We start from the raw sequence: 230686 nt of genomic DNA, 5'->3' as shown, positions 1-230686 counted from the left end.
GGTGTCACCGCCGGGCTCTGTCGTTGATCGGTGACAGAATGACCCGGTGAGGTTCTACCGTGATGAGGCTGTCGTGCTGCGCCAGCACAAGCTCGGCGAGGCCGATCGGATCATCACGTTGCTGACCGCCGACCACGGGCTCGTGCGCGCGGTGGCCAAGGGGGTGCGCCGCACCCGGTCCAAGTTCGGTGGACGCCTCGAACCGTTCGCCCACGTCGACATCCATCTCTATCCGGGCCGCAACCTCGATGTCGTCACGCAGGTGCACAGTCTGCACGCCTTCTCCGACGCCATCGTCGCCGACTACGGGCGCTACACCACCGCGTGCGCGGTGCTCGAGACCGCCGAACGACTCGCCGGCGAGGAGCGTGCACCGGCCACCCAGTTGCAGCGACTGACCGTCGGGGCGCTCGAGGCGCTCGCCGAGGATCGTCGCCCACGTCAGCTCATCCTCGATGCATTCCTGTTGCGGGCCATGCATTGTGCGGGCTGGATGCCTGCGCTGGAGTTGTGCGCACGATGCGCCACCCCCGGCCCGCACCGTGCGTTTCACGTCGCCGCCGGGGGAGCGGTGTGTCTGCACTGCCGGCCGCCGGGCGCGGCGACCCCCTCCCCGGGAGTGCTCGACCTGATGGATGCGCTGTTCCGCGGCCAGTGGGAGCACACCACCGACGCCTCCGATTCGCTGCGTCGCCAGGCCAGCGGACTGACCGCCGCGCACCTGCAATGGCACCTGGAACGGCAGCTGCGCACCCTGCCGCTGATCGAGCGTGCCGCTCCTCATAGGGTGATCGAGTCAGGCGTGAGAGGAGTCGAAGATGGCGTTGCGGCCGGGTAGCTCCGCCAAGAAGCAGACCGCGCACCGGGCACGTACGCTCATCCGCCCGCCCGATCCCCATCCCAGCGGTGCCACCCCACCGAATCTGCCTCCGGAGTTCGTCCCCAATCACGTCGCCCTGGTGATGGACGGCAACGGACGGTGGGCCACCGACCGCGGCCTACCCCGCACGGAGGGGCACAAGCGCGGCGAGGCCGTGCTGATGGACACCGTGTGCGGATGTATCGAGATCGGCGTGAAGTGGTTGTCGGCGTACGCGTTCTCGACCGAGAACTGGTCGCGTAGTCCCGACGAGGTCCGGTTCCTGATGGGGTTCAACCGTGACGTGATCCGACGTCGGCGTGACGAGATGCACGAGATGGGGGTGCGCGTGCGCTGGGCGGGACGGCGGCCGCGGTTGTGGCGCAGCGTCATCAAGGAACTCGAGGTCGCCGAGGAACTGACCAAGGACAACGACGTGATGACGCTGACCATGTGCGTCAACTACGGTGGACGTGCCGAGATCGCGGATGCCGCAAGGGAAATCGCGCGGCGAGCGGCGGCCGGCGAGATCGACCCGGAACGGATCACCGAGTCGTCCTTCGCGCGATACCTCGATGAGCCGGACATGCCTGACGTCGACCTGTTCTTGCGTCCCTCCGGCGAGCAGCGCATCTCCAACTTCTTGCTCTGGCAGTCGGCCTACGCCGAAATGGTGTACCAGGAGAAGCTCTTTCCCGATTTCGATCGCCGCGACCTGTGGGCGGCGTGTCTCGAATACGCCTCACGCGACCGGCGCTTCGGCGGGGTCAGACCCACATGACCGACGACGACGCGACATCGGTTGCGCGCGTGCGCGAGTTACTCACCGAGGTCGGTGACGTGGTGGGCGGTGACGCCGACTCGGTGGTCGTCCGGGTGGGACGCACCCGCGCCTCGATCCGCGCGGTCGACATCGCCGAGAACCTCGAGGTCCTCAGTGTCACGCAACTGATCGCGGTGAATCTGCCCAACACCCCGGAACTACGCGACGACGTCGAAACCCACGACGCGAAGCTCAGTTTCGGCAGTCTACGACGCAGCGACCCGGAGGGCGTGACCACCGACGTGTTGCTCTACTACACGTTTCCGATCGGTGGCCTCGCTGACATGGCGCTGCTGACCATGCTGCATCTGGTGCTGGTGACCGGCGCCGACGTCGCCGGTCATCTGGTCGGCGACGCCATTTCCTGACGACGGGCCTGGCACTGCGCGCACCGCCCGAAGACCTCGACGGTGTGGTGGATGTCGGTGAATCCGTGTTCCTCGGCGACCGTCGCGGCCCAGCGTTCGACGGGGTCGGCCTGGACCTCCACGGTGGTGCCGCACTCCCGGCAGACCAGATGGTGGTGGTGACCGGACGAGCAGTTACGATAGCGGGTCTCACCCGTCCCGTCCCACAGCGCGTCGATCTGTCCGGACTGCGACAAGGCCTGCAGGTTGCGGTAGACCGTGGTCAGTCCGATCGACTCGCCACGGGCCTTGAGTTGTTCGTGGAGTTCCTGCGCGGACCGGAAGTCCTCGCTGTCGGCCAGGGCGTCGGCGATGGCCGCACGCTGCCGGGTGGAGCGGATGCCGGTGACGGGTCCCGCGGCCGATCGGCTGCTCACGAGGCGGCTCCGGTTCGGTCCTGCGCCACCGGATCAGCCGGGTCGCCGGTGGCGCCAACCGATTCGGGGTCGCCGGCCGACTCGGTCTCGACCGACGATTCGGTGGCGTGGACCAGGGCGTCGGTCACGATGTGCGCGAGGTGATCGTCGATGAGTTCATACATGATCTCGCGCCCGTTGCGGTGCCCGCGCACCACGCCGGCGTCCTTGAGCACCCGGAGGTGCTGACTGACGAGAGGTTGGCTCAGCCCGAGTCCGCCGACGAGCTCGTGGACGCATTTGGCGCTCTCCTGCAGGGACAACACGATGGCGATCCGGGTCGGCGCGGCCAGCGCACGGAGGAGGTCACTGGCGGCCTCACGGGCCTGCGCGTCGGTGCGCTCGGTGAGGGCGTCGCAGGGTCGGTGGGTGTCCATGTCGACCATCTTATGGGAAGTCGTTGTCATTTGGGATGAGCGTTGCCGACGACCACCACATACCGAGAGGCATACCCGCTAGTCTGGAAACGTATGTTGCCAGAATGTGGCGGTTCAGAGTGGGAGGGCTTCGAGATGACCGATGAGGATGAGCCGCATCGTACGAGGGTGTCCCGTGCGCAACTCGACGCACTCGACGCGAGTTTGTTCGCCCGCTCGTTGATGGCGATGGGCAACACCATGAGCACTGCGAACGTGATCATGCAGCTCGCCGATCCCGCGGTCGGTTACGGCGTCGCGCACAGCACCGTCGACAATGGGCGGCTCGATCGGCATCCGGTCAAGCGGGCGCGCACGACCGCGTCATATCTGGCCGTCGCCATCCTCGGCGACGCTGACGACCGGCGCCGATTTCGGCGTGCGGTCAATGGCCAGCACGCGCAGGTCCGGTCCGCGCCGGACAGTCCGGTCGAGTACGACGCCATGAATCCGCACCTGCAGCTCTGGGTGGCGGCGTGTCTCTACGTCGGTCTCGAGGACATCTACGAGCGGGTGTACGGGCCGCTGTCCGGTGACCTCCGCGACGAGTTCTACCGCCAGGGAATGGTGTGCGGCACCACCTTGCAGATGCCTGCCGAGAGCTGGCCCGCCGACCGCGACGCCTTCGACGAGTACTGGGATCGGCGGGTGGCCGAGATCTCGATCAGCGACGAGGTGCGCGAGTTCCTCCTGTCGATCGCCCGCTTCGGGTACGCACCGCAGTGGGTGCAACGCCGGTACGGCCCGGTCAAATACCGGCGCACGATCGGCTATCTGCCGCCGGCGTTCCGGACCGCGCTGCGCGTGGAATGGACCGCCGACGACCAGCGCTGGTTCGACGACTACATCGCGCGCTGCGTCGCCGCGGAACGTCGACGGCCCCGCTGGCGCTCCCAGTTGGGATTTCGGCTCTTGCTCTGGGACACGCGGATACGGCATCGACTGGGTCGGCCGCTGGTGTGAGCCGGCGCGCGGCGGCATGGTCCTCGGGTCGGGACCGCCGGGCGGATCCGCGATTGTTCTCCGCTTGTGATCGACGGCTACCCTGTAGGGGTTGCCGTCATCGAAGGTGCCGGTGGCGTGACCCTGTCCCAACGTCTGTGGAGTGCGATTCATCGTGGCCGCCGCCCCGTCCAAAGTCGAAGCCGTCGTCAACCTCGCCAAGCGGCGCGGTCTGGTCTACCCGAGTGGTGAGATCTACGGTGGAACGCGCTCGGCGTGGGACTACGGGCCGCTCGGTGTGGAGCTCAAGGAGAACATCAAGCGGCAGTGGTGGCGCACCATGGTCACCTCCCGAGACGACGTGGTGGGCCTCGACTCGTCGGTGATCCTGCCGCGGCAGGTGTGGGAGGCCTCCGGTCACGTCGAGGTGTTCACCGACCCACTGGTCGAGTCGCTCTACACCCACAAGCGGTATCGGGCCGATCACCTCATCGAGGCCTACGAGATCAAACACGGCCACCAGCCGGAGAACGGCCTCGCCGACATCAACGACCCCGAGACCGGCCAGCCCGGAAAGTGGACCGAGCCCAAGGCATTCAGCGGTCTGATGAAGACCTACCTCGGCCCGGTCGACGACGAGGAGGGGCTGCACTATCTGCGGCCGGAGACCGCGCAGGGCATCTTCGTCAACTTCAAGAACGTCATGACGACGTCGCGGAAGAAGCCGCCGTTCGGCATTGCCCAGATCGGCAAGAGCTTCCGCAATGAGATCACCCCCGGCAACTTCATCTTCCGCACCCGTGAGTTCGAGCAGATGGAGATGGAGTTCTTCGTCAAGCCCGGCGAGGACGAGCAGTGGCATCAGTACTGGATCGATCAGCGATTCAACTGGTACGTCGACCTCGGGATCGACCCGGAGAACCTGCGGCTCTATGAGCACGCGCAGGAGAAGCTCTCGCACTACTCCAAGCGCACCGTCGACGTCGAGTACAAGTTCGGTTTCTCCGGTAACCCGTGGGGTGAACTCGAAGGCGTCGCCAACCGCACCGACTTCGACCTCTCCACGCATTCGAAGGCCTCCGGTGAGGACCTGTCGTTCTTCGACCAGGCCTCCGGCGAGCGCTACACGCCCTACGTCATCGAGCCGGCAGCCGGACTGACCCGGTCGGTGATGGCGTTTCTGTGCGACGCCCTCACCGAGGAGGAGGTGCCGAATGCCAAGGGCGGCACCGACACCCGCACGGTGCTGCGTCTCGACCGCCGTTTGGCCCCGGTCAAGGTGGCCGTGCTGCCGCTGTCGCGCAACGAGAAACTCTCGCCGAAGGCCAAGGATCTCGCCACCGAGCTGCGCAAGAACTGGAACGTCGAATTCGACGATGCGCAGGGCATCGGCAAGCGTTACCGGCGCCAGGACGAGATCGGCACGCCGTTCTGTGTGACCGTGGACTTCGACACCCTCGACGATCACGCGGTCACCATCCGCGAGCGCGACACCATGAGCCAGGAGCGGGTCGCCCTGGACAAGGTGGCCGAGTATCTGGGTGGCAAACTCCTCGGCTCCTGATCGGCGAACCGCTTTCGATTGGGCCTGACCTGCGGCTGTCTGTCACAATTGGGGACGGAGTCGCGAGGTTCGGGCATGGGGTCCGCCGCAGCGATCAGTAGAGAGTGAGTGCAATCGTGGCAGTCAGTGGCAAGGTCGTCCATTACGACACCAACCGTGGATTCGGGTTCTTGGCCCCGGAATCCGGTGGGGCAGATGTGTTCTTGCACATCAATGACATCGACATCGACGAGAACGACCTGAAGCCGGGCGCCAAGGTCTCCTTCGATGTCGAAGAGACCGACCGTGGTTCCAAGGCGATCAACGTCGCGGTCACCGAGGCCGCTCCGGCCGAGGAGTCCGGCGGTGGACGGCCGCCGCGCCGTGACGATCACCGACGCGATGATCACCGACGTGACGACCATCGCCGCGATGACCACGGTCGTTCGCACGGCGGCGATCGGGACCGTCCGCGCCGTCCGCGCGCCGGTGGGGGCGGATCGTTGGATGCGGCCGCATTCACCGAAGAGGTGACCGAACTGCTGCTCGATTCCTCCGACGACCTCACGGCCGCGCAGATCGTCGCGATCCGCAGCCGGATCACCGACTTCGCCGTCGCCCGGGGTTGGGTGCTTGACTGACCGCCCTCCGACGGGACGGTCCGGGGGGTCCCAATCCGGGATTCCCCCGACGGCGTTCTACGGCGACGAGGCCACCGAGCGGATGGTGCCCGAGGGCGCCAAGGTCGCGAGCCTGCCCGGAACCCGGACCGACCACCGCAGTGAGTACGCGCGCGACCGTGCGCGCGTACTGCATTCGGCTGCCTTGCGTCGCCTCGCCGACAAGACCCAGGTCGTCGGCCCGCGCGAGGGCGACACGCCGCGTACCCGTCTGACCCATTCGCTCGAGGTCGGGCAGATCGGCCGCGGGATCGCGATCGGCCTCGGCTGCGAACCCGATCTGGTGGAATTGGCCGGCCTCGCCCACGACATCGGCCATCCCCCCTACGGGCACAACGGTGAGCGTGCGCTCAACGAATTCGCTTCCGACATCGGCGGATTCGAGGGCAACGCGCAGAATCTGCGAATCCTCACCCGGCTTGAGCCCAAGTTGCTCGACGATCAGGGCCGCAGTGCCGGGCTCAACCTGACGCGCGCCTCTCTCGATGCGACGCTGAAGTATCCGTGGACCCGCCGGCCGCCGAATGTGAAGTTCGGCGCCTACGCCGACGACGCCGCGGCCCTGGATTGGGTCCGACGCGAGGCGCCGGGCGATCGGCAGTGCATCGAGGCGCAGGTGATGGACTGGTCCGACGACGTCGCCTACTCGGTCCACGACCTCGAGGACGGTGTCATCGCCAACCGCATCGATCTGCGCACGCTCGCCGATCCCGACGACCAGCGCACGCTCGCCGACATCGGGATCAAGGAGTTCCCGGGTCTCGAGCCCGAACCGTTGATCGATGCCGCACAACGACTCTCGCGCATGGAGATCGTGCGTGCGGTCGGGGTGTTCGACGGCAGTCTGGACGCGTCGGTCCGGCTCAAGCGGCTCACCAGCGAACTCATCGGCCGGTTCGCCTCGGCCGCGATCACCGGCACCCGCGAGGTCGTGGGCGGGCGGTCGCTGTCCCGGTACGACGCCGACCTGTCCGTGCCGCCGCTCATCGCCGCCGAGGTGGCGATCCTGAAAACCCTTGCGCTGCGGTTCATCTTCTCCAACGTGCGGCACAAGACCCATCAGGCCCGGCAGCGCGAACGCATCCACCGCGTCGGCGAGTGGCTCAGCGCCGCGGCTCCCGGGGGGCTCGACCCGGTCTTCGTTCCCAGCTGGGAACACGCCGCCGACGACACTGCCCGCAAACGGGTCATCGTCGACCAGATCGCGTCGATGACCGAGGGCAGGCTCGAACGGATGGACAAGCAGAACTCGGGCGCGCAGGCACATCTGGGCTGAGTGGTCGGGCGCGGCGCCGCAGATCACTCGGGCCGGGCGCCGGGTTCATCGCGCGGCGTTGGCCCGATCCAGGATGTCCTGCAGCACCTCTCGGGGTAGCGCCCCGGCGGAGAAGTCGACGATCCGGCCCACCGGGACCGAGCCCATGATGGTCACCAGGTCCATGCCCTCGCCGGTGTCGGCGCCATCGGTCAGGGCGTCGGTGATCTTCGTCATCGCCTCGGCCGCAACCGGATCGGCCAACACCTCGGCGATGCTCGATTCCAACGTGAGGTCACCGGTGGTGTCGTCACCGACGACGTCGACCTCGGCGGTCAGCCGGATGTCGCGGCTGGAGGCCCCCACCGACACCGCGTACCGCCCGGACCGGACCACGAACGAGTGTGTCCGGAGATCCCATCGGGACAGGTCGTCGGCCGTCACCGTCATCTCGACCCGCGCGCTGCAGCCCGGATCGAGGTCGATGTCGGTGAACGCCTTGAGTTCACGCGGCGCGGTCACCGGGGTCGGCATGGTGACGGGGGTCGGCCCGGTCGCCGGCGCGGAGGTGGCAGCGCCGAAGTAGACCTGTACCACCTCACGTCCGGTCCGTGCGCCGGCGTTGGTGATCGTCGCCGCCACCCGCAGGCCGCCGTCGTCGGTGGTGTGCACCTCGAGGTCCCGGTACTCGAAGGTGGTGTAGGACAAGCCGTGTCCGAAGGGAAACGTCACCGGCAACTCACGTGCGTCGTACCAGCGGTAGCCGATGAACAGGCCCTCGCCGTAGATCACGTGCCCGAATTCGCCGGGAAACGACAGATGATCAGGGGTATCGGACAGACGCTCGGGAACCGTCTCGGCCAGTCGGCCCGAGGGATTGACGTCACCGAACAGCACGTCGGCGATCGCGGCGCCCCCCGCCTGGCCCAGTAGTGCACCGTCGAGGAGCGCCGGAGCCGTCAACGGCGACAGCCGCAGCACCCCGCCGTGCGCCAGGACGATCACGGTGCGCCGATTGGCGGCGACGATCGCCTCGGCCAGGGCGAGTTGGGCAGGCGGTAACTCGATGTCGGCCCGATCGAACCCCTCGGATTCCTGCTCGTCGGCGAGTCCGAGAAACAGCACCACCGTCGACGCGGCTCGAACCACCGAGACCGCCTCCTCGAGCAATGTGGCGTCGGTGTCGGTTTCGGCACCGATGCGGTATCCGGCAGCGAATCCGACGCCGGCCCCGGCGCGGGCGCGGATCTCCTCGAGAGGGACGTCGACGCGGGTGGCGTGCACATGCGATGATCCGCCACCCTGATATCGCGGGTGCGCTGCGAGTTCGCCGATGACGGCCAGATCCGCGGTCGGGGTGAGGGGCAAGAGGTCGTCGTCGTTGCGTAACAACACGATTGCGCGACCGGCGACCTCACGTGCCAAAGCGTGATGCGCGTCGAGATCGGGGGTTTCGGGCGCTCTCGGGGCGCGCGCGGCAGCGGTGCGCGCGAGCGCGGCGACACGGACGGCCGCCGACCTCAACGCCTCGGGAGCGAGGCGGCCGTTCGCGACGGCCTCGGCCACCGCCGCATCGGCTGCGGGCCCGGGGGAGGGCATGGTCAGATCCACACCCGCGGCCAGCGCAGCCACCCGATCGGCGACCGCGCCCCAGTCACTGATCACCGCACCGCCGAAACCCCATTGTTCGCGCAGGATCTCGGTGAGCAACTCCCGATGCTGGGAGGCGTGGACGCCGTTGATCCGGTTGTAGGAGCACATCACCGTCCACGGCTGCTGTCGGGTGACGATCGTCCGGAACGCACGCAGATACAGCTCGTGGAGCGTGCGCTCGTCGACGTCGGCGCTGATGCGCATCCGGTCGGTCTCCTGGTTGTTCACCGCGAAATGCTTCAGGGACGCGCCCACGCCACGGGCCTGCAGACCGTGAACCCACGCACCGCCGAGCTCAGCGGTGAGGTGAGGATCCTCGGAGAAGTACTCGAAGTTGCGACCGCCGCGCACCGACCGCTTCAGATTGACGCCCGGCCCGAGCACCACACCGACAGACTGTGCGCGTGCCTCGTCGGCGATGGCCGCGCCGACGCGTCGCGCCAAGGCGGGACTCCACGTCTGGGCCAGTCCGACAGCCGGCGGAAAACACGTTGCGGGCACACTGCCGGAGATTCCCAGATGGTCGGTCGGGCCGTCCTGTTTGCGCAGCCCATGGGGTCCGTCGGTCATCAGGATCGAGGGAACGTCGCCGACGGACTCGGTGGTCCAGAAATCGTGGCCGCTGGTCAGGCGAGCCTGCTCCGCGATGCTCGAAGGGGCTCCGTCCGGCTGCTGTGTCACGGGAGAACTCCTCTGTGGGCTCTGGGGGGTCGTGGCGGGCGCGGGAGGCGACCGTTCACCCCCGACCGTAGCCGTGGACGCCGAGCATGGTGGGTCGTTCGGCGGTCGGTCCGGCGCCGGAAATGCGTGATGGTGTGACGCATTGTGGTGCATTGACAACGCGGCGCCGTGCAACCTCGCCGTTTTCACAACAATATTGTTGGTGCCTTTTCCCGAAAACCATCTGTACGTGGAACCGAGCATTTTCTATGCTCAGAGCGTCACTATGAGGGCGTCCTTGAAATAGATGAGAGTCCACTCATCTCGACGGGGGCCATGAAAGGACACCCGTGATGGTGCATGTTCGGCGCAGCCTGCTCGGAATGATCATCGCCTGCGCCATGCTCGTTGTTCCCGCGGTGTTCGTCCCGGCGTTTCCGAATGCCATGGCGCGCGCATCGGTATTCCCGTCGTCGGGATCCGGCACGGAGATCTACACCATCGAGCCATTGGATTTCAATCTGATCGATGCGATGGCGATGCTCTTTCAGGGACGGTGCAGCGCGGCCGGTGCCGAGTGCCGGCAGGTGCCGACCTCGGCGTCGCCGGACCCTTCGCATTTGTTCGGTGTTCCAGGCGAATTCGGTCCCATCTCGCTGGGTGCGGACTCCCTGGATGCGACTCTGCGGGCCAACGGCGCCGACATCGCCGACGCACACCACCCGATTCTGGTTTTCGCATATTCGCAAGGTGCGCAGGTCGCAGGATTCTGGTTGCGCGACCTGAGTGCCGATGCCGATTCCTACGCCCCGCCGGCGACCACGTCGTTCCTTCTCGTGGGCGATCCCGAGAATACGTACGGCCCCTGGTGGTTGCCGAACGTACCGACCACCACGCCCTATCACGTCACGGAATTCTGGAAAGAATACGACGGCTGGGCCGATTGGCCCTCCGACCCGAATCCCCTCGCCGTCGCGAATGCCATCGCCGGGATGATGTTCATTCACCCCACCGCGTATTTCTCGATGAATCCCGATGACCCGAACGACATCACCTGGACCGACGGGAATACGACGTATGTCATGGCGCCGACCGCAGATCTGCCGCTGCTCGATCCGCTGCGCTGGCTCGGGCTGACCTCGGTCGCCGATGAACTCAACGCACAATGGAAGCCGATCGTCGACAGCGCCTACACGCGACCGTCGACCCAGGCGGCAGCGAACGCCTACACCGCGGCTGCGTCTACGACGCAGAGTCAGACGACGTCTACGACGCAGAGTCAGTCGGCTTCGACGGGTTCGACGGGGCTCGTGACCCCCGCACCGGAGTCCCGGCTCGCGGCCGCGGTCGCCCCCAGGACCACTTCCACGACCGCACCGGTCCCGGAGGTGGCCCCGTCGAGCAGCACACCTGCCTCGACGCCGTCGGCGCCCGTCACAACGACAACGACCGGCCCGACGTCCACCAGTCCGACAACCACCAGCCCGGCAACCACCAGCCCGACCTCCGCAGCAACCGCACCCACCACGGCCGCGCCGTCGTCCGTGGCCGCCGTGCCACCTGCGATCTCGCCGTCGGCGACCACATCATCAACGGCATCCCCGACAGCAGCGACGAGCGATCGCGCGCAGGCCGACTCGGCCGGATCGCGCGCGTCGACCACGGCGGCTTCGGCGAAGGCCGATTCGGGGAATTGAGGGCGGTTCCTCCTCGCCGGTCACGTCGGTCGCGATCACCCCGGTCACGGTCACTACACTGGTCGAAGTGGCAGGCCGAATCCCCGATCGCGACATCACGGCAATCCGTGAGCAGACCCGCATCGAGGACATCATCGGCGAGTACGTGGCATTGCGCCAGGCCGGTCCCGATCGGCTCAAGGGACTGTGTCCCTTTCACGACGAGAAGACCCCGTCGTTCCACGTCCGCCCGGTGCACGGCCATTTCCACTGTTTCGGGTGCGGCGAGGGCGGCGATGTCTACAGCTTCCTGCAGAAGCAAGAACACATCGGCTTCGTCGAAGCCGTCGAGCAGCTCGCCGACCGGATCGGCTATCAAATCCACTACGAGGGCGGCGGACCGAGTGTCCAGCGGGATCGCGGCACCCGGGCCCGCCTGGCCGCCGCGAATGCCGCGGCACACAAGTTCTACGTCGAACAACTGCGCTCACCCGAAGCGCAGATCGCGCGCGACTATCTGACCGAACGCAACTTCGACGCGGCCGCGGCGGCCCAGTTCGGCTGTGGGTATGCCCCGGCCGGCTGGGACACGATGACCAAACACCTGCTCGGTCAGGGCTTCGAGTTCGACGAGCTTCGCGAGGCGGGACTGTCGAAGGAGGGCCGCAAGGGACCGATCGACCGTTTCCATCGTCGGCTGCTCTGGCCGATCCGCAATCTCGGCGGCGACATCATCGGCTTCGGAGCGCGAAAACTCTTCGACGACGACAACCTCGGCAAGTACATGAACACCCCGGAGACCATGCTGTACAAGAAGTCTCAGGTGCTGTTCGGTCTGGATCTGGCGAAGAAGAACATCGCCAAAGGCCATCAGGTGGTCATCGTCGAGGGGTACACCGACGTGATGGCGATGCATCTGTCCGGGGTGACCACAGCGGTCGCCTCGTGTGGGACGGCGTTCGGTGAGGATCATCTGGCGCTGGTGCGAAGGTTGATGATGGACGACTCGTACTTCCGTGGCGAGGTGATCTACACCTTCGACGGCGATGACGCGGGAAAAGCGGCTGCGCTCAAGGCTTTCGAAGGAGAACAGTCGATCGCCGGGCAGACCTTCGTGGCGATCGCCCCCGACGGCATGGATCCGTGCGAACTTCGGCAGGAGCGGGGCGAGGCCGCAGTACGCGACCTGATCGCCCGCCGAATCCCGATGTTCCAGTTCGCGATCAAGACACTGATCGCCGCGCACGATCTCGACACCGCCGAGGGCAGGGTGCATGCGTTGCGTGAAGCGGTGCCGGTGGTGGCCCGCATCAAAGATGTTGCGCTGCGCGACGAGTACGCACGCCAACTCGCCGGCTGGGTGGGTTGGGAAGAGGTGCCGCAGGTGCTCGCCCGGGTCCGCGAGGAAGCCGCCCGGCACAACCGCGCCACCGGCCGCGCACAGACATCCGGGGCGTCGGGGACGCGACGCGACCGACCCGAGGCGGCGAAAGACCCGGGGTCGGCGCGTCCCCGCCCCGACGACCCGCGGCTCTGGCCGCAACGCGAGGCGTTGAAGGCGGCGCTGCAGTACCCGGCGATCGCCGGGACGGTGTTCGACTCGCTTCCATCCGAGTGCTTCACCGAGCCGATCTACATGCGGTTGCGCCAGGCGATGGCCGACCTCGGCGGCACGTCGTCGGGCATGGGTGGCGCGCAATGGGTGGACGCGGTGAACCACGAGGTCGACGACCCGGTGCTCTCACCGATGGTCACCGAACTCGCCGTGGAGCCGATGAGCGTGACCGAGGACAACATCCCGCGCTACGTCAACAGCGTGCTCGCCCGCTTGCAGGAGGTGTGGGTCGGTGCGCAGATCGCCGACATCAAGTCACGCCTGCGGCGGATGGCGCCCAGCGAGGACCCCGACGCGTACAACGCCGTCTTCGGTGATCTCGTCGCACTCGAGGCCTATCGCCGCAGTCTGCTCGAGCAGGCCGTCGACCCCACCCAGGGCGTCGGCTGACCGAGGCCTGTGCCGTGCAGTGCGCTCAGAGGCCTGTGCCGAGCAGTGCGCTCAGGCCGCTTCGGAACGGATACCCGGACGCAATTCGGCCGGATACATCGGTCGGTGCGGGTCGTCGGCGTTGTAGACGCAGCCACCCGCGTAGGTGTGGATGCCCGAGCAGCGGTCGGGGATCGGGCGCGGACGCCCCCAGATGTGATCGGCGGTCGCAGTCATGGTCGCCTCCCTCGGTACTTCGTGGACGATGCACAGAAGTATGGGGGCATACCTGTCCGAATGGGCAGTGAGCGCGGTGTTTCACTCGCAATGAGCGCAGGTGAGGTGTCTCACACTCCGGTGGCGGGTTCATGCATCGATGGGCCCAAGGAGGCGTGCAGGGGCAGCGGCCGTACGCAAACACGTTGAGCCCGAACCGATGTCATCACCGGTCCGGGCTCAACGTCAATTGGTTCTGGTCTGGTCAGTCTTTTCTGCCGGGAATCCCGATCGCGAATCCGATGCCGATGATCACGCAGGAAACCAGTGCGACGGCCGGCATCACCCACATTGCGTTCATGTCGGGAACGCTACGCTTTGGCGCCCGCGGTGACGGGGTGTTTGCGTGAGATCGGGACCTTGGCCCGCCAAGTCGGGTCTTTGGGCCCGGCAAGCCTGCCCGGGCCGAGTCGGACGGCGACACGAGGCGATTCCCGGCGTTCAGCTGAGCGTGCGGTGTGTTGTGGGCCACAATGGCCGTTGCCCGGAGTCGCCGGGATGAGGAGAGGTGGCGGTCGTTGACAGACATCGTGCTCGCGGAGGTCGGGACGCCGTGCGAGCGGCAGGTGGTGGCGGAGTGGGCGCAGACCGCACATCCCGATGCATTGTTGCGGACCCTCGACGAGATCGATGCCGAGAACCTCGAACCCGAGACCACGCTCATCCCCGCGCGCGTCGTGTGGCTCCCCCCGGTCCGCAAGGGCGAGCGGCGGGTGTCGGTGGCCGACGTTCTCGTGCTGTCGAATCCGCGGCGACCGCCGGCGTTCCGGCAGAACGCGATCAAGAAACGCCGACCCGATCGGGTGCGGGTGGCCGTCGGGGAGGCGGCCACGGTCGCCGATCTGCGTGCCAGGCACGAGCAGTCGTCGGCGGAGGGGGAGGCCTTCACCGCATTCGTGGGGGTACAGGCGGCGTTGTCGGCCGAACGGGCCGAACGCCAGATCGTCGGTGACCGATACAAGGTGCCGCGGCTGGTGGCCGAACAGATCGGTTCCTCGGCACGCTTCCGTGACAATGCGGCCAAACTCGCCGCCGACCTCGGCCGGCCGGTGGCCGCGGTGATGGCCGAGGCCACCGACAAGATGTCGGCCTTCGTGGCCACCCAGAGCCGACTCATGGACGACGTGTTCTCCTCCACATTCCGCGCGCTCTACGAGCGCGCGTGGACGGTATCGGTCGATCTGGACACCCTCGGCCGGCTGCGCACGCTGAACAAGAGCCACGGTCTGATCTTCCTGCCCTCGCACCGCTCCTACGTCGACACCCTGGTGCTCTCGGAAGTCCTTCGTAGCCATGACTTCCCGCCGAATCTGGTCCTCGGTGGCAACAATCTCGCGATCTGGCCGATCGCGCCGGTGGCACGCCGTGCGGGGGTGATCTTCATCCGGCGCAAGTTCGGCGGCGACCCGGTCTACAAGTTCGCGATGCGCTCGTATCTGTCGTTCATCGTCGAGAAGCGCTTCAACCTCGAGTGGTACATCGAGGGCGGCCGCAGCCGAACCGGCAAACTCCGCCCACCGAAACTCGGCCTGCTGTCGTATGTGGTCGATGCGATCGAACAGCTCGACGACGCCGACATGATGGTGGTGCCGACCTCGATCGTCTACGACCAACTCCACGAGATCGCGGCGATGGCACGGGAATCGGCCGGTGGTGCGAAGAAGCCCGAGGACGTCACCTGGCTGCTGAAGTACGCCAAGGCTCAACGCACCCACCTCGGTGAGGCGCGGGTACGCTTCGGGACGCCCTTCTCGCTGCGGGAGGCCATCGTCGAGGGTGGGGACGATCCGGCGGCACTGGACAAGATCGCGTTCCGGGTGATGGACGAGATCAATGCCGCCACACCGATTTCGGCAACGTCCTTGGCGGGTTTCGCACTGCTGGGCGCGGGCGAGCGCGCCTACACCGCCGGCGAGATCGAGGAGATCCTCGAGCCGCTGCTGGACTACATCGACCGCCGGGGGCTGCCCGGTCCGGACGCACAATTGTGCCGCGGCCTCGGTTTGCTCTCGACCCTGCGCGAGCTCACCACCGCGGGTGTGCTCACCCGCTTCGACGGCGGCACCGACACCGTCTGGTCGATCGCACCCGGCAATCATGCCGTCGCCGCGTACTACCGCAACGGCGCCCTGCACCACTTCGTCGACCGGGCGATCGTCGAGATGGCCTTGGTGGCTGCCGATCGCGGTGATCTCGAGGCCGATGTGGATGCGATGCTCTCCGCCTCCCAGCAGGAGGCATTGCGCATCCGCGATCTGCTGAAGTTCGAGTTCTTCTTTCCCACCAAAGAGGTGTTCTTGCACCGACTCGGCGCAGAATTGGATCTCATCGCACCCGAGTGGCGCGAGACCCCACCGACCCCGGAATGGATCCACCAGACCCTGCTCGCCACGTCCGGTGCGCTGTTCGCCCGGCGCACACTGCAGACGTTCTTCGACGCGCAACTCGTTGTCGCGCAACGACTCGTCGCCCTCGACGACGCGCCCATCGACAAGGAGCAGGTGCTCGCCGACTGTCTCGGACTCGGCCGCCAGCTGGAATTGCAGGCGGTGATCCGCAGCAAGGACTCGGTGTCGACCGAGCTGTACGACGCTGCATTCCGTCTTGCCGAGAACCGTCATCTGATCAGCCCGGCGGAGGGCTCCGAGCGGGGTGTCGATCTCGCCGTGGCGCGGCGGGCGTGGCTCGACGAGGTCGAGGAGATGCGCGAAAGGCTGGCCAAGATCGCGGCGATCGAGGGCGAGCAGGCCGGGGGCATCCGGTGAGCGCGCTCGCCGCGCGACTCGCCGAGATCCGATCGGCCAAGCGCGGCAAACAGATCGGGGCGTTCTTCGACTACGACGGCACGTTGATCGAGGGATTCTCGGCGACCGCGATCATCGGGGCGCGGGTGCGCAGCATGGAATTCGGACTCGGTGAACTCGCCGACTTCCTGCTCATCGGACTGCGCGGCGTCGAGTCCGAGCAGGATTACGCCGAGGTGCTCGACGCGACCCGACCGACGTTCGCCGGTAAGACCTATGAGGACCTACTCGCGTTGGGCGAGAGCCTGTTCAAGCACGAGACGGCCGCGCAGCTGCGACCGCAGATGTGGCAGATCCTGCGTGCCCATCGGGCGATGGGCCACCGCATCGTCATCGCGTCGTCGGCGACGCGGTTCCAGATAGCCCCGATCGCCCGTGAGATCGACGCCGATCACGCCCTGGCCACCGACGTGGAGGTGATCGACGGCGTGGTGACCGGTCGGGTGGTGGGCCGGCCATTGTGGGGGCCGGGTAAGGCGGCGGCGGTGCGTGCGCTGGCGCGAGAACACGATATGGATCTCGACGCGTCGTTCGCCTACAGCGACGGCAACGAGGACATTCCGTACCTGGAGTCGGTGGGGCATCCGGCGGCGGTGTCGCCCAAACATGTCCTGCGCGCCGAGGCGCAAGCCCGGGGATGGCCGATCCTGGATCTGCGCAACCCGACCCACAATCGACTCGAGATGGCGGTGCGCACCGGCGCGTTCTACGGCACCTTTCTCACCTCGGCGGCGGTCGGGGTGCTCGGTGGGCTGGTGCGGCGGGACCGGTCGGCGGAGATGATGCAGTCCGCGGTGTCCGGAGGTATGGACGTCGGGCTCGCGCTGGCCGGGGTGCGTGTCAAGGTCACCAGTGGCGCAGAGTATCTGACGTCGGCCCGCCCGTGCGTCTTCGTCTTCAACCATCAGTCGAAACTCGATCTGCCGGTGATGATTCATCTGGTTCGCTCCGATGCCACGGGCGTCGCGAAGAAGGAGATCGGCCGGCTGCCGGTCTTCGGGCAGGTCCTCGACGCCGCCGGGGTGGTGTTCATCGATCGTGCCGACGCCGGGAAGGCCATCGAGCAACTCGCGCCCGCGGTGGCGAAACTCCGCGACGAGGGCGCCTCGTTGGTCGTCGCACCCGAGGGAACCCGTTCGGCGACACCACGAATCGGCCCGTTCAAGAAGGGGCCCTTTCACATCGCGATGCAGGCCGGGGTACCGGTGGTCCCGGTGGTGTTGCGCAATACGGGGGAGCTGATGTGGCGTGGGGCGCAGCTGATCAAGCCGGGGGTGGTGGAGGTCAAGGTGCTCGAGCCGGTGGATACCTCGTCGTGGAGCGCCGACGACATCGGGCGCCACGCCGAAGAGGTTCGGCAGCAATTCATCTCGACACTGGCCGATTGGCCGGTCGACCATGGCGAGGACGGCGGGGCAGCGCCGGACCAGGAAGTGATCGGATGAGCGAGGACCGTCCACTCGACTGGGGCACCGAACCGCATATGAGCCCGGTCGACACCGTGATGTGGCGCGGTGACAGTGATCGCCGGCTACGCGGAACGATCTGCATGCTGGAGATCTATGACCGTGTGCCGGACTGGGATCGGCTGATCGCCGCCCACGAGTGGGGGAGCCGTATGGCGCCGCGCTTTCGGCAGCGGGTGATCGACTCGCCGTTCGGTACCGGCACACCGAGCTGGGCGATCGACCCCGAGTTCGACCTGCATTATCACGTTCGCCGGCTACGGTTGGCCGGGGACGGCTCGATGCGCGAATTGCTGTCCACCTGTGAACAATTGGCGATGACCGCGCTCGACCCGGCGCGGCCACCGTGGGAGGGCTATCTCATCGAGGGGCTGCCCGACGGCAAGGCGGCGTACTTCCTCAAGGGCCACCACGCGCTGACCGACGGTCTCGGCGCGATCATCGCACTGGCGCAACTGCATTCGACCACCCGCGAGCCGAAACCCGACAAGCCGCAGCCGCCCGAGCCCGTCCCGGTCGACGTCTCGGCGCTGGAGGTGCTGCGTCGGCAGATCGGCGACGAGGTGGCGCGGGTACCGCATCGCGTCGACGTCGTGGTGAGCGGTGCCCGTGCACTTGTCGACCCGAAACGAGCGTTGAGCAAGGTACTGCGCTATGGGCGTTCGGTGCCACGGGTGGCAGGTCTGGTGAGCCCACCCGGGTCACCGCTGCTGGCCCACCGCAGTCTGTCGTGGCGGTTCGCGGCGTTCGAGGTGCCCTTCGCCGATCTGCGAGCCGCCGGTTCTGCCGTACGAGCCTCGGTCAACGACGTGTACCTCGGCGGGCTGATCGGCGGATTCCGCATCTATCACGAACGCCTCGGCCGGCCGGTCGAGGCGATCCCGGTGGCGATTCCGATCTCGGTGCGCCGACCCGAGGACCCCGAGGGAGGCAATCGGATTGCGGTGGGCCGCATGGCCGGTCCCGTCGGCATCGCCGACCCCTTCGAGCGGGTGCTGACGATCCGCGAGCAGGTGCGGGCGGCACGCACCGAACCCGCCGTCGACGTGTTCAACACCATGGGATCGGTACTGGCCTGGATACCGGGACGACTGCTGGGACAGTTCAGCGGAGCCACGAGCGGTAACGACCTGCAGGCCAGCAACGTACCGGGAATCCCATGGGAGACCTACGTCGCCGGCGCCAAGGTGGAACGGATGTATCCCTTCGGCCCGCTGCCCGGCTGCGCGGTCATGGCGACGATGATCACCCACAACGGTATTGCCTGTCTGGGAATCAATTTCGATGCGGCGTCGATCACCGAACCGGAGATCTTCGCCGAGAGCGTCGTCGCCGGATTCGATGAGGTGCTTGCCCTGTCCCCGGCCGACTCGCCGGCATCGATGACCCACGTGGTGTGAGGCGAAACGCAAAAAACCGCCTGTGACCAGGCGGTTTTCTTGCTCCCCCAACTGGACTCGAACCAGTAACCGTTCGATTAACAGTCGAATGCTCTGCCAATTGAGCTATGGGGGACTGCTCGGGTGGTGCCGGTGTCACCCCGTCGGGGCGGCATCAGAACCGAACGCTGACTCTAGCGCATGGATCGGGCAAAGAACAAAACGCCAGTTCGCGCCGCCCGAGCAGTCCCTCGGGCGCTCAGTGACCGGCGACGACGTCGGCCTCGTCGACGACCACCGGTGTCCGGGCTCCCGGGAGGAACCAGTAGGCCAGACAGACAAGGCCGAAGAAGAGGTAACCCAGGGCCACAGCCGGATTGGCCGCCCACGCCACCTCCGGTGCGTGGATGAGCCCGATGAACGACAGCACGGCACCGACGCCGCACGCGATCGCCGCGTAGTGGAACTTCTTGTCGAGGATGAAGGTCACGATGGTGCCCAGGATCAGTCCGACCAGTACCGCACCCTGGCCGAGCGTGGTCAGGCCGCTGTAGACCAGGCCGGCATTGCCGAGAGCGGCGTCGCCGACCTTGTCGGCAGTCGTCCCCGCGGCGGACAGGGCATTGTCGATCAGCCCGCTGCCCCACTGGGCGAGGTTGGGCAGGATCGCGGCGACCACCGCGACTGCATGTAGACGTGGCACCGCCTGGAACGCCTGGGCGCCGATGAGCAGGCCGATGTAGAGCAGAATCGGGACGATCGCCGGAACCGGCAGCAACGCCTCGAGCACACCGAAGAGCCCGGCGAAACACAGCACACCGATCGCGAGCCCACTGGCCAGGGAGTACCCGGCCCGACCGCCGGCATCCTTCCAGCCGGGGTGACCGATGTAGACCGCGGGCGGGAACGGTGACCCGAACGCCGCACCGATGCACGCACCGGCGCCGTCGGCGAGCAGCACGCTGCGCAGGTTGTAGCTGTCGCCGGCCGCCGCGGCGCTCTCCACATTGCTCATCGCCTCGGTGAAGTTGTAGACGCCCAACGGGATCGCCGTCCCGAGCAGTGGGGCGAGATGTCCCAGTCCGGAGAACAGCATGTCGAAGCGTTGGTCGGGGATGCCCACCGCGATGTCGGAGACCGCTGCGGTGAGGTCGGGTACCGACATGAAGCCACCGATCCAGCCGATCGCCGTACCGACCAACAGTGCGGCCAGGCCGACGGGGATGTTGCCGGGTAGCCGCACATCGGTGAAGAAACCGATCAGGATGATGCCCAGCACCGGCAGCCCGATCCAGGCGGCGTCCCACATCTGGCCGGCCGGGCGCATCGCGATGAAGGTGAGCGAAATGCCGGCCAGGGTGCCGAGCATCGCGGCGCGCGGGGTCAGTTTTCGGACGTAGGGCCCGACGAACGCCCCGATCATGACGATGACGCCGATCATGAACGCCCACGCGACACCGGCCTCCCAGGCCTGCATCGCGTCCTTGGTCTTGAGGTAGACGGGCAGCATCACGACGAAGACGACGATGAACATGTGGGGCACGCTCGGGCCGTACGGCAGCGCGGTCACGTCGGTGCGGCCTTCACGACCGGCCAGGCGGCGGGCCAGGAACGTGTAGTAGACGTTGCCGAGGATCAACGCGACGCCGAGGGCTGGAAGCACTGTCCCCAAGACATCGTCGGCAGGGATCTTGACCACACCGATCATGAGGCCGGTCAGGGTCAACACGTTGACCAGGATGTTGAAACCCAGGCCGAAGAACGCGTTGGTGTCACCGCGAGTCCACCAGGGGATCCGTGGGTTCGGTGTCGGGGACGGATTTGCTGCGGGAGAGGTGGTTTCGGCGGTGGCGCTCATCGCGATTCCTTCAGATGCTCGGGCGGATGTTGTGTCGGGGGGGGGGGGCGGGGGACAGGGGTGTTGGGGCCAGGGGTGTTGGGGACTGGGGGACGACGCTGTCCGGCAGGGTGGATCAGGAAGCGGCGTTGTCGGTGTCGGGATCGCCCATGACGGCGATGACGTCGGCGCTGCGGGCGGTCCACCCGAAGATGCCGCCCTGGGCGGCGACCATCTCCAGGCCGACACGCTGGAATTCGGGGAAATACGAACCGACACAGTCGGACACGACGACGCACTCGTAGCCGCGGTCGTTGGCCTCGCGTGTGGTGGTGTGGACGCAGACCTCGGTGGTGACCCCGGTGACGAGCAGTGAGGTGATGCCGCGATCCTGCAGGGTCTCTGCGAGGCCGGTGGCGTAGAAGGCGCCCTTACCCGGTTTGTCGATCACCACTTCGCCCGCGGCGGGCGCGAGTTCGTCGATGATGTCGTGTCCGTACTCGCCCCTGATCAGAATCCGGCCGAACACCCCGGTGTCACCGATGCGTTTGCTCGGCGCGCCACGTCGGAGCTTGGCCGGCGGGCAATCGGAGAGATCGGGTTCGTGTCCTTCTCGGGTGTGGATGACGGGCATGCCCACTCGACGTGCAGCGGCGAGAAGGTCGACGAGCGGCGGGATCACCTTCTGCAGCAAGGTGACGTCGTTGCCGAGGGACTCGCCGAAACCGCCGGGAAGCAGGAAGTCGCGTTGCATGTCGATGATCAGCAGTGCGGTGTGGTCCAGATCGAGGTCGATCGGGGCGGGTGTGGCAGGGATGGTCACGGCCATGGGGTCTCCGGGGGGTGTGAGCGACGGGGTGGCGGTTGGTTACGGCCTGGGAGTGATTGCGTCCGAGTCGGATTCGGCCGGGTGCCGATGCTCGGGGTGCCGATGCCTGGGTTGATGGAGCTCGGGGTGCTGTTGCTCAGGGTGATGACGCGGCTCGTCGAGGAGATTCGCCGCCATCTGCAACACCGCGTCGTCGTGCAGGGCGTTGCCGAGCACCATGGCGCTGTGCGGTCGGCCGTCGGCGGTGAGTCCTTGTGGGACAGCAACTCCGGTGAGGTCGAGGAGGTTGCCGAAGTGGGTGTAGTGGCCGAGCATGGTGTTGGTCGCCAGGGGTTGGGCAAGCACCTCCTCGACGGTGAAGGTGCGGCCGATCGTGGGTACGATGACGACGTCGATGCCGTCCCAGATCCGGCTGACCTCGGCGCGCAATTCGGCGAGTCGCTGCATCGCGGCGAAGGCATCGACCGCGGTGTACTCGGTTGCGCCCTCGAGGATCTCGCGGACGACCGGATGGATCGAGTCGGGATGGTCGGCGAGGAACTCGCCGAAGACGACGAGTCGTTCGGCGACCCATGGACCCGCGTAGAGCAATTCGCCCGCGGCCAGGAACGGTTCGAGAGAGATCTCCTCGATGGTGACGGGAACCGGGAAGTGCATGTGCGCGAGTCGTTCCCGGAACGCCTGGTGAGCCTCGCGCAGGGCGTCGTCGCCGAAGAACTCCAGCTGCGTCATCGGCGGCAGTCCGACGGTGAGGCCACCGCGGTGGTCCGCTCCAGGCGAGCGGGACCACGGGTCGGCGTCGTCGCGGGCTGTCATCACCGCCATCACGCGGTCGACGTCGTCGATGCCTCCGGCCATCACGGTGATGCAGTCCAACGACTTACACGCCGGGACGAGTCCGACCGTGCTGATCAATCCCCGCGAGGGCTTGTAGCCGACGATCCCGTTGAGGGCCGCCGGCACCCGACCGCTGCCCGCTGTGTCCGTCGCCACAGCGAACGGAACCTCACCGAGCGCCACCGCGAGGGCGGAACCGGAACTCGAACCGCCCGAGATCATCTCGTTGCCGTATACGCTGCGCGGCACCGTATACGGGGTACGCGTGCCGTTGAGTCCGGTCGCGAACTGATCGAGGTTGGTCTTGCCGACGTAGAGGGCGCCGGCATCGAGCAGGCGTTGCACCGCAGGCGCGGTCGTGTCGGGTGTGTAGGCGTAGTCGGGGCACGACAGTGTCGTCGGCACGCCGGCGACGTCGAGGCTGTCCTTGACCCCGAACGGGACCCCGTAGAGGGGCAGCGCGCGGGCACCGGGGCGTGCCTCGAGGTCGGCGGCGGCGCGCACGAGGTCATCGCCGGCAACCGTCGAGATCCAGGTTCCGTCGTCTCCGCGGGCGGCGATGGAGTCGGCCACGCGCCGGGCGGTCCGTGTCGGCGATCCGCCGCCGCTGATGTGGCTGTCGAGAATTTCTGCGATGGTCGGACCTCCGAGGGGCCCACGGGAGTCGCTGCGAATGTTCATATCGTCGATTGTCGACAGAATCATGGCGACCGTAGAACAACTGTGTGTCGTTCGTGTTAGGCGGCGTCACACGCGGCATGCCCGCAGGAGTGTCGGAGCGCGTGCGAGTTGGTTGTCAGGCGGATGCCGCGTCGTCGTCGAGCGCGGCGACCAGGTCGAGGTATCGAAGGTGGCCGTGATCGCGCAGCGCCGCCACGGTGGCCTCGACGTCGTTGGCCTCGAGTGCGGCGAGGATGTCGTGGTGGCGACGCAACCCGTCGTGCGAACCGTGATCGGCGGTCTCCGCGCGCAGATTGACCGCCATCGGCAGCTGGAGCTTCAGCAGGATCGGCGCCAGGGCGATGTCGAGCTGCCGATTGCCGGCGAGTCCCACGACGGCGGCGTGAAAACGCCGGTGGGCGTCGTCCTTCTCCAACTCGTCGGAGGCGTTCTCGAGTTGCTCGATCGCGGCGCGAACCGGCGCCAACTGGGTCTCCGGATCGGCCAGCGGCAATGCCGATTCGACGGCGAAGCGCTCGAGCAACTGACGTAGTTCGAACAGCTGCAGGATGTCTCGCGGCGACCACTCGGCCACCCGCGCGCCACGGCGGGGCAGATGCTCGACGAGGCCTTGTTGTGCGAGTAGACGGAGCGCCTCCCGAATCGGCGCCCTGCTGAAACCTAAACTCGCGCAGAGATTCTCCTCGACGATCTTCTCGCCCGGCGCCAACGCCCCGGATAAGATGGCGTCGCGGATGCGTCGGGCGGCCACGTCGACGAGGCTTTCGGGGAGCCCTCGCCCCGGTCCTGCGTCATCGACCCCGGCCATGCGCCGTCACTCCTGTTCTGCTGGTTCTCGTTCGCTCGCCGGACGCGTCGTCGGTGCTACCGCGTCAGGCACGCCGTCGAGTCTAGTGCCCGGGCGCACCGCGGTCGGTTGTGCCCGAGGCGCCAGGTCGACGCGTGATCGGGGCTGCCACACCGTGCGGTATTGTCGCTGCTCGGGCACGACGTGCCCGCTGGGGCGGTAGCTCAGTCGGTTAGAGCCGCGGACTCATAATCCGTAGGTCGCGGGTTCGAGCCCCGCCCGCCCCACCGAGATCGAGCTCCGGCGACGCTGGCGGCGCCTGCGACTACCCTGGTGGCATGGCTCTGAGTATCGAAGAACGACAAGCTTTTCTGGCCGAGCCCCACATTGGTGCGCTCTCGATCGAGGCGGGTGCCGACCGCGCTCCGCTCGTGGTGCCGATCTGGTATCAGTACACCCCAGGCGGCGACCTGTGGTTTCTGACCGGAGCCGATTCACGCAAGATGCGCCTGCTCGACACTGCCGGACGCTGTTCGCTGATGGTCGAGCGTCTCGACCCGTCGATCCGGTACGTCGCGGTGTCCGGGCCGGTGATCGATACCGCGCCGGGTACGCGTGCCGATCTCGTGGAGATGGCCGCGCGGTATCTGCCGGCCGAGAAGGTGGACCGCTATGTCGAGTTCGCCGCCGCCGAGCACGGTACCCAGACCCGCGTGACCGTCCGGACAGATCAGTGGGTCTCGGCGGACCTGGGGAACGTCTGACCCTACGTCCAACGCGATTTCAGCTGTCGACGTCGTTCCAGATGCCGGTCTGCTCAAGGTGTTTCACCAGTCGCTCGGCGCCGTCGTCGAATTGGCGGCGGGTCTGAGCGATCACCTCGTCGCGATCGCCGGCGCGGTAGGCCGCGATCAGTCGGTCGTGACTGTCCACGGCGACCTCGCCCCATTCCGGGTCGGAGGCGTAGAGCTGGGTGGGGGTGTAGCGCGCCGCCGAGAGCAGGAACCAGGCGAGTTTCTTCCCGGCCGCGATCACGTTGTGGCGCCGGTGGAACTCGAATTCCGCGTCGATGATGGCCGCCGTGTCGCCGGAGGCCACGGTCGAGCGCAACTTCTGGTTACACCACTCGAGGTCGGCGATTTCCTCGGAGGTGATCACCTCGGCGGTGCGCAGAGCGAGCTTCACCGCGATCTCACCTTGCAGCCAGAAGAGGTCGTCGACGTCGATGCGGTCGAGATCGGAGACCCGGTAACCGCGATGAGGCTCGAGGCTGACCATTCCCTCACCGCGCAGCGTGAGCAGGGCCTCGCGGACCGGTGTCACGCTCACCCCGAGCCGCTCGGCGGTCTCGTCGAGGCGGATGTACTCGCCGGGCCGGAAGTCCGCGGTCATGATCAGGTGCCTCAGGTGCGCGGCGACCTCCTCGGACAGCTGCGGGCGGCGGCGCAGGCGCGCACGGTCGTCGGCGCCGCCCGCGCGACCTTCCGGACGCTCGGACGCCGAGGGTCGTGCCGATGATGTCGCGCTGGATTTCATTGGTGCCACCGTAGACCGTCGAGGTGAGTGCGCCACGCATCCGGCGTCGGGTCGAATCCGGGTGCGTGCGTCGCCCGTGGATCGCCACGGCCGCCTCCGAATCATATGTTTGATATGTCTACCCGTGACCGGCGCCACAGATACTGCCGCTACATTGGTGGCCATGCCCAAGTCAGCACGCCGATCAACGCAGAGTTCTCCAGTGGACGAGAGCTCGCTTGCCGGCGATGGCGATGAGAGTGAGACCAGGGCAGACGTCGACACCGTAACAGCGGGCGAGGACTCGGTCGGTGCAGGTGAGCGTGCCGGATCGGGGATCTCGGAACCCACGCCGCTCGACGGCGAGGGCTTCCTCGAGGCCAATCGCCGCGAGCGCGAGCGGTTGCGCGCCGACGCCGAACGCAAGGCGGCCCGCTCGTCGGACCCGGATCGGGTGCCGCGCAAACTCGGTGACGACGAGTCGGCTGCGACGTCGGGACCCGCACGGCGCCGGCGCCTGACGGTGGGCGGGAGCCGTGCCCTGTTCGCGGTGGTTGCGGTGCTCGTCGTGCTCGTGGTCGGACTCGGGGTCTCCACCGGTGTGCTGGCCTATCGCCTGCACAGCGCCGACAGTGCGGCGGCCGCCGGGCCGTCCGATGCCGACCGGAAGACCGTGATCGACACCGCCAAGAACTACGCCGCGACGCTGACCACCTACGACTCGTCGAACTACGGCGATCTCGACGCGCGTATCCGCCAGATCTCCACCCCCGACTTCGCCAAGACGTTCATCGCGTCCTCGCAGGACGCCCGAGCAGGTAACGCCAACGCCAAGGGCGTCTCCAAGGCCACCGCCGCACACGGGGGTATCGAGTCGATGAGCGCCGACAACGCCGTCGTGCTCGTCAGCCTGGATCAGACCATCACCTCACCGGAGCTGACGAGCGAGGTGCCCCAGGGCATCCCGTATCAGTCCAGGGTGTTGGTGACGCTCACCAAGCAGGACGGACGCTGGATGCTGGCGGGGTTCACGGTCGTCGAATAACTCACCGGGTCAAGAGAATTCGTCGACCGATCGCGTCGATGCGAGCCGGCGCGGGCGGCTGGGAGCCGCGAACCAGATCGGCGACGACCGCCAGTTCGGCATGGACCAGGAAGCGCGCTCGGCTCGCGTCGACGTCGGGGTGCGCCCGACATACCCAGGCTGCCCACTCCTCGACGTTGCGGCGTTGCTGGGTGCGCAGCGCGGTCCGGGTACGGGCCTCGAGATGGCCCGCTTCGGACAGGTAGACGGTCATCAGTTCCGGTGCAGCACAACATAGGTCGATGTAGCGCCGCACCATGTGCGCCACTGCGTCGGCCGGCGTCCGCGACGCGGCGAGGGCGTCGGCGATACTGGCGGTGGTACGGTCGGAGGCTCGCCAGAACGCTGCCTCGAGAATCGCCACCTTGCTGGTGAAATGCCGGTAGACCCCGGAGGCCGGGATGCCCGCGGCCTGCCCGATTTCCTCGATCGTCACGTCGTGGAAACCTCGGACGGCGAACAGGGCGATCGATTCGGACAGGATGATCTCGCGTCTGCCCGTCGGGGAGAGTCCGGGTCCGGTCACGGGATCCGACGCGGCGGATTCGAGGAGATCGAGGTCGAGCAGGCTCATCGCCGCGTCGCAGAGCAGTTGTTGCACCTCTGGTGCCGGCAGAGTGGCCCGATGGGTGGCGGGGCTGGCCACGACACTGGTCATCGCGGCGGCGAGGGTGTCGGCGTCGTCGCGGTCGAGATCGGTGCGCGCGCGCAGAATCGCCGACCGGATACGACGATGCTGTGCGATCACCACCGCACGCACGTGTGCGGCGTCGGCCCCGCTCAGATACCGCGATTCCCAGCGATAGAGACCGCCGGTGCGCCGGTTCTCGATCGAGGTCGCCGCGATGGCTGCCAACAGTGCATGCAACTCCCGGCGTGGATCGGTCTCGGCCGGGACGTCCGAGGTGGCTGCGGCGAGACGGTCCGCCAAAACCGTGGTGGCCTCGGCGAACAGGGCATATTTGTTGGGGAAGTGGCGATACAGCGCCGGTGCCGACACGTCCGCGGCCTCGGCGATGTCGTCGAGGCGGACCGCGTGAAAGCCGCCATCGCTGAACGCACGCGTCGCCACCTCGATGAGGTGCTTGCGGCGATCGACCGGCCGCCGCCGGGGCGTACTCCGGATGGTCACGTCGACAGCGTAGTCGGATGGTCCATTCGCAGAGACGATCCAGGAAAATTTCACGAAAAGTGCTGCTGAAGCGCTTGTTGATAAAATATATGTTAATCGATATTCTCGTGATTCAGATCTCATGGTGGTGTACCGTGAGGCCTGCGCCCGCAGATGCGGACAGCGGCGAGAGTCAGGAGAGCGGTGAGCGAGAACACGACGATCGACGACGTGGCCGGCGGGGCGCAGGAGGCTCCCGGCGTGATCGAGTCACTCGACGACAGGGGCGTGGCGCGGCTGACGATCTCGCGGCCCGAGCGGATGAACGCCCTCGACACCGACGCCAATCGACGCATCGTCGAGGCATTGACGAAGTGGACGGCCGACGACTCCGTTCGCGTGGTCGTCATCGATGGTGCGGGAGGCAGTTTCAGCACCGGCGCCGACGTCACCTCCATCGCTCACGGCGGTGGCCTCGACGGACTGGGTCGCGAGCAGGCGCACGGGATCATCGCCTCCGGCTCGGATCTGGCCCGCGCATTGCGTGCGGTGCCCGTGCCGGTCATTGCTTCGGTCGACGGGGCCGCGGCGGGAATCGGTGCCTCGCTGGCACTGGGCGCCGACCTGATCTATGCCACCGCCCGGTCGTACTTCCTACTCGCCTTCATCAACATCGGTCTGATGCCCGACGGCGGGGCCTCGATGCTGGTGGCCGCCGCAGTCGGTCGGGCGCGCGCCAATGCGATGGCACTCCTTGGCGAAAAGCTCCGGGCGCCTGCGGCATACGACGCCGGACTGGTCACCGAGGTCCTCGAGGACCGCGCAGCACTCGACGCGAGGGTCGCCGCAGCGGTCGACAAACTCGCGGGTCTGTCGCCCTCGGCGGTGCGTCGAACAAAGGCGGCCCTCGACGCGCACACGATGTCGGGATTCGAGCCCGCGATCGAGCGGGAACTCGACGGGCAGACCGAGTTGCTCCAGTCGCCGGAATTCCGCGCGGCGCTCGCCGCCTTCACCGGGCGACGAGGCTGATCCCGAACCTGCCGCCGAACCCTGGCCCCGCACATACACATTGCCGCACAAGCGTATTCGCGAAGCACACCAAGGAGAAAACGCCACGATGACCGCCACGATCGACAACACCGCCGACCTCACCACCGAACCACTCCGGTCCCGTCGTAACCATTGGAACAACCAGGTCCGTCGGCATGCGTTCATGAATCCCGACGGACCGGCACTGAAGTTCCTGGGCAACGTCACCACGTGGAAGCAACTCGACGAACGCACGCGCGGGTTCGCCGCCGCACTGAGCCGACGCGGCGTGGGCTTCGGCGACCGCATCCTGCTGGTGCTGCTGAACCGCTCCGAGTACGTCGAGGCCGTGATGGGCGCCAACCTGATCGGTGCCATCCCGGTACCGGTCAACGTCCGGATGAGCCCGGCGGAGATCGCGTTCCTGGTCCGCGATTCCGGTGCCAAGATCATCGTCACCGAGTCCCTTCTCGCGCCGCTGGCCGACGCGGTGAGTGCCTCGACCGGGGCGATCGACGCGACGATCGTCGTCGGTGACACCGACAACCCCGCGCACCTGAAGTTCGAGGACCTCGTCGCCGAGGATTCGTCGGATCTCCCCGAGATCGACGTGCCGGAGGAGTCGGTCGCACTGATCATGTACACCTCGGGTACCACCGGAAAGCCCAAGGGCGCCATGCTCACCCACCAGAACCTGCAGGCCCAGGCCGTCACCTGTCTGCAGGCGCTGAGTACCCGACCCGACGACGTGGGCTCGTGTGTGGCGCCGATGTTCCACATCGCCGGACTCGGCGCTATGGCGCCGCTGATCTACATGGGTGCGCTGTCGGTGATCCACCCGCTCGGGGCCTTCGACCCCGATGACATGCTCGACACCCTTGAACGGGAGGGCACCACCTCGATCTTCCTGGTTCCCGCGCAATGGCAGGCGGTGTGCGCCGCGCAGCAGGCCCGGCCCCGCGATCTCAAGCTGCGGGTCATCAGCTGGGGTGCGGCCCCGGCGTCGGACACGGTGCTGCGCGCGATGAACGAGACCTTCCCGGATGCGCTGAACGTCGCGGTGTTCGGCCAGACCGAGATGTCGCCGATCACCTGTGTCCTCGAGGGCAAGGATGCCCTGCGCAAGATCGGTTCGATCGGCAAGGTGGTGCCGGCCGTCACCGCCCGCGTCGTCGACCCGGAGATGAACGACGTCGCCCCCGGCGAGGTCGGTGAGATCGTCTATCGCGGTCCCAACATGATGATCGGCTACTGGCAGAACCCGCAGGGCACCGCAGATGCCTTCCACGGTGGCTGGTTCCATTCCGGAGACCTCGTCCGCCAGGACGACGAGGGCTTCCTCTACGTCGTGGACCGCGCCAAGGACATGATCATCTCCGGCGGAGAGAACATCTACTGCGCCGAGGTCGAGAACGTGCTGTTCGGCCACGAGAAGATCGCCGAGGCGGCGATCATCGGTCGCGCACACGAGAAGTGGGGCGAGGTGCCGGTGGCCGTCGTCGTGCTCGCCGAGGGCGTCGACGATCTGACCCTCGACGACCTCGAGCCTTACCTCAACGAGAACCTGGCCCGCTTCAAGCACCCCAAGGATCTCGTGATCGTCGACGAATTGCCGCGCAACGCCGGTGGCAAGGTCGTCAAGCCGTCGCTGCGATCGACCTACGGCAGCAAGGACGCCGGTCTGGCGAACTGACCGACCCTTTCATGAACGCGGGGTGGACCCCGGTCGTGAGGTGGTTGCCACGCGCACCACGTCGTCGGCCGGGGTCTTCTTCGTGGTCGTCGACCGGTCGGTGGTCCACGGCCAGGTCAAGATTCACAGATTCGAAAACTGGAACACGTTACAATCCAAAACTGGAACACGTTACAATTCTGCCTAAGGAGTGGCATGCGCCACGCTGTGCCGGCACGAGTGGAGGTTCGAGGGTGAAGACCAAAGGTGCACTGCTGCGGGAACTGAACAAGCCGTGGCAGATCGAGGAGATCGAGATCGGGGATCCCAAGGCGCACGAGATCAAGATCCGGATGGAAGCGGCCGGGATGTGCCACTCCGATCATCATCTGATGACCGGTGGCATCCCGATGGCCGGATTCCCGATTCTCGGCGGTCATGAGGGGTCCGGCGTGGTCGAGGAGATCGGCGAGGGGGTCACCGATTTCGAGGTCGGCGATCACGTGGTGCTCTCCTTCATCCCGTCGTGCGGAAAGTGTCCGTCGTGCAAGTCGGGCATGGCCAACCTGTGCGACATGGGTGCCATGCTGCTGCAGGGAGAAGCGGTGTCGGACAACACGTTCCGTATCCATACCGCCGAAGGTGAGAATGTCTACCCGATGACGCTGCTCGGTACGTTCGCGCCGTACATGGTGGTGCACGAGGCGTCGGCGGTGAAGATCGACAAGTCGATTCCGTTCGAGGTGGCGGCGCTCGTCGGCTGCGGGATTCCCACCGGCTACGGCTCCTCGACCCGCAGTGGCGACGTCCGCCCGGGTGAGGACGTCGCGATCGTCGGCGTCGGCGGCGTGGGCACCGCGGCCCTGCAGGGTGCGGTGATCTCCGGTGCGCGCAACGTCTTCGCGATCGACCCGGTCGAGTGGAAGCGCGAACAGGCCATGAAGTTCGGGGCCACCAAGACCTTCGCCTCGATCGAGGAGGCGGCACCGGCCATCGCGGAGATCACCTACGGGCACATGTGCCACAAGGTGATCGTCACCGTCGGTGAGGTCCACGGCAAGGACGTCGACAGCTGGATGGGGATCACTGCCAAGGGCGGTACGTGCGTGTTGACGGGCATGGGCAACATGCTCGAATCCGACGTGACGCTGAACCTGGCGATGCTCACCCTGCTACAGAAGAACCTGCAGGGCACCATCTTCGGCGGTGCCAATCCCAAACTCGACATCCCGCAACTGCTGTCGATGTATCGGATGGGCAAACTGAACATCGAGGACATGATCACCCGGCAGTACCGTCTCGACCAGATCAACCAGGGCTACCAGGACATGCTGGACGGCAAGAACATCCGCGGCGTCATCCGCTACACCGACGAGGACCACTGACCCGGCGATCTCGCGTGGGGGAGGAGGCCGGATCGGTGTCCGCGTAGTCTGCGAGGCGTGTCCGTACTCGATGCACTCGCCGACTGGCCCGTCGACAACGTCTCGGCCGCGCTGCTGACCACCGACGGGCTGGTCGCCGGTTTCGGTGACAGCTCCCGTGTCTATGAACTCGCCTCGGTGACCAAACTCCTGGTCGCCGAGGCGGTTCTGGTTGCGGTGGAGGAGGAGGCGATCGGCCTCGACGACGCGGCCGGGCCGCCGGGAGCGACCGTCGCGCATCTGCTTTCGCACGCGTCGGGCCTAGCCTTCGGCACCCGAGATGTCGAAGCCGCCCCGGGCACCCGACGGATTTACTCCAGTGCTGGTTTCGAGGTGCTCGCCGAGGTCGTCGAGCAGGCCACCGGCATCGAGTTCGCCGACTATCTGCACGAGGCGCTGTGTGTGCCACTGGAGTTGGGCTCGACGATGCTCGCCGGACCGGCCGGGCACGGCGCCCGTTCAAGCGTCGACGACCTCGTGAGATTCGCCCAAGACCTGATGTCGCCGACGCTGATCTCGTCGTCCACCTCGACACGCGCCCGAACCGTGTGCTTTCCGGGTCTCGACGGATTCGTGCCCGGTTACGGCAAACACCGGCCCAACGACTGGGGTCTCGGATTCGAGATCCGCGCACACAAGTCCCCGCACTGGACGGGTACCCAGAACTCGCCGGAGACTTTCGGGCACTTCGGCCAGTCGGGGACTTTTCTCTGGGTGGATCCGGTGCTGGGGGCGGCCTGCGTGGTCCTCACCGATCGCGACTTCGGGCCGTGGGCGAAGCCGCTGTGGAGCGAGTTCAACGACGCGGTGGTCGCCGATCTCCGCAACGGCTGAACAACCTCCGTCACATCCGATTCAATAGAGCGCATCAGAAACTGGCGCAACACGTACCTCATAGGGCACAATCAAGGTCACGAGTGTGCTATCCGGTGTTGCGAGGTGTGTTGGGGAAGACGTTCCTCGTCGACAACCGGAGGTGACCAAGGTGCGCAACCTGAATCAGTTTGCGGACGTGACAACAGGAGTGGTGTACATCCACTCGGCGCCGGTGGCGCTGTGCCCGCATGTGGAGTGGGCTCTGTCGTCGACCCTGAATGCGCGCGCGAACCTGAAATGGTCGGCACAGGATGCCGAGCCGGGAATGCAGCGTGCGACGGTCGATTGGGCAGGGCCGGTGGGCACAGGCGCCCGTTTGGTGACCGCGCTGCGCGAGTGGTCGGCGTTGCGCTTCGAGGTGACCGAGAACGCCAGTGAGGGCGTCGACGGCGAACGTTTCTGCTACGTCCCGGGATTGGGTCTGTGGCGCGGTTCGATGAGTGCCAACGGCGACGTGATCGTCGGGGAGACCCAGCTGCGCGCGATGATCGAGTCGCAGCCCGACAGTGCGGGTTTGGCCGGCGAGATCGAATCGGTGCTCGGCACGGCGTGGGACCACGCACTCGAGGCTTATCGCATGGGCGGTTACGGCGCCGAGGTCACCTGGCTGCAGCAGCGCGTCGGATAGCTCACGAGAGTGTCACCATCAAGAGCGAAAGCGCCGTCGTCGTCCCCAAGGGCGCTGTCGGCGTAGGGGAGAGCGCTGTCGTCGCGAACCCGCTCACCACGCCGCCGCGCGCCCGCGTCTGGACTGACGAGGAGCGAGGAGCGCAGTGGCAATGCGATTACGTCGCGAACCGGCTCACCACGCCGCCGCGCGCCCGCGTCTGGACTGACGAGGAGCGAGGAGCGCCCTGACAATGCGATTACGGCGTGGGCCCGCTCACCATGCCGCCGCGCGCCCGCGTCTGGACTGACGAAGCGCGAGGAGCGCAGCGACAATGCGGTGAGGAGGGAAGACGCGGGTTATAGCGCGGACGGCACGCGACGGCGGAGCCGGCGCCAATCACAAAGGTATGTTCTTGTGCCGCCCGCGTCGTGACGGTGCTGCGGCGAGTGCGGCGGTGATGATGCTGCGGGTTTTGGCCGGGTCGATGACTTCGTCGACGACGCCGATGGATTGGGCGCGTCCGACGCCGCCGGCGATGGCTTCGTGTTCGGCGGCCAGGCGGTCGTGGAGGGCTTCGCGTTCGTCGTCGGGGGCGGCGGCGAGGGCTTTCTTGTGCAGGATTCCCACGGCGGCTTTGGCTCCCATGACGGCGACCTCGGAGCCGGGCCAGGCGTAGACGGCGGTGGCGCCCAGGGCGCGGGAGTTCATGGCGATGTAGGCCCCGCCGTAGATCTTGCGGGTGACCAGGGTGACTCGGGGTACGGTGCATTCGGCGAAGGCGTGCAACAGTTTTGCGCCGCGTCGTACGACGCCGTTCCATTCTTGGCCGACGCCGGGGAGGTAGCCGGGGACGTCGGTGATGACGACGAGCGGGATGCCGAAGGCGTCGCAGAGTCGGACGAAGCGGGAGGCTTTTTCGGCGCTCTCGGAGTTGAGGCAACCGCCCATGCGTAGTGGGTTGTTGGCGATGACGCCGACGCTGTGTCCGGCGAGGCGGCCGAACCCGGTGACGATGTTCGGAGCCCATTTCGCTTGCAGCTCTTCGAAACTCGAGATCTCGGTGTCGCCGTCGGCGGCGTGCTGGGTGTCGAGGAGGGCGGTGACGACGGGGTGCACGTCGTAGGCCCGGCGGTTGGATTCGGGCAGCAGGGCCTTGAGGTCGGTGTCGCCGGCTTCGGCGTGCTCGGTGTCGAACCGGCCGGGGCGGGCGAAGGTGGAGACGAGTCGACGGGCGCGCCAATAGGCGTCGGCCTCGGAGTCTGCGGTGATGTGGCTGACCCCGGATTTCTTTCCGTGGGTGAGCGGGCCGCCGAGCGATTCCATGTCGACTTCTTCGCCGGTGACGCTCTTGACGACGTCGGGTCCGGTGACGAAGACGCGACCGGCGGGGGCCATGATCACCACGTCGGTGAGTGCGGGTCCGTAGGCGGCGCCGCCGGCGGCGAATCCGACGACCACCGAGATCTGCGGGATGTAGCCGGAGGCCCGCACCATCGCCTCGAAGACTCCGCCGACGGCGTGCAGGGCTTCGACGCCTTCGGCCAGACGGGCACCACCGGAGTGCCAGATGCCCACGACCGGGGCCTGTTCGGTGATCGCGGTGTCGATGGCGTTGACGATGTGGGCGCACCCCACGACACCCATGGCACCGCCCATCACGGTGCCATCGGTGCAGTAGGAGACGGTGCGAACGCCGTTGACCTCTCCGATCGCTGCCTGCACTCCCGATTTGTCCCGGGGGTGCAGCAGCGACAGGGAGCCTTCGTCGAAGAAGTTGGTCAACCGCAGCAGTGGATCTCGCGGATCGACTGAGTCCTCATGGCCGGTGATGGGGGCCAATGTGGTCATCGCTGTCTCCTCGGGGGTGTCGCGAATGGTCAGTAGCGACCGAAGGCGAGCGCCACGTTGTGCCCACCGAAGCCGAACGAGTTGTTCAGCGCGTAATCAATCTGACCATGACGGGCCTGCCCGTGCACCACTTCGATGTCGCACTCGGGGTCCTGGTTCTCCAGGTTCAGCGTCGGCGGGATGACGCTTTCCTCGACACTCTTGATCGTGAGCACCGATTCGAGGGCTCCGACCGCGCCGATGGAGTGACCCAGGGCCGACTTGGGGGCATACACCGCGGCGTGGTCGCCGATGGCTGCCTTGATCCCGACCGCTTCGGCGGTGTCGCCGATGGGGGTCGAGGTGGCGTGCGCATTGACGTGGGTGATGTCCTTCTTGGTCAGCCCGGCCGTCTGGAGGGCCCGTGTCATCGCTCGTGCGTTGCCCTGACCGCTGGGGTCCGGGGCGACGAGGTGGAAACCATCGGAGGTGATACCGGCACCGAGCACGCGCGCGTGGATATGTGCCCCACGGGCTTTGGCGTGTTCCTCACGTTCGAGGATCAGCATCGCGGCGGCCTCGCCGAAGACGAATCCGTCGCGATCCTTGTCGAACGGTCGTGACGCCGCGGCCGGATCGTCGTTACGGGTGCTCATCGCGCGCATCATCGAGAACGCGGCGATCGGGATCGCATCGATGTGTCCTTCGACGCCGCCGGTGACGACCATGTCGGCGTCGCCCATGACGATGTGCCGCCAGGCGTGCGCGATCGCCTCGGCACCCGACGAGCACGCCGAGACCGGGGTGATCACACCGGCGCGTGCGCCGATGTTGAGGCCGACGACGGCGGCCGGGCCGTTGGGCATGGCCATCGACACCGCGAGCGGGGAGACCTTGCGGTAGTTGCCGGAACTCTCGATCGCCTTGACGGCGTCGACCATGGCGTCGCCGCCGCCTTGGCCGGTGCCGAGCACCACGGCGAGGCGTTCGGGATCGACTTCGGGTTCGCCGGCCTGCGCCCACAGGCGCTTGCTCATGACGTGGGCGATCCGCTCGACGTAGGCCATGCGGCGAGCCTCGACGCGGGTGACCTCGTCGGCCGGATCGGAGAGCAGTCGCCCGCCGACGCGGCAGGGCAGTTCGCCGAATTTGGTGACGAAGTCGTCGGTCAGCTCACGGATGCCGGTCTTGCCGTCGAGCAGCCCCTGCCAGGTCGATTCGAGGTCGACACCGAGGGAGGTGGTGGCCACCATCGAGGTGACCACCACACTCGGGAAGTTCCCGCCCAGCGTTGAGTATTCGCGGAGGGACGGCGAGCTCACGAGTTCTGTTCTGCCTCGATCTGGGCCTGGATGGCGGCAGCGGCTTCGGGGTTCTCGGCCTCGAGCTTCTGGATGTAGTTGACGGCGTCACCGACGGTGCGCAGGCCGGCGAGGTCCTCGTCGGGGATCTTCACGCCGTACTTGTCCTCGGTCTGCACCGCGATCTCGACCATCGACAGCGAGTCGATGTCGAGGTCATCGACGAACGACTTCTCCATCGTCACCTCGGACGGCTCGATGCCGGTGACTTCCTCGATGATCTCGGCGATGCCGGCAATGAGTTGTTCCTGGGTGGCAGCCACGTGGGTGGTTCCCTTCTCGTGATTTAGCTGTGGGTGGTGATTGTCCGGAGCTACCCGAGGCACGAAAGCACCTCGGGTGCTTGGATATCCGGTGACAACCGGATTTCCGGTGGGGTCGCGTGGGACGCGACCTCTATCCAAGTTCGATGACCTTCTCGATGTCGTCGGGGGTCTTCCACGCCACGGTGGGGGTCCCCTTCATCTCGCGCTTGGCGATGCCGGCGAGAGCGCCGGCGGGCGGGAGTTCGACCAGAGAGGTGACGCCGACCTCGCGCATGTAGGCCGAGCACAGGTCCCAGCGGACCGGGCTGGTGACCTGCGTGACAAGCTTGCTCAGCGCCTCGGCGCCGTCGGCGACCGGCCGGCCGTCGGAGTTCGACAGCAGGACCCGGGCCGGGTCGGCGGGGGTGATCTTCGACGCGGCAGCGGCGACGGCGTCGCGTGCCGGGGCCATGTAGTCGGTGTGGAAGGCGCCGGCGACGGCGAGTTTACGGATGCGGGCCTTCTCCGGCGGACTCGCGATCAGCTCGTCGATGGCCTCCACCGGACCGGCAGCGACGATCTGGCCTGCTGCGTTGCGATTGGCGGGCACGAGCGCGAGCTCGTCGAGACGGGCGAGCACCTGGCCCTCGTCGCCGCCGAGCACCGCGGCCATGGTGGTGGCCTGGCGGGCGCATGCCTTGGCCATCTCGGATCCGCGGATCGCGGCCAGTTTGACGGCTTCGTCGGAGCTGATGACGCCGGTGATGGCCGCGGCGGCGAGTTCGCCGACCGAGTGGCCGGCGATCACGGCGTCGTCGGGCAGCTCACCGCGCTTGAGGTACTCATCGAAGGCCAGCAGGGCCGCGGCGACGACGAGCGGCTGGGTGACCGCCGTGTCGGTGATCTCCTCGGCGGTGGCGGTGGTGCCGAGCCGTTCGAGATCGAGTTGGATCAGCTTCGACCACGTCGCCAGCTGATCGCGGACGCCGGGGAGTTCCAGCCACGGAATCAACATGCCGGGTGTCTGAGAGCCCTGACCGGGCGCAAGCATCGAAAGCACGTGACCAGAGAACACCGTTTCGGCGTCCTATGTGGGTGTGGAGGTCGCTAGACCTCATCGGAAGGATTTGTGGGGTTCCCACAAAGGTGTCTCTGGCTGGTTCCGCATCGTCATCACTTCGAGATTCGTTACAGAAATGTGTCCGAAAGGCATCTGCCAGCGGAAATGTGGAAACAGCGGTGTTACTGATGTTCCTCATGTGGCTGAGTGTGGCGATTCGTTCCTCAGATGTGTCAATCGTCCGACGGTTGCCGCGATACGTAAGACGTAGCCGTCGCGAGGGTTAGTTGGATCACGTCCTGTCACTTCTGCAATTTTCTTCAGTCTGTACCGGACAGTATTTGGATGGATATACAGTTCGCGGGCACATGCCTCCACAGAGCCGCCACAGTCCAGATAGGACTCGAGGGTGCTGTTGAGGGTCGAACCGCCGGTCGACAGCGGACGCACCAGCGTCTCGATGAGTGTCGCCGTCGCCGATGCGTCACCGTTGAGTGCCCGCTCGGGCAACAGTTCGAGGCTGTGCACCGGCCGCGGTGCGCCGGGCCAGCCGACGACTGCGGAGATCCCGGCCATCGCCTCGGTGGCGCTGGTGTGCGCTGCGCCCAGATTGGGCATGGTCGGCCCGATGACCACCGGCCCGTCGGCGAAGTGGTCGAGCAACGCATTGCTGAACGGATCGGTCATCTTGATCGGCCCGCTGACGATGGTCACCAGCAACGTGCCCTGCACCACCGAAAGTGCGGCCCGGTCATAGCGTTTCGCGGTGTTGTGGATCGCCAGCGGGACCGAGACGTTCTGTTCGGGAGGTGGCGCGCCGACGATGACGGTGGCCGGGGCGTCGGAATCCCAGTTCAGCGCGGCCGCCCGCGACAACAACTGTGGGCCGGTGTCGCCGCGGACGACGGCGTCGACCACCAGGGCCTCCAGACGCGAGTCCCACGCGCCGCGCGATTCGGCCGCCGACGCGTAGATGGCCGCGGCGGCGAACCCGATCTCGCGACCGTAACGCAGCACCGACTCGGTCAACGCGCGGAGTTGGGCGTCGTTGCGGGCGAGCAGCGGCAACCACTTCTCGAAGAACTCCATCGCCACGCGCACCATCTCCACGGTCTGCAGCAGCGTGATGCGGCGCGCGAGATCCTGCGGGACGACCTGAAAGGCCTGAACGGTGAACTTGACGTTGCCCTCGGGGTCCTGAATCCATTCGACGAAGTTCACTACCGCGGTCTGCACGACCAGCTGCACGCTGGCACGCTGCGCGGCGTCGAGATCGGCGAAGTAGGGGAGCTGGTCCTGCATCGAGTGGACGGCCTCGGTGGCCAGTCGACCGCTGTACTGCTTGACGCGACGCAGCAGCGTGTCGGGCAGTGCGTCGTGCACGGTGGCCGGGGCGGGCACGTGCGCACCACGTTCCCCGAAGACGTCGCTGGGCGGCGGCGTCTGATTCACCCGATGCTCCGACATGTGTTCACAGTAGGCGTCCGCGGCCGCCGGGCCGACGAATGCGCCGTCAACGACTGCGGCGGTCGCCCGCGAAGGGGCGACCGCCGCAGTCGACGGACCGGTCGAACTCTAGGCGCTGCCGGTGTCGGCGTAGGACACCTCGGCGGCGTTGACGTCGGTGATCTGGTACTTGTCGGCGGCTTGCGCCGCGACGCCGGCATCGATGTGCCCGTCGCGGGCCAGGGCCACCAGCACCCCGACGACGATGGACTCGGCGTCGACGTTGAAGACCCTACGAGCGGCCGGACGGGTGTCGGAGAACCCGAAGCCGTCGGCACCGAGTGTCAGATACGTGCCCGGCACGTAGGCGCGGATCTGCTCCTGGACACCACGCATGTAGTCGCTGACCGCCACGAACGGCCCGGCGGCGTCCGAGAGGACCTTGGTGACGTAGGGCTGACCCGCATCCTGCGACGGGGTCCGCACCGCGGCACGGTCGATCGCGATGCCGTCGCGGGCGAGTTCACTCCACGACGTCACCGAGTACACCGCGGCGCCGACGTTCCAGTCCGCGGCCAGGAGCTCCTGGGCGCGCAGCGCGTCGGGCATGGTCACCCCCGAGACGAGGATGTTGGCCGGGTACTGCTTGTCCTGCGGGGCCGGGCTGAACCGGTAGATGCCCTTGAGCACACCTTCGATGTCGAGGTCGTCGGGCTTGGCCGGCTGACTGATCGGCTCGTTGTAGACGGTGAGGTAGTAGAAGATGTTCTCCGGATTCTCGCCGTACATCCGACGCAGACCGTCGGCGACGATGTGTCCGAGTTCGTAGGCGAAGGCCGGGTCGTAGGCCACCACCGCCGGGTTGGTCGCCGCGAGCAGCGGTGACTGGCCGTCGGCGTGTTGCAGGCCCTCGCCGGTCAGCGTGGTGCGTCCCGCGGTGGCGCCGATGACGAAGCCGCGCGCCATCTGGTCGGCGGCCGCCCAGAAGCTGTCGCCGGTGCGTTGGAAGCCGAACATCGAATAGAAGATGTAGAGCGGGATCATCGGCTCGTCGTGCGTCGCATACGAGGTGCCGACGGCGGTGAACGAGGCGGCCGAGCCGGCCTCGTTGATGCCCTCGTGCAGGATCTGGCCCTCGCTGCTCTCCTTGTAGGCGAGCATCAACTCGGCGTCGACCGAGGTGTAGAGCTGTCCGTTGCGGTTGTAGATCTTGAGCGTCGGGAACCACGAGTCCATCCCGAAGGTCCGCGCCTCGTCCGGGATGATCGGCACGATCCGATGGCCGATCTCCTTGTCGCGCAACAGATCCTTGAACACGCGCACCAGTGCCATGGTGGTTGCCACCTGCTGTTTGCCCGAGCCCTTTGCGGTGGTCGCGAGCGCCTTGCTCACATCGGGGGACAACGCCTTGGCCTTGGTACGGCGCGCGGGCAGGAAGCCGCCGAGGTTCTTGCGGCGGTCGAGCATGTACTGGATCTCCGGGGCGTCCATCCCGGGGTGGTAGTACGGCGGCAGGTACGGATTCTCCTCGAGTTGGGAGTCGCTGATCGGGATTCGCGTCTCGTCGCGGAAGTCCTTGAGATCGTCGAGGGTCAGCTTCTTCATCTGGTGGGTCGCGTTGCGGCCCTCGAAGTGCTTGCCCAGGGTGTAACCCTTGATCGTGTGCGCCAGGATGACCGTCGGCTGACCCTTGTGCGCCATCGCCGACGCGTAGGCGGCATAGATCTTGCGGTAGTCGTGGCCGCCGCGCTTGAGATTCCAGATCTCGGCGTCGGACATGTTCTTGACGAGTTCCTTGGTGCGCGGATCGCGGTTGAAGAAGTGTTCCCGCACGAAGGCGCCGTCGTTGGCCTTGTAGGTCTGGAAGTCGCCGTCGGGCGTGGTGTTCATCAGATTCACCAGGGCACCGTCGCGGTCGGCGTGCAGCAGTGCATCCCACTCACGGCCCCACACCACCTTGATGACGTTCCAGCCCGCGCCGCGGAAGAACGACTCGAGTTCCTGGATGATCTTGCCGTTACCGCGGACCGGTCCGTCGAGCCGCTGCAGATTGCAGTTGATGACGAAGGTGAGGTTGTCCAGGCCCTCGGTCGCGGCGAAACTGGCGAACCCGCGTGACTCCGTCTCGTCCATCTCGCCGTCGCCGAGGAAGGCCCACACGTGCTGGTCGGAGGTGTCCTTGATACCGCGATCGTGCAGATAGTGGTTGAAGCGCGCCTGATAGATCGCGTTCATGGGACCGAGACCCATCGACACCGTCGGGAACTGCCAGAACTCGGGCATGAGTCGCGGGTGCGGGTAGGAGGGCAGACCGCCGCCCTCACCGGCGTGACTGTGCTCCTGCCGGAACCCGTCCATCCGCTCGGCGGTGATCCGGCCCTCGAGGAAGGCACGGGCGTAGATACCCGGCGACGCGTGACCCTGGATGAAGATCTGGTCGCCGCCGCCTGGGTGTTCGTGCCCGCGGAAGAAGTGGTTGAAGCCGACCTCGTACAGCGACGCCGACGACGCGTAGGTCGAGATGTGACCGCCGACCCCGACCCCGGGACGCTGAGCGCGGTGCACCATGATGGCGGCGTTCCAGCGGATGAACTGACGGAAGGTGCGCTCGACGCCCTCGTCGCCGGGGAACCAGGGTTCGAGTTCGGTGGGAATGGTGTTGACGTAATCGGTGGACGTCAGCGAGGGGATGGCGACGTGCTTCTCGCCTGCGCGCTCGAGCAGCCGGAGCATCAGATAGCGGGCTCGGGCCGGTCCGGCATGTGCGACGAGGTTGTCGAAGCTCTCCAGCCACTCGCCGGTCTCGTCGGGGTCGATGTCGGGCAGGTAGGACGCGACACCCTCACGGATGACGCGCACGCGCGGACCCGACCTGTCGGGGGTGCCGCCGGAGGTCGCGCTGACGTCCTTCTCTGCCTGTTCGGTCACGGTGATGCCTACTCCTCGATCGGGCCGGGCGGGGGTGCTGCCCGGCATGCGATGACACGAGAGTCCGTCGACGACGATGGTGTGCTCGCTCACGGACCCACCCCACATCGTGCCCCATGTCGCCTCGCTTGGCATCGGGGGTGTTCGGATTGGGCGCGTAGTACCTGACCTGCGGTAGCGTTCGGTTTGTGATTACCACGGAGTAAGGAGCGTGCAGTGAGGCGTGCATCGGCCCGCCGGGCATACCGGGCGGAGCTGCGCAACGTCGGGGGGTGCCACAGCGGGACAGAAGAATGCCATCAGACGGACGCCGACCAGGGGCGCTCCGGGGTGTTGCGCGGCCGGAGAACCGCCGGGGGTGCGACACGGGTGGGTGTGACCGTGGTCCTGACGGCCGCGGTGCTGATCGTCGCCGGATGTGCGACGTCGGTGCCCGGCGCGCCGACCGTCGACTCCGCACAGGTGTCGATGTACCGGTCCGAACAGTCGGCCTCGACCTCGGCGGCGCGCCGGGAGCTCGCGGTGACGCTGTGTCGGCAGGCCATGTCGTCGATGGTCGTGATGGTCCGCGGGTACAACACCTTCGTCGATCGTCTGAACGCGGTCCAGTCCTACGACCGTGTCGGTGACCTCGACGACCGCGCCCGGGCGAGCCTGATCGCCGGTGTGGACCAGATCCGGGCGAAGGTCACCGATGCGGTCACCGCCGACGTGACCGGCCCGGTGAACGCCTTTCTCACCAGCTCGGGGCGGCTCGGTGACGCCATCGGACGACGTGAGCTCGTCGGCCTGAATCCGATCGCCGACACCTGGACCCGCGACAAGCAGTCCGTGCTGGCCGCCTGCGCGACCTACCTGCCGACCCCGCCCGGACTGGCCCCGACCACGACCGGTGCACGCCCACCCGGATAGCCCCGCGGCGCGCGAGTTCATGAATTCGTGTCGGTGCACGATCGTCGAGTGCATTACGCTGTCCCAATAGTCGGCTGATCGGGTCGGCTGCGATCGAATTGCCGACACGGCGAAACATGTTGACTTGGGAGGTCTCGCGCGGTGGTAGCCGCCTCAGGGAGCAATGGCTCCGACGGCAGCAGTGCACAGAAACTGGGGTTCGCCCCCGGCATGGTGGTCCAGGAACTCGGCTGGGACGAGGACACCGACGACGACCTGCGTGCCGACATCGAGGACACGATCGACGCGGAGATGCTCGACGAGGACGCCGACGACGTCATCGACGCGGTGGTGCTCTGGTGGCGCGACGACGACGGTGACCTCGTCGACCGTCTGATGGACGCGATCGGCCCGCTCGCCGACGACGGATACGTCTGGGTCTTCTCGCCGAAGACGGGCAATCCCGGTTACGTCGACCCGAGTGAGATCGCCGAGGCGGCGCCCACTGCCGGGTTGACCCAGACCTCGGTGGTCAGTCTCGGCGACTGGTCGGGTTCGCGTCTGGTGCAACCGAAGTCGCGTTCCGGCAAACGCCCATGAGCGCTCCGGAGATGTCGGTCCCGCTGGGGATCGGCGCCACCGCACCGGACTTCGAGCTACGCGACCAGAACAACCAGCGGGTCTCGTTGTCGCGGTTGCGTTCCGAGGGTCGCAAGGTCCTCATCGTGTTCTTCCCGCTCGCTTTCACCGGCACCTGCCAGGGCGAACTCGGGTACATCCGTGACAATCTGCCGCGCTTCGCCAACGACGAGGTGACCACGGTCGCGGTGTCGGTCGGGCCGCCGCCGACGCACAAGGTGTGGTCGGCGGCGCAGGGGTTCCTGTTCCCGATCCTGTCGGATTTCTGGCCGCACGGCGACGTCGCCCGCTCCTATGGCGTGTTCAGCGAGGGCCGCGGATACGCCGATCGCGGAACCTTCCTGGTCGACACCGACGGCAGCATCGCCTTCGCCGACGTCGTCGGCCCGGGTGAGGCGCGCTCGGAGGCCCTCTGGGACAAGGCGCTCGCCGCCGTCTGACTCCACTGTCACCGCACCGCTCGCCACGAGCGGGGCGCCAAGTCTTGACCAAGTCGTTGCACGCCTCGGGTTGCGACAGAAGTGACTGGTGTAGTTCAGTGTGACTATTGTGAACAAACTGTCGCTGTCTCAGCTCACCAGGATCTGCACCCGTGGCCGCTTGCGCCGCGTCGGCGTCGGCATGCTCGCCGGGGGTGCGCTGGCCTTCGCGGGAGCCGGACACTGCGCCGCCGCGCCGTCGGACGCACTGCCGGACCTCAACGACCTGCCGGGCATCGTCGCCGGCATCCCGAACTCGTCGTCGGACATGGGGTTGGGCGATCTGCTGCCCAGCCTGCAGAGCCTGATCCCCGGGACGGGTGACCAGACCGGTATGTCACGATGCACCTCGGTGATCCAGGTCGGGGATTCGACGTCGGTGCGCGCCGACGATCCGGCGTACGTTCCGGCGGCCGGAGACACCGCCAGTGCCCAATACCGCCGCGTCGGGGTCAACAGCTTCACCCTCGATGCGGTCAGCGGCCGGGCGATCGTCGGCGGACCCTCACCGGATGCCGAACACGCCGTCGCGTCCCGGCTCGCGTCCGGCGCACGCGGCTGCTGGGTGATCGCCATGGGTGTCAACGACGTCGGGGACATCTCGACGGGAAGTTCGATCAACGCCGACGCCCGCATCGATCGGATCATGCGCCAGCTGTCCGGGCAGCCGGTCCTTTGGCCGACGGTCACCTCGTCGAACCCGAGTAACAAGGCGTTCGATTCGGCCGCCATGGCCACGTTCAACACCGCACTGCGCAACGCGACCGCTCGCTATGCCAATCTGGCCGTGGTGGACTGGGCCGGCGCCGCTGCGCCGGCCGAGTTCACCGACGGCATCCACTACACCGCCGCGGGCACCGCCGATCGCAACAAGCGATTCGCCGATGCGCTGGCCGCGGCGTATCCGTCGGGCAGCGTCGGCGCCGCGCCCTCGACGCGATGGGTTGCCGGCTGACGGTCCTCAGATCGGGCAGGTGATGTTGGGATCACGCTTACCGGTGACGGCTTGCTGCAGGCCCACGGTCACCGCATCGGCATACATCCAGGTGCCTGGTCCCATCGGGTGGACGTCGTCGGGACCGAGGTTCTCCGGATGGGCGGCCGCGGCCTGACACCACGGCGCCAAGAAGACGTTGCGGTGTCGCGGCGCGTACTGCAGAACCTGTTGTGCTGCCTGCGGGATGCCGTCGACCGGACCAAACGGGACCAGCAAGACGATCAGGTGACCCGGGCCGATCTCGGAGAGGATGCGATCGAGCTGTCCGGGGAACGCCTGCCCGTTGGTGCCGAATCCCAGCACCACGAACTTGCGGAGCGCGCCGGACGCGCGGAGATCCTCGATGACGCCTTCGCCGCCGCTGTAGTGACGCGAGACCTGCGCATCGATGTAGATGCCGGGGAACCGCGCACGCAACGCCTGCGACGAGGCGAGCATGACCGAGTCGCCGATGCCGGTGATCTCCTGGCCGGTCGGTAGCCGTGGTGCACTCGGCGCGGCCGGACGTGGGGGAGCCGGAGGCGGGCTCGCATTGGCCTGGCGCTGCAGCTCGGCGAGGTGGTCGAGCTGCAGTTCCAACTGCGACTTCGACGGGCTGGTACCCAGCGCGGAACCGGCGAACAGGATCACGACCAGGCCGGCGGCGAACACCGCGGCCGGGATCGGTAGACGTGCCGAATTCCCGAGGTCGCGCAGCACGCCGCGGAAACCCTTACGGCGGAACGGTGTCTCGATGTAGCGGTAGGACAGTTCGGACAGGCCGAGGGTGATCACCGCGGCGAGAATGCCGATCAGCCAGCCGGGAAGGGTGAATGACGCCGTGCCCTTGCCCTCCTGGAACCAGGCGCGCAGGAAGACCACCACAGGCCAATGCCACAGGTACAGGCTGAACGATCGCTCGCCGAGGTATCGCAGGGCCTTCACGCGCAGGATCACCGGGACCGGCCCGGTCTCGCCGACCGCGGTGTGGATCACGCCCGCGGTCAGTACCGAAGCCAGCAGGAGCCCGCCCTGGTAGGTGAGTGGTGAGGTATCGGGCAAGGTGAACATGAGGACCAGAAGCCCGACGAAGACGACCGGTGCGACGGTCTTGCCCAGGATCTCGGCGGTGCGCGGCGAGACCCGACGTGGCCACGAATCGGCGGCATCGGCGGCCGGGGCGGTGCACAGCAGTGCCAGTGCGGCGCCGATCAGCAGGCCGAAGGAATGGGTGTCGCTGCCGAAGTAGACCCGGCTCGGGTCGGTGTCCGGGTTGTAGATCGCGATCATCGCGGCCACCGACGCCGCGCCGAGTGCGATCGTCACCGCGGCAGTGATCCGCAGTTGCGTACGCGTCGAGGTTCGGCGTGCCAACCACAGCACACCGAGGAACAGCAGTGGCCACACCACATAGAACTGTTCCTCGATCGCCAACGACCAGTAGTGCATGAAGATCTGGGGTGTCGTCTCGGCGAAGTAACTGTGCGACTGCGCGATCTGCACCCAGTTGTTGACGAAGAACGCTGACCCGAGGAATTGGCTCTTGAGCTGCACTCCGACGTCGCCGCCGATGAGTCCGGCGACGGCGGTGGCCACGACCAGGACCGTCAGCGCGGCCGGAAGAATGCGACGGGCGCGTCGGGTCCAGAACTGCGACAACGAAATTCGCTTGCTGGCTCCGTATTCGCGAACGAGTAGCGAGGTGATCAGGAAGCCCGACAGGACGAAGAAGACGTCGACGCCGAGGTAGCCGCCGCGAACCGCGTCGCCGAAGAAGTGATAGAGCACGACGGCGAGCACTGCGATACCGCGAACGCCGTCGAGCGCACGGCTGCGCCGGATGCGACCCGGCGCCAGAGTGGCTGCGCCGGCCGGTGAGACAGCCGATTCCGGATCAGCTGCCGGCTCCGAGGTCGTGGGAGTGGTCGGTGAGAGGAGCTTCGTGGACAGCGTCCAGACCGGTTTGGGGATACGGACGGTGGGCGCCGACGACTTCTCGTCTGTGTCGGTGTCTGTTTCTGTGTCTGTGTCTGTGCCGGCGTCTGGCTCGGCGCTCTTCTGGGCGGTGCGCCGGTCCCGCATGTTCGGGATCGCCGTGACCGTCGCGGCCTGGGCCGCATCGACCGGTATCTCGACCGTGTCGTCGGACGGGGTCTCGGCGCTTTCCTGCGCGGAAGTGTCGTCGTCGGCGGGCTCGTCAGCGTCGTCGGCGTGGTCGGAGTCCTCCGCCGCGTCGGCGGTGGCCTCCGCGTCCTCGTCCTCGTGTGACGCTTCGGCGTCGGGAGCATCCTCGACCACCGATGTCTCGCCGGCCTCGACGTCGGCGTCGGTCTCGGTCTTCTCGCCGACCTCATCGGTGTCGGGGTTATCGGTGTCGGCGCGTTTTCCGTCGACGAGTTCTTCTTCCTCGACACCGACCGAGTCGGTGGCGGCCGAGTCGGTGCTGTCAGAGTCGGTGCGGTCAGAGTCGGTGTCGTCCGCCTCGGGACCGTCGGTCTCGGCCGCTTCCTCGTCATCCGACGGGGTGTTGGCCGCCTCCTCCTCGGCTGTGTCTGTGTCGGTGTCGTCCGACGTCGTCTCGGTGCCGAGGGCGATCGGGAGTTCGGCGGTGACCTCGTCGGACAGGCGTCGGAGCTCGACGGTGTCGGCGTCGCTGATCGCCCTGAGTTCCACGGTCTCCGCATCGGAGCCTTCGATGTACGGCTCGGGTCCTCGTGGTGGCGCCGGAAGCGCGTACACCGGCTCCGTTCCGGGCTCGTGGAGGACTCCGATCGGGCTCAGGCTCGCCATCGGGCCGGTGATCGCCAGGCTCGTGGGGGGCGGCGCACCGAGCAGGGTCGACGTCGTGTGCCCCGAGCCGTGGTGATGGGTCATCGATGGGATGTGCCGACGCGCGCGCCATGTGCGCAGACGTGCCTTCATGCGTTCGCCCTCCCTTCTCTCGATGCTGTCGTCGGTGTCGTGTCTACCTCCGTGACGATCGATATCACCCTCGTCGTGGCTCGGTCGATGTGGCTACGAGACCAGGGATCGGTGACGACAAGACCGACGGCATGCGCGCGCACGTCGTCGAGGGCGGGCAGGTGGGCTGACCCTATGTGGATGGGGCGTGGCATACAGGCAGGTGAGCGTTTCGTTCGGGTGCGGTGGTGACATGACAGCGATGTCGAGGTGCTCGCAGGGGAGCATCAGCCGCTCAGTGTAGCGGTGTGGCGAGACGTTTCTGCGCACGACCGACCGCAGTGTCCTCCGGTTGGGGGAACGATGACCGATTCGCGAATATGGATTGTGGCCCAAAAGAATTCGTTGCGATTGCAACTACTTCCAGGTCAGTTCGACACCCACTTCGTTGCCGGTGTGACACCGGTGCCGGGAGGAAAGGCCGTGGCCAGTGCGTCGGCGAAACGCGTGTTGCGTGCCGCGGTTCCGGCGGCGGTGTAGTGGATTCCATCGACGAACCAGTCGGGTTGCCCGGCGGCCACCGCGGCCCAGTCGTAGACGGCGAGATTCGGGTAGCGCACCACGGCGCGTCGCAGCGCGTTGTTGAATCCGGCCATCTCCGCGGCGGTGTATCCGCGCACTGTCGCATCCGAGGTGGTGACCGTCGGCCACAGCACCGGCTGGCCCCGCAACTGGTTCATGATCCGATCGATGCGCTCGTCGGCGGCCACTGTCGAGCCCTTGGCGATGTCGGCTGCGTCCTCGAGGCCCACCGCGATCACCCAGCAGCCCTTCTCGCCCTTGGCCAGGTGAGCCGCGACGGCCTCGGCCGCATTCGGCCGGCCGTCGACCGCGCCGACGATGGATCGGCCACCATCGGCGTCGAGATCGACGGTGCCGACGCCGACCCGCTTGTACTGCGCGGACAGGGTGTCTGCCGGGCTGGGAACCTTGGTCGGGGAGTCCACACCGACCGAGGTCGAATCACCGATCTGGACGACCGAAGCGCAGCGTGTGGTGCCCGGTGCGCCGCCCGAGCGCAGCAGATCGCCGAGTCCGGGGATCATCGGCAGTAGCTGTGGCAGTCCGAGCTCTGCGGAGCCGGTCGCCATTTGCTGACTCAGTGCGCCGGCGACGTCGTCGAGGGGATCGGCCGCGGCGGTGCCCGCCGCGGCACCGATCAGTGTGAGTGCAGCCGTCGCACCCAGGACGGCGTTGGCGGTGCGGCGGAAGGCGGTGCGGCGGGTCCGAGTACCACGAGAAAGTCGAATCACAATAGTCACACTGAACTACATCAGCCACTTCTGTAGCAATTCGAGTTGTGGCACAATTCGATCACGGCCGGGCAACGCCGGCGACCGGTCAGGTGGGGAACTTCACCAAAGTCGGTGTCGGTCGAGACTGGGTGGTGCCGTCACCGAGTTGTCCCTCACTGTTGAGTCCCCAACAAAACAGCTGGTCATCGGAGATCGCGCACGTGTTGTTGTCCCACACGGCCACCGAGGTCACACCGGCGATCCCGTGAACGAGCGCCGGTGTCAGCTGATTGGAGTAATTGTTGCGTTGATCCCCCCAGCACATGAGCGTGCGCGAGCTGGTGACCGCGCACGTGGCGCCCCCGTTGGAGGTGATCGAGTCGACGTCGGAGAGCACCTTCGTCGGCAGAGGGCGATTCGCCGTGGTGCCGTCACCGATCTGGCCGGAGCTGTTGTTGCCCCAGCAGTACCCGACCTTGTCGGCCCGGCGCGCGCAGGTGGTGCCGTCGTCCCAGTTGTCGCCGACGGTCAGCGTGGAGGCGAAGCGGAAATTCTTGATCTGGGTCGGGGTCAATCGGTCCTGGGTGGTCCCGTCGCCGAGTTCTCCACTGGCGTTGTGGCCCCAGCAGTAGCCGACGGAGTCGGCAATGGCGCACGTGGAGCCCGCCGAAACCGACACCGATGTGACCGAGGACAACGATTCCACCTTGGTCGGCGCGGTGCGCGTGGTCGTCGTACCGTCCCCGACCTGCCCTTTGTCGTTGAGACCCCAGCAGTACAAGAAGCTGTCGGCGATGGCGCAGGTGGTGAATGCGCTGCTGACGATGTCGGTGACATTGGTCAGCCCCGGGACCTCCTTGGGCAGGAGAACCTTGCTGATCGAGCCCCAGCAGTAGGCCTTACCCGAGGCCACCGCGCAGGTGGCGGCGCCGCCGACCGTAATGGCCGAGACATCGGTCAGACCGCTGACCCTCGTCGGTGAACTGCGGTCGGTGGTGGTGCCGTCGCCGATCTGACCGTTGTCGTTCTCGCCCCAGCAATAGGCCAGCCTGTTGTGGACGGCGCAGGTGTCCGACGAGTTCATGCTCACCTCGCGCAAGGCGAGTGGCGCGGCGGCCGGCGGTACCGGGTCGGAGCGTCCGACCGCCCATGCGGTGCTCGCCACCGCGATCACCGCGACGGCGAACGCCGCTGCGAGGGCCAGCAGCAGGTTGCGACGACGGCGGGTGGTGCGTTGACGCGATTCGACGGTCGGTGCATCGGCGTCGGGCGGCAGGTGGCCCCCGCCGCGGGGGTCCGTCGTCGCCAAAGGACTGATCGCCGATGCCGGGCCGCCCGTAGAGGTCATCAGCACCGCAGCCAGGTCGCGTGCGAACGACTGGCAGTCGGGGTAGCGCTGCGCGGGGTCCTTGGCGAGCGCACGGGCGAACACCGGATCCAGCGCCGCCAGGTCGGGTCGGCGTGCACTCAGTGGCGGTGCTGGTTTGGACAACAGTGCGGCCATCATCGCCGAGGGCGTCGGGGCCTCGAAAGGTGCAGCGCCGCTGAGTAGTTCGTACATGCTGCACGCCAGCGCGTACTGGTCACTGAACGGGCCCGCGGGGACACCGTCGATGACTTCTGGTGCGGCGTAGGCCAGCGTCCCGATGAATGCGTGGGTGGCGGTCATCGACGTCGAATCCGCGAGTTTGGCGATACCGAAGTCCAGCAAGACGACCTGCTCGATCGATCCGTCCGGCTCGCGCGTGACGATGATGTTGGCCGGTTTGATGTCGCGGTGGATCACCTGATGGCGATGCGCGTAGTCCAGCGCCTCACCTGCACGGAGGGCGACGAGGCCGATCTCAGCATCCGAGAGTCCACCCGCGGTCAGGTCCCTGCCGTCGAGGTAGGTCATGGTGAACCACGGCGAATCACCCTCGACGCCGTAGTGGTGGATCGCAACGATCCCCGGGTGATTCAGTGACGCGACGGTCCGAGCCTCGTTGGTGAAGCGTTGCTGGAACTCGGCGTTGTCGGCGGCGTTGACCGAGATCACCTTGAGCGCCTCGCGACGCAACAGGTGGGGATGCTCGACCAGATAGACCTGGCCCATCCCGCCGGCGCCCAACTTGGCGAGAACCTGATAGCCGGCGAAACTGCTGCCTTCTTCGAGCTGTGCCACTACTGGGTGCTCCTCTCTGTGCGACCGGTCTGTGTGAGCAGAACCCGACGCGCGCTCAAAACGCGACCTCGACGGGCGCACTGACCGGATCGGTGGAGCCGATTCCCAGATCGCCGCGACTGTTGTCGCCCCAGCAATAGACCTTGTCGCTCACCTGGGCGCACGACGCGACGGAGTCGGTGGTGACGGCGGTGACCGTGCCGTTCAGTCCGGAGATCTTCATCGGGGTGCTGAAGTACCCGCGGGGATCGTATCCGGCCCCGTTCGAGCTGTTGTTTCCCCAGCAATAGGCGGCCCCGCCGGCGACCGCACACGTCGTCTGGGTTCCCAGCGAGACGGACGTGACGTCGGTGAGGCCCGGGACCTGTGTCGGGGTCCGCGACGTCAGGCGGTCGCCACCGCCGGTCTGGCCGAAGGTGTCGTTACCCCAGCAGTACAGGTTTCCGTCGCCGACGGCGCAGGTCGTCCCGACCGACGTCGCGACGTCGGTGATGTCGGACAGTCCGCCTATCCGGGTCGGGGTGTGGCGATCATTGGTGGTGCCATCGCCGAGTTGGCCACGACTGTTCGATCCCCAGCAGTACACGGCCCCGCCGTCGGTCAGTGCACACGTCTGGCCGGAGTCCGTGGTCAGCGAAACGGCCCCGTCGACACCCTGGACCCGGGTCGGGGTGGTGCGGTTGTCGGTGGTGCCGTCGCCGAGCTGGCCGTAGGTGTTGGCGCCCCAGCAGTACGCACCGCCGTCGGCGACCGCGCAGGTGGTGGAGTCCGAGGAGACGTTGTCGCCCGACAGTGTCACGTCCGACCCGACCGAGACCGACGTCACGTGATGTAGTGCGGCCACCTTGGTGGGGGTCAGGCGATTGTCGGTGGTGCCGTCGCCGAGTTGACCGGCGGCATTGTTCCCCCAGCAATACAGGGTTCCGTCGGCGATCGCGCACGCCGAGGTCCACCCGACCGAGATGCTCGTCACCTTGGACAAGGTGCCGACCTGTACCGGAGTGGTGGAGTCGACCGTGGTGCCATTGCCGAGAGCGCCGTCGGAGTTGGAGCCCCAACAGTAGGCCTGGCCGTTGCGGATGGCGCACGAGGTGTTGTGGGCGTTGGACAGAGGCGTGGCAGTGACCTGGGTTAGCGTCGGTCCACGGCCGACGACGAACCACGTGGCCGCCACGGCGACGACCGCGATCACGGCTGCGGCGGCGAGCGCCAGCGCGGAGGCGAGCACGCGGCGACGGACGCGCGTGCCGCGACCCGAAGCAGACGGGTCCGCCGGAAGCTCCATCGGTGGCAGCGTGTCCGGCGAACCGGGAGTCGCCGATCCGGTCGGCGGCGGTGCGAGCCGGTCGTCGGGGGAATGCGGTGGCGGTGGGTCTGCTGCCACTCCCATGCCGGATGGAATGGTTTGGCCGACAGAGGGATTCGGCATGGGAATGCTCGGGGAGAGGTCGCCCTGGGATGGCCCGGTGGCGGGTGATGCCGGCGGCGTCGATGCGCCGCCGGGCGTAGAACCGGTATCGAGGGGCACGACCGTCGGCGGTGCAGGCGCCGGGGTCACCGGGCCGGAGGTGGGGTCGACGTCAGCCGCAGCGACGTCGGGCGCAGCGACGTCGGGCGCAGCGACGTCGGGTGTGGGCGGAACGGACAGGGGGTGAACGGTTGCGTGGCGTGCAGCACGTTCGGGGACGGGGAGTTGTTGGACGGGCGCTTGTGTCGGCTGCTCCGGCACGGACACGGGGGGTGCAGCCGGTGCCGCTGTGACCACCGGTGCAGAGGGTCCCGGTGCAGGGGAGTGGGCGCGCTCGCGCAACGACGTCGGCGGTGTTTCGGGTGCGGAGGGCTGGTGCTGCGCGGCGGCCCGCGACGCGAGGGTGGCGACCGTTCCGACGAAGGCCCGGCAGTCCGGGTAGCGCCGGGCGGGGTCCTTGTCGAGCGCGTGGCCGAACGCCACGTCGAGTGCGGTGAGATCGGGACGCGTCGCGCTGATCGGCGGTGCTTGGCGGTGCAGGTGGCCGCTCACGACCTCGGTTGGCGACGAAGCGGCGAAAGGTGTTGTGCCGGTGAGTATCTGGTACAGCAGGCAGGCCAGCGAGTATTGGTCTGACGCGGGACCGACGGGCTGACCCGCGATGACCTCGGGCGCGGTGTACTCCGGTGACCCCGACAGGGGGTTCAGGATCGGGCGGCCGGCAAGTGCCAGCGTGCCGACGTCGAGGACGACGACCGATCCACCTGTCGTACCCGGCCCGGCGGCACCGGGGAGCAGGATCTCGCCCGGCCCGAGGTCGCCGTGCACGATCCCGCGGCGATGGGCGTGATCGAGGACATCGGCGACCTGCCCGGCGATACCCAGGGCCTCGGCGTCGGCGCGCCGGTCGGTGGTCAGCAGGTGGCCGTCGACGAAGCGGCTGGTGAACCAGGTGCGGCCGGACTCCTCGCCGTACTGCAGGAGTCCACCGAGGCCGGGATGGACCAGTCCCTGCACCGCATGCGCCTGCGCGGCGAAGCGGGACCGGAAGCCGGGCGCATTCGGGTCGACGGCCAACAGCCGCATCAACACGCGTCCGGTGGGGCCGGGACGGTCTGCGATGAAGACCTGCCCGAGTGCATCGGTACGGATGGGACCGATCAGGTGATACCCGGCGACCATCCCCGAATTGCCCGCGTTCACACACTTCCCCCTCGGCCAGCCACTGATACGCCACCAGCGATTCCGGGATGACGATACCCAACACCTCGTCGCGACCGGTGCCGTAGTCGTTCAGGCGGGAGAGGAACGGCGTCGACGATTGTCGATGACGGGCGGCCGACGGCCCATCTCAGCGGACGGTTTGGTGATCTCGGGCAGGTGGTCCCGCGTGAACTTCAGCCCACCTGGAAGGTGGTCACCTCACGGATCTCGGAGGTGTCGGCGGTACGCAACCCGGGACCGGTGAAAGTCCCGGTGAAGGTGCGTGGTTGTTGACCGCCCACACTCACCGTCACGACGTAATCGGTTGCCGGCGTTCCACACGACGAATACAGATTCACGTACACGGTGTAGGTGCCGGAGGGTGCCTGCGGGTAGGTGATGTTCTCGTTGTTTTTGCCGTCGATGTCGCAGTCGGCGTTGGAGTCGAGATCCAGCGTGCCGCCCGACGAGGACGTCTTGTTGTTGAAATAGATCTTGTCGCCCGACGGCTCGACCAGGATCAGATCGAGGTCGCTGTCGACGGTCCACGACGTACTGACCTGTACCGCGCCGGTTCCGACCTTGAGCGCCTTGACCTCCTGACGCACCATCGGACCCTGCACGCCCGATGCGTCGACACCTGCGAAGTAGAAGGCGAAATCCTCCGACGGAAGTTGTTGCGCCAACGTCATCACCACCGAGGCGGTTGCCGTCGCCGATCCCAGCTTCAGTTCGGTGTATCCGGGCGCGGGTTTGCCGGTTGCCTTGCCATTGTGCTTGGCCTCCAACGCTATTCGCATGGAGGTGATGGGCGTCGACGAGGTGGTGTTCTGGAGGACGCTACCGCCGTTGATCGCTGTGACGTTGTCGGGCAACCGCAGCGTCGGTCCTGCCGACTGTCCTGCGCCGAGCGTCCCCGACACCGTCGACGACGACCCGCCCGAGTCGTTGATCGCGGTCACGCCGGTGACGAAGCCGTCGATCGCGGGGCCTGCCGCGACGGGTGTGCCGCTGACCGAACAGGCGGTCGTGAGGCCGATGATGACGGTCAGGACGGCGATCGCGACCCGGCCGGCGCGTGACCGACGGGTACGAACATGTACAGAAGGCATGAAAACGATTAAAGCGACCTGAGAGACGATCCGCGCGACAACGGTCGAACCGGGGTGTTGGGGCGGGTAATCTTGTTCACCGTGCTGTGTGCTGACGATCGGCTACCGGTTGATCCGCGGAGGGTGGCAGTTGCAGGGGTGTCAGGGTCCGGGAAAACCACACTAGCCCAACAGATTGCGCATCTCATCGGCGCGGAACACATCGAGATCGACGCTTTGTATCACGGGCCGGAATGGGAGCCGAGGCCGTCATTCATCGAAGATGTCAGAGCACTTGTCGCAACGGACACCTGGACCATCGAGTGGCAGTACAACGACGCCCGAGCGCTGATTGCCGAGCGCGCTGACCTGCTGGTATGGCTGGACCTGCCATTCTGGTGCACCACGTTCCCGCGTGTGGTCCGCAGGACTTTGTGTCGACGTCTACGGCGTGAGGTTCTGTGGAACGGAAACGTTGAGCCACCATTGCGCACTCTGTTCACTCACCGCGAGAACGTCATTCGTTGGTCGGTATCGACGAGACATAAGTACCGGGCACCCCTGCTCTCGCCAGGAGCTTTCGACACCGGCACCACACCTATCGTCCGACTGCGATCCCAATCCGAGGTCGACCGCTGGCTGGCGGGTCCGCTGACCTCGGCCGCGCGTGGTCGAGCCGGATTCTGAAGGTGGTGGACTAGCCTGTCGCAGGGCCGGCCTGCTGCACCCTGGTTTCGGCGGCGTCAACAGTCTGTGAGAGCAGCATCGCGATGGTCATCGGGCCGACCCCACCGGGGACCGGAGTGATCGCTGCCGCTACCCGCGCGGCGGACGCGAAGTCGACATCACCAACCCCGCCGGGGTGATAGCCCGCGTCGACCACGACCGCTCCGTCCTTGAGATGTGTGCCGTTGATGAACCGGGGCCGGCCCACAGCAGCGATCACGATGTCGGCCCGGGACAGGTGAGCGGCCAGGTTGCGGGTGCGGGAGTGACACAACGTCACCGTGGCATCGCGCGCGGACAACAACGCAGCCAACGGTTTTCCGAGGATGGCGCTGCGCCCGACGACGACCACGTCGGCACCGGCGACCACCACCCCGTGATGCTCGAGCAGGCGCACCACCCCACCTGGAGTGCACGACTGAAAACCAGGTTGGCCCAACGCCATCGCCGCAAACGATGTCGAGCTCACCCCGTCGACGTCCTTGGTCGCGGTAATCGCATCGAACACCGCGCGCTCATCGACATACTCGCCCATGGGATGCTGCACCAGGATGCCGTCGACACCAGTGTTGTTCGACAGTTCCTCGACGCGCTCGACGATTTCTGCGGTGCCAATCGAGGCCGGCAATCCCACGTGCACTGCGCCCAGCCCGAATTGCTGACATCGTCGCTGCTTCATCGACACATACGTCACTGACGCGGGATCGTCGCCGACCAGCACAGTAGCCAGCGTGGGCGGCAGTCCGGACACGTCCGTCACGCGAGCCGCCCGTGACGCGGTATCGGCATTGATGGTTACTGCCAGATCGACACCTGACAACAGCTGTGCCTTCGACATGAACACTCCTGAGCCTCGTCAATGCCCAGGCGCACGACACACACTCCGGAGGCCGCTCCCCGGTGGTACTCCACCCCAGCGCCAGTCACGACCTGCCCTGATCCTACGGTGCGCGCAAAGGGATTCGAACCCCTGACCGCTGGTGTGTAAGACCAGAGCTCTACCGCTGAGCTATACGCGCGTGGCCACGGCCGAGGTGCCGTACCAACTCACGAATGTAGCGGCTGAGGTGGCCTTCGCCCAAACCGGTTCGGGTTCGCCGAAACCTGGCTCACACCCCGACGATGGGCGGCAGTGCGAACAGCACGATCACCGACCACACCACATGGGTGCACAGCGGTGCGAGCACGCCACCGGTCGCGCGTCGCAGCACCGCGCACACCGCGCCGAGGATCACCCCGGCGAAGCCGAGCATCACATTGCCGCTGGCCATCGTGACGACGACGTAGATGGCCGTCGACACCACCAGTGGGTGCCACGGGCGGGCGGCGGTGTACACCGCCCCGCGGAAGAACAGTTCTTCGGCGACGCCGTTGCCGAGGGTGATCGCCGCGATCGCGACGAGGCTGCCGGAATCGGCGTAGGCCAGCACACGACCGATCAGATCGTTGAGCGGGGGGATCAGGCGGGTGCCGAAAGCGCCGACGACAAAGCAGGCGCCGACCAATAGGCCGACCGACACGCCGAGCAGCACCGCGTTGCGCCGCGGGTGGGTGGGTGCGCCCTCCGGCGAGTGTCGACCGATCGCGGGGAACGCCCCGGCCGGGATCGGGCCGGCGAGGAAACCACCGACGACCCAGACGACGCCGAGCGCGACGGTCAGCGGATAGAACCTGCTGTCACCCGGGGTCGCCGACAACGAGAAGCCGAGAAGGACCGCGCCGACCACCAGCGTCACGCCGACGATCCATCGCCGGCGCGCCTGCCGCGTGGGCAGGTTCCCGTTGCGGTCGGTGCGCAGTTCGTCGATCAGCTCGGCGATCGCGCCGCGGTGTCGGACAGGGCTCTGGGTTGGTGAGTCCACGTCGTCAGACTGGCAGCAATGCCCGGCCGAGTCGACCCGCCGTCCCGAACGCACCGCGGACGGTGCCGCTGATCCGGCGTCGTACGCGAGGCCAATCGCCTCCGGCCCAGGCCGGATCGGTAGAGGCCAGATGGTGCGGGTCGTCGAGCGCACAGACCGACCGGGGCGCCGGTGAGGCCACTGCTGCGGCGACCGCGTCGCGCATCGGCGTCAACCCGCCGGCAGGTGGCGGTACCAGCTCCCGGATGCGGTGTTCGTCGGCGCGCATCGGATGATCGAGGGAGGTGATGAGCTCTTCGGTGAGCGCAGACGGGATGGGGACGAGGAGCCCGGCGACCTTGCCGGCAAGACGCGTCCCGACGAATGGCACCCACACCCGCACCTTCGGCATGCGGATCGCGTCGAGATAGGCCTCGAGGACCGAGCGGTACCGACAGACGTCGGGTCCGGCGATGTCGTAGTCGCCGGCGGGTAGCTCGGGCTCGCAGGCGGCGGTGAGGTAGTGCAATACGTCGCGAATCGAGATGGGGTCCATGGGGTTTCGCGTCCACGACGGCTCCGGGATGACCGCGAGGCGGTCGCCGACGTAGCGGATGATCTCGAACGACGTCGACCCGGCGCCGAGGATCACCGCTGCGCGCAGCCACACCAGCTCCGGCCCGTCGGGCAGTCGTAGGGCCTCGCCGGCGTCGGCTCGGCTGCGCAGATGATCCGACAGGTCCTCGTCATCGGGGACGAAGCCACCCAGATAGATGATGCGTGTGACATCGGCGTCACGCGCGCCCGACGCGAGGTTCGCGGCAGCGTTGCGGTCGGCGTCGGCGAACCCCGACTGACCGATCCCGTGAACCAGGTAGTAGAGCGCATCCAGTGGCCCGGCGGCGGCAAGGGCCTGCTTGACCGATTCGGGGTCGTCGACATCCATCGACACCGCGGTCACCGCGTCGAACCAGCTGAAGTCGGTCAAGCGGTCCACATTCCGGGAGGACACAACCACCTCATGTCCGGCGGCGAGCAGCGAGCACACCAACCGCGAGCCGACATATCCGCTGGCACCAGTCACGAAAAGCCTCATGAGCACCACGGTAGGTACCGGATCCGCTGCCGCCCAGGGACGCGGCGGGGTCGTGGCGGAGTCGAGACAGCCCTCGCCCGCACGGTCACGAAAAGATCACGGCGCTGCGTCGCACGCTCGCCGATAGCGGGCGGCCACCCGTTCGTGGTGCTCGGCGACGCCGGCCAGTTCGTCTCGCAATGCGTCCGGGGAGAGCACCGTGAAGTCGGCGTCGAAGGCGTGCAGCCACCGGGCAATAGAGGTGAGCGACGTGGAGTACAGGGTCAGTTCACAGGTCTGCTCATCGCCGGACTCCAGGGTGCCCCACGCATCGGAGACCATCGGACCGATCGTCTCCACCGGGGCGTGGATACGCACGCGCGCCGAGGATTTGCGATACACCGCGCCCAGGCTGCGTTCGAGGAACCTCGACGCCGCTCCTTCGGGGAGCTCACGCGGGGTGAACCGGGGGCCGGTCGGGATCTTGGGTACCATCCGGTCCACCCGGAACGAGCGCCAATCGTCGCGGCCGAGGTCGAAAGCGATGAGATACCAACGCATTCCGTTGCGCACCAACCGGTAGGGTTCGACCTCGCGCCGCGACTCGGTGCCGTCACCACGCCGGTAGTCGAAGCGGAGCCGTTCGTGGCGATGGCAGGTCGCGGCGATGTCGGTGAGAACATCGGCCGACACCGTCACCTGGCCTCGCGTGCGGGGCACGGCTTCCAGTGACAACGAATCCAGCCGGTGGCGCAGACGCGAGGGCATGACCTGGCGCAACTTGGTCAGCGCACCGGCCGAGGCCTCGGCCATGTCGGCCACCGGCCCGGTCGTGACCGCGTCGAGCCCGAGGGCCACGGCCAGCACCTCCTGGTCGTCGAGGAGCAGCGGCGGCATCTCCGCACCCGCGCCGAGCCGATACCCCCCGCCGACGCCGACGGTCGCGTCGACCGGATAGCCGAGCTCACGCAGCTTGTCGACGTCGCGTCGCACGGTGCGCGTGGTGATCTCGAGCCGGTCGGCGAGCTCCTGGCCGGACCACTCACGTCTCGTCTGGAGCAGCGAGAGCAGGTGCAGGAGTCGAGCCGATGTTTCCAGCATGCGCTCATCTTGCCGGACATTGCGGACCGATGGTGTCCTCGATAGGCGAGGGGCGGCTTTCTCACGCCCCGCATTCGCTCGGCGTGATGAACGTCGTCGGATCGGTGGTGTTGTCGAGCCACTTGCCGTAGGCGGTGCCGCCGATCTGGTTGCGGAGGCGGCAGATGTCGGCGGTGGTCCGTCCGGCCACCTGGTACACCGCGTAGATCGGATTGCCGTTGTCGTCGCGTGCCCGCAACGACGAGCAGGACTGGTCGGTGCGCAGATAACTCGACCCGGGGAAGGCGGTGAGATAGCCCTGCACCTCGCCCGCGTAGTTCGACGGATCGACGGCATTGCCGACCACGACGATCCCGGTGCCGTCACATGCCGGCGTGCTGATGGGTGTGGCCAGGCCGAGATCGAAGGCGGCCCTGGCCGAACCGGCGGGGGATGGCGTGGTGACCGATGGCGTGGTCGGGGTCGGGGTGGCCTGGCTCGCGGTGTTGGGATGCGCCGCGGTGGTCGGTGTGGTGGTCAGGCTGGCGTCGGCGACGGTGCGGGCCCCGTCGTCGGAGTCGCGCAGCAGCACCCATGCGCCGACTCCGATGCCGCCCGCGAGCAGCACCGCGATGGCGACGAGGATCGCTAGTATGGGTGACCGGCGTGTCGGTGTCTGCGGATGGTGCTGCGGTGCATACGGATACGGCTCGAAGTGGCGGGCGCCGGAGCCTGCAGCGATCTCTGTCGGAGAGTACGACGCCGGATTCACGACAGCCGGGTTCATCGCAGCCGGCCGCTCGGTGGTGTGACCGGTGGGCGGTGCGGTGTGCGGTGCAAGCGTCGCGGGCGCCGCCGACGTGCCAGGGAATGGCGCACCGGGGGACGCTTCGCCGGGGGAGGCGAGGGCGGTGCGGGCAGCGTCGATCAGTGCACCGGCACTCGGGTACCGGTCGCGTGGGTTCTTGGCCATCCCGCGGGCGATGACCGGATCGAGCGCCGTACCGGTCCGTGGTGGTTCGGCGTTGAGGTGAGCGGCGATGAGTCGCTCGAGGTTGGTGGCGGATGCGAAAGGTTGTGTCCCGGCGATGCATTCGTAGAGCACGCAGGCCAGGGCGTAGATGTCGCCGGCCGCGCCGACCTCGTCGGCGCCGAATCGTTCAGGTGCCATGTAGCCGAACGACCCGATGGCGGTGCCCGCGGTGGTCAGGCGTGTGTCGGCGGTGCCCTGGGCCAGCCCGAAATCGGCCAGATAGGTGAAGTCGCGGGCGTCGACGAGAACGTTGTCGGGTTTGACGTCGCGGTGCACCAAACCGTCGAGGTGGGCTGCGTCGAGGGCGTCGGCGACCTGCCCGAGGATGGCCACCGCCCTCTCGGGCGCCAGGCTTCCCTGCTCGACCAGGATCGCGCGCAGATCGCGTCCGGTCACCAGCCGCATGTCGATGAACAACAGCCCGTCGATCTCGCCCCAGTCATGGATCGGGACGACGTGTGGGTCGTTGATCCGCGCCGCGACCCGTGACTCCCGTAGGAATCGGTCACGGAACACCTGATCGTCGGCGAACTCGGGATTGAGTAACTTGAGCGCGACCGTTCGTCCCTTGCGGGTGTCGGTGGCGCGATAGACCTGACCCATCCCGCCCCGGCCCAGCAGCTCGGCGATGGCATAGGGTCCGAGCGTGGTCCCGGTCCGGTCGTCGACGGCGCTCATCTCGATCGTCCGCCCACCGTGAGTGGGTGCCGGTTGAAGAACTGCCAGATCAGGGTCGTGGCCGAGATGCTGTCGCTGACGCCGGTCCGACCCCGGTGTACTGACGATCCGGGCCACACGTGGGCGCCCCCGGCGATGCGATAGTGCGAGATCTCGCTGCCGACCGACCGACACAGCGGCCAGAGGAACTGTGTGACAGCAGAATTGACGGGGACCTCCAGGGGTGTCGGTATACACCCGTTGCGCGCGGCCCACGACCGTACGACGTCGAAGATCGGTGCGTAGTGACCGCCGAGCCGGGTGCCGCCACCGTAGTGGATCGTGGCGTCGGCGGTGCCATGGAAGTCGATGATCGACGCGGGCGCCTTGGACGCCGAGCAGCCGCGCAGGCTCTGGTCGTAGAAGGCTCCGTTGACGATGGCGTACGCGGCGAACTGACCCGGCATCCGGCACGCAAGCATCGACACCAACCCACCGCCGTTGGATCGGCCGACCGCATAGGTGCGGGTGCGGTCGACGCAGCTCGTCGCCCGCACCTCCCGCAGGATTGCCGCGGTGAACGCGATGTCGTCGGCTTGCGGCGAGGAGTACGGCGCGCCCTGCCAGGACAATGTGCCGTCGGTGCCGCGCAAGCCGTCGGGGTAGACCACAACGGCCGGTAGGGCGGACAGACCGGTGTAGCGCTCGAACGTCGTCGGCGATTCGGTGTGACCGGGGAACGCGAGGATCAGTGGCATCGGGGTGCGCGCCCGGTGTATCCCGCGGGCAGATGCACCCGGTACGTTCGTGTCACACCTTCGACAGTGGTCGTGTGGACGGTGTTCGCCGGGGCGGCAGCCCGTGGTGCGCACGCCGCGACCGGGGAGGGGGCGGCATGTGCGGGCGCTCCGGCCCCGGTGAGCAGAGCGGCGGTGGCGGCGAAAACGCTCACCATCAGCATCGTGACGATCGGCCCTGACCACCTGCTCGCTACCCGCACCCGTGCAAGGATAGGACATCTCCGGCACGCTTCCCGCCCGGATGCCGGTGTCCGAGAAGCACTCGCGACATTTTGTCGCCGTGTGTGAACCCGGCGGTCGCGGCAGCGCCACCGGGGTAGCGTCGAAGCCGCCCGTGATGGTCAGGCTCGTTGGACGCCCCTGTCCCCTCCTCGGGCGCAGTCGACCAGCCCGCGAATCGGAGACCTTCATGCCCACGACGTCCATCGACCACACCACGTTGACCCCGGACCTGATCGGTGAGTGGGCCGCCTTGCGGGCGTTGGCCGACGACATCGGTGAGCAGTGGACGCAGCCGTCGATCCTCCCAGGCTGGACCAACGCCGACATCATCGCGCACATCATCGGGACCGAGAGCATGCTCGATGGACGTGACGTCGAGGCACCCGCAGGTCTCACCGATCTCGACCACGTGCGCAATCCGATCGGCGAATTCAACGAGAAATGGGTCGAACACTTCCGGGGGCGACCCGCCGACGAGGTACTCGCTGCCTACGACGAGATCATCGCGGTCCGCAGCGCGGCCCTGTCGGCGATGTCGCAGTCGGATTTCGACGCCGCGGCGGCCACTCCGGCGGGCCCGGACACCTACGGTCGGTTCATGCGAATCCGGTTGTTCGACTGCTGGATTCACGAGGTCGACCTCCGCGACGGCACGATCGGTGGGACTCCGTCTGCGGCACCGGTCGGTTGGGTGCTCGATGAGATCGCGGCGTCGTTGCCGTTCGTGGTCGGTAAGCGCGCCAAGGCGCCCGCCGGAAGCGCCGTCGCGTTCGAGATCACCGGTGCGGCACCGCGTACCGTGCGCATCGCCGTCGCCGACCGGGCAGGCCTCGTCGAGGCCTTCGACGGTGGCGACGAGGCCGCCGACGTGGTGCTCGAACTCGATGCCGTCGATCTGGTCCGGCTCGCCGGTGGCCGGCGCAGCGCCGATCCGTCGGCGGTGAAGGTTCGCGGCGATCAGGAGCTGGGCCAAGCGATCCTGGGCTCCCTCAACTACATGATCTGATCGTCGGCGGTCTCGTCGGAGACGCTCGGTGGATCGTGGCGTGCCTGCCCGGACCCGAATGCCCTGGCCTCGTCGCCGGCGATCACCCGCGCCGGAAGCGGATCGCTGAGCAGTCGCCGGACGAGTGTCGGCGAGGGATCGAGGGGGCCGTCGCTGCCCGCGATGACCACGTTGCCGGTGCGCCGTCCCTTGAACATCGCCGGGTCGGCGATCAGCGCGATGTGGTCGAAGACCTCGGCCAGCGCGGCGGCGTCGGCGCGCACGCGACCGAGATCGCGGGTGTCGCCGCAGTTGGCCAGATACAGGCCATTCGGGGTGAGGACCCGCTTGACGGCATGCGTGAACTCCACCGTCGTCAGATGTGTTGGCGTGCGGTCGGATTCGAATGCGTCCCGGATGATCACTTCTCGAGTGTCGGGCTGGAGTGACTCCAGCACGGCGCGTGCGTCACCGACGCGGATACGTAGACGCGGTGCGCGCGGCAGGTCGAACCACTCGCGGACGAGACGCGCCAGCTCGGCGTCGATCTCGACCGCGACGTGTCGCGACTGCGGAAAGGTCGACGCGAGATAGCGGGGGAGCGCGCACGCGGCGCCGCCGAGATGCAGGACGGAGAGCTTCGCCTGCGCGGAATGGCGGTCCTCGATGACGGCCGCCATCTGTCGCAGGTATTCGAAGTCCAGAACATGCGGATCGTCGTCGATGTGGGAGCTGTGTGTGCCGTTGATCTGCAGGAGCCATCCGCCCGAGATGGGGTCCGGGGCCAGCTCGGCCACGCCGGTGTCGATCGGATAGGTGCCCGCGACGGGAACGGGGCGGGGGCGTGCCATCACCGCGTGAGTGTATTCAGCAACGCCGAGAAGTACCGGCGTGGGTCGAATCCGATGGTGGACTCCGGCATCGCGAGTTGGCGAAAGATGATCGCGTCGGTGGCGTCGAGCAGGATGGCCACCTGGGTGCGGTCGAGTCCGAGTGGGGAACACAACTGGTTCGCGCGGTGCTCGATGACTTTCCGTGCGCGGGTGAGTACTTCAGACACCTCGGGATTGGTGATCGCCGCTTCCAACAGCGCGATCTGAGCCGACGACCGGGGTCGTCCGTCGCCCACGGCCCACGCGACGAACGCGGCGGCGATGTCGACGAGATCGTCTGTGGTGGTGATCTCGTCAGCACCCATCGTCTGCCATACCTGCAGATCTCCCGCCACGAGGTGCTCGACCGCGCCCGAGAGCAGTTGGGCCCGGGTTCGGAAGTAGTTCGAGGTCGTGCCCTCGGGTAGTGCGCCCGCCCGATCGACCTTCCGATGGGTCAATCCATAGAGTCCGTGCTCTCCCAGTGCGCTCACCACGGCGGTGAGAACGTCGTCGCGCCTGGCCATGGGGTCACGGTAACTCATCTCGACAGGTTACTACGATCGTAGTAGCCTGCTGGCATGAGATCGGTTGCCGTCGTTGGCGGAGGTATCGGAGGCTTGGTTCTGGCGAACCTGCTGACCTCGACCGGCTGGCCGGTCGAGGTCTACGAGGGTGCACGAGCTTTGCCCGAGAAGGGGAGCGCGCTCGGGATGTGGCCGGATGCCATGCGTGTATTCGACTCCCTCGGTCTCGCCGACGACATTCGACGCGGAGGTCATCCGCAGCAGTCGGCGGAGGTGCGTGATCCGGGAGGTGCGCTGCTGTCGCGAATCGCGGCTCGCGGAGAAACCGTGATGATCTCTCGGGTGGCTTTGCTGAATGCTCTGCTGACCGATCGCGTCCGCATTCATTTCGGGACGCGGGTGACCGATGTCGGCGCGCTCGATCATGACGTCATTGTGGGCGCAGACGGTATCAACAGTGTTGTCCGCGAGGCCGTTACAGGGGAGCATATCGAATCGCGGGATCTCGACGTGTCGGTGATCCTGGGAGAGTTCGCGGGCGCGACCGACATGTTCACCGAATACTGGGGTCCCGGTCGGTCCTTCGGGATCACGCCGTTGAGCCGCGATCGGCGAGACTGGCATGCCGCCTATCGGTCACCGCGGCCCGGGGCGGCTCAGGCCAAGCAAGAGGTCGCCGATCCGCTGGGATTCGTTGCAGCCCTGTATGAATCGTGGTGCGGCGAGGTGACCGACGCCATCGCGTCGACGATTCCGGAGACGGTGACCCGGTATCACGTGCGCACGATGCCGAGGATCGGACGATGGTACCGCGGCAACGTTGTGCTTCTCGGGGATGCCGTTCATGCGATGGCTCCCAATCTCGGGCGAGGGGCCTGTGAGACGATCCTCGACGCCGAGGCGTTGGCTCGCGCACTGACCGCTGTCGGTCCGGACGAACTGTCGGACATGGAGAAAGGCTTCCGGCGATACCAACGTGACCGCAGAGGCTCGGCCTACCGAATCGCCCTGGCATCACGCATGATGTGTCGTGCCGGAATGCTCGATCGTGGGGCGGGCGTTCGTGATCTTGCCATGCGGTTGAGTCCCTGACCGACACCACGCGGACGGTGGGCTTCGGCGGGCCGATCAGCTGCGGGTAGCGTGACCACCGTGAATCTGTTGCTCCTGTCGCTGGGTTTCGGGGCGGTGCCCGGTTTCCTGTCGGAGGCCACGGGAAAAGCGCTGTCGGAGTTGCAGATCGGGTATCTCGACGACGCGCGGATCCCCTATGCCGGCCAGCCGGGTGTGCGCGCCGAACGTGACCGCCTGACGGCCGCAGGGTATGCGGTCGTGGACCTCTCGGCAGTGCGGCAGAATCTCGAGGAGTTCGCCACCACGCTCGACCGGGTCGACGCGGTGTACGTGGCCGGAGGGAACACCTTCGCCTTGCTGTGGGCGCTGCGTCGGGCGGGCGCGGGGGATCTGCTCGCCGAGCGGGTACGAGCGTCGTTGCCCTACATCGGATGCAGCGCCGGCGCGGTCGTGGTGGGTCCGACCATCGCGCCAGTGGAAGGCCTCGACGATCCGGCCGAGGCACCGGGTCCGGTCGATCCGCGCGGTCTGGAACTCATCGACACGGTGGTGCTCCCGCATGCCGACGGCCAGTTCCCGGTGTATCCCGCCGACGTGATCGAGTCGGTGCGCCGCAAGTACGAGTCGCGCCACCGCGTGACCCCGCTCGCCGACCACCAGGCGCTCTTGGTGCGTGGCGAGCAGCAGACCGTTGTGGCATCGGACTACTGATGCGGGGGTTGCTCTGATGCGCGCATGGAGGTGGTGGGTCGCTGCCGTCCGGCCTTCACCGGCAGGGTTACTGGTCGGATACCTGTTGGACCGTGCGGTCGGCGACCCGAGACGTGGGCACCCAGTTGCCGGTCTCGGTTCCCTCGCCACCGCGCTGCAACGACATACATACGCCGACAGCCGGATCGCCGGCAGCGCGCACTGTGCGCTGTGTGTGAGTTCTGTCGGTGTGGCCGGGGCACTCGCGGCCCGCCCACTCGCCGAGAACGGTCCGGCGCGAACACTGCTCACCGCCGCGGTGACATGGGCCGTATTGGGTGGGACCACCCTGATCCGCGTCGGTGACGACGTGGCCGACTGTCTCGAGTCCGACGACGTTCCGGGCGCGCGGGAACTCATACCGAGCTTGTGCGGCCGCGACCCAGATGCACTCGACGAACCCGGAATCTGTCGCGCTGCACTGGAATCGGTGGCCGAGAACACCTCCGATGCCACCGTGGGAGCGCTGGTCTGGGGCGCCCTGGCCGGTGTTCCCGGTCTCCTCGTCTACCGGACCGCGAACACACTGGATGCGATGATCGGTCATCGAAATGCCCGCTACAACCGTTTCGGTTGGGCTGCAGCACGATTCGATGATGCGCTCAACATCCTGCCAGCCCGGATCGCGGGGGTGCTCGTCGTGGCCGCCGGTCCCGATCGGCGGGGTGCAGTGCGCGCGTGGAAGCGCGATGCATCGGCACATCCGAGCCCCAACGCGGGGGTCGTGGAGGCGAGTTTCGCCGGAGCTCTTGGCATCCGTCTCGGCGGTATCACGGTCTACCCGCACCGCACCGAGAACCGACCCACCCTCGGCGACGGGCGGGATCCGACCTCAACGGATCTCCGTGCCGCCCTGGCTTTGTCCCGACAGGTGCAAGTCGGCGCGCTCGCCACCGCCATCGCCATAGCCTGGTGGCGCGCTCGACGCTCGTGATCTGGTGTTCGGCTGTCGGGGGTCTCGAGGCCTCGTCGCTGGCGCTCCTCAGCACCTCGACCATCGGGAGGGGGCTTCCTCGCCGGGCGGGGGCGCTCCTTGAACGGTGGTCGATCAGCCCGGCGGATCTTTCGTCCCGGTGGTCGAGGTGTCGAGGAGCGTTAGCGACGAGCCTCGAGACCTGTTGCGCCGCTGCTGGTTCCGTCCCCGAACGGAAGTGTGCCCCGGGCCTAGAGTCCGCGGTCACCGAGTAGGTGGGCGAGTCGGGTTTCGATCGGCGAGTCCGGGCTGGGGTCGGGGGTGAGGATTTCGACGAGGTCGTAGTACCCGTGCCCGAGCGGGATTCGGCTGCGGCGGATTCGGTCGGTGGGCAGCATCGATCCCCGGTCGTCGCGCTCGGCGAGATCGGTATCGGCATCGGCCTGTGGTGGGTCGGGTGGTGGGTGCAGGTCGGCGCGTACTTTGTCGAGGGTGGCGCGGAAGGTGGTGCCGACGTCGGGGAGTGCGTTGGTGCGTTTCGGGTTCGGTGTCGCCGCCCCGACCGGGGTGTTTTTGCGCCACCAACACCGTCCGGCCCACGGCCCGTCCCGATAAATCCCGGTCGTGAATTGTCCGGGTTTGTCGCCGACCATCCGGTTGTGTTTCCCGCAGGCGGGGGCGAGGTCACCGATGTTGGTGAGCCCACCTTTCGCATGATCTTTGGTGGCGTGATGAATTTCGACGTGCGCGGCAGGTTGAGTACACCCGGGAAACGAGCAGTATTCACCACCGTCTTTGGCGAACAACGCGATCCGCTGCCCTTGACTCGCCAACCGCGCCCGACCCAAATACAGGGGCAGGTTCGTGTGGTCGTCGAACACCGCCAACCACGGCTGGCACTGAGCTGCGAGGGCGATGACATCGGTGATCGGGAGCAGGGTGCCGGTCGCGCTCACCCCCATCCCGGTCTGCGCGATCAACTCCGACAGGGTGGCTTTGATGATCAGATGCGGCGGTAGGCCTCGATGGGACTGGGGGCCGAGACCGACATCCAGTCCGGCGCGCAGGACCGCTTCCAACGCATCGTGGTTGCGTTGCACCTGATCACGGCGATCCCGCGATGCGGCAACCGCCAACGCGTCGGGGTCGGCATCCTCACGACTCCCGGTTGGGGACTCCGGATCTGCGGGGTTGTTCATTCCGGGGGCCGCCCACATCGCCAACACCGCTTCGAGGTGTGCGGTGAGGGTGGGGGTCATCTGCCCCGACAACCCACTCATCTTCTGCGCGTCTTGACGGCCGATCCGGATCTGGCGGCGGCGTTGCCGATCCGAATCGTCGGTCAGTTGGCCGTCGGGGTCGAGGTGCGCCAACACCCGCGCCCCCAAAATCCGCAGATCAGACGGGGTGTGGGTGCGGGCGAACCCGGCCATCGTGGCCTCGGCCGACATTTTCTCGTCGAACGGCACTGCCGCCGGGATACGGTCGAGGACGTCGATCACCACCGCCGCATGCGACGAGCCGGCCGCACCGGAGGCCATCGCGTCGGCCAACGCCGGGTACTTCGGCGCGGCGACCTCACCGGTAAAGGTGTGGAAGGTGGCGGTCGCTTTCAGTTGCTTCCACCGCCGCCACGGTTCCGAGATCCGCAACAGGCCGATCATGGCGTCGGTGATCGACCCGAACCCGTACTCGCGCGCCAGATGGCGGTCGGAGAATTCGACGATCTGCCGATCCCCCTGAACGGTGACCCGGGTGATCAACTGTTCGGTGGATTGAGCGACGGTGACCAGGTCGTCGTTGGACAGGCCGGTCAAATCATCGGTGGCCAACTCGTCCATCAGCGTGTGGGCGAGGGCGAGTTTCTGGGTGGTCGACAACCCGGACACATCCGGTAACGCGTCAGCGGGGAGTGTGGTGTCGACCATCATTTCTCACCCCCCGGCGATAAGCGCACATGTGTTTGTGTGCTGTTGTGTTCGAGTGTATGCCGGGTTTGTCGGGTTGGCAAGGGGTTGTCGAAAGTTTTTTCGGGTGAGTCTCGGTTGGGTTCCAGCGTCGGTTCGGCTCGGTCTCGAGGTTCGGCGCCTGGGGCGCCTCGCACCTCGACCACCGATACAAGAGCTCGGCCGCCGATGGGATGCGCGATCACCGATGGGGGACGGCACGGGCCGCGCACCCCCGCCGCTGACCGGGAAGTATCCGGTGAAGCGGGAGCCTCAGCCGCCGTAGCGTTCGGTGAGTTTGTCGCGCACCGTGGACGACAAGTGCTCGGTGTCGGGTCCGACGCCGATGCCGGCGGGCGATTGCTCGTCGATGTCGTGGGCGTCGACCGGAGCGGACACGGTGGTTGTTCCGGCTGCTGCGCGCAGTTCCTCGCGCATGCGTTTGCGGCGTTCAGATCGCGTCAGGAGATGTGGGGCCGCCTCGGGATGTGCGGCAACGTCGAGCCCGGTGGCGTCGTCGGGGGTCGTTGGGTCGGGACCGGCGGCGGCCTCGGCTGTGTGGGCTTTCTTGGCGGCGGAAGCTCGTCGACGTTGACGAATCTCGGAGTAGATGAAGTATCCGGCCCCTAGCGGTGCCATCACACCGAAGGCCAGCCACTGCAGGCCGTAGGAGAGGTAGGGGCCCGAATCCAGTTGTGGCAGTGGGATCTCGCCGAGTGAGCCGGGTTGATTCGGCGACAGCTGCAGATAGAACGGGTCCATCGGGGTGCCGGTCGCCTTGGCCAGCTGGGTCGGGTCGACCGTGTACATGGTCAGCGCGTTGCCCTCGGTCCGCGCGCCGCGGCCCTCCGATGTACCCTCCGAAGCCCGGATGCGGGCGTTGATGGTCGTCTCACCCGTCGGGGGCGCAGGGATCGCGGGCGTGTTGCTCTGGTCCGGGCGAACGTAGCCGCGATCGATCGCCAGGACGCGATCTGTGCCCGCGATGCGGAACGGGGTGAGGACCTCGATGGCCGGCCGCTCGTCGACCGAACGCAGGCGGACGAGGGCCTGGTCATCGACGAGGTAGGTTCCGGTCATCGTCACCTCGCGCCACTCGGTCGAGGGAACGAATCCCTTTCCGGCGGGGGCCACCTCGTTGATCGGTACCGGGGCAGTGCCGACGGCACTCTTGATCAGATGGTTGCGCTCCGACGTCGCGGAGTTCTTACCGAGCTGCCATGGGGCGAGCACCATGAAACATGCCGCCGCGAATGCGACGACAACGATGATCAGGGCGATCCACCCCGGTCGTATGTTTCGCAGCGCGCGCATAGGACAACGGTACCCAGTGGGCAACCGTCACAGCAGCCCCGGCTGCGTCTGGTGACGGTATGCCGGATTCGGCCGTGACGTGCGCCGCAGTACCCGATCACGGCAGCACCGGCGTCGGCTCAGCCGGTGGCGCCGTCGAGGTGTTCGCGGGCCCACTGGAGCAGGCCCGGTACTGCGGCCTCGATCTGCTCGCGGGTGACGGCGAAATCGTCGGCGTTGCCGTAGTACGGGTCGGACAGATCGAGATCGTCGCCCGCGTCGGGATCGAAGCTGCGCAACAGTCGGGTGCGCTCGCCCAGTCGTTTGCGTTCGAGTTCCTTGACGTGTCCGGCGTCGGCGGCGACGAACAGGTCGGCACCGATGTGATCGGGCCCGAGCTGATCGGCCACGTGCGCGTCGGAGTAGCCGTGTGCCAGCAGCTCCGTGCGCGCGCGGTTGTCGGCCGCCTCGCCGACATGCCAGCCGCTGGTACCGCAGCTGCTCACCTCGACGCGGTCGGCGAGCCCCGCGTCACACAGCGCCTTGGCAAAGATGTTCTGCGCCATCGGCGACCGGCAGATGTTGCCGGTGCAGACGAAACAGATGTGTAGTTGATCAGACACCGAGTACCTCGCGCAGATCTGACATCGAATCGACGCTCCAAGCCGCAGCGTCGCGCTCCCCGGCCAGAGCGTAACCCCATCCGACGAGGATCGTCGGGATGCCGAATCGGGCTGCGCCCTCGACATCGTGGGATCGGTCGCCGATCATCACCGCCGGACGAGCGGGTCGGTGTGTGTGCGGGTCGAGCGATATGTCCAATTGTGCCAGTGCATGGGCGATCACGTCGGGTTTGTGGCGGCGGGTTCCGTCGTCGCTGGCGCCGGCGATGACGCGGAAGTGGCCGGCGAGTCCGAAGTGGTCGAGGATGGCGCGCGCGGTCGTCTGGTTCTTCGACGTCGCCAGGGCCAGCGTCCGACCCGACGCGCCGAGATCGCCGAGGAGTGTGTCCATGCCGTCGAACACCGAGTTCTCCAGCCAGCCGACGTCGACGTAACGGGCGCGATACGCGCGCATCGCCTCGTTCGCGGTGGCTTCGTCGAGCCCGAGCTCGCGCAAGGTGTCGATCATCGGCGGTCCGGCGATCCCGGCGACCACCGCCTCGGGTGCCGGTGGCGCGCCGACAGCGGTCAAGGCGTGCCGAAAACTGTTGGCGATCCCGGTGAAACTGTCGGTGATCGTCCCGTCGAGATCGACAAGCAGAACGGTGTCGGGATCAGTGGGGTCTGGTCGGGACATCACCAACCCATGGTGCACGTAGGCTCAGTCGGTATGACATCCGGGCTGCATGCGCTCGACCGGCACGGCGACCGGGACAGCACCGCGGGCATGCTCGATTTCGCCGTCAATGTTCGTGGGGCCGCACCGCCGTTCGTGCAGGCGGCCATCGCCTCCACCCTTGACGACCTGGCCCGATACCCGACGACCGACCAGACCGATCACACCACCGGGATCATCGCCGACCTGCACGGCCGTCCCACTGACGAGGTGATGCTCCTCGCCGGCGCCTCCGACGGTTTCGAGCTGCTGCCGAAACTGGGTGTGGCACATGCGGCCCTGGTGCAGCCGTCGTTCACCGAACCGGAACTCGTGTTGCGGGCCGCGGGGATTCCGATCACGCAGGTCATCGGCCGGCCCGACACGCCGCTGGCCGACCTTGCCGCCGACATCCCCGACGACGCCGATCTCGTGGTCGTCGGCAATCCCACGAATCCGACGTCGGTGCTGCACCCCGCGGAGTCGATCGACGCGCTTCGTCGTCCCGGACGCCTCGTGGTCGTCGACGAGGCGTTCGCCGATCTGACCCTCGACCCGGTGACCGGGGCGCGCGAACCGCAGTCGCTGGCCGACCGGCGAGTCGACGACGTCATCGTGATGCGCAGTGTCACCAAGACTTTCGGATTGGCCGGACTGCGCGCCGGTTACCTGCTCGCGGCGCCCGAGGTGATCGAACGGGCGGCGGCCGGGCGCCGCGCCTGGCCACTGTCCACGCCTGCGCTCGCCGCGCTGGCCGCCTGTTGCGGACCCGACGGGCAACGCTTCTGCTCCGAGCAGGCCGAGCTCGTCGCCATCGAACGCGACCATCTGCTCGCGCGACTCGCCGAGGTCGGCGTGATCCCGTGCGCGCCGCCCGCGGCGCCGTTCGTGCTCGTCGAGATGCCCGGTGCACTGGCGGTGCGAGAAAGCCTGCGGGGCCAGGGGATTGCGGTGCGCAGTTGCGCGAACTTCGTCGGACTGTCCGACGACCACCTGCGGTTGGCGGTGCGCCCGGCGGCACAGGTCGATCGGCTGGTCACGGCGCTCGACCGGGCGCGAGAGGAGATCACCGTTGGCAGCGCATGAGCACACGGGTCACGGTCCGAGCGAGGTGAGTGTCGCCGATGTGGTGGCGGTGCTGGAGGCCGCGTATCCGCCGCGCCTGGCGGAGAGCTGGGACGCCGTCGGGCTGGTATGCGGGGACCCGGGCGAACCGGCCGGGCCGATCCTGGTGTGCGTCGATGTCACCGACGACGTGGTCGCCGTCGCATGTGCGCAGGGTTACCGGATGATCGTGGCGCATCACCCGTTGCTGCTTCGGGGTGTGGAGTCGGTCGCCGCCGACACACCCAAGGGCCGCATCGTCCACCGGCTCATCAGGGCCGGCATCGCCCTGTTCACCGCCCACACCAACGCCGACAAGGCCGATCCCGGTGTGTCCGACGCGCTCGCCTCCGCACTAGGACTGCGAGAGGTCGCGCCGATCGATCCCGAACCGCTGCCACCCGTCGACAAATGGGTGGTGATGGTGCCCGAGGGCAACGCCGAACAGGTCAGCGAGGCCATGTTCGCCGCCGGGGCCGGAGCGATCGGTGACTATCGCGACTGCGCGTGGTCGGTTATCGGCGTCGGACAGTTCGAGCCGACCCCGGGTGCCAACCCGGCCATCGGTGAGATCGGGCAGCGGGAGCGCGTGGACGAAGCGCGCGTGGAGATGGTCGCCGCCCGAGGGCTGCGGGCTGCGGTCCTCGCCGCGTTGCGCGACTCCCACCCGTACGAGGAACCTGCCTTCGACGTCCTCGAACTCGCCGCGATCCCGTCGGCGCTCGGTCTCGGCCGCGTCGGTGTGCTGGCGGAACCGATGACCGTGGCGCAGTTCGCGCAACGCGCGGCACACGCGCTGCGTACGCCGTGGGGCGTGCGTGCCACCGGCCCGGCCGATCGGCAGATCACGACCGTCGCGGTGTGCGGCGGGGCCGGTGACTCACTACTCGCCACCGTCGCGCAGCTCGGCGTCGACGCCTATCTGACCGGCGACCTCCGGCATCACCCGGTCGACGAGGCGCTGCGGTCCGGCGGCCCGGTGCTCCTCGACGCCGGGCACTGGGCCACCGAGTTCCCATGGTGCAGGCAGGCCGCCGAACAGATCACCGCCGCCACCGGTTGCGCGGCGGAGTGCCACGACGCACCCACCGATCCGTTCACCGTGCACACGTCCGCCTGACACGGCGCGTACCGTGAACGTTCACCGCCCGGTGCAACGGCGCGCCGTGGCTCACCCGGCGCACCCCACCACCGATCCCCCCAGTGCACGAGGAGACACCCGATGAAGGTCGATGCCGGACGGCAACGACTCCTGCTCGAACTCGCCGACGTCGACGCCGGCCTGGCCCGACTCGACCATCGAGTCGGTCACCTGCCCGAGGACGCCGAGATCGCGGAGACGATCACCGCCATCGAGGCCGCCCGCGACGACCTCGTGCGCGCGGAGATCGCCGCGGAGGATCTTGACCGCGAGTATCGCCGCATGGATGGCGAGATCACCGGCATGCGTGATCGCGAACAGAAGGACTCGGCTCAGCTGACCGCCGGAGGCCTTGCGCCGAAAGCGTTGTCGGAGTTGCAACATGAGCTGACCGGATTGGGTCGGCGTAGGCAGGTCCTCGAAGACGACATGCTGGAATTGATGGAGCGTCAAGAAGCACTCGGGTCCGAACGCGATCGGGCATCGGCGACCATCGCCCATCTCGAGGAGCAACTCGCCGCGCTGCGCGGTCGTCGGGAAGAGGCCGTCACCGCGGTGGACGCCGACAAGGAGGCGCTGGCGGCGCGGCGTACCCAGATCGTCGCCGAGGTGCCCGACGAACTGCTCCCGATCTACGAACGCCAGCGCAGCGCGGGCAAGGTGGGAGCCGGGCCGCTCCGTGCCCGCCGGTGCGGCGCCTGCCGGATGGAACTCGATCGCGGGACACTCGCCGGCATCGCCGCGGCGTCCGACGATGAGGTGATCCGCTGCGAGGAGTGCGGTGCGATCCTGATCCGCACCCACGAGTCGGGACTGTGAGCACCCCCTCCGGGAACACCCCCGCAACGCCGTCGTGGCAGGGCCAGATGGCCGCCCCGACCCGCATCGTGTTGGTCCGTCACGGTCAGACGGCGCTGTCGGTGGACCGGCGGTACTCGGGCCGCGGCAACCCGCCGCTGACCGACCTGGGAGTGACGCAGGCGCTGCGCGCGGCACAGCGTGCGGCGTCCGAGCAGCCGATCGCCGCGGTCGTCAGCTCACCCCTCGACCGGGCCAGGCAGACCGCCCAGGCGATCACCGACCTCGTCGGCGGAGAGGTGGTGGCCGAGGACGACCTCATCGAGAACGACTTCGGTGCGTGGGAGGGACTGACCTTCGCCGAGGCCAAGGCTCGCGACCCCGAGGTCCACGCACGGTGGCTCGGTGACGAGTCGGTGCCCGCACCCGGTGGGGAGAGCTTCACCCAGACCGCTGCACGGGTGATCGCCGCCAACGACCGTCTGCTGCAACGTTATCCGGGCCAGACCGTCGTCGTTGTCAGTCACGTCACCCCGATCAAGTCCCTCCTGCGCCACGCCCTCGACGTCGGACCGCAGTTGTTGTTCCGGTTGCACCTCGACCTGGCGTCGGTGTCGGTGGCCGAGTTCTTTCCCGACGGCGGTGCGGTCGTCCGCTGCGTCAATGACACCTCGCACCTGCGGAGAAGTGACACGGCGCACCTTCGGTGAGGCGACACCTCGCATCGCCGGTGACACCCCGGACGCTATCCTGTACGGGCGAACGAGTCGGCCGGGCGGCCGCGGCGCGTGGGACGGCCAGTCACTGGAAACGCCACGCGCCGAGGAAAGTCCGGACTCCACAGAGCAGGGTGGTTGTCAACGGCAACCCGGGGCGACCCGCGGGACAGTGCCACAGAGAACAGACCGCCGGCCGCACGGCCGGTAAGGGTGAAACGGTGCGGTAAGAGCGCACCAGCGATGCGGGTGACCGCGTCGGCTCGGTAAACCCCACCCGGAGCAAGGCCGAAGCACGGACCGCTTGCGGTGCGTGTGCGCGGACGTGATGAGGGCTGCTCGCCCCAGTCCGCGGGTGGGCCGCTCGAGGTACCCGGCGACGGTGTGCCCAGATGGATGGTCGCCACCGACCTCACGGTCGGGACAGGATCCGGCTTACACGCCGACTCGTTCGCCCCCTCCGGCACCCGACGTCATCGTCGACGCTGATCAGGCCATGTCTACGCATGCATGTCACCGTCTGCACGCCGAGTGCGGCGTTATGGTCGGGGAGTGCAACGCAGACTGTCGGCGCCCCAGATCGATTTCGACGCCATCCGTGGAGAACTCGGGGTGAGCGAGGACTACGGCGACGCCGCACTGGAGGAAGCCGCCAACGCGCGCGACCGATATGCCGAGCAGCGCGAGGACCACCGCGATCTACCCCTGGTGACGATCGACCCGCCCGGATCGATGGACCTCGATCAGGCCGTGCACATCGCCACCGATGGCGACGGTTTCGTGGTCGACTACGCGATCGCCGACGTCGCCGCCCTCATCGAACCGGAGGGCGCCCTCGACGCCGAGAGTCGTCGACGCGGCACCACCGTCTACTTTCCCGACGGCTCGGTCCCGTTGCATCCGCGGGTGCTGTCGGAGGGCAGCGGTTCGCTGCTGCCCGGTGTGGCGCGCCCGGCCGTCCTCTGGACCATCCACGTCGGCGCCGACGGACAGATCGGCGACGTGGCGGTGCGTCGCGCCCTGGTGCGTTCGGTGGCCCGCCTCGACTACTCGGGCGTCACCGCCGACGCCGCGGCGGGCCGGGCGCACCCGTCCATCACGGCGCTACCGGCCTTCGGTGCACTGCGGCAGCGGATCGCCTTGTCGCGCGGCGCAATCGAACTCGACCTCCCCGACCAGGAGGTGGTGCACGACGCCGACGGCTGGAGCCTGCAGATCGCGCCGCACACACCGGCGGACGTGTGGAACGCGCAGGTGTCGTTGCTCGCCGGGATGTGCGCCGGAACCCTGATGGCCGACGCGGGCGTCGGACTGCTGCGGACCCTGCCGCCTGCCGAGCCGGGTGCCGTGCGGGCATTGCGTGACACGGCACGCGCGATGGGCGTGGACTGGCCGGACGAGCAGGCGCCAGGCGAGTTCCTCGCCGCTCTGCCGGCGGATGCGCCGTCGACCCTGGCGTTGATGTCGCACGCCGGCTCACTGATGCGTGGCGCCGGCTATCTCGCCCTCGGGGGCGGCGAGACGCCGGCGCCGTCGGCGATGGTGCACGCAGCGATCGGCGGGATCTACGCCCACGTCACCGCGCCGCTACGGCGGCTGGGTGATCGTTTCGCGACCGAGGCATGTCTGGCGATCACCGCCGGTGAGCCGGTACCCGACTGGGTGACGCGCGCATTTCCCACCCTGCCGAAGATCCTGCGGTCGGCCGACTCCCTGGGGGCCTCGGCGGACCGGCTCTCGATCGACCTGGCCGAGGCGACGGTTCTCGCCGGCCGCGTCGGAGAGGTCTTCGACGCGGTGGTCCTCGCCGAGGCCGACGCGAAGAAGCCCGCCCGGATCTTCATCGACGATCCGGCTGTCATTGCCGGCTGTAGCGGAAATCCGGCTTCGGCGACCAGGATTCGGGTGCAGCTGACCGCTGCCGACCCGGTACGGCGCACCGTGGGGTTCGCGGCGGTCGGCTGAGCACGAAAGCTCAGAGGTCCTTGGCGGCCTTGCGGTAGGCATCGAGGGCGCGTGTTCCGGCGGCCTCCTGCAGGGCGTCGAGCCGTCCGAGCAGGAACATGTCACGACCGGGGAGATCGGTGCGTTCGGCGAGCTCGGCCAGGCGCGCCCGGTTGATCCGGGTGTCGTTGAAATCGCCGAGCGCCGACTGGATCTTCTTGGCCACCGCAGCGATCTTCTGATAACGCTTGATGCCCAACGGTTCTCCCGCATCGGTGGCGTAGCGCAACTTCTTGGCCCGCTTGCGGATGACGTGCACCTGCTCCTGCCACTCGTGCGAACCCTCGGGGAAGGTCGCGAGTTCTGCCTGAGCCTTTCGAATCTTCTTGCGGCTCTTGGCGATCGCCGCGTCGACCGCCGCGGCGGCCGGCATGTCGGCGTCGGGTCCGGACGGCGGATCGGTGATCAGGACGTCGATGTCGTCGAGCAGCCGGAAGTAACGCTCGGAGTTCATCGCAGCATGGGCGGCGCGGATCGCGCGGTCATGCGAGTCCGACTCGGTCCCCGTCAGCGCCGAGACCAAGGCCTCCGACGGCGACTCCCCACGCAACAACGCGGTGTCGATCTCGAGCTGGACCTCCGAATCCCGTGCGTCACCGAGGATTCGGGCGAGCAGGCGCAGCTCGTCGTTGATGTGGGCGGTCCGGTGCGGGTCGAGGACCGTCGGGAAACCCGAGAGCACGCTGCGGAAGCGGCGGGTGGCCACCCGCATCTGATGCACGGCGTCGGGCGCGTCGACCCGGACCTCGGGATCGTAGGTGAGCAGGGCATTGCGATGCAGGGTCAGGTCGGTGACCACCAGCTCCAACGCCGACGGGCGTTTGGGCAACCGTGGTTCGACGGTCGTCGTCGGCGTCGAACCGATGGCACGCGCGAGCTTCGAGGCACTCGACGGGTCCGATCCGCCGGCCGAGCGCAGCAGTTTCTGGGCGGCTTTCAGCAATCGGGGAGTGCCACCGGAGAGCAACTCGAACTCCCACTCGGCCCACTGCGCGACCTCACCACCGGGCAGCAGCGACCGCGCGGTCACGAGGTCCTCGGCGAATTCGGCGAGAGGCTCCTCGTCGACCCCGAAGAGGGTGGTGATGGTGCGGGAGGTGGAGATCACCGCCACCGGGATCAGGCTGCGGTGCCGAGTCAGCGCGAGCACCGGGATCAACAGGGCGTCGGGGAGATCGCCGTCGGCGGGAGCCTCGTCGAACCCGATCTGCAGTTCTCGACGGGCGCCGGGAATGCCACTGGGGCGCTTGAGATGCCAGCCGCTGTCGTGGCCACCGGTGCGACGTCGCAGGGTGATCCGGTTGCCCGCCAGATCCAGGTTGTCGGTGTCGAAGTACGTGGCGTCGAGGGTGAACGTCTCGGGCTCGCGTGCGCCGACGACGCCGGGCAACACCCGCAGGTCGGGGGTGGCGGTTCCGGCTTCGACGTCGAACTTCAGCTCTACCTCGACCTGTTCGGTTGCCACTGGTCCTCCTGTCGGATGTCGGATACGCGTGAAGTGTATATGCGGGTGATCACCGGACGTCGTCGGCGAAGGCGTCGGTCGCCTCGATGAGTCTGCTCCGGATGCCCGGTTCGAAGGATGCGTGTCCGGCGTCGTCGACGATGTGCAGCTGCGCCGACGGCCACGCCCGGTGCAGATCCCACGCGCTGCGCATGGGGCAGACGACGTCGTAGCGGCCCTGCACGATGACGCCGGGGATGTCGGCGATGCGGTCGATGTCGCGCAGCAGTTGGCCGTCGTCGAGGAAGCCGTGATTCACGAAGTAATGGTTCTCGATCGAGGCGAAGGCGATGTCGAAGCGTGGCCCGGAGTCCTCCTTGGCCGCCGCGGCCTCCTCGGGTTTCGGGATGAGATAGCTGGTGGCCTGCTCCCAACCGGTCCAGGCACGGGCGGCGGCCGCGGCGACCTCCGGCTCGGCCGACGTCAGCAGCCGGTGATAGGCGGCCACGAGGTCACCGTCGCGCTCGGCGGCGGGGATGGGCGCGAGATAGGACTCCCAGATGTCGGGGTAGATGTGCGCGGCACCGCCGTTGTAGTACCAGTCGATCTCGCTGCGTCGCAGCAGGAAGATGCCGCGCAGGACCAGCTCCGACACCCGGTCCGGATGGGATTGCGCATAGGCCAACCCGAGCGTGGAACCCCAGGAACCCCCGAACACCTGCCAGGTGTCGATGTCGAGGTGCTCGCGCAGCGCCTCCATGTCGGCGATCAGTGCGCCGGTGGTGTTGACCGAGAGGTCGGCGCCGTCGGCGATGTGCGGGCGGGAGCGACCGCAGCCGCGCTGATCGAACAGGACGATCCGATAGCGGTGCGGATCGAAGAAGCGACGCTGATCGGGAGCGGTCCCACCGCCCGGGCCGCCGTGGACGAAGACCGCGGGTTTGCCGTCGGGGTTGCCGGAGGTCTCCCAGTAGATCTGTTGTCCGTCGGTGGTGGGCAGGTGTCCGGAGGCGTAGGGCTCGATCTCGGGGTAGAAGTCGCGCATGGTTCACGAGCCTAGACACCCGGGCGCAGTGCGGCGGCGTTGCCGCGATGTCCGATACGCCGGTGATGGCGCAATCGTGTTGGCGCGGTTGGTCATACGAGTAGATGACGTCGGCGTCGCGATGCGTGCGTCGGGGGTGGCTGGGGGGCTAGCGTGACAACCCAGCGCAGGTGAGCTCCCCAGGAGCGCCGAATCGAGAAGGACACGAGAGCGATGATCCAACACGCCGAGCACGTCGAGTTGTTGGCCCGACGTAACTCCGTGGGTCACTTCGGCCAGTTCGCCCATCTGGGAGGCTACGGCGGCCACGTCGGGCTGACCACAGTGGTGGTCGCTCTCGTCGTCGTGTTGCTGATCGCTCTCGTCGTGCTGCTCCTGCGCCGCAACGTGCGCTGACGCCCGACCTTGCCCTGGCGTCGACGGATCGCACGTTGCGGCGCTCGGATCAGTAGCTGTGCTCGGGGCCGGGGAAGACGCCCCGACGCACCTCGTCGGCGTATTGGGCTGCAGCACCACGGAGTTCGCCGCCGACGTCGGCGAATCGCTTGACGAATCGGGCGGTCTTGCCGTGGGTGAAGCCGGCCATGTCCTGCCAGACGAGTACCTGTGCATCGGTTTCGTGGCCGGCTCCGATCCCGACGGTGGGGATCGTGAGCTTGCGGGTGATCTGCCCGGCGAGGTCGGCCGGGACCATCTCCATGACGACGGCGAACGCGCCCGCCTCCTGAACGGCGATGGCGTCGGCGATCAACTGGTCGGCGGCGTCACCGCGGCCCTGGACGCGGAATCCGCCGAGGCCGTTGACGCTCTGCGGGGTGAAACCGATGTGGGCCATCACCGGGATACCGGCGCCGGTGAGCGTGGCGATCTGGTCGGCGACGCGTTCACCGCCCTCGAGCTTGACCGCGTGCGCACCGGCCTCCTTGAAGAAGCGGACCGCGGTCGCGAGTGCCTGCTGCGGGCCGGCCTCGTAGCTGCCGAACGGGAGGTCGGCGACGACGAGCGCGTGCGGGGCGCCGCGGACGACGGCGCGGGCGAGCGGGATCAGCTCGTCACTGCTGACCGGGATCGTGGTGTCGTATCCGAGGACGACGTTCGCGGCGGAATCGCCGACGAGCAATACCGGGATCTCGGCCTCGTCGAAGATGCGGGCGGTCGAGTAGTCATACGCGGTGAGCATCGACCACTTCTCGCCCTCGGCCTTCATCTGGGCGAGGTGATGGACACGGGTGACGCGTCGGCGCGGGGCGGACTCGCCGGAGCCGGCGGGCGTGCCGCCGTAGACGGAGGTTTCGGCCGCGGGGATTTCGGATGCGGTGGACACCACAGACTCTGGGGACATCGTTGTCTCGTTTCTTCCTCGAGTCCTGGCTGGCAGGTACCCGGGCGGGTGGGACAATCCATTTTCGCACCGGAGGTGATCGTCGAACACCGGCCTGAGCTGTGCCTTTGATCACATCGCAGGAAGGCATTCCATTCCGCGGTCAGGGTGTTTCACGATGTGGGATCACTATCGCAAAGTCCCAGGGTGAAGAGTTCGACTTGTGAACGTAACACGGATTTAACAGGGCATCCCTAATGTCGGCGTTCATGGATCGCCAAAAGGAATTCGTTCTGCGGACTCTCGAAGAGCGGGACATCCGGTTCGTTCGGCTGTGGTTCACCGATGTTCTCGGATACCTCAAGTCCGTGGCGATCGCCCCCGCCGAACTCGAAGGCGCCTTTTCCGAGGGTATCGGCTTCGACGGCTCAGCGATCGAGGGCTTCTCCCGCGTCTCGGAGGCCGACACCGTCGCCAAGCCCGATCCGTCGACCTTCCAGATCCTGCCGTGGACCACCTCGCAGGGTCGTCACCACTCGGCGCGGATGTTCTGCGACATCGCGATGCCCGACGGAACCCCGAGTTGGGCCGACTCCCGCCACGTGTTGCGCCGGCAATTGAACAAGGCCGCCGACCTCGGCTTCAGCTGCTACGTCCATCCCGAGATCGAGTTCTTCCTCCTCAAGGACGCGCCCCTGGACGGCAGTGTGCCGGTTCCGGCCGACTCGGGCGGGTACTTCGACCAGGCGGTGCACGACGCTGCCCCGAACTTCCGCCGACACGCCATCGAGGCGCTGGAGTCGATGGGAATCTCGGTGGAGTTCTCCCACCACGAGGGCGCGCCCGGGCAGCAGGAGATCGATCTGCGTTACGCCGACGCGCTGTCGATGGCCGACAACGTGATGACCTTCCGCTACGTCGTCAAGGAGGTCGCGATCTCCGAGGGCACCTGGGCGACGTTCATGCCCAAGCCCTTCAGTGAGCACCCGGGATCGGCGATGCACACCCACATGAGCCTGTTCGAGGGGGAGGCCAACGCCTTCCACAACCCCGACGACCCGATGCAGCTGTCGGAGACCGGCAAGAAGTTCATCGCCGGAATCCTGTACCACGCCAACGAACTCAGCGCCGTCACCAATCAGTGGGTCAACAGCTACAAGCGTCTCATCCACGGCGGCGAGGCGCCGACGGCCGCCACCTGGGGCGGCGCCAACCGTTCCGCGTTGATCCGCCTGCCGCTCTACACCCCGAACAAGGCGTCGTCGCGCCGCGTCGAGATCCGCAGCCCAGACTCGGCCTGCAACCCGTACCTGACCTTCGCGGTGCTGTTGGCCGCCGGGCTCAAGGGCATCACCGAGGACTACGAACTGCCCGACGAGGCCGAGGATGACGTGTGGGCGCTGACGCCCGCCGAACGGCGCGCGATGGGCTACAAGGAACTCCCCGGAAGCCTGGCCGAGGCCCTGCACGCGATGGAGGAGTCCGAGCTGGTCGCCGAGGCGCTCGGCGAGCACGTCTTCGACTACTTCCTGCGGAACAAGTGGACCGAGTGGACCAACTATCGCAGCCTGGTCACCCCCTTCGAACTCAAGAGCTACCTACCGCTGTAGGTCGAGCCGCACCGCGACACGCGGCCGGATTCGCCGCCCGGGCTCCGACGTGTCGGCGTCAGACGCTATTTTCGTGGGGTGACAACGCTTCACGGCCGTGGTGGCATACCCAGTCCCGGACGCCTGGGGTTGCTCGACGCCACGGCGTCGGCGGATCTCGCCGAACTGGGCTGGAACACCGAGGAGTCGGTGGATCTGCTGTGGTCGCTGTCCCGTGCCCCCGATGCCGATCTCGCACTGCGCGCGTTGATGCGCCTGCGATCGGCGGCCGCCGACGAGTGGTCGGCGATCGACGCACTCCTGCGCACCGACAAGGGATTTCGTGGTCGGCTCTTCGGCGTCCTCGGTTCGTCGGATGCCCTCGGTGATCACCTTGCCGCCGAGCCGTCGTCGTGGCACCTGCTCGAGACCGACACGCTGCCCGACGTCGCCGAGATCAACGCGACGATGCTCGCCGCCGTCGACGCCGTCGCCGAGCCGGGTGAGCAAAAGAAGGGCAACAAGATCTTTCGCGCCGGGTTCAGTGGACCGCGGGCGGTCGTCGCCCTGCGCGCGACGTACCGCAGTCTGGTGATGCAACTCGCCGCCCATGACGTGGCGTCGACGGTCGAGGACGAGAAGGTCATGTGGTTCCCCGAGGTGGGGGCCTATCTCGCCGATCTCGCCGACGCCGCGCTGACCGCCGCCCTGGCGGTCGCCTTCCGGGAAGTGTGCGGCGACAAGCCGATCCCGGTGCGTCTCGGTGTCATCGCGATGGGCAAATGCGGTGCGCGCGAGCTCAATTACGTCAGCGATGTGGACGTGGTGTTCGTCAGCGAACCCGCCGACGGGGTGGCCGCGCGTATCGCCGGGGAGATGATGCGCGTCGGCTCGCTGGCGTTCTTCGAGGTCGACGCGGCGCTGCGGCCCGAGGGCAAGGCGGGTGCGCTGACCCGCACACTGGAATCGCACGTGGCCTATTACAACCGGTGGGCCAAGACGTGGGAGTTCCAGGCACAGCTCAAGGCGCGTCCGATGACCGGCGACATGGAACTGGCCGCGGCGTATCACGAGGCCATCAACCCCATGGTGTGGCGTGCGGCCGAGCGTGAGGACTTCGTGCACGAGGTGCAGGCGATGCGCCGCCGCGTCGAGGACCTGGTGCCCGAGGATCAGCGTGAACGCAACCTCAAACTCGGCAGCGGAAGTCTGCGCGACGTCGAGTTCGCGGTGCAGTTGCTGCAGATGGTCCACGGTCGGGTCGACGAGGAACTGCGGGTGCGCGCCACCGTCGACGCGCTCGAGGCGCTCACCGCGGGTGGTTACGTCGGCCGGGACGACGGCGCCAACCTCATCGCCTCGTACCAGTTCCTGCGGCTGCTCGAGCACCGCCTGCAGTTGCAGCGCATGTCGCGGACGCATCTGCTGCCCGCGTTCGACGACGACGAGGGCATGCGCTGGCTGGCCCGCGCGGCGCACATCCGGCGCGAGGGAGAACTCGACGCGACCGCGGTACTGCGCCGGCAGATCAAGCACCAGGCTTTGCGGGTGCGCAAGCTGCATCAGAAGCTCTTCTACCGGCCGCTGCTGGAGGCGGCGACCCGGTTCAACACCGAGGAGCTCACGCTCTCCGACACCTCGGCCGAACGGCGCCTGGCCGCTCTGGGCTACGCACAGCCGCAGCGGGCGCTGAGTCACATCCGAGCTCTCGCCTCGGCGCCCGGACGGCGTGGACAGGTCCAATTGCTGATCCTGCCGCAGCTGCTCGAACACATCGGGGACACACCGGATCCCGATGCCGGCCTGCTCAATTACCGCCGCCTGTGCGAGGAGATGGACAACGACTGGTTCCTCCGACTGCTCCGCGACGACGGGGTGGTCGCCGAACGACTGATGCGGGTGCTGGGCACCTCGGAGTTCATCGCGAACCTGCTCATGCGCTCACCGGAGGTCATCCACCTCTACTCCGACGGTGCGAGCGGTCCCAAGCTGTGCGAGACCCGCCCGGAGGATGTCGCCAAGGGGCTGATCGCCTCGACGGTCCGACAGACCGATCTGCGTCGCGCCGTGGCGATCGCGCGCTCACACCGCCGGGCCGAACTCGCCCGGATCGCCTCGGCCGACATCCTCGGGATGATGGACGTCCCACAGGTCTGCCATGCGCTGTCGAGTGTGTGGGCCGCGGTCCTCAATGCCGCTCTGGCCGTGGCGATCAAGGCGTCGGAGGCCGAACGGAAGTCGCCGGCACCCGCGCGCATCGCGGTCATCGGCATGGGTCGTCTCGGTGGTCTGGAACTGGGCTACGGGTCCGACGCGGACGTGTTGTTCGTGTGTGAACCGGTACCCGGTGCCGAGGAGGCCGCCGCTGTGCGCTGGTCGCAGACCATCGCCGAGAAGGTCCGCTCGATGCTCGGCTCACCCAGCGAGGATCCGCCGCTGGTCGTCGACACCGGCCTGCGACCCGAGGGACGCAACGGTCCGGTCGTGCGCACCCTCGCCGCGTACGCGGCCTACTACGAGCAGTGGGCCCAGCCGTGGGAGGTCCAAGCGCTGCTGCGTGCCCATCAGGTCGCCGGCGACGACGAACTCGGCATCGAGTTCTTGTTGATGGCCGACAAGGTCCGCTACCCGGCCGGCGGGGTCTCGTCGGCGGCGGTGCGCGAGATCCGTCGTATCAAGGCACGCGTCGATTCCGAACGCCTGCCCCGTGGTGCGGATCCGGCGACCCACACCAAACTCGGTCGCGGTGGCCTCGCCGACGTCGAGTGGACCGTGCAGCTGATGCAGCTGCGCTACGCACACCGTTACACCTCGTTGCACAACACCTCGACGTTGCAGACGCTCGACGCGATCGGCTCGGCCGAACTGCTCGCCGAAACCGATGTGGCGATCCTCAAGGAGGCGTGGTTGACGGCGACCAAGGCGCGCAACGCGCTGGTCCTCGTCCGGGGTAAGCCGGTCGATCAACTCCCGGCGCCGGGAAAGCAGTTGCGCCAGATCGCTTTCGCCGCCGGCTGGCCCGAGGACCAGGCCGCGGAGTTCCTGGAGAATTATCTGCGCGTCACCCGACGCGCGAAGAATGTGGTGCGCAAGGTCTTCGGGGCATGAGGTGCGCGGCCTGCTGAGGTTCCTCACCCTGTCGCTGGCGTGGCTACTGGTCATCGCGACCGGCCTGGCAATCTGGCTGCACTACATCGCCTCCCGCGGGACGGTGGCGGTGTATGCGACCGCAGCGGTGCCCGTCGCGGTGGTGACCGGAGCGGTGGCGGTCCTGCTGTTCGCGGTCCTGCGACGGTGGATTGCGCTGTTCGTGGCGGTCCTGGCCGTCGTCGGGGTGTGCTTCACGCAAGGGCCGCTGTGGGTATCGCAGACCCCACCCGCGGGCGATCGGTTCACCGTCGTCAGCGCCAACCTGCGTTTCGGTGAGGGGTCCGTCGACGACGTCGCCGCGGCGGCGCGTGACGCACAACTGGTGTCGCTGCAGGAGGTCACCCCACAGGCCCTCGAGCGCATCCGCAACAGCGCACTGGCGCAACGGTTTCGGTACGAGTACGCGCTCCCCGGGCCGGCGGCCGCCGGGGGGATGCTGTTGAGTCTGCGCCCACTCGACGACGAGCGTCGGCTACCGAACATGTTGCTCAACAACCTGAGCGCACAGACGGTGGTGCCGGGTGGGCCGCGCACGCGGGTGCTCGCGATCCATGCGCCTGCACCACTGTCGGGGCATGCGGGGGAGTGGGATCACGACCTGGGGCTGCTGCGCGACCAATTGCATGACCTGCCCGACGGTCCGGTCATCGTCGCCGGTGACTTCAACGCCACCTGGGACCACGCGCAGTACCGGGCGCTGCTGTCCCATGGCTTTGCCGACGCCACCTCGCAGGCGGGCGCCCGACTGCAGCCGACGTTCCCGACCGATCGTCTCGGAGGCCGACCGCTGGCCGCGATCGATCGGGTCGTGGTCCGCGGCTTCGTCGCCACCGCCGTGCACACGTTCTCCATCGCGGGGTCGGATCACCGCGGAGTGGTGGTGTCGCTGGTGGCCGGGTGAGCGGCGGCGAGCACGGCGAGGTCGGTATCACCGGAGCAGTGGCGCCGGCCGTGATCGGCGTCCTCGGGTTACGGATGCCGGTGTGGGGTGGTATCACTGGTGGCAACATGACATCTCTCACCGATTCCCCCGCCACCCAGCCGGTCGCCGTCTCGACGCGTCTGCGCGAGGCGACCGCAGTGGCTCATCAGCAGGCGGAGAACTCGCCGTTCATCGATGATCTGATGTCGGGGCGACTCGACGTCGCCGCGTATCGGCGGCTCGCCGAGCAACTGTTCTTCGTCTATCGCGCGCTGGAGTCGGTCGGCGATGCCCTGGCCGAGGATCCGGTCGGTGGCGCGGTGCACGACGAGCGGCTGCGACGGGTCCCGCGACTGCGCACCGACCTCGCCGCCCTCGGATCCGACGTCGACGCCGTATCCCCGTTGCCAGCGGTGGCGGCCTACGTCGAGGCGATCGAGGCGACCCGCTCGGATGCCGCGCGCTACGTCGCACACCACTACACCCGCTACCTCGGTGACCTCAGCGGTGGTCAGGTCGTGGCCCATCGGATGCGCCAGCACTACGGTGTCGAGGATTCCGCGCTGTCGTTCTACGCCTTCGACATCGACAAACTCAAGCGCTACAAGGACGCCTACCGCGACCGCCTCGACGCCTTACCCCTCGACGACGCCGGGGTGGATCGTCTGGTGGCCGAAGCGGTCCGCGCCTTCGAACACAACCAGGCACTGTTCGCCGACCTCGACCGCACTCGCGGCTGACCCTGCCGCGGGTCGGTTACCCGTCGCCGGCGGTGCGCCCGTCAATCGAGCGCGTCGATCATGCCGGCGAGGCCGTCGAGGATCACGCCGAGGCCGAACTCGAACTGTTCGACGTCGAAATCGTCGTCACCGTCGGCCATCGTCTGCACCGCAGCTGTCAGGGCGGGGAATCGTTCCGGGTCGATCAGCGATGCCACCACGGCCTCGTATCCCGGCGTTGGTGGCTGTGTCCCTTCTCGTGCCCCCGCTCGTGCCCCGCCGCCCGGCAGTAGGCCCATCTGCGCCGACTGCCGGATGTGCTGGCGGACGAATCCGTCCACCAGTAGCAAGGCATTCATCTTCTGGGGCCCGGTCAGTGCGGTGGGATCGAAGGCGCGGACGCCCGACTCGGTCCAGGACAACACGTTGGGTCCGACCGGTGGCCGTGACATCGGGATCTCGGTCAGCCACGGGCGTGTGCGCAGGGTCGATGCCGCCGCGCGCGCCCAATCGGTGATCCGCTCGCGCCACGATCCAGTGGTCGCCAGGCGTGGGTCGGCGGTCCCGTAAGCCTCGTCGACGAGGAGATCGATGACGTCGTCCTTGCTGTCGACGTAGCGATACAGCGACATCGCCGTGAGGCCGACGCTCTGGGCGATGGCTTTCATCGACACGGCCTCCCAGCCGCGGTCGTCGGCGATGGCGACCGCGGCGCGGGCGATGTCGCGGATGGTCAGGGTCGGTTTGGGGCCTCGGCGGGGGGTGTCGGGGACTCGGCCCCACAGCAGTGCGACCGACGTCGGTAACCGCACGGGCATCGGTGCGGGTGCGGCTGGTCCGCGCTCGACGGCGTCAGGGTCGTCCGGAGCATCCATGTCGACATCCTACTAATTGCTTGCGCCGTATACAGTTCAGTCCTACTATCTGCGTAGGCAATAAACAGTATATGCCATAGACGGAAAGGTTTGGTGTCATGCCTCACGTACGAATCGCGCGCTCGCCCTGGGTGGCGTTGACTGCGCTGTGTCTGCCGATGCTCATCGTCTCGATGGACGTGTCGGTGTTGTTCTTTGCGGTTCCGTTCATCGCAGCGGATCTCAATCCCTCACCTGCACAACAACTCTGGATCTTCGATGTGTACGGCTTCGTGCTGGCCGGGCTGTTGCTGACCATGGGGTCGCTCGCCGACCGATTCGGTCACCGCCGCGTTCTCATGTGGGGCGCGGTCGGCTTCAGCGGTGCGTCGTTGCTCGCGGCTTTCTCGAGCACGCCGGAGATGCTGATCATCGCTCGCGCGGTGCTCGCGGTCGCCGGTGCGACGCTGATGCCCTCGACGCTGGCACTCATCCGCCACGTCTTCGACGACGATGCCGCGCGGGCGAAAGCGGTGGCCACCTGGAACGCCGTGCTGGCCGGGGGAGTGGCGCTCGGTCCGATCATCTCCGGTGTGCTGCTCGAGCATTTCTGGTGGGGCTCGGTGTTTCTGATCAACATTCCGGTCATGGTCGCCCTGCTGATCGCGGCACCCCTGCTGCTACCCGGACACACCGCGGTACCGGGACGACGCATCGACGTTCTCAGTGCGCTCATGGCGTTCGGGACGATCCTGCCCGTGATCTATGCGATCAAGGAGATCGCCGCCGACGGGTGGTCGCCGGGCCGGCTGGCAATCGGTGTCGTGGGGGTGGTGCTCGGGGTGGCCTTTGTGAGACGTCAACGGCGCCTGGGGGATCCGATGCTCGACCTGGCGCTTCTCGGTGAGCGCCGGTTCGCGGCGTCGATCTGGACCAATCTCATCTGCATGTTCGCGCTGCTCGGCAACTCGATCATGGTGACGCAATACCTGCAGTCGGTACTCGGTTTCAGCCCGCTGCGGGCCGCCCTGTGGAGTGTGGTGCCATCGCTGTTCGTCGCGGTGGCGGCGCCGACTGCGGCCGTGGCGGCCGGACGGTTCGGCCGTCCCGCGGTCATGGTCGGGGGACTGGTGGTGGCGGCCTGTGGCTTCGCGCTGCTCGCGGCCCTCATCGGTCAGGACTCACTGCTCGTGGTGCTCGTCGCGTCGACGTTGCTCGCCGGCGGAATCGTGGCGACCACCTCGGTGATCGCCGACCACGTCGTCGGGATCGCACCTGCCGATCGTGCCGGAGCGACCTCGGGGCTGCTGGAGACATCGAGTGAACTCGGCGGTGCGCTGGGCATCGCGCTGCTGGGAAGTGTGCTCAACGCGGTCTACCGCGTGAGCTATCCGGCGGGCGTGGGGCCAGTGGAGGCAGGCCGCAGTCTGGCCGGGGCGAGCGCGGTGGTGCATCGCGAACCCGCCGAGATGGCCGCACAGATCCTCGACGCTGCGCGCGGTGCATTCGTCGACGGGATGGCGGTGGTGGCCTGGGTGGGAGCCGGAATCCTGGGGGTGACCGCGGTGCTGATCGTGTGGGCGGCGCGCACGCCGTCGGTCGACCGCTTGCCGACGGTCTCCGAGGGAGTTACCGATCGTGTTCGCTCACATCTGCGAGCAGAACGTGATGGGGATCAGTAGACCTCGACCTTGGAGCCGGACTTCAAGATGAGTTCGCTGCGATCGTCGGAGCTGTGGGCGAGTTCGACGAGGCGTTGGTCGGTGCCATGCGGAACCTGTTTGCGGACGACGGCACGGATGCCGTCCAGGGCGATGCGATCGCCGGGGACGAGATCTTCAACAAAAAGCATACGGGACATGAGAAGAAGATTACGGGCTGAGATGTGATCGCGTGAGAGCAAAAGGTCCTCCGTGGCATCATTCACATTTTGTCCTGTGACCTGCGTCATGAGGTGCCCCGGAGACTGTCCGGTCTCACGCACACCGCGGGCCCACCGACTCTGTTGTCGGGTGGGCCCGCGGTGCTTTGTGTCAGAGATCAGCAGTCGTAGTAGAGCGCGAACTCGTACGGATGCGGACGGATCTGGACCGGCTCGATCTCGTTCTCACGCTTGAGCGCGATCCAGGTCTCGATGAGGTCCTCGGTGAACACGCCACCGGCGGTGAGGTATTCGTGATCCTCTTCGAGTTTGTCGATGACCGCCGACAGCGAGGTCGGGGCCTGCGGGATGTTCTTGGCCTCCTCGGGCGGCAGCTCGTAGAGATCCTTGTCGACGGGCTCGTGCGGCTCGATCTTGTTCTTGATGCCGTCGAGGCCGGCCATCATCATCGCCGCAAAGGCCAGGTACGGGTTGCCCGAGCTGTCGGGGCAACGGAACTCCAGGCGCTTGGCCTTCGGATTGTTGCCGGTGATCGGGATGCGCACGCACGCCGACCGGTTGCGCTGGCTGTACACCAGGTTGATCGGGGCCTCGTAGCCCGGCACCAGACGCTTGTAGGAGTTCACCGTGGGGTTGGTGAAGGCCAGCAACGACGGTGCGTGATGCAGGATGCCGCCGATGTAGTAGCGCGCCAGATCCGACAGGCCCGCGTATCCGGCCTCGTCGTGGAACAGCGGCTTGCCGTCCTTCCACAGCGACTGGTGGGCGTGCATGCCCGAGCCGTTGTCGCCGAACAGCGGCTTCGGCATGAAGGTGACGGTCTTGCCGTTCGCGTACGCGGTGTTCTTGATGATGTACTTGAACAGAAGGACGTCGTCGGCGGCGTGCAGCAGCGTGTTGAACTTGTAATTGATCTCGGCCTGGCCGCCGGTACCGACCTCGTGGTGACCGCGCTCGAGCTCGAAGCCCGCGTTGGTCAGGTTGGTCGACATCTCGTCGCGCAGGTCGACGTAGTGGTCGTAGGGCGCCACCGGGAAGTAGCCGCCCTTGGGGCGGACCTTGTAGCCGAGGTTCGGTGAACCGTCGGGGTCGGTGGGCGAACCGGTGTTCCACCAGCCGGACTCGGACTCGACCTCGTAGAAGGTGCCGTTCATCTGCGAGTCGAAGGCGACCGAATCGAAGATGTAGAACTCGGCCTCGGCGCCGAAGAAGCAGGTGTCGGCGATGCCGGTGGAGGCCAGGTAGTCCTCGGCCTTGCGGGCGACGTTGCGCGGGTCGCGGCTGTAGGCCTCACGGGTGAACGGATCGTGGACGAAGAAGCTGACGTTCATCGTCTTGGCGCGACGGAAGGGGTCGATCCGCGCGGTGGCCGGATCGGGGAGCAGCATCATGTCGGACTCGTCGATCGACTGGAAGCCGCGCACCGACGAGCCGTCGAATGCCAGGCCGTCCTCGAACACCGACTCGTCGAAGGCCGAAGCCGGAATCGAGAAGTGCTGCATCACACCGGGCAGGTCACAGAAGCGGATGTCGACGTACTCGACACCTTCCTTCTTGATGCCCTCGAGTAGTTCTTCGTTGCTGCTGTACACCGTGCGGTGACTCCTTAACTTGTCGGGGTCAGGCCGGCGTGTACACGCGGACCTGACGCGCCTGGACCACCGCGCAAGAAACCGCGGCGGATCTCAGCCAGAACCGTATGGACGCGACGTTGCCCGCACGTCAAGGAAGTGTTTCCCCTGTGTTACACGGCCGTGGCGATGCGTTGTCGTGCCCACGGCAACTATTCCGTATGCACGCCCCGGAAGAAAGCGAACGGTGATCTCGTCAGGGAAGTCACTGCCTCTACCATGGAAAACATGAACGACCCGCGGATCACCGGCAAAACCGAGCACGCGAGCACCGGGCATGTGGGTGCCGGGGGTGATCGCGCATGAGCAGGGCCACCGGCTCCTGGTTGTCGGGCCCGCAGTCGGGCGCACCGGTCGACCTCGAATATCGCGGCGCCGACCTCGGCCTGCCCGAGAGCGGACCCGGAGCGCTCGTCCCCGGGTGGCCGCGCACGTTGGCGCTGCTCGTCGACTGGATCATCGGCGGCGGGCTGTCGCTGTTCTTCGTCGGCTTCGGATCACCGAACCTCGGCCTCGCCGTGCTCGCCGTGTGGTTCGTCATCGGCGTGTTCACCGTGACGATGTTCGGCTTCACGCCCGGGCAGTTCGCCGTGGGCATGCGGGTGGCGCGCGTCGACCACGGACCCGAGCGACTGGCCGACGAGATCGCCGGGAAGGCTCCCGTCGCCGCGGTCGGCGTGATCCGTGCATTGATGCGGCAGGTGCTGATCGTGTTCCTGGTGCCCGCACTGATGAACGACTACAACGGCCGCGCACTGCACGATCGCGCGACCGGCACCGCGATGGTCCGGAGTCGCTGAGGGCGGGCGTCTGGTGCGTGGGCGTGTCGGTGCGAATCGAGGTCGGCGCGAGGCGCTGACGCTGACTGCCGTGCTGAGCATCGGCGCACTGGTGCTTTCCGTGTTCGGTGTGCTGGAGCGTGGTGAGGCGGCCCAACCGCCGGAGAGTCGCACGCTGGGACAGATGGCCGCGCCGCCCGAAGCCCGATGGAGCGTCGACGCGGCTTCGCTGTTCGGCAAAGACTTCGACGATGCGAGCGTGTCCGTCGAGGCGGCCGACGATCATCTCCTGGTGCGGGTGTCGCGGAACAGGCTCGGCCGTCCGTCCGCGGTGCTCGCCATCGATCCCGACACGGGCAGGCCGCTGTGGAGGGCGCCGAGAATCGGATGGGAGAACTCCTGTGCGATCAGTCGCGACAAGAGACTCGCGTGCACCCGAATGGCCAGAGACGGTGCCGCGATCGTGACCAGGGTGTCGTTCGTCGATCCGGATACCGGAGACGACGTCGCCACCGCGACGATCCCGATCTCGGGGTCCTCGAGGATCATGCGCGCCGGCGACGGCTTCCTGGTGCTGATCGTCGAGATGGAGAACATCACGCTCCCCGAGGAGATCCCCGTGGACTCCACGTTGGTGCCCGTTGCGGGCTTTGGTACCGACGCCGATGTGCCACCGCTACAGACGGTCATCACCAGGTTCGATTCCCGCGGGCATGCGTTGTGGACGGTGCGCCCGCCGCTCGATCAGGGGCAACGGTGGTCTCCGAAGCCGCGAATCTGGTTGCGCTGAGCGGTTTTCGCGGTGGAGTCACCGTTCTTCGCCTCGACTCCGGCCGACTACTGCACTCGGCGGACGGTCGGGAGGCGGTGGTCATCCACCGATCCGGGTTCGTGACGAGCGGTCTCCCCGGGGCGGGCCGGGACACGATCGACTTCTTCGATGCCGACGGGGTGCGGACCGGTGAGATCTCAGGATGGCGTATCTCGTCCGGGGACAGTGCTGCCGGCCCGGTGCAGGCCATCAATGTCGACTTCATTTCTGTGGAGTCGAACACCACGATCGGACTGGCGTCGGGAGCCGGCGCCGACCTGAGGTGGACGCGGCCGTCGCAGGGTTCCTCACTGCAGATGCTCGGCGATCGGTATGTCGTCACCGTCGTCGACGAATTCAGCGAAGACCTGAGCAGCACGCGCAGGTGGACGGTGCTCGACGCCCGGTCCGGTTCCCGGATCAGTGGTTTCACCGCCGGTTTCGGACAGGGATTCGTCGGCTTCGACGGCGTTCGCATGATCCTGGGCGGAGAGGCCGATGCAGACCAGCGACCGAGCAGCCCTGCACTCGGCGCGTACGACATTCGGACCGGAGCCCAACGGTGGCACCTGCCGGCACCGAACACCGCGGCACACTGGCAGGTCGTGGCCGGCCACCTGCTACTCGTCGACGACGGAGTCGACGCCGGAACTCGGTCGTCGATCGTCGGTTACGCCGCGTGACCGACGCGGTCGGCGTCCGACCGCATAGTGATCAGGCGCCGCGTGATCAGGCGCCGCGACGCCGCGCGGTGCGCTGCATGCTGCGCATCTTGGCATTACCGGGCAGCGGGCCCTTGGGCATGCCCGGTCCGGGCTGCTTGCCGCCGAGCGCCGACAACCGGCCCTCGAGGGTCTCCATGCGCTTGCGGTCGATGTTGCCCGGCAGCTTGTTGAGGTGCCGTTCGAGCTTCGACAACGGCACCTGGCCGTCGTCGTTGCCGACCATGATCTGGTAGATCGGGGTGTCACCGACAACGCGCGCGACTTTCTTCTTCTCTTGTCCCAGAAGCGTTGTGACGCGACTCGGGGAGCCCTCGCCGACGAGGATGACCCCGGGCTTGCCGATCACCCGGTGCACGGCGTCGAGATGGGAGGTGCCGGTGACCGCTTGCTGCACCCGCCACTGGCCGCGCATGTTCGACAGCGCCCATCCGGCTGCTCCGGGTTGCCCTTCGGCCTTGGTGTAGACGGTCTTCTGCACGCGCCGTCCGAAGAGGAGGAAGGCGGCGAGAATACCGAGCACCACACCGATGGGAACGAGCAGCCACGGAGAGCCGACGAACAGACCGATCACCACGAAGATCGCCACGATCAGCACGAACAGGCCGACCATGTACGGGATCAGCCGTTTGTCTTCCTTGCGCTGCATCTGGAACGCCTGCCAGAGCTGCGTGAACCGCTCCTTGGAGGCCTTCCGTCGGGCCTGTCGTGCGGCCTTCTTGTCCGCTTTGCTCGCCGCTTGCGCCTTTGCCATGCTCACCAGGATACGTCTGCGGGCGCGCTGATCGACAATGCGGTCACCGGCGCAGGTGTCCGGTTCAGCGGGCCAGTCGCGCCATCAACGAGGAGGCCTCCTGGCTGGCCGATCCCTCGTCGGCGAGGTGCGCCAACGACGGCGGCAACTCCCGCCCGTGATGCGCCATCGCCTGCGCGTAGAGCCGGCCGGCGCGGTAGGACGAACGCACGAGCGGCCCGGCCATCACCCCGGCGAATCCGACCTCGCGGGCGAACTCGGAATGATCGACGAACTCCTCGGGCTTGACCCAACGCTCCACCGGATGGTGGCGCGCCGAGGGGCGCAGGTATTGGGTGATCGTCAGGATGTCGCAACCGGCCTCGTGCAGGTCGACGATCGCCGACTGCACCTCGGCCGGGGTTTCACCCATCCCGAGGATGAGGTTGGACTTGGTGACCAGACCGAAGTCACGGGCCTGGGTGAGCACATCGAGGGACCGCTCGTAGCGGAACGCCGGACGAATCCGCTTGAAGATCCGCGGCACCGTTTCCAGGTTGTGTGCGAGCACTTCCGGCCGGGACTCGAAGACCTCGGCGAGCAGATCGGGCTTGGCGTGGAAGTCGGGGATCAGATTCTCCACACCGGTACCAGGGTTGAGCCGGTGGATCGCACGCACCGTCTCGGCGTAGAGCCAGACACCCTCGTCGGGGAGGTCGTCGCGGGCGACGCCGGTGATGGTGGAGTAGCGCAGGCCCATCGCCTGCACGCTCTCGGCGACGCGGCGGGGCTCGTCGCGATCGAGTTCGGCGGGCTTGCCGGTATCGATCTGGCAGAAGTCGCACCGGCGGGTGCACTGCTCGCCGCCGATGAGGAAGGTGGCCTCGCGGTCTTCCCAGCACTCGTAGATGTTGGGGCATCCGGCTTCCTCGCAGACCGTATGCAGCCCTTCGCGTTTCACCAAACCTTTGAGTTCGGTGTACTCGGGCCCCATCGTCGCGCGCGTCTTGATCCAGGAGGGCTTGCGTTCGATCGGGGTCTGCGCGTTGCGGATCTCCAGGCGTAACAACTTGCGTCCGTTGGGGGACGGGTCGGTCGGCGCGGCGGGCGAGGCGGGGGTGGACGAGGTGAGGGCGGACGAGGCGGGGGGCGACCCTTGTGGGGTCGACGCCGGCGCCGTGGGTGCGGTGCGGGTCTCTGACACGGTCACCGCACCGATGCTACGCGCGCGCCGTCGGCATGCCCGACCTGCGGGGTGAGGGCGATCTCACTGTGGTCCAGAGCCGCGAGGACGGCGTCGGCGACCTCATCGGCGAGGTCGCCGACCGAGAGTTCCCGCCCGGCCTCGCGGCTCAGGGACGTGACCCCGGCGTCGGCGATGCCGCACGGAACGATCGCGTCGAAGGCGCTCATGTCGGGGTCGACGTTGAGGGCGAACCCGTGCAGCGCGACCCCGCGCGCCACCCGGATGCCGATCTGGCCGAGTTTGCGTTCCCCGGACTGTCCCAGGTCGGGCGAGTCGTCGACGACCCAGACGCCCGACCGGCCGGCGACGCGGGTGGTGGCCACGCCGTGCGCCGCACAGACACCGATGAGCGCCGCCTCGAGCCGGCGGACGTACTCGACGACGTCGAGGGGCTCGGCGAGCTTGATGATCGGATAGCCGACGAGCTGTCCGGGCCCGTGCCAGGTGATCCGTCCGCCACGGTCGACGTCGATCACCTCGGCGCCGTTGGTCGGACGATCGGCGTCCTCGGTTCTCTTGCCCGCGGTGTAGATCGACGGATGCTCGAGCAGCAGCAACAGATCGTGATCGAGTGTGCCGTCGGCACGTTCGCCGGCGAGTCGATGCTGAAGGTCGTAGGCCTCGCGGTAGTCGAGGACACCGAGCCGCCGGATCTCGACGGGCGTGTCGGCTGCGCGCAGCGATGCCCGTCGGGTACCGATGGCTGTCGGTGTGTCAGCGTCCATTGGCGTACTCCAGCCCCGAATCGATGGTGAGATGGGTGAAGACGAAGTCGTGGTCGGTGAGCACACCGGGTGCAACGCGTTGGGAGTACAGAACCATTTCCTCGATCATCTCGCCGCCCGCCTTGCGGGCGACGAACGCGGGAACGCCCATCAGGGTGGGCCGGTGCACCGACCGGCCGAAGGCGTCGACGAACGTCGCGAACGGAACCGCTCCGGGTGCGCACAGGTTCACCGGACCGCTGATCGCCGAATCCAGCACGAACTCGATCGCTCGGATCTCGTCGACCAGTGAGATCCACGAGAAGTACTGCTGCCCATTGCCGATGGTGCCGCCGAGGCCGAGCTTGAACAGCGGTCGGAGTTTGGCCAGCAGGCCACCGTGCGGTGCGAGCACCGGTGCGGTCCGCAACAGGACGACACGGGTCCGGTCGCCCGAGTTGGCGGTCGCCGCGGCCTCCCAGTCGACGGTCAGCTCGGCCAGGAATCCCGAGCCGGGGCCGTCGACCTCGGTGGCCGTCCGCGCGCCGGTGTCCCCGTAGTACCCGGTGGCGCTCGCGCTCACCAGGGTGGGGACACCGGTCCGGCGGACGGCCTCGGCGATGACCTCGGTCGGCGGGATCCGGGAGTCGCGGAGTTCTTGTTTGAACCGTCCGCTCCACCGGCCGTTGCCGACCCCGACGCCGCCGAGGCTCACCACCGCGTCGACGCCGTCGAGGGCCTCGTCAGGAACACCGAATGTCTCGGGGTCCCAACTGAATTCACCGGGCTCGGTCGCCTCGCGCCGGACCAGCCGGCGCACCGAATGGCCCGCCGATTCCAGCGCGGTGATCAGGGCCGAACCGATCAGCCCCGACGAGCCGGCGACGGCTACCCGCATCGGTGCCTAGAGGCCCAGTTCGGCGGCGAACGAGCCGGCCTCGAGTCGCTTCTTGATCGTCGTCAGGAAGCGACCGGCGTCGGCGCCGTCGATCAGGCGGTGATCGTAGGTCAGCGGCAGGTACGACATCGACCGCACCGCGATCGACTCCGAACCGTCGTCGCCGGTGATGACCACCGGGCGCTTGACGATTGCGCCGGTACCGAGCATGGCCGCCTGCGGCGGCACCAGGATCGGGGTGTCGAACAGGGCGCCCTGGCTCCCGATGTTGGTGATGGTGAAGGTGCCACCGGCCAACTCGTCGGGCTTGAGGCCGTTGGTGCGGGCGCGGGCGGCGATGTCGGCGATGGCCCGGGCCAGTCCGGCGATCGAGAGGTCGTCGGCGTTGTGGATCACCGGCGAGAGCAGGCCCTGCTCGGTGTCGACGGCGATACCGAGATGCACCTTGTCGTAGTATGTGATCTCCTTCTTGTCCTCGTCGATGGAGGCGTTGACGTTCGGATGCGCCTTGAGTGCCTCCACGACGGCCTTGGCGATGAACGGCAAGAAGGTCAGGTTCACTCCCTCGGAAGCCTTGAACGACTCCTTGGCCGCCTTGCGCAGTGACACGATCTTGCTCATGTCGACCTCGAAGACCTGCGTCAGCTGAGCACTGGTCTGCAGCGACTCGCGGGTCTTCTTCGCGGTGATCTGACGGATGCGGTTGATCTTCTGCGTGGTGCCACGCAGTGCCGCGAGTTCGGGCTTGACCTCCGGCGACGACGCGGCCGGTGTGGCTGCGGGCGCCGGTGCGGCGGCCGGGGCCGGGCTCGAGGCCGGCTCGGGGGCCTTCTTCGCCTCGGCGGCGGCGAGCACGTCCTGCTTGCGGATGCGGCCGCCGACCCCGGTGCCCTTGAGGCTCGATAGGTCGATGTCGTTCTCCGCAGCCAACTTTCGGACCAACGGGGTCACGTACGGGGTGGACTGCAGATCGGTGGAATCGTCGGCGGGGGCTGCGGCGGAGGCGACCTTGACCGGTTCGGGTTCCGGCTCACTCGTGGCGGGCGCCTCCTCGGATTTCGCGGGTTCTGGCTCGGACTTGGCGGGCTCGGGCTGCGGCTCCGGCTCCGGTTCGGGCTCGGGCTTGGAGCCGGCGGCCGAGGCATCGCCGATCACCGCGAGCTTGCCACCGACCTCGATGACGTCGTCCTCCTGCGCGAGGATCTCGAGCAGGGTTCCGGCGACGGGGGACGGGATCTCGGTGTCGACCTTGTCCGTGGAGACCTCGAGCAGTGGTTCGTCCGCGGCGACCTCGTCGCCGACGGCCTTGAGCCAGTTGGTCACCGTGCCCTCGGTGACCGACTCGCCGAGTTCAGGCATCAGCACGTCGGTCCCGGAGGCCCCGCTGTCACCGGTGGCGGCGGCGGGCTTCTCGGCCGGAGCCTCTGCCTCGGTCGAGGGCGCCTCGGTGTCCTGTTCGGCCGCACCGGCTTCGGTCGGTTCGTCGCCGCCCGCCGAGTCGTCGGAATCGGCCGAGTCGTCGGATCCGGAGTCCCCGGAATCGTCGGCGCTCTCCCCGGCATCACCGATCAGGGCGAGTTCGCCGCCGATCTCCACGACGTCGTCTTCCTGGGCGATGATCTTGGTGAGGACGCCGGAGGTGGGGGCGGGGATCTCGGTGTCGACCTTGTCGGTCGACACCTCCAGCAGGGGCTCGTCGGCCTCGACGGTGTCGCCCTCTTCCTTCAACCACCGGGTGACGGTCCCCTCGGTGACACTCTCACCGAGGGCGGGCATCTGGACGGAGAAGGCCATTGCTGTTGACTCCTGAACTCGACGTGGTGGGTCTGTGCGTGATGCGGGGTGTCGCGGTGTGTGCGCCGCGTCTCCCAGGCGTGTGGCGGGTGGCCCGGCGCCCATCGCTAGACCCTACCCGCCGTACGCGCCACGGACGTGGTGTGTGGCGCAAAAGTGGCCGATCAGCCGTTGGCCGCGATGTCCTCGAGGACCTTCGTGATCGTGCGGACCGGTACGCCCGTACCACCCTTGGGTGTGTAGCCCCAGGGGCCGGAGGTGTTGAAGGCGGGACCGGCGATGTCGATGTGGGCCCATTGCACCCCGTCGGGCACGAACTCCTTGAGGAACAGACCCGCGGCGAGCATGCCGCCCCACCGGTGCGGGGTGACGTTCGCCAGATCGGCGACCCGCGACTTGAGATCGGCACGCAGTTCCGACGGCAGCGGCATGGGCCAGGCGTTCTCGCCGATCTCGGCCGACAGTGCCGACACCCGGTCGCGGAAGTCGTCGGTCCCCATGACCCCGGGGGTGCGGGTGCCCAGGGCAACCATCTGCGCCCCGGTCAGGGTGGCGGTGTCGATGAGGTAGTCCGGATCGTCTTCGCAGGCGCGCACGATGGCGTCGGCGAGGACGAGGCGTCCCTCGGCGTCGGTGTTGAGGACCTCGACGGTCGTCCCGCCGTACTGGGTCAGGACGTCGCCGGGACGCTGCGCGGTCCCCGACGGCATGTTCTCGGCCATCGGCACGGTGGCGGTCACCGACACCGGCAGGTCGAGACGCGCGGCGGCGATGGTCGCCGCGATCACCGCGGCCGCGCCGCCCATGTCGGAGGTCATCTGATCCATGTTGGCGGCCGGCTTGATCGAGATTCCACCGGTGTCGAAGGTGATGCCCTTGCCGACAAGCGCCACCTTCTTGGCCGACTTCTTGCCCGCGTGGGTCAATCGCACCAGACGCGGCAACCGGGACGAACCCTTGCCGACGCCGACGATCCCGCCGTAGCCGTCCTTCTCGAGGGAGTCGAAGTCGAGGATCTCCACCTTGAGTCCGGCCTTCGCGCCCAACTCGCGCGCACGTTCGGCGAACTCCTCCGGGTAGAGGTGGCTCGGCGGGGTGTTGACGAAGTCACGGGCGATGGCCACCGAATCGGCGACCGCGATGGCATGTGCCAGTTCGGCTTTCGCCGCCTTGTCGGCGGACTCGACCACGACGTGCACGGTGCCGGGCAGTTGCTTGGTCGACGCCGAGCGCGACGAGCGGAACTCCTCGAAGCGGTAGGCGCCGAGGAACAGTCCCTCAACCGCGGCACCGATGTCGGTGGAGCCCAGGGTGGTGGCGACGACGTCGAAGCCCTCGAGGGAACGGATCGCGACACCGGCGGCCTGGCGGAGTTTCTCCGGGTCGTCGAGCGATTTCTCGTCGCCGACGCCGACGGCCACCACAACGCGTACGCCGAGTGATTCCGGCGCCGCCAGCCGGGTGACCTCACCGTGGGAACCGGTGGCGCCCACCGCCGACAGCGCGGCGGTGACTGCCGCCGCCGACGCATCGTCGAGGACGTCGGCGCCGAGCAGGGTCGGTGCAGCGGGGTCGGTGGTGTTGTCGGCAGTGGTGTCGTCGGAGGAGGTGGCGACGAGGCCGAGTACGAGGGCCTCGTCGTCTTTGTCGATGGAGGTGGTCAGGGTGATCTGGGGACCGCGAGTGCGGTCGACGCTCTCGTTCTTGCTCACCCGACCAACCTTGCCACAGGCGCCTCGTCGGCTGCCCGTCATCCGACCGACCGACGTGCCATCGCAGCGGGAACCCGCCACAACGACGCGGCGTTGCGATGGCGGTGTGACGACGAGAGACGGGGTGGGCGAACAGATGAGGCGAACCAGGGCGGCATGGGTGATCGCACTCGTGGTGATCGCCGCATGCACGGCGACGGTGATCGGCGTCCGTGCATACCGCCATGACGACGACGCGGTGTCCCGCGCGGTGAACGGGATGACCGGCCGGGCGAGGCCGCCGTTTCCGGTCGTCGACACCACCACACTGACCGCTTCTCGAGCCCGCATCATCGAGTCGGTACGCGCCGAATACGCGCGCAATGCGTCGGGCACCACCTATTCCGGCGGCGTCGACGAACCATGGTGCGCCGACTTCGTCAGCACCGTGATGCACGAATCCGGTGTGCCGCTGGACAATCCGAACTCCGGATCGTGGCGCATCCCGGGTGTGGCGACGCTCACCGACTACCTGCACAGCTCGGGACGCTGGCGGGGGCCGGGTCATCGCCCGCAGCCCGGCGACATCGTGATCTACGACAAACCCAGCCGGTGGGGCCAACACACCAACATCGTGGTTGCCGTCAACGGCGATGAGGTGACAACCGTCGGCGGCAACCAGCCACCGGATGGGGTCACCCTGCACACCGCCGACCTCGCCACCGATCCCGGACTGCAGGGGTTCGGGGTTCCCGCCGGGAGCTGAGCTCCCGTGGTGATCGTCCTGTGCGCCGCGCTCGCGGTAGGTTGAGCGCCATGACCGAACTCCTCGCCGGACCCATTGCCGATCGACACGCAGCACTCGGGGCGAGTTTCGCCAAATTCGGCGGGTGGGACATGCCCGTCGCGTACTCGGGCACCGTCGCCGAGCACACCGCGGTACGCGAGGCCGTCGGCATCTTCGACGTGAGCCACCTCGGCAAGGCGTTGGTCGCCGGCCCCGGCGCCGCGGAGTTCGTCAACGCCACCCTGTCCAACGACCTCGCCAAGATCGCGCCGGGCAAAGCCCAATACACGTTGTGCTGCAACGATTCCGGCGGCGTCATCGACGATCTGATCGCCTACCTCGTCGCCGACGACGAGGTGTTCCTCGTGCCCAACGCCGCCAACACCGCAGCGGTCGTCGCAGCGTTGGCGGCGGTCGCGCCCGACGGTGTCGCGATCACCGATCTGCACCGCGAGTACGCGGTGTTCGCGGTGCAGGGACCGAAAAGCCCGGAAGTGCTCGCCGCGGTGGGACTGCCCACCGAGATGGAGTACATGGCGTTCGCCGACGCCGAACTGTCGATCGACGGGGGTAGCGCGCCGGTGCGTGTGTGCCGGACCGGCTACACCGGCGAACGCGGCTACGAGATCCTGCCCGGGTGGGCGCACGCCGGACCGGTGTTCGACGCGCTGATGGCTCAGGTCACCGCGTTCGGTGGGCTGCCCGCCGGACTCGGCGCGCGCGACACCCTGCGCACCGAGATGGGATATGCGCTGCACGGCCACGAACTCTCACCGGAGATCACCCCCGTCCAGGCCCGCACCGGGTGGGCGGTCGGCTGGAACAAGCCCGCGTTCTTCGGGCGCGAGGCGCTGCTCGCGGAGAAGGAGAACGGTCCCGCCCGTCGTCTCTACGGACTGCGGGCCACCGGTCGTGGGGTGCCGCGCGCCGACTGCGATGTGCTCACCGCGGCGGGCGGCGAACGGATCGGCCTGTGCACCTCGGGCACCTTCTCGCCGACCCTCAAACAGGGGATCGCGCTGGCGCTCATCGACACCGCCGCGGGCATCGGCAAGGGAGCCGAGGTGGTCATCGATGTGCGCGGTCGGGCGTTGCCGTGCGAAGTCGTGATCCCGCCGTTCGTCGAGTCGCACGTCTGAGGTGCCCACACGTCTGCCACCCCTCGCACGACTGCAACCCCGGCCCGGCGCACACAGGAACCTGGCACCGATCGCCTTGCGCCGCGGCGCTACGATGGGCCAATGACCTTGCAGTTCACCCGTACCGAGCACCCGCACCCGGTGTCGGAGTCGCAGCGCGCGGACATCCTCGCAGCTCCCGGTTTCGGCAAGTATTTCACCGACAACATGGTGATGGTGGACTACGACGTGGACCGTGGTTGGTATGACGCCAAGGTGACCCCGTACGGCCCCATTGCGCTCGATCCGTCGGCGATGGTGCTGCATTACGGCCAAGAGGTCTTCGAGGGGCTCAAGGCCTACCGTCAGCCCGATGGGTCGATCGCCGCCTTCCGCCCGGAGGCCAACGGCCTGCGCCTGCAGCGGTCGGGGGAGCGTCTGGCGATGCCGCCGCTGCCGGTGGACGACTTCATCTCCTCGTTGCGCGCGCTGCTCGACGCCGACAACGAGTGGGTCCCCGCCGCCGGCGGTGAGGAATCGCTGTATCTGCGGCCGTTCATGTTCGCCTCGCAGGCCGGGCTGGGCGTCAACGCCCCGTCGACGCAGTACCGTTATTGCGTGATCGCCTCGCCCGCCGGCGCTTACTTCGCCGGTGGTATCAAGCCGGTCAGCGTGTGGCTGTCGACCGAATACGTCCGCGCAGCCCCGGGCGGCACGGGCTTCGCCAAGTGCGGCGGCAACTACGCCGCGAGCTTCCTGGCCCAGCAGCAGGCCACCGCGAAGGGCTGTGACCAGGTGGTCTGGCTCGACGCCGTGGAGCGCCGGTTCATCGAGGAGATGGGCGGGATGAACCTGTTCTTCGTCTTCGGCTCGGGCGCCGACGCGCGACTGGTCACCCCGGAACTCACCGGCTCGCTGCTACCGGGCATCACCCGGGAATCGTTGCTGACCCTGGCCACCGACGCCGGGTTCGCCGTCGAGGAACGCAAGATCACCACCGAGGAACTCCGCAAGGGTGTGACCTCCGGCGACATCACCGAGGTCTTCGCGTGTGGGACCGCAGCCGTCATCACCCCGGTCGGCCACGTCAAGAGCGAGACCGACGACTACTCGATCGGGGACGGCACACCCGGTGAGGTGACCCTCGCGCTGCGCGACACCCTCACCGGTATCCAGCGCGGCAAGTTCGCCGACACCCACGGCTGGATGACCGAGCTCTACCGGCGCTGAGTCGCTCTCACCAGTCGGCGGCGTAGACGAACTCGGCGGCGGGACGCCGCAGGGCCTGCGTGATCGTCATGGCCAGGCGCATATTGGTGGAGTAGCGGGCGGTCCGCAGGCCGGTCAGCTGGCCCGGCGAGCAGCCCAGCCGAGCCGCCGTCCGTGCCCACGTGGCCCCGCGTCGGGTTCTTGCGGCGTCGAGCGTGGCGTACAGCCGACCGAGATTCCACCGAAGGCGATGCGCGTCGTCGCATCGTGGGAGTTCGACGCCGGCGGTCCCGGTTGCCGGGTCTGTGACGAAGTCCTCCGGGGTGACGAAGTCCTCCGTGGTCGCGTTCAGCCACCACAGCAGCAGTACTGCGTGCTGGCAGCTGGTGTTGCCGCGTGTGTGCGCAGGCTGGCGATCGCCGATGTGCTGAACGAGTGATCATCGGGGCGTGCCGCGTTGAGTGCTGCCGAGAGGTCCCACACCTGGCGGGCGAGGGCGTTCCAGGACAACGTTTGCTCCCGGCGCCGGGCGTCGAGTGCCGCATACAGTGCGAATCCGTCAAAATTTCGGTCCGGCAATGGCATACGCCCAGGATGCGCCGCGGCTGTGCAGTGTGCAGACCGACTCAGAGGATCAGTCCGACGAGGACGAGTGCGGTGCCGAGTTCGATGACGGCGCCGAGGACGTCGCCGACGATGCCGCCCATCCGTCGTGCACAATGCCGACTGAACAGCCAGGTGAACGCGAGCATCACCACGATCGTGGCCCCCGCCCGCAGCCCGGCGGTGATCGAATGGGCGGTGATCGAATGGGCGGTGACAGAGCCATCGAGGCCGCCGATCACGACGCCGAGGGCGACCGCCACCACCGACCACACGACCGCGGCGATGCGTTGCGTACCGGCGACCAGAGCACCGAAGCCATCGGGATGGGCAGGCGGCAGCGCCCGCCGGCACGCGAGCACCGCGGCGACGCGTGCGACACCGATCGCCAGACCGAGCTCCCACCAACGATTCTGGGCGATCAGCGTCGTGAGACCGACAGCTTGCAGAGCCAGCACCAGGATCAGGGTCGCCACGCCGAACGGGCCCACCGAACCCGAACGCATCACCTCGGTGACCCTCTCCGGCGGTCCGTAGCACCCGAGACCGTCAGCGGTGTCGGCGAGACCGTCGAGGTGCATACCCCGGGTGCCGACGGCGAGTACGCCGACAACGAGTACGCCGATCAGCGCCTCCGGCGCGGCGGTGTACGAGAGCCCCCACGCGATCAGGGTCGCCACCGCCGCGAGGAGTACGCCGACCACGGGTACCGCTGCGATGACCGCGCCGCCGAGCCGTCTGTCGGCGGTTGCGTCGGTGACACGCCGGGGTACAGGGAGCACGGTCAGCCAGGACAGCGAGACGGCGATCGCGCGTACCGGGCTCATCGGTGAGATCAGGTGGGCGAAGGTGCTTGTGCCACATCGGAATCCGCGCTGTCGACGGAATCCGACGGCAACGCGTCGGCATCGCTGACACCGGCGTCGGCGAAGGTCGACATCGACGTCATGATGTCGACGGCCGAGAGGACCGTCGGCAGCGCCGACAACGCACCGGTGCCCTCACCGAGGCGCATCGAATAGGTGTGCAGCGGTTCGAGATCCAGGTATTCCAGGGCGATGCCGTGGGCCGGTTCGACCGAGCGGTGACCGGCCAGCCACCACCGCGTCGCGCCCGGGGCCATCTCCACGGCGATGAGTGCGGCCGCCGTGACCACCACGCCGTCGAGGATCACCGGTGTGCGCCGTACCGCCGCCTGGGCGAGGAAACCGGCCATCGCAGCCAGATCGGCGCCCCCGACCGCCGCGATCAGTGAGAGCGGGTCGCTGCGATGGCGACGCCCGCGGCGCATCCCGTCGCGGATCGCGGCGGTCTTGCGCATCCATCCGACGTCGTCGATGCCGGTGCCGCGTCCGACCACCTCGACGGGTTCGCGACGTGCGAGGGTGCCGATGATGATCGCGGCAGGCGTGGTGTTGCCGATCCCCATGTCACCGGCGATCAACAGATCGGCCCCGGAGTCGACGAGATCGTCGACGATGGCCCGCCCGGCGGCGAGGGCTCGGCGGGCCTCCTCGATGGTCAATGCGTCGGTGACCCGCAGATCGTTGCTGGAGCGCCGCACCTTGTAGGCCGAGACCTCCGGACCGGTGTCGGCGTCGACGGCGATGTCGGCGACCCGGACCGTCGCACCGCACCGACGGGCGAGCACGTTGACGGCCGCACCGCCGGCGGCGATGTTGGCGACCATCTGCGCGGTCACCTCCGGCGGAAAGGCCGACACGCCACCCTGGGCCACCCCGTGATCGCCGGCGAAGACCACGACGGTGGGCGTCTCGATCGGCCGTGGGGGACAGACCCCTTGGCACGCCGAGATCCACACCCCGATCTCCTCGAGCCGGCCCAGCGAGCCGGGTGGTTTGGTGAGTTCGAGCTGGCGTGCCCGGGCCGCCTCGGCGACCTGTTCGTCGGGTAGGTCGATGGCGTCGAAGATCTCGGCGTCGGTCGCGTCGGGCACGGGTCCGGTCATCGGGATCGCGGCTGCAGGGGCGCTCGCGGGAGCGGCGGGCGCGGGCGGGGTCGGTGCAGATACCGCTGGTGGCGTCGGTGCATCCGGTACCGGCGCAGCCGTCGTCGGCGCGGTCGGGGTGGTCACGGCATCGGGCGTTGCCGGGGCCTCGGCCCGGGGTGCTTCGGTCAGGTCGATGACGCGGCCGGCCACGACGAGGACCACGTGATCACACACTGCGGCCACGGCCTCGTTGAGCGCGCCGAGTTCGTCCTGGAAGAGTCGTCCGGCCGGGGTCGGGGCCACCGGTGCCAATCCGACCTCGGGACTGATCAACACCAGATCGCCGGTGAATTCGGCTATCGCCGAACATAATTCATTGTTCTCGGCGGAGCGGTCGACGGTGGCCGTCGCCGACCACGCACCGGTGGCGTCGAGGCGGGCGGCCAGCCAGTTGCCCAGATCGTCGACGAGTGTCGTCGTGTGCGGGTCGGCCCGCAGTTCCGACGCCAGATCGCTCGTCTCGACCGTCGTGTACCTCGGATCACGCCGTTGCCGATGTCTCTCGACGCGCGCGGTCCACTCGGCATCAGTCGTCAGCGTCGGCCCGGTGGCCACATAACGCACCGATGCGGCCGCGCGCAGCAACTGTTCGCCGTGTGCGGACTTGCCCGACCGAACCCCACCCAGGACCAGCGTCCGGACCCCTCGTGCGGTCATCGGCTCAGACTTCGTCGCCGGGGGAGACCTGCGGTTTCGGCGCGCGCATCTGACGTAGCTGCATCGCGCGGGTGAAGGCGTACCAGCCGAGCTTCAGACCACCCTCGCCGGCGTCGGGATAGCGCTGCGCCACCCGCTTGTTGACCATGCGGCCCAGGATCACCCCGTCGATGGCCATCAGGATGACGAAGGCGAGCAGCAGGAAGGTTGAGTACACCGCGATCGAGGGCACGAACATCACCACGATCAACACGATCGCGAACGGCATGAACAGCCCGGCGAAGTTGCGTCGGGAATCGACGAGGTTGCGCGTGTAGCGACGGGCGTCACCACGATCACGCGGCATCAGGTAGCGCTCGTCGCCGACCATCATCCGCTCGCGCTGCTCGAGGCGCTGGGCCCGGCGGTCGGCCGACGCCTTCTTCTTGTCCTCCCGCGACATCGAGCTGCGCAGTTCCTTCTTGCGCGCGCGGGCCTCGGCGCGGGTCGTCGGCGGCGGCGCGACCGGACCGCGACGACGGCCCTCGGCCTCCCGGCGCGAGGGTGTCGGGCGGCCCTTGGCGGGCGTGTATGCACTGCCACGCTGCGATTTCGAGAGATCAACCGAATCCGCCGAGTCGGAATCGTCAAGGGTCTCGACGGACTCGTCCGCGGGTGCGGAGTCGTCCTTCTTCCATGGCAGTTTCACACCGACGAGCCTAGGTGATCCGCGCTGCCGTGATGCGCCGACCTCCCTATACTTGCCCCGCATGGCGGCCCCGGTGATTTCCCTGGCTTTTCCGACGCCCATCGGCGAGGTCCGATGCGCGTCCTGATCGCACCCGACTCGTTCGGTGACACGTTGACCGCGGTATCGGCGGCCGACGCCGTCGCCCGTGGATGGCTCTCGGCCCGACCCGCCGACGAGGTGATCCGCGCACCCCAGTCCGACGGGGGGCCGGGTTTTGTCGCGGTCCTCGCCGCGCATCTCGGGACGCTGCAGACCGAGACGGTCTACGGGCCGCTCGGCGCCGCGGTCGACGCGCAGTGGCTGCTCGACGACCGCGATCCCGACCACCTCGTCGCCTACATCGAATGCGCGCAGGCATGCGGTCTGCACCAACTCGGCGGGCGCCCCACCACACGGACGGCGATGGCTGCCGACACCTTCGGCGTGGGGCAGCTCGTCGACTCGGCGCTGCGCCTCGGGGTCGGTTCGGTGGTCGTAGGACTCGGTGGCAGCGCCACCACCGACGGCGGTCGCGGACTCGTCGAGGCCCTCGGCGGCCCGGATCGCGCGGTCGCGCGCTGCGCCGCGATCGAGGTGGTCGCGGCATCCGACGTCGAGAACCCGTTACTCGGTGCCTCGGGCGCGGCCGCGGTGTTCGGCCCGCAGAAGGGGGCCGATGCCGACACCGTCGGACGACTCGAAGAGCGCATGACCCAGTGGTCGCGGGTGCTCGCCCGCATGGCCGGGCGCGATGTCGGCGCCGACGCGGGCGCCGGTGCCGCCGGAGGTCTGGGTGCGGCGCTGCTGGCACTCGGTGCTCGGCGCGTCTCCGGTGCGACGGTGGTCGCCGAGGTCACCGATCGTGACGCACAGATCGCCGGCGCCGACCTGGTGATCACCGGGGAGGGCAAGTTCGACAGCCAGACCCTGCGCGGCAAGGTCGTCTCCGCTCTCACCGCCACCGCGCGTGCGGCGTCGGTACCGACAGTGGTCGTCGCCGGGCAGATCGCACTGAGCGCCGACGAGATCGCCGACGCCGGTATCGCTGCGGCGCATTCGCTCGTCGACCACGCCGGATCGGTGCGGCTGGCGATGGACGACGCCGACCACCAGCTCGAGCGGATGGCTCGCGGTATCGCGGCGGCGTGGGAGTCGACCGGCGGCGGGAATAGGTCATGACGGGGTACCGTTGAAGCCGACCGTACGAATGTGCGTTTCCGCGCGTCTGCGCGGGGACTGACCGCAACCGGCCCCACCGAGCCGGCCTCGACCAGCACTGAGGAGCATCGATGACTGTGCAGAACGAATCCGGCGCCGCGACCAGCACCGGAGTCATCCTGACCGACGCCGCCGCGTCGAAGGCCAAGGCCCTTCTGGACCAGGAAGGTCGCGACGACCTGTCGTTGCGCATCGCCGTCCAGCCGGGTGGCTGTGCGGGCCTGCGTTACCAGCTGTTCTTCGACGACCGCAGCCTCGACGGTGACCTCACCGCCGACTTCGCCGGGGTCACCCTGGCCGTCGATCGGATGAGTGCTCCCTACGTCCAGGGCGCGACCATCGACTTCGTCGACACCATCGAGAAGCAGGGTTTCACCATCGATAATCCGAACGCGACCGGCAGTTGCGCCTGCGGCGACTCCTTCAACTGAGTCCGCCCGAGATCCATCTCCTTCCGACCGCATTCCCGGACACCGGGGATGCGGTCGGATGCGTTGTGGCACCGGTCGGTAGCGTGAAAGGTCGTTGCCCAGCAGTACCGCCGAGCAGATAGGGCTGAAGACCCCCGTGACCATTTATGTATGTGGCTCGATCGCTACCGACCATCTGATGAAGTTCCCCGGCAAATTCTCCGAGCAATTGCTCGGCGACCATCTCGACCACATCTCGCTGAGCTTCCTCGCCGAGGACCTCGTCGTCCGGCGCGGTGGGGTCGGCGGCAACATCTGCTACGCGATGGGCGAACTCGGTGGAGCGCCGGTCCTCGTCGGCGCGGTCGGCTCGGACTTCGACGACTACCGTCGCTGGCTGGAGGATCACGGCGTCGACTGCCGCGGCGTGCGGGTGTCGGACAAACATCAGACCGCCCGATTCACCTGCACCACCGACGAGGTGATGGCGCAGTTGGCGTTCTTCTATCCGGGAGCGATGAGCGAGGCCCGCGAGATCACGCTCGCCGAGGTCTCCGCGAATGACGCCGAGCTGGTCCTCATCGGCGCCGACGATCCGGAGGCGATGGTCGCGCACACCAACGAATGCCGGGAACTGGGCATCCCGTTCGCCGCCGACCCCTCCCAGCAGCTCGCCCGTCTCGACGGGGAGTCGGCCCGCACCCTGATCGACGGTGCCACCTATCTGTTCACCAACGAGTACGAGTGGGGTCTGCTCCGCGAGAAGACCGGGCTCACCGAGGACCGTGTGCGTGAGATGGTCGGCACCCGCATCACCACCCTCGGTGCCGGCGGCGTCGAGATCATCGGCGCCGACGGCGCGCGGATCCACGTACCGGTGGTCCCGGAGACGGCCAAGGTCGATCCGACCGGCGTCGGTGACGGCTTCCGTGCGGGCTTCTTGACCGCGGTGAGCAAGGGCCTCGGCTTCGAACGTGCTGCCCAACTGGGGTCGATGGTCGCGGTGCTCGTCCTCGAGACGGTCTCGACCCAGGACTGGACCTGGGACCACGACTCGGCGATCGAACGCATCGAGGGCGCCTATGGCGCCGACGCCGCCGCCGAGATCAGCAAGGTGTTCTGAAAAGCGCGCCCCGTCCTACAGCCGCACCGGATAGGTGTGGTCGGTGATCTCGGGCACCAGTGACTTCTCCACGAAGATCGCGTGCCACACCATGAAGATCAACACCGTCCACAGGCGCCTGCTGTTGTCGACGGCCCCCTCGCGGTGCTCGGCGAGCATCGCGAGGACGGCCGGCTTGTTCAGCAGGTGCTCGGTCTGCGAATGACTGATCGTCTCGTGCGCCCAGTCGTACATCTCGCCACCGGCCAGCCAATGCCGGATCGGCACCGGGAAGCCGAGCTTCTTGCGGTGCAACACATGTGGCGGCACGATCTGCTCGAGCGCCTTGCGCAGCGCGTACTTGGTGGTGCCGTGCGCGATCTTCTCGTCGAACGGAAGCGTCTCGGCGACGGCGAACACCTCGGGATCGAGGAACGGAACCCGCAACTCCAGGGAATTGGCCATCGTCATCTTGTCGGCCTTGACGAGGATGTCGCCGCGCAGCCAGGTGAACAGGTCGATGTGCTGCATCCGGGCCACCGGATCCCAGCCCTCGCTGCGCGCGTAGATCGGTGCGGTGACGTCGGTGTGCGTCCACTCCGGTCGGTAGTCGACGAGGACCGCACGCAGTCGCGCGTCGTCGAAACTGCGGGCGTTGCCGTAATACCGCTCCTCCAGCGTCAGTGATCCGCGATGGAGCAGACTCTTGCCACGGGTGCCCTCGGGGATGCGATCGGAAACCTTGCCCGCCGCTCGCCGCAGCATGCGCGGCAGCTTGTCGAACGCAGAGAGTGACAGCGGCTCCTTGTAGATGGTGTAGCCGCCGAACAATTCGTCGGCGCCCTCACCGGAGAGCACCACCTTCACGTGCTTGCGAGCCTCGGCGGCCACGAAATACAGCGGGACGAGCGCCGGATCGGCGACCGGGTCGTCGAGGTACCAGACGATTTTTCCGATCGCGTCGATGAACTCGGTCTCGTTGACGACCTTGACGATGTGGCGCGCGCCGATCGCCTCGGCGGATTCGGCGGCGACGTCGATCTCGGAGTAGCCGTCGCGCTCGAAGCCGGTGGTGAAGGTGATGAGATCGGGGTTGTGGCGGATCGCCAGCGCGGCGATGGCGGTGGAGTCGATCCCGCCGGAGAGGAACGAGCCGACGGTCACGTCGGCGCGCATGTGCTTGGCGACGGAATCGGCGAGCACGTCGGCGATCTCGTCGTAGCGCTTCTGACGTGTGGCGTCGGTGACCGGACGCACCCCGAATTGCGGGGTGAAGTAACGGGTCACCGAGGGGGAGTGGCCGGGCCGCACCGTCGCGTGGCACCCGGATTCCAGACGCCGGACGGCGGCATGCAGGGTTTCCGGTTCCGGGACGTACTGCAGTTCGGTGTAGTGCTCGACGGCGCGCGGATCGAGATCGGTGGACAGCTCGAGCCGGTCGAGCAGTTCCAGCAGGCTCTTCTTCTCACTGCCGAACGCCGTTCCGCCGGGACCGGTGGCGAGGAACAGGGGCTTGATACCGAACGGATCACGGGCCAGGAACAGCGATCCGGTGTCGGTGTCCCAGATGGCGAAGGCGAACATACCGCGCAGCCGACGCACCGCGTCGGGGCCCCAGTAGTGGAAGGCCGCGACGATCGCCTCGCCGTCGCCTTCGGTACGGAAGACCGCCTGCTCGTCGGCGGCGAGCTCGGCGCGGATCTCGAGGTAGTTGTAGATCTCACCGTTGAAGACGAGTGCGTAACGTTCCGGGCTGTCCGGGGGACCCCACCGCAGCGGCTGATGCGAATGCTCGATGTCGATGATCGAGAGCCGGTTGAACCCGAAGACGAGGTGCTCGTCGTGCCAGGTGCCCGGCTCGTCGGGCCCGCGGTGTCGCATACAGTGGCAGGCTTCGGCGATGAGGTCGACGGCGGTCGCCGCCGAGCCGTCGGGGGTCAGCAGACCGAGCAAGCCACACACAGGGATTCAGGCCTCTTTCGACATCGAGTGGTTCGAATGACAGATTGCGTCCGCAACGCCGGGGTTCGCAGACGGGTCCGAGTATGCCGCATCGTGGTTCGCAGGGCCGTCCGGCACCGCCGTGGGGAGGGCCGAAACCGCTCCCGAACAGGCGATGTCGGGGTCGGTCACAGGAATCCGACGCGCTGATCCACCCCAACCGAAAAAGTTCCCGTGAGTTGGTCTACGCTGCGTAGTACATAGGCGCGGCCGCGGTGTGACCGCGGTGCCCGCGGGCGTTTCGGCCGGTTGGTCGGGTCCCCTCGGAGACAACGCGTCGAGGCAGGTCATGTGGCATGCGACTCGCACGGCGGGAACGTCGCGGCGAGCGAGCAGGAAGGCGTGAAATTGGCACACGGTGAACGGCCCCGGGCCCGGCGCGTTTCGTCTGCATCGCGGATGATCAAGCGGTTCGGCATCGTCGCGATCCTCGCCGTCGGGGCTGTGGTGATGACGGGCTGCAGTGGCGACGAGATCGTGCGGTTCGGCTGGCCGGTCGGCGTTACCCCGCAGGCCGAGTCGATGCGCCACCTGTGGACCTGGTCGGTCATCGCGGCGTTGCTGATGGGCATCCTGGTGTGGGGTCTGATCTTCTGGACCATCACCTTCCACCGTCACAAGGAAGGTCAGGACGAGTTCCCGCGGCAGACCGCCTACAACGTCCCGCTGGAGCTGACCTACACGGCCATCCCGTTCGTCATCATCGCGGTGCTGTTCTACTTCACCGTCATCGTGCAGACCGACGTGGAGAAGAAGACCAACGACCCGAAGGTCGTCGTCGACGTCACCGCCTTCCAGTGGAACTGGAAGTTCGGCTATCGCCAGGCCGAGGTCAACGGCCAGGAGAAGCAGTTCCCGAGCACGCTGGGCAACCCGTTCGACCTGCAGGTGCAGCAGAACACCCACGACGGTGAACCGCTGCCCGGACCGGCCAACGGCCGCGACGACGACATCCGCAACTACCTGCGGTTCGACAAGATCGAGACCATCGGCACCTCCACCGAGATCCCGATCCTGGTCCTGCCGACCGATCAGCGCATCCAGTTCGAGCTGGCGGCCGCCGACGTCGTGCACTCCTTCTGGGTGCCGGAGTTCCTGTTCAAACGTGACGTGCTGCCGTTCCCCGAGCAGAACCACACCGACAACGTCTTCCAGATCGAGAAGATCGAGCGGACCGGTGCGTTCGTCGGGCGCTGCGCGGAAATGTGCGGCACCTACCACTCGATGATGAACTTCGAGGTTCGGGCGGTCTCCCCGCAGGACTTCGATCGCTACATCACCTATCGGGACACTCATCCGCAGGCGACCAATGCCCAAGCGCTGGAAGCGATCTGCCAGCAGCCCGAGTCGGTGGTGACGGTTCCGTTCGACACCCGCCGCAAGAGCAATGGCACCGCCGCCGCGACCGGCGACCCGAACAACACGCGGCTGGCAGGCTGCACGATCAAGGAGAGTGACTTCCAGTGAAGATCGAAGCCCGGCTCTTCGAGCTCCTGACGGCCTTCTTCTTCCTCGCCGGCGTGATCTACACGCTGTGCACGGCGTTCACCTCGCATGGCGTGGAATGGGTCGGCGTGGTCGGCATGTACTTCAGTGCCGGTCTGACCCTCATCGCCGGAACCTACTTCCGGTTCGTCGCGCGACGCGTCGAGATCCGTCCGGAGGATTACGAGGACGCCGACATCGAGGACGGCGCCGGTGAACTCGGCTTCTTCAGCCCGCACTCGTGGTGGCCGATCCTGCTCGCGGCCTCGGCCGCGATGTTCGCGATCGGATTCGCCACCGGCAACATCTGGTTCTGCATCTTCGCCGCGGCGTGCATCATCTCTGCCGCCGCCGGAATGGTGTTCGAATACCACGTCGGCCCCGAAAAGCACTGAGAGCGAACTCTTCACGTTCTGATCGGCGCGGTGCACGCTTCTCGCGTGCCCCGCGCCGATCGCGTTCAACCGAGCGACGACCAGAGCGTGGCGCCGGCTGCATCGTCGATGCGGACCTGCGGGTGGTCGTCGAGATCGATGTGGACGTCGATCCATTCGCCGCCGTGCGCGGCACTGCTGCGGTAGCTGTATCGCGTGTTGGTCAGCGTCAATGACTCGGTTCTCGCCGTGACGAGCCACGGGTGCCTGCGGCGTAAACCGATCAGATCCTGGTGCGCCCGCATGATGTCGCGGCCCCAGTCGGCGAGCTCGGCCGGGGTGTCGGGAAAGGCCGGTCGGACCGCGTCGTCGCCGCCCACCCGCTCCTCCTTGATCCCGGTGAATCCCTGCTCGTCGCCGGAGTACACCGACGGGACACCGCCGACGGTGAGCAGGATCGCCGCGGCGAGAACGGCGTGATCGGGTCCGACGAGGCTCGCGATGCGGGTGACGTCGTGATTGCCGACGAAGGTGTTCGGCACGAACCGCGCCAGGAATTCGTTGTGGCGCACCAGGGCCCAGCTCAGTTCGAACAGGTTGCGGTCGGCGATGGCCGACCAGATCGCCTTCCACAGTTCGTACTGGGTCACCGAGTCGACGCCGGAGGAGGTGACGAAGGCGCTGTAGTCGCCGTGGATGACCTCGCCGAGGAACCAGGCGTCGCCGTGCCTGCAGCGTACCTCGGGTAGCACCCGACCCCAGAAGTCGACGGGGACCGAATACGCGGCATCCAGACGCCAGCCATCGATACCGAGGTCGAGCCAGTGGTTCATCACGGCCACCGCGTGGTCGGCGGTGCGCGGGGACGCATGGTTGAGGCGCACCAACGACGAATGCCCCTCGAACACGCGGGGTCGGGGCCCGCCGTCGGCCGCCCAGTCGACGTCGAACATGTCGGCCTCGGACCCGGGTCCCTCATGCAATGCACGCAGTACCGCCGGGTGCTGATCGCCGATGTGGCTGAAGACCCCGTCGAGGACCACCCGCAGTCCCCGTGCCCGACACTGCGCGACGAGATCGTCGAAATCCTGCTGCCGGCCGAGGCGGGGATCGATCCGGAACGGGTCGACGACGTCGTAGCCGTGAGCCTGCGAGGCGAAGACCGGACCCAGCAACAGCCCGGAGGCGCCGAGTTCGACGGCGTAGTCCAGCCAGTTCAGCAGACGGCGCAGTCGGGGAGCCGGGGCCGCGTCGTGGTCCCGGATCGGTGCGCCGCAGAATCCGAGAGGGTAGACATGCCACCAGATGGCGTGATCGATCCACCGCATGGTCGGGCCTCCTGTCGTGCCTCGGCAAAAAGGGCTGGGACGGATCGGTGTCCGGGCGGAAGCGGTCTCAGGGCTTTCCGACGACGCTGGAGCCGTACACCTTGAGGGCACGATAGGCGACGGTGAAGGTGGCTTCCCGATAGGACTCGCCGATCTCACCGTCGTGCGCGACGACCACCGGCTCCTCGGAGCTGAACGAGAACTCCGGAACCTGCATCTCCCGGTAGGAGCGGGAGCGCTGCAGGCGGCCGCTCAACAACCCGAAGACCAGCCGCGCGAACGCCCACCGTCCGCCGGCGACGAGGAAGCGGACGTCGAGGAGTCCGTCGTCGAGGCGTTCGCGACGGGCCGGGGCGAACCCGGATGAGCCGTACATCGAGTTGCCCAGCAGGAACAACGTGACGTCGAGGTCCTCGCCGTCCACCCGGATGCGTTGCGGTCGGGAATGGCGCAGGACATGCAGGATCGCCAGGGTGCTGGCCAGTGCCTTTCCGGTCCGGCCTTCGAGGCGTTCGCGTGCACGCACGAAATGCGGGTAGGAGCCGATGCTGGCGGTGTTCAGCACGACCCGATCCGAACCCAGCCAGGCCGCGTCGACGCGGGTCACCCGGCCCTCGCGCAGTGCGGTGATCGTGTCGTCGGCGGTCGTGGCCCCGATGTCGCGCGCGAAATGATTGAACGTGCCGCCGGGAAAGACCGCGAGCGGGGTGTCGGTGGCCAGCGCCGCGGCTGCTGCGGTGGCGACCGTCCCGTCGCCACCGCACACGGCGAGCACGTCGCAGTCCTCGGCGGCGTCGCGGGCGATCGCGGCGAAGTCGTCACCGGAGTCGAGCTCCACGACTCGGGCGGCGGGCAACTCGGCGCGGATCCGGTCGCGGATCCGCGCACCCCGGCCGTCGCCGGACGCCGGGTTCAGCAACACGGTCACGTTGGCGCCGTCGGTGACCTCCGGTGCCTCGTCACGGGTGGGTCGGGGGATCGAGATCCGGCGACGGGTGATCGGCGGTGCGATCTGGCCGCCCGCGGTCGCCACGGCCGCGCCGATTCCCAGGCCGATCGCCACATCTCCCGGGTAGTGCACGCCGGTCGCCACCCGGGAGAAGCCGACGAGACCGGCCAGTGCCGACATCGCCAGTCCCGCGAGCGGACTCTCGATCGCCACGCCGGTGGCGAAGGCGGCAGCGCTCGCGGAGTGCCCCGACGGCAGCGAGTTGGACGTCGGGAGTGTTCGGCTTCGGCGGGGCGCAGGCACCAGACTGGCGGTCGGGCGGGGCCGTCGTCGTAGGCGCTTGGCGACCTGATTGGTGACCAGACTGGTGACGGCCAGCGAGCCGAGCCCGCGCACGGCACCGCGTTGCAGACCCGGGCGGCCGCTCGCGGCGAGTCCGAGGGCAATGGCGATCCACAACTTGCTGTGGTCGGCCGCACGTGTCAGCGGTGGCATCGTGGCGTCGAGCAGCGGGCTGGGGGAGCGGGCGATGGAGTCGTAGACGGCGGCGTCGAGGGACCCGAGGCCGCGGGTCACGCGATCGGCTCGCCGCGCGACCGCTCGGGCACGGAGGCGGTCGACGAAGGTGCGGGGCATGGTTGTCACGGTACTGGCCGGGCCCCGACAGCGGGCGAATCGGGCACAAACGAATCGGCTGTCGTCACGTGATCCGTGACGACAGCCGATGTCGTTGTGTTCGTTGCACTTCCGGCGGTTGCGCCGGTCTCGAGGTTGGCTACTCGAGCGGGTTGCCGCCCTTTTCCTGCAGCTCGCGCAGGGCCTTGCGCTCGGCGAGTTCCTGCTCGTGCTCGTGCTCGATGTTGCGGTTCTGCTGCTCGGGCGGGTCGGCGAGCAGGATCGAACCCGTGCCGGGGGCGCCGGAGGAACCGAGTTTGTTCATCCGCTTCGGAACGGCTGCGCCCTCGTAGGGGAGCGGGATCGGATGACCGTGGCTGTCGACCGGGCCGAGCGGCTGATGCAGCTCGATGTACTCACCCTGCGGCAGGCGCTTGATGATGCCGGTCTCGATACCGTGGGCCAGGACCTCGCGGTCGCTGCGCTGCAATGCCAGCGCCCAGCGGTAGGCGACGAAGTACAGCAGCGGCGGGATGACGATCAGACCGATGCGGCCCGCCCAGGTCGTCGCGTTGAGCGAGACGTGGAACTTCAACGCGATGATGTCGTTCATGCACATCAGCGTGAGGATGATGTAGAAGCTGAAGGCCATCGCGCCGAGGCCGGTACGCACCGGGGTGTCACGCGGACGCTGCAGCAGGTTGTGGTGCGCGTCGTCGCCGGTGAGGCGCTTCTCGATCCACGGGTAGGCGAACATCACGCCGAACATCAACGTGATGATCACGACGCACCAGAACACCGCCGGAATCGTGTAATGACCCCAGTACAGCTCCCAGTCGGGCATCAGACGCACCAGACCGTCTGTCCACATCATGTAGATGTCGGGCTGCGAGCCCGCCGAGACCTGCGCCGGGTTGTACGGGCCGAGGACCCACACCGGGTTGATCTGGAAGACACCGGCCATGATCGCGAGGACACCGGTGACGACCGCGAACATCGCACCGCCCTTGGCGGCGAAGACCGGCATGATGCGTACGCCGACGACGTTCTTCTCGGTGCGGCCGGGGCCGGGGAACTGCGTGTGCTTCTGGTACCAGACCAGCGCCAGGTGAGCACCGATCAGCGCGAGGATGATGCCCGGGAACAGCAGGATGTGCATCACGTACATGCGCGGGATGATGATGTCGCCCGGGAACTGACCGCCGAACAGCGCCCAGTGAATCCAGGTGCCCACCAACGGGATTCCGAGGACGATACCGCTCATCGCGGCACGCACACCGGTTCCGGAGAGCAGGTCGTCGGGCAGCGAGTAACCGAAGAAGCCCTCGAACATCGCCAGGATCAGCAGCAGGCAGCCGATGATCCAGTTGGCCTCACGCGGACGCCGGAAAGCGCCGGTGAAGAAGATGCGCGCCATGTGGATGATGATCGACGCCGCGAACAGCAGGGCCGCCCAGTGGTGCACCTGCCGGACGAACAGGCCGCCACGCACCTCGAACGAGATGTTGAGCGTGGTCTCGTAGGCGCGGGTCATCATGACGCCCTTGAGCGGCTCGTAATCGCCGTGGTAGATGACCTCGCTCATCGACGGATCGAAGAAGAAGGTCAGATACACACCCGAGAGCAGCAGGATGATGAAGCTGTAGAGGGCGACCTCGCCGAGCATGAAGGACCAGTGACTCGGGAAGACCTTGTTGATCTGCCGGCGCATACCGGCGGCGAGGTGGTACCGCGAGTCCACCTCTTCGGCCTGTGTGGCCATGCGGTCGGCGATGGTCATGAGTCACGCTCCCAGAAAGCCGGTCCGACGGGTTCGATGTAGTTGCCCTGGTTGTGGGCACGGTTGGCGACCAGGTACCCCTGATCGTTCACCGTTATCGGCAATTGCGCCAGTGCGCGTGCTGCCGGACCGAAGACCGGTTTGGCCGAGTCGAGTGCGTTGAACTGCGACTGGTGGCACGGGCAGAGGATGCGGTTGGTGCGCTGCTCGTAGAGCGAGGTCGGGCAGCCGAGATGGCTGCAGACCTTGGTGTAGGCGAAGTAGTCGCCGTAGTTGAAGCTCTCCTGGCCCTTGCGCTTGATCACGTTGGCTGCGTCGGCGGGACGCAGACGGATGAGCATCACCGGGTTGCTGACGTAACGCAGACCCCAGACGAGCTTCTCGCGGGACTCCTCGGTCTCACCGAGTCCGTCGGACACGCGCCACGGGAACACGGTCTCCATCGCCCCGGAGTCGAGGTCCTCGGGCCGGACGAGCGCCACCCGGTAGGGGTCACCGACGTCGCGACGCAGGAACACCGTCTCGGTGGGGTTCTCCTTGGAGTTGTAGATCGGTGACCAGCCCGAGTTCCACAGGGGAGCGTCGTCACGATCGGCCCACGGGTTCTTGATGATGCCGCCGACCGCGGCGATCACACCGGTGAAGGCGAGTGCGCCGAAGGCGAAGATGCCCGAGCCGATGATCATCTTGCGACGACCGAGCGTGGAGGTGGTGCCGGAGTCCTTGAGCTCGGCGACGATGGTCGCCTTGTCGACGTCGCTGGAACCGGGCCCGTCGTGACGATCCTGTACGGAGATCTCCGACGGCAGGAACTTCTTGGTGATCAGCACCAGTGCGATGCCGATGGACAGGATCGCCAAACCGAAGGTGATGCCCAACAGCGGCGTGTTGAGCGTGTACCACCAGTAGTTCGGGTCGTCCGGCATGGCGAAGTGCCAGTGATTGAAACAGAAGACGACGAAGCAGGCGAGCGCGGAGATGCCCGAGATCGTCAGCCAGATGGCGACCTGACGCTCGGCACGCTTCTCGACACCGGTACCCGGCTCGGGGTAACGCTCGCCGCGGTGGATGATCTCCACACCGTCGAGGTTGGTGCCGAGTTTGACCAGCTCGTCGTTGCTCATCTGGTCGAGTTCGTCCTTGGTCGGGACGTCCTTATCGCTGACGGTCATGCTCGAGATCCCATCCACATCGCGGCGGCGACGATCGCCACAACCCCGACAAACCACATCACCATGCCCTCACTGACGGGGCCGAAGCCGCCGATCCCGAGGCCGCCCTGCGGCTTGGATTCGGTGACGTACTTGATGAAGCCGATGATGTTCTTCTTCTCGTCCACCGACAGCTGGCGGTTGGAGAACTTCGGCATGTTCTGCGGGCCGGTGAGCATCGCCGTGTAGATCTGCTGTTCCTTGACGTCGGACAACGTCGGCGCGAACTTACCGCCGGACAGTGCACCGCCACGGCCGGTGAAGTTGTGGCATGACGCGCAATTGAGTCGGAACAGCTCGCCACCCTGGGCGAGGTTGTCGCCGCGGAGTGAATCCTGGGCGACGACGCGCACGCCGTTCTCGGTCTTGATCGAACCGTCCGGGTTGTGCTCGTAGATCACACTGGGACCACCACCCATGCCCTGGATGTAGGCACCGAGCTGGTCGATCTGGGCGGTGGTGAACTTCGGTGGCTTGCGCAGCGCCTGTGCCTCACCGCGAGCGGCGGGCATACGGCCGGTAGACACCTGGAAGTACACGGCCGCGTCACCGACACCGAGCAGCGACGGGCCGCGATCGGGCACACCCTGCAGGTTGGCGCCGTGACAGGTGACGCACGAGGTCTCGTACAACTGCTTGCCCGCACTGATCAGCGCGGCGTTGTCGACGTCGGCGGTGGCGACCTGCGGCTTGGGCGTCAGCAGCGACGCGATCATGCCGGCCATGAACAGACCGGCGAGCAACAGGATGGTGCCGCTGACACGTCGGCGAAGCTTGCGTCGTGCCTTCGACCGGCGGGCGGAACTCGCCGGGGTCGTCGACGGCGTCGCGACCGATTCGACCGCGTCAGTTGCGTCGCTATCCGACGATCGCGGTGGAGATGAACTCATCTCTAGTCTCTCTACTAGCGGACGGACTCTGGGCTGTGATGCGGGTTCACCCCGCGCAAAGCTCGGTTACTGCGCAGGGACTCCGGGTGCTCCCGGCGTGCCGCGCTCTCATCGGATGAAGTAGATCGTCACGAACAGGCCGATCCACACGATGTCGACGAAGTGCCAGTAATAGGACACGACGATCGCCGCGGTCGCCTGGGCCGGCGTGAACTTCGACAGCTTGGTGCGGATCAGCAGGAAGATGAAGGCGACCAGACCACCGATGACGTGCAGGCCGTGGAATCCGGTGGCCATGTAGAACACCGAGCCGTAGGCGCTCGAGGACAGCGTCGTGCCCTCGTGCACCAGGTGGTAGTACTCATAGCCCTGACCGCAGACGAAGAACGCGCCCATGAAGAAGGTCAGCAGGTACCAGCGGCGCAGTCCGAAGACGTCTCCGCGCTCGGCGGCGAACACGCCCATCTGGCAGGTCACCGACGAGAGGATGAGGACCGTCGTCACCGGGATGGCCAGGGCCAGATTGAGTTCGGTGGGCTCCGGCGGCCATCCGTCAACCGGATTGGCGTTGGCGCGCGCGACGAAATACATCGCGAACAAGCCTGCGAAGAACATCAGCTCACTGGACAGCCAGACGATCGTGCCGACACTCACCATGTTGGGCCGGTTGAGTGAGTGCACGCGCGCGGTGATGGCCGTTCCGGAAGTACCTACAGCGCTAGTCACAAGTTGAAGTATGACGGTTCGTAGTACGCGGTGACCACTTGGGTCCGAGATTGGTGGGAACTTTTTCTCTTCGCGCTGGTCGGCGCCGGTTGCGCGGGTGTCTCGGCGTGTCTGTGGGGCCCGTCGTGGTTTGCTCGGGGCATGGGTACTTCGCGATCGGGCCACGAGCCGGACCCTGCGCCGCGGGACGTGAACGGCCGTCCGGTGTCCCGTTCGCGATGGCAACGACTCACCGCACGGATCGGTTCCCACCGCGAGTCGCAGGTGATCGACGTCGACGACGCCGACCTCGAGGTCGTTGCGTCGTGTGTCGACGACGCCGCGTCGAGTTCGACTGTGCTGGAAGGGTCTTCGTGGCGCCCGGCGGATCAGGCGGTGGTCCGGCATGTCCTGGCGCTGCCCACCTCGCGGGTGTCCGACGCGATCGCGGTTGCCGCGCTCGACGGGTACCGGCCGGTGCATCCGGAGCAGGACAGCCCGGTGCCGGACGGACACGAGACGGTGGTGCTGGCACGGGTGCAACTCGTCGACGCGCTGCACCTGTCGCAGGAACGATCGAGGATGGCCAGTCTCGGGTCGCGACACGGCGGTCGGGCAGTGGGGTGGCAGGTGCTGCAGCGCGCCGAGAAGGCGGACCACTCCGGCCGGTGAATGGGCGGGTGAAAGGCCGGGCCGTGGGGTGGGCCCCACAGCCCGGGGATTGTCGGGTCAGCCCTACAGTTCTTGGGGTGAGCAGCGCGCAGAGGTACACGTGGCCGCAGATCCTCGGCCGGGTCACCGACGGCATCGACCTGACCGTCGATGAAGCGGCCTGGGCGATGAACGAGATCATGACCGACGGGGCGACCGGAGCACAGATCGCGGCGTTCGGGGTCGGGGTCAAGATGAAGGGCGCCGCGCCCGCCGAACTGCGTGGGCTGGCCGCGGCGATGTTGGAGCACGCGGTACCGGTGACCGTGTCCCGGCCCGCGATCGACGTGGTCGGCACCGGCGGCGACCGCTCGCACACCGTCAACATCTCCACCATGACCGCCGTCGTCATCGCCGCAGCCGGCGTCGCAGTGGTCAAACACGGCAATCGCGCGGCGTCGTCGAAGAGTGGTGGCGCCGACGTCCTCGAGGCGCTCGGCGTGTCGATCGGCCTGGGGGCCGCCGATGTCGGTCGCTGCGTCGACGAGCTGGGGATCGGATTCTGCTTCGCGCCCGTCTTCCATCCGGCGTTCCGTTTCACGGGGCCACCGCGTAGGGAGATCGGCATCCCGACGGTGTTCAACGTGCTCGGACCGCTGACCAACCCGGCGCGTCCCTCCCGCGGGCTGATCGGCTGTGCCTTCGCCGATCTCGCACCGGTGCTCGCCCAGGCCTTCGCCGAACGGGACGCGGCCGTGCTCGTGGTCCGGGGCGACGACGGACTCGACGAACTGACGACGACCAGCACCTCGACGGTGTGGCAGGTCGTCGATGGCCGGGTCGTCGAACTCGCCTTCGATCCGCGCGAACTCGGGATCGAACTCGTGGAGCTGTCCGCGCTGCAGGGTGGCGACGCCACCGCCAACGCCGCGATCGCCCGCGACCTGTTCGCCGGGGCGCGGGGACCGGTCCGCGACGCGGTGGTCCTCAACGCCGCGGGCGCCATCGTGTCGGCGGAGATGACCGAGGCCTACAGCGTCGACAGCCTCACCACGGCGATGGTGGCGGCGAAAGCGCGCGCCGAGGCCGTCATCGACTCCGGGGCCGCAACCGCGCTGCTCGATCGGTGGGCCGCCCGCTCACAGGAGCTGGCCGGTCGGCCGTAGACAGGTCACACCTCGAGTCACGTCGACTCGCGCTACTCCTCGCCGATGGAGAAGCCGCCCTCGACCTCCGAGCTGGAGTAGCTGCGGAAGGCGATGTGGGTGGCGGTGTGGGTCACCCCCGGTAGCCGGTTGATCCGGCCGGTCACCACGTCGGCGATCTCCGCGTGGTCACGCACCTTGATCTTGGCGATGAGATCGACGTCGCCGGCACACGAATACACCTCGGCGACGCCGCTGATGTCGGCGACCGCCTGCGCGGTCTCCGGGATGCGGTGAACGTCGGCGTGGATGAGGACGATGGCGGTGATCATGGCATCAGCTTAGGGCGTGGATCCCCCCGGCCCGTACCGCCTTTGCGCGCTGCGCCACGGCCTTCGGGTGCGGGGCCGGCGTCCGGCGGCGGGGCACGGCGGTCTCGGCGGCCGAGCGCGCCGCGGCCGCCCACTCGCCGCGGCACGCGGCCGATCCGACCGGTGACGCGAATCCCTCGGAGCCGGCGACGATCCGCACGCCCGGCTCGCCGAGCCACCGGTACAGCAGTGCCGATTCCTCCGGGGACGCACCCAGCAGCGGCCCTTCCCCGGGTAGCACCGTCTCCGCGGAGGTGACCAACGCGTCGACGACCGGCATGGGGGCCACGCCCCGTCGGGCGTGCCCGGCCGAGGCCAGCCGACCGTGTCGGATCACGGCCAACTCCCAACCACCCGCGCCGTCGGTCCGGGCGACGACGATCTCCGCGATCCGGCAGAGCGCCGAGAGTCGCTGACAGCGTGCCAGCGTGTCGATGGTCGCGGCGACGCGATCGCGGTGACGTGCCGCGGTCTCGAACATCTGCGCGTCGGTGAGCCGATCGAGTTCGTCGATGAGCCTTGACAACAGAGCCGAGTCGCGGCCGGAGAGCAGATCGTGGGCGGCCTGTACCCGGCCGACGTAGTCGGTGACCGTCAGTGGACGGTCGGTGGCCGCGGCGCACCCGCCGAGGACGTCGCCACCGTCGGCGGGGGTCCGGCACCAATGATGTGTCGCGGCGCCCGGCATCCGGGCCCGACAGGTGCGCAGTCCGGCGGCTCGTGAGATCAGCTCCGCGATCTCGGCGGCGCGGTTGCGATTGGCGACCGGTCCGACGGAGTCGGTGCCGGGGGTTCGGGTGATCTGCAGTCGGGGAAATCGCTCGCCGGTCAGCGTGATCCACCAGCCACGGTGGGGACGGGTGGAGCGCCGGTTGTAGGCGGGCGTGTGCGCGACGATCAACCGCAGTTCGCGGACCCCGGCCTCGAGTGCGTGGGCGCATTCGACGTGGTCGACGCGGACGGCGAGGTTGACCATCTCGGCGATCCGGGGTCGTGGGTCGGACCCGTTGAAGTACGACATCACCCGGCGTCGCAGATCCGTCGCGGTACCCACGTAGAGCACCTCGGCGGACGGTCCACGGAACAGGTAGACCCCTGGTCGTGCCGGAAGTCCTTCGGCGAGATGGCGTTTGGCGCGCAGGCGGGGGTTGCCGCGGGGTAGATAAGCGGTCAGGTCGGCGTAGGTGCGCACCCCCTGGTTGCCGATGCGCTCGAGGAGCCGATGCAGGACCTCCACGGTGGCGCGGGCGTCGTCGAGGGCCCGGTGCGTCGGACGCACCGAGACGTCGAACAGGTCGGCGAGGGCACCGAGACGGACGGTGGGGGCCTCGTCACGGGTCAGCACGCGGCGCGCGAGCCGGACGGTGCACAAGCTGGTGTGGAACGGCCAGGCCAGGTCGAGCCGCGCGGCGTTGTGGCGCAGGAATCCCATGTCGAAGCGCGCGTTGTGGGCCACCAGCAGGCATCCGCGCGCGAACTCGACGAAGGAGGACAACACCTCCCCGATCTGTGGGGCGTCGTAGACCATCGCGCTCGTGATCCCGGTCAGCGCGACGATCTGCGGCGGGATCGACCGCTGCGGGTCGACGAGGGTCGCGAACTCACCGAGCACCTCGCCGCCGCGCACCTTCACCGCGCCGATCTCGGTGATGGCGTCGCGGGCCGGATCGCCCCCCGTCGTCTCCAGGTCGACCACCACGATCGTCGTATCGAACAGGGACTGCTCGCCGAAGCCCGCGTCGTCGGTGTCTGCTCCTGCGCCGAGGTCGGCGAAGGAGAGCTGAGCCGTATCAACCACCACGCCGCGAACACTAGTTCGACCCACCGACAGCATTGGCTGGGGTGCGAGTGGCTGCTGTGATCGGTGTGTTCTCGGGCCCGTCGTCGGCGGCGCGCCGATTCTGTCGGTGGCCACTTCTACTGTCGGCTGCGGTGGTCGACACCGGAGCTCGCCCGGCCCGTTGCGCAACGGGCCGGGACGGGCGGACCGGGATGAATCGCCCGCCGACACGTCCGACAGACAGCAAGTGAGATGGAGATCACAAATGTACATCGACTGCGCCAGCTGCCCGGGCCGTCACCGTGCGTGTGACGGCTGCATGATGAACCTCTTCGTAGAGCCTGTGACCAGCGGTGATGGGGACGATCTCGGTGGTCGACGGGTGGCCCGCGAGGTGGGGGATTCCGACGCCGAGATCTGCTCCGCGGTCGATGTGTTCGCTGCTGCTTCGATGGTGAGCACGGCGTCTGCACGATCGGCAAAACTTGCCATCGGCCCTGCATGCGGACCCGGTTCGCGCCCGGGTCTGCGGATTCTGCGAGCCGGTTAGCCGTCACTGCGAATCGGGCCCTTTGTCCCCTAGTGGACAGACACGCATCCGATTTCGTAACCTTTCCGAGACCTTCACAGAGCGTCCCGCTTCAAACCGAAGCGGTCTGGGGAGATCACCGCTCAATCGTCCGACGGACGAACCGGGGAACCACACGTTTTCGGAGCAATCCGGATTGGGGTGAGTCGCGCCCTGGACACAGTTGTGTCCGGATCGCGTAGGGCCATTCTCTCGGCCCGAACCCGACAGCTAACTCGGTAGGCGGTCAAGGGAGAACCAAAGGAGAACTCGTTTCGTGGCCAAACATCGTTTGGAACAGCCGAATCGCGGAGGCATCGCCAAGAAGGCGATGATCGCGGGCTCGCTGACCGTCGGCTCGCTCGCCGTAGCCGCAGGTCCGGCCCTTGCCGCACCGGCTCCGGCGCCCAGTGCGACCATCGAGATCCCGAATCTCGGCAAGTTCACGGTGCCCGGCATCGATCAGAATCAGGTTCCGAACCAGTTCCGCCCGGGTGGTGGCGGTATCACCGCCCCGGTGCAGAGTGCTGCCGAGAAGGCCGTTCGTGCCGCGGAAACCAAGATCGGCGCGCCCTACGTCTACGGCGCCGCCGGCCCCAATGCCTTCGATTGCTCCGGTCTCGTCTACTGGTCCTACCAGCAGGCCGGCAAGACGATCCCGCGCGACAGCTACGGCCAGCTCGGCGGTGGACGCGCGGTGAACTACGCTGACGCGCAGCCGGGCGACGTCCTGATCTTCAACGGTGGTAGCCACGCCGGTCTCTACATCGGCAACGGCCAGTTCATCCACGCCTCCACCGAGGGTGTCCCGGTGCAGAAGGCGTCGGTCAACGCATGGTCGCTGACCGGGGTTCGCCGATACTGATCCCGCTCTCGGTGAGAACGTGTGAGCATGTATTCGGGCGGATCGCGCACAGCGCGATTCGCCCGAACGCGTCGAGGACTACGACGCCCCGGTTGAGGCAGAGGTGACGAGCCCGGGTCCGTGGGGAAGTGGCAAGGGGAATGTGGTGACAATCGTGGGAGCCGGATCGGCGATCGGTCCCAACCGATCGGCGCGCCTGGCGTTGACCACCGTGATCGCGGTGCTCGCGGTCGCGTTGACGCAGATCGGTGCGGTGTTCGGGACGCCGCATGCCGTGGCCGACCCGCCGCAATCGGCGGATCAGCTGCTGGCGCGTTACACCTCGCTGAGCCGTGAGGCCGAGACCTCGGCCGAACAGATGCACAACGCGCAGATCGAGTACGACAAACAGCGTGGCATCGTCGCGCAGTCCAAGAAGGCCGCCGCTGCCGCACAGAGTTCACTCGACCGCTCCCAGGTGTCGCTGAACGAGCTGCAGACGCGCTTCGATTCGCTGGTGCGCATCAGCTATATGGGTGGCCGGTCCAACCGGCTCTACGCCGTCCTCACCAGCAACTCGCCCCAGACCCTGCTCGACCAGATGTCCGGGTTGGAGATGGTCTCGCGTCGCGCCGCCGCCGATCTGTCGGCGCTGAAAAAGGTGCGCGCCCAAACCGTCTCGGACCGCGACGCCGCGAATACGGCAGCCTCGACAGCCACCCGCGCGGTCTCCGACGCCGAACGCGTGCGGGGCGATCTGCAGAAGAAGCAGGCCGAACTGCAGCTACAGGCCGCCCAGATCCGGGTGATCTACCAGAGCCTGACGGGTAAGCAGCTCGCCGCGCTCGCGGGGCCGCGCTTCGACTTCGACCCCGCAGCCGTACCCCGCGGGACAGCCCCCGCACTCGTCGCCGTGCAGGCCGCGCTGACCCGCATCGGCGATCCCTATGTGTGGGGCGCCACCGGCCCCGACTCATTCGACTGCTCGGGCCTGATGGTGTGGGCGTTCAAGCAGGCGGGCAAGCTCCTGCCGCGATCCAGTGAGGCGCAACTCGCCGGCGGCACGCCGGTCTCGCGCCAGGATCTGCAGCCCGGCGATCTCATCATCTATTACCCCGACGCCACGCATGTCGGCATGTACGTCGGCGACGGCTACGTGATCCACGCCTCCACCTTCGGTGTGCCGGTCAAGGTCGTCCCCATCGACGACGCGGGACCGTACAACTCCGCGCGTCGGTACTAGGGGCGTGCTCCGCCCGCGGTGGGCGATGGGCGGGCTCCGCCCGCAGTGGGCGATGGGCGTGCTCCGCCCGCGGTGGGCGACCCTGCGCACCGGGGTGACCACGAGCGCCGGTGCGGTGCTCGTCGTCACGTCGCTGCTGATCACGGCCTGCGGAGGCGACGGTGACGGTGTCGTTTCCGGCACGAGTTCGTCGTCGGCACCGGTGTCGACGAGCAACGTCTATCTGGACCAGCGCTCCCAGGGCGTGACACAGCTCCTCGACGCGCTGTCGACCGCGCTGCGCTCGGGCACCCCCGATCAGCTCGCGGCGCTGCTCGACCCGTCGATCAATCCGGCGCTGCGCGCCCGGTTGCAGACCGTACAGGACAACCTGTCGTCGGCGGTGCGTCGCCCCGACACGCCGGGACGCGGAAAACGGCTGCAGCTCAAGGAGTTCCGTTACCAGCTCGCTCCCACCGAGGAAGTCGAGACCCTGGTCGGCGCCGACGTCCAGGCACGGCTGGATCAGCAGGGCAGCTCCGACACCTGGGTGGCTCCAGTCGAACTGCACGTCGCGCTCGGCGGTGTGAGCACCCCCGGCATCGACGAGGACGAGGTGGTGATCGACACCCAGCTCGTCGCCGCCCGCTACGACGACACCTGGAAACTGGTCGGCGACTCGACCCTGGCCGGTGAGCCCGCACCGCCGACGCAGATGTGGGACCTGCCGGCGCTGGCCGTTGCCGACGTTCCCACCGCGGGTGGCACCTCGGTCATCGCGTCCTATCCGGACGGCGCCGACGATCCCGCGGCCACCTCCGGCGCACCGGCCCCCAACTCTGTGGCGCCCAACTCTGTGGCTCCCGGCTCTGTGGCCCCTGGTTCGACGGCGCCCGGCCCCACCGCCGAGATGGTTGCCCGCATCCGTTCCCTGCTGCCCGGCGCGATCGCCGCGGTATCGGCGTTCTGGGGGACCGGGTGGCCCCAGCGTTCGGTGGTGGTGAGCACCGCCGCCGACGACCAATTCCACGCCCTGGCCGCCTCGGCCACCGACACCGCCGCGGCCGCCACCATCTACGCCCACCTCGACCTGTCCGCCGGCTCGGTGACGGGCCAGCGTGTCCTGCTCACCCCGGTGGCCCGTGACCTGCCCGCACCGGCACTCGGCGTGGTCCTGCGTCACGAACTCACCCACGTCGCCACCCGCGCGCAGACCGCGACCACCGCGCCGATGTGGCTCACCGAGGGAGTGGCCGAGTACGTCGGGCGCAAGGGCACCTACACACGTCCCGCCGATGCCGCCCCGGATCTCGCGGCCGCGGTGCAGGCCGGTGACACCCCGGCCGATCTGCCGACCGATCAGCAGTTCTCCGTCGACGCCGAGTCCTCGCGGACGGCCTATCAGTCGGCCTGGTCGGTGGCGACCTTCGTCGCGGCGACTTTCGGCGAACCCAGGCTGCGGGCGCTGTACGTGGCGGCGGGTGCATCGAGCGACGCCACGCGCGCCGATGCCGCGTTGTCGGCCACCCTGGGTATCACGCGGGCCCAGTTCGTTGCCCGGTGGCGGGCGTGGCTGACGGCCGAACTGCGATGAGATCGGCAAGGATGGTGGCGTGACGCACCGAACGCTCCTGGTGACCAACGATTTTCCGCCGCGGCGTGGCGGAATCCAGTCCTACCTGCAGAATCTCGTGGATCTGCTGGATCCGGACGATGTGGTGGTCTACGCCCCGCGCTGGCGCGGACGCAGCCACGAGGAGTTCGACGCCGCGGTACCCTACCGGGTCTATCGGCATCCGACGACGCTGATGTTGCCCACCCCATTCGTCGCTCGTCGCGCCGCGAAAATCATTCGGGACGAAGACATCTCGACGGTGTGGTTCGGGGCGGCCGCGCCGTTGGCGGTGCTGTCGGGATATCTGCGTCGGGCCGGGGCCCGCCGCATCATCGCCAGCACACACGGGCACGAGGTCGGGTGGTCGATGATCCCGGGGGCGCGCGGCATCCTGCGCTACATCGGCAACCACACCGACGTCATCACCTACGTCAGCCGCTACACCCGCGGCCGATTCGCGTCGGCGTTCGGTCCGCGTGCCGCATTGGAGTATCTCCCGCCGGGCGTCGACGTCACCCGGTTCGCTCCGGATCTTGCGTCGCGCCGACGACTTCGTGCCGAGCTGGGACTCGGTGACCGACCCACCATCCTGTGTCTGTCACGGCTGGTGCCGCGCAAGGGGCAGGACGTCCTGATCCGTGCACTGCCGCTGATCCGGTCGGAGATCGCCGACGCCGCACTCGTGATCGTCGGGGGCGGACCTTACGCCGAGAAGCTCCACGACATCGCCCACGCGGAGGGTGTCAGTGAGCACGTCCTGTTCACCGGGCCGGTCCCGGCCGCCGAACTCGCCGCCTACCACACCATCGCCGACGTCTTCGCCATGCCGGCGCGCACCCGGGGCAAGGGCCTCGACGTCGAGGGCCTGGGCATCGTCTACCTGGAGGCGTCGTCCTGCGGTGTGCCGGTGGTCGCCGGCCTCTCCGGCGGCGCCCCGGAGACCGTCCGCGAGGGGGTCACCGGAACCGTCGTCGACGGCACCGATGTCGCCGGGGTCGCGCTCGCGCTCATCGGGATCCTCTCCGATCGCGACGCCGCCGCCGAGATGGGCCGTCAGGGACGCCGATTCGTCGAGGACCACTGGCAGTGGTCGCAGATGGCCGCGCGGCTACGTCAGCTGCTGTGATCGGCTCCGGCCGGTGGTGTCGACGACCCAGGCGGCGCCGACGGGCGACTCAGCGCTTGGCGTAGAGCGCGTCGATGTCGCCGGCGTACTTGTCGACGACCACGTTGCGCTTGACCTTCAGCGTCGGGGTCATCTCGCCGGTCTCCTCGCTGAAATCGTCACCGAGAATCCGGAACTTCTTGATCGACTCGGCGTGCGAGACAGTCTTGTTGGCCTCGTCGACGGCCGACTGGATCGCCGCGCGTAGGTCGGGGTCGTCGGCGAGGTCGGCCACCGATGCGTCGGCGGGCTTGCCGTTGCGTTCCTTCCACGCCGGGAAGGCCTCGGGGTCGACGGTGATCAATGCGGCGATGAACGGCTTCTGATCGCCGACCACGACGGCCTGCGAGACCAGGGCGTCGGCACGGATGACATCCTCGAGGCCGGCGGGCGAGACGTTCTTGCCGCCCGCGGTGACGATGAGTTCCTTCTTGCGCCCGGTGATCTTCAGGAACCCCTCGTCGTCGAGTGATCCGAGATCGCCGGTGTGGAACCAGCCGTCGGTGATGGCGGCGGCGCTGGCCTCCTCGTTGTGCCAGTACTCCTTGAACACCACGCCGCCACGCAGCAGGATCTCCCCATCCTCGGCGATCCGAACGGCGTTGCTCGCCAACGGTTTCCCGACGGTGCCGATCTTGACCGCGCCCGGGGTGTTGACGGTCACCGCCGCAGTCGTCTCGGTCAGGCCGTAGCCCTCGTAGACCGGGATACCGATCCCGGAGAAGAAGAATCCCAGGCGTGACCCGAGTGGCCCGCCCCCGGAAATCGCGAGCTCGCACTCGCCGCCGAGCGCGGCGCGGAGTTTGCCGTAGACGAGCTTGTCGAACAGGGTGTGCTTGGCGCGCAACACGATTCCGACGTCGCCGCGTTCGGCGGCGGCGGCGTGGTCGATGGCGGTGGCCGCCGCCATGTCGAAGATCCGGCCCTTGCCCTCGTCGTGGGCCTTCTGGCGGGCCGTGTTGTAGACCTTCTCGAACACGCGGGGTACCGAGAGGATCAGCGATGGCTTGAACACCGCGAATTCCGGTACGAGGCCCGGGATGTCGTTGGTGAAGCCCACCTCGACACCGGCCTCCATGGCCACCAGGGTGATCGCGCGCGCCAGCACATGGGCCAGCGGCAGGAACATCAGCAACCGCTTGCCGGGGGCGAGCAACTGCGACATGTTGCCCTCGAGCACCCCACGGACCTCCGAGAGCATGTTGGCGTGTGTCAGCTCGCACCCCTTGGGGCGGCCGGTGGTGCCCGAGGTGTAGATCAGCGTCGCCGGGTCGCCCGCGTGGACCGTCGCACGACGCTTGGTGACCTCGTCGTCGTCGACCTCGGCGCCCGCGGTCGTCAATTGTTCGACCGCGCCCGGCCCGTCGGCCGGATCGATCTGCAGGACCCGCACCGGATGGTCGAGACTCGCGCCCTCGTAGAGCTTCCGGTGCTCGTCGGATTCGACGATGATCGTCGACGCCGCGGAGTCGGTCATGATCCACTCGATCTGCGAGCTCGACGACGAGTCGTAGATCGGCACGGTGATCGCCCCGGCCGACCAGATCGCGAAGTCCAGCAGCACCCATTCCAGGCGGGTCGCCGACAGCAGCGCCACCCGATCGCCGGGCTGTACGCCGGAGGCGATCAAGCCCTTGGCCAGAGCGGTGATCCGCGCGGCGATGTCATCGGCGCGCACCGGCTCCCATGTCGCTCCCTCCTTGCGGCGGAAGACGGTTTGGCCCGGCGTGCGTTCGGCGATGCCGAAGATGATCGAGGTGGCGTTCTCATCGGCCTCGATGGTGAACCTCGCGGGAACGCTGTACTCGCTCATATCCTGCACCTTTCGACCGTCAACGATGACCTGACCATCGTAACGACGACCGTTGGCACGAGGCGGCGGGGTGGGCCGGGACCGGGTGAGGTCGTTGCGCCGCCGATCGGGTTCGCCGCGAGGCACGTGCGGTGCAGACGATGCCGGAGCAGACGTTGCCTACCGATCGGCCGCGCCGATATGTGAAGCTGGAGTCGTGACGAGCATTCAGGTTGCCGACGACACCTTCGTTGCCGCGGACCCGGTGAGTGCGGCCGACGTGGTGGGGGACCGGACCAGGTGGCGCCGATGGTGGCCCGATCTGCATCTCGAGGTCGTCGAGGACCGGGCGGCCGCCGGGGTGCGCTGGCGCGTGTCGGGGCCGATCGACGGGACGATGGAGATCTGGTGCGAGCCCGTGCTCGACGGTTTCGTCCTGCATTACTTCCTGCATGCCGAACCGGCCGCGTCGGTGGTCGGCGGCGGGCGGTCGGACCGAGAGCGCGCGGACCTGCTCGCCGAACTCAACCGGCAGCGCCGGGTGGCCGGCAAGGTGATGGCCTTCGAGTGCAAGGACGTCCTCGAGGACGGTCGCGGCGTCGGCGAGCCCGCGGCCGCGTCCGGCCGGACGGGTGCGTGATGGCCGACCGCACGGAACGTTCGATCGTGGTCAACGCCGACGCCGTCGACATCATGGCGGTGATCGCCGACTTCGACAACTATCCCGAATGGGTCAGTGCGGCCCGCGAAGTCCAAGTCAGCGAACGGGATTCGGCGGGTCGCGCGCGCCGGGTACGGTTTGTGCTCGACGCCGGGGTGCTGCGCGACACCTACGAATTGCGGTACGAGTGGGACGCCGACGGCACCGGGGTGTCGTGGGAGCTGGTCTCCAGTGACCTGCAACGCGATCAGCGGGGCCGCTACGAGGTCGTCCAACAGGTGCCCGGCTCGAGCAAGGTCACCTACACACTGATGGTGGACCTGATGGTGCCGATGATCGGGCAACTCAAGAGACGCGCCGAGAAGGCCATCACCGATGCCGCCCTCAACGACCTGAAGAAGAGGGTCGAAGGCTGATCGATCTCACTCCCATCCACGTGGTGCTGGGGCCGGGGGGGTCCGGGATCTCCGTGGTCGCGGCCGCCGGAGCACTGCGTCGTGACCGCGGTCGTAACCGCGCCCGCGCACCGCTGGCCCGGCCGGACCGCCACACCCTACTGATCACCGTCGACCGGCTCTCACCGACCCCGGATCTGTTGGGGGTCTTCCGAATGCCCGGCTCGAGCGTCGCGGTCTCCTCGGGCGTACACCTGTTGACCCTGGACCGGCTGGAGTCGCTGGAGAAGACCTGGGCGGTGTTCGCCGAGTTGCTCACCGCCGGTATCCGGGGCGCCAAGACGAGGTTGCCGGTGCTGGCCACGCTGGCCGGCATCGACGCCGCCGAACTCGCCGCGCTGCCGGGCGTCGAGGAATTCCTGCTGCTGCGGCGCATCCGCGACGAGGCCACCAGCGGCACCTGGGAACGCATCGTCGTCGATCTGTCCGGGGTGGCCGATCCGTACTCCCTGCTGCGGGCGCCGACGATCCTGCTGCAGGCCCTCGAACGGTTGTGGCCGCGCCACCGACGTCTCGCGGCGGCCGCCGACACACCGATGCTCGCGCAGCTGACCGCCGCCGTCGACGCCATCGCCGGCGACTGCGACGACATCGCGGAGTTGCTCACCGATCCGCACGTCGTCGCCGGGCATCTCGTCGTGGCGGCCGACGCACGCGGCGCCGGTGCGCTCCCCCGACATCTCGCGATCGCCGACCTGATGGGATTTCCGATGCGATCGATCGTGGTGAACCGGGGCGTCGGTGCCGGCGCGCCCGTCGAGGTGGTCGTCGACGACCCGCACGTGGCCGTGTCCACCGTCGAGCTCGCCGCCGCCCCACTGGATCGACCGGCGCGGCTACGCAAACTCGCTGTGTCACTTGCCCGACCGACCGGCGCCGCGCGCGGCAGCGGCGATGCCGAGGTGAGGACGGTGTCCGGTACGGGGCTCGACACCGTCTTCGAGATGTCGTGGGAGCAGCGGCTGCCCGACCCCAGCCGGTTCGACCTGGGCCGCAGTGGCGACGACCTGCTCGTCACCGTCGACGGGTTCCGTCACGCGGTGCGGCTGCCGTCGGTGCTGCGGCGCTGCCACGTCGGTGAGGCGAGCTGGGACGGCCAACGGATCAGGGTGCGCTTCACCCCGGATCCGGCCGTCTGGCCACGGGACCGTCAGGCCTGAGGCTGCGCAAGCGCGCGCCCCCGGAATGGAGGCGGGCGTGCCGCAGAGGGTACCGTGCTTGTGCACACGAATCGCCAGATGGAGTATCGACCGGATGAGCCGAGCGTATGAGGCGAGGGCATGAGCACTGACGACACCAGCCGTGGCGCCGACACCGGGTCGGGTTCGGCGCGCGGTGGCGAGTCGACGGGCGACCCACTACGCGACCTGCTGCTCGCGCTGGCCGCCCAGATCGACGTCGTCGCGGGTTGGTTCGGCACCGGTGCATCGGGGCCCACCGGCAGAACGGGGCCCACCGGCACCGCACGACCGGCCGCGTCCGGATCGGGCGGTCCCACCGCGGCCGGTGCCTTCCTCGGCGACGGATCGGCTGCGGCCGCCGTCGGTGAGATCACCTCACTGATGCAGGAGATCGGGGATCTGCTCGCGCGGCTGATCGCCGCACTCATCACCCTGCTGGAGGCGATCGCGGCGGCTTTGCGCAGCGCGCCCGCCGACGCCGGGACACCACCGCGGCGCTACCAGCCGATCGCGGTGCGACTCGAGGCCGCCCCGCAGACACCGCCGACCGGTGCGTCGCGCAAACACGGCGTGGTCGACCCGACATCGGAAAGTGAGAAGTGATGGGCGAGTTGACAATCGGCATCGACATCGGCGGCACCAGCGTGCGTGCCGCCGTGGTCGACGACTCGGGCGTCATGCTCGACACCCTGCGCGCGGCGACCCCGCCGACGGCCCAGGCCCTCGAACACTGCCTCGACCGTCTGGTCGGCGAGCTGACCTCGCGCTGGGCGGCCAAGGCCGTCGGGATGGCGATCGCGGGCTTCCTCACCCCCGATCGCGAGGTGGTGCGATTCGCCCCCCATCTGCCATGGCGGGAGGCCCGGGTCGCCGAGGAGATGACCGCGCGCATCGGTATCCCGGTGTTCACCGAACACGACGCGAACTCGGCCGCGGTGGCCGAACGTCACTACGGGGCGGCGGCCCGCGGACACAATGTGCTGGTGCTGGCGATCGGCACCGGCATCGGTGCGGGGCTGCTGATCGACGGGGAGATCTATCGCGGCAGCTTCGGTGTCGCACCGGAGCTCGGGCACCTCACCATCGTCCCGGACGGCCGTCCATGCTCCTGCGGTAAGCGCGGATGTTGGGAAAGGTACTGCAGCGGAACGGCTTTGGTCGACACAGTGGTCGAGTTGCTTGCCGACGGCGACTGGGGTCGCAGCCAGCTCGCGACCGACGTGGCCGCCGACCCCGGGTCGTTGACCGGCCGACGGGTGGCCGGTGCCGCCGCCGACGGCGACGCGGTGGCGGTGGCCGCCTTCGCCGAGTTCGCCGCTTCGCTCGGCCAGGGGCTGGCGATGATCGCCGACGTCTTCGACCCCGATCTCATCGTCATCGCCGGCGGTGTCGGGACCGCGTCGGGGCTGTACCTCGATGAGGCCCGCGAACACTATGCGCGTCTGATCACCGGGGCCGGCCATCGGCAGCTCGCGCGCATCCGCGGTACGCAACTCGGTGAGAACGCGGGGGTGCTCGGTGCCGCCGAGGTCGCCCGCCAGGGGATCAGTGCGCGCGTGCCGCAGGTCGCCGATGTCTGATGTCCCGATGTCCCGATGTCCCGATGTCCGATGTCCTCGATGTCCGACGGCGCCCGATGCCCATGCGTGATGGCGACCGGAACCTCATGGCGGCGTCGGCGGATGCCACAGTCCTGTCCGTCGGGTGGCCGATGTCTCACGGGCACCGGCTGGGGTGAGTAGAGTTCACAACCGGATCGAGTGGCCGGAAAGCGCTCGTCGGTGCGACGAAGGGTAGTGACACACGCGATGTGGTACCAGGTGTTCAAATACGTGCTGCTGGGCCCGCTGCTCCGGTTGTTGGGGCGGCCGACGATCGAAGGGCTGGAGAACATTCCGGCGCGCGGACCGGCCATCCTGGCCAGCAACCACCTGGCGGTGATGGACAGTTTCTTCCTCCCGCTGATGTGCCCGCGTCGCATCTACTTCCTGGCCAAGGCCGAGTACTTCACCGGTACCGGGCTCAAGGGTGGATTCCAGCGGTGGTTCTACACCGCGGTCGGGCAGATCCCCATCGACCGGTCCGGGGCGGAGGCGGCCGCCGGTGCATTGACCTCGGCGAGCCGGCAGCTCGAAAAGGGTGAGCTGATGGGCATGTACCCCGAGGGCACCCGATCACCCGACGGTCGGCTCTACAAGGGCAAGACCGGGCTCGCGCGGATCGCTCTGGAGACCGGGGTGCCGGTGATCCCGGTCGCGATGATCGGTACCAACAAGTTCAATCCGCCTGGGACGGTGATGTTTCGGCCGACCAAGGTGACCGTCCGGGTGGGTAAGCCGCTGAACTTCGATCGCTACGAGGGCATGCAGGGCAACCGGTTCATCGAACGTGCCGTCACCGACGAGATCATGTACGAGCTGATGCGTCTGTCGGGGCAGCAGTACGTCGACGTCTACGCGGCCAGCCTCAAGGAGCGCACGCCCGCAGACGCCGTGGAGTCCAAGCCCGCAGCCTGAGCGGGCGAGCGCCTCAGCTCGTGTGGGTCTGGGCGAGTTCGGCCCGGCCGGTGGCCTCGTCGGCACTCGGCGCGCGCAAGCCTTCGGCCGGGAACCGCCAGATCACCACGAGGGCGGCAATACCCCAGATCGAATACGAACTCCCGACGATCTGCGCGAGCACCGACCACGAGGCCGAACTCTGTGGGAGGAACTGAAAAGGCCCGAGGGAGAACAGGATCAGCCCGAGCGCGGCCAACCCGAGATGGGCGATCCTGGTGCCGCGAGACGACGTGCGCGCGGCGACCGTGATGGCGGTCAGGATCAGCGGGATCGCCCACACCCAGTGATGCGCCCACGAGGTGGGGGAGACGAGCAGACCCCAGACCGCGATCGCGCAGGTCGCCAGCACCGCATTGATCCGCGCCGCGGGGCCGGCGCCCGCCGCGAACGCCTCCCGGGGACGGCAGACGTGCACCGCGCACAACGCCAGCACGGTGACCGCCAACGAACTGAGCACCCAGGCGATCTGACCGTCGATGCCCGGCAGAATGCGCACCCATGCCGCGTTGAGGTTCTGGTTGATGCGTCCGGCCGGATCGCCGATCCGCGTCGTGTGGAACAGCGTGTGCGTCCAGTACCCCAAGGAATCGCGCGGTAGCCACACCGCCGCGAACGCGCCCGCCAGCACGAAGGTGAGTCCGGCGGTGGCGGCCGCGCGCCAGCGGCGGGCGACGGCGAACACGGCGACGAACACCAGCGGGGTCAGCTTGATCGCCGAGGCCAGACCCACCAGGATGCCCTGCGCCCGCGTCCAGGGCTTGCGCACGCGCGCGACGACGAAGACGTCGAGCAGGATCATCGCCATCAGGATGACGTTGACCTGACCGAAACCCATCGTCATCCACACCGGATTGAGCCACAGTGCACCCGCGGTAACGAGTGCCGCCAGCCACCAGCGGTTGGTGCGGGCGCCCAGCGACAACAACGACAGCACGATGTGGACGATGAGCACCAGCAGTGCGATGGTGAGCACAGACATCACCACCCCGGCCACCGCCAGGGGCATGGCACCGAGTGGGACGAAGCCGAGGGCGGCAAACGGCGGATAGGTGAACGGCAACCAGATGCCGTCGCTGGTGAACGGCATCGACCCGTCGGCATACAGGCTCTGGCCCTGCTGCCAGATCTGCGCACCGATCCGGTAGACGTCGAGGTCGATGCGGGTCCGGGTGCCGAAGCTGGAGGTGAACGGCACCCCGAACATCTGCATCCCCGCCGAGGCGAGGAAGATCACGCCGATGACGATGCGCGCGCGCCGGGTCGGCGACCAGCGGCGCAACCGCTCATCCACCGAAGTCAGCATTGTCGTCATGACGGGCTCTTCGTTCCTCTCCGGCGGCGACCCTCGCCGGGTGGCGGGTGATACTTACCAGTATGCGGTTCTTCTACGACTCGGAGTTTATCGAGGACGGCACCACGATCGATCTCATCTCGATCGGTGTCGTCGCCGAGGACGGTCGAGAATTCTACGCGGTGTCCACCGAGTTCGATCCGGGCCGGGCGGGAGACTGGGTTCGGGCGAACGTGCTGCCCAAGCTGCCGTCGCCGGCGTCACGGGCGTGGCGGTCCCGGCGCGCCATCCGTGACGACCTCCTGGACTTCCTCACCGCGGAGCCCGGCGACGTCGAATTGTGGGCCTGGGTGGGCGCTTACGACCACGTCGTGCTGTGCCAGCTGTGGGGTCCGATGACCGCGTTGCCGCGAACGATCCCGCGCTTCACCCGCGAACTGCGTCAGCACTGGGAATACGCGGGGCGCCCACCCCTGCCGTCGGCACCCGCCGACGCCCACGACGCACTCAGTGATGCTCGACACAACTGGCGCAAGTGGCAGGCAATCGAACAGGCACGGCAGCCCCGGGGCTGATCAATCTCGGCCGATGCACGTTTGCGAGGCCGGCATCGCTGTGTTGCGCCTGATCAAACTCGGCCGATGCACGTTTGCGACCCCGGCCTCGCTACGCTGGAGCGGTGGTGAACTGGACCGTAGACGTTCCGATCGACGAACTGCCCGAACTCCCGCCGCTGCCCGGCGACCTGCAGGCGCGTTTCGCCGACGCCCTGGCCCGTCCCGCGCTGCAGCAACCGAGTTGGCCCGCCGAGGACGCGCGGCGCATGCGGACGGTGCTCGAGTCGGTGCCGCCCATCTGTATGCCCGCCGAGGTCCGCACGCTCGCCGGACAGCTCGCCGAGGTCGCACAGGGCCGGGCCTTCCTCCTGCAGGGCGGTGACTGCGCCGAGACCTTCGCCGACAACACCGAGCCGCACATCAAGGGCAACATCCGCACGCTGCTGCAGATGGCCGTCGTGCTCACCTACGGTGCGAGCCTGCCGGTGGTCAAGGTCGCCCGCATCGCCGGTCAGTACGCCAAACCCCGCTCGGCCGACACCGACGCCCTGGGCCTGCCGTCTTATCGCGGCGACATGGTCAACGGGTTCCCGGCGGAGGAGGGCACCCGCATCCACGACCCCTCACGACTGGTGCGCGCCTACGCCAACGCCGCCGCGGCGATGAATCTGGTTCGCGCGCTGACCCACTCGGAGGCCGACCTGCGGCGCGTGCACGACTGGAACCGGGAGTTCGTCCGCACCTCCCCGGCCGGGGCCCGCTACGAGGCGCTGGCCTCGGAGATCGACCGTGGTCTGCGCTTCATGGACGCGTGCGGGGTCTCCGACTCGTCGCTGGGTGCCGCCGACATCTTCGCCTCGCACGAGGCGCTGGTCCTGGACTACGAACGGGCTCTGCTGCGCCTGGCCGAGGCGCCCGAGGACCCGAGCGTCGGTGCCGACGGCAAGGTGCTCTACGACCTGTCGGCGCACTTCCTGTGGATCGGTGAGCGCACCCGGCAACTCGACGGTGCCCACATCGCCTTCGCCGAGCTGATCCGAAACCCGATCGGAATCAAGATCGGCCCGACCACCACCCCCGAGCAGGCCGTGGAGTACGTCGAACGTCTCGACCCGTACAACGAGCCCGGCCGGCTCACCCTGGTGGCCCGGATGGGCAACGGCAAGGTCCGCGATGTGTTGCCGCCGATCGTCACCGCGGTCGAGGCGAGCGGGCACAAGGTGATCTGGCAGAGCGACCCGATGCACGGCAACACCCACTCCTCGCCCACCGGCTACAAGACACGCCACTTCGACCGTGTCGTCGACGAGGTGCAGGGATTCTTCGAGGTCCACCACGCACTGGGGACCCACCCCGGTGGCATCCACATCGAGCTCACCGGCGAGGATGTGACCGAGTGTCTCGGTGGTGCACAGGACATCTCCGACCTCGACCTCGCCGGACGCTACGAGACGGCGTGCGACCCGCGCCTGAACACCCAGCAATCGCTGGAGCTGGCGTTCCTCGTCGCGGAGATGTTGCGCGGCTGAGGTATTCGGTTGCCCGGGGGCTTTCGGTAGCCGGGGCTTTCGGGTGCGTGCTCTCTCAGGAGAGCAGCAACTCGGAGCCTACCCACCATCCGGCGCCACCCGCCGCGGCCGCCGCGATGAGCACGATCACCAACCAGATCAGTGTGCGCAGCCGGCCGTCGGCGGGATCGTCGAACGTCTCGGGCAGGCCCTGCGCACTACTGCGGTCGCGCGCTGTGGGTCCGGGTGCGGCATCGCGATCGATCGCCGCCGACGCCTTCGTCGGTGGCGCGTCGGTCGTCGATCGGGACCCTGGCCGCGAGGCAACCCGGGTGCCGTGCGGGCTGGCTGCCGCCCGACGGCGCGCCATCGTCTCCCGCTCGGCGGAGCGTCGTGGGGCCGGCACGGTGAAGGGCGGCAGATCGAGATCCTCGGCCACGTCGAGCAGCGCCTCCCGCATCTCGAAGGCGTTCGCATAGCGATCGGCCGGGCGGCGTTCGGTCGCCCGTAACACCACCTCGTCGAGTTCGACCGGGACCCCGGCGATCACGTCACCGGGCGCCGGCACGTCATAGGTCAGTCTCTGGTACGCCAGTGCCAGTGGCGTGTCGCCGCGGAACGGCGTACGCCCGGTGAGCAATTCGAAGAGCATGACCCCCATCGAGTAGACGTCGCTGCGGGCATCGGCGGTCGCGGACTCGACCTGCTCGGGGGAGAGGTAGGCGGCGGTGCCGAGGATGACGCTGGCCGAGGTGACGCCCGATTCGGCGACCGCGCGGACCAGCCCGAAGTCGGCGACCTTGACCTCGCCGGCATCGGAGATCAGCACGTTCTCGGGTTTGATGTCGCGATGTACCAGGCCGGCCGCGTGTGCCGTACCCAGTCCGCCCAGCGCCGGATCGGCAACGGCGACCACCGCATGCGGGGGCATCGGACCCCGCTCGCGCAACAGTTCTCGGACACTGCCGCCCTCGACGAGTTCCATCACCAGGAACGCGATCCCGTCGTCGATGCCCTGGTCGTAGACCGCGACGAGCCCGGGATGTTTCAGACCGGCCACCGCTCGCGCCTCGAACTCGAAGCGGCGCAAGAACTGTGGGTCCGCGGCGTAGCGGGTGTCCATCACCTTGACCGCGACGTCGCGGCCCAGCCGAAGATCGAGAGCGAGGTACACCGCCGACATGCCGCCACGGGCGATGGGCGCGTCGATGCGGTAGCGGTCCTCCAGCACCGCCCCGATCAGCTCGTCGACCCCTGCCTGCACGACAGTGAATCTACCCGGGTGGCGGTGCTGCGCCTCGGAACCACCGGCGGTGCTGCGCCCCGTAACCACGGCGGTGGTGGCGGCGAACCAGGTGAAGACACGGCCCGCGAGACGGTAATCTCTGGGCCGTGAGTTCACTTCCCCTCTCGCACGATGTCATCCCGGCCGAGGTCGAGACGTATTCGATCGACGAGGTCTCCCGACGGTTGGGCGTGTCGACCAATCGCGTGCGCACCTTGATCCGCGACCACCGCCTGCTCGCCGTCTCCCGAGACGGCGAGCCCGCGGTGCCCTGCCTGTTCTTCGACGACCTCGGTATCGCCAAGCACTTCACCGGCCTCGTCGATGTCCTGCTCGACGGCGGATTCACCCGCGACGAGGCGCTGCGCTGGCTGTTCACCGAGCTCGACGATCTGCAGATGCATCCGGCGGCGGCGCTGCACACGCACTCGGCACGCGAGGTCATCCGACGCGCGCAGGCACAGGCGTTCTAGGCTTACCTTCGGGACCCGCCGGGTTCGGCGCCCCACAACCGGCGGGCCAGGGCGCCCAGGCGCAGCGGGTCGGGGCGCAGCAGCGAGATGGCGGCGAGTAGCGACAGCGCGGCGGCCAACGCGACCTCGGGCAGCTTGTAGAAGACGATCGAATCGTCCGGCTGGAAGACGATCAACATGAACGTCGACACCCCGACCACGACGGCGCGGACCCATCCGGGCAGCGTGAACGCGACCGCGACGACGAGGACCCACGTGTAGTACCAGGGCAGTGTCGAGGGTTCGAGCAGCAGCACCGCCAGCATCGCCCAGGCCAGTCCGGCGATCGCGCTGCGTTCGTCGGCGCGGTGGCGCCACCACAGCGCCACGAGAATGATCGCCAGACACACCGCACCGATCGCCCGCGTGACGGTGAGGACCGGCCACAGATTCAGTGAGGTGAACGGTGCCGCGACCAGCGTCACCAGATGTGCTGCGGCAGTGGGCAGCGTGAACCAGTTGATGATCTGGTCGGCCCAGCCCAGCCCGGTGAGCCAGCCCAGTCCCAGGCCGAGCGCGGCGGTCCAGGCGGCGAACACCGCGACCGGCACGGCGATCACCACCGCGAACACCCGCGCGACATCGCCGCCGGTGACCTTGCGTTCGGATCGGATGTGCGAGAGCCAGATCCACACCACGAACGGGATCGCCACACCCGCGGTGACCTTGATCGACACGGCCAGCCCGAGCACCGCCAGACCGCTGATGTGCCGGCCGGCGACGGTCAGTGCGAGTCCGGCGGCCAGCACACCCATCATCAGCAGTTCCACGTGCGGGCCGCCGACGAGGTGGATCAACACCATCGGATTGAGCAACGCCAGCCACACCCCTACCTCCGGTGACGCGCCGAAATGGGTCGCCAGACGTGGAACGGCCCACAGCGACAACAAGAGTCCGGGCAACAGCACCAGACGCATCAACCAGACACCGGTGAGCACGTGCTCACCCGACACGGCCACCACACCTCGGGTGATCGCCATGAACATCGGGCCGTACGGCGCCGTCGTCGACGCCCACACCTGCGCCATGCTGTCGAGGACGGGACCGGGATGGTGGGCCGGTCCGTCGGCGTAGGGATCGAATCCGGCGGCGAAGACCACCCCCTGGCCGAGGTAGGCGTAGACATCGCGACTGAACAGTGGCACGGTCACGCACAGCGGTGCGGCCCACCCGATCACGGTCCACCGCAGTGTGGTCAGGCTCAGGAGGGGGTCGCCGGCAACCGGCGCGCACAGTCGGCGACCCACTCTCATCCACGCGAACACCATCAATGCGACGCCGAGCCAGAACACGACCGCGCCCAACGTCTTTCCGTGGCCGTAGGTGATCGCGTCGAGTCCCACGTCCTGCAGACCCGGGTGGTTGCGTGGGATGTCGGCGACCGAGAAGCCGCCCAGACACACCGCGATCGCCCCGATCCCGCCGAGCCAGATCTCGGTGGGCAGGCGCGGCGGCGGGGCCGGATGCGCGAGCGCGGGCCGGCCGATCGCCGTCACAACTCGACTGCGCGAGAACATGAGTCAGGCCTCGCGGTGGGCGATCCGACCGGCCATCGCGATCAGGTCGGCCCGGATGTCGGTGCCGATCTCGGCGCGTTCGAGCCGGGCAACGGCGGCGTCGAGCAGAGCGGTGACGCGGCGTTCGATCTCCTCGACGGCCCCCACGTCGACGAGAAGCTCACGGATGCGGTTCAATTCGTGGTCGTCGAGACGGCGGCCGACCGCGTCGCGCAACACCGCCGCCGACCGGGGGTCGCGCAGCTCGGCGCGCTCGAGGCCCAACGCCAGAAGCGCGGTGCGCTTACCCTCGGCGAGATCGTCGCCGGAGGGCTTACCGGTCCGATCCGGGTCGCCGAACACCCCGAGCAGATCGTCGCGCAGCTGAAAGGCGATGCCCAGATCGTGGCCCACCGAGCGCAGGTCGTCGAGCAGTGCGGCAGGTGCGCCGGCCATGCGGGCCCCCAGCTCGAGAGGACGAGCAACGGTGTAGGCGGCGGTCTTGAATTCCATCACCCGATAGGCGGATTCGACGGTGTCGTCGCCGCTGACCTCGTTGACGATGTCGAGATACTGCCCGCCGAGCACCTCGGTGCGCATCGCCGCCCAGACCGCCGACACCTCGGCCGGAAGCGGATTCGGTGCGGGTGCACCGGTGTCCGGGCCGGCCGGGCTGTGACCGCCGACGAGGTCGTCGGCCCAGGCCAGCGCGAGATCACCGGCGAGGATGGCCGCGGCGACACCGTGGCGGGCCCCGTCACCGGACCACCCGGCGTCGCGATGGGCGGTCTCGAAGCGCCGATGCACCGTCGGCCGACCGCGGCGGGTGTCGGAATGATCGATGATGTCGTCGTGGATCAGTGCACATGCCTGCACGAGTTCCAGTGCGGCACAGACCCGCAACGCATCGGCGACGGACTGCTCGGGATGGGGCGGGCGCCTCTCGGGGCTGCTCATCCCGGCCAACCAGCCCGCGTAGGCGAACATCGGCCGAACCCGTTTGCCGCCGAGCCGGACGAAGTCGGCGACGATGTCGGCGGCGCGCCCCACGACCGGCGAGATGGCGCCGGCGACCGGCAACGTGGCGTCGAAGAAGCGCTCGAGGACCACGCCCGTGGCGTCGGGTACCTCCGACAACGACGTCGGCTCTGCGGCGGGCGGCGGTGCGGTCGGGCTCACTCCCTCAGGCTAGGGCATGTCTCCCACGAACAGACACGCCCGGAGTGCCTGTCGCGAACGGCCCCGCCCTGGACGACCGACGTGCAGTGACGACCAACGTGCAGTGACGACCTACGTACAATGACGCGGTGACCTCATCCCCACCGGCGCTCTCCGTCGTCGAGCGCCTCGCCGCACCACCGGCCAACGGCGTCGTGCACTTCTCGGTGGAGTTCATGCCACCCCGTGACATCGAGGGCGAGGCCCGGCTGTGGCGGGCGGTCCGGGTGTTCGAACGTCTCGACCCGGCATTCGTGTCGCTGACCTACGGGGCAGGCGGATCGACGAGGGATCGTACCGTCCGCATCGCCGGTGAGCTCGCGACGCAGACGACCCTGCTGACGGTCGCGCATCTGACCGCCGTCAATCACAGCATCGCCGAACTGCGTGCCCTCGTCGGTTCCTACGCCGACCAGGGCATCACGAATCTTCTTGCGCTGCGCGGGGATCCGCCGGGTGATCCACTCGGCGAATGGATTCGACACCCGCAGGGTGTGCAGTACGCGCGTGAACTCGTCGAGCTGATCTCCGGGCTCGGTGACTTCCACGTCGGCGTCGCCTCGTTTCCCGAGGGGCACCACCGGGCCCGCGATCTCGACCAGGACACCGATGTACTCGTCGGCAAGCTGCGTGCCGGTGCCGAGTATTCGGTGACCCAGATGTTCTTCGACGTCGAGGACTTCCTGCGGTTGCGCGACCGGGTGGCACGCGCCGACCCCGAGCAGGCGGCCAAGCCGCTCATTCCCGGGCTCATGCCGATCACCTCGCTGGCCAGTGCCCGTCGTATGACGCAGCTGTCGGGGTCGGTGATCCCGCCCGCGGTCGAGCAACGCTTCGCCGAGGCCGCCGGTGACGGCCCGGAGGAGGATCGCGCCGCGGTACGTGCCGTCGGCATCGACTTCGCCACCGAGACCGCGCAACGACTCATCGCCGAAGGCGTTGCCGGCCTGCACTTCTGCAGCCTGAACTTCGCCAAGGCGACCTGCGAGGTGCTCGACCGCCTCGGCGTGGGCGTGCCCGACGCGTTGCCGACGGTCGGGGCGCGCTGAGGGGCCGATCGGTCGGCTCAGGGTGATCCGGCGGGAGTCGGGTCAGGACTTGCCGGTGTTTCCGGGGTCCGGCGCTGCGGAGTTCGGCACTGCGGGGTTCGACACTGCGGGGTCCTCGTGTGCAGCTCCCTGATCGGGCGCAGCGTCGGCGGGAACGGTGGCCTTCTCCGGTGTCGTGTCACCGGCGGTCTTCGTCGCCGAGGTCGTGGTCGCCGAGGTCGTGGTCGTCGAGGTCGTGGTCCCTGACGTCTTTTTCCCGAATGTCTTCTTGCCCGCTGCCGATGCCGGGCGTCCCGGGCGCGGGCTGCGGTCGCGGGAGACGTAGGCCAACCGGATGACGACGAGCACCACGGCGGCGCAGATGAGCACCATCAGCCACGTCCAGCCGCCGAACGCGGCGGTCGACGGGTCGGCGTAGGTCGATTCGGCGGTGAAATCGGCGGACTTGCCGGGCTCGGGTGTCCAGGAGACCGAGGTGTTGGTGTTCTGGTCACCGTTGGTGGCGGTGATCGGGCCGGCGAACGAGATCGTGAACCGGACGTAGTCGCGATTCGGGATCAGTCCGGTGAGGTCGGTCGACCCGCGGAATCGCACCACCGAGCCGCTGCGCTTGGCCGACAGGTCCATGGTCATCGCGGTGTCGCCGAAGGCGTCGGCGATGATATCGCCGAGCTGACTGAGCTGACCTGCGGTCAGATTGCTGAAGGTCGCCCGGCTGCCGACCAGCGTGGCGTCGTCGCTGCTGTCGCCGGACTGTTCCTGCGGGGTCGGGGCCGCCTGTGTGGCATCGGACGGCGCGGACTCCGACGGCGTGGAATCGGACGGGGACGAACCCGGCTGGTCGGTGTCCTCCGACGGCGAACCCGGCTGCGCCGATGCCGGGGCGCCCGAACTCTCCGTGGAGGTGCTGGCGCGATAGTCCGAGACCGCGATGTTGCCGGTCATCGACTCGGGGATGTCGAATTTCGGTGCGCCACGCGGATTGTCCGGTGAGGTGGCCACGACCACGCTGCCCGCGAATCGATCACCGACCGTCGTGGACCGTTGCAGGCATCCCGACATCAACGGCGCCGCGATGAGCAGCACGACCGTGAGCAGAAAGGCAGACGCGCGGGGTGGGCTCGGGCGAGTGATCGGCGGACGCACGCTGATCATCGTGCCAGATGCCGGGGTGATAGCGGCCATAGGCGCCGACCGCGTGTATCGCCGCGGTGCCGGCCCGAGCTGCGGGCGATCGCCGCCCGTCCGGCGATACGCCCGCTGGCCCCGGTGACCCCGCCGCCGGGATGGGTCGAGGCGCCGGCGAGCAGGATTCCGTCGGCGCCGGGCACCTCGTGGCCGGACAGGTCCGGGTGCGGACGCAGCATGAACATCTGGTCGATGGTCATCTCGACGTGCATGATGTTGCCGCCGATCAGTGCCAGTTCGGATTCCAGCGCCTGCGGGGTCTGGACGTGGCGGTGCTCGATGCCGTCGGCGAAACCGGGCGCGTGGCGCTCGACCTCGGCGATGACCGCGTCGGCGGCGGTGGCGGCCACCTCGTCCCACCCCGACCCGTCGGCGAGATGACGCGGATGCCATTGCGCCCACAGATTGACGAGATGGTGTCCGGGTGGACTGAGGGTCGGGTCGATGCCGGAGAATCCCATCGCCACACAGGCCGGCCGATCGGGCAGTTCGCCGACCGCTGCCGCGGTCTGCGCGCGACGAAGGTGGTCCCGATCGGTGACGAGCAGGCCCAACGCCGAATGCACGCCGTGCGCGGGGAGGTCGGCGGGCAGATCCCGATACTCGGGCAGCTCCCTGGTTCCCAGCCGCACGGCCATCCCGATACCCGAGCCGACGATGATCTGACGCCGCCATCGCGCGAGCGATCCGGGGTCGAATCCGCCCGCCGCGAGCAGGTCGAGGGTGGCCAGGATGTGGCAGGCGCCGATCACAGTGTCGGCACATCGCCGCCGGCCGTCGACGGTCTCTACCCGCCAGTGGTCGCCACATCGGGTGATCGCGGTGGCCGCCGCACCGGTGATCACCTCGCCACCGTCATCGGTGAGACGGTGCACCAGGGCATCGGTCAACGCTCCGCTGCCCCCGACGGCGCGGCCGGGTGGGATCTGGTGCATCAGTGCCGCGAACCCGATCATCGGAGCGGTCGCGGGGGCGCTCATGGGCGGGCCCGACTGGGCGCCGAACCAGGCCAGGGCGGCCTTGAGGTGCTCGGAGCCGAACCAGCGGTCCAGCAGGGCATCCCCGGACGACATCAGATCCTGGGTCACCGACATCATCCGACCCGATCGCGCACCGAACAGGCCGGTCCGCGCGGTGGTGGCGGTGGGGCCGAGCCCGCCGAAGGCACGCGCGAACCGACCCGGCGTGGCCGGCTCGTAGAAGGAGCGCATGAGAGCTCGGGCGCGCGGTGCCCAGGTCGCCACGAAGGCGCGGTAGGCGTCGGCGTCGGTGCGTCCACAGGCACGTTCGATCGAGGCGCACGTGGCGTCGAGGTCGGTGCGGAAGACGATCGGACCGGCGGTGTCGGTCGCCGGACAGAACGCCCACGGGTCGCAGTCGAGGTAGGTCAGGCCGGCGTCGGCGAGTGCCAGTTCGTCGAGGACCGGGGAGTGGCGGATCATCAGGTGCGCCGACGAGCCCCGGTCGACGCGATAGCCGGGAAAGCGTTCGATGGTCGACACCGCCCCACCGGGGATGGTGTCGCGCTCGACGACGCTCACCGAGCGCCCGGCCCGGGCCAGATAGGCGGCCGCGACCAGCCCGTTGTGGCCGGCGCCGACGACGATCGCATCGCCCACCGGGTGCCCGGTCATCGGGTGCGGTCGGATTCGCCGGGAACGATGGGACCGGCGGCGGCGCCCGGCAGGATCGTGGGTGCGGCCAGGGGTAGTCGTCGCCCGAGGAAAGCGAACGGGCGCGGGTCGCCGGTGAAGGTGAATCCGCGCAGCACGTCACCGAATCCCACGCGCCGGTACAACGCCCAGGCGCGGTTGCCCTCGTCGGCGATTTCCGGGGTGGACAACAGGACGTGGTGTTCGGGTCGGTCGGCGAGCAGGCGATGCAGCAACCATTCACCGATCCGATGCCCCTGGGCACTCGGATGGACGTGGAGTTCGGTCAGCTCGAAGTAGTCCTCGGTGATCTCATCGATGACCCGCGGGTCCCGACCGGTCGATCGCAAGCCGGCGCGGAGTTGCTGATTCCACCATTGGTCGCGCGCTCCGCGATAGCCGTAGGCGATGCCGACGAGCACCTCATCGCCGCCGGGGGACAGGGGCGGCTCCAACCGTCGGCGGACGAGGTCCAGCGAGCCGTCCTCGGCGTGGGGCGCGGTCGCGATCGCGCCATAGGCCTCCCAGCCGGGTCGATGGATGTGCTCGCGCCACAATCCGGCGCGATGCATCTCGGTCCCGCGTGGGTAATTCATCGCTGTGACGTAGATCTCGAGCGCGGGACCGAGCCAGACCGCACAGTCACGTCCGTCGAGACGGGCGATCCGAATCGTCACGTGCGGTCCTTCCTGTCGTCGTTCCTTGCACCCCGGCCGAGTGCGGCATTGTGTCGGTGGCGTCGGGCATTGTGTTGCGCATCGGGTTGCCCGCACGCCTTGCTCCGGCGACCAGATCTGACTAATATTGAATCTGTCGAACGGGTGTTCGATGAATGTGCCTCCGCAAGCTGTTCGCCGCCACCCGACGACCGACGCGGTCCGGCGGTGGGCGAGGGAAGCGCCTGCCCTCGGACCGCGTTGACCCGAGGGAACGGCCGGTACAGCCCAACTGGCCGCCCGTGAGCACCGCGACAACGGAGGGAGGCCCATGATGACACGTCGAACGACCACACAGGTCGAGGTGGATCCGATCGTGGTCGGGCGCGCACGTGACCTGCTCGAACGTGCCGATCTCCTTCTCGAGAACGCCGACGGGATCACCGACGACGCCGAACGCTTCCGGCAGCTGTACCTCACCGCGCTGCGGGCCGCCGGCGCCGCACTGGCCATCGGTGAGCCGACCAGCGGCCGTTCGACGCGCGGGTTGTCGTCGAACGCGTGGAATCGTCTGGCGGTGATCATGCCGGATCTGGCCGAACAGGCCGAACGCTTCGCCGCATGGTCTGTTCTTCGAATGAACATCGAGGCCGGATTGGAGCGAGACGTCGATCCCGTCGTCGTCGCCGAGCTGCATCGCCTGGTGTTGACATTCCTGGACACGGTCGAGGGCGTGGTGATCGCCTACGAACAAGGCGGACATGGTGCGCAATCCGGATCGCTGGCACATCCTGCGTGATGCGCCACAACCCGTTGGGGTCACGCATCGATGCCTCGCCACGTCATCGCATAGGCGCCGGTAACAGCCCCGAACACAAAAACGATCCAACGAGCGCGGTTATGGTGGTCGCCGCCGGAATCACCTCGTATCATGGTCGTAGGCCGCGAACACAGTCATCAGGCGAGTATCGCGGCGAACATCTCGTCGATGGCTCGTCGGTAACAGGTAAGGAGGGTCGGTGCCACTCTCGGAGCACGAGCAGCGCATGCTCGAAGAGATCGAAAGCGCTCTGTACGCGGAGGACCCGAAGTTCGCGTCCAGCGTTACCCGGCGCCGCCTCGGGCGGTCGACCGGTCGTCGCCGCATCCAGGCGGCCGTCGTTTTCGTCCTCGGTCTCGCGCTGTTGATCGTGGGACCCATCATCGGACTCGACGTGGGTGGTTTCCCCATCCTGAGTCTCGTCGGCTTCCTTGTCATGTTCGCCGCCGCGCTGCTTGCGCTCTGGGGCGGGCTACCCGGCAAGGGTGCGCCGCCATCGGCCGACCGCGGCTCGGGCGGGCGCGGCTCGAAGGCCGCAACGCCCAAACGCAAGTTCACCGAACGCATGGAAGACCGCTTCAACCGCCGGTTCGAGCAGGAGTGATCCCGCGACGAACCCACTGAGGTTCAGCGACTGACTCACCACAGCAGCCGCACACCCCTACGGGTGTGCGGCTGCTGTCGTATGCCCGCTTCCGGGGCTCGGCCACCGGATTCATCAAGTCCCTCCTGCCACGCCCCACCGCGTTCCCCACCGCGCCCCACCCGATGCCCCACCACGCCCCACGAGGCCGAAGTAGCAACCTCACCAGCCCTATTCCTCACCACAGGCCACAACTGTCAGGCTTTGTCCTGTCGACGACACGACCGATCCGTGCCGTGTCGAACCATGACTTCTGCTCTTGACCTGCGTTTTTATGGTCGGGTGGGGAATCGAGGCGGGTTTGGGGTGGAAAGTGGTGGAAAGTGGGGTACTGTGGGCGTCACTGGGTGAGGCGATCCGGAACGCCGGACCCGGTGGGCGGGAGGTGCCGACATGTCGACGAGATTTGTCGGTACCTACACGCCCAAGTTGGACGACAAGGGGCGACTCACGTTGCCCGCGAAGTTTCGCGACGCATTGGCAGGAGGGGTGATGGTCACACGCGGCCAGGACCACAGCCTGTCGGTGTATCGGGCCGAGGAGTTCGATGCGATCGCGGAGAAGACGATGGAGGCGTCGCGCAACGATCCCGAAGCGCGCGCATTCCAGCGGTACTTCTTCGCCAGCACCGACGAACAACGGCCCGACGGGCAGGGGCGGATCACCCTGTCGGCCGAGCATCGGCAGTACGCGGGACTGTCCAAGGAGTGTGTGGTGATCGGCAGTTTCGATCACCTGGAGATCTGGGACGCACAGGCATGGCGTGACTACCAGAGCCAGCATGAGGAGAACTTCTCGGCGGCGAACTCCGCGGCGTTGAGCGCGGTGCTCTAACTCCGCAACGTGGGTGCAGGACAGATGCACAGGGCTTCGGGTGGCACGAGGCCCCGACCCGGTCCGACCCTGGCGTACTTCCCCAACGCCAGGTGCGCGATCGGGTCGGGACCCCGCTCCACCACAAGCCGACACAAGCAACACACGACAGCCACCCCTCATCGAGGCCGGCCCGCGCGACAGGAGCGGCCGCTCGGGGGTCGGCGCACTCGGAGGGGCAGGCCGGTGACACCGCAGGACGACGACAACAGTGCGGGTGCGCAGACCCCGCCGTCGCGTCGCTCGGGTAAACGCCGTTCCGGCGAACACGGGCACGTGCCCGTCATGGCTCGACGCATCATCGAATCGTTGCGCCCGGCTCTCTCGAATCCCACTGTCGCACAACCGGTGTTCGTCGATGCCACGCTCGGCGCCGGTGGTCACACCGAGTTGATCCTGCGGGAGTTCGGGTCGGTCCGGGTCATCGGGATCGATCGGGACGCGGCTGCACTGGACATCGCCGCTACCCGTCTGGCCGACTTCGGCAATCGAATCACCTTCCACCAGGCCAGATTCGACGAACTCCCAGCGGTTCTCGCCGAAGCCGGCGCCGACCGCATCGATGCCGCCCTCTTCGATCTCGGCGTGTCCTCGATGCAGCTCGACCAGACGGATCGGGGATTCGCCTACGCCGTCGACGCACCACTGGACATGCGAATGAATCCCGAGGCCGGTCCTACTGCGGCCGATGTGCTCAACACCTATTCGCATGGTGACATCGCCCGCATACTCCGCGAATACGGTGATGAACGCTTCGCCGGCAAGATCGCGTCGGCGATCGTGCGTGAACGCGAGCGTGAGCCCTTCACCACCAGTGCGCGGCTCGTCGAACTGCTCTACGCGACGATCCCGGCGGCCACCCGGCGCACCGGTGGGCACCCGGCCAAGCGGACCTTTCAGGCGCTGCGGGTGGAGGTCAACGGCGAGCTCGAGGCGCTCCGGCAAGCGCTTCCGGGGGTCCTCGCGTCGCTGCGGGTGGGTGGCCGTGTGGCGATGATGAGTTACCAGTCGCTCGAGGACACAATCGTCAAGCGGGAGTTCGCATTACGGACGACCTCGACCTCGCCGCCCGGTCTACCGGTCGAATTGCCCGGCACGGCACCACGATTCCGACTCGTCACCCGGGGGGCCGAGCGCCCTGACCAACAAGAACTCGACACCAATCCGCGATCGGCACCGGTCCGGGTCCGCGTCATCGAACGAATCGCAGAGGAGGAGGTGAGATGACCCTTCTCGACGACATCGAACGCCAGGATCGACTGCGCGACAAGGATTCCGACACCACCGAACGCACCACACGGCACACCCGCGGCGGAGTCGGACGGCCGACCCGATCGCGGGCGGCCCAGCGGGCGATCGATCGGCACAGCAAGCGGATCGCCGCGCAGGAGCGGGGATCGCAACGTGGTTCGGTCTCCAAGCCCGTCGTCGTGGCGTCTCGTACCCGGCGGATCAGCCTGTCCGAACGGTTCTCCCGTATACCCTTCGTCATCCCGGTGCTGCTGGTGCTGGCCTTCGGCCTGGGTTTGAGCCTGTGGCTCTCCACCAAGGCTGCGCAGGACTCCTATCAGATCGGCATCGCCCGCCAACAGAATCAGGAGTTGCTCGATCGCACCGACGCACTCAAGCGCAGCTTCGAGTCGGGTAACTCGGCACCCGAATTATCCGATGCGGCAGGGGCACTCGGGCTGGTGGTCGATCAGAACCCGGCACGCATGGTGGTCGGCGCGGACGGCAAGCCACACATCGTCGGCGACCCGGAGCCGGCCACCGGAAAGCGGATGCCCTCGATCAATCCCGATGATCAGCCCAATCCGGCTGCCACGATCGATCCGAAGAAGGTCGACGATTCGGTGGGTCTCGGTGGCGCCCAGAGCGCCGCACCGAACTCCACTGCACCGAACTCCACCACACCGAGTTCCGGCGCTCCGGCCGGCACCGCGACGCCGGGTGCAACGGCCCCGACGACCCCGGCACCTGCCGGTGCCGTCACGGCACCGCCGGCCCCGGTGGCGACCGCGCCTGCGCCCAATGTGCTGCCGCAGGCCGTGCCCGCGCCGGCGACGAGCAACCCGCCGAGCGGAAATTCGCCGGAGACGCGTTAGTACGGTGGACAATTGACGATCATGACGACACGTGCGACCAGACCGGCCGCCTCCGGCCATTCGGCCGCCGGCGGAGCAGGCCGATCGCCCGCCGGCGGAGCAGGCCGATCACCGCGGCCCCCCCGACAACCCCCGAAGCGGCCGCACACCTTTGTGGTTCGCAGTCGGATCGCGGGTGTGGTGGTACTGCTCGCGGTCATCGCCGTGGCCATCCGCATGGTGGTGGTCCACACCATCGAGGCACCGTCGCTGGCGCAACAGGCAGCTGCGCAGCGCGAATACACGCAGATCATGACCGCCAAGCGTGGGGCGATCCTCGACCGCAACGGACGGCCGTTGGCCTACACCGACGAGGCACGGTCGTTGACCTTTCTGCCCAAAGCGGTGCGCAACTCGATCGCCAAGGCGCACAAGGACAATCCCAGCCTGCCTGACGTCGAGACGCGATTGCACCAGATCGCCGACGGTGTCTCGGGCGCGCTCGGCGGATCGATCAGCGCCGACGACCTCTACAAGAAGCTCACCAGCGACGAGACGTTCGTCTATCTCGCGCGCTCGATCAGCCCGGACGTCGCGTCGCGGATCACCACCGACTACCCCGAGGTCGGGGCCGATCCGCAGAGCGTGCGGATCTATCCCGGTGGATCGCTGGCCGCCAACATCGTCGGGGACGTCAATTACGACGGCAACGGACTGATCGGTCTCGAGGCCTCACTCGACTCGGTGCTGGCCGGCACCGACGGCTCCAAGACCTACGACCGCGGTTCCGACGGCGCGATCATCCCCGGATCGACACGCAACGTCCACCCGGCGATCAACGGGGCCAACGTGCAACTGACCATCGACTCCGACATCCAGTGGTACGTGCAGAGCGAGGTGATGAAGGCCAAGGCCGCATCCGGGGCACGGTCGGCGTCGGCGGTGGTGCTCGACGCGAAGACCGGTGAGGTGCTCGCGATGGCCAACGACGGCACGTTCAACGCATCCAAGCCGTTGTCGGATCAGCCCGACGCCAACCTCGGCAACCCCGCGGTGACCTCACCGTTCGAGCCGGGCTCGGTGAACAAGGTGATCACCGCCTCGGCGGCGATCCAGTACGGATTGACGACACCCGAACAGGTCCATCAGGTTCCCGGCAGCATCCACATGGCCGGGGTGACCGTCAACGACGCGTGGGTGCACGGTGTCGCCCCGTACACCACCACCGGGATCTTCAGTAAGTCCTCCAACGTCGGCACCCTCATGTTGGCCCAGCAGGTCGGCGAGCAACGGTTCGCCGACATGGTGAACCGCTTCGGGCTCGGCCGCATCACCGGCGTCGGTCTGCCCGCCGAGAGCGGCGGCGAGGTTCCCGCGCTGAGCCAGTGGTCCGGTGGTTCGTTCGCGAACCTGCCGATCGGACAGGGCCTGTCGATGACGCTGTTGCAAATGACCGGCATGTACCAGGCCATCGCGAATGACGGACTGCGCATCCCGCCGCGCATTCTCGAGTCCGAGACACGACAGGGGCAATCGCCGTCCGACGAACCACGACCACAGGGCGTGCAGGTCGTGAGCCCACAGACCGCGGTGACGGTGCGCAACATGTTCCGCGGGATCTTCCAGGACGATCCGACGGGCGAGCAGGAGGGTACCGGCGCCAAGGGCGCGGTACCGGGCTATCAGCTGTCCGGCAAGACAGGTACGGCACAGCAGGTCGATCCCGCGTGTGGGTGCTACTCGAACTCGAGCTACAACATCACCTTCGCGGGGATCGCCCCGGCCGATGACCCACGGTTCGTCGTCGGGATCATGCTCGACAATCCCAAGCGCAGTTCCGACGGTTCGGGTGGGCAGTCGGCCGCACCGCTGTTCAAGTCCATCGCATCGTGGATCCTGCAGCACGACCGCATCCCGCAATCGCCGCAGCCCACACCGCGTATGGTGCTGCAGGCTTCGTGAGCCCCGACGCCCGGCGCCGACCCTGCACGGGTGGCAGCCGGGCTGACGGTATCGTGGGTGCGTTCACGGGCGTATCAGACAACACCGGCCGGCAGTGGCATACGAGCGTCGGCACACGACAGCCGATACATGACCAGGGGTTCGTCCGGACCCGAGACGTGTTCGACGGGGTGAGAGGAGGGGATCGGCACGATGGCAGCAGCACGAAGCGGATCGTCTCGGCGGCGTCGGCCGACCGACCTGAGCCGCCCCACCCATCTCGATCCCACCGAGGTCGGCGTCCTCTCCCAGGCGACCGGCGCGCGGCTCGATCTGGTGGGCGAGGCGAGTGCGTCAACCGCCGTCACCGGGGTGTCACTGCGCGCTCAGGACGTCCGGCCGGGTGACCTGTTCGCGGCGCTACCGGGGGCCCGCACCCACGGTGCCCGATTCGCCGCCGACGCCGTCGAACGCGGCGCGACCGCCGTGCTCACCGACGCCGCGGGACGAGCCGAATTGGCGCGTGTCCTACCCACCGACGCCACCTGCGCGGTCCTCGTGCATCCCGAACCCCGGCGTGTCCTCGGCGGGGTCAGTGCCCGCATCTACGGCAATCCGTCACAGCGACTCAAGCTCATCGGCATCACCGGTACCTCCGGCAAGACCACGACGTCCTACATGGTCGAGGCGGCACTGCTGGGCGCCGGGCACTCGGTGGGATTGATCGGCACCGTCCAGACGCGGGTCAACGGCGTCGCGGTGCCGAGTTCGCTCACCACCCCCGAGGCCCCGACGCTGCAGGGGTTGCTCGCCGCCATGGTCGAACGCGGCGTCGACGCCGTGGTCATGGAGGTCTCGAGCCACGCGTTGGCGCTCGGACGCGTCGACGGTGCACATTTCGCGGTGGGCGCATTCACGAATCTGTCGCAGGATCACCTCGATTTCCATCCGACGATGCGCGCCTATTTCGAGGCCAAGGCACTCCTGTTCGCTGCCGGATCGTCGACCCGCGCGGTTCGCTCGGTGATCTGCGTCGACGACGAGTGGGGACGTCGGATGGCCGAGATAGCTTCTGCCGGTTCGTCATTCGCTCCGGTGACAGTGTCGACGACGGACGTCGCGGCGACCTGGCGTGCCGAGCAGGTGACCGTCGAGCCGGACGGGTCGCAGCACGTCACGCTCGCCGGCCCCGGGCGCAGCGGCGTCGAGATGGTGCTGCCCCTGCCCGGCCGGTTCAACGTGGCCAACGCCACCCTGGCCGTCGCGATCGCCGTTGCCGCCGGGGTGAGCGCCACCGAGGCCGCCACCGCGATGGCGCAGGTGTCGGTGCCCGGTCGACTCGAGCGGGTCGACCGCGGACAGCCGTTCCTGGCGATCGTCGACTACGCGCACAAGCCCGGCGCCCTCGACGCCGTGCTGTCGACGTTGCGCGCACAGAGCACGGGCCGGATCGGTGTGGTCGTCGGCGCAGGCGGAGATCGGGACCACGGTAAGCGCCCCATGATGGGCGCCGCGGCCGCCCGCGGGGCCGAGCTGGTCATCATCACCGACGACAACCCGCGCACCGAGGACCCCGCGGCGATCCGGGCGGCGATGCTCGCCGGGATCGGGGAGGTACCCGCCGAAGAACTGCCCGCCGGTGCCGATCACCGCGAGATCGGGGATCGGCGGGCGGCCATCACCGCCGCCGTCGAATGGGCGCAGCCCGGCGACGTGATCCTGGTCGCCGGCAAGGGACATGAGGCGGGTCAGGAGATCGACGGCGTGAAGCACCCCTTCGACGACCGCGTGGTGCTGGGCGAGGCCCTGGACCAGATCGCCGGTGGCGCCACCGAGCAGCCGGCGGGCCGAGAGGCACGCCGGTGAGCGCTGAGCTGACCGTGCTCGCCACCGCGATACCCGCGCGGATCGATGACGTCACATCGGGGTTGCGGACACTCGTCGAGTCGGCCGATCGGGCTCGGCGAGCGGGTGCGGGCGATACGGGCGACGGGCGAGACCGGCGCACGTGGGCGATCATCGGCGAACTCCTCGTCGACGGCCCCGACCGCGACGACGAGAACCACCGGGCCGTCGAACACGACCGGGTGGGCCGACTCGCGGTGCGTCTCGCCGTGGACAAGGTGTTGTGCGTAGGGTCTGGCAGGGCCGTGCGCGCTCTGCATCAAGGCACCGTGATGGAGGGGTCCTGGGGTGACGAGGTGCGTCAGGTCCAGGGCTTCGAGGAGCTCGTCGACCTGTTCGTCGACGAGCCGCAGTGGCGACCGCAGCCGGGCGACACCGTCCTGTGGGCGGTGGGGGCCCCGGCCGGCGGGATCGCCGCATTCATCCAGGACGCGTGTCATCACCCGGTGACACTGCGGACGCTGCAGGCCGAGACGACAACGCAAGCCGAGAAGACAGAGCAGGCGGGGCGGGCAGAGCGGCCGGACACCCCGAACGCAGGAGCGAACGAATGAAGGCGAGGACGTTCAGGTGACCCAGATCCTCATCGCGGGGGCCATCGCGGTGGCGGTGTCGATCATGCTCACCCCGTTGCTGATCCGGTTGTTCTCGCGGCAGGGCTTCGGTCAGGAGATCCGGGTCGAGGGCCCGCAGAGCCACCAGACCAAACGAGGCACCCCGTCCATGGGCGGCGTCGCGATCCTGATCGCCTTGTGGGCCGGTTATTTCGGTGCCCACCTGGCCGGGGTGTTCATGGACTCCGACGCCGGGCCGAGCGCATCGGGATTGCTCGTGCTCGGGCTCGCAACGGCATTGGGCGGTGTCGGATTCCTCGACGACTTCATCAAGATCCGTAAGCATCGCAACCTGGGACTCAACAAGACCGCCAAATCGATCGGGCAGTTCATCGCCGCGATCCTGTTCGGCATCCTGGTGCTGCAGTTCCGTAACAACGCCGGTCTCACCCCGGCCGGACCGTACCTGTCCTACGTCCGCGACATCGACGCGATCTCGATGGTGTCGGTGGCCTTCGTCGTCTTCGTCTGGCTGGTGGTCGCCGCGTGGTCGAACGCCGTCAATTTCACCGACGGCCTCGACGGCCTGGCCGCCGGCTCGATGGCGATGGTGCTCGGCTCCTACGTGCTGGTGGCCTTCTTCCAGTTCGTCAACGCCTGCTCGGGCGGGGCGAAGCCGGCCAACGACATCCCCCAGGGTTGCTACAACGTGCGCGATCCGCTGGATCTGGCGCTGATCGCGGTCGCCGGTGGCGGAGCCTGCCTGGGGTTCCTCTGGTGGAATGCCGCACCGGCCAAGATCTTCATGGGCGACACCGGGTCACTGGCGCTCGGTGGCATGCTCGCCGGACTGTCCATCACCACCCGCACCGAGTTGCTCGCCGTCGTGATCGGTGCCCTGTTCGTCGCCGAGATCGTGTCGGTGGTCATCCAGATCGCGTTCTTCCGGACCACCGGACGACGGGTGTTCCGGATGGCGCCGTTCCACCACCACTTCGAGCTCGGTGGTTGGGCGGAGACGACGGTGATCATCCGGTTCTGGCTGTTGACGGCCATCGCCTGTGCGCTGGGGCTCTCGCTGTTCTACGGCGAATTCCTGGCCGTCAAGGGCTGAGACGATGAGTGCGACGCCCCACTCCGGGGCACCGCTGCCGGGCCGGTCGGTGCTCGTCGCCGGTGGCGGGTCGGCCGGGATGTCGGCGGCACGTCATCTGCTCGATCTGGGCGCGCAGGTCACCATCGCCGACGACCGCGTCACCACCGCGGGGGTGGGCGCCATCGCCGGGGCCTCGGCCATGGTCGACCGCGGGGCTCGGCTGATCGCCGTCGCCGACCTACTCGCCGATCCGACCTGGGCGGAACGCACCGACCTGGTCATCGTGTCGCCGGGCTTCGCTCCCGACCACCCGCTCCCCGCCACCGCACGCGCCGCAGGCCTCCCCATCTGGGGTGAGGTCGAACTCGCCTGGCAACTCGACGCAGCCGGCATCTACGGACCCCCGCGTACCTGGCTGGTCGTCACCGGCACCAACGGGAAGACGACGACGACCTCGATGCTCGCCGACATCGTCGCCGCGTCCGGGCGTGCCTGCGCAGCGTGCGGCAACATCGGGCTCCCGGTGCTCGACGCCATGGCCGAGAGGCCCCGCGTCGACGTGCTCTGCGCAGAACTCTCGTCATTCCAGCTGTATTGGGCACCGTCGATCGCGCCGAGTGCCGGTGTCGTGCTGAACGTCGCCGACGATCACCTCGACTGGCACGGGTCCTTCGACGCCTATGCGCAGGCCAAGCAGATCGCCCTGCACGGGGTCGTCGGGGTCGTCGGGCTCGACGATCCCATCGCCGCAGCGTTGCCGGTCGTGGGCCGGCGGGTCGGGTTCACGCTGTCGGCGCCCGCCGACGGTGAACTCGGGGTTCGCGACGGGGAACTGGTCGACCGCGCGTTCGGCGAAGCAGGCGGGGTGGCAGGGGTCGGAATGGCAGCGGGCACCGCACTCGCCGACGCCGCGGTTATCCGGCCACCTGGTCCGTCCGGTCTGGCCGACGCCCTGGCCGCAGCGGCGTTGGCCCGGTCGATCGGTATCACCCCCGACCCGATCCGATCGGCCCTGGCCGCGTTCCGACCGGCCGCACACCGTGGTGAGGTCGTTGCAGAGCGGGACGGGATCGCCTTCGTCGACGACTCCAAGGCGACCAATCCGCATGCCGCGCAGGCGGCGATCGCCGCCCATCGCCGGGTGGTCCTGATCGCCGGTGGCCTGCTCAAGGGCGCGTCGCTGGCGAGCATGCTCGACGCCGTCGCCGATCGCCTCGCCGGCGTCGTCGCGATCGGGCGCGATCGCGAGCTGGTTGTCGCAGCGATCGCGCGACACGCCCCAGAAGTCCCAACCGTCACAGTGTTCACAGGGGACGATGGCTGCGTGACCGTACAGCGAGAGCTCTCCTTCCCGTCGGGCGTCGATTTGCCCGCAGCTCCGGGTGCCTCCGGCGCCCCGGGTACCTCCGATGTGTCATCGGCATCCGCATCGGCACCGGCAGCGGCACCCGGCGAGGCCGCGGTGGCGGTGATGGATCGTGCCGTCCACGTCGCATGGTCCCTCGCCGCTGCCCACCGGGGCGAGGATCGTCCCGACGCGATCCTGCTGGCGCCCGCGGCCGCGTCGCTGGACATGTTCGCCGGCTACGGTCGCCGCGGGGATGCCTTCGCCGACGCCGCACGGTCGCTCGCCGGCGAGGGCGGGGCGGTCGACGCGCAGGCGCAGCGGCGATGAGCGCCGCGTCGACGGACGGGTCGTCCGACGATGTCGACGCACCCGCCGACGACCCGGATGTGCACTCGCACACCGACGCCGACGGTACTGCGAACGACCGGGCCGCGACCGACGGTGCCGAGGACGACGCCGCCGAGACGAGGGAGACCAAGCCCTCGGCACGACGCTCCCGGTCCCGAGCGGATGCGCGAGCGTCCGACACGCGAACGCAGGCCGGTCCGGTCGAGATGGTCGGTACGGCGTTGTCGACGATCGCGGAGGGTACGCGCAGCCTGCTCGGCCGCCCGCTCGCGTCGTATCACCTGATCCTGACGCTGGCGTTCTTGTTGACGGCGTTCGGGCTGGTGATGGTGCTCTCGGCGTCGTCGGTGGAGGGTTATTCCCAGGATGGATCGGCCTACGGTCTGTTCGCGACGCAGGTCGTGTTCGCGCTGCTGGGCGTGGTGGTCTTCTACCTGACGTTGCGACTGCCGGTGCGGTTGTTGCGCCGGATGGCCGCGCCCCTGATGGTGATCACGACGGTGCTGCTGGCGCTGGTGCTGATCCCCGGGGTGGGCACACTCAGCCAGGGTGCCCGACGCTGGTTCGTCATCTCGGGGCTGTCGGTGCAGCCGTCGGAGCTGGTGAAGGTCGCGCTCTGTGTGTGGGGTGCGCATCTGCTGGCGTCGCGGCGTCGGGACAACGCACCACTGAAGGAACTGCTGATCCCGTTGTTGCCGGTCGGTCTGCTGATCTGTCTGCTGATCATCCTCGAGCCGAACCTGTCGACCACGATCACCATCGCGATCATCATCGGCACCCTGCTGTGGTTCGCGGGTCTGCCGATCAAGGTGTTCTCCGCGTTCGCGCTGACGGGTGCGGGCATCGCGATCGTGCTGGCTTTGGTCGAGGGCTATCGCTCGCAGCGCGTGATGAGCTTCCTCGGCGGTATCGACGATCCGCAGGGCGCCGGATACCAGGCCCGTCAGGCGACCTACGCCCTGGCCAACGGCGGTGTGTTCGGGGTGGGGCTCGGACAGAGTCGTGCCAAATGGAACTATCTGCCCAACGCGCACAACGACTTCATCTTCGCGATCATCGGGGAGGAACTCGGGCTGATCGGGGGCCTGCTGGTGGTGGCGCTGTTCGTGATCTTCACCTTCGTCGGTCTGCGCATCGCCCACCGGTCGACCGATCCGTTCCTGCGGTTGATGACGGCGACGATCACCGTGTTGATCACCACACAGGCGCTGATCAACATCGGATACGTGATCGGCCTGCTGCCGGTGACCGGCATCCAGTTGCCGTTGTTGTCGGCGGGCGGCACGTCGACGCTGACGGTGTTGGCGATGCTCGGGTTGTTGGCCAACGCGGCCCGCCATGAACCGGAAGCGGTGGTGGCGTTGTCCACGAGTAGGCCCGGACGGCTGGGCCGGATCCTGCGCCTGCCGACTCCGGTGGCCTACAAGCCTTCTCGCGCCGAGGTACTGCGTGATCGACTCGATGGCAGGCGTTCGGGGTCGGGCACGACGCCCGCGCCGGCGCGTCGCGGACGGCCGGGCCCGGGGCGTGGTCCGGCTCCGACGCCGGAGGCCAAGCGACCGATGTGGCGCCGGGTGCTGCCGGGTGGTCGCAGGTCGGGCGCCGCCGGTCAGACGGCGGTGCGCCCGGCGGGGGCGACGCGGGGCGCCGGCAGGTATCGTGCAGGCGCCGGGAGCGAAGCGAGCGGGCCTAGTTATTGGGGCGCCGGGAGCGAAGCGAGCGGGCGGTACTCGGCCGGTCATTCGTGGCGGCCCCGGTCGGGATATTCGGGTACGCAGTCGCGGTCGCAGCCGCGCGGATATCCCAGTGGTACGGCGCGTCGCCGCTGAGGCGGACGTGCGTGTTTGGACGTGACGGTGTGACCCGCCGACTGGCGGCGGAATGGAGTTGACGACCCGCGATGGAATCACAGGAGCACGGTGCTGCCCGGGCCGAGGGATCGGATTCTCGCCCGCTCTCGGTGGTGGTGGCCGGTGGCGGTACCGCCGGGCACATCGAGCCTGCGTTGGCGGTCGCCGACGCGGTGCGGCGTCTGGATCCCCAGGCCAGGATCACCGCGTTGGGGACGAGTCGTGGGCTGGAGACGTCGCTGGTTCCCGAGCGTGGATACGAGTTGTCGTTGATCCCGCCGGTGCCGTTGCCGCGTAAGCCGGGTGTGGAGTTGGCGAAGACCCCGCTGCGATTGGCCCGGTCGGTGGCAGCCGCACGCAAGGCGCTGGCGGCGGTGGATGCCGACGTCGTCGTCGGTTTCGGCGGTTATGTGTCGATTCCCGCCTATCTCGCGGCGCAGGCGCATCTGCGGGGCAAGCGGCGGTTGCCGGTGGTGATCCATGAGGCGAATGCCAGTGCGGGTATTGCCAACAAGGTGGGTGCACGGTTCGCCGACGTGGTGCTTGCGGCGGTGGACGGTTCGGGGCTCGCCGACGCCCGGGTGGTAGGTATCCCGGTGCGCGGGCAGATCGCCGAGTTGGATCGGATGGCGTTGCGCGCCAAGGCTCGTCATTACTTCGGGCTCGACGAGGACGCTCCGACGCTACTGGTGTTCGGCGGCTCGCAGGGTGCCGCGCAGCTCAATGCGGCGGTGGCCGGTGCGGCCGAGGCGTTGGGTCGCGCGGGTATCGGTGTCCTGCATGCGTACGGACCGAAGAACTCGATCGATCCGGTCTCGCCCGAGGGGGCACCACCGTATCGGGGTGTCGGATATCTCAAGCGGATGGATCTCGCATATGCCGCGGCCGACCTGGTCGTGTGCCGGTCGGGTGCGATGACGGTGGCCGAGGTGTCGGCGACCGGGCTCCCGGCGATCTATGTGCCGTTGCCGCATGGCAACGGTGAGCAGCGGCTCAACGCGTTGCCGGTCGTGCGTGCGGGCGGTGGGCTGCTCGTCGACAACGACGATCTCACCAGCGACTGGGTGGCGCGGGAGGTGCCAGCCCTGTTGTCGGATCCGGAACGGCTGGCGGCGATGTCGGCGGCCGCGTCGGGTACCGGACATCGCGACGCGGCGACCGAGGTGGCGCGGGCGGCGCTGGACCTGGCTGCGCGTTTTCGCGCCGGTGAGCATCGTAAGCCGCTGTCGGCCGCGTTTCGTTCGCCGCTTTCGGCCCCCGAGCAGTGAACAATTGGGGAGTCGGCACGCCTGGTGCCGACGTGAGTTCTCGTGCGGGATCCGGCGATGGAGGTGAACCCATGACCGGCGACGTGTCGGGGTCGGCGGTCGGGGAGCTCCCCGACCACCTGCGCCGCGTCCACATGGTCGGTATCGGTGGCGCGGGCATGTCGGGTTTGGCGCGCATCCTGCTCGCGCGGGGCTCCCAGGTGTCGGGGTCGGACGCCAAGAGCAGTCGCGGCATCCTGGCGTTGCGCACACGTGGCGCCCTGATTCAGGTGGGGCACGATCCCTCGGCGCTGGACCAGATCCCCGGCGGTCCGTCGGTGGTGGTGACGACGCACGCGGCGATCCCCAAGACCAATCCGGAACTCGTTGCCGCGCGGTCGCGCCGGATCCCGATCCTGTTGCGTCCGCATGTGCTGGCGGAGTTGATGGTCGGGTACCGCTCGGTGCTGATCGCGGGCACGCACGGCAAGACCTCGACCACCTCGATGACCGTGGTGGCGCTGCAGCACTGTGGCCTCGATCCGTCGTTCGCGATCGGCGGTGAGCTCAACGAGTCGGGCACCAACGCCCATCACGGCAGCGGGTCGGTGTTCGTGGCCGAGGCCGATGAGAGTGACGGCTCGCTGCTCGAATACGTCCCGGACATCGTGGTGGTCACCAACATCGAGGTCGATCATCTCGACTTCTTCGGCACCGTGGAGCGCTATGTTGCGGTGTTCGACGAGTTCGTTGCGCGGATCAAGCCGGGTGGATCGTTGGTGGTGTGTCTCGACGATCCGGGCGCTTGCGCACTTGCGCGGCGCCACGCGGCGTCTCTGACGCAGCGTGGCGTGTCGGTGCTGGGTTATGGCGCGCCGGAGGTGGAGGTTCCCGACGGCGTGCGGGTGGTGGCGACGATGACGTCGTGGACGCCGACGGCGGCCGGCAGCGAGATCGGTGTGCGCTTCGGCGCGCCGGTCGTCGATCCCGGCGCGGCGGTGGACAGTTCCGCGGACCGCTCGGTGGCGTTGACGATCCCGGGAATCCACATGGCGCGCAACGCGATTGCCGCGATCGTCGCTGCCACCCGTGCGGGCGGTGATCTCTCGGCGGTGATCGCGGGGATCGAGGCGTTCGCCGGTGTGCGGCGGCGGTTCGAATTCAAGGGTCGCGTGAGCATCGACGACGGTGGTGTCGAGGGCGGTGGTGTCGACGACGACAGCGCCGGGCAAAGTTCGGCCGCTGGGGGAGTGGTCGAGGTCTTCGACGATTACGCCCATCATCCGACCGAGGTGACCGCGGTGCTGACGGCCGCGCGTGCCATGGTCGACGGCGACGACTCCGGTCGCCGACGCCGCGTCGTCGCGGTATTCCAACCCCACTTGTATTCGCGCACAGAGGAATTCGCTGACGAGTTTGCTGCTGCGCTCGACCTTGCCGATGCGGTGGTGGTCGCCGATGTGTACGGGGCGCGCGAGCAGCCGGTACCCGGTGTCAGTGGCCGGATGATCGTCGAGCGGATGACGCGAGCGGCGCACTTCGAGCCCGATTTGTCCGCACTGGCAACCACGGTGGCCGGGCTGGTGCGGCCGGGGGACGTGGTGCTGACCCTCGGTGCGGGCGATATCACCATGCAGGGCCCGGAAATCCTTGCCGCACTCGCGCATCGCGCGTCCGGTGGGGATCGTGGTACCGGCGCCGGGGGAACGGGCGGCGGTGAGCGCTGATGCGTGTGCTGCCGCAACGGCGTCGTCCGCGGATCGTTCTCGGCGTCGTCCTGACCGTCGTGGTGGTCGTGGGTCTGGTGCTCATCGCCTACCTGACGCCGCTGATGTCGGTGCGCAACACCGAGATCAGTGACAACCGGACCGTTCCGGGGGCGCAGATCCTCGATGCCGCCGCGGTGGCCCCCGGTACGCCGCTGCTGCAGGTCGACACCGAGGCGGTGGCCCGGCGGATCGCGGCCATCCCGTCGATCTCCTCGGCGCGGGTGCAGCGCAGTTATCCCTCGACCCTGCAGATCACCGTCATCGAACGGGTGCCGGTCGCGGTGGTCCCCGACGGCGACAAGGTGCACGTGCTCGACCGGTCCGGCGTGGGCTATCTGACTTACCCGAACTCTTCGATTCCGCCGGAGATCAAGAAACTCCCGGTGTTGCAGACCGCGACCCCCGGCCCGGCCGATCCGACGACGCGGGCTGCGCTCGGGGTGACCGCAGACCTGCCGCCGCAGTTGTCGGCGCTGGTGCTGCGGGTGATCGCGAATTCGCCGGTGGACATCGAATTCGCGTTGACCGGCAACCGCAAGGTCATCTGGGGTGACGACACCCGCAACGACGAGAAGGCGCGCACTCTCGGCTACCTCCTGAGCCAGAAGGCGACCGAGTACAACGTCTCGGCGCCGAATTTCCCCGCCTTTCGCTGAGGATTCGCTGTCGACGCCGTGCGAATCGGTGTCGGGGGACACGAGTTTGGCGACACGCCGGGCCACCTGCTGGCCCACCGGGGTGGTGATGCCTAGCGTCAATCCCAACATCACTACTTGACATAACTCTGAATCTATGGTTGAGGTTTAGGGTTTCGCGATCGACAAGAGGAAGGCGAGCGTCATGACGCCACCGCACAACTACCTGGCCGTGATCAAGGTCGTCGGCATCGGCGGCGGCGGCGTCAACGCCGTGAACCGCATGATCGAGCAGGGGCTCAAGGGGGTGGAGTTCATCGCCATCAACACCGATGCCCAAGCGCTGTTGATGAGCGACGCCGACGTCAAACTCGACGTGGGACGCGACTCGACCCGTGGGCTCGGCGCCGGTGCCGATCCAGAGGTCGGCCGGCGTGCGGCCGAGGACGCCCGCGACGAGATCGAGGAGCTCCTCAAGGGCGCCGACATGGTCTTCGTGACCGCGGGAGAGGGCGGCGGCACCGGCACCGGTGGTGCACCGGTGGTGGCCCAGATCGCCCGCAAGCTCGGTGCGCTGACCGTCGGCGTGGTGACCCGACCGTTCGCATTCGAGGGCAAGCGCCGCGGCGGCCAGGCCGAAGCCGGGATCACCGCGCTGCGCGAGTCGTGCGACACATTGATCGTCATCCCCAACGACCGTCTGCTGCAGCTCGGCGACGCCCAGGTGAGCCTGATGGACGCCTTCCGCAGCGCCGACGAGGTGCTCCTCAACGGCGTGCAGGGCATCACCGACCTGATCACCACCCCGGGCCTGATCAACGTCGACTTCGCCGACGTCAAGGGCGTCATGAGCGATGCCGGCAGCGCCCTGATGGGGATCGGCTCCTCGCGCGGCGAGGACCGTGCGAAGAAGGCCGCCGAGTCGGCGATCAACTCGCCGTTGCTCGAGGCGTCGATGGAAGGTGCGCGTGGTGTGCTCATCTCGATCGCCGGTGGCAGTGACCTCGGTCTGTTCGAGATCCACAACGCCGCGACCCAGGTCCAGGAGGCCGCCCACGAGGACGCGAACATCATCTTCGGCACGGTGATCGACGACAACCTCGGCGACGAGGTGCGGGTGACCGTGATCGCCGCCGGTTTCGACGGTGGCTCACCGCGCAAGCGTGCCGACGCCCCCGCCGCCGGAGCGGGCAAGGTCGGGGCCGCGCAGGCCGGCGACGTGTCCCGGCCGGCGAAGAACGACCCCCTGTTCGGCGAGATGCCGTCGGGGCAGGGCGATCCCTTCGCCTCGTCGTCGACACCGGAGCGGCCGCGTCGCAACAACGTGACCCTCGACGACGACGACGTCGATGTGCCCTCCTTCATGAAGCGATAGTCATGGGTGGGACCGGCGGACCGGCGACGGCAGCTCGGGTGCGTCGGGTGGTCACCACCCGCGCCGGCGGCAGCTCGCAGGCGCCCTACGACAGTTTCAATCTCGGCGATCACGTCGGTGACGACCCCGCAGCGGTCGCCGCCAATCGTTCGCGGCTGGCCCGCCAGATCGGGGTGGACGAATCCCGGGTGGTGTGGATGGAGCAGATCCACAGCCGCAACGTGACCGTGGTCTACGAGTCGACGTTCACCGCACCCGACGTCGAGAAGGTGGGCCCGTCGATCCGCGTGCCGGCCACCGACGCACTGGTCACCGCCCTGCCCGGGGTGGCGCTCGCGGTGCTCTCGGCCGATTGCGTGCCGGTGTTGCTCAGCGACGACGAGGCCGGTGTCATCGCCGGTGTCCACGCCGGTCGCGTCGGTGCCCGCATCGGCATCGTGCCGGCCACCCTGCGCGCGATGATCCGGCTCGGCGCGCGTCCCGAGCGCATCGGGGCCTTTCTCGGCCCGGCAGCCGGCGGTGAGCGCTACGAGGTGCCCGACGCGATGCAGCGCGACGTCGAGGAGCACCTGCCCGGCAGCGCCTGCCGGACCGCGAAGGGCACCGCTGGTCTGGATCTGCGGGCCGGTATCCGGCGGCAGTTGCTGGCCGTCGGGGTGAACTCGGTGGCCGTCGACCCGCGGTGCACCATCTCCGACACCGATCTGTTCAGTCACCGTCGCGGCGCACCGACGGGTCGGCTGGCCTCGGTCATCTGGATCGACCGGTGAGCGATCCGCGCACCGAGGAGCTCGCGCAGCGCCTGGCCACCGTGCGCGGGGAACTCGACGCGGCCGTCGCCCGCGCCGGTCGTGCGCCGGGTGACGTCGAGCTGCTGGTGGTGACCAAGTTCTTTCCGGCCGCCGATGTTGCGCGGCTGATCGAGCTGGGAGAGCGCGAGTTCGGCGAGTCCCGCGAACCCGAGGCCAGTCGCAAGATCGCCGAACTCGGTGAGCTCGTCGACAGCAGCGGAGCCGTCTTCGACATGATCGGCATCGTGCAGACCAAGAAGGCGAAAACCGTTGCGCGCTGGGCGCGTTCGGTGCATTCGGTCGATCGCGACAAGCTCGTCGACCAGTTGGCGACGGCGGCGCAGGCGGCGTTGCACGAGCAGCTGCGCACCGAACCGCTCGGGGTGTTCTGTCAGGTCAGTCTCGACGGTGATCCGACGCGGGGTGGCGTCATCGAGGCGGAGCTGCCCGAACTCGCACAGCGCGTGGTCGCCGCGCCGTCGCTGCGGCTGGCGGGCTTGATGGTCATCGCGCCGACGCACGGTGAGGTGCGGGAGTGGATGGCGACGACCGCGCGCATCCGCGAGGGATTCCTGCGGGAGCATCCGGATGCGACAGCGCTGTCGGCCGGCATGAGTGGCGACATGGCGATCGCCGTCGAATACGGCTCGACATGTGTGCGTGTCGGTACCGCGATCATGGGATCCCGGCCGATACTCTCTCAGTAATCACACAAGTCACACGAGAACCATCGAGAACAGCTCACACACCGGCAACAGCTGCAACACCCGCTCGTGAGCGTCGGATGACCAGAGAGGCCCAGCACATGACCACGATGCAGAAGTTCAAGGCATATTTCGGCATGGTGCCTCCGAGCGAGTACGAGGACGACTACCTCGACGAGCCCGGCCCCGGCCCGGTCCGGGCCGCCGCGCGAGAGCGCGCCTACCGCGACGACTACTACGGCGACTCGTCCTACCGGGAGGAGGCACTCGCCGACTCCGCCTACGGCGATTACCGCGACGCCGGCTACCGGGATCGGGAGGCCGGCTTGGCCGGACGCGATCGCGAGGTCTACGCCGAGGAGCGGCGGTACGCGGTGGGCGGTTACGAGGGATACGAGCCCGGCTACGCCGGCGCGGAGTACGCCTACGCGGGCGGTGGCGTCCGAGCGGCCACCGAAGTGTCGCCCGAGCGGGTGCGTGCCACCCGGCTCGAGCCGTTGCAGCGCTCTAGCGGTGCGACGTTGCGTGCGACCGGCGCCGGGCGGCCGGGCGGGGCCGACCGGGGTGACCTCGAGCGCGTCTTCGCCGACGGCCCGCTGCACAAGATCACCACCCTGCGTCCGTCCGATTACGGTGAGGCACGCACCATCGGTGAGCGCTTCCGTGATGGCAATCCGGTGATCATGGACCTGGTCAACATGACCAACGACGACGCCAAGCGACTCGTCGACTTCGCCGCCGGACTGGCGTTCGCATTGCGTGGCTCCTTCGACAAGGTGGCCACCAAGGTGTTCTTGCTCTCACCCGCCGACATCGACGTCTCGCCCGAGGACCGGCGCAAGATCGCCGAGACCGGGTTCTACAACCAGTCCTGACCGGTACGAATTGCCCGATATCGCGTCGCGATGCGATATTTCCGGCAATTCCCCCGAATTACCGTCCTCGCGCCCGCGGCGACGTGCCGGAACCCCGGTGCGGCCGCGGGCGCCTCACGTCAGGCACTCTTGAGAAGTGGCGATTGTGTTCGAAGTCATCTGGTACATCCTGTTCGTCTACTGGCTGCTGTTGCTGGCCCGGCTCGTCGTGGAGTTGGTGCGCACCTTCGCGCGGGAATGGCGACCGACGGGGATCGTCGTGGCGATCATCGAGATCACCTTCACGGTGACCGACCCACCGATCAAACTGTTCCGGCGGATCATCCCGCCGATTCCGCTCGGCCCGGTCCGCCTCGACCTGTCGCTGATGATCGTGCTGATCCTGGTGGTGATCGCGATGCAGGTGGTCGGGTCGTTCCGGATGGGGGCCGCGGCGTCGGCGCTCGGAATGTGACTCGTGATCTGACCTGGCACCGACTTCGGTCGAACGAGAAAGTCGGTCGCCGAACTGCCTGGGGACTTGGCCGGAGAGCGTATTGCTGATGTCATGGTTGAGCGACTGTTTGATTGCAGGACGACATCGATGTCCTACTACGAACGGTTCAGATGTGACAGGATAAGACGCCAGTTACAGATTTTGACTGGTATGAATGGTCAGTGACAGTCTGTAATGGGACACGTGACAGCGTGGAACTGCTCGGCTGACGCAGAACTGCTCGACTGACGCAGTACTACTGACACAAGGCTCGACCAAGACAAGCTCGAACGACATTGAGGGGAACCGACATGCGGCTGACACCAGCTGATGTGCACAACGTCGCGTTCAGCAAACCGCCTATCGGTAAACGCGGCTACAACGAAGACGAGGTGGACCAGTTCCTCGACTTTGTCGAAGCAGAACTCGCGCGTCTGATCGACGAGAACTCGGATCTGAAACAACGCGTCGAAGAACTCGAAGGCGAGCTCACCGAAGCGCGATCGGGTGCCGCTGCGGCACCTGCGCCGTCGGAGGACCACACCCAGGTCTTCGCGGTGTCCAGTCCCGAACCCCAGGCCGCGCCTGCTCCCGCTCCGGCGGCGGCACCGGCCGACGGCGACGCCCACGTCCGTGCGGCCAAGGTCCTCGCGCTTGCGCAGGAGACCGCCGACCGTTTGACCAGCACGTCGCGGCAGGAGGCCGACTCGTTGCTGGCCGACGCGCGGCAGCGGTCGGACTCGATGGTCGCCGAGGCGCAGAGCAAGTCCGAGGCCATGCTCGCCGATGCACGGCAGCGGTCGGAGGCCATCCTGGCCGACGCGCAGACCCGCTCGGAGGCGCAGCTGCGTCAGGCGCAGGAACGTGCCGACGCCCTGCAGAGTGATGCCGAGCGCAAGCACGCCGAGATCATGGGCACCATCAACCAGCAGCGTGGTGTGCTCGAGGGCCGGATCGAACAACTCAAGATCTACGAGCGTGAGTACCGTACGCGCCTCAAGACCTACCTGGAATCCCAGCTCGAGGAACTCCAACAGCGCGGTAGTGCGGCACCGGTCGAGAGCGGACGCCCGGCCGATCAGTCGTTCTCCACCGATCCCGGCAACGGTGGATTCAGCAGCTACTCGCAGAGCTGAACGGGACGACACTAGGTCGATGACGTGCTGACCCTGGCGCTGGCTGCCACGCTTGTCGGATTCGTCCTACTTGTCGTCGGCCTCATCACCGGCACCCTGTGGCTTGCGATCGCCTGCATCGTCGTCTGCCTCGTCGGGCTGATCTTTCTCGTCGCCGACATCGTCTGGAGTGGTCGGCGCGGTAAGCCCGATGATGAAGAGGCCGGTGGTGGCTTCGGGTTCGGCGCCGCGCAACACGTCGACGAAGATGGCGACGACGCCGACGATTCTCGGCACACGCCTCGGCGCCCCGAGGACGGGCGACCCGAGGACGGGCGACCCGAGGACAGTGGTCCGCAGTCGGAGTCCGCGCCGCACGAGGACTCCGATCAGCAGTCGACCGAGGATCGCCGTCGGGCGCTCTGGGAAGGCGTGATCTCGTCTCCCGACGCACCCGAGACCGCGGGGGGTCCGCGCGGGAGTGATCCGCGTCCGCCCGAGTCCGTGCCGACTCAAGCTGCTCCGCCCCCCACTCGCCCCGGCGCACCTGCAGCCGACCGGCCCACCGCGCCCTCGACCGCCGAGCGGGGATATGCCGACTATCTGCGGTCGGTCGGGGCCGCCGACGCGCGGCCGCGGCCACCGGTATCCAACCCCTCGGTAGCCAATCCTGCTGTGTCGAACCCCGCTGGCCCGAACCCAACTGGTCCGAACCCTGCTGGCCCGAATACGGGTTCCGATCCACGCGGCCGACAACGGCCGCCCGGCCCGCCCCAGACCGGCCGGTTCCGGCCCGGTCCGGCGCCGACTCCGCAGGGCTCTCGGGGGACGCACTCCGATCCCGGGTCCACGACGCAGTCGGGGGAATCGGAGCCCGTAGAGCGGCCGGAGAAGATCGATCCGCTGCATCCGGACTGGCGCCCGCCCCAGCAGTGATACCCCAGCAGTGACACCCCGGTAGCGACACCCGAGCAGTGACGGCCGGCTCGCCCGGCGTTGCTGCCACGCAGGGGACCGTCCGCCCAGGTGACCGGCTGCCGTGGTGACAGAAATCGATTTGGCCCGACCCGGTCCGGCACGGCTACACTGGTGTGCGCGTCGATCCGGCCATCACCGGGGAGCACCCGGAAGAACCGAACGTCCCCGTCGGGTCGTTCTCAGTAGAACCGGGCGGGTGGGCCCGTCACAGCCCGCGTCCCGTGACATCAGCACCACACATGCGCGGGACTCGAGAGGCATCGACCGTCGTCGATGCAAGCGGGGTGGTACCGCGCAACCGGAAACGGTTTGCGTCCCCGTGCCGAGGAGCATCGAGATGGCACGAGGAGACCAGCCGTGACCGACGTGGGTCAATCCCCGCACAACCCCCAGTCCGCCGAGACCGGTGCGTCGTCGCCTACCGACGACGGGAGCCGGATCTATCCGCGCGTCGACATGACCGGCGGCGAGCGTGGTGCGCCGTCCTTCCCCGACGTCGAGCGCACCGTGCTGCAGTATTGGGACGCCGACGACACCTTCCGTGCGTCTGTCGAGAAACGATCCCGGGCGGAAGAGTTCGTGTTCTACGACGGCCCGCCGTTCGCCAACGGTCTGCCGCACTACGGACATCTGCTCACCGGCTACGTCAAGGACGTCGTCCCGCGCTATCAGACCATGCGGGGCAAGAAGGTCGAACGCCGGTTCGGTTGGGACACACACGGTCTGCCCGCCGAATTGGAGGCCGAACGCCAGCTCGGGATCACCGACAAATCGGAGATCGAGAAGATGGGCATGGAGCGGTTCAACGACTTCTGCCGCGACTCGGTGCTGCGTTACACCGGTGAGTGGCGCGACTATGTGACCCGCCAGGCCCGTTGGGTCGACTTCGACAACGACTACAAGACCCTCGACATCGACTACATGGAGTCGGTGATGTGGGCGTTCAAACGCCTGTGGGACAAGGGCTTGATCTACCAGGGCTATCGGGTGCTGCCGTACAGCTGGTACGAGCAGACCCCGCTGAGCAACCAGGAGTCCAAGCTCGACGACGCCTACCGGATGCGACAGGATCCGGCGGTGACGGTGACCATGCCGCTCGTGGCTCCCGGTAGTCCACTCGACGGCGTGAACGCGTTGATCTGGACGACCACCCCGTGGACGTTGCCGAGCAACCTCGCGATCGCGGTGAATCCGAAGGTCACCTACGTCCACGTGCGCGCCGCCGACGGGCACGACTACCTGCTCGCCGAGGCGTTGCTGGGTGCGTATGCGGGCGAGCTCGGCGACACCACCGAACTCGGCCGGTACCCGGGCGCGGAGCTGGCCGACCTGCGCTACCTGCCGCCTTTCGATTTCTTTGTCGGACACCCGAATTCCCATCGGGTATTGCTCGGAGACTATGTCACCACCGACAGCGGCACCGGCATCGTGCACCTGGCTCCCGCGTTCGGTGAAGAGGACATGGAGCTGGCCACCGCCAACGGCATCGAGGTCGTACAGCCGCTCGATCCGGGGGGCCGGTTCACCTCGGCGGTGCCGACGTATGAGGGGCAGATGGTCTTCGACGCCAACCCGGCAATCATCAAGGACCTCAAGGCCGGTGGCGGTCACGTCCAGGCCGGGCCCGACGGGCGGAGCGGGCGCATCCTTCGGCACGAGACCATCGAGCACTCCTATCCGCATTCGTGGCGGTCGGGAAAGCCGTTGATCTACATGGCCGTTCCGTCGTGGTTCGTCGCGGTCACCCCGATCAAGGAGCGCATGCTCGAACTCAACAAGCAGATCACCTGGGCGCCCGACCACATCCGCGACGGCCAGTTCGGCAAGTGGCTCGAAGGTGCCCGTGACTGGAACATCAGCCGAAATCGGTTCTGGGGTGCGCCGATCCCGGTGTGGGTCTCCGACGACCCGGATCATCCACGCACCGATGTCTACGGATCGCTCGACGATCTCGAGCGCGACTTCGGGGTGCGTCCGGACAATCTGCACCGGCCCTACATCGACGAGCTGACCCGGCCCAATCCCGACGATCCCACCGGCGCGGCGACGATGCGTCGTGTGCCCGAGGTCTTCGACTGCTGGTTCGAGTCGGGTTCGATGCCGTTCGCGCAGGTGCACTACCCGTTCGAGAACGCCGACTGGTTCGACGGCGACGCCGACGCGAGCCTGGCGCCGCACAATCCGGGCGACTTCATCGTCGAGTACAACGGTCAGACCCGGGGCTGGTTCTACAACCTGCACGTGCTGGCCACCGCGCTCTTCGATCGTCCCGCATTCAAAAGTGTTGTCGCGCACGGAATCGTGCTCGGCGACGACGGGCAGAAGATGAGCAAGTCCAAGCGCAACTACCCCGACGTCAACGAGGTCTTCGACCGCGACGGCAGCGATGCGATGCGCTGGTTCCTGATGGCCTCGCCGGTGCTGCGGGGCGGTAACCTCGTCGTCACCGAGAAGGGCATCCGCGAGGGTGTGCGACAGGCGTTGCTGCCGTTGTGGAATGCCTACAGTTTCTTGGCGCTCTACGCCGAGAAGCCGGCGAGCTGGCGGACCGATTCGACCAACGTGCTCGACCGCTACATCCTGGCCAAGCTCGCGCTGACCCGGGACGAGATGACCACCGCGCTCGATGCCTACGACATCGCCGGCGCGTGTGATTCGTTGCGGCGCTTCGTCGAATCACTGACGAACTGGTATGTGCGCCGGTCCCGGGCCCGGTTCTGGGCCGGTCAGGACGCCGACGCCGATGCCTTCGACACCCTCTACACGGTGCTCGAGGTGGCCTCTCGCCTTGCCGCGCCGCTGTTGCCGATGGCCACCGAGGCGATCTGGCGTGGGCTCACCGGCGAGCGGTCGGTGCACCTGACCGACTGGCCCACCGCCGACGAGTTGCCCGCCGACACGGCGCTGGTGGCGGCGATGGACGAGGTGCAGGCGGTGTGCTCGACGGCGTCGAGTGTGCGCAAGGCCAACAAGTTGCGGGTGCGCCTGCCCCTGCCGGGGCTGACCGTGGCCTCGCCGACGGCCGGGCAACTCGAGCCGTTCACCGACCTGATCGCCGACGAGATGAACGTGAAGTCGGTGACACTGTCCACCGACGCCGATGCCTACGGCCGACAGGAACTCGCGGTGAACGCGCGGGCTGCGGGCCCACGGCTGGGCAAGGACGTGCAGCGGGTCATCAAGGCGGTCAAGGCCGGCGACTGGGCGGTGCGCACCACCGACGACGGCACCGAGGTGGTCAGTGCCGCCGGTATCGACCTCGAGCCCGGCGAGTACACGCGCCGGCTCGTCGCGCAGGAGCCCGAATCGACCGCCGAATTGCCCGGGGGCGCAGGGTTGGTCGTTCTCGACACCGCGGTCACTCCGGAGCTCGAGGCCGAGGGATGGGCCAAGGACCGGGTCCGCGAGCTCCAGGAGGCCCGGCGCTCGCTGGGTCTCGACGTCTCGGATCGGATCGAGGTGCGTCTGGTGGTGCCCGCCGAACGTCTGGACTGGGCCCGCACCCACGCCGACCTGATCGCCGGGGAGATCCTCGCGGTCGCCTTCGAGGTCGTACAGTCCGACACGCCGGGCGGCATCGAACTCGGCGACGGTGTGTCCGCCGACATCACCCGCGCCGCCACCTGAGCCGCGCTGCGCGGTACTCCCGATCGCCCGCATGCGTCACGCGTGCGGGCGATCGGCGTCTCGAGGGGAGATTCTGGGGGATATCTCAGTGGGCAGCCGACCCACCCAGCGCACGCCTGCTCGACTGCAGAGCCGACCGCAGTGCCTCGACCTCGGTCTCGTCGAGATCGGCGACCATCCGGGTCTCGATGGCCGTGATCGCCGGCTCCAGACGTTCGACGGTCTCGTGGCCGTGGTCGGTCAGGTACAGCCGCATCTGCCTGCGGCTGTGCGGGTCGGTCTCGCGTCGGACGAATTGCCGTTCCTCGAGCACCGCGGTGATCCGGGCCATCGTCTGCGGTCGCACGAACGAATTGCGGGCGAGTTCGGCCGACGTCAGCCCCGGCCGGCGCGCCAGCACGGTCAGGGCGGTGTATTGCACCGGTGTCAGTCCCTCGCCGCCGACCACCTCGTCCATCCGGGCGCGCACCGCCAACTCCAGCTGCTTGACGAGGTAGAGCAGGGTGGCGTTGCTGGTGGGCATAGGTGACTCTCTCGCGACGGTGACGATACGGGGCGGTGAGGGTGTAGGGCGGGCGGCGGACGTGAAGCGGTGGCGAACTCGACCTTGATTATGCAGAACCGCCGCGTCACCCCGCCGCAACCCCGGCAAGGTACCCGCCGTCGGAGAGGAGGTGGGCGCCACACTCTTGCGCGGACGTGATCAAACCGTCAGTATTGCTGTTATCAGCTTTGCTGATAGTTGGGCAGCGTCATCCACGCCGCCTCCTCGGCTCGGAAAGGTCCCGCCCATGACCCAGAGAACGCTCGTCACCGGACAGGTTGCCGACAGATACGTCCTCGACAGACGGACGCTGATCGCCGCGGCGGCGGCGATCGCCCTGGCGCAGGCTGCGTTGGCCATGCCCGCAGTGCTCAACGGGCTCTTCCAGGACGATCTCGGCACCAGTGCGTCACAGCTCACCTGGATCTCCGCGGCGTTCCTGGTCCCGGTCACCCTGTTCGAGCTCACCTTCGGGGTGCTGGGAGATCTGTTCGGCCGCAAGCGATTACTGATCATCGGCACCATCGTTCTGGGTATCGGTCAGCTGATCGGCTTCCTCACCCCGGGCGCCGACGTCGACACCTCGATCCGAGTGGCCGTGCTGCTCGTCGGCCAGGTGCTCACCGGTGTCGGCGCGGCCGCGATCATGCCCACCACCCTGGCGATGGTCGCGGCGGGCACGCACACGCCCCACGACCGCGCCCGCGCGATCTCGGTGTGGGCCGCGGCGCTGGCCACCGGCAGCTTCGTGTCCCCGGTGCTGGGCGGTTTCCTCGCCCGCTATCCCTTCGCGGGCACCGACACCGCGGGTTGGCGATGGGGTTTCCTGGCGGTGGCCGTGCTCGCGGTTCCGTGCCTGATCGTGACGCTCACGATGGCCACCACGTCCTCGGCTCCCACGGGGCGATCGTTGGACTGGCCGGGTCAGATCACCGTCGCGATCTCGCTGTTCGCCCTGCTCTACGCGGTGATCCAGGGGTCGACGACCGGCTACGGCGCCCCGGACATCATCGACGCATTCGTCCTCGCCGCACTGTCGGCCGTCGCGTTCATCATCGTCGAGCGTCGTGCACCGGCGCCGCTGTTACGTCTGGACCTGTTCGGCAACCGGGCGTTCAGCGTCGCGGCGATCGCCACCGTGCTGGGCAGTTTCGCGTTGCTCGGCACCGCCTACATCACCAGCATCAGATTGGCGGCCATCCAGGGGTTTTCGCCCTTGGTGACGTCGATCGCGTTCGTCATCCTCAACGGCATGACCCTGCTCACCGCACCGCTGGTCGCCCGCCTGCTGGTCCGCCACAACGCGCGATGGCTCATGGCGGGTGGTTTCGGTCTGATCGCGATCGGTGACCTCTGGGCCGCGTCGATCCCGGCGGCAACGATGTCGCTCGGCCTGATCCTGCCGCCGATCGCGGTCGTCGGGCTCGGCTTCGCGCTCGCGCTGCAGGCGGTCACCGCCGTGGCCGTCAACACCGTGCCCACGCACCTGGCCGGGATGGCCAGCGGCACCACGAGTCTGCTGCGCGACTTCGGCTTCACCCTCGGACCGTCGGTGATCGGGGCGATCGCACTGACCCAGGCCGCCAACGCCATCCAGGCGAAGCTCAACGCATCCGAAGATCTTCGCAATGCCTTGCAGGCCTTCGATTCGGCGCCCGCCCACGCGTCCGGCGCCACCCGCGAGTCCCTCGAAGCAGCCGTCGGCGCGGTCCACTCGGGCCCGCTGGGCGCCAACGGGGTTCCGGCGACGGTGATGGTCGACGGAAAGTCCATGCCGCTCAACCCTTTGCAGTCGGTTGCCTTCGATGCGCTCGATCATTCATACTCGATGGCCTTCGTGGTGTGTGCCGGCGCGGCCCTGCTCGCCACCCTCATCGTCGGCATCGGGTTCACCGGGGTCGATCCGCGGGGCCGCGTCAGCGGCGAACCCGAGACCGTATGACCAACCCACGACTTCTCCGGAGGCATCGAATGTCGGTGCTTGCCAACCCGACCGTGGCACGGGTCGTCGCGCGGGGAATGCAGTGGGGGATGGGTCGTGCGGCGCGGCGCACGACCACTCGGGCGCGGTCGCGATTCCCCGGGCACCGAGCCACCACCGAGCCGCTGCGGATACCGAGCACTCCGGGTCCGGTCACGGCAACGATCTATCGTCCGGCCCGCACCGACCGCACACCGCCGGTGTATGTGAACCTGCACGGTGGTGGATATGTCATGGGGGTGAGGGAGCAGGACGACCCGGTGTGTCGGCTGCTGGCGGTGGAGGCCGGCGTCGTGGTCGTCAACGTCGACTACGCTCTCGCCCCGCAGCATCGGTTTCCGCAACCGCCCGAGCAGATTCACGAGATCCTCGTCTGGATCGCCGAGCACGGCAGCGAGCACGGTTGGGACGGCACCCGGCTGGTCGTCGGCGGTCAGAGTGCCGGCGGCGCGCTCGCGGCGGCCGGGGCGCGGCTCGCACTCGAGCGCGGTGGCCCAGCGATCTCGTTGCAGGTCCTGCACTATCCGCCACTGGATCTGACGGTCCCCGCGGGCGCCAAGCATTCACCACTGGCTCGTCCGATGCTCCGACCGTGGATGGGTACGGTGTTCGACGCCGCCTACGTCCCCGACGTCACGCAGCGATCCGACCGGCTGGTCTCACCCGCCGGCGGCGCCGACGAGGCCGATCTCACCGGTATCGCACCCGCTCTGGTCATCGTGGCGCACAACGACATCCTGGCCGAGGAGGGACGGAGATACGCCCGGCGGCTCGAGGCCGCCGGGGCGTTGCGCGGGCTCCTCGAGGTCCCCGACGCCGATCACGGGTACGACGTCGACGACGACGTCAAGGCGCTCTCGTCGTACGGATGGATCGCCGAGCGGGTACGCGTCGCGACTGCCGTCGAGGCACCTCCGTCAGCGGAACACCGATGACAGGACCGCGTCGATCTGGGCGGTGAACAGGTGCTCGGGAACGGAGAACGTCTCCGAGCCGTATTGGCCGAACACCTCCAGCGAGGTGGCCCCGATCACCGCGGCCCACAGCAGGGTGCCGGTGACGAGGGCGGCATCGGGTAGGTCGTTGCCGAACTCGATGCGGATGGCGTCGAGATCGGCCGACAGCGCGGGGGAGACCTCGTAGTCCGGGGTGGCGAGGACGCCTGCGTCGTGTGCGGCTGCGAGTTCGGCGATGAGCCGTGCGATCACGCGGGTGCCGGGGGTGACGGTACGGTCGGCGGGCGCCGCATATCCGGGGACGGGGCTGCCGTAGAGGAGTGCCCAGCGCGCCGGGTCGTCGACGGCCCAGATCCGGATTGCCTTGGCAGCAGCCATGATCCGGCCGCGATGGTCCTCGGTGTCGATACGGTCGGTGGCGGCGTCGACCGACTCGGCGAGATGGGTGTACCCCTTTACGAGCAGCCGGGTGAGCAGTTCGTCGCGACTGGGGACGTAGCGGTAGACCGCCGAGGAGACCACGCCGAGTTCCCGCGCGATCGCGCGCAGAGACAGTCCCGCGGCGCCGTGGGTGCTCAGATGTTCTCGACCGAGCCGCAGGATCTCGGTCTCCATCGTCTGCCGGTTCTCGGCTCGGGTGCGGGGGGCGCGTGTCGTCGGTCCGGGCATGGCGACCATCATCGCACAATGCGAGAGCATTGCTCTTGTTTTTTGGATCGGGTGCGCGCATACTCGAAACGAGAGCGGTGCTCTCTTCGACGAAAGGTGGTCCCCGATGACCCATTACCTCCCGCCCACGACGACCGATTCCCGAATGAATGCCCTCGTCCGCTGGCTGACCGACCACGGCTTCTCACTCGCCGGCGCCCAGACCCTGACCGTGATCGGTCGCACCTCCGGTGCGCCGCAGAGGATTCCGGTCAATCCACTTGTCCTCGACGGCGTCGAGTACCTGGTGGCGGTGCGTGGCGCCACGCAATGGGTCCGCAATGCGCGCGTGGCGGGTTCGGGTGAACTGCGTCGTGGCCGGCGCTCGCGCCGGGTTGTGCTCGTCGAAGTGCCCGCGGCCGACCGGGCCGCGATCATCCGTCGCTACCTCGACAAGTGGGGGTGGGAGGTCGGGCGGTTCCTGCCGGAGGGACTCGGGGTCGACGCGACCGAGGCGCAGCTCGCGGAGCATGCCGAACAGATCCCGGTCTTCGCCGTCTCTGCCGCCTGACCGTCCGCTGCCAGGTGTGCCGACGCCGTGACGATCGGCGGGCGGGGCAGGACTTAGTCTGCAAGGGTGTCGGAGTCTGCAAGAGTCCCGGGGATCGCCGGTCGGGATGACGCCACCGAGCGCAGCGACCGCGGGGACACCGAGCGCAGCGAGCGGGATGGCACCGAGCGCAGCGAGCGGGATGGCACCGAGCGCAGCGAGCGGTGGGTGATGCATCTCGACATGGACGCCTTCTTCGCCTCCGTCGAACAGCTCACGCGCCCGACCCTGCGGGGCAGGCCGGTGCTGGTCGGCGGTATCGGTGGGCGGGGGGTGGTCGCGGGTGCGAGCTATGCGGCGCGGGCCTACGGTGCGTCGTCGGCGATGCCGATGCATCAGGCGCGCCGACTCGTCGGCGCGTCTGCTGTGGTGCTCCCGCCGCGCGGCGCCGTCTATCGGGTTGTCAGTGAGCGGATCTTCGCGCTCGTCCGCGAGACGGTGGGTGTGATCGAGATGTTGTCCTTCGACGAGGCGTTCGCCGAACCCGAGGTGCTCGTCGGATGCACCGCCGCGCAGGCACACGCGTTCGCCGACGATATCCGGCGGCGCATCCGCGACGAGGTGGGCCTGGCCGCGTCGGTGGGTTTCGGCTCGGGCAAGCAGATCGCCAAGATCGCTTCCGGGATGGCCAAACCCGATGGCGTGATGGTGATCTCGCCCAGCCGTGAACTGGCGTTCCTGCATGCGCTACCGGTCCGAAAACTGTGGGGGATCGGACCGGTGTCCGGGGATCGTCTGTCCCGGTTGGGTATCGACACGATCGGCGACCTCGCGGCCCTGTCGGAGGTCGAGGTCGCCTCGGTGCTCGGTTCCACCATCGGTCCGGCGCTGCACCGGCTCGCTCAGGGCATCGACGATCGGCCGGTCACCGAACGTGCTGCGGCCAAACAGATCTCGGCCGAATCCACCTTCGCCGCCGACATCGTGTCCATGGCGGGACTGCGGCCGGCGATCGATCGGTCGGCCGCCGACGCGCACCGTCGGCTCGTCGCCGACGGGCGTGGTGCCCGCACCGTCGTGCTCAAACTCAAACGTGCCGACATGTCGGTACTCACCCGCAGTTTCACGCTGCCCGCGGCCACCAGCGATCTCGACTCACTCACCGCGGTGGCCCGGCGCCTGGCCCTCGATCCCGAGTCGATTGGACCGATTCGCCTTGTCGGAGTGGGCTATTCCGGTCTCAGTGACACCGAGCAGTATGCGTTGTTCGACGACGTCGCGGCCCCGGCCGGGCAGGTGCCCGGCATGTCCACGCGCACCACGGAGTCCGCGCCCGGTGCCGACGGCATCGAGAACAGTGACGGCGGTGACGGCATCGAGGACGGTGGCGGCACGGGGGCGGGCGGCGGTGCAGCGAACGCAGCGCCGCGCAACGAGTGGGCGACCGGCAACGATGTGACCCACCGCGACCACGGGCACGGTTGGGTGCAGGGTGCCGGGCACGGTGTGGTCACCGTGCGGTTCGAAACCAGGACCACCGGGCCCGGTCCGGCGCGTACCTTCGCCGCCGACGATCCCGATCTGCGCCGTGCGGACCCGATCGACAGTCTGGACTGGTCGAGCGGGTGAGCGCACGGGCTCCCGGCGCGCAATCGCCCAGTCGCCCAGGCGCTCAGTCGTCCCGCGGCTCGGATGCGGAGAAGAAGTCGGCGACCTCGTCGGCGTCGCAGCCGGTGGTGAGCAGCGCCTGCAGGGCCACGCGTGCCTGAGGTGCGCGCAGCCATCTCGAGACGATCGCCCCGGCACGCTCGAGATCCACCGCGCCACCCCCGCCGCCGTAGGTGGCAACCACCGGGCCGTAGGGCACCCGGGTGGTGACGACCACGACCACCCCGCGCTGCCGCGCCAGGCTGACCTCGGCGGTGATGTCGGGATGGGTGTTGCCCGAACCGGTCCCGGCGAGCACGATGCCCGCGGCGTTCTGCGACACCGATGCGGCGATGAGTCCCGGTGAGACACCCGGATACAAGGTGTAGGCGTCGACGCGGACCGGACGGCCTCCCGGCAGTGGACCGGTCAGCAATGGTCGTGGCAACGAATCGTGCACGGAATCGAAGACATCGAGATCGACCGTGGAGGCCTTGAACGCCCCGCGCGCCGCGGTGATCCGACCGCCGAGGACGATCTGCACCCCGAGCGAGCGCGAGTCCGGATCGGCGGCATGCGCCAACGCCGACGCGATGTTGGCCGGGCCGTCGGCGTGCGGGTCGTCGGCCGGGCGTTGCGCGCCGGTGAAGACCACCGGGCGGGGATCGGCGGCGACGAGGTCGGCGAGGAAGGCGGTCTCCTCCATCGTGTCGGTGCCATGGGTCACCACCACCCCGTCGATGTCGGGGTCGGCGAGCGCGTCGGCGATCGCGGCGACCACGCGGAACTGTTCGGTCGGTGTCATCGCCGAACTGTCCACCGACATCAGATCGACCGGAACGATCTGTGGTTCGAACGTTCCCTCGATGAGCGCCCCGTGCGCGGCCGACTCATCAGCGGTGGCCAGCAGGTCGTCGGCGGAGAGCACCGGCACCGCACCGTCGGTTCCGGTGCGGGCCGCGACGGTGCCGCCGGTGGTGATCAGGGCGATGCGTGCGTGCGGCGTGGGTGCCATGGATCACAGGTTGCGGGAACCCGCCGACGGCGTCAACCGTTGTGGTCGTGGTGTCCGGCACGCCGGTGCCGTGCGACGGTTTGGCATAGTGGTGTCACCGTTGACCCATCCGGACAGGGTGGGAGCAACCGCGACAAGTCGTAAGGATGACCGCGCCGGTGAGGGCGGGGTCGCACAGACAGTGAGGGAGATCGTTGAAGTTTCCGAAGTTCGTGGGTGCCGTCATGATCACGGCCGCGGTGACCGTCAGCGTTGCAGCGTGTAGCAGCGACGACAGTGCCGACGACATCCCCACCGTCGCCCAGACCACCACCAGCAGCGCCGCCTCGACCGCCGGCGGCGGGACGAACGTCACCGATGCGAGCAATCCGCCGTCGGTGGCGACCCTGAACCAGATGCTGCAGACCGCGCTCGACCCGAACGTGCCGAATGCGCAGAAGACGCAGCTGGTGCAGAACTCGCAGAAGGACCCGGCCGTCTTCGACAAGCTGGTGCAGGCGCGCAAGGAGAACCCGGACGTCACGTATCAGATCCGCGGTCCGGTGACCACCGATGGACCCAACCGGGCGAGTGTTCGGGTGCAGGTCAAACTGCCCGACCAGCAGCCGCAGGACATCGACGCGCAGATCGTCTACGACGGTGGGCGTTGGAAGCTGGCCAGCAGCTTCGTCTGCCCGCTGATCACCACCAATGGTGTGACCAGCGCGATGTGCCCGACGTCGTCGAGCACGCGTCCGTCGAGCTGATCGCGCACTTGATCAACGAGCGCAGGGCCCCGACTCCTCGAGTCGGGGCCCTGCGGCGTTTCTGCGGTGGCGGCGATTCCGATGAGCTCGGGGCTCGGGGCTCGGGGCTCGGGGCGATGGAGGTGTACGGCCCGACAGGTCACTTCCAGTTCACGCTGAACCCGATGCGTTGCAGTAGCGGCTGGTCGGGGTCGGCGCCGACGAGTTCACGGGCACCGCTGTAGTCGGCATGCCCGCCGACGGGTAATCCCCGGGTCAGGTCGACGATGATCTCCCCGGACCCGGAATAGGAATACCGTGCGATCGTCAGGGTGGTGTTGCCGCCGGGGATGGTGAACACCGAGTTGATCGGTGACTCCTCGGCGGTGAAGGAGATGGTCAGGCGATTTCCGTCCCACGCGCTCAGCCGCGCCTCGATGGTCTGCGTCACCGTGGCGGCGCCGACGACGGTGCGTTCGCTACGCCACGTCGCGCCGACGCCGATCGGGTCGGTGGGTAGCACGATCGAATCCTGCAGGGTCTGCACCAGCGACTGTTCGAGCGCACGACGTGCGGGCGCCGACGACGCGTCGGTCGGCCGCAGACGTAGCGACATCGGGCTCAGCGCCGGCCCGAAGGCGATCCCGGCGACGCTGCCCTTCGCCTTCGCGAGCTGGTCGGTCAGTTCGGGCTGCGTGGAGGTCGGTGTTCCGAGGACGAGGTGCAGTTCGGAGGTCGCCGTGCAGCCGAACCGGGCGGTCAGCGGGGTGGTGACCTCCTGGGTGGTCTGCGCGGTGGTGGAGACCTCGCTCGAGGTGGTCGACAGCGTCACCTGCTGTGCCGAACCGACGTCGGGTGCGGGTGTGGCGACTCGGGTGGGAGCCGCGCCGGGGGAGGTGAGCGTGACGGTCGCGGACGGGATCGGGATCGGCGTGGCCTGGGTCAGGCCCATACCGGGGTCGGCGGCACACGGCCCGGACGGGGTCGGTGGTTGCGACGACGCTGCGGTATCGGTGCCGGAGCCACACGCGCTCACCGCCAGCGCGCCGGTGAGGATGGTCACCCAAACCGCGGCGGCCGGTCTGCGTGGCAGGCGGCGCCTGCGCCGGATCGGGCGTGCGGCGATCCTGGACGAAGCGGGCGTGGGGGACACGGCAGTCAGCGTATTGCACGCGTCAGGGATGATGGACGGGTGGACGACTCAGCGACCAACGGCACCACCTCGGGTGCCGACGAGCAGATGACGACCGCGACGACGGCCCCCCGCACGCATCGCGGCGCGAAGGTACTCGCCGTTCTGGCCGCCATCGCCGGTACCGTCGTCGCTCTCGACGTCATCACCAAAACCCTTGTGGTGGCCCTGATCACACCGGGCGAGCCGGTGCGGATCATCGGCGACACCGTGACCCTGCGTCTGGTGCGCAACAGTGGCGCGGCGTTCTCGATGGCGACCGGTTACACCTGGGTTCTCACGTTGATCGCCCTGGCGGTCGTGGCGGTCATCATCCGCTATGCCGGCCGCCTCCGATCGGGCTGGTGGATTCTCGGACTGGGCCTGGTTCTCGGTGGGGCACTGGGCAATCTGATCGACCGGATCTTCCGGGCGCCGGGCCCGCTGCGCGGGCATGTCGTCGACTTCGTGTCGGTGGGCTGGTGGCCGGTGTTCAACGTCGCGGACTCGGCGGTCGTGTGCGGGGCGGTGCTGCTGGTGATCCTGTCGCTGCTCGGATACGACCACGACGGCACCCGCTCGGGCTGGGCGGCCCGCAACGACCCGGACCCCGACGACCAGCCGGCGGAGGGCGATCACCGGGACACCGGCGCCGGCAGTGACACCGAGACCAACAAGAACACCGAGACCAACAAGAACACCGAGACCAACACGGACACCGAGACCAACACGGACACCGAGACCAACACGGACACCGAGACCGGGAGGAACGCCGATGCGTGAGTCGCGGGCGATGCCCATTCCCGACGGCCTCGACGGGATGCGGGCCGATGCCGGGGTGGCGCGGCTCCTGGGCCTGTCGCGCACGGTCGTGGGCCGTCTCGCCGACGACGGCGAGGTCACCGTCGACGGCGTCGCGGTCGGCAAGTCCCACAAACTGGTCGCCGGCGGTTGGCTCGATGTGCTGCTGCCCGCGCCGACCGAGCCGCTGCGGGTCGAGCCCACGCCGGTGGAAGACCTCTCGGTCGTCTATCACGACTCCGACATCATCGTCGTCGACAAACCGGTCGGGGTCGCCGCACATCCCTCGGTCGGTTGGAGCGGGCCGACCGTCGTCGGTGCGCTCGCCGCCGCGGGCTATCGGATCTCCACCTCGGGTGCCTCCGAGCGGCAGGGCATCGTGTCCCGGCTCGACGTCGGCACCTCCGGACTGATGGTGGTCGCGGTGTCCGAGCGTGCGTATTCGCTGCTCAAGCGCGCCTTCCGGGACCGCGAGGTCGACAAGGGGTATCACGCGCTGGTGCAGGGACACCTCGATCCGCCCGAGGGAACCATCGACGCCCCGATCGGCCGCCATCGCGGCAACGACTGGAAGTTCGCGGTCACCGCGGGCGGCAAGCCGAGCATCACCCACTACGACACCCTCGAGATGTTCGCGGCGGCGTCGCTGCTCGACATCCATCTCGAGACCGGCCGCACCCATCAGATCCGGGTGCACTTCTCGGCCCTGCACCATCCGTGTTGTGGTGATCTCACCTATGGGGCCGACCCGGTGCTCGCCGCGCGTCTGGGTCTCGACCGCCAGTGGCTGCACGCGCGGTCGCTGGGGTTCGCCCATCCCGCCGACGGTCGCCATGTCGAATACACCAGCCCGTATCCGAAGGATCTGCAGCACGCGCTCGACGTGCTGCGCGACGGCTGAGAGTCGCCCGGACCGGCGAGGCGATTCGACACGCCGGTGCGTGACACACCGACGCCGACACACCGCGTGCGGCGCCTCACCTGCCACAGCTTTCCCGCAGCGGCGCGCCCGGGCGTGGCTGTCGGTCGCAGCGCCTAGAGTTGGTGACGCCCTATCCCAAAGACTCGCACCAGAGGTGAGAAGCGTCCGTGGCAGACTCGTTTGTTCACCTGCACAACCACACCGAGTACTCGATGCTCGACGGCGCGGCCAAGGTGTCGCCGCTGTTCGCCGAGGCCAAGCGCCTGGGGATGACCGCGATCGGTATGACCGACCACGGCAACATGTTCGGTGCCAGCGAGTTCTACAACACCGCTGTGAAAAACGACATCACGCCCATCATCGGCATCGAGGCCTACATCGCCCCGGAGTCGCGCTTCAACACCAAACGTGTGCTGTGGGGTACCCGCGACCAGAAGGACGACGACGTCTCCGGCTCGGGCGCCTACACCCACATGACGATGGTCGCCGAGAACGCCACGGGTCTGCGCAACCTGTTCAAGCTCTCGTCGTTGGCGTCGATCGAGGGACAGCTGGGCAAGTGGGCGCGGATGGACGCCGAGATCATCGCCGCGCACGCCGAGGGGATCATCGCCACCACCGGCTGCCCGTCGGGCGAGGTGCAGACGCGGCTGCGGCTCGGTCACGAACGTGAAGCTCTCGAGGCGGCCGCGAAGTGGCAGGAGATCTTCGGCAAGGAGAACTTCTACCTCGAGCTGATGGAACACGGCCTGGAGATCGAGCGCCGGGTCCGCGACGGACTGCTCGAGATCGGTCGCAAACTCGGCATCAAACCCATCGTCACCAACGACTGCCATTACGTCACCAAGGAGCACGCTGCCGCGCACGAGGCGCTGCTGTGCGTGCAGACCGGCAAGACCCTCTCCGATCCCACCCGTTTCAAGTTCGACGGTGACGGCTACTACCTGAAGTCGGCCGAGGAGATGCGGGCGCAGTGGGATTCGGTCGTGCCCGGTGCCTGCGACAACACCCTGGAGATCGGCGAGCGGGTGCAGAGCTACGCCGACGTCTTCACCCACCGCGACCGGATGCCGGTCTTCCCGGTGCCCGAGGGCGATTCCCAGGAGACCTGGCTGCGCAAGGAGGTCGCCAAGGGCCTCAAGGAACGTCGCTTCCCCGACTCCGAGGTGCCCGCGGAGTACCAGGAGCGTGCGAACTACGAACTCGACGTCATCATCCAGATGGGATTCCCGGCCTACTTCCTGGTGGTCGGCGACCTCATCCGGCACGCGCAGGAGGTCGGCATCCGCGTCGGCCCGGGCCGCGGGTCGGCGGCCGGTTCGCTGGTCGCGTGGGCGCTGGGCATCACCAACATCGACCCGATCCCGCACGGACTGCTCTTCGAGCGATTCCTCAACCCCGAACGTGTGTCGATGCCCGATATCGACATCGACTTCGACGATCGCCGCCGCGGTGAGATGGTGCGCTACGCCACCGAACGGTGGGGCAGCGACAAGGTCGCCCAGGTCATCACCTTCGGCACGATCAAAACCAAGGCCGCGATCAAGGACTCGGCCAGGGTCCAGTTCGGCCAGCCCGGCTTCGCGATCGCCGACCGCATCACCAAGGCCCTGCCGCCGCCCATCATGGCCAAGGACATCCCGGTCTGGGGGATCACCAACCCCGAGCACGAGCGGTTCGGCGAGGCCACCGAGGTGCGCACGCTCATCGAGACCGACCCCGACGTCAAGAAGATCTACGACACCGCCCTCGGCCTCGAGGGCCTGATCCGCAATGCCGGCGTCCACGCCTGCGCGGTGATCATGTCCTCGGAGCCGCTCACCGACGCCATCCCGGTGTGGAAGCGCGCCCAGGACGGCGCGATCATCACCGGCTGGGACTATCCCTCGTGCGAGGCGATCGGCCTGCTGAAGATGGACTTCCTGGGACTGCGCAACCTCACCGTCATCGGTGACGCCCTGGAGAACATCAAGCTCAACCGCGGGATCGACCTCGACCTCGACACGCTGCCGCTCGAGGACCCGAAGACCTACGAGCTCCTCGCCCGTGGCGACACGCTCGGCGTGTTCCAGCTCGACGGCGCGGCCATGCGCGAACTGCTGAAGATGATGCAGCCCACCGGTTTCGAGGACATCGTCGCCGTCCTCGCGCTGTATCGCCCGGGCCCGATGGGTGTCAACGCGCACACCGACTACGCCAAGCGCAAGAACGGTTTGCAGCAGATCCGGCCGATTCACCCCGAACTCGAGGAACCGCTCAAGGAGATCCTCTCCGAGACCTATGGCCTGATCGTCTACCAAGAGCAGATCATGCAGATCGCGCAGAAGGTCGCCGGCTACTCGCTCGGACAAGCAGACCTGCTGCGACGCGCGATGGGCAAGAAGAAGAAGGAAATCCTCGACGAGGCCTACGACGGCTTCGCCGAGGGCATGCGCAACAACGGGTTCTCGCAGGCGGCGATCACCGCCCTCTGGGACACGGTGTTGCCGTTCGCCGGGTATGCGTTCAACAAATCGCACGCCGCGGGCTACGGCCTGGTCTCCTTCTGGACCGCCTACCTCAAGGCCAACTATCCCGCCGAGTATATGGCCGGTCTGCTCACCTCGGTCGGTGACGACAAGGACAAGGCCGCGATCTACCTGGCCGATTGCCGCAAGCTCGGCATCACCGTGTTGCCGCCCGACGTCAACGAGTCGCAGCGCAACTTCGCCGCCGTCGGCACCGACATCCGCTTCGGTCTGGCCGCGATCCGCAACGTCGGGTCCGGGGTCGTCGGCTCGATCCTCGAGGCCCGGGAGTCGAAGGGGAAGTTCGCGAACTTCTCCGACTACCTCAACAAGATCGACGTCACCGCCTGCAACAAGAAGGTCACCGAGTCGCTGATCAAGGCCGGCGCCTTCGACTCGCTCGGCCATCCGCGCAAGGGTCTGTTCCTGATCCACACCGAGGCGGTCGAATCGGTGATCGGCACCAAGAAGGCCGAGGCGATCGGGCAGTTCGATCTGTTCGGCGGTGGCGACGAGTCGGCCGACGACAGTCTCGCCGAGGTGTTCGCGGTGCCCGTCCCCGACCAGGAGTGGGACACCAAACACAAGCTCACCCTCGAGCGAGAGATGTTGGGGCTCTACGTATCCGGGCATCCGTTGGCCGGCGTCGAGCACGCCATCGCCGCGCAGACCGACACCTCGATCACCCAACTGCTCGAGGGCAATGTGTCCGACGGTGCGCAGATCACGATCGGCGGCATCATCTCCACGGTCACCCGCCGGGTGAACAAGAAGGGCGAACCGTGGGCCGCGATCACCCTCGAGGACATGGTCGGTGGCGTGGAGGTCTACTTCTTCCCACGTTCGTTCCTGGCGTACGGCATGGACATCGCCCCGGACAACATCGTGCTCATCAAGGCTCGCGTGACCCTGCGCGACGACGACAAAATGATGATCAGCGCCAATGACCTCGCCGTCCCCGACCTCGACGTGGCGGGCACGACCAAGCCGGTCGCCCTGACGTTGCCGAGCCGACTGTGCACGCCGGATCGGGTCGCCGCACTCAAGCAGGTGTTGACCCGCCATCCCGGGACCGCCGACGTTCACGTCACCCTCGTCTCCGACGACCGCTCGACGCTGCTGTGCCTGACCGAATCGTTGCGGGTGACCCCGAGTTCGGCGCTCATGGGTGACCTCAAAGCGTTGCTCGGTCCGAGCTGCCTGGGCTGAGCTGCCCGGGCCGGCCCCGGGGACGCCCGGTGTCGGCACGCGTGCCGGGCGTGCCACGGGTACGCTCTGCGAAATGCCCGGTCACATCATCGTGCACGGTGACGACGCGCTGACGCTGCGGGTCACCGAGGAACTCGCCAGTGCCGGAGCGCGCATCATCACGCTGTCGGCACCCGGTGACCTCGCCGACGCCGACGTCGGGCAGGCCGCGGCAGTGGTGTGCGCCGGGTCGGATGACGCGGTGAACCTCGAGATCGCCCTGCTGGCACGCACTCTCGATCCGCACGTGCGAGTGGTCGCCAACCTGTCCAATGCGGTGCTGCGCGACGCGGTCGCCTCGGGCAACGGGCCGGGCGCCGTACTCGACGTCGCCGAACTCGCCGCCCCGTCGGTCGTCGAGGCATGCCTGGGACGTACGACGCACTCGATCCCGGTGGCGGGCAACGAGTTCGTGGTGTCCGGGGCCCATGCCCCGAGTGCCGGCACGCTGCGCGAGCTCTACGGCGACCTCGCGCCGGTGGCCGTTCTGCGCGCCGGATCCGGATCGGGTGCGGAGTCGGTCGTGCCGTGCCCGGGCCGCGATCTGCCGGTCGAACCGGGGGATTGGGTCGCGATGATCGGCACGGTCGACGACCTCGCCGCGCAGGGTGTGGAGATCGCCCCGGCCCGGCGACGCACGCGCTCACGCCGTCCGCTCCCGCTGCGCGCGCTCGGCGCCGTCCGTGCGTTCCGCGACGACGTCAACCCGAACCTCTTTCGCGCGCTGGGTGTGTCGTTGACACTGTTGGCCTTTGCCACCATCCTGCTGCGCTTCACCTATCACCGGCCGGGGATGAGCCTGGTCGATGCGCTCTACTTCTCCACCGAGACCATCGCGACGGTCGGTTACGGCGATTTCAGCTTCGTCGGTCAGCCGACCTGGTTGCGATTGTTCGCGATCGGTCTGATGTTCGCCGGTGTCACCACCACCGCGGTGTTGATGGCCTTCGTCGCCGACCTGTTGCTGTCCCGCCGGATCGGTGCGTCCGCCGCACGTCGGCGCGTCCGAGACATGGCCGGTCACATCCTGGTCGTGGGGTTGGGGTCCTTCGGCATCCGGGTGGCGACCGACCTGCGGGCGCTCGGACACGAGGTGGTCGTGGTCGAACGCAACGACGACAACCGCTTCCTCGAGGTGGCGGCCGAACTCGACATCCCGGTGATCATCGGGGACGCGACGCTGCGGCGCACACTCGCCGATGCCGGTATCGACCGCGCATACGCGGTGGCCGTGCTCACCCACGACGACATGGTGAACATCGAGACCGGCATCATCCTGCGTGAGGTGCTCGGACGGCGCTGGTCCCGGTCGGTGGGACGGGCCGGCGTTCCGGTGGTGCTCCGCGTCTACGACCAGTCGTTGGGTGCGGCGGTCGCGCACCGCTTCGGGTTCGAGAACGTGCGGTCCACCGTCGAACTCGCCGCGCCCTGGTTCATCGGGGCGGCACTCGGCCTGCAGGTCATCTCCACGTTCTCGGTCGGACGGTATTCATTCATGGTCGGCGGCCTGTTCGTCCGGCGGGGCAGCGTCCTCGACGGCATGCTGCTCGCCGACCTGCCCACACGGACCCGCATCATCGCGATCATCCGGCGATCCGGGACCGTGCTGCATCCCCGACGCGACGACCGGCTGGCTGCCGAGGACACCGCGTACCTGGTCGGTCCGTATCACGAACTGCTCGACACGCTGCAGCGCAGCCGCTGAGACCGGTGCGTCCGCGTACCGAACCATCGCACGAAACCCTGGTTTCGGCTCGCCGAAACTTTGAGTGATGGTAGTGCTATATTCGGTATCACGGCAGAACGAAGACGCGTCGGCAGGAGTGCGCAGATGACCGCGATGATCGAGATGAATCCCTCTTGTGAGCATGCTCGCGCGGTGCGCACCGTCGACGTCGCGGGCGTGGCGTGGCCGGTGCACAAGCTTCAGGCGATCGCGGTGGCCGGGGTCGTCGGACTGATCTCGCTGCTGGTCCTCACCCCGGAACTGACCGCCTGGCTCTCCGGTGTCGCACTGGTGACGACGTGGCTCGTCGCCCGTCACCTACCCGGGAACGCGGCGACCGCCCCGGCGTCGAACCCGCCGGGGATCTCATAGATCCGGCCGTCGAAACCGGCACGGTAGAGCCGGCCCGCCGAGAAGCCGCGGTCCCCGCGGCCGTAACTCAGCACGCTGGACAGTCGAAGTCCTTGGGCCAGAACACAATACGATCCGGGTGCGGTGATCCGGACGATCTGCCCACCGGCATTGAACGGCACCACCGGACGATCTCGCGAGTCGAGGGTCAGGCCGTCGGGAGCTGCCAGGGTGTCCGCGCCACCGAGGGTGAGCAGACTCTGTACGACACGCGGATTCGCCGTCGAGATCCGGCTCACGCCCGGATTGGTGAAGGTGCGCGACACGTACAGCCATCCGTCGCCGCGACCGAGGACGGCGCCGTTGGCACTCGGTAGTGATCCCCACTGCGCATTGACCGCACCGTTCGGTGCGACGCGTCCGATGAGGTTGCCGAAGTCGTTGGTGGTATAGACGGTACCGTTGGCCGCCACATCCATCCCGTCGGCGGCGGAGAGTCCGCCCACCCACGGTCGCAGGACGTTCGTCCGGGTATCCAGGCGCGCGATCGCACCCGGGCGGACCGCATCCCCGAGGACCACCCGTGGATCGGCGCCGTAACCGACGAGCAGCGTGCCGTCGGGCGCCCAGGCCAACGCCCCGGCACCACCGGAGGGAACGCGGGCGATCGCCCGGCCGGGTGCGCCCGGCTGGTCGAATCGGAACACCTGTCCGCTGATCAGATCGGTCGCATACGCGTGACCGGCGGCATCGACGGTCAGGCCCTCCAGCGCCGCGCCGGGGACGGCCCCGACGAGTCGGGCGGGCGCGCCGCCGCCGGCGCACACCGGCGCCGCCTGGGCCGGGGCGGTACCGAGGGCGCTGAGCACTCCGGCGGTCAGCACGCCACCACAAGCTGCGGCGAGTAGTCGGCGAGAACCGCGCCGGAGCGGGCGGGTGAGCAGGGTCCGGGCGAGCAGGGGCACGGGAGTTCCCTCCGCTGACATGGTGATCGGTGATCGGGCGGCGGGAACCGGTGTCTCGAGTCCTGCCGATACGCGCCGACGACCATGTGGTGGATGCGTTCTCGCCGAGTCTAGGCGCGGGGTGCGGCCCGGCGCAGGCAATTGCCCGGCGGGGCCATCGGCCGGTACCCGGGTGGGCTATCGAGCGGTCCGCCCCGCGCGGGCCGGACCGCGCTGCCGGTGAGATCATGGGTGCCGTGAGTACACCGCACGTCAATGAGTCGCAGCAGGAGTCGGGGTTGTCGGCCGCGGCCATCGACGCGGCCGCCGTCCGCATCGAACCCGCGGTCGCCCACACCCCGCTCGAGGCGGCCCCACGGATCAGCCGTGACGTCGGCGCGCAGGTGTACCTCAAGCGCGAGGATCTACAGACCGTCCGGTCCTACAAGATCCGCGGTGCCTACAACGTGATGGCGCAACTGTCCCCACAGGAGCGGTCGCGCGGGGTGGTTGCCGCGAGCGCGGGCAACCACGCCCAGGGGGTGGCCTACGCCTGCCGCACCATGCAGACGCCCGGCCGTATCTACGTGCCGACCACCACCCCGAAACAGAAGCGCGACCGGATTCGTTGGCACGGCGGCGATTACGTGGAGCTATTGGCGGTCGGCGACACCTACGACGCGGCCGCGGCCGCCGCCCAGGCCGACGTCCTGCGTACCGGTGCGGCCTGGATTCATGCCTTCGACGATCCGCGGACCGCCGCGGGTCAGGGCACGATCGCCCGGGAGGTCGTCGATCAACTCGGCCGCGCACCGGATGTCGTCGTCGCACCCGTCGGTGGTGGTGGTTGTCTGGCGGGGATGGCCACCTACTTCCGTTCGGTCTCGCGCGAGACCGTCATCGTCGGGGTCGAGCCGACCGGTGCCATCTCCCTCGCCGCCGCCCTGGTCGCCGGCGGACCGGTGACGCTCGATCGGATCGACCCGTTCGTCGACGGTGCGGCCGTCAAACGCATCGGCGCGCTCGGGCACCGCGCGATGGCCGATCTCGACGCATCGGTCACCGCCCACCCGGTCCTCGACGAGGTCCGCGCAGAGACCGTGGTCCGGGCAGAGACCGCGGCGCACACTCCGGTTCGGATACTGCCCGACGAGCCGGTGTCGTTGCCCGCGGGATCGGCACACATCACCCACGTCGACGAGGGCGCGATCTGCACGACGATGCTCGAGCTCTATCAGAACGAGGGCATCATCGCCGAACCGGCCGGAGCACTCGCGGTGACCGGCCTCTCGCAGCTGAAGCTGCCCGACGACGCCGTCGTGGTGTGCCTGGTCTCCGGCGGCAACAACGATGTCTCCCGCTACGGCGAGATCATCGAACGCTCGCTGGTCCACCAGGGGCTCAAGCACTACTTCCTCGTCGACTTCCCGCAGGAGCCGGGGGCGCTTCGGCGTTTCCTCGACGAGGTCCTCGGACCCGACGACGACATCACCCTGTTCGAGTACGTCAAGCGCAACAATCGCGAGACCGGCGCGGCACTCGTCGGTATCGAGCTCGGGGACCGCGACGGACTCGCCGGCCTGATGGACCGGATGGACCACTCGCGACTCAATTGTGAACGGCTCGAACCGGATTCGCCGGCATATCAGTATCTGACCTGACAGTGCATATCAGTACCTGACCTGACCGTGACGGCTACGAGATCTCGGCCGATCACGGGTGACGGTTATGAGCGGCGGCGGCCGATCACCACGTTGTGGCCGGGGCTGCGTATCCCGTCGTCGACCGATTCCACCGGCTCCCACCACAACACCGGCTCGAGGTCGATGGGCACGGTGAGCGGCTCGTCGGCCAGCACGCAGACGACCGACCACTGCGCCTCGGACGCGTCATCGCCGCGGTGCATCGCGAACCATCCCCCGGTGTCGTCGTGGTCGGTGTCGATGGATTCGAAATCGCTGCGGGAGAAGGCATCTGTGGACTTGCGCAGCGCGATCAGGTCGCGGTAGAAGTCCCGAACCCGGGAGTGTTCCGGCGTGTCGGGTTCCGACCAGTCCAGTTTGGAGCGCAGAAACGTCTCCGGATCCTGCGGGTCGGGGATGTCGTCGGTATCCCAACCGTGGTCCGCGAATTCGGCCTTGCGGCCGTTGCGGGTGGCCTCGGCGAGCTCGGGTTCGGGATGGGAGGTGAAGAACGCGAATGGCGTACCGGCGGCCCACTCCTCACCCATGAACAGCATCGGGGTGAACGGCGACAACAGCACCAGCGCCGCCTTGATCGCGAGCCGGCCGTGGTCGAGGTAGTGGCTCGGCCGATCACCGATCGCCCGGTTGCCGATTTGATCGTGGTCGCAGGTGTAGGCCACCAGCGCGGTGGTCGGGACCGTCTCCGGGATCGGTCTACCGTGGTGTCGGCCGCGGAAGGAGGAGTACGTCCCGTCGTGGAAGAAGCCGCCGCGCAACACCTTTGACAGACACTCGAGACTGCCGAAATCCGCGTAGTAGCCCTGTCGTTCGCCCGAGACGGCGGTGTGGATCGCGTGATGGATGTCGTCGTCCCATTGAGCGGTCAGACCATGGCCGTTGACCGTTCTGGGCAGGATCAGTCGCGGATCGTTGAGGTCGGACTCGGCGATGAGGGAGCAGGGACGGCCCAGCGAATCCGACAGTGCGTCGGCACCGACCGCGAGGGCTTCGAGCAGCGGATAGGCGCGGTGATCGACGAGGGCGTGTACCGCGTCCAACCGCAGTGCGTCGACGTGGAATTCGGTGAACCAGCGCAGCGCGTTCTGCAGGATGTAGGTGCGCACCTCGTCGGAGGACGGACCGTCGAGGTTCAGCGACGCACCCCAGCCGGTCGAACCGGCACCGAGGTACGGCCCGAAATCGGGGAGGTAATTGCCCGACGGCCCGAGGTGGTTGTAGACGACGTCGAGGACCACGGCCAGCCCCCGGACGTGACAGGCGTCGACGAAGCGGGCGAAGGCATCCGGGCCGCCGTACGGTTCGTGCACCGCATACCAGCCGACGCCGTCGTAGCCCCAGTTGTACTCACCGTTGAAGGCGTTGAGCGGCATGACCTCCACCGCATCGACGCCGAGCTCCACCAGGTCGTCGAGGTGCCCGATGGCCGAGTCGAGGGTCCCCTCGGGGGTGAAGGTGCCGATGTGGAGCTCGTAGAGCACGGCACCGCGGATGTCGCGACCGGTCCACTGCGCGTCGTGCCAGATCGACGGGTCGACCACATGGAACGCGGAGAGGCCGTGGACGCCGTCGGGCAGACGTACCGACCTCGGGTCGGGCAGCGCGCGCTCCTCGTCGTCGATGAGGAATCCGTACCGCAGGCACACGGGATCGGTGTGTCCGAGTTCGCCGAGCGCCGTGGTCAGTACGGCCGGGTCGATCCGGTACCACCCGGGTGCGTCGGTGCCGATCATCAGCAGATCATGCGTGCCGGTCGGAGTGACGACCCGGGTGCGCATCCGTGTCGCCGCGGGCGCCCAGACCCGGAGGTCGGCCAGGCCGCGAGGCGGTAGGAAGGGAGTCGCGTCGATTCTGTTGGAACGATTCCCGTGTTTCTCCTCACCTTGGACGCGTGACCAAGTTACTGTGTCGGCACCCACACATGCGTGGCCCTCCACATCGGGGGGACCATCCTGAGGCTCGTCCACACACCCCACCGTATTGCGTGAGGTGCGAGGCCGCAGGCCACGCCAGGTGTGACCCGCGGCATACGACCCGTTCGGCGGTGCTGTATATTACTGCGGGCCAGGCCTGCCAGGGGGGCACGCGACGGATGACGTACGACGCAGGGATGGGTGTTGAGCAGCACTGACGCAGTGGCTTCGGAAGACGAGGCAACAGGGATGCGCAAGCCCGGGGGAGTGCGCAAGTGGTTTCGCGAACACATCGTGGCGAGTTTCGAGACCTTCGGTCGTCAGCTCGCGATGTTCGTCGAGGTGTTCAAGGTCCTCATCGAGGACATCCTCAAGCGCCGCTTCCCGTTCGGTGAGTTCATCCGCCAGTGCGCCTTCATGTCGAGCACCTCGGTGTTCCCGACCTTCCTGGTCGCCATCCCGATCGGCGTGATCGTCTCGATCCAGGTGTCCAACATCGCCGGGCAGATCGGTGCGACGTCGTTCTCCGGTGCCGCCACCGGACTCGGCGTCATCCGGCAGGGCGCCCCGTTGGTCACCTCGCTGTTGCTCGCCGGTGCGGTCGGTTCGGCGATTGCCGCCGACCTCGGCTCCCGGACCATCCGCGACGAGATCGACGCGATGCGCGTGATGGGTGTGAACCCCGTGCAGCGACTGATCTCGCCGCGCCTGCTCGCGACCATGGTCGTCAGTTTCCTGCTCTGCGGTTTCGTGTGTTTCGTCGGCTTCATCACCGGTTACGCCTTCAACGTTTATTTCCAGGGCGGCACCCCCGGTAGCTACACCGGCACCTTCGCCTCGTTCGCCTCGGTGTCGGACCTGTTGTTCGCCTTGATCAAATCGGTCATCTTCGGCGCGATCGTGGCGATCGTGGCCTGTGACCGCGGACTCAACACCAAGGGCGGGCCCGCCGGTGTCGCCAACTCGGTGAATGCCGCCGTGGTCAATTCGGTGCTGCTGTTGTTCACCGTCAACGTGGTGCTCACCCAGTTGTTCGCCATCGTCGTCCCGGCAAAGGTGGTGTGAGATGGCCGCATCCCGGTACGTCCCGCCCGTACTCCGGCCCGTCGAGGCCGCCAAGGGTGTCTACCGCGGGCCGCGTGACGCGCTGGCACGCATGGGGCACCTCATCACCTTCCTGGTGCGGTCGATCGGTGCGGTGCCCATCGCGTTCACCCACTACCGCAAAGAGGTCTGGCGTCTGCTCGCCGACGTGGCGTGGGGTAATGGCGCGATCGTGGTCGGCGGCGGCACCGTCGGCGTCATGGTGATCCTCGGCGTCATGGGCGGCGCGACGGTCGGTATCGAGGGTTACACCGCACTGAATCTCCTCGGGATGTCACCGGTGACCGGTGGTCTGTCGGCATTCGCGACGACCCGCGAGATCGCGCCGCTGCTGGCGGCGACCGCGTTCACCGCGCAGTCGGGTTGCCGCTTCACCGCACAGCTCGGGTCGATGCGGATCAGTGAGGAGATCGACGCGCTGGAATCCATCGCGATCCGGCCCCTGCCGTATCTGGTGACCACCCGGATGTCGGCGGCGGTGCTGGCGATCGTACCGCTGTACTCGGTCTCGTTGGCCGCGAATTACCTTGCGTGCCAAGTCATGTTCCAGGTCCAGAGTGGGCAGGGGCCGGGAAACTACCTCGCCTATTTCAACGCCTTCCTGGTCTCGAGTGACATGGTGTACTCGTTCATCAAGGTCATCATCTTCGTGCTGTTGACCACGTTCATCCAGTGCTACTACGGGTATTTCGCCTCCGGCGGTCCGGAAGGCGTCGGGGTGGCCGCCGGACACGCGATCCGGCTGGCGATCATCGTCATCGTCTTCGCGAATCTGGTCATGACGCTGGTGTTCTGGGGAACATCGCCCGGCATCAAGATCTCGGGGTGAGGGGCAGCCATGCTGATAGCCACCGACGGCCGTAACCCTTCGCTGGTGCAATATGTGTTGCGCGGCAGTGCATTCCTGATCGTGTTGGTGATCCTGTTCGTGCTGCTGTTCATGCGGTACGAGGGCGTGTTCAGCTCCACCGTCGCGGTCAACGCCAAACTCACCGACGTCGGTGACGGCCTGACCTCGGGTGCCGATGTCCGCTACAACGGCCTCATCGTCGGGTCGGTCAAGAACGTCGCTCTCACCGACGAGCCGGGCCAGTCCGGGGTGAACCTGCGCCAGGTCGACATGGACATCACCCCGGCACAGTCCGAGGGCATCCCGGCCAACGTCACCGCGCGCACGGTGCCCTCCAACCTCTTCGGTGTGAACGCGGTCGAGCTGGTGCAACCGGACCATCCGTCTGCCGACCATCTCTCGGCGGGAGCGTCCATCCCTGCCGACCGATCGCTACAGACGATCAAACTGCAGGACGCGCAGAACCAGCTGCGGACGCTGTTGCAGGCGGTGCCACCGGAGCAACTCGCCGGTGTCCTCGGCACCATCGCCGACGCGCTGCGCGGCGGCGGGACCACTTTCGGTCTGTTCGTCGGCGTCCTGCAGAACTATTTCGATACCATCAACGCGCAGTTCCCCCCGGGTGCGCCGTCCGGATTCGACAACTTCAACCAGTCCGTACAGGGCCTGTCGCGATCCGCGCCGCAGCTGTTGGATACGTTGGGCCGCAGCGTGATCCCGGCGATGACCATCGCGCAGTCGCGAGACGACCTGACTGCGTTGCTCTCGGCGGCGCAGGGCCTGACCGACGAGGTGCAGGCACTGTTCGCGGCCAACGGTGACGGCGGCAAGCGCATCGTCGCCGACACCAACACCCTGCTCGGTGCGGCGGTCTACGAGCCGAATGCGTTGCCGCAGGCGCTGAGTGCACTGAACAATCTCGCGGCCAAGGTCCTCACGGTGTTCACCGGTGTCAACGGGCACGCGCAGCTCAACATCGGCGTGAGTTTCAGTGCCTTCCAGCGCTATACCCGCCAGAACTGTCCCGTGTACAACGGTGGGCCCTACGGTCAGCTGCGCGGTCCCGGGTGTGTCGGTCCGGGCACCGGCACCGGACCGACGAGTTCGGGTCCGCTGATGATCTATCCGTCCGACGGGATGCGCCGGATGTCGCCGGCGGGCATGGTCACCACCGGCGCCGACAACCTGACGCTGACCGCCGCACTCGATCGTGCGCCCAGTGCGGCCGACACCTTGATGCTCGGCCCGCTGGTGCAGTCGGTCTCGACCCAAACCGGTTCGACCCAGACCGGCACCTCGGGAGGGGGACGATGAGCGCCGCGCAGTCGAGTATCCGCAAACCGCTGATCGGGTTCGCGCTGTTCGCGGTCGTCGCGTTGCTGCTGACCTACATCATCTATTCGACGCTGGAACGATCGGTGTCGGGCAGTACCAACAACTTCAGCACGTTTTTCACCGACGCCTCGGGTCTGGCCAAGGGCGACGACGTCCGGATGGCCGGTGTGCGGGTGGGTCGCGTCGATTCGATCGATCTCGTCGACGGCCGCGCCAAGGTCACCTTCGAGGTGCAGGACAACCAGCCGATGTACACCACCACGCAGGCCGCGATCCGGTACCAGAACCTGATCGGCCAGCGGTATCTCGCGCTGTCCCTCGCCGACGGGACCCCGCAACCACTCTCGGTCGGGTCGACGCTCAAGGAGCCCTCGGAGGACTCCTTCGACGTGACCAAACTGCTCGCCGGATTCCAGCCGGTCTTCGACACCTTGACCCCCGAGCAGGTCAACAATCTCTCCAACGGTCTGGTCCAGGCGTTCCAGGGCGACACGGTGTCGTTGTCCAACACCGTCGCCCAGGTCGGCAAGTTCGCCTCCGACATGTCCAACCGGGACGTGGTGATCGGGGCGATCATCGACAATCTCAGCGGGGTGCTGCGTGACCTGTCGCGGCAGGGCGACCAGATCGGCACTCTCGTCGACAGCGTTTCCGACGTCATCAAGAACCTGAACGCGAATTCGGCGGCCTTCGGTACCGCCGTCACCCAGATCGGAAAGACCGCAGCGGGATTCGCCGACGTCCTCACCCAATCCCGGGGGAATCTCGCCGACGCGGCCACCTCGGCCAACCAGGCGACCAGGATTCTGATCGGCAACGGCTCCAAACTCGACGGGATGGCCAAGAACCTGCCGATCTTCCTCGGACACTTCCCGCTCGTGCTCGGCCAGGGGGCCTACCTGAACATCTACGCCTGCGACCTCGACATCGCGATCGGTGATGTGTTGTTCCCGCCGGGGATCATCAACAAGATCGGTGGCACCAACCACTCGGTGGTGTGCCGATGAGAAGCCGCATGCGTCGGAGCTTCGACGACCACCGACTCCTCTGGTACGGGTTGGCCGGCACGGTGGTCATCGTGCTGCTCGTCCTGGGTATCACCGGAATCGGCAAGGCCGACATCGGCAAGAAAACCTATTCGGCGGACTTCGCCCAGGCCGGTGGCGTGCGACCGGGCGACAAGGTCCGGGTGGCCGGCATCGACGTCGGTGAGGTCGGCTCGACCGAACTGCAGGGCAACCACATCCACATCACCATGAAGGTCGACAAGGACGTCGACGTCACCGCCAACGGTTCGGCCGAGATCAAACTCTCGACCCTGCTCGGCCAGCGCTACATCGATATCTCGCTGGGCAATTCGCCCGATCCGGCGGCCAACAACGTGATCACCGAGACCAGGGTTCCCTACGATCTGCAGAAGACCATCGAGAAGGGCACGCCCATCCTGCAGGGCATCAACGACGAGGACCTCGGCCAGAGCATCCGAACGTTGAACCAACAACTCGCCGGGGCGCCCGCGGTCACCAAACCGACGCTCGACTCGCTGACGCAGATGTCGGAGATCATCACCGACCGTCGCGATCAGATCAATCAGCTGATCAGTGACACCAAGTCGGTGACCGCCATCGTGCAGGACAATTCGGCGCAGCTGGCGATCATCGTCGGTCAGGGAGCACAACTGGCGAACAAGATCGTCGCCCGCGAAGCCCTGGTGACCCGGCTGCTCGACGGCGTCGCGCAGATCACCGAACAGGCCCAACTCGTCGCCTCCGAGGACGCCGACCAGTTCGCCCCGATCATGGCCAACCTGAACACCATCACCCAGGGTCTGGAGAAGAACCGCGACAACCTCCGCAAGATGCTCGAGGTCCTGCCGGTCACCGCGCGCCTGACCAACAACATCCTCGGCGACGGTCCGTACGCCAACGGCTACCTGCCGTGGGGCATCTTCCCCGACAACTGGCTCTGCACGGCACGGGTGGTGGACGGATGCTGAACGCGCACATGGTTTCTCGGAAGGTCACGCGGCGGTCGATGATCCTCGCGGGGCTGATCGTGCTCGCCGTCGGTGTGCTCTCGGGGTGTTCGCTGATCCCGGCCGGCTGGAAGACCGCGACCGGTCAGGCCATCGAGGTCACCGCGTTCTTCCCGAACACCGCGGGCCTCTACACCACCAATGACGTTGCGGTACTGGGTATGCCGGTCGGTCAGGTCACCAAGATCGAGGAGCAGGGTAACCGGGTCATGGTGAAATTCACCATCGACAAGAACGTGCCCGTTCCGGTCGACGCGACCGCAGCCATCGTCAACACCTCGATCGTCACCACCCGGCACATCGAGCTGACCCCGGCATACTCCAAGGGCCCCAAGCTGACCGACGGCGCGGTGATGCGCAACGAGGGCATGAGTCCGGTGTCGGTGGGTGACCTGTTCGACGCGGTCGACAAACTCGTCAGCAATCTCTCCGGCCAGGCGCCGGGAGAGGGGCCGGTCGCCGACCTGATGGACGTGACCTCGGGCATCACCAGCGACAACGGACAACGGCTGCAGGAGGCGATCAATCAGCTCGGCAGCGCCTCGCAGGTGGTGTCGGGTAACGGCGACGCGATCGTCGACATCGTCAAGTCGGTCCAGCAACTCACCGCCGCCCTTGTCGCGAATTACCCGAAGATGAAAGACTTCTCGAACTCCATCAATCAGGTCAGCGAGATGCTCGGACGTCAGTCACCGGGTCTGGTGGCGACTCTGGGCGATCTGAATCAGACACTGCTCAACACCTCGGAGTTCCTGCACAACAACGCAGGCACGATCGGCGCGTCCACCGGGCGACTGGCCGCACTCGCGGAGAACCTGAGCGACTACTCACGTCAGGTCGTCGAGACCATCGACCTCGGGCCGCTGCTCTTCCAGAACCTGAGCAATTCCATCTCCGCCGAACAGGGTGCCTGGCGTGCCCAGGTGCTGCTGGACAAGTCGTTGCTCGACACCCAGCTGGTGTCCCAGTTCTGCAAGGCGATCAATCTACACAAGAACGGTTGCGAGACCGGTCAGCTCCAGGGCTTCGGGCCCGATCTCGGGGTCTTCTCGGCATTGGAGGCCCTGACAAAATGAGCCCAGCATCCCTCTCTCGTCCGTCTGTCTCTCGCCGATCATTCTCCAGACGCCGTCTGGCGCCGGTTCTTTCATGGACCCGCAAGCTGGTGGTGACCGGGATCGTCGCGACCGTGTTGGCCGTCACCGGTTGTTCGGCGATACCCGGTCTGACCGTCGAGCAGATCCCGCTGCCCGCCCCGGGCAATCTCGGCGACACCATGACGTTGAACGCGAGTTTCGACAATGCGCTGAATCTGCCGACCCGGGCCAAGGTGAAGCTCTACGGCATGGACGTCGGCGAGGTCACCGGTATCCGCGCCGAGAACTACAAGGCGATCGTCACCATGGATGTCAGCACCTCGGCCAAGGTGCCCAAGGGCACCGGCGCCGAACTGCGGCAGGCGACCCCGCTCGGTGACGTGTTCGTCGCGTTGCTCCCACCGTCGAATTCCGACGCCGGCTACATGTCCAACGGCCAGACGCTGACCGGCCCGCGGTCGGCTGCGGCGACCGTCGAGGATCTCCTGGTCAGTCTGAGTGGATTCGTCGACAGCGGTTCACTCGGTTCCACCCAGCAGATCATCACCGAACTCAGCGCCGCGGTGTCGACCTCGCCGGACAATCCGCAACAACTCAACGGTGCCATCGCCGGATTGACCACGGCCCTGCGCAAACTGAACCAGAACTCCGCCGAGGTCGACGCCGCGATGCGCAACACACAGGTGCTGACCGGGCAGCTCGCGGCGGGACGCGCGCAGATCATGGCGTCGATCAACAAGCTCTCGCCCGCCTTCGACACCATCAACGACGAGATGCAGACGATCCTGACCACGCTCGACAAAACCAATCAGGTCACCGCCGCCACGAACGATTTCCTCGGCAGCGACGGACAGAATTTCGTCGAGCTCACCGGTCATCTCGCGACCCTCCTCGACGAACTCAAGCAGGGCGCGACGATCCTCGGACCGTTGTCGGACAATGTCGCCGAGTTGACCCCCAAGTGGGCCAAGTCGACCAGTTCGAGTGCGGCGTCGTTGTCGGCGAAGGTGTACTACCTCAACCCGGGCGCCGGGTTCGATTCGGCCAGCCGTCTTCCCGAGCTCGGCGATGTCGGTGCGGCGGGAGAGTCGTTGCAGCAGACGCTGACCCGACTGCTGGCCCGGCTGACTGCGACCCAGGGGTGCTGCGGATGAGTGGATTCATGGGGTGGCTGCGCAAACACTCGATCGTGCTGGGCAACCTGGCGCTGATCGGGGTGATGCTCATCGGGCTGGCCTACTTGTCGTTCGGCGCGCTGCGGTGGGCGCCGTTCCAGGGCCACTACACGCTCACGATCAATTTCCCGATCTCCGGTGGCCTGCAGGACACCTCGCAGGTGACCCTGCGCGGCGTCCCGATCGGCGACGTCAAATCCATTCAGGTGCAACCACAGTCGGTGAAGGTGGTGGTGTCGGTCGACGACGACGTGCACATCAACCGCAACACGACGGTCTCGGCACTCGGCTTGTCGGCCGCGGGTGAACAGTACGTTGATTTCTCCCCGCCCAGCGCCGAGGGGCCCTACCTTCGCGACGGCGACACCATCAACGTGAACCAGACCAAGGTGACCACGCCGTTCCCGCAGTTGCTCGAGACCTCGCTCGGCGTCATCGACCAGATCGATCCGGCCAAACTCGCGTCGATCGTCGACAACCTCGACGTCGCGCTCAATCCCAAGGGCGACACCAACGACCTGCGCGTGCTGTTCGACGCGGGCGGAACGATCTTCGCCGACCTCTACCGCGTGTTGCCGCAGACCACCAAGTTGATCTCCGAGACGGGGACCATCCTGCAGACCACCTCGCAGATCCAGCCCGATCTGCAGGGCACGGTGTCCTCGTTGAGTTCGGTGGTCAACGCTGCGGTCGCCGCGGACCGTGAGCTGCGCACGTTGCTGGGCAAGGGCCCGCAGCAGTTGTCCAGCCTGTCCGGCTCGATCAACGAGATCCAGGATCCGATCACCGATGTGCTCGGTCAGCTGCTGGACGTGACCCGCCAGGGTGCCCTGCGCGCACCGGCGGTGGTCAATCTGCTGCCGTCGATCAGGGACGCGTCGATCAAGTCCCTCACCATGTTCCACGACGGCGCCTGGTGGGCGTTCGGTTCGATCTACCCGCGTCCGTACTGCGACTACGCGGTCACCCCGGTGCGCCCCACCAAGATCCTCGAGTTGTCGGTGCCGACGAATCTGTACTGTGTCACCGAGGATCCCAACCAGCAGATCCGTGGCTCGGCGAACGCACCCCGTCCGCCGGGGGACGACACCGCCGGACCGCCGCCGGACTACGACCCGAATGCGCGGACGGTTCCGCTGGACAAGTGACACCCGCCCTCCGGGGGCTCGCACCACACCTGACTCCTCGCCGAGGGGAGTCGGGTGGGTCGGATCGGTGGGGACCGAGTGGGCGGCGAATGAGAACGGAAACACGCGATGACAGGTGAGCAGGACGACGTGCGCAACGAGGCGGCCGACGACGATCGGGAGGGCGCGGCGACGAACGAGCCAGGCGCAGTGGAGGATTCCGGCGAACCGGACTCAGCCGTCACCGACGGAACCGACGCCTCCGATGCTGCGCCGACGAAGGCGTCGCTGACCAAGAAGCCGGTCCCGCGTACCAAGAGCGCGCGGTCCGGATCGTCGCGGCACCCGGATCCGGAGGATGCGGATGCCGACAGGGCGGATGCGGCGAGTTCCGGCGAGCCCACGGCATCGGCCGCCGCCGCCGGCGGACGTGCTTCCGCGCGAGGCACATCCGTCCGGGACTCATCCGCGGCGGCCACACCCGCACGGGGTGGGAAGCAGATCTCGATCACGCTGTCGGCGCGCGCCCTGTGGCGATCGCTGGTGGCCCTGGTGGTCGTCGCCGCGATCGTCGGGGTGGCGGTACTCGGATGGTTCTTCTACCGCGATCAACAGCGCCTCAACGCCTTCGACGACGCCAAGAGTGCCTCGGCGATCTTCGCCGAGAAGCTGACCAGCAGCATGAACGCCGACACGGTGGCCAACATGAAGGACATCGTCGGGCCACTGACCACCGGCGAGTACCGCAAACACCTCGAATCACAACTCGGCGACACCACCAAGGCGATCCAGTCGATCAACGTCAAGAACACCAAGATCGATGTCCAGAAGGTGTCGGTGATCGACTTCGGCCCCGACCACGCCTCAACCATGGCCGTGGTACAGGTGACCGGTACGAGTACTCTTGCGCCGCAAGGTGGTACGTCGCTGTTCATGTATTCGCTCAAGCTCGACAAGGTCGACGGCAAGTGGCTCGTGTCCGATCTCGACGCCATGCAGGCCGGCCTGTCCGATGCCGGTGAGGCCGGTGCCGGCGGCGGGTCCACGCCGAACGCAGGGCAGGCGAGTACCCCGGTACCCACACCTGCGCCCGCTCCGGCACCCGGCGGCTGAGGTCGTCGGGGTCCGGTCAGATTCCCGAACGGGTCAGGATCGCCACCGGACCGGCGGCTCGTAGGGCCGCGAGGTCGACCGACCCGGCGTGCTCGGACCGTGACCCGGCATCGATCCAGGTGCCGGGCGGCAGGGCGAGCGTGGTCGTCGCGGCACGGTCGTCGTCGAGACTGTGGGTGAAGCGGGCGGTCACCACGATCACCTGCGGATCGCTCTCGCCGCGCACACCGCGGCCGAAGGCGATCGCGTGGTCGGCGGCCGACCCGTCGACCTGGAGCGGGCGATAGTCACCGTCGGGGCCGAACGCCGGGCGGTGTTCTCGGCGAACGCGCAGGGCGGCAGCCACCAGCCGCGTCTTGGGATGATCGAGCGACCGGCGGAAGTCCACGGGTCGACGATTGTCGGGATCGACCAGTGAGTCCTCGTACCACTCGGTGCCCTGGTAGATGTCGCCGACACCAGGTCCGAGAAGTGCGATGGCCTTGCGTGCCAACACTTCCTGTTCCCATGCCGGACCGATCCGAGTGACCAGGTCATCGATCATCCCGGCCACCGGTTCGGTGGTGAGCGCGCCGATCCAGGCATCGAGCGCATCCTCGAAGGCCTCGTCGACCTCGGTCCACGTGGTCCGCACACCCGCTTCGCGGGCGGCTTTGCGCGCATAGGCGCGCAGGCGATCACGCAACTCGTCGTCGACCTGCCCGTCGAGCGGCCACACCCCGATCACGTTCTGCAGCAAGAAGTATCCGGTCAGATGATCAGGTGGCGGAGCGGTGTCCCAGATCTGGCGGACCAGCAGCGACCACCGCTCGGGGACTTGCGCGAGCAGCGCGATGCGCGCCCGCACATCCTCGCCACGCTTGGTGTCGTGGGTCGAGGAGGCCGTCATGGCGCGCGGCCAGTCCTGCGCCCGGACGACGTTGAGTTCGTGGAAATGACGCAGTGACAGCGCCGGGTTGGCCGGGTCGCCGCCGACCTCCTGCGCCGACACGAGACGGGCCGTGCGGTAGAACAAACTGTCCTCGACGCTCTTGGCGGTGACCGCGCCGCACGTCTGTGCCAGCCGGGAGGTCGGGGCACCGGGCGTGGCGGTGGCGCGCACGATGAGCGTGACGGCGTCGGCGAGATCCGGTCGACGGCGTGCGATCTCCTTGGCCACACCGAGCAGACGGGATCGCAGCGACGGATAGTCGGCCCGGTAGACACCGAGATCGGCGATCATCTCGGCGACCGCGTCGGTGAGGGCGGCCGAATCGGCGGTCGGATCCGAATGGGTCAGTGCGCGCACGAGCCTGCGGTGTTCGGCGGGGAACATCTGCGCGAGCGTGGTCAGCTTGCGCTGCCGTTCGGTGTCGTGCAGCCAGTGGGCGTCGGCCGGCACCCCGGTGGTGTGTTCGTGGATCTCGCTGAGCTCGACGATCCCCGACGGGGCGGTGAACACCGACTCGATGAGCCGCAACTGGTCGTAGCCGGTGGTTCCCTCCACCGGCAACGTCGGCTCGAGGGCCTCGTCGGCGGCGAGGATCTTCTCGATGTAGAGCAGACGATCGGTACCGATGTCACCGCGCAATCGCTCGAGATAGGACATCGGGTCCCACAGCCCGTCTGGGTGATCGACGCGGACACCGTCGATCAGGTCGGCGTCGAGCAACTCACGAATCCAGGCGTGGGTGGCGTCGTAGACGGCGTCGTCCTCCTGGCGCAGTCCGGCGAGTTCGTTGACCGTGAAGAATCGGCGGTAGCCGATGACCCCGGAGTTCCACGGGACGAGTCGATAGTGCTGTCGCGCATGGACATCGGTTGCCGTCCCGCCGAGACTTCCCGGTGCGGTGGGGAATTCGTGGTCGTAATAGCGGAGAATGCCGTGCTGGTCGACGGTCAGCGGAGCCAGGTCACCGTCGGCGGCGAGGACCGGCAGGGCCAGCTTCCCTTCACTGCCGTTGTCGGAGGAGAAATCGGCGTCGAAGTACCCGGCGTACCGTGAACCGGGGCCGTGCCGCAAGAGGTCGGCGAACCAGGGATTGCGCAGGACCTCGGCCACTCCGGTGTGGTTGGGGACGATGTCGATGAGGATACCCAGACCGACCGCGCGCGCCGCCGCGCGCAGTGCGGCCAGACCCTCGCGGCCACCGAGGGCGGGCGACACCTGTGGCGGGGGTACCCAGTCGTAGCCGTGGGTGGAGCCGGGCATCGCGGTGCCGATCGGCGAGAGGTAGACGTGGCTGACACCGAGGTCCGCCAGATGCCCGAGGATTCCGATGACCTCGACGAAACCGAAGTCCGGGGTCAACTGAACCCGGTAGGTGGCGATGGGTTCCGGGCGTTTGCCGCCGGCGGCGACCGGCGCACCGTCACCGGTGTGCGAGCCCGGGTGCGTACCGGCCATCGAGTCAGTGCTGCTTTCGCAGGACGAGTAGTGAGCGGGCCTGAACCGCGAATGTGGTGCCGCCACTGGCGTCCTCGATGTCGGAGTCACCCGTGGGTTGGGCGGTGTCGAGGACACCGGTCCATCCCGACTCCAGGATGGCCGGCAGCGTGAACTCGATCGGCTCGTAGTGGGCGTTGAAGCAGATGATGAAGCTGTCGTCGACGATCTTCTCGCCGCGCTCGTCCTTCTCGCCGATCCCGTTGCCGTTGAGGAACACCGCGAGACTCTTGCCGAACCCGCTGTCCCAGTCGGCGGTGGTCATCTCCTCGCCCGAGGGGGTGAGCCAGGCGATGTCGAGGTACTGCTGACCCCATCGGATGGGCTTGCCCGCGAAGAATCGGCGTCGGCGGAACACCGGGTGTTTGGTGCGCAGCGCGATGGCCTTGCGGGTGAATTCCAGGAGATCGGAGTTCTTCTCCGCCAACGACCAGTCCATCCAGGACAACTCGGAATCCTGGCAGTAGACGTTGTTGTTGCCCGACTGTGTGCGCCCGATCTCGTCCCCGTGCGCGAGCATCGGAGTGCCCTGCGAGAGGAACAGTGTGGCAAGGATGTTGCGTTGCTGCCGGGCACGCAGCGCATTGATCTCCGGATCGTCGGTGGGACCCTCGACCCCGCAGTTCCAGGACCGGTTGTGGCTCTCGCCGTCGCGGTTGTCCTCGCCGTTGGCCATGTTGTGTTTCTCGTTGTAGGACACGAGATCACGCAGAGTGAAACCATCATGGGCGATGACGAAGTTGATGCTCGCGAGCGGGCGCCGGCCGGTCGCCTCGTAGAGATCCGACGATCCGGTGAGGCGGGAGGCGAACTCGCCCAGGGTGGACGGTTCGCCGCGCCAGTAGTCCCGCACGGTGTCGCGGTATTTTCCGTTCCATTCGGTCCACAGCGGCGGGAAATTGCCGACCTGATACCCGCCTTCGCCGACGTCCCACGGCTCGGCGATGAGCTTGACCTGACTGACCACCGGATCCTGTTGGACCAGATCGAAGAACGCCGAGAGCCGGTCCACGTCATGCAGTTCGCGGGCCAGCGTCGAGGCGAGATCGAACCGGAAACCGTCGACGTGCATCTCGAGCACCCAGTAGCGCAGCGAATCCATGATCAGCTGCAGCGTGTGCGGATGGCGGCCGTTGAGACTGTTGCCGGTCCCGGTGTAATCCATGTACATCTCGGGATTGTCGTCCACGAGACGGTAGTAGGCGGCGTTGTCGATTCCGCGGAAAGCCACGGTCGGCCCGAGGTGATTGCCCTCGGCGGTGTGGTTGTAGACCACATCGAGGATCACCTCGATACCCGCCTTGTGGAAGGCGCGCACCATGGCCTTGAACTCGGTGACCGCGCTCCCGGGCTGGTCGTGATTCGACGCATACTCGACGTGCGGCGCGAAGAAGCCGAAGGTGTTGTACCCCCAGTAGTTTCGCAAACCCTTGTCGAGCAGCACGAAGTCCTGCATGAACTGATGCACCGGCATCAGCTCGATGGCGGTCACACCCAACGACTTCAGGTGATCGATGATCACCGGATGACACAGCCCGGAGTAGGTGCCGCGCAACGCCTCCGGGACGTCGGGATGGGTGGCCGTCATGCCCTTGACGTGGGCCTCGTAGATCACCGTCTGGTGGTACGGCAGTCGGGGCGAGTGGTCGTTCTGCCAATCGAAGTACGGATTGATGACCACCGACAACATGGTGTGCCCCAACGAATCCAGCTGCGGCATCGACGGCGACGGTTGTGGCTCGGTGACCGGCTCCGGGGCCTGCGGCACGACGTCGGTGGTGTCGTCGGCGGTCAGCGGACCGGCGTCCGAAGGCCCTTCGCCACCCGACTGTTCGGTACCCGGCGCTGCTGCATCGGACCCCGCGGAGCCGAGTGCGCCCGTCTCGGTGGGGCTCGATTCGGTTGCCGACCCGCTCGACTCCGCACTGCTCGACTCTGCACTTGTCGATGCTGCGTTGGTCACTGCCACGGCACCCGTTGTCACAGAGTCGGACTCGTCGGCGGCCGTCGAATCGACGGTGGTGTCGGTGTCGGTGACCTCGGCAGCCTCGAACTCGGCGGTATCCGCTTCGTCGAGAGGGCTGTCCTCATCGTCGGAGCTCTCGTCGGTCCCGGTGCCGGCGTCATCGGCGTTGGTGGTGTCGGGCAGCGGATAGGAGAACAGCGACGCATCACCGTCGAATTCGCCGTGATAGGCCTTGCCGTAGGGATCGAGAAGCAGTTTGCTGGGGTCGCAACGTAATCCGCGTCCGGGATCGTACGGTCCGTGGACGCGGTAGCCGTAGAACTGGCCGGGACCGACATTGGGCAGGTAGCAGTGCCAGCAGTATCCGTCGACCTCTTCGATGCGGATGCGGCGTTCGCTGCCGTCGCGATCGATCAGGCACAGATCCACCGCCTCGGCGACCTCGGAGAACAGGGAGAAGTTGGTTCCCACTCCGTCGTAGGTGGCACCCAGCGGGTACGCCTGACCGGGCCACACCGGAATCGGCGCGGGCTCCGGCTCGACCATCGCCTCCGCCTGGGCGACGTCGGCGATGAGACTGTCCCTCGGATGCGGTCGGGTGCTGCTGCTCAGCGGGGCCGCGGTGGTGGCGGTACCCCTCCCGGTGGCAGACGACTCGGTGCCTGCAGTCTCGGTGGCAGCGGTCTCGGTCCCGGGGGCGTCATCGGCGGTTGGCGGTACGGTCATACCCACCTTCTGTCGGTCATGCACCGACAGTAGTCGCGATACGGCGCGCATTCATCTCGGAAGCAACCCACTCACCTCCGGTGCCTCACCCTCCCACGCCGCCGGCCCAGGGCAGCGCTCGTCGAAGCTGCACGCCGAGCCCGTCGGTGAGACTGCGCACGTAGGTGGCGCTGAGGTGGTGCCAGTCCTTGTACACGATGATGTTGCCCACGATGGCGGGACAACGTTCGGGAGTGCACACCCCGTCCGACAGATCGAGGGCGTGGAACAGCGGGTCGGTGGCGGCGAGCGCCTCTGCCGGGTCGCGGGCGTCGAGAGCCGAGGCGCGATCGGTTCCGCAGGACTCACCGTTGCCGCCGTCGGCGAGGCAGGTGGGGGTGTCGATGGCGCCCCGCGCGTCATGCGGCCACGGCGTGTCCCGCATACCGAGAACGGGGATGCCGGCATCGGTGAATCGTTCGAACACCGGCACGTACGTGTCCGGCAACACGTCGCCGGCAGCTGCGGTATCCGGGCGGGTCGAGGTGGTGAACACCGCGTCGGGGCGATCGGCGAGAATCCGGGGGATCACCCTCTGCACCCAGTCATGGCACTGCGGGTACGGCACGCCGTTCTGCATCGACGGCAGCTCCTCGGTCGAGAGCGGGCACCCCATCTTCAGGTAGGTGGTGACACGGAAGTGGTGTCTCTTGCCGAGCAGGTGCAGCGCGCTGATCCACATCTCGGCGTGCGAACCGCCCGCGAGTGCGATGGTCCGCTGCGCGTTCGGGTCGCCGTACACCCCGACGTGGATCGACGGGTCCTCGAAGCTGCTCATGTAGCCGTCCGTCGAGGTCTCCGGAAAGTCTTCGATGACGGCGAGCGGCGTCGGCTGCTGATCGAGTGCCGGCACCGGCGCACCGTCGAGCAATGCGCGGGCGCCGGGGTAGTCACGCGGATCGAGGTCGGCGGTGTCGACGGTCAGCGTCGAGACGTGCCGTTGCCACATCCCGATCGCGACCGCCCCCGACATGCTGAGCACGAGGAGGATCGAGGTGAGCACGGCGGTGTAGGAGGGCAGACGCCGTGTTGCTCGGCCCCGGCCACCGGGTGCGGTACCTGTGCGCAGCGGGTCCTCGATGTAACGCTTGGTCAGCCATGCCAGACCGATCGAGACCGCCAGCAGGCATGCGCCGTCGAGGAACGACGCATGCTCTTTCCCGCGCCAGTTGAGGAAGAAGATGAGCAGCGGCCAATGCCACAGATAGAGCGCGTAGGCGATGGTCCCCAACCAGACCGGCACTGAGGAGGCCAACAGCCGGCTGATCATCGGCAGCGGATGCACCGGACGTGCGTGTCGGGCACCGGAGCGCTGTTCGAGCGTGGCCGCGCCCGCCCAGATGAGGATCAGGGTGGACCCGACCGGAACCAGCGCCCACGGGCCGGGGTAGGAGTCCACCCCGTCGATCCACCATCCACAGGTGATGATCAGTCCGAGCGCGATCGCGCCGGCGAGGGTGCGCACCGCGCTCGGGATACGCCATCGGGGCAACCAGACCGCGAGCAGTCCTCCGGCCAGCGGCTCCCACAGACGGGAGAGGGTGTCGAAGTAGTTCCACTGCTGGTTCACGCCCATGCGCATGTCGGCCCAGTAGAACGAGATGGCCGACGCGCCGAGCAACGCCACCCCTACGCACACGCGGATGCTGTGCGGTGCGGCGATCGGTGCGATCACCCGCGCGGCGAGCTTGACCAGCCCGGCGAAGCCCAGCGCGACCAGGAGCGTGGCGAGAAAGAACTGTCCCTGCACCGACATCGACCAGATGTGTTGCAGGGGACTGTTCGCCGAGCTCGCCGCGAGGTAGTCCTGCGAGTTCAGTGCCAGATACCAGTTCTGGTAGTACAGGGCACTTGCCGTGAGCTCGCGACCGATGTTGGCCCATCGGGTCGGCGGCAGCAGGAGCACCGTCAGGATCAGCACCGCACCCAGGACGGTCAGCAGAGCCGGCAGCAGGCGGCGGAGGAGTCGGCGCAGACGGGGCCACGGGTTGATCGTCGCGGCAAGGCCGATCTCGCCGGACTGACTTGCGATGGTGTGCCGCAGGAGCGAACCGATGAAGAAGAAGCCCGACAGTGTCAGGAAGACGTCGACCCCGCCGGAGACCCGGCCGAACCAGATGTGAAAGCACGCCACCAGCGCGATCGCGATGCCCCGTAACCCGTCGAGATCGGTGCGGTAGGACTGCGCCGCAGGGGTCGCCGACCCGGGCCGGGTGCGGACTGCCTGGGTGGTGGCCACGATGGGAGTCGGACTTTCGTGCGGGGGAGGACATGTATGCGCACCTTCGACGCTACCGGCGTCGACGGTTCTACAGGTGCCCGGCCACGCGGGCGCGACTGCGGGCGCCGTCGATGATCACCGCGAGCGCGCCGGTGAATTCCTCGTCGAAGTCCCGGTCGGACGGCTCGATGACTCCGAGCCGTTCCATCTGGGCTCGGGTCTGTTCCTCGATCGTCAGTCCGATCACCAGCTGGCAGATCGCGGTCGCGACCGCGCGGGCCCCGTGCTCGTCGAGACCACCGAGTGCGGCGGCAGCGGCCACGTCATCGGCGACAGCCCGCCCGGATAATGCGCTGGCCCAGCTCGACGAGACGACCTCGGCGCTGTCGGGGACGGCCAGCAGCGCCGTGCGCATGCCGGTCGCCAGTGCCTCGAGGCGTTCGTCCCACCGCAGGTCCGGACCGGGTTCGGCGATGTCGGTGAGGATGTCGTCGGCCAGTGCCGCCAACAGCGTCTGCTTGTTGGGGAAATGCCAGTACAGGGCGTTGGGGCGGACGCCGACCTCGGTTGCCAGCCGGCGCATGGTCAGGTCGGCGAGGCTGTGTCGGGTGAGCACGTCGCGGGCGGCGGCGAGGATGTCGGCGCGATTGTTGCTCACCCGGACAGCGTAGAGCCACGAGGCCGGACACCGCCGAGGCGGTCCTGTACACCGTCCAGGGTGGCCCTGTACAGTGTCCAGGCGAGGCTTACGGAGAGGCTGCCCCCTCCCGCACCTGTGGGCCGCCGGCCCCGGATCGACACGTCGCCCGCATCGACACATCGAAGGAACGTCCCCGTGGATCAGATGAGCATCAGCCGCATCGATGCGGACCACATCTGGCATCCCTACGGTGCGTTCCCACCGTCGACCCGGCCGCTCGTCGTCACCGGCGCATCCGGCGTGCGACTGGAGCTGGCCGACGGACGCACGGTCGTCGACGGGATGAGCTCGTGGTGGGCGGCCATCCACGGTTATCGTCACCCGGTCCTCGACGCCGCAGTGCGGCGTCAGCTGGACTCGATGTCGCACGTCATGTTCGGCGGACTCACCCACGAGCCCGCGGCGCGACTCGCCGAGCTGCTCGTCGACCTCACCCCCGAGCCGCTGCGCAAGGTGTTCTTCTGCGATTCCGGTTCGGTCTCGGTGGAGGTCGCGGTCAAGATGGCGTTGCAGTACTGGCGCGGTCGCGGCGAACCGGGCCGTACCCGGTTGCTCACCTGGCGCGGCGGCTACCACGGCGACACCTTCACCCCGATGAGCGTGTGCGACCCCGACGGCGGCATGCACAGCATGTGGACCGACGTCCTGGCCCGCCAGATCTTCGTGCCCGCGCCGCCGGAGGACGCCGACGACTCCTACGACGCCGACCTCGCCGACGTCGTCGCGGCCCATCGTGACGAACTCGCGGCGATCATCGTCGAACCGATCGTCCAGGGTGCCGGGGGCATGCGGTTCCACGACCCGGCGCATCTGCGCGCGCTGCGCCGCATCTGCGACGAGCATGGCGTGTTGTTGATCTTCGACGAGATCGCCACCGGCTTCGGTCGTACCGGATCGATGTTCGCCGCCGATCAGGCCGGTGTCGCCCCCGACATCATGTGTGTCGGCAAGGCGTTGACCGGGGGATACCTGACCCTCGCAGCGACCCTGTGCACCGAGGAGGTTGCCGAGGTGATCAGTTCCGGCGAGGCGGGCGGACTCGCCCACGGCCCGACGTTCATGGCCAATCCGTTGGCGTGCGCGGTCGCCGTCGCCTCGACCGAGCTGCTGGCGTCGCGCCCGTGGCGTGACGACGTCACCCGCATCCGGGACGGGCTGCGCCGCGGACTCGACCCGCTGCGCCACCTCGACGGTGTCCGCGACGTCCGGGTCCTCGGCGCGATCGGTGTCGTCGAACTCGACCGACCGGTCGACATGGCGGCCGCCACCACCGCCGCGCTCGACGCCGGCGCATGGCTGCGACCGTTCCGCACCCTGATCTATGCCATGCCGCCGTTCCTCTGCTCCGACGACGACGTCGACGTGATCACCCGCGGCATGGCATCGGCGGCGCGGGCCAGTATCGCCGCAACCCGAGAGGTGGCGTCGTCGTGACCACCACGGACACGATCATCGGCACGACCGGGCCCGCCCTTGACTGGCTGCATGCGGCCCAGCGGGCCACCGCGCAGGCCGGGCTGCATCGGGACCCCGTCGTCCGCGACGGTGGTGCGGGCCTGCTCGATCTCGCCTCGAACGACTACCTGGGGATGTCGCGGAATCCGGTGGTGCTTGCCGCGGCGCGCACGGCGATCGACGAGTGGGGTGCGGGCTCGACCGCCTCGCGACTGGTCGCGGGCACCACCCGGGCGCACCTCGACCTCGAAGGCGAGATCGCCGAATTCCTGGGATTCCCTTCGGCTCTGGTGTTCTCCTCCGGCTACCTCGCCAACGTCGGGGCGATCACCGCGCTCGTCGGGCGCGGCGACCTGATCGTCAGCGACACCGGTACCCACGCCTCCCTGATCGACGGCTGCCGGCTGTCGCGTGCGCGTGTGGTGGTCGTCGATCGCGGCGATCACGACGCGGTCCGCGCGGCGCTCGCAGCCCGGGACGAGGAACGCGCACTCGTCGTCACCGACTCGATCTACAGCGTCGACGGCGCCGCCGCTCCCGTGCGCGAACTCTACGACGCCGCACGAGCGCACGGCGCGGCGCTGCTGGTCGACGAGGCGCACGGCCTCGGGGTGCGCGGCCCGGGCGGGCGCGGCGTCATCGCCGAGGCCGGCCTCTCCGGTGCGCCGGATCTCGTGGTGACCACGGTCGCCTCGAAATCGCTGGGCGCACAAGGGGGAGTGGTGCTCGGACCGACGGTGCTGCGCGGCCACCTGATCGACCGGGCCCGCACCTTCATCTTCGACACCGGCCTCAATCCGGGGGCGGTCGGTGCCGCCCGGGCCGCCCTGGCATTGCTGCGGACGGACCCGGACATGCCACTACGGTTGCGCGACAACGTCCTTCGCATCGCAGGTCGTCTCGGCCTGGCCCTGCCGCTCGACCCGCACGGAATCCCGCAGACCTCCGCGGTGCTCTCGGTGATCGTCGGTGATCCGCAACCCGCGCTCGCCGCCGCCGCCGCCTGCCGGGCCCGCGGGGTGTTCGTCGGATGCTTCCGACCGCCGTCGGTGCCACCGGGTACCTCGCGTCTGCGGCTGACGATGCGCGCCGACCTCGACGCCGCCGACGTCGATCGTGCCGCCGACGTCGTCCTCGCCGCGCTCCGGGAAGCGGGTGTTCGATGACCGGTGGTCGGGTTGTCCCACAGGGTCTTACGGGTTCACATGGCCTTGCGGATCGTTGCCTGGTGATCACCGGCACCTCGACCGACGTGGGTAAGACCGTCGTCACCGCAGCGCTCGCCGCGACGCTGGCGGCCCGCGGTGTCGATGTCGCGGTGTGCAAGCCCGCCCAGACCGGCGTCGAACCCGACGAGCCCGGTGATCTCGCCACCGTCACTGCCCTTGCCGGAGCGCTGCCGACCCACGAGTGCGTGCGGTTCGCCGACCCACTCGCCCCCGAGACCGCGGCCCGACATGCCGGGGCGCCGCAGGCCGACCCCGGCACGATGGGCCGTCAGATCGCCGGATTTGTTGCGGCGCATCAGATGACGCTGGTCGAGGGGGCCGGCGGGGTGCTGGTCCGGTTGGCTCCCGAACACACGATCCTCGACGTGGCCGCCGCACTCGTCGCCGACGTGCTCGTCGTCGTCGACCCCGCACTCGGCACCCTCAATCACACCGAACTGACGGTTCGGGCCATTAGGTCAGCGGGGCTGCGGCCGGCCGGGCTCGTTCTCGGATCGTGGCCGCGCACACCCGATCTCGCGATGCGCTGCAATCGCGAGGATCTGCCCCGGCTGACCCGGGTGCCGGTGGTCGGGGTGCTACCCGCCGGTGCCGGCGGCCGTAGCCGGGCCGACTTCACCGAGTCCGCACCCGGCTGGTTCGACCCCGGCTGGATCGAGAGCCTCACCCCTGCAACGCCGGCGCCGTCACCTCAGTCCGTACCCGCACCACCATCCGTGCCCTCACATCAAGGAGTTCACCCATGACCCAGGCCACCGTACAGTCCGACGTCGCGGCCGGGACCGACACCGACGACATCCTCGCCGTCGCCCGCGCCCAGGTCCTCGAACGCGGTGAAGCGCTGACCCGCGATCAGGTGCTCACCGTGCTCCGACTCGGCGACGACCGGCTCACCGAGCTGCTGCAACTGGCCCACGACGTCCGCATGCGGTGGTGCGGACCCGAGGTGGAGGTCGAGGGCATCATCTCGCTCAAGACCGGCGGGTGCCCCGAGGACTGCCACTTCTGTTCGCAGTCGGGCCTTTTCGCGTCTCCGGTGCGCAGCGCCTGGATCGACATCCCGTCGCTGGTCGAGGCCGCCAAGCAGACGGCCAAGACCGGTGCCACCGAATTCTGCATCGTCGCGGCGGTCCGCGGCCCCGACAAGCGCCTGCTCTCGCAGGTGTCCGCCGGGATCGAGGCGATCCGCAACGAGGTCGACATCCAGATCGCCTGCAGCCTGGGCATGCTCACCCAGGAACAGGTCGACCAGCTCAAGGACATGGGCGTCCACCGCTACAACCACAACCTGGAGACCGCCCGCAGTCACTTCCCGAACGTGGTCACCACCCACACCTGGGAAGAGCGTTGGGACACGCTGCGCATGGTCCGCGACGCGGGCATGGAGGTCTGCTGCGGCGGCATCCTCGGCATGGGGGAGTCCCTCGAGCAGCGCGCCGAGTTCGCCGCCGACCTCGCCTCGCTCGAGCCCGACGAGGTGCCGCTGAACTTCCTGAATCCGCGTCCGGGCACCCCGTTCGGCGATCTCGACGTGCTCCCCGCAGCCGAAGCGCTCAAGGCCGTCGCCGCGTTCCGGTTGGCCCTGCCGCGCACGATTCTGCGGTTCGCCGGCGGCCGGGAGATCACCCTCGGCGATCTCGGGGCCAAGCAGGGCATCCTCGGCGGCATCAACGCCGTCATCGTCGGCAACTACCTGACCACGTTGGGTCGCCCTGCCGAGGACGACCTCGATCTCCTCAACGACCTGTCGATGCCCATCAAGGCGCTCAACGACAGCATCTGATCCACACCGAGGACGAACGTGACTAGGCTCGCCAGCGTGAGTGGTGCGATGACAACAAGCCTGACCTCCGGTGCGGTGCCGATCCCGGGCCCGCTGGATCAGCCGTGCCGGTACGGCGTGTACACCGGGATCGAGGTGGAGATCGAGTCGGCCGACGCGATACCGCCCGCGGCCCGGCTCGGCCTCGAGCCGCCCCGATTCTGCGGGCAGTGCGGGCGGCGCATGATCGTGCAGGTCCGCCCGGACGGATGGGATGCGCGATGCTCGCGGCACGGTCGCGTCGACTCCTCCGACCTGGGTCACCGATGACCGCGCCCGGTCCGGTGTCCGCCGGACCCCGCAGGCACCTCGCGCACCGCACGCCGGCGACGCTGGCGGCGTGTGCAGTGGTGATCGGAGTGCTCGGGGTGGTCGCCGGTGGTCTGTGGGCTGTGATCACCCCGTCGATGAGCGCGCTGAAGGGCGCGCATCAGGTGTATCCGATTGACAGCATCGCCGGTGTCTCGGCATTCGCCTTCGTCATGCTCGGGTACGGCGCGCTGGGCGGTGTGCTCGGGTGGCTGGTGGCCCCGGGCTGGCGCGGGCTGCCCGGGTACGCGACCGTCTTCCTCACCACGGTGCTCGGGTCGGGCATCGCCGGATGGGCCGGGACGCTGATCGCAGCGCGTCGCTTCACCGACCCCGACTCGGTCGCGGTGGGCGCCCTCTTCCGCGCCGTCCCGCAACTGTGGCTCGACGGCGCGACCCGCGGAACCCCCAGTGGCCCATGGGCGTTGGCGATCTGCGCGCCGCTCGCGGCCACGGTCGTCTACCTCGTGTTCGCCCTGGCGAATCGCCACGGGGATCTCGGCGTCGGGGATGCGCCGCCCGAAACCCCGGCGCCGCAACCGGTTCCCGCGCAGCCCGCCCCGCCCGCGTAGTCGCCGACGGCGCCCGTCTCGACGCCGACAGCGCCCGTCCCTACGCCGACGGCGCCCGTCACCACGTCGACGGCGCCCGTCGTCACTGCGACTCACCCCTACAATCGACCCCATGCCATCACCCGCGCGCGCCGAGTCCGACGAGGCGTCCGTCTCGCCCTTGCGTGTCGAGGTCCTGACCGCGGTGTTCCAGGTCCGCGACATCGATGACACCGCGCCGGAACTTTGTGTGCTCCTGACCCGCGGCGAGGGATCGACCTGGTGTCTCCCCGGCGGGCGGGTCGGCGCCGAGGACACCCTGGAAACCTGCGCGCGACTGGTCGTCGCCGACATGGTCGACATCGGCACTCTCGCGCACCTCGAACAGCTTTCGGTGTTCTCCGCGCCGCATCGTGTGCCGGGTATCCGCACCATCGCGTCGACCTACCTCGGACTCGTTCCCAGCGATGCGCGCACCACCTCACCGGATCGCGCCGACTGGCACCGTGTCGACGCGTTGCCCGAACTGGCCTTCGACCACGGCTCTGTCATCACCAAGGCCCGCCATCGGTTGGCCGCGAAGCTCTCCTACACCAACATCGCTTTCGCGTTGGCGCCGAGCAGGTTCCCGATGTCGGAGCTCTCCGAGATCTACGGTGCCGCTCTCGGCTACCGCGTCGACACCACCAATCTCCTGCGCATCCTCAGTCGGCGGGGTGTCGTCGTCGCCACCGGCACGTTGGGCCGGACGGGTCGGTCCGGGGGACGACCACCGGCGTTGTATGCCTTCGCGGACAACGAACTTCGAGTCACCGACGAGTTCGCCACCCTCAAGCCGCCCATGTGAATTCACGACTGTGAACTCTGACGGCTGTGTGCTCGTCCGGCGGCCGCCTCAGAGCTCGTCGAGCACGACCAGCCCGTCCTGGATGGCGCGGGCCACCAGCGATGCCTTGGTGCGTGCAGTGCGTCCGGCCTGGGCGTACTTGCTGCGAATCCTGGCCAGGTGGGTGTTGACGGTGCCCACCGAGATGTTCAGATCCGTCGCTGCCTCCGACTTGGAGTCCACGAGCAGCCAGGTACGCAACACCTCGACTTCGCGGCACGTCAGGGGGACAGCGGGATACTGGCGTGTTTCCGCCGGCTCGGGCACGAGGACAGGGCGCAGCGCCTCCGGTTGTGGCATCGGGGGGACGATGCGACGCGCGGCGAGACGTTCGAGGGCCTCCTGACGGCGGCGAACCGCCTGCAGGGGTGTGGAGTATGCCCGCCGCACCGGGATCACCGGGCGCGGTGCGGCGATGGGGACGATCGGGGCCCGGGATTCTCCGGCGGGGGTCAGGCTTGCGGTCATGATGGTCAGGCCTCCTGTGAACATGCAGGTGAGGGGATGTGCGGCGACGCAGTACCGACGCTACGTTCGACGAGTCTCCGGCAAACGCGTAGTGGACTACTTGGAATGCGCTTGGAACTACTCGTGTGCGCCGGAATGTCCGCGCACGGGCCGGTGTTACGATGATCACCAGGTTTTCGATCAGTAGTCGAAAACCGGTCTCGGAGCACAGCCCGTGCCGCGAGCAGCAATGCCCGAGCGGCATGAAGGACGGAGTGGCAGATGAGCATCACCAGCGACCGCATCGCCGTCGGCGACACCACGCCGGCACTGGTCGACGCCCGGTGGGTGGACGGTCCCGGGGGATACACCGGTGTCGAACCGACCGCGGAGTGGGCCGAGGAGATCCGACGCCTCGCACGTGCCCGCAATGCCACGCTGCTCGCCCACAATTATGAGCTGCCGGCCATCCAGGACGTCGCCGACCACGTCGGCGACTCGCTGGCCCTGTCGCGCATCGCCGCGGAGGTCGACTCCGACGAGATCGTCTTCTGTGGTGTGCATTTCATGGCCGAGACCGCGAAGATCCTGAGCCCCGACAAGCGTGTGCTCATTCCCGACGCCCGCGCCGGCTGTTCGCTGGCCGACTCGATCACCGCCGACGACCTGCGCGCCTGGAAGGAAGAGTTCCCCGACGCCGTCGTGGTCTCCTACGTGAACACCACCGCCGAGGTCAAAGGCCTCACCGACATCTGCTGCACCTCGTCGAACGCCGTCGACGTGGTCGCCTCGATCGATCCCGAGCGTGATGTGCTCTTCCTGCCCGATCAGTTCCTCGGGGCACACGTCAAGCGTGAGACCGGCCGCGACAACATCCACATCTGGGCCGGCGAATGCCACGTGCACGCCGGGATCAACGGTGACGAGCTGACCGCGCAGGCCAACGCCCACCCCGACGCGGACCTGTTCATCCATCCCGAATGCGGTTGCGCCACATCGGCGTTGTACCTCGCCGGTGAGGGCGCGGTTCCCGACGACAGGGTCAAGATCCTCTCCACCGGCGGGATGATCGACGCCGCCCGCGCCACCGGTGCCAAACAGGTCCTCGTCGCCACCGAGATCGGCATGTTGCACCAGCTGCGAAAGGCCGCCCCCGGCATCGACTTCCAGGCCGTCAACGATCGCGCTTCGTGCCCGTACATGAAGATGATCACCCCGGCTGCGCTACTGCGTGCGTTGCGGGAGGGCCGCGACGAGGTGTTCGTCGCCGACGACGTCGCCGAGCGTGCACGTCGCAGCGTCGAGCGGATGATCGCGATCGGCAATCCGGGCTCGGGGGAGTGACGCGATGAGTGCCACGTTCGTCGGGCAGGAAACGGCCACGGGCCGAGACGAACTCGAGATCACCGACGAGATCCGCGCACTCATCCGCACCGCACTCGACGAGGACCTGCGCTACGGACCCGACGTGACCACCGCGGCCACCGTGGCGCCGGACGCGAGCACCGACGCCGCGATCGTGTCCCGCCAACACGGCGTCGTCGCCGGAATCCCGGTGGCGCAGGCGGTGTTCGACGAGGTCATCGGTGTAGGGGCGTACACGGTGACCGAGGTTGTGCCCGACGGCACGCGAGTGGCACCCGGCGACACGGTCCTCGCGGTACATGCACCGACCGCGTCTCTGCTCACCGCCGAGCGCACATGTCTGAATCTGCTGTGTCACCTGTCGGGGATCGCCACCGCGACTGCGGCGTGGGTCGACGCGGTCGCCGGTACCGACGTCAAGATCAGGGATTCCCGGAAGACCTTGCCCGGCATGCGGTCTCTGCAGAAGTACGCCGTCCGCGCCGGCGGCGGTGTCAACCATCGGATGGGCCTGGGTGACGCCGCACTGATCAAGGACAACCATGTGGCCGCGGCCGGGTCGGTCCGCGCCGCGCTGGAGGCCGTGCGCGCGGCCGCGCCGGAGCTGCCGGTGGAGGTCGAGGTCGATTCGCTCGAACAGTTCGACGAGGTCCTCGAATTGTCGCCGCAACTGGTACTCCTGGACAACTTCGAGCCCTGGGCCACCCAGATCGCGGTGCAGCGCCGCAATTCTCGGTCCCCGCAGACCAAGCTGGAGAGTTCCGGCGGCCTGTCGCTCGACGTCGCTGCCGAATACGCCCGCACCGGCGTCGACTATCTCGCCGTGGGAGCGCTCACCCACTCGGTGACCGTGCTCGATCTCGGGCTCGACATCATCACCTGAAGCCAACCGGCGACTGGGGCGCCGAGCGCCTCGACCATCGGGGCGAACGACGAGCCTCGGGAGCCCTCGCGCCGATCGGTGTGCGCGCCCCCGGCCGAACCCGTGGTGACTGCGTCGACGGTGCTCTGATGCGTCGAGTGTGTTCCTATTCCACGAAAGTGCTATTTGTGCTGCCCCTGTCGGGGAATGTCCAACGCGCATGATGCTCCCTACGGTGTGGGGAGCATCACATCCGTGGTGTACACACCTGACTGAGGAGGACAACCATGTCGCGGTTCGAGGACAAGGTCGCGCTGGTCACCGGCGGAGCTTCGGGTATCGGCGCTGCGGTCGGCCGAAAACTTGTCGACGAGGGAGCCTCCGTGGCTCTGCTGGATCTCAACGCCGACGGCGTCGCGTCGGTGGCGAAGGGCCTCGGGGACACCGTCGTCGGGGTGGCCGGCAACGTGGCACAGGAGGACGACGTCGCCGGTGCTGTCGCACTCGCCGTCGAGCGGTTCGGCCAACTCGACGTCGCATTCAACGTCGCCGGCATCGCGCGGATCGGCACCATCGTGGACGGGCCGACGTCGGACTGGGACGCCACGATCGATGTCGTGCTCAAGGGCACCTATCTGGTCACTCGACATGCTGCACGAGCGATTCGCGACGGTGGCCGCGGCGGCGCCATCGTCAATGTGTCGTCGCTCAATGCCCATGTACCGCTATATGGAGGCAGCTCGTACGCGGCAGCCAAGGCGGGCGTCGAGAGTTTCACCAAGAACGCGGCGCTGGAACTCGGAGCCGACGGAATCCGCGTCAACGCCGTCCTGCCGGGACTCGTCGATACGCCGATGACCGCACCGTTCCTCGGTATCGAATCGGTGGCCACGGACTATCTGAATCGGATCGTGATGGACCGGGCGGGCACACCCGAGGAGATCGCCGACGCCTGTCTCTTTCTGGCCGGCGAACAGGCGAGCTACATCAACGGCACCAGCCTCGTCGTCGACGGCGGCTGGGAGATCACCAATTATCCCGACCTGAAGGCCTTCACCTGACACCGCGGGGTCACCGGGTCGGGACGAATGCGATCACCTGGAGGTCCTTCCCGGAGAACCTGCCCGACTCGCGAAATCCGTTCGCACGCAGACTATCCGACGGAACCGACGCGTTCTCCCGATCGGTGAGCACCCATACCCGTGGGCAACCCCGCGCCCGCTGACCGGTCGTGTCGGTGGGCAGTGACCGGTCCCAGAGTGCCCCGCGATCGCGGGACGACCCGGCAGTGTCGTCGAGCATGATGTCTCGCCCGTGCACGAATCCCTGCGGATAGCCCTCGGCGATGTAGCGGGACGTGCCGTCGGCGTGCGCGACATCGCCCTCGACGAGGCAGTCCTCGTTCGTAACGTGTTCGGCGAGATGCTGTGTGGCCGAACGATAGTCGATGCCGTACGGCTTCGTCAGCGGTGTGTGCAGGTAGACGACGGTCGGTAGGGCCAGAACGACGAAGGCCGCCGTCCAGACGGCCACCATCGGCACCCCGGCCCGGATTCGGTTGTCGGCGAGGCGAATCACGCCCGCCGCGAGTAGCAGTGCCACCGCGGGCGCGACGAACCACAGGTACCGCGTCACGAACGACGGGCTGATCAGGGAGTACAGGCCCAAGAGAATCGGTGGCACGATCAGCCACGGCCACGCAATCACCGGCAGCGTCAGGCCGGGCGGTGGTGGCTGCGTCGCAACGGAACCCCGGTCCGCGCGTGCACGGACGATACCGACGAGCGTGCACACCCCCACGACGAGGGCCAACAACGTCAATTGCGGTGCGTTGGGGAAAGCGATGTCGTTGACGCGAAGCACCGGGTTGTAGTGGTAACCGCCGATCCAGGCGACCTGGCCGGATTGGTCGGCGACCGCGAGCACGAGTGGGGAGACGACGATCACCGCGGCAACCATGCACGCCAGCACGATGGGGATCGCGCGACGAGTCGATCGCGAGATCAGCACACTGAGCGCGTGAGCGGCCATCAGCGGGGCGCTCAGGATCGAGAAGGCCATGCTCGTCACCAGCAGCACACCATAGGTCAGTGCTGCGGGCCACCAGCGCCGACCGTCGAGGATCGCGCGCACCAGCGTGACCAACGCGAGGGTGGCCCAGACCGCGGCGGCAACGGTGAAGGCATACGGGCGGGCTTCCGTCGCGGTCTGAACGGTACTCGGCAGGAATGCGAAGAACACCGCGGCGACGAGTGCCGTGGTCGGCCCCGCCAGCCTCCGGGCGAGCACATGGATGCCTGCGCCGGCGAGTCCGATGGCCACCACGCCGGGTAGACGGGTCCACAACTCGGTGTCCGGGACGAGGCGCAACCACCCGTCCATGAACCAGTAGTAGGCGCCGTGGACAGCGTCGACATTGCCGAGGAGCCGCATCAATTGTGCGGGCGTGCGCCGCGCCGCGCCGAGCGTGGCCATCTCGTCGTACCAGAATTGCGGAATCCAGGAACCGACGAAGGACACCAGTGCCGCCAGCGCGCCGGCGGCCACCGCTGCAGATGTGTCAGATGAATGTCGGCCCGAAATGTGGGTCACGTTCATGACCCTCCACGTAATCACATCTCGTAAAGAGGTTCTCGGTCCGCATCGCCGAGATCGACGACCCCACCCGCCGCTGCCGAATGGCATTGTCGTGATTTCCTTCCGGAATTCCGAACAACACAGGAATCACTCGCCCAAGGAATGCCGCGGATCGGTAGATGTTTCGACGAGGTCTGGCGAGCACGGCGCTCACGCCCCGATCGCGCGCCCGATCACCGGCCACGAGGCGCGCAGGTCCGCGGCGAACACGCCCCAGGAGTGCGATCCCAGTGGGCGTGCCGAGAATGTGTGCGCAATCCCCAAGGCGGTCAACCGATTCGACATGGCTGCAGTGCACACTCGTGTGTACGCCTCGATCTGACCGCCGCCGGCGAGTCCGCCGAGGGTCTCGGCCGGGCCACCGTCGATCGGGCCGGGCATACCGGTGGCCGCCGACAGGAACACCGCCGTGCCACGCAGCTTGCCCGCATTGACGATCGGGTCATTGGCCACCCAGTCCGGTCCGCCCGGCGGTCCCCACATGTTGAGCATGTTGCCGCCGCCGCGGGTGACCACGGCGGTTACCGCGCCGACACCGAGCAGGTCGGTGGTACCGGGACATCCGCTGTAGGACGCGACCGCGCGATACAGGCCCGGAGCCGATTCGGCGATCGCCAGGGCCGGACCTCCCGACATCGACACCCCGGTGATCGCGTTGACCCCGTTGGTGTGGAAGGCGCGGTTGACGATCGGGGGGAGTTCCCGTGTCAGGAAGGTTCGCCACTTGTTGCGGCCCAGGATCGGATCGTCGCGCTGCCAGTCGGTGAACATCGACGCGCGACCTCCGACCGGGAAGACGGCCGTCACGGTCTTGCCTGCGAAGAAGGCACGGGCGCCACCGTTGTTGATCCAGGAGATCCCATCCTCGCCGCCACCGAGTCCCGGCAGCATGTAGACGGCCGGTCC

At 67.8% G+C, this 230686-nt stretch carries 197 protein-coding genes, 3 tRNA genes, 1 other RNA gene, 1 pseudogene and 2 riboswitches (2 of these 204 only partly in view); of the genes and pseudogenes, 119 read left to right on the top strand and 83 right to left on the bottom strand.

Annotated features, from left to right (window positions below; translation table 11 throughout):
• The 4 genes in view from P3L18_RS01545 to P3L18_RS01530 are tightly spaced (at most 12 nt apart) and all read left to right on the top strand, a layout consistent with a single transcriptional unit that may run on beyond the window.
• Nucleotides 1-34, top strand: the final stretch of a protein-coding gene (locus P3L18_RS01545) for a DUF3533 domain-containing protein (protein ID WP_079930233.1). The gene continues 1481 nt to the left of window position 1, outside the view; 34 of the gene's 1515 nt are visible here — the last part of the coding sequence; its start codon lies off the left edge, out of view; its stop codon occupies nt 32-34.
• A 12-nt stretch (nt 35-46) separates the two neighbouring features.
• Nucleotides 47-838, top strand: a complete 792-nt coding sequence (recO, locus tag P3L18_RS01540) for a DNA repair protein RecO (RefSeq protein ID WP_006371467.1) — start codon at nt 47-49, stop codon at nt 836-838.
• Complete coding sequence (locus P3L18_RS01535) at nt 819-1640, top strand: isoprenyl transferase (RefSeq protein WP_020170818.1); 822 nt, start codon at nt 819-821, stop codon at nt 1638-1640. Before recO ends, P3L18_RS01535 begins: the two co-directional genes overlap by 20 nt.
• Nucleotides 1637-2050: a hypothetical protein gene (locus tag P3L18_RS01530; RefSeq protein ID WP_276113022.1), complete on the top strand. Its 414-nt coding sequence runs from the start codon at nt 1637-1639 to the stop codon at nt 2048-2050. The genes P3L18_RS01535 and P3L18_RS01530 overlap by 4 nt, the downstream gene beginning before the upstream one ends.
• On the opposite strand, the gene P3L18_RS01525 is transcribed toward P3L18_RS01530, so the two are convergent.
• Together P3L18_RS01525 and P3L18_RS01520 are read right to left on the bottom strand one after the other, a co-directional pair.
• On the bottom strand, nt 2023-2466 hold the full coding sequence (locus P3L18_RS01525; RefSeq protein WP_276113021.1) for a Fur family transcriptional regulator: 444 nt from the start codon (nt 2464-2466) through the stop codon (nt 2023-2025). The two genes, P3L18_RS01530 and P3L18_RS01525, sit on opposite strands and share 28 nt — an antisense overlap.
• Nucleotides 2463-2891, bottom strand: coding sequence for a metalloregulator ArsR/SmtB family transcription factor (locus tag P3L18_RS01520; RefSeq protein ID WP_014360461.1), 429 nt, complete (start codon nt 2889-2891; stop codon nt 2463-2465). Before P3L18_RS01520 ends, P3L18_RS01525 begins: the two co-directional genes overlap by 4 nt.
• Before the next feature lie 126 nt (nt 2892-3017).
• Between P3L18_RS01520 and P3L18_RS01515 the strand changes: the two genes are divergently transcribed.
• From P3L18_RS01515 to P3L18_RS01500, 4 genes are all read left to right on the top strand, one after another.
• Nucleotides 3018-3884, top strand: coding sequence for an oxygenase MpaB family protein (locus tag P3L18_RS01515; protein ID WP_026920026.1), 867 nt, complete (start codon nt 3018-3020; stop codon nt 3882-3884).
• 142 nt (nt 3885-4026) lie between these two features.
• Nucleotides 4027-5427, top strand: a complete 1401-nt coding sequence (locus P3L18_RS01510) for a glycine--tRNA ligase (protein WP_276113020.1) — start codon at nt 4027-4029, stop codon at nt 5425-5427.
• Nucleotides 5428-5543: 116 nt separating this feature from the next.
• Complete coding sequence (locus P3L18_RS01505; RefSeq protein ID WP_079930228.1) at nt 5544-6047, top strand: cold shock domain-containing protein; 504 nt, start codon at nt 5544-5546, stop codon at nt 6045-6047.
• A gap of 40 nt (nt 6048-6087) precedes the next feature.
• Nucleotides 6088-7362, top strand: coding sequence for a deoxyguanosinetriphosphate triphosphohydrolase (locus tag P3L18_RS01500; protein ID WP_094602042.1), 1275 nt, complete (start codon nt 6088-6090; stop codon nt 7360-7362).
• Between the two features lie 45 nt (nt 7363-7407).
• Here the strand turns inward: P3L18_RS01500 and P3L18_RS01495 are convergent, their stop codons facing one another.
• Complete coding sequence (locus tag P3L18_RS01495; RefSeq protein WP_276113019.1) at nt 7408-9675, bottom strand: glycoside hydrolase family 3 C-terminal domain-containing protein; 2268 nt, start codon at nt 9673-9675, stop codon at nt 7408-7410.
• A 332-nt stretch (nt 9676-10007) separates the two neighbouring features.
• Here P3L18_RS01495 and P3L18_RS01490 point away from each other — a divergent pair, with 332 nt between their 5' ends.
• Entirely contained in the window at nt 10008-11351 is a 1344-nt protein-coding gene (locus tag P3L18_RS01490; protein ID WP_276113018.1) for a PE-PPE domain-containing protein, read from the top strand.
• A 67-nt stretch (nt 11352-11418) separates the two neighbouring features.
• On the top strand, nt 11419-13335 hold the full coding sequence (dnaG, locus tag P3L18_RS01485; protein ID WP_276113017.1) for a DNA primase: 1917 nt from the start codon (nt 11419-11421) through the stop codon (nt 13333-13335).
• Between the two features lie 51 nt (nt 13336-13386).
• On the opposite strand, the gene P3L18_RS01480 is transcribed toward dnaG, so the two are convergent.
• The gene (locus P3L18_RS01480; RefSeq protein ID WP_172398841.1) at nt 13387-13551 is read right to left on the bottom strand and encodes a hypothetical protein; all 165 of its coding nucleotides are present in this window, start codon (nt 13549-13551) and stop codon (nt 13387-13389) included.
• Between the two features lie 557 nt (nt 13552-14108).
• Between P3L18_RS01480 and P3L18_RS01475 the strand changes: the two genes are divergently transcribed.
• The 3 genes from P3L18_RS01475 to P3L18_RS01465 are packed head-to-tail and all read left to right on the top strand — an operon-like array spanning nt 14109 to nt 19260.
• On the top strand, nt 14109-16355 hold the full coding sequence (locus tag P3L18_RS01475) for a glycerol-3-phosphate 1-O-acyltransferase (RefSeq protein WP_276113016.1): 2247 nt from the start codon (nt 14109-14111) through the stop codon (nt 16353-16355).
• Nucleotides 16352-17839, top strand: coding sequence for an HAD-IB family hydrolase (locus P3L18_RS01470; protein ID WP_276113015.1), 1488 nt, complete (start codon nt 16352-16354; stop codon nt 17837-17839). The genes P3L18_RS01475 and P3L18_RS01470 overlap by 4 nt, the downstream gene beginning before the upstream one ends.
• The gene (locus P3L18_RS01465; protein WP_276113014.1) at nt 17836-19260 is read left to right on the top strand and encodes a wax ester/triacylglycerol synthase domain-containing protein; all 1425 of its coding nucleotides are present in this window, start codon (nt 17836-17838) and stop codon (nt 19258-19260) included. The genes P3L18_RS01470 and P3L18_RS01465 overlap by 4 nt, the downstream gene beginning before the upstream one ends.
• Before the next feature lie 42 nt (nt 19261-19302).
• Here P3L18_RS01465 and P3L18_RS01460 read toward each other — a convergent pair.
• From P3L18_RS01460 to P3L18_RS01440, 5 genes are all read right to left on the bottom strand, one after another.
• Nucleotides 19303-19375, bottom strand: a tRNA-Asn gene (locus P3L18_RS01460).
• 123 nt (nt 19376-19498) lie between these two features.
• Complete coding sequence (locus tag P3L18_RS01455) at nt 19499-21097, bottom strand: regulator (protein ID WP_276113013.1); 1599 nt, start codon at nt 21095-21097, stop codon at nt 19499-19501.
• A 115-nt stretch (nt 21098-21212) separates the two neighbouring features.
• Nucleotides 21213-21905, bottom strand: coding sequence for a cysteine hydrolase (locus tag P3L18_RS01450; RefSeq protein ID WP_276113012.1), 693 nt, complete (start codon nt 21903-21905; stop codon nt 21213-21215).
• Nucleotides 21906-21944: 39 nt separating this feature from the next.
• On the bottom strand, nt 21945-23423 hold the full coding sequence (locus P3L18_RS01445) for an allophanate hydrolase (protein ID WP_276113011.1): 1479 nt from the start codon (nt 23421-23423) through the stop codon (nt 21945-21947).
• 115 nt (nt 23424-23538) lie between these two features.
• Nucleotides 23539-24231, bottom strand: a complete 693-nt coding sequence (locus P3L18_RS01440; RefSeq protein WP_276113010.1) for a GntR family transcriptional regulator — start codon at nt 24229-24231, stop codon at nt 23539-23541.
• A gap of 192 nt (nt 24232-24423) precedes the next feature.
• Here P3L18_RS01440 and P3L18_RS01435 point away from each other — a divergent pair.
• Nucleotides 24424-24497 (top strand) — tRNA-Ile (locus tag P3L18_RS01435).
• Nucleotides 24498-24548: 51 nt separating this feature from the next.
• Entirely contained in the window at nt 24549-24974 is a 426-nt protein-coding gene (locus P3L18_RS01430) for a pyridoxamine 5'-phosphate oxidase family protein (protein ID WP_276113009.1), read from the top strand.
• 19 nt (nt 24975-24993) lie between these two features.
• Here P3L18_RS01430 and P3L18_RS01425 read toward each other — a convergent pair whose 3' ends face one another.
• Both P3L18_RS01425 and P3L18_RS01420 read right to left on the bottom strand, forming a co-directional pair.
• Complete coding sequence (locus P3L18_RS01425) at nt 24994-25746, bottom strand: GntR family transcriptional regulator (protein ID WP_006371488.1); 753 nt, start codon at nt 25744-25746, stop codon at nt 24994-24996.
• Nucleotides 25706-25804 (bottom strand): annotated as a pseudogene (locus P3L18_RS01420) (acyl-CoA dehydrogenase family protein); the annotation flags it as partial. The gene P3L18_RS01425 and the pseudogene P3L18_RS01420, both read right to left, overlap by 41 nt.
• Nucleotides 25805-25909: 105 nt before the next feature.
• On the opposite strand from P3L18_RS01420, the gene P3L18_RS01415 reads away from it, so the two are divergent.
• Entirely contained in the window at nt 25910-26770 is an 861-nt protein-coding gene (locus tag P3L18_RS01415) for a hypothetical protein (protein WP_240523955.1), read from the top strand.
• 1 nt (nt 26771) lies between these two features.
• Here P3L18_RS01415 and P3L18_RS01410 read toward each other — a convergent pair whose 3' ends face one another.
• Entirely contained in the window at nt 26772-27941 is a 1170-nt protein-coding gene (locus P3L18_RS01410) for a TetR/AcrR family transcriptional regulator (protein ID WP_276113008.1), read from the bottom strand.
• Nucleotides 27942-28124: 183 nt separating this feature from the next.
• On the opposite strand from P3L18_RS01410, the gene P3L18_RS01405 reads away from it, so the two are divergent.
• From P3L18_RS01405 to P3L18_RS01385, 5 genes are all read left to right on the top strand, one after another.
• Nucleotides 28125-28952, top strand: a complete 828-nt coding sequence (locus P3L18_RS01405; RefSeq protein ID WP_020170850.1) for an enoyl-CoA hydratase-related protein — start codon at nt 28125-28127, stop codon at nt 28950-28952.
• An 88-nt stretch (nt 28953-29040) separates the two neighbouring features.
• Entirely contained in the window at nt 29041-30645 is a 1605-nt protein-coding gene (fadD5, locus tag P3L18_RS01400; RefSeq protein ID WP_006371492.1) for a fatty-acid--CoA ligase FadD5, read from the top strand.
• Between the two features lie 233 nt (nt 30646-30878).
• Complete coding sequence (locus P3L18_RS01395) at nt 30879-32009, top strand: NDMA-dependent alcohol dehydrogenase (RefSeq protein ID WP_020170853.1); 1131 nt, start codon at nt 30879-30881, stop codon at nt 32007-32009.
• 57 nt (nt 32010-32066) lie between these two features.
• Complete coding sequence (locus P3L18_RS01390; RefSeq protein WP_211544521.1) at nt 32067-32882, top strand: serine hydrolase domain-containing protein; 816 nt, start codon at nt 32067-32069, stop codon at nt 32880-32882.
• Nucleotides 32883-33033: 151 nt separating this feature from the next.
• Entirely contained in the window at nt 33034-33552 is a 519-nt protein-coding gene (locus P3L18_RS01385) for a DUF3145 domain-containing protein (protein ID WP_006371495.1), read from the top strand.
• A 378-nt stretch (nt 33553-33930) separates the two neighbouring features.
• On the opposite strand, the gene P3L18_RS01380 is transcribed toward P3L18_RS01385, so the two are convergent.
• The 6 genes from P3L18_RS01380 to aceE form a co-directional block, all read right to left on the bottom strand.
• Nucleotides 33931-35382, bottom strand: coding sequence for an acyl-CoA carboxylase subunit beta (locus tag P3L18_RS01380; protein ID WP_014360432.1), 1452 nt, complete (start codon nt 35380-35382; stop codon nt 33931-33933).
• Between the two features lie 29 nt (nt 35383-35411).
• Nucleotides 35412-36683 carry a KasA/KasB family beta-ketoacyl-ACP synthase gene (locus P3L18_RS01375; protein WP_020170855.1) on the bottom strand — a complete coding sequence of 424 codons (1272 nt, stop codon included), beginning with the start codon at nt 36681-36683 and terminating at the stop codon, nt 35412-35414.
• Entirely contained in the window at nt 36680-36985 is a 306-nt protein-coding gene (gene acpM / locus P3L18_RS01370; RefSeq protein ID WP_006371499.1) for a meromycolate extension acyl carrier protein AcpM, read from the bottom strand. The genes P3L18_RS01375 and acpM overlap by 4 nt, the downstream gene beginning before the upstream one ends.
• A gap of 133 nt (nt 36986-37118) precedes the next feature.
• Nucleotides 37119-38027 (bottom strand): ACP S-malonyltransferase, encoded by a 909-nt coding sequence (locus P3L18_RS01365; protein WP_035728476.1) that lies wholly within the window; start codon nt 38025-38027, stop codon nt 37119-37121.
• Nucleotides 38028-38222: 195 nt separating this feature from the next.
• Nucleotides 38223-39494, bottom strand: a complete 1272-nt coding sequence (locus tag P3L18_RS01360; RefSeq protein ID WP_006371501.1) for a helix-turn-helix domain-containing protein — start codon at nt 39492-39494, stop codon at nt 38223-38225.
• A gap of 108 nt (nt 39495-39602) precedes the next feature.
• Nucleotides 39603-42449: a pyruvate dehydrogenase (acetyl-transferring), homodimeric type gene (gene aceE, locus P3L18_RS01355; RefSeq protein WP_276113136.1), complete on the bottom strand. Its 2847-nt coding sequence runs from the start codon at nt 42447-42449 to the stop codon at nt 39603-39605.
• Nucleotides 42450-42770: 321 nt separating this feature from the next.
• Here aceE and P3L18_RS01350 point away from each other — a divergent pair, with 321 nt between their 5' ends.
• The 4 genes from P3L18_RS01350 (at nt 42771) to P3L18_RS01335 (ending at nt 45365) form a co-directional block, all read left to right on the top strand.
• Nucleotides 42771-43313, top strand: a complete 543-nt coding sequence (locus P3L18_RS01350) for a hypothetical protein (protein ID WP_276113007.1) — start codon at nt 42771-42773, stop codon at nt 43311-43313.
• A 141-nt stretch (nt 43314-43454) separates the two neighbouring features.
• Nucleotides 43455-43892: a DUF3052 domain-containing protein gene (locus P3L18_RS01345; protein ID WP_006371504.1), complete on the top strand. Its 438-nt coding sequence runs from the start codon at nt 43455-43457 to the stop codon at nt 43890-43892.
• On the top strand, nt 43889-44371 hold the full coding sequence (locus tag P3L18_RS01340; protein WP_006371505.1) for a peroxiredoxin: 483 nt from the start codon (nt 43889-43891) through the stop codon (nt 44369-44371). The genes P3L18_RS01345 and P3L18_RS01340 overlap by 4 nt, the downstream gene beginning before the upstream one ends.
• Before the next feature lie 100 nt (nt 44372-44471).
• Nucleotides 44472-45365 carry an SGNH/GDSL hydrolase family protein gene (locus P3L18_RS01335; protein ID WP_231386648.1) on the top strand — a complete coding sequence of 298 codons (894 nt, stop codon included), beginning with the start codon at nt 44472-44474 and terminating at the stop codon, nt 45363-45365.
• Between the two features lie 6 nt (nt 45366-45371).
• Here the strand turns inward: P3L18_RS01335 and P3L18_RS01330 are convergent, their stop codons facing one another.
• From P3L18_RS01330 to P3L18_RS01275, 12 genes are all read right to left on the bottom strand, one after another.
• Nucleotides 45372-48308: an acyltransferase family protein gene (locus P3L18_RS01330; RefSeq protein ID WP_276113006.1), complete on the bottom strand. Its 2937-nt coding sequence runs from the start codon at nt 48306-48308 to the stop codon at nt 45372-45374.
• 407 nt (nt 48309-48715) lie between these two features.
• Entirely contained in the window at nt 48716-49600 is an 885-nt protein-coding gene (locus P3L18_RS01325; RefSeq protein ID WP_276113135.1) for an SGNH/GDSL hydrolase family protein, read from the bottom strand.
• 88 nt (nt 49601-49688) lie between these two features.
• Complete coding sequence (locus P3L18_RS01320) at nt 49689-51746, bottom strand: protein kinase (RefSeq protein WP_020170860.1); 2058 nt, start codon at nt 51744-51746, stop codon at nt 49689-49691.
• Between the two features lie 55 nt (nt 51747-51801).
• Nucleotides 51802-54417, bottom strand: a complete 2616-nt coding sequence (locus P3L18_RS01315) for a serine/threonine protein kinase (protein WP_276113005.1) — start codon at nt 54415-54417, stop codon at nt 51802-51804.
• A 194-nt stretch (nt 54418-54611) separates the two neighbouring features.
• On the bottom strand, nt 54612-55529 hold the full coding sequence (locus P3L18_RS01310; RefSeq protein WP_014360421.1) for a hypothetical protein: 918 nt from the start codon (nt 55527-55529) through the stop codon (nt 54612-54614).
• Between the two features lie 676 nt (nt 55530-56205).
• Entirely contained in the window at nt 56206-57072 is an 867-nt protein-coding gene (locus P3L18_RS01305) for a tetrahydrofolate dehydrogenase/cyclohydrolase catalytic domain-containing protein (protein WP_276113004.1), read from the bottom strand.
• A 16-nt stretch (nt 57073-57088) separates the two neighbouring features.
• Nucleotides 57089-57171: riboswitch (ZMP/ZTP riboswitch) on the bottom strand.
• 10 nt (nt 57172-57181) lie between these two features.
• Nucleotides 57182-57253, bottom strand: a tRNA-Val gene (locus tag P3L18_RS01300).
• Between the two features lie 90 nt (nt 57254-57343).
• The gene (locus tag P3L18_RS01295) at nt 57344-58096 is read right to left on the bottom strand and encodes a type II CAAX endopeptidase family protein (protein WP_276113003.1); all 753 of its coding nucleotides are present in this window, start codon (nt 58094-58096) and stop codon (nt 57344-57346) included.
• A 4-nt stretch (nt 58097-58100) separates the two neighbouring features.
• Nucleotides 58101-59171: an NAD(P)H-binding protein gene (locus P3L18_RS01290; protein WP_026920038.1), complete on the bottom strand. Its 1071-nt coding sequence runs from the start codon at nt 59169-59171 to the stop codon at nt 58101-58103.
• A 96-nt stretch (nt 59172-59267) separates the two neighbouring features.
• Nucleotides 59268-60251: a YafY family protein gene (locus P3L18_RS01285; protein ID WP_006371516.1), complete on the bottom strand. Its 984-nt coding sequence runs from the start codon at nt 60249-60251 to the stop codon at nt 59268-59270.
• Between the two features lie 61 nt (nt 60252-60312).
• A complete protein-coding gene (locus P3L18_RS01280; protein WP_014360417.1) occupies nt 60313-61941 on the bottom strand; it encodes a serine/threonine-protein kinase in 1629 nt (542 codons plus the stop codon).
• Nucleotides 61938-62678 carry a PHB depolymerase family esterase gene (locus P3L18_RS01275; protein ID WP_276113002.1) on the bottom strand — a complete coding sequence of 247 codons (741 nt, stop codon included), beginning with the start codon at nt 62676-62678 and terminating at the stop codon, nt 61938-61940. The genes P3L18_RS01280 and P3L18_RS01275 overlap by 4 nt, the downstream gene beginning before the upstream one ends.
• Nucleotides 62679-63129: 451 nt before the next feature.
• Here P3L18_RS01275 and P3L18_RS01270 point away from each other — a divergent pair, with 451 nt between their 5' ends.
• Nucleotides 63130-63948: a maleylpyruvate isomerase family mycothiol-dependent enzyme gene (locus P3L18_RS01270; RefSeq protein ID WP_006371519.1), complete on the top strand. Its 819-nt coding sequence runs from the start codon at nt 63130-63132 to the stop codon at nt 63946-63948.
• Here the strand turns inward: P3L18_RS01270 and P3L18_RS01265 are convergent.
• Entirely contained in the window at nt 63936-64778 is an 843-nt protein-coding gene (locus P3L18_RS01265) for a fused MFS/spermidine synthase (RefSeq protein ID WP_211545296.1), read from the bottom strand. The two genes, P3L18_RS01270 and P3L18_RS01265, sit on opposite strands and share 13 nt — an antisense overlap.
• On the bottom strand, nt 64778-65326 hold the full coding sequence (locus P3L18_RS01260) for a TetR family transcriptional regulator (RefSeq protein ID WP_276113001.1): 549 nt from the start codon (nt 65324-65326) through the stop codon (nt 64778-64780). The genes P3L18_RS01265 and P3L18_RS01260 overlap by 1 nt, the downstream gene beginning before the upstream one ends.
• A 54-nt stretch (nt 65327-65380) precedes the next feature.
• Between P3L18_RS01260 and P3L18_RS01255 the strand changes: the two genes are divergently transcribed.
• Genes P3L18_RS01255 through P3L18_RS01245 form a run of 3 tightly spaced genes read left to right on the top strand, consistent with a single transcriptional unit; the run spans nt 65381 to nt 68084 of the window.
• Nucleotides 65381-66418, top strand: a complete 1038-nt coding sequence (locus P3L18_RS01255; protein ID WP_276113000.1) for an NAD(P)/FAD-dependent oxidoreductase — start codon at nt 65381-65383, stop codon at nt 66416-66418.
• A gap of 60 nt (nt 66419-66478) precedes the next feature.
• Nucleotides 66479-67111: a Type 1 glutamine amidotransferase-like domain-containing protein gene (locus tag P3L18_RS01250; RefSeq protein ID WP_240523954.1), complete on the top strand. Its 633-nt coding sequence runs from the start codon at nt 66479-66481 to the stop codon at nt 67109-67111.
• A gap of 16 nt (nt 67112-67127) precedes the next feature.
• Nucleotides 67128-68084 carry a cobalamin biosynthesis protein gene (locus P3L18_RS01245; protein WP_276112999.1) on the top strand — a complete coding sequence of 319 codons (957 nt, stop codon included), beginning with the start codon at nt 67128-67130 and terminating at the stop codon, nt 68082-68084.
• 230 nt (nt 68085-68314) lie between these two features.
• Here P3L18_RS01245 and P3L18_RS01240 read toward each other — a convergent pair whose 3' ends face one another.
• From P3L18_RS01240 to P3L18_RS01225, 4 genes are all read right to left on the bottom strand, one after another.
• Nucleotides 68315-69991, bottom strand: a complete 1677-nt coding sequence (locus tag P3L18_RS01240) for an HNH endonuclease signature motif containing protein (RefSeq protein WP_276112998.1) — start codon at nt 69989-69991, stop codon at nt 68315-68317.
• Nucleotides 69992-70282: 291 nt separating this feature from the next.
• Nucleotides 70283-71323 (bottom strand): SURF1 family cytochrome oxidase biogenesis protein, encoded by a 1041-nt coding sequence (locus P3L18_RS01235; protein WP_014360410.1) that lies wholly within the window; start codon nt 71321-71323, stop codon nt 70283-70285.
• A 119-nt stretch (nt 71324-71442) separates the two neighbouring features.
• A complete protein-coding gene (locus P3L18_RS01230; RefSeq protein ID WP_006370460.1) occupies nt 71443-71925 on the bottom strand; it encodes a low molecular weight protein-tyrosine-phosphatase in 483 nt (160 codons plus the stop codon).
• Nucleotides 71918-72601: an HAD hydrolase-like protein gene (locus P3L18_RS01225; protein ID WP_276112997.1), complete on the bottom strand. Its 684-nt coding sequence runs from the start codon at nt 72599-72601 to the stop codon at nt 71918-71920. The genes P3L18_RS01230 and P3L18_RS01225 overlap by 8 nt, the downstream gene beginning before the upstream one ends.
• Nucleotides 72602-72634: 33 nt before the next feature.
• Between P3L18_RS01225 and cobC the strand changes: the two genes are divergently transcribed.
• From cobC to P3L18_RS01195, 6 genes are all read left to right on the top strand, one after another.
• Nucleotides 72635-73705 carry an Rv2231c family pyridoxal phosphate-dependent protein CobC gene (cobC, locus tag P3L18_RS01220; RefSeq protein WP_079930159.1) on the top strand — a complete coding sequence of 357 codons (1071 nt, stop codon included), beginning with the start codon at nt 72635-72637 and terminating at the stop codon, nt 73703-73705.
• Nucleotides 73706-73730: 25 nt separating this feature from the next.
• A complete protein-coding gene (locus P3L18_RS01215) occupies nt 73731-74843 on the top strand; it encodes a Nif3-like dinuclear metal center hexameric protein (protein ID WP_276112996.1) in 1113 nt (370 codons plus the stop codon).
• A gap of 102 nt (nt 74844-74945) precedes the next feature.
• Entirely contained in the window at nt 74946-75683 is a 738-nt protein-coding gene (locus tag P3L18_RS01210; protein WP_276112995.1) for a C4-type zinc ribbon domain-containing protein, read from the top strand.
• A gap of 47 nt (nt 75684-75730) precedes the next feature.
• Complete coding sequence (locus tag P3L18_RS01205; RefSeq protein ID WP_020170878.1) at nt 75731-76372, top strand: histidine phosphatase family protein; 642 nt, start codon at nt 75731-75733, stop codon at nt 76370-76372.
• Nucleotides 76373-76425: 53 nt separating this feature from the next.
• Nucleotides 76426-76832: RNase P RNA component class A (gene rnpB, locus P3L18_RS01200), an RNA gene on the top strand.
• 98 nt (nt 76833-76930) lie between these two features.
• Entirely contained in the window at nt 76931-78343 is a 1413-nt protein-coding gene (locus tag P3L18_RS01195; protein WP_276112994.1) for an RNB domain-containing ribonuclease, read from the top strand.
• Nucleotides 78344-78353: 10 nt separating this feature from the next.
• On the opposite strand, the gene P3L18_RS01190 is transcribed toward P3L18_RS01195, so the two are convergent.
• Together P3L18_RS01190 and pip are read right to left on the bottom strand one after the other, a co-directional pair.
• Complete coding sequence (locus P3L18_RS01190; RefSeq protein WP_276112993.1) at nt 78354-79847, bottom strand: CYTH and CHAD domain-containing protein; 1494 nt, start codon at nt 79845-79847, stop codon at nt 78354-78356.
• A 49-nt stretch (nt 79848-79896) separates the two neighbouring features.
• Nucleotides 79897-80871, bottom strand: a complete 975-nt coding sequence (pip, locus tag P3L18_RS01185; RefSeq protein ID WP_006370579.1) for a prolyl aminopeptidase — start codon at nt 80869-80871, stop codon at nt 79897-79899.
• A 213-nt stretch (nt 80872-81084) separates the two neighbouring features.
• On the opposite strand from pip, the gene P3L18_RS01180 reads away from it, so the two are divergent.
• The gene (locus tag P3L18_RS01180) at nt 81085-81267 is read left to right on the top strand and encodes a hypothetical protein (RefSeq protein ID WP_006370578.1); all 183 of its coding nucleotides are present in this window, start codon (nt 81085-81087) and stop codon (nt 81265-81267) included.
• Nucleotides 81268-81316: 49 nt separating this feature from the next.
• On the opposite strand, the gene panB is transcribed toward P3L18_RS01180, so the two are convergent.
• A complete protein-coding gene (gene panB, locus P3L18_RS01175) occupies nt 81317-82213 on the bottom strand; it encodes a 3-methyl-2-oxobutanoate hydroxymethyltransferase (protein WP_276112992.1) in 897 nt (298 codons plus the stop codon).
• Between the two features lie 248 nt (nt 82214-82461).
• On the opposite strand from panB, the gene glnA (P3L18_RS01170) reads away from it, so the two are divergent.
• The 4 genes from glnA (P3L18_RS01170) to P3L18_RS01155 all read left to right on the top strand — a co-directional run bounded on the left by glnA (P3L18_RS01170) (nt 82462) and on the right by P3L18_RS01155 (nt 88593).
• Complete coding sequence (gene glnA, locus P3L18_RS01170; protein WP_026920042.1) at nt 82462-83802, top strand: type I glutamate--ammonia ligase; 1341 nt, start codon at nt 82462-82464, stop codon at nt 83800-83802.
• Nucleotides 83803-83880: 78 nt separating this feature from the next.
• Nucleotides 83881-86889 carry a bifunctional [glutamine synthetase] adenylyltransferase/[glutamine synthetase]-adenylyl-L-tyrosine phosphorylase gene (locus P3L18_RS01165; protein WP_079930148.1) on the top strand — a complete coding sequence of 1003 codons (3009 nt, stop codon included), beginning with the start codon at nt 83881-83883 and terminating at the stop codon, nt 86887-86889.
• A gap of 1 nt (nt 86890) precedes the next feature.
• Nucleotides 86891-87832: an endonuclease/exonuclease/phosphatase family protein gene (locus tag P3L18_RS01160; protein WP_094600722.1), complete on the top strand. Its 942-nt coding sequence runs from the start codon at nt 86891-86893 to the stop codon at nt 87830-87832.
• Nucleotides 87829-88593 carry a biliverdin-producing heme oxygenase gene (locus tag P3L18_RS01155; RefSeq protein WP_094600721.1) on the top strand — a complete coding sequence of 255 codons (765 nt, stop codon included), beginning with the start codon at nt 87829-87831 and terminating at the stop codon, nt 88591-88593. The genes P3L18_RS01160 and P3L18_RS01155 overlap by 4 nt, the downstream gene beginning before the upstream one ends.
• A 41-nt stretch (nt 88594-88634) precedes the next feature.
• On the opposite strand, the gene P3L18_RS01150 is transcribed toward P3L18_RS01155, so the two are convergent.
• Nucleotides 88635-89447: a TetR/AcrR family transcriptional regulator gene (locus tag P3L18_RS01150; protein ID WP_276112991.1), complete on the bottom strand. Its 813-nt coding sequence runs from the start codon at nt 89445-89447 to the stop codon at nt 88635-88637.
• Nucleotides 89448-89545: 98 nt separating this feature from the next.
• Between P3L18_RS01150 and P3L18_RS01145 the strand changes: the two genes are divergently transcribed.
• Nucleotides 89546-91108, top strand: a complete 1563-nt coding sequence (locus P3L18_RS01145) for an MFS transporter (protein ID WP_276112990.1) — start codon at nt 89546-89548, stop codon at nt 91106-91108.
• Here P3L18_RS01145 and P3L18_RS01140 read toward each other — a convergent pair.
• Nucleotides 91102-91287 carry a hypothetical protein gene (locus P3L18_RS01140; protein ID WP_026920045.1) on the bottom strand — a complete coding sequence of 62 codons (186 nt, stop codon included), beginning with the start codon at nt 91285-91287 and terminating at the stop codon, nt 91102-91104. The genes P3L18_RS01145 and P3L18_RS01140 overlap by 7 nt on opposite strands.
• Nucleotides 91288-91466: 179 nt before the next feature.
• A complete protein-coding gene (gene glnA, locus P3L18_RS01135; protein WP_006370569.1) occupies nt 91467-92900 on the bottom strand; it encodes a type I glutamate--ammonia ligase in 1434 nt (477 codons plus the stop codon).
• A gap of 341 nt (nt 92901-93241) precedes the next feature.
• Here glnA (P3L18_RS01135) and P3L18_RS01130 point away from each other — a divergent pair, with 341 nt between their 5' ends.
• The 3 genes from P3L18_RS01130 (at nt 93242) to P3L18_RS01120 (ending at nt 95212) form a co-directional block, all read left to right on the top strand.
• A complete protein-coding gene (locus P3L18_RS01130; protein WP_079930136.1) occupies nt 93242-93739 on the top strand; it encodes an RDD family protein in 498 nt (165 codons plus the stop codon).
• A gap of 70 nt (nt 93740-93809) precedes the next feature.
• On the top strand, nt 93810-94508 hold the full coding sequence (locus tag P3L18_RS01125; protein WP_276112989.1) for a hypothetical protein: 699 nt from the start codon (nt 93810-93812) through the stop codon (nt 94506-94508).
• Nucleotides 94475-95212: a hypothetical protein gene (locus P3L18_RS01120; RefSeq protein ID WP_276112988.1), complete on the top strand. Its 738-nt coding sequence runs from the start codon at nt 94475-94477 to the stop codon at nt 95210-95212. Before P3L18_RS01125 ends, P3L18_RS01120 begins: the two co-directional genes overlap by 34 nt.
• Nucleotides 95213-95258: 46 nt before the next feature.
• Here P3L18_RS01120 and P3L18_RS01115 read toward each other — a convergent pair whose 3' ends face one another.
• The 6 genes from P3L18_RS01115 to P3L18_RS01090 all read right to left on the bottom strand — a co-directional run bounded on the left by P3L18_RS01115 (nt 95259) and on the right by P3L18_RS01090 (nt 102338).
• Nucleotides 95259-96005 (bottom strand): DUF4191 domain-containing protein, encoded by a 747-nt coding sequence (locus P3L18_RS01115; RefSeq protein ID WP_020170886.1) that lies wholly within the window; start codon nt 96003-96005, stop codon nt 95259-95261.
• Between the two features lie 64 nt (nt 96006-96069).
• A complete protein-coding gene (gene lipA / locus P3L18_RS01110; RefSeq protein WP_276112987.1) occupies nt 96070-97194 on the bottom strand; it encodes a lipoyl synthase in 1125 nt (374 codons plus the stop codon).
• Nucleotides 97191-97955, bottom strand: a complete 765-nt coding sequence (gene lipB, locus P3L18_RS01105; protein ID WP_006370564.1) for a lipoyl(octanoyl) transferase LipB — start codon at nt 97953-97955, stop codon at nt 97191-97193. The genes lipA and lipB overlap by 4 nt, the downstream gene beginning before the upstream one ends.
• On the bottom strand, nt 97945-98832 hold the full coding sequence (locus P3L18_RS01100; RefSeq protein ID WP_276112986.1) for a TIGR01777 family oxidoreductase: 888 nt from the start codon (nt 98830-98832) through the stop codon (nt 97945-97947). The genes lipB and P3L18_RS01100 overlap by 11 nt, the downstream gene beginning before the upstream one ends.
• Before the next feature lie 6 nt (nt 98833-98838).
• Nucleotides 98839-100626: a 2-oxoglutarate dehydrogenase, E2 component, dihydrolipoamide succinyltransferase gene (gene sucB, locus P3L18_RS01095; RefSeq protein WP_276112985.1), complete on the bottom strand. Its 1788-nt coding sequence runs from the start codon at nt 100624-100626 to the stop codon at nt 98839-98841.
• 164 nt (nt 100627-100790) lie between these two features.
• A complete protein-coding gene (locus P3L18_RS01090; RefSeq protein WP_276112984.1) occupies nt 100791-102338 on the bottom strand; it encodes a leucyl aminopeptidase in 1548 nt (515 codons plus the stop codon).
• A gap of 136 nt (nt 102339-102474) precedes the next feature.
• On the opposite strand from P3L18_RS01090, the gene P3L18_RS01085 reads away from it, so the two are divergent.
• The 3 genes from P3L18_RS01085 to P3L18_RS01075 all read left to right on the top strand — a co-directional run bounded on the left by P3L18_RS01085 (nt 102475) and on the right by P3L18_RS01075 (nt 105452).
• Nucleotides 102475-103083: a CHAP domain-containing protein gene (locus P3L18_RS01085; protein ID WP_276112983.1), complete on the top strand. Its 609-nt coding sequence runs from the start codon at nt 102475-102477 to the stop codon at nt 103081-103083.
• Between the two features lie 50 nt (nt 103084-103133).
• Nucleotides 103134-104243, top strand: coding sequence for a glycine cleavage system aminomethyltransferase GcvT (gene gcvT, locus P3L18_RS01080; protein ID WP_276112982.1), 1110 nt, complete (start codon nt 103134-103136; stop codon nt 104241-104243).
• A gap of 102 nt (nt 104244-104345) precedes the next feature.
• Nucleotides 104346-105452 carry a branched-chain amino acid aminotransferase gene (locus tag P3L18_RS01075; protein ID WP_006370558.1) on the top strand — a complete coding sequence of 369 codons (1107 nt, stop codon included), beginning with the start codon at nt 104346-104348 and terminating at the stop codon, nt 105450-105452.
• Between the two features lie 327 nt (nt 105453-105779).
• On the opposite strand, the gene P3L18_RS01070 is transcribed toward P3L18_RS01075, so the two are convergent.
• Genes P3L18_RS01070 through P3L18_RS01055 form a run of 4 tightly spaced genes read right to left on the bottom strand, consistent with a single transcriptional unit; the run spans nt 105780 to nt 109390 of the window.
• Entirely contained in the window at nt 105780-106016 is a 237-nt protein-coding gene (locus P3L18_RS01070) for a hypothetical protein (RefSeq protein WP_231386650.1), read from the bottom strand.
• Nucleotides 106017-106057: 41 nt separating this feature from the next.
• Nucleotides 106058-106861, bottom strand: a complete 804-nt coding sequence (locus tag P3L18_RS01065) for an adenosylcobinamide-GDP ribazoletransferase (protein WP_020170891.1) — start codon at nt 106859-106861, stop codon at nt 106058-106060.
• 8 nt (nt 106862-106869) lie between these two features.
• The gene (gene cobT / locus P3L18_RS01060) at nt 106870-108702 is read right to left on the bottom strand and encodes a nicotinate-nucleotide--dimethylbenzimidazole phosphoribosyltransferase (protein WP_276112981.1); all 1833 of its coding nucleotides are present in this window, start codon (nt 108700-108702) and stop codon (nt 106870-106872) included.
• Nucleotides 108703-108706: 4 nt separating this feature from the next.
• Nucleotides 108707-109390: a DUF3043 domain-containing protein gene (locus P3L18_RS01055; RefSeq protein WP_276112980.1), complete on the bottom strand. Its 684-nt coding sequence runs from the start codon at nt 109388-109390 to the stop codon at nt 108707-108709.
• A 114-nt stretch (nt 109391-109504) separates the two neighbouring features.
• On the opposite strand from P3L18_RS01055, the gene P3L18_RS01050 reads away from it, so the two are divergent.
• The 3 genes from P3L18_RS01050 to P3L18_RS01040 all read left to right on the top strand — a co-directional run bounded on the left by P3L18_RS01050 (nt 109505) and on the right by P3L18_RS01040 (nt 112162).
• Nucleotides 109505-110590 (top strand): glycerate kinase, encoded by a 1086-nt coding sequence (locus P3L18_RS01050; RefSeq protein WP_276112979.1) that lies wholly within the window; start codon nt 109505-109507, stop codon nt 110588-110590.
• 110 nt (nt 110591-110700) lie between these two features.
• The gene (locus P3L18_RS01045; RefSeq protein WP_006370552.1) at nt 110701-111060 is read left to right on the top strand and encodes an iron-sulfur cluster assembly accessory protein; all 360 of its coding nucleotides are present in this window, start codon (nt 110701-110703) and stop codon (nt 111058-111060) included.
• 136 nt (nt 111061-111196) lie between these two features.
• Nucleotides 111197-112162, top strand: coding sequence for a carbohydrate kinase family protein (locus tag P3L18_RS01040; protein WP_006370551.1), 966 nt, complete (start codon nt 111197-111199; stop codon nt 112160-112162).
• Nucleotides 112163-112177: 15 nt separating this feature from the next.
• On the opposite strand, the gene asnB is transcribed toward P3L18_RS01040, so the two are convergent.
• Nucleotides 112178-114103, bottom strand: coding sequence for an asparagine synthase (glutamine-hydrolyzing) (asnB, locus tag P3L18_RS01035; RefSeq protein ID WP_006370550.1), 1926 nt, complete (start codon nt 114101-114103; stop codon nt 112178-112180).
• A gap of 438 nt (nt 114104-114541) precedes the next feature.
• Between asnB and P3L18_RS01030 the strand changes: the two genes are divergently transcribed.
• Both P3L18_RS01030 and P3L18_RS01025 read left to right on the top strand, forming a co-directional pair.
• Complete coding sequence (locus tag P3L18_RS01030) at nt 114542-115609, top strand: cytochrome c oxidase subunit II (protein ID WP_006370549.1); 1068 nt, start codon at nt 114542-114544, stop codon at nt 115607-115609.
• Nucleotides 115606-116022 (top strand): cytochrome c oxidase subunit 4, encoded by a 417-nt coding sequence (locus P3L18_RS01025; protein WP_006370548.1) that lies wholly within the window; start codon nt 115606-115608, stop codon nt 116020-116022. Before P3L18_RS01030 ends, P3L18_RS01025 begins: the two co-directional genes overlap by 4 nt.
• A 65-nt stretch (nt 116023-116087) precedes the next feature.
• Here P3L18_RS01025 and P3L18_RS01020 read toward each other — a convergent pair whose 3' ends face one another.
• The 6 genes from P3L18_RS01020 to P3L18_RS00995 form a co-directional block, all read right to left on the bottom strand.
• Complete coding sequence (locus P3L18_RS01020; protein ID WP_276112978.1) at nt 116088-117329, bottom strand: alpha-amylase family protein; 1242 nt, start codon at nt 117327-117329, stop codon at nt 116088-116090.
• Nucleotides 117330-117396: 67 nt separating this feature from the next.
• The gene (locus tag P3L18_RS01015; RefSeq protein WP_276112977.1) at nt 117397-118914 is read right to left on the bottom strand and encodes a bifunctional phosphatase PAP2/diacylglycerol kinase family protein; all 1518 of its coding nucleotides are present in this window, start codon (nt 118912-118914) and stop codon (nt 117397-117399) included.
• 139 nt (nt 118915-119053) lie between these two features.
• Nucleotides 119054-120673 (bottom strand): cytochrome bc complex cytochrome b subunit, encoded by a 1620-nt coding sequence (locus P3L18_RS01010; RefSeq protein ID WP_006370545.1) that lies wholly within the window; start codon nt 120671-120673, stop codon nt 119054-119056.
• A complete protein-coding gene (locus P3L18_RS01005) occupies nt 120670-121845 on the bottom strand; it encodes a ubiquinol-cytochrome c reductase iron-sulfur subunit (protein WP_006370544.1) in 1176 nt (391 codons plus the stop codon). Before P3L18_RS01005 ends, P3L18_RS01010 begins: the two co-directional genes overlap by 4 nt.
• Nucleotides 121842-122774 (bottom strand): cytochrome c, encoded by a 933-nt coding sequence (locus tag P3L18_RS01000; RefSeq protein WP_006370543.1) that lies wholly within the window; start codon nt 122772-122774, stop codon nt 121842-121844. The genes P3L18_RS01005 and P3L18_RS01000 overlap by 4 nt, the downstream gene beginning before the upstream one ends.
• Before the next feature lie 108 nt (nt 122775-122882).
• A complete protein-coding gene (locus P3L18_RS00995; RefSeq protein WP_170320210.1) occupies nt 122883-123500 on the bottom strand; it encodes a heme-copper oxidase subunit III in 618 nt (205 codons plus the stop codon).
• A gap of 141 nt (nt 123501-123641) precedes the next feature.
• Between P3L18_RS00995 and P3L18_RS00990 the strand changes: the two genes are divergently transcribed.
• On the top strand, nt 123642-124151 hold the full coding sequence (locus P3L18_RS00990; RefSeq protein ID WP_265076582.1) for a hypothetical protein: 510 nt from the start codon (nt 123642-123644) through the stop codon (nt 124149-124151).
• A gap of 77 nt (nt 124152-124228) precedes the next feature.
• The gene (gene trpD, locus P3L18_RS00985) at nt 124229-125296 is read left to right on the top strand and encodes an anthranilate phosphoribosyltransferase (protein WP_276112976.1); all 1068 of its coding nucleotides are present in this window, start codon (nt 124229-124231) and stop codon (nt 125294-125296) included.
• 32 nt (nt 125297-125328) lie between these two features.
• On the opposite strand, the gene P3L18_RS00980 is transcribed toward trpD, so the two are convergent.
• The gene (locus P3L18_RS00980; RefSeq protein ID WP_006370539.1) at nt 125329-125607 is read right to left on the bottom strand and encodes an Lrp/AsnC ligand binding domain-containing protein; all 279 of its coding nucleotides are present in this window, start codon (nt 125605-125607) and stop codon (nt 125329-125331) included.
• A 4-nt stretch (nt 125608-125611) separates the two neighbouring features.
• Entirely contained in the window at nt 125612-127480 is a 1869-nt protein-coding gene (locus P3L18_RS00975; RefSeq protein ID WP_211544604.1) for a DEDD exonuclease domain-containing protein, read from the bottom strand.
• A gap of 605 nt (nt 127481-128085) precedes the next feature.
• Nucleotides 128086-128255: riboswitch (cyclic di-AMP (ydaO/yuaA leader) on the top strand.
• A 16-nt stretch (nt 128256-128271) separates the two neighbouring features.
• Here P3L18_RS00975 and P3L18_RS00970 point away from each other — a divergent pair.
• From P3L18_RS00970 to P3L18_RS00955, 4 genes are all read left to right on the top strand, one after another.
• Nucleotides 128272-128859, top strand: coding sequence for a C40 family peptidase (locus tag P3L18_RS00970; protein ID WP_006370537.1), 588 nt, complete (start codon nt 128272-128274; stop codon nt 128857-128859).
• Nucleotides 128860-129001: 142 nt separating this feature from the next.
• A complete protein-coding gene (locus P3L18_RS00965; RefSeq protein ID WP_006370536.1) occupies nt 129002-130081 on the top strand; it encodes an NlpC/P60 family protein in 1080 nt (359 codons plus the stop codon).
• A 25-nt stretch (nt 130082-130106) separates the two neighbouring features.
• Nucleotides 130107-131654: a hypothetical protein gene (locus P3L18_RS00960; protein ID WP_276112975.1), complete on the top strand. Its 1548-nt coding sequence runs from the start codon at nt 130107-130109 to the stop codon at nt 131652-131654.
• Between the two features lie 19 nt (nt 131655-131673).
• Nucleotides 131674-132801, top strand: a complete 1128-nt coding sequence (locus tag P3L18_RS00955) for a glycosyltransferase family 4 protein (protein ID WP_014360374.1) — start codon at nt 131674-131676, stop codon at nt 132799-132801.
• A 49-nt stretch (nt 132802-132850) separates the two neighbouring features.
• Here P3L18_RS00955 and P3L18_RS00950 read toward each other — a convergent pair whose 3' ends face one another.
• On the bottom strand, nt 132851-134653 hold the full coding sequence (locus P3L18_RS00950) for a long-chain fatty acid--CoA ligase (RefSeq protein WP_211544606.1): 1803 nt from the start codon (nt 134651-134653) through the stop codon (nt 132851-132853).
• Nucleotides 134654-134849: 196 nt separating this feature from the next.
• On the opposite strand from P3L18_RS00950, the gene P3L18_RS00945 reads away from it, so the two are divergent.
• From P3L18_RS00945 to P3L18_RS00920, 6 genes are all read left to right on the top strand, one after another.
• Complete coding sequence (locus P3L18_RS00945) at nt 134850-135272, top strand: hypothetical protein (protein ID WP_006370532.1); 423 nt, start codon at nt 134850-134852, stop codon at nt 135270-135272.
• Nucleotides 135272-135709 carry an SRPBCC family protein gene (locus tag P3L18_RS00940; protein ID WP_276112974.1) on the top strand — a complete coding sequence of 146 codons (438 nt, stop codon included), beginning with the start codon at nt 135272-135274 and terminating at the stop codon, nt 135707-135709. Before P3L18_RS00945 ends, P3L18_RS00940 begins: the two co-directional genes overlap by 1 nt.
• A gap of 20 nt (nt 135710-135729) precedes the next feature.
• The gene (locus tag P3L18_RS00935; protein WP_006370530.1) at nt 135730-136908 is read left to right on the top strand and encodes an ArsA-related P-loop ATPase; all 1179 of its coding nucleotides are present in this window, start codon (nt 135730-135732) and stop codon (nt 136906-136908) included.
• Nucleotides 136909-137028: 120 nt separating this feature from the next.
• Nucleotides 137029-137532, top strand: coding sequence for a hypothetical protein (locus P3L18_RS00930; protein WP_094600712.1), 504 nt, complete (start codon nt 137029-137031; stop codon nt 137530-137532).
• Complete coding sequence (locus P3L18_RS00925) at nt 137532-138509, top strand: ROK family protein (RefSeq protein WP_014360370.1); 978 nt, start codon at nt 137532-137534, stop codon at nt 138507-138509. The genes P3L18_RS00930 and P3L18_RS00925 overlap by 1 nt, the downstream gene beginning before the upstream one ends.
• 228 nt (nt 138510-138737) lie before the next feature.
• A complete protein-coding gene (locus tag P3L18_RS00920; protein ID WP_276113134.1) occupies nt 138738-139445 on the top strand; it encodes a lysophospholipid acyltransferase family protein in 708 nt (235 codons plus the stop codon).
• Between the two features lie 13 nt (nt 139446-139458).
• Here the strand turns inward: P3L18_RS00920 and P3L18_RS00915 are convergent, their stop codons facing one another.
• The gene (locus tag P3L18_RS00915; RefSeq protein ID WP_276113133.1) at nt 139459-140790 is read right to left on the bottom strand and encodes a glycosyltransferase 87 family protein; all 1332 of its coding nucleotides are present in this window, start codon (nt 140788-140790) and stop codon (nt 139459-139461) included.
• 71 nt (nt 140791-140861) lie between these two features.
• Here P3L18_RS00915 and P3L18_RS00910 point away from each other — a divergent pair, with 71 nt between their 5' ends.
• Nucleotides 140862-141353 (top strand): polyadenylate-specific 3'-exoribonuclease AS, encoded by a 492-nt coding sequence (locus tag P3L18_RS00910; RefSeq protein ID WP_014360367.1) that lies wholly within the window; start codon nt 140862-140864, stop codon nt 141351-141353.
• A 104-nt stretch (nt 141354-141457) separates the two neighbouring features.
• Complete coding sequence (locus P3L18_RS00905) at nt 141458-142864, top strand: 3-deoxy-7-phosphoheptulonate synthase class II (protein ID WP_014360366.1); 1407 nt, start codon at nt 141458-141460, stop codon at nt 142862-142864.
• Between the two features lie 55 nt (nt 142865-142919).
• On the opposite strand, the gene P3L18_RS00900 is transcribed toward P3L18_RS00905, so the two are convergent.
• Complete coding sequence (locus tag P3L18_RS00900; protein WP_276112973.1) at nt 142920-144107, bottom strand: protein kinase; 1188 nt, start codon at nt 144105-144107, stop codon at nt 142920-142922.
• 128 nt (nt 144108-144235) lie between these two features.
• Here P3L18_RS00900 and P3L18_RS00895 point away from each other — a divergent pair, with 128 nt between their 5' ends.
• The gene (locus P3L18_RS00895; protein ID WP_006370522.1) at nt 144236-144601 is read left to right on the top strand and encodes an Rv2175c family DNA-binding protein; all 366 of its coding nucleotides are present in this window, start codon (nt 144236-144238) and stop codon (nt 144599-144601) included.
• A gap of 2 nt (nt 144602-144603) precedes the next feature.
• Here the strand turns inward: P3L18_RS00895 and mptB are convergent, their stop codons facing one another.
• Together mptB and P3L18_RS00885 are read right to left on the bottom strand one after the other, a co-directional pair.
• Complete coding sequence (gene mptB, locus P3L18_RS00890; RefSeq protein ID WP_035728105.1) at nt 144604-146157, bottom strand: polyprenol phosphomannose-dependent alpha 1,6 mannosyltransferase MptB; 1554 nt, start codon at nt 146155-146157, stop codon at nt 144604-144606.
• A 3-nt stretch (nt 146158-146160) separates the two neighbouring features.
• Nucleotides 146161-147315: a polyprenyl synthetase family protein gene (locus P3L18_RS00885; RefSeq protein ID WP_014360363.1), complete on the bottom strand. Its 1155-nt coding sequence runs from the start codon at nt 147313-147315 to the stop codon at nt 146161-146163.
• A gap of 128 nt (nt 147316-147443) precedes the next feature.
• On the opposite strand from P3L18_RS00885, the gene P3L18_RS00880 reads away from it, so the two are divergent.
• A complete protein-coding gene (locus P3L18_RS00880) occupies nt 147444-148403 on the top strand; it encodes a methylenetetrahydrofolate reductase (protein WP_014360362.1) in 960 nt (319 codons plus the stop codon).
• A 42-nt stretch (nt 148404-148445) separates the two neighbouring features.
• Here the strand turns inward: P3L18_RS00880 and P3L18_RS00875 are convergent, their stop codons facing one another.
• Genes P3L18_RS00875 through P3L18_RS00865 form a run of 3 tightly spaced genes read right to left on the bottom strand, consistent with a single transcriptional unit; the run spans nt 148446 to nt 151920 of the window.
• The gene (locus tag P3L18_RS00875; protein ID WP_276113132.1) at nt 148446-149558 is read right to left on the bottom strand and encodes a DUF3153 domain-containing protein; all 1113 of its coding nucleotides are present in this window, start codon (nt 149556-149558) and stop codon (nt 148446-148448) included.
• Nucleotides 149555-151225, bottom strand: a complete 1671-nt coding sequence (locus P3L18_RS00870; RefSeq protein ID WP_211544611.1) for an NAD(P)/FAD-dependent oxidoreductase — start codon at nt 151223-151225, stop codon at nt 149555-149557. Before P3L18_RS00870 ends, P3L18_RS00875 begins: the two co-directional genes overlap by 4 nt.
• Nucleotides 151222-151920: a GNAT family N-acetyltransferase gene (locus tag P3L18_RS00865; protein WP_276112972.1), complete on the bottom strand. Its 699-nt coding sequence runs from the start codon at nt 151918-151920 to the stop codon at nt 151222-151224. The genes P3L18_RS00870 and P3L18_RS00865 overlap by 4 nt, the downstream gene beginning before the upstream one ends.
• Nucleotides 151921-152230: 310 nt before the next feature.
• On the opposite strand from P3L18_RS00865, the gene P3L18_RS00860 reads away from it, so the two are divergent.
• The 20 genes from P3L18_RS00860 to P3L18_RS00765 all read left to right on the top strand — a co-directional run bounded on the left by P3L18_RS00860 (nt 152231) and on the right by P3L18_RS00765 (nt 174368).
• Complete coding sequence (locus P3L18_RS00860) at nt 152231-152698, top strand: SAV_6107 family HEPN domain-containing protein (RefSeq protein ID WP_006370514.1); 468 nt, start codon at nt 152231-152233, stop codon at nt 152696-152698.
• Nucleotides 152699-152918: 220 nt separating this feature from the next.
• The gene (locus P3L18_RS00855) at nt 152919-153323 is read left to right on the top strand and encodes a DUF3040 domain-containing protein (RefSeq protein WP_006370513.1); all 405 of its coding nucleotides are present in this window, start codon (nt 152919-152921) and stop codon (nt 153321-153323) included.
• A 432-nt stretch (nt 153324-153755) separates the two neighbouring features.
• The gene (gene mraZ, locus P3L18_RS00850; RefSeq protein ID WP_006370512.1) at nt 153756-154196 is read left to right on the top strand and encodes a division/cell wall cluster transcriptional repressor MraZ; all 441 of its coding nucleotides are present in this window, start codon (nt 153756-153758) and stop codon (nt 154194-154196) included.
• Nucleotides 154197-154421: 225 nt separating this feature from the next.
• Nucleotides 154422-155462 (top strand): 16S rRNA (cytosine(1402)-N(4))-methyltransferase RsmH, encoded by a 1041-nt coding sequence (gene rsmH, locus P3L18_RS00845; protein ID WP_276112971.1) that lies wholly within the window; start codon nt 154422-154424, stop codon nt 155460-155462.
• On the top strand, nt 155459-156340 hold the full coding sequence (locus tag P3L18_RS00840) for a hypothetical protein (RefSeq protein ID WP_276112970.1): 882 nt from the start codon (nt 155459-155461) through the stop codon (nt 156338-156340). Before rsmH ends, P3L18_RS00840 begins: the two co-directional genes overlap by 4 nt.
• A 21-nt stretch (nt 156341-156361) precedes the next feature.
• Nucleotides 156362-158281, top strand: a complete 1920-nt coding sequence (locus P3L18_RS00835; RefSeq protein WP_158512637.1) for a penicillin-binding protein 2 — start codon at nt 156362-156364, stop codon at nt 158279-158281.
• 192 nt (nt 158282-158473) lie between these two features.
• The gene (locus tag P3L18_RS00830; protein WP_276112969.1) at nt 158474-160126 is read left to right on the top strand and encodes a UDP-N-acetylmuramoyl-L-alanyl-D-glutamate--2,6-diaminopimelate ligase; all 1653 of its coding nucleotides are present in this window, start codon (nt 158474-158476) and stop codon (nt 160124-160126) included.
• Complete coding sequence (locus P3L18_RS00825) at nt 160123-160719, top strand: UDP-N-acetylmuramoyl-tripeptide--D-alanyl-D-alanine ligase (protein WP_079930108.1); 597 nt, start codon at nt 160123-160125, stop codon at nt 160717-160719. Before P3L18_RS00830 ends, P3L18_RS00825 begins: the two co-directional genes overlap by 4 nt.
• Nucleotides 160720-160735: 16 nt before the next feature.
• The gene (gene mraY, locus P3L18_RS00820; RefSeq protein ID WP_006370506.1) at nt 160736-161833 is read left to right on the top strand and encodes a phospho-N-acetylmuramoyl-pentapeptide-transferase; all 1098 of its coding nucleotides are present in this window, start codon (nt 160736-160738) and stop codon (nt 161831-161833) included.
• Nucleotides 161834-161837: 4 nt separating this feature from the next.
• On the top strand, nt 161838-163490 hold the full coding sequence (gene murD / locus P3L18_RS00815; RefSeq protein WP_276112968.1) for a UDP-N-acetylmuramoyl-L-alanine--D-glutamate ligase: 1653 nt from the start codon (nt 161838-161840) through the stop codon (nt 163488-163490).
• On the top strand, nt 163487-165340 hold the full coding sequence (gene ftsW / locus P3L18_RS00810; protein WP_276112967.1) for a putative lipid II flippase FtsW: 1854 nt from the start codon (nt 163487-163489) through the stop codon (nt 165338-165340). Before murD ends, ftsW begins: the two co-directional genes overlap by 4 nt.
• Nucleotides 165341-165411: 71 nt before the next feature.
• Nucleotides 165412-166629 (top strand): undecaprenyldiphospho-muramoylpentapeptide beta-N-acetylglucosaminyltransferase, encoded by a 1218-nt coding sequence (murG, locus tag P3L18_RS00805; protein ID WP_006370503.1) that lies wholly within the window; start codon nt 165412-165414, stop codon nt 166627-166629.
• A gap of 71 nt (nt 166630-166700) precedes the next feature.
• Nucleotides 166701-168335, top strand: a complete 1635-nt coding sequence (murC, locus tag P3L18_RS00800) for a UDP-N-acetylmuramate--L-alanine ligase (RefSeq protein WP_079930105.1) — start codon at nt 166701-166703, stop codon at nt 168333-168335.
• On the top strand, nt 168335-169033 hold the full coding sequence (locus tag P3L18_RS00795) for an FtsQ-type POTRA domain-containing protein (RefSeq protein WP_006370501.1): 699 nt from the start codon (nt 168335-168337) through the stop codon (nt 169031-169033). Before murC ends, P3L18_RS00795 begins: the two co-directional genes overlap by 1 nt.
• Nucleotides 169034-169217: 184 nt before the next feature.
• Nucleotides 169218-170387: a cell division protein FtsZ gene (gene ftsZ / locus P3L18_RS00790; protein ID WP_006370500.1), complete on the top strand. Its 1170-nt coding sequence runs from the start codon at nt 169218-169220 to the stop codon at nt 170385-170387.
• Nucleotides 170388-170389: 2 nt separating this feature from the next.
• On the top strand, nt 170390-171157 hold the full coding sequence (gene pgeF / locus P3L18_RS00785) for a peptidoglycan editing factor PgeF (protein WP_276112966.1): 768 nt from the start codon (nt 170390-170392) through the stop codon (nt 171155-171157).
• The gene (locus P3L18_RS00780; protein WP_276112965.1) at nt 171154-171885 is read left to right on the top strand and encodes a YggS family pyridoxal phosphate-dependent enzyme; all 732 of its coding nucleotides are present in this window, start codon (nt 171154-171156) and stop codon (nt 171883-171885) included. The genes pgeF and P3L18_RS00780 overlap by 4 nt, the downstream gene beginning before the upstream one ends.
• 98 nt (nt 171886-171983) lie before the next feature.
• Nucleotides 171984-172757, top strand: a complete 774-nt coding sequence (gene sepF / locus P3L18_RS00775; RefSeq protein WP_211545310.1) for a cell division protein SepF — start codon at nt 171984-171986, stop codon at nt 172755-172757.
• Between the two features lie 136 nt (nt 172758-172893).
• Nucleotides 172894-173211 carry a YggT family protein gene (locus P3L18_RS00770; protein ID WP_014360347.1) on the top strand — a complete coding sequence of 106 codons (318 nt, stop codon included), beginning with the start codon at nt 172894-172896 and terminating at the stop codon, nt 173209-173211.
• A gap of 332 nt (nt 173212-173543) precedes the next feature.
• The gene (locus tag P3L18_RS00765) at nt 173544-174368 is read left to right on the top strand and encodes a DivIVA domain-containing protein (RefSeq protein ID WP_006370495.1); all 825 of its coding nucleotides are present in this window, start codon (nt 173544-173546) and stop codon (nt 174366-174368) included.
• A 66-nt stretch (nt 174369-174434) separates the two neighbouring features.
• Here the strand turns inward: P3L18_RS00765 and P3L18_RS00760 are convergent, their stop codons facing one another.
• Complete coding sequence (locus P3L18_RS00760; RefSeq protein WP_276112964.1) at nt 174435-174725, bottom strand: hypothetical protein; 291 nt, start codon at nt 174723-174725, stop codon at nt 174435-174437.
• 957 nt (nt 174726-175682) lie between these two features.
• On the opposite strand from P3L18_RS00760, the gene ileS reads away from it, so the two are divergent.
• Nucleotides 175683-178952 carry an isoleucine--tRNA ligase gene (gene ileS / locus P3L18_RS00755; RefSeq protein WP_276112963.1) on the top strand — a complete coding sequence of 1090 codons (3270 nt, stop codon included), beginning with the start codon at nt 175683-175685 and terminating at the stop codon, nt 178950-178952.
• Nucleotides 178953-179037: 85 nt separating this feature from the next.
• Here the strand turns inward: ileS and P3L18_RS00750 are convergent, their stop codons facing one another.
• Complete coding sequence (locus P3L18_RS00750; protein WP_006370492.1) at nt 179038-179475, bottom strand: MarR family transcriptional regulator; 438 nt, start codon at nt 179473-179475, stop codon at nt 179038-179040.
• A gap of 268 nt (nt 179476-179743) precedes the next feature.
• Between P3L18_RS00750 and P3L18_RS00745 the strand changes: the two genes are divergently transcribed.
• Complete coding sequence (locus tag P3L18_RS00745) at nt 179744-181438, top strand: MFS transporter (protein WP_276112962.1); 1695 nt, start codon at nt 179744-179746, stop codon at nt 181436-181438.
• Nucleotides 181439-181467: 29 nt separating this feature from the next.
• Nucleotides 181468-182412 carry an alpha/beta hydrolase fold domain-containing protein gene (locus tag P3L18_RS00740; RefSeq protein ID WP_020674397.1) on the top strand — a complete coding sequence of 315 codons (945 nt, stop codon included), beginning with the start codon at nt 181468-181470 and terminating at the stop codon, nt 182410-182412.
• Here P3L18_RS00740 and P3L18_RS00735 read toward each other — a convergent pair.
• Nucleotides 182395-183132, bottom strand: coding sequence for a TetR/AcrR family transcriptional regulator (locus tag P3L18_RS00735; protein ID WP_276112961.1), 738 nt, complete (start codon nt 183130-183132; stop codon nt 182395-182397). The genes P3L18_RS00740 and P3L18_RS00735 overlap by 18 nt on opposite strands.
• A 76-nt stretch (nt 183133-183208) precedes the next feature.
• Between P3L18_RS00735 and P3L18_RS00730 the strand changes: the two genes are divergently transcribed.
• Nucleotides 183209-183652 (top strand): hypothetical protein, encoded by a 444-nt coding sequence (locus tag P3L18_RS00730; protein WP_020170929.1) that lies wholly within the window; start codon nt 183209-183211, stop codon nt 183650-183652.
• Nucleotides 183653-183718: 66 nt separating this feature from the next.
• The gene (locus tag P3L18_RS00725; RefSeq protein WP_276112960.1) at nt 183719-185260 is read left to right on the top strand and encodes a DNA polymerase IV; all 1542 of its coding nucleotides are present in this window, start codon (nt 183719-183721) and stop codon (nt 185258-185260) included.
• 43 nt (nt 185261-185303) lie between these two features.
• Here P3L18_RS00725 and P3L18_RS00720 read toward each other — a convergent pair whose 3' ends face one another.
• Nucleotides 185304-186293 (bottom strand): asparaginase, encoded by a 990-nt coding sequence (locus P3L18_RS00720; RefSeq protein ID WP_006370486.1) that lies wholly within the window; start codon nt 186291-186293, stop codon nt 185304-185306.
• Nucleotides 186294-186487: 194 nt separating this feature from the next.
• Between P3L18_RS00720 and P3L18_RS00715 the strand changes: the two genes are divergently transcribed.
• Nucleotides 186488-187039 carry a hypothetical protein gene (locus tag P3L18_RS00715; protein WP_006370485.1) on the top strand — a complete coding sequence of 184 codons (552 nt, stop codon included), beginning with the start codon at nt 186488-186490 and terminating at the stop codon, nt 187037-187039.
• A gap of 139 nt (nt 187040-187178) precedes the next feature.
• On the opposite strand, the gene P3L18_RS00710 is transcribed toward P3L18_RS00715, so the two are convergent.
• Nucleotides 187179-188081: a hypothetical protein gene (locus P3L18_RS00710; RefSeq protein WP_346348416.1), complete on the bottom strand. Its 903-nt coding sequence runs from the start codon at nt 188079-188081 to the stop codon at nt 187179-187181.
• 129 nt (nt 188082-188210) lie between these two features.
• Between P3L18_RS00710 and lspA the strand changes: the two genes are divergently transcribed.
• From lspA to P3L18_RS00685, 5 genes are all read left to right on the top strand, one after another.
• On the top strand, nt 188211-188972 hold the full coding sequence (gene lspA / locus P3L18_RS00705) for a signal peptidase II (RefSeq protein ID WP_276112958.1): 762 nt from the start codon (nt 188211-188213) through the stop codon (nt 188970-188972).
• Nucleotides 188965-189891, top strand: a complete 927-nt coding sequence (locus tag P3L18_RS00700) for an RluA family pseudouridine synthase (protein ID WP_014360336.1) — start codon at nt 188965-188967, stop codon at nt 189889-189891. The genes lspA and P3L18_RS00700 overlap by 8 nt, the downstream gene beginning before the upstream one ends.
• A 188-nt stretch (nt 189892-190079) precedes the next feature.
• Nucleotides 190080-193628, top strand: coding sequence for a DNA polymerase III subunit alpha (dnaE, locus tag P3L18_RS00695; RefSeq protein WP_014360335.1), 3549 nt, complete (start codon nt 190080-190082; stop codon nt 193626-193628).
• Nucleotides 193629-193701: 73 nt separating this feature from the next.
• A complete protein-coding gene (locus P3L18_RS00690) occupies nt 193702-195372 on the top strand; it encodes an NAD-binding protein (protein WP_276112957.1) in 1671 nt (556 codons plus the stop codon).
• A gap of 126 nt (nt 195373-195498) precedes the next feature.
• Nucleotides 195499-195765: a hypothetical protein gene (locus P3L18_RS00685; protein WP_094600700.1), complete on the top strand. Its 267-nt coding sequence runs from the start codon at nt 195499-195501 to the stop codon at nt 195763-195765.
• Here P3L18_RS00685 and P3L18_RS00680 read toward each other — a convergent pair.
• Nucleotides 195708-196709, bottom strand: a complete 1002-nt coding sequence (locus tag P3L18_RS00680; RefSeq protein WP_276112956.1) for a hypothetical protein — start codon at nt 196707-196709, stop codon at nt 195708-195710. The genes P3L18_RS00685 and P3L18_RS00680 overlap by 58 nt on opposite strands.
• Nucleotides 196710-196936: 227 nt before the next feature.
• Here P3L18_RS00680 and ilvA point away from each other — a divergent pair, with 227 nt between their 5' ends.
• Nucleotides 196937-198349 (top strand): threonine ammonia-lyase IlvA, encoded by a 1413-nt coding sequence (gene ilvA, locus P3L18_RS00675; RefSeq protein WP_276112955.1) that lies wholly within the window; start codon nt 196937-196939, stop codon nt 198347-198349.
• 65 nt (nt 198350-198414) lie between these two features.
• On the opposite strand, the gene treZ is transcribed toward ilvA, so the two are convergent.
• On the bottom strand, nt 198415-200208 hold the full coding sequence (treZ, locus tag P3L18_RS00670) for a malto-oligosyltrehalose trehalohydrolase (RefSeq protein WP_276113131.1): 1794 nt from the start codon (nt 200206-200208) through the stop codon (nt 198415-198417).
• 345 nt (nt 200209-200553) lie between these two features.
• Between treZ and P3L18_RS00665 the strand changes: the two genes are divergently transcribed.
• The 9 genes from P3L18_RS00665 to P3L18_RS00625 all read left to right on the top strand — a co-directional run bounded on the left by P3L18_RS00665 (nt 200554) and on the right by P3L18_RS00625 (nt 210140).
• Nucleotides 200554-201369 carry an ABC transporter permease gene (locus tag P3L18_RS00665; protein ID WP_276113130.1) on the top strand — a complete coding sequence of 272 codons (816 nt, stop codon included), beginning with the start codon at nt 200554-200556 and terminating at the stop codon, nt 201367-201369.
• Between the two features lies 1 nt (nt 201370).
• Nucleotides 201371-202237 (top strand): ABC transporter permease, encoded by an 867-nt coding sequence (locus P3L18_RS00660; protein ID WP_006370474.1) that lies wholly within the window; start codon nt 201371-201373, stop codon nt 202235-202237.
• 9 nt (nt 202238-202246) lie between these two features.
• On the top strand, nt 202247-203572 hold the full coding sequence (locus tag P3L18_RS00655; protein ID WP_276112954.1) for an MCE family protein: 1326 nt from the start codon (nt 202247-202249) through the stop codon (nt 203570-203572).
• Nucleotides 203569-204600: an MCE family protein gene (locus P3L18_RS00650; RefSeq protein WP_276112953.1), complete on the top strand. Its 1032-nt coding sequence runs from the start codon at nt 203569-203571 to the stop codon at nt 204598-204600. The genes P3L18_RS00655 and P3L18_RS00650 overlap by 4 nt, the downstream gene beginning before the upstream one ends.
• 8 nt (nt 204601-204608) lie before the next feature.
• Nucleotides 204609-205589 (top strand): MCE family protein, encoded by a 981-nt coding sequence (locus P3L18_RS00645; protein WP_079930081.1) that lies wholly within the window; start codon nt 204609-204611, stop codon nt 205587-205589.
• A complete protein-coding gene (locus tag P3L18_RS00640) occupies nt 205583-206704 on the top strand; it encodes an MCE family protein (RefSeq protein WP_276112952.1) in 1122 nt (373 codons plus the stop codon). The genes P3L18_RS00645 and P3L18_RS00640 overlap by 7 nt, the downstream gene beginning before the upstream one ends.
• Before the next feature lie 89 nt (nt 206705-206793).
• Entirely contained in the window at nt 206794-207879 is a 1086-nt protein-coding gene (locus P3L18_RS00635; RefSeq protein ID WP_014360326.1) for an MlaD family protein, read from the top strand.
• The gene (locus P3L18_RS00630; RefSeq protein WP_276112951.1) at nt 207876-209048 is read left to right on the top strand and encodes an MCE family protein; all 1173 of its coding nucleotides are present in this window, start codon (nt 207876-207878) and stop codon (nt 209046-209048) included. Before P3L18_RS00635 ends, P3L18_RS00630 begins: the two co-directional genes overlap by 4 nt.
• Before the next feature lie 108 nt (nt 209049-209156).
• Nucleotides 209157-210140, top strand: coding sequence for a hypothetical protein (locus tag P3L18_RS00625; protein WP_276112950.1), 984 nt, complete (start codon nt 209157-209159; stop codon nt 210138-210140).
• A gap of 16 nt (nt 210141-210156) precedes the next feature.
• On the opposite strand, the gene treY is transcribed toward P3L18_RS00625, so the two are convergent.
• The 4 genes from treY to P3L18_RS00605 all read right to left on the bottom strand — a co-directional run bounded on the left by treY (nt 210157) and on the right by P3L18_RS00605 (nt 218175).
• Nucleotides 210157-212526, bottom strand: a complete 2370-nt coding sequence (gene treY, locus P3L18_RS00620) for a malto-oligosyltrehalose synthase (RefSeq protein WP_276112949.1) — start codon at nt 212524-212526, stop codon at nt 210157-210159.
• Between the two features lie 4 nt (nt 212527-212530).
• Entirely contained in the window at nt 212531-215257 is a 2727-nt protein-coding gene (gene glgX / locus P3L18_RS00615; RefSeq protein ID WP_079930076.1) for a glycogen debranching protein GlgX, read from the bottom strand.
• Between the two features lie 85 nt (nt 215258-215342).
• A complete protein-coding gene (locus P3L18_RS00610; protein ID WP_276112948.1) occupies nt 215343-217535 on the bottom strand; it encodes an acyltransferase family protein in 2193 nt (730 codons plus the stop codon).
• 70 nt (nt 217536-217605) lie between these two features.
• Nucleotides 217606-218175 carry a TetR family transcriptional regulator gene (locus P3L18_RS00605; RefSeq protein ID WP_020170949.1) on the bottom strand — a complete coding sequence of 190 codons (570 nt, stop codon included), beginning with the start codon at nt 218173-218175 and terminating at the stop codon, nt 217606-217608.
• Nucleotides 218176-218352: 177 nt separating this feature from the next.
• Between P3L18_RS00605 and P3L18_RS00600 the strand changes: the two genes are divergently transcribed.
• The 7 genes from P3L18_RS00600 (at nt 218353) to P3L18_RS00570 (ending at nt 224430) form a co-directional block, all read left to right on the top strand.
• Nucleotides 218353-219651: an adenosylmethionine--8-amino-7-oxononanoate transaminase gene (locus P3L18_RS00600; RefSeq protein WP_276112947.1), complete on the top strand. Its 1299-nt coding sequence runs from the start codon at nt 218353-218355 to the stop codon at nt 219649-219651.
• Nucleotides 219648-220838, top strand: a complete 1191-nt coding sequence (locus P3L18_RS00595) for an 8-amino-7-oxononanoate synthase (protein ID WP_079930072.1) — start codon at nt 219648-219650, stop codon at nt 220836-220838. Before P3L18_RS00600 ends, P3L18_RS00595 begins: the two co-directional genes overlap by 4 nt.
• A 62-nt stretch (nt 220839-220900) precedes the next feature.
• Entirely contained in the window at nt 220901-221647 is a 747-nt protein-coding gene (gene bioD / locus P3L18_RS00590) for a dethiobiotin synthase (RefSeq protein WP_079930071.1), read from the top strand.
• Entirely contained in the window at nt 221644-222684 is a 1041-nt protein-coding gene (gene bioB / locus P3L18_RS00585; protein WP_276112946.1) for a biotin synthase BioB, read from the top strand. The genes bioD and bioB overlap by 4 nt, the downstream gene beginning before the upstream one ends.
• A 48-nt stretch (nt 222685-222732) precedes the next feature.
• Nucleotides 222733-222993 (top strand): hypothetical protein, encoded by a 261-nt coding sequence (locus tag P3L18_RS00580; RefSeq protein ID WP_035728452.1) that lies wholly within the window; start codon nt 222733-222735, stop codon nt 222991-222993.
• Nucleotides 222990-223604, top strand: a complete 615-nt coding sequence (locus P3L18_RS00575; protein WP_276112945.1) for a DUF2567 domain-containing protein — start codon at nt 222990-222992, stop codon at nt 223602-223604. Before P3L18_RS00580 ends, P3L18_RS00575 begins: the two co-directional genes overlap by 4 nt.
• 112 nt (nt 223605-223716) lie before the next feature.
• Nucleotides 223717-224430, top strand: a complete 714-nt coding sequence (locus tag P3L18_RS00570) for an NUDIX hydrolase (RefSeq protein WP_094600686.1) — start codon at nt 223717-223719, stop codon at nt 224428-224430.
• A 48-nt stretch (nt 224431-224478) separates the two neighbouring features.
• Here the strand turns inward: P3L18_RS00570 and P3L18_RS00565 are convergent, their stop codons facing one another.
• Complete coding sequence (locus P3L18_RS00565; RefSeq protein WP_006371451.1) at nt 224479-224937, bottom strand: LuxR C-terminal-related transcriptional regulator; 459 nt, start codon at nt 224935-224937, stop codon at nt 224479-224481.
• 261 nt (nt 224938-225198) lie between these two features.
• Between P3L18_RS00565 and nadA the strand changes: the two genes are divergently transcribed.
• The 3 genes from nadA to P3L18_RS00550 all read left to right on the top strand — a co-directional run bounded on the left by nadA (nt 225199) and on the right by P3L18_RS00550 (nt 228204).
• Nucleotides 225199-226260, top strand: coding sequence for a quinolinate synthase NadA (nadA, locus tag P3L18_RS00560; protein ID WP_276112944.1), 1062 nt, complete (start codon nt 225199-225201; stop codon nt 226258-226260).
• 4 nt (nt 226261-226264) lie between these two features.
• Entirely contained in the window at nt 226265-227164 is a 900-nt protein-coding gene (nadC, locus tag P3L18_RS00555; RefSeq protein WP_079930062.1) for a carboxylating nicotinate-nucleotide diphosphorylase, read from the top strand.
• Between the two features lie 266 nt (nt 227165-227430).
• Entirely contained in the window at nt 227431-228204 is a 774-nt protein-coding gene (locus tag P3L18_RS00550; protein ID WP_276112943.1) for an SDR family NAD(P)-dependent oxidoreductase, read from the top strand.
• A 10-nt stretch (nt 228205-228214) separates the two neighbouring features.
• Here P3L18_RS00550 and P3L18_RS00545 read toward each other — a convergent pair whose 3' ends face one another.
• Together P3L18_RS00545 and P3L18_RS00540 are read right to left on the bottom strand one after the other, a co-directional pair.
• Nucleotides 228215-229741 (bottom strand): glycosyltransferase family 39 protein, encoded by a 1527-nt coding sequence (locus P3L18_RS00545; protein ID WP_276112942.1) that lies wholly within the window; start codon nt 229739-229741, stop codon nt 228215-228217.
• 189 nt (nt 229742-229930) lie between these two features.
• Nucleotides 229931-230686, bottom strand: partial view of an alpha/beta hydrolase family protein gene (locus P3L18_RS00540; RefSeq protein ID WP_276112941.1) — the 3' portion only. Its footprint extends 282 nt past the window's final position; 756 of the gene's 1038 nt are visible here — the last part of the coding sequence; its start codon lies beyond the right edge, outside the window — the gene reads right to left on this strand; it ends in the stop codon at nt 229931-229933.

Origin of the sequence: Gordonia sp. N1V, from assembly GCF_029269935.1 — a bacterium.
Lineage (GTDB): Bacteria > Actinomycetota > Actinomycetes > Mycobacteriales > Mycobacteriaceae > Gordonia > Gordonia polyisoprenivorans.
Note: the sequence above shows the minus strand (reverse complement) of the source record. Positions and strands in the feature narration are given on the sequence as shown.

Excerpts from the sequence above, each read along its gene's own strand:
- P3L18_RS01535 (WP_020170818.1), top strand. The coding sequence starts at position 819 with ATGGCGTTGCGGCCGGGTAGCTCCGCCAAGAAGCAGACCGCGCACCGG.
- P3L18_RS01530 (WP_276113022.1), top strand. The coding sequence starts at position 1,637 with ATGACCGACGACGACGCGACATCGGTTGCGCGCGTGCGCGAGTTACTC.
- P3L18_RS01520 (WP_014360461.1), bottom strand. The coding sequence starts at position 2,891 with ATGGTCGACATGGACACCCACCGACCCTGCGACGCCCTCACCGAGCGC.
- P3L18_RS01515 (WP_026920026.1), top strand. The coding sequence starts at position 3,018 with ATGACCGATGAGGATGAGCCGCATCGTACGAGGGTGTCCCGTGCGCAA.
- P3L18_RS01490 (WP_276113018.1), top strand. The coding sequence starts at position 10,008 with ATGGTGCATGTTCGGCGCAGCCTGCTCGGAATGATCATCGCCTGCGCC.
- P3L18_RS01480 (WP_172398841.1), bottom strand. The coding sequence starts at position 13,551 with ATGACTGCGACCGCCGATCACATCTGGGGGCGTCCGCGCCCGATCCCC.
- P3L18_RS01465 (WP_276113014.1), top strand. The coding sequence starts at position 17,836 with ATGAGCGAGGACCGTCCACTCGACTGGGGCACCGAACCGCATATGAGC.
- P3L18_RS01455 (WP_276113013.1), bottom strand. The coding sequence starts at position 21,097 with ATGAGCGCCACCGCCGAAACCACCTCTCCCGCAGCAAATCCGTCCCCG.
- P3L18_RS01450 (WP_276113012.1), bottom strand. The coding sequence starts at position 21,905 with ATGGCCGTGACCATCCCTGCCACACCCGCCCCGATCGACCTCGATCTG.
- P3L18_RS01445 (WP_276113011.1), bottom strand. The coding sequence starts at position 23,423 with ATGAACATTCGCAGCGACTCCCGTGGGCCCCTCGGAGGTCCGACCATC.
- P3L18_RS01440 (WP_276113010.1), bottom strand. The coding sequence starts at position 24,231 with ATGGCCGGGGTCGATGACGCAGGACCGGGGCGAGGGCTCCCCGAAAGC.
- P3L18_RS01430 (WP_276113009.1), top strand. The coding sequence starts at position 24,549 with ATGGCTCTGAGTATCGAAGAACGACAAGCTTTTCTGGCCGAGCCCCAC.
- P3L18_RS01425 (WP_006371488.1), bottom strand. The coding sequence starts at position 25,746 with ATGAAATCCAGCGCGACATCATCGGCACGACCCTCGGCGTCCGAGCGT.
- P3L18_RS01415 (WP_240523955.1), top strand. The coding sequence starts at position 25,910 with ATGCCCAAGTCAGCACGCCGATCAACGCAGAGTTCTCCAGTGGACGAG.
- fadD5 (WP_006371492.1), top strand. The coding sequence starts at position 29,041 with ATGACCGCCACGATCGACAACACCGCCGACCTCACCACCGAACCACTC.
- P3L18_RS01380 (WP_014360432.1), bottom strand. The coding sequence starts at position 35,382 with ATGACCACATTGGCCCCCATCACCGGCCATGAGGACTCAGTCGATCCG.
- P3L18_RS01360 (WP_006371501.1), bottom strand. The coding sequence starts at position 39,494 with ATGTCGGAGCATCGGGTGAATCAGACGCCGCCGCCCAGCGACGTCTTC.
- aceE (WP_276113136.1), bottom strand. The coding sequence starts at position 42,449 with ATGCCGGGCAGCACCCCCGCCCGGCCCGATCGAGGAGTAGGCATCACC.
- P3L18_RS01340 (WP_006371505.1), top strand. The coding sequence starts at position 43,889 with ATGAGCGCTCCGGAGATGTCGGTCCCGCTGGGGATCGGCGCCACCGCA.
- P3L18_RS01330 (WP_276113006.1), bottom strand. The coding sequence starts at position 48,308 with ATGAAGGCACGTCTGCGCACATGGCGCGCGCGTCGGCACATCCCATCG.
- P3L18_RS01310 (WP_014360421.1), bottom strand. The coding sequence starts at position 55,529 with ATGCCTTCTGTACATGTTCGTACCCGTCGGTCACGCGCCGGCCGGGTC.
- P3L18_RS01305 (WP_276113004.1), bottom strand. The coding sequence starts at position 57,072 with ATGTCGAAGGCACAGCTGTTGTCAGGTGTCGATCTGGCAGTAACCATC.
- P3L18_RS01290 (WP_026920038.1), bottom strand. The coding sequence starts at position 59,171 with ATGAGGCTTTTCGTGACTGGTGCCAGCGGATATGTCGGCTCGCGGTTG.
- P3L18_RS01285 (WP_006371516.1), bottom strand. The coding sequence starts at position 60,251 with ATGCTGGAAACATCGGCTCGACTCCTGCACCTGCTCTCGCTGCTCCAG.
- P3L18_RS01280 (WP_014360417.1), bottom strand. The coding sequence starts at position 61,941 with ATGAGCGCCGTCGACGACCGGACCGGGACCACGCTCGGACCCTATGCC.
- P3L18_RS01275 (WP_276113002.1), bottom strand. The coding sequence starts at position 62,678 with ATGCCACTGATCCTCGCGTTCCCCGGTCACACCGAATCGCCGACGACG.
- P3L18_RS01270 (WP_006371519.1), top strand. The coding sequence starts at position 63,130 with ATGCCCACGACGTCCATCGACCACACCACGTTGACCCCGGACCTGATC.
- P3L18_RS01265 (WP_211545296.1), bottom strand. The coding sequence starts at position 64,778 with ATGGCACGCCCCCGCCCCGTTCCCGTCGCGGGCACCTATCCGATCGAC.
- P3L18_RS01260 (WP_276113001.1), bottom strand. The coding sequence starts at position 65,326 with ATGGCCAGGCGCGACGACGTTCTCACCGCCGTGGTGAGCGCACTGGGA.
- P3L18_RS01255 (WP_276113000.1), top strand. The coding sequence starts at position 65,381 with ATGAGATCGGTTGCCGTCGTTGGCGGAGGTATCGGAGGCTTGGTTCTG.
- P3L18_RS01245 (WP_276112999.1), top strand. The coding sequence starts at position 67,128 with ATGCGCGCATGGAGGTGGTGGGTCGCTGCCGTCCGGCCTTCACCGGCA.
- P3L18_RS01240 (WP_276112998.1), bottom strand. The coding sequence starts at position 69,991 with ATGGTCGACACCACACTCCCCGCTGACGCGTTACCGGATGTGTCCGGG.
- P3L18_RS01235 (WP_014360410.1), bottom strand. The coding sequence starts at position 71,323 with ATGCGCGCGCTGCGAAACATACGACCGGGGTGGATCGCCCTGATCATC.
- P3L18_RS01225 (WP_276112997.1), bottom strand. The coding sequence starts at position 72,601 with ATGTCCCGACCAGACCCCACTGATCCCGACACCGTTCTGCTTGTCGAT.
- cobC (WP_079930159.1), top strand. The coding sequence starts at position 72,635 with ATGACATCCGGGCTGCATGCGCTCGACCGGCACGGCGACCGGGACAGC.
- P3L18_RS01210 (WP_276112995.1), top strand. The coding sequence starts at position 74,946 with ATGAAGGTCGATGCCGGACGGCAACGACTCCTGCTCGAACTCGCCGAC.
- P3L18_RS01205 (WP_020170878.1), top strand. The coding sequence starts at position 75,731 with ATGGCCGCCCCGACCCGCATCGTGTTGGTCCGTCACGGTCAGACGGCG.
- pip (WP_006370579.1), bottom strand. The coding sequence starts at position 80,871 with ATGCGCGACTTCTACCCCGAGATCGAGCCCTACGCCTCCGGACACCTG.
- P3L18_RS01180 (WP_006370578.1), top strand. The coding sequence starts at position 81,085 with ATGATCCAACACGCCGAGCACGTCGAGTTGTTGGCCCGACGTAACTCC.
- panB (WP_276112992.1), bottom strand. The coding sequence starts at position 82,213 with ATGTCCCCAGAGTCTGTGGTGTCCACCGCATCCGAAATCCCCGCGGCC.
- glnA (WP_026920042.1), top strand. The coding sequence starts at position 82,462 with ATGGATCGCCAAAAGGAATTCGTTCTGCGGACTCTCGAAGAGCGGGAC.
- P3L18_RS01150 (WP_276112991.1), bottom strand. The coding sequence starts at position 89,447 with ATGGATGCTCCGGACGACCCTGACGCCGTCGAGCGCGGACCAGCCGCA.
- P3L18_RS01145 (WP_276112990.1), top strand. The coding sequence starts at position 89,546 with ATGCCTCACGTACGAATCGCGCGCTCGCCCTGGGTGGCGTTGACTGCG.
- P3L18_RS01140 (WP_026920045.1), bottom strand. The coding sequence starts at position 91,287 with ATGTCCCGTATGCTTTTTGTTGAAGATCTCGTCCCCGGCGATCGCATC.
- P3L18_RS01130 (WP_079930136.1), top strand. The coding sequence starts at position 93,242 with ATGAGCAGGGCCACCGGCTCCTGGTTGTCGGGCCCGCAGTCGGGCGCA.
- P3L18_RS01115 (WP_020170886.1), bottom strand. The coding sequence starts at position 96,005 with ATGGCAAAGGCGCAAGCGGCGAGCAAAGCGGACAAGAAGGCCGCACGA.
- lipB (WP_006370564.1), bottom strand. The coding sequence starts at position 97,955 with ATGGACGCTGACACACCGACAGCCATCGGTACCCGACGGGCATCGCTG.
- P3L18_RS01100 (WP_276112986.1), bottom strand. The coding sequence starts at position 98,832 with ATGCGGGTAGCCGTCGCCGGCTCGTCGGGGCTGATCGGTTCGGCCCTG.
- sucB (WP_276112985.1), bottom strand. The coding sequence starts at position 100,626 with ATGGCCTTCTCCGTCCAGATGCCCGCCCTCGGTGAGAGTGTCACCGAG.
- P3L18_RS01085 (WP_276112983.1), top strand. The coding sequence starts at position 102,475 with ATGAGGCGAACCAGGGCGGCATGGGTGATCGCACTCGTGGTGATCGCC.
- gcvT (WP_276112982.1), top strand. The coding sequence starts at position 103,134 with ATGACCGAACTCCTCGCCGGACCCATTGCCGATCGACACGCAGCACTC.
- P3L18_RS01075 (WP_006370558.1), top strand. The coding sequence starts at position 104,346 with ATGACCTTGCAGTTCACCCGTACCGAGCACCCGCACCCGGTGTCGGAG.
- P3L18_RS01070 (WP_231386650.1), bottom strand. The coding sequence starts at position 106,016 with ATGCCATTGCCGGACCGAAATTTTGACGGATTCGCACTGTATGCGGCA.
- P3L18_RS01065 (WP_020170891.1), bottom strand. The coding sequence starts at position 106,861 with ATGAGCCCGGTACGCGCGATCGCCGTCTCGCTGTCCTGGCTGACCGTG.
- cobT (WP_276112981.1), bottom strand. The coding sequence starts at position 108,702 with ATGACCGCACGAGGGGTCCGGACGCTGGTCCTGGGTGGGGTTCGGTCG.
- P3L18_RS01050 (WP_276112979.1), top strand. The coding sequence starts at position 109,505 with ATGCGCGTCCTGATCGCACCCGACTCGTTCGGTGACACGTTGACCGCG.
- P3L18_RS01045 (WP_006370552.1), top strand. The coding sequence starts at position 110,701 with ATGACTGTGCAGAACGAATCCGGCGCCGCGACCAGCACCGGAGTCATC.
- P3L18_RS01030 (WP_006370549.1), top strand. The coding sequence starts at position 114,542 with ATGATCAAGCGGTTCGGCATCGTCGCGATCCTCGCCGTCGGGGCTGTG.
- P3L18_RS01020 (WP_276112978.1), bottom strand. The coding sequence starts at position 117,329 with ATGCGGTGGATCGATCACGCCATCTGGTGGCATGTCTACCCTCTCGGA.
- P3L18_RS01015 (WP_276112977.1), bottom strand. The coding sequence starts at position 118,914 with ATGCCCCGCACCTTCGTCGACCGCCTCCGTGCCCGAGCGGTCGCGCGG.
- P3L18_RS01010 (WP_006370545.1), bottom strand. The coding sequence starts at position 120,673 with ATGACCATCGCCGACCGCATGGCCACACAGGCCGAAGAGGTGGACTCG.
- P3L18_RS01005 (WP_006370544.1), bottom strand. The coding sequence starts at position 121,845 with ATGACCGTCAGCGATAAGGACGTCCCGACCAAGGACGAACTCGACCAG.
- P3L18_RS01000 (WP_006370543.1), bottom strand. The coding sequence starts at position 122,774 with ATGAGTTCATCTCCACCGCGATCGTCGGATAGCGACGCAACTGACGCG.
- P3L18_RS00990 (WP_265076582.1), top strand. The coding sequence starts at position 123,642 with ATGGGTACTTCGCGATCGGGCCACGAGCCGGACCCTGCGCCGCGGGAC.
- P3L18_RS00980 (WP_006370539.1), bottom strand. The coding sequence starts at position 125,607 with ATGATCACCGCCATCGTCCTCATCCACGCCGACGTTCACCGCATCCCG.
- P3L18_RS00975 (WP_211544604.1), bottom strand. The coding sequence starts at position 127,480 with ATGCTGTCGGTGGGTCGAACTAGTGTTCGCGGCGTGGTGGTTGATACG.
- P3L18_RS00960 (WP_276112975.1), top strand. The coding sequence starts at position 130,107 with ATGGGCGGGCTCCGCCCGCAGTGGGCGATGGGCGTGCTCCGCCCGCGG.
- P3L18_RS00950 (WP_211544606.1), bottom strand. The coding sequence starts at position 134,653 with ATGAGCGAGTACAGCGTTCCCGCGAGGTTCACCATCGAGGCCGATGAG.
- P3L18_RS00940 (WP_276112974.1), top strand. The coding sequence starts at position 135,272 with ATGGCCGACCGCACGGAACGTTCGATCGTGGTCAACGCCGACGCCGTC.
- P3L18_RS00930 (WP_094600712.1), top strand. The coding sequence starts at position 137,029 with ATGAGCACTGACGACACCAGCCGTGGCGCCGACACCGGGTCGGGTTCG.
- P3L18_RS00925 (WP_014360370.1), top strand. The coding sequence starts at position 137,532 with ATGGGCGAGTTGACAATCGGCATCGACATCGGCGGCACCAGCGTGCGT.
- P3L18_RS00920 (WP_276113134.1), top strand. The coding sequence starts at position 138,738 with ATGTGGTACCAGGTGTTCAAATACGTGCTGCTGGGCCCGCTGCTCCGG.
- P3L18_RS00915 (WP_276113133.1), bottom strand. The coding sequence starts at position 140,790 with ATGCTGACTTCGGTGGATGAGCGGTTGCGCCGCTGGTCGCCGACCCGG.
- P3L18_RS00910 (WP_014360367.1), top strand. The coding sequence starts at position 140,862 with ATGCGGTTCTTCTACGACTCGGAGTTTATCGAGGACGGCACCACGATC.
- mptB (WP_035728105.1), bottom strand. The coding sequence starts at position 146,157 with ATGTTCTCGCGCAGTCGAGTTGTGACGGCGATCGGCCGGCCCGCGCTC.
- P3L18_RS00875 (WP_276113132.1), bottom strand. The coding sequence starts at position 149,558 with ATGATCAGCGTGCGTCCGCCGATCACTCGCCCGAGCCCACCCCGCGCG.
- P3L18_RS00870 (WP_211544611.1), bottom strand. The coding sequence starts at position 151,225 with ATGACCGGGCACCCGGTGGGCGATGCGATCGTCGTCGGCGCCGGCCAC.
- P3L18_RS00860 (WP_006370514.1), top strand. The coding sequence starts at position 152,231 with ATGATGACACGTCGAACGACCACACAGGTCGAGGTGGATCCGATCGTG.
- mraZ (WP_006370512.1), top strand. The coding sequence starts at position 153,756 with ATGTCGACGAGATTTGTCGGTACCTACACGCCCAAGTTGGACGACAAG.
- P3L18_RS00840 (WP_276112970.1), top strand. The coding sequence starts at position 155,459 with ATGACCCTTCTCGACGACATCGAACGCCAGGATCGACTGCGCGACAAG.
- P3L18_RS00835 (WP_158512637.1), top strand. The coding sequence starts at position 156,362 with ATGACGACACGTGCGACCAGACCGGCCGCCTCCGGCCATTCGGCCGCC.
- P3L18_RS00830 (WP_276112969.1), top strand. The coding sequence starts at position 158,474 with ATGGCAGCAGCACGAAGCGGATCGTCTCGGCGGCGTCGGCCGACCGAC.
- murD (WP_276112968.1), top strand. The coding sequence starts at position 161,838 with ATGAGTGCGACGCCCCACTCCGGGGCACCGCTGCCGGGCCGGTCGGTG.
- ftsW (WP_276112967.1), top strand. The coding sequence starts at position 163,487 with ATGAGCGCCGCGTCGACGGACGGGTCGTCCGACGATGTCGACGCACCC.
- murG (WP_006370503.1), top strand. The coding sequence starts at position 165,412 with ATGGAATCACAGGAGCACGGTGCTGCCCGGGCCGAGGGATCGGATTCT.
- murC (WP_079930105.1), top strand. The coding sequence starts at position 166,701 with ATGACCGGCGACGTGTCGGGGTCGGCGGTCGGGGAGCTCCCCGACCAC.
- P3L18_RS00795 (WP_006370501.1), top strand. The coding sequence starts at position 168,335 with ATGCGTGTGCTGCCGCAACGGCGTCGTCCGCGGATCGTTCTCGGCGTC.
- ftsZ (WP_006370500.1), top strand. The coding sequence starts at position 169,218 with ATGACGCCACCGCACAACTACCTGGCCGTGATCAAGGTCGTCGGCATC.
- pgeF (WP_276112966.1), top strand. The coding sequence starts at position 170,390 with ATGGGTGGGACCGGCGGACCGGCGACGGCAGCTCGGGTGCGTCGGGTG.
- sepF (WP_211545310.1), top strand. The coding sequence starts at position 171,984 with ATGACCACGATGCAGAAGTTCAAGGCATATTTCGGCATGGTGCCTCCG.
- P3L18_RS00765 (WP_006370495.1), top strand. The coding sequence starts at position 173,544 with ATGCGGCTGACACCAGCTGATGTGCACAACGTCGCGTTCAGCAAACCG.
- P3L18_RS00750 (WP_006370492.1), bottom strand. The coding sequence starts at position 179,475 with ATGCCCACCAGCAACGCCACCCTGCTCTACCTCGTCAAGCAGCTGGAG.
- P3L18_RS00745 (WP_276112962.1), top strand. The coding sequence starts at position 179,744 with ATGACCCAGAGAACGCTCGTCACCGGACAGGTTGCCGACAGATACGTC.
- P3L18_RS00740 (WP_020674397.1), top strand. The coding sequence starts at position 181,468 with ATGTCGGTGCTTGCCAACCCGACCGTGGCACGGGTCGTCGCGCGGGGA.
- P3L18_RS00735 (WP_276112961.1), bottom strand. The coding sequence starts at position 183,132 with ATGCTCTCGCATTGTGCGATGATGGTCGCCATGCCCGGACCGACGACA.
- P3L18_RS00730 (WP_020170929.1), top strand. The coding sequence starts at position 183,209 with ATGACCCATTACCTCCCGCCCACGACGACCGATTCCCGAATGAATGCC.
- P3L18_RS00720 (WP_006370486.1), bottom strand. The coding sequence starts at position 186,293 with ATGGCACCCACGCCGCACGCACGCATCGCCCTGATCACCACCGGCGGC.
- P3L18_RS00700 (WP_014360336.1), top strand. The coding sequence starts at position 188,965 with ATGCGTGAGTCGCGGGCGATGCCCATTCCCGACGGCCTCGACGGGATG.
- P3L18_RS00690 (WP_276112957.1), top strand. The coding sequence starts at position 193,702 with ATGCCCGGTCACATCATCGTGCACGGTGACGACGCGCTGACGCTGCGG.
- P3L18_RS00685 (WP_094600700.1), top strand. The coding sequence starts at position 195,499 with ATGACCGCGATGATCGAGATGAATCCCTCTTGTGAGCATGCTCGCGCG.
- ilvA (WP_276112955.1), top strand. The coding sequence starts at position 196,937 with ATGGGTGCCGTGAGTACACCGCACGTCAATGAGTCGCAGCAGGAGTCG.
- P3L18_RS00665 (WP_276113130.1), top strand. The coding sequence starts at position 200,554 with ATGCGCAAGCCCGGGGGAGTGCGCAAGTGGTTTCGCGAACACATCGTG.
- P3L18_RS00660 (WP_006370474.1), top strand. The coding sequence starts at position 201,371 with ATGGCCGCATCCCGGTACGTCCCGCCCGTACTCCGGCCCGTCGAGGCC.
- P3L18_RS00655 (WP_276112954.1), top strand. The coding sequence starts at position 202,247 with ATGCTGATAGCCACCGACGGCCGTAACCCTTCGCTGGTGCAATATGTG.
- P3L18_RS00650 (WP_276112953.1), top strand. The coding sequence starts at position 203,569 with ATGAGCGCCGCGCAGTCGAGTATCCGCAAACCGCTGATCGGGTTCGCG.
- P3L18_RS00645 (WP_079930081.1), top strand. The coding sequence starts at position 204,609 with ATGCGTCGGAGCTTCGACGACCACCGACTCCTCTGGTACGGGTTGGCC.
- P3L18_RS00640 (WP_276112952.1), top strand. The coding sequence starts at position 205,583 with ATGCTGAACGCGCACATGGTTTCTCGGAAGGTCACGCGGCGGTCGATG.
- P3L18_RS00630 (WP_276112951.1), top strand. The coding sequence starts at position 207,876 with ATGAGTGGATTCATGGGGTGGCTGCGCAAACACTCGATCGTGCTGGGC.
- P3L18_RS00625 (WP_276112950.1), top strand. The coding sequence starts at position 209,157 with ATGACAGGTGAGCAGGACGACGTGCGCAACGAGGCGGCCGACGACGAT.
- treY (WP_276112949.1), bottom strand. The coding sequence starts at position 212,526 with ATGGCCGGTACGCACCCGGGCTCGCACACCGGTGACGGTGCGCCGGTC.
- glgX (WP_079930076.1), bottom strand. The coding sequence starts at position 215,257 with ATGACCGTACCGCCAACCGCCGATGACGCCCCCGGGACCGAGACCGCT.
- bioB (WP_276112946.1), top strand. The coding sequence starts at position 221,644 with ATGACCCAGGCCACCGTACAGTCCGACGTCGCGGCCGGGACCGACACC.
- P3L18_RS00580 (WP_035728452.1), top strand. The coding sequence starts at position 222,733 with ATGACAACAAGCCTGACCTCCGGTGCGGTGCCGATCCCGGGCCCGCTG.
- P3L18_RS00575 (WP_276112945.1), top strand. The coding sequence starts at position 222,990 with ATGACCGCGCCCGGTCCGGTGTCCGCCGGACCCCGCAGGCACCTCGCG.
- P3L18_RS00570 (WP_094600686.1), top strand. The coding sequence starts at position 223,717 with ATGCCATCACCCGCGCGCGCCGAGTCCGACGAGGCGTCCGTCTCGCCC.
- P3L18_RS00565 (WP_006371451.1), bottom strand. The coding sequence starts at position 224,937 with ATGACCGCAAGCCTGACCCCCGCCGGAGAATCCCGGGCCCCGATCGTC.
- nadA (WP_276112944.1), top strand. The coding sequence starts at position 225,199 with ATGAGCATCACCAGCGACCGCATCGCCGTCGGCGACACCACGCCGGCA.
- nadC (WP_079930062.1), top strand. The coding sequence starts at position 226,265 with ATGAGTGCCACGTTCGTCGGGCAGGAAACGGCCACGGGCCGAGACGAA.
- P3L18_RS00550 (WP_276112943.1), top strand. The coding sequence starts at position 227,431 with ATGTCGCGGTTCGAGGACAAGGTCGCGCTGGTCACCGGCGGAGCTTCG.
- P3L18_RS00545 (WP_276112942.1), bottom strand. The coding sequence starts at position 229,741 with ATGAACGTGACCCACATTTCGGGCCGACATTCATCTGACACATCTGCA.